The sequence below is a fragment of the Cutibacterium sp. LaCa_255 genome (assembly GCF_057458005.1).
This window is the reverse complement of sequence record NZ_CP190956.1, coordinates 1-230,686: the sequence shown is the minus strand read 5'-3', so window position 1 is coordinate 230,686 and position 230,686 is coordinate 1. Positions and strand designations below refer to the sequence as shown.

Here is a 230,686-nt window from a genome sequence, read left to right as displayed (position 1 = left end):
ACTCGACGGCCCCGCTGCGAATCCATTTCGTCTGCACGGCCAATATCTGCCGCTCGGCGTATTGCCATGCCCGGGCAGCCCACCTGTTCAATCCCTCGCGCTTCGAGGTCTCCAGTTCAGGCATCCAGGCCGAGGAAGGCCTGCCGATGTGGGAGCGGATGCGCCGCGAGCTCGAACGCCATCAATCCGAGGCGACCGCGACCTCCTCCCACCAGATCGAGATCGACGACGCGGAGGATGCCGACCTCATATTGACGATGACGGCCGGACAACGGGACGCCATCGTTGGATGGTGGCCGCAAGTGATGAAACGGACCTTCACTCTGCCGCAATTCGTCGCAATCGCCAGTGGGCTCACCTGGGACGACCCCACGATGGACCCTCGACAGGTCATTGGCAAGGCATTTCAGAACCGTTTCGCGGCTGGCTCGACAGACGACATCGAGGATCCCTACCGTCGCAGCAGTGAGGTCGTACGGGCCTGCGCCGACGAATTGGACGGACTTCTCGAGGATCTAGAACACATGCTGACCCCCGTGAGGCCCCGTCGCGCGGCAGAATGAGCACCATGCACCTCGATCTCGGCCTCACCCAGACCATCAACCGCGCAACCCACGTCACCCGCGGATTCCGCCGCATCGTCATGGTGACCGCCACCGGGGACAACCGTCCCGATCGCCTCGTCGCCGATCTCACCGATGAGTTCTCCCGCCGTGGAATCGAGGTGCCACAGCTTCCGATCGAAGGATCCAAGGGCATCACGGCCCCCTCGTCGGTGCCAGCCCCGGCCCGCAAGGTCCTGAAAAAGTGGTCACTCCACCGTCAGGAGAAAACTCGCCAGGACCTCGGCGAGAGCCTCGACCACCAGTCCGCGATCATCGTGACCGATCCCAGCCGTCTCGACGAGATCGCTGATCTCCCGGTCGCTGGTCAGGCCGACCGTCCGGTCGTCGTCCTGCTCGCCACCGACCCCGACAAGGCTCCTGATGAGCTCCCCCAGCTCGTCGACCTCGTCGTCACCCCGAACCCCGACACCAATCCCTGGAAGCACCTCGGTGTTCCGGTGCACTCCATCGGTGTGCCGGCCGCAGGCGCCAGCCCGACCCCTGGTGACCGTCCGAAGCGAGTCGCCCTGCTCGGCCCATGCACCGATGAGGAGCTCTCGGAAGCCCTCGCCACCTTCGACCGAGCCTGCCAGGTCGTCCCCGGCTGGTCCCTGGAGGTATGCCTCGACGACGAGACCCGCATCCACTCCGCAGTGGCAGCCCGCCGTGACGTCGGAATCCACCCGGCCAGATCTGAGAACACCATCATGAACCAGAGTGAGTTGGCCCTGGTCCTGACCCGCGAGGAGGACCTCGCCTCCCGGATCCTCGACGCCGCTGGTGCCGGACTGCCCGCCATTGCCTACGCCGACACCCCTGCGGCAGCTGACATCCTCTCTCGCAGCGGATATCCGGCCACGAACATGGAGGAACTGGCCAGCGCTCTTTCCCAGGGCATGGCCGATGCCCCGCTGCGTCGTATCCAGCGCGAGTCTGCGGCCGATGTCGTCTCCGACCATGGCAGCTCGAAGATCGGCGACGCATGGCTCGACCTCATGTTCACCGTGGGGCGCAGCCGCCGCTGACCTTCCCACCGGCCCCGGTGGCGCTTCCGAAGCCGCTTTCGAGTGCGACGTCCGCCACGCGGAACACGACCGCCACAGGGTATCGTCGGACCTTCTGGGTACACTCGCATGGTGGTAGCCCGTGTGAAACGGGCTACCCAGCCTGACATGTCAGCCGGAAGGAGGAGCCGGGTGGGTTTCCTGGACAAGGTCGAGAAGTCGATCGAAGGCGCCGTCAGTGGCGTCTTCGCGCGCGCCTTCCGTGGCGAGGTTGAGCCGGTGGAGATCGCCGGTCGGCTGCAGCGCGAGCTCGACTCCGAAGCGCAGATCCTGTCCCGCGACAAGTCACTGGTTCCCAATGATTTCGTGGTCCGGCTGTCCAGCCATGATTACGAGCGTCTCGTCCCCTACACCAAGACCCTCAATGCCGAGATCATCCCCACCCTGCGTGACCACGCCAGCGAGCGTCACTACGTCTTCAACGGGCCCATCCATATCCGTTACGACCTGGACGACTCCCTACCAGTCGGCAAATTCACCGTTCTGACGGGCGAGAACCACGCCAAGGCCACCGCTGGCCGTCGTGCGCCACTGGTACTGGAGGTCAACGGGGTGCGTCATCCCCTCACTCCCCCGGGCCTGACGATCGGCCGAGGTTCCGATGCTGACATTCGCATCAACGATCCGGGCATTTCTCGTCTCCATGCTCGTGTCAACGTCTGGCCCCAGGGCGACGGAATTGGCCTGTCCATCGAGGATCTCAACTCCACCAATGGGGTGTCGGTCAACGGAGTCAAGGTCTCCAGCGCTGAGATCAGCGACGGGTCACGCATCGAGATCGGCTCCACACGGATGCTGGTCCATTCTCCGACGGGGATGTGATCGTGAGCGAATTCCTCGTCACACTGTTACGCATTGCCTACTTGGCGGTGTTGTGGATCTTCATCCTGCTCGTCACGAACGTCATTCGTACCGACATCTACGGTCACCGGGTGCCTCGCAATGCTGAGGCCGCTGCCGTGGGTTCTGGGCGAGGTGGCAAGGGCCGCAAGGCTCGTCGTCGCGAGGTCGCCCCGGCACCGACTGGTCTGCAGGTCATCTCCGGCAGTAGGGCCGGCACATATGTCCCGCTGGCCAACGGCGTCACCGTGGGGCGCGGCAACGACTGCACCCTTCCCATTGACGACGACTACGCCTCCACCCGCCATGCCGAGTTCAGCCCCGGCATCGACGGCGCATGGTTCGTCGAGGATCTGGCCTCGACGAATGGCACCCATGTCAACGGTGAGCGCATCGAGAACCCGACGCGCCTGTCGGTGGGGGACGAGGTGCGAATTGGCAGGACCGTCATGACCGTCACCGGCGGGCGGTGAGCGATGGCCTTCTCCCTCGACGTTCGATGCCACTCCGAAATTGGCCTGGTGCGACGCAACAACCAGGACTCGGGGTACGTCTCCCCGAGGATGCTCGTCGTCGCCGACGGCATGGGCGGTGCCGCCGCAGGTGACCTCGCCTCCACCGTCGCCGTGCGTCACGTCACCCAAGCTGACGAGAGGTTCTCCGGGGAGGACTCCCCGTGCCGCCCGCAGGGAGAGGAGATGCTCACCGTTCTGGCTGGTGCGGTGGCTGACGCCAATGACGAACTGGCCGACCTCGTGGCGTGGGACTCCTCCCTGGAGGGCATGGGGACGACCTTCTGCGGAGCGATGTTCTCAGGCACCCAGCTCGGCGTGGTCCACATCGGTGACTCCCGCGGCTACCTGCTGCGTCAGGGCCGCATGAAGCGGATGACCCACGACCACTCGTGGGTGCAGTCCCTCATCGATGATGGTCGGATCACCCCCGAGGAGGCCGCCGTTCATCCGCATCGGTCCCTCCTTCTCAAGGTGCTCAATGGCCAGCCCCAGCACGTCCCGGACACCCAGATCGTGGATCTCCGGTTGGGAGACCGCATCCTCTTCTGTTCTGACGGACTGTGCGGTCTCGTCGACGACGAGACGATCGCCGAGCACCTCAACACCACCAATCTGGACGACGTCGTCGATCTGCTGACGACGGATGCCCATGCCGGTGGCGGCACCGACAACATCACCATCGTCGTCGCCGAGGTCGTCGAGGCTGATCCCGTCCTGGACGCCTCCGAGCCCCACATCATCGGGGCAGCGACGACCCGCAAGGTTCCCGAGCACGAGGTCACCGCTCCGCTCTCCGTCGAGCAACCGTCCTCCGCGACGAAGGACGCCGGCACGTCGACCGTGCTCTTCGACTCCGAGGCGGAGGAGTCGATGCGCTATGCGCCCGTGGATTCCCGGACACGCCGTCGTCGCCACTGGCTGTGGCCCGTGGTCGTCCTCGCCGTCGCCGTTGTCGTCGCCGGCGGCATCTTTGGCACTCGCGCCTACCTCGACACGCAGTACTACGTGGGTACCGACGGCAATGCGGTGGCGATTTATCAGGGATCACCGGACAGCCTGGCGTGGATCCAGCTCTCCCACGTCGCTGAGACGACGGACGTCAAGACCACTGATCTTCCGCGCTACTACCGAAATCGAGTCTCGGAGAACATCCGCGTCTCCTCGATGGAGTCCGCCCACTCCACGGTTGCTGAGCTGCGTACCGGAGCCGAGCATTGCAAGGCCGTGCGCGAAATGGCGACGACCCCGCCTGCTGCCCCGACCAGACCCTCGACGACCCCGTCGGCATCACCCCAACCGTCCGCCAGCAGTTCCGGTATTCCTCACCCGTCTGCAGTACCGACCCCCGCGATGCCCTCACCGAGCGCCTCGGGGCATGAGGTGGACCTCCCCGCCGTCAGTTCGGGTGATTGCTGATGAGTGTCGTACCGGAATTCGATGACGGCACCGTCGTCGTCCAGTCAAAGAGACGCTGGACGGAACTCTTCATGCTTCTCATCGCCTGGGCCATTGGCTTCGGCGGCTGGGTACTCACCGAGCTCAACATCAACCATGAGCTGCCCGAGACCTGGATGATGGTCGGCGGCGTCTGGCTGGGAGTAGCCGTCATCGCGCACATCATCGTGAGGATCGTCATTCCTTACGCCGACCCCGCGATTCTGCCCATCGTCTTCACCCTCAATGGGCTCGGGCTCGCGATGATTCACCGCATCGACCTCATCCCCGACCCGCACTATCACCGGATGGAGACCCAGGCCCTGTGGACGGCTCTGGGCATCATCTTGTTCGTGGCGACCCTGCTCATGCTGCGGGATCACCGCAAGCTGCAGAAGTACCCCTACGTGCTGTTCATCGTCGGACTGGGATTCCTCATGCTGCCGCTGGTCCCCGGCCTGGGAATGTCGGTGCTGGGATCGCGAGTGTGGATCCACGTCGGTTCCTACAGCTTCCAGCCCGCCGAGGTGTCCAAGGTGCTGCTGGCCATCGCCTTCGCGGCCTACCTCGTCGACAACCGCGATGTACTTTCCCGTGCCGGCCACAAATTCCTTGGCATCACCCTGCCGCGCGCCCGTGACCTCGGCCCGATCGCGGTGATGTGGGTTGCGACGATGCTCGTCATCGTCTACCAGAACGACCTAGGCACCGGAATGCTCTTCTACGGCATGTTCGTCGTGATGCTGTACATGACGACCGAGCGTGTCGGATGGGCGATTTTGGGAGCGGCCAGCCTCGTCGGCGGTGCTGCGCTGGCTTACGCCTTCTTCGGCCACGTCCGCATCCGCTTCGACTCCTGGCTGCACCCCTTCACTGACTACAGCCAGAATTATCAGATCATCCAGGCCCAGTTCGGATTGGCGTGGGGTGGTCTCGCCGGTCGCGGCTGGGGGCTCGGCCGCCCTGGCATGGTGCCACTGGCATGGAGCGACTTCATCGCCACCTCGATCGGCGAGGAGCTCGGCATCACCGGCCTCATGGCCGTCATCGTGATGTTCTTCATCCTCACTGCTCGCGGCATGCGCACGGCCCTCGGCTGTCGCGACGAGTTCGGCAAGCTCATGGTCGCTGGACTGTCCTTCACCCTTGCTCTCCAGGTCTTCGCCATCATCGGTGGCGTCACCCGGCTACTGCCCCTTACCGGTCTGACGACGCCATTCATGAGCCAAGGCGGGTCGTCCCTGGTGGCCAACTGGATCATCGTCGCGATCATCATGATCGTGTCGCACCGAAACCGAAAACCTGACGACGACTTCGTCGCCACTGTTCCCGCCGACCCCCAGGCCCAGAACGCCACCGCCGTCATCCCGAATGGAGGCACGCGATGAACAAGCAGATTCGCGGAGTCTCCCTGCTCGCTGGGCTGATGTTCCTGGCCCTCATGGCCAATCTCACCGGATCAGCCATCTTCCGGCAGGCCAGCCTCAACAACGATCCTCGCAACGTTCGAGTGCGCGACGCCGAGTTCTCCCAGAACCGTGGTGACATCCTCGTCGGTTCGATGCCCATCGCGACCACCAAGTCAAGCGACGGCAAATTCGCCTACCAGCGCGTCTACCCCTCCGGGCCGGAGTACGCTCCCATCACCGGGTACTACTCCTACTACTACGGGCGTTCCATGCTCGAGCAGACCCAGAATGCCCAGCTGACGGGTACCTCCGACACCCAGTGGCTTTCCCGAATCACGGGGACGTTGTCCGGTCACAAGCCTGAGGGCGGCTCGATCACCACGACGATCAACGCCAAGGCCCAGGACGCCGCATGGGAAGGTCTCAAGGGCAAGAAGGGCGCCGTCGTAGCGCTCGACTACACCACCGGCGCGGTACTTGCCATGGCATCCTCCCCCTCCTACGACCCCAACGATCTGGCCTCCCATCGCCTCGACCACACCAGCCAGGCATGGAAGGAACTCGTTGCGGACAAGTCGTCTCCGCTGTCCAACCGCGCCGCCCGAGAGATCTACGCACCCGGTTCAACCTTCAAGCTGGTGACGGCCGCTGCAGCTCTGCAGAACGGCTACACCCCGAATTCCACAGTGGATGCGCCGGAGAACTGGATCCTGCCCGGCACCCGCACTCCGTTGACGAACGAAACCAACTGCGGGGGCAAGCAGATCACTCTGACCCATGCCCTCGACATCTCATGCAACACCGCCTTCGGCAAGCTCGGGGTGGGCCTAGGCCAGGACAAGATCCGTGATCAGGCCAAGCAATTCGGGTTTGGCAAGGTTGTCGACTCCGACATTTCGTCGGTCGCCTCGAGGTTCCCCGAAGACCTCACCGACGCTCAGCTGGCGCAGAGCTCCATCGGCCAGTTCGACGTCGCGACCTCCCCGCTCCAAATGGCGATGGTGACCGCCGGAATCGCCAACGGTGGCAAGCTCATGACCCCCTATCTCACCACGCAGGTTCGGGCATCGAATCTTCAGGTGGTTTCCGAGCATCATCCCAAGCAGATGTCGCAGCCGATGACGAAGGACTCGGCCGAGCAGCTGAAGTCGATGATGGTCTCGGTGGTCAACAACGGCACTGGTAAGAGGGCACGCATCGACGGGGTCACCGTTGGCGGAAAGACCGGTACTGCGCAGACGATGAAGGGCAAGGCTCCCTACGCGTGGTTCGTTGGGTGGTCGGACAAGCCACACGTCGCAGTGGCGGTCTTCGTCCAATCCTCAGACACCGCCATCGACGAGGTCTCCGGAGGCCGACTCGGGGCTCCCATCGCCAAAGATGTCATCGAGGCGATGAGATGACAGTTAGACAGACAACCAGCACATTCCACCACGTCTCACCACAAAGGAGATCCCTCAATGAGCACTGAGAGTTGGCTCTCCGGGCGTTACGAACTGCAGAACCTCATCGGTCGTGGCGGCATGGCCGATGTCTGGAAGGCCCGCGACCACCGTCTCGGCCGCGACGTCGCGGTCAAGAGGCTGCGCGCCGACCTCGCCAGCGACGACACCTTCCAGGCCAGGTTCCAGCGTGAGGCGCAGTCTGCTGCACGCCTCAACCATCCGAACATCGTCGCCGTGTATGACACTGGTGAGACGCAGGATCCGACAACCGGCCTGCAGGTGCCCTACATCGTCATGGAGCTCATTGACGGTCATACCCTGCGCGACGTGCTGCGCGACGGCCGCAAGATCCTTCCCCGCCGCGCCCTCGAGTTCACCCAGGGTGTGCTCGAGGCGCTGAGCTACTCCCACGCCGCCGGCATCGTCCACCGTGACATCAAGCCGGCCAACGTCATGCTCACCCGTGAGGGGTACGTCAAGGTGATGGACTTCGGCATCGCCCGCGCGGTTGCCGACACCTCTGCCACCATGACCCAGACGGCAGCCGTCATCGGCACCGCCCAGTACCTCTCCCCGGAGCAGGCTCGCGGCGAGACAGTCGACAACCGAGCCGACATCTATGCCACCGGCTGTCTGCTGTACGAGCTGTTGGTCGGACGCCCGCCGTTCATCGGCGACTCCCCCGTCTCAGTGGCCTACCAGCACGTCCGGGAGATCCCGGCCCCGCCGTCCTCGCTGGATTCCGAGATCACTCAACAGATGGACGCCATCACCCTCAAGGCCCTGGCGAAGGACCCGACCGATCGCTACCAGACCGCCAAGCAGATGCGTGACGACATTGATCGCCTGTTGTCTGGACGCGAGCCACTGGCAATACGGACTCACGCCGATCCCGAGGCTGACACGGAGGAGCAGACCCACCTCGTCCCGGCTGCTGCGGCGACTGCCACCGCGACTCGTCCCGCTCCAGCTGCCGCTGCTCAGCGAGATGGTGTCACTCCGGCTCGGACCGAAAGCCCCGAGGAGCCTGAAGAACCCCGGCGCAAGCGTTGGCCGATCGCCCTCGTGACGATCCTGATCGTCGCGTTGGTCGCCCTGCTCGGATTCGGCCTGTACAAGATGTTTGATGACCCCTCCTCGAACCCCTCGCCGTCTCCGACGACGCCGTCGAGCACCGTGAAGATGGTGGATGTCCCGGCGGTTACTGGTCTGAGTCAGCAGGGAGCTACCTCGACCCTCGAGAACGCCGGCCTCAAGGTGAAGGTCGAGCACGTCCAGAAGGATGAGTCCACTGCCAACCAGGTCGTCTCCCAGGATCCTGCTGCCAATCAGAAGGTTCCTGAGGGCAGCAAGGTGACGATCACCGTCAATGACGGGCCGAAGAAGCTGACGATCCCCCAGAACACCGTCGGGATGTCCAGGTCGGATGCCGTCAAGGCCCTCAAGGACGTCGGATTCTCGGACACCCAGATCAAGGTCACCGACGACGATCCGAAGACCGAGCCGAATACCGCCAAGGCGGGCACGGTTGACTCCGTCAGCCCGGCTGCGGGGACGTCGCTGACCCCCGAACAGCAGGTGACCCTGACGATCGCGACCGGTAAGTCGATCGTTCCCAATCTCAAGGGCATGAGCGTCGAAGAGGCCAACGCCGCTGCCAGCTCGAACGGATTCTCCATCTCCGTGGAGCGTCAGACGACGTCCTCGGCCGCTCCGGGGACGGTGTTCGGCCAGGACCCGGATTACGGCGCCACTGCCAAGCGGTCAACTGCCATCAGGGTGCTCGTCGCCGTGGCACCACCGGAACCGACCCACGAGGCCCCGACGAGCCCTACTCCGAGCGAGGACGACCCCTCGACGTCGATCGCACCGGTCCCGACGTCGACGGCCAGCCCGTCGTCATCTCACGGCTGAATCAGCAGTCCGCCGCGCTCATCAGCGGGCTCATCTGGCTGGCGCGGAAGGGGGCTTCCGGGTCCCCGCATTCGGCCAGCCAGGTGGCGAGCATCTGATGACCGTGCTGGGAGAGTACTGACTCGGGGTGGAACTGCACCCCCTCGACCGGCAGACTGCGGTGACGCAGGCCCATGACGACACCGGTGTCCGTGCGTGCTGTCACCTCCAACTCGGTCGGGACTTCATCGACGGCCAGGGAGTGGTAGCGGGTGACGACGAGCGGGTCAGGAAGACCAGCGAAAACTCCCGCCCCTTCGTGGTGAATCGGCGAGGTCTTGCCGTGCAACTGCTCCTCTGCACGTCCGACATGGCCTCCCCACGCGACAGCCATGGCCTGCATTCCCAGACACACGCCAAAAATCGGTCGGGGGGCACCACGCAGGATGTCCACGCACACTCCGGCGTCTTCGGGGTGTCCGGGGCCAGGCGACAGCAGGATGCCGTCGAAAGGAACCCACCACTGCGGATCCTCGAAAAGAGGATCATCGTTGCGAACCACCGTGGTGTCTGCCCCGATCTGTCCCAAGTAGGACACGAGATTCCACACGAAGGAGTCATAGTTGTCGACGACGAGGATCCTGGCTGTCATGGGGTCATTGTGTCGCAGGCCGGCGTCGAGACGCCATCATGCTCAGGTTGTGTCAGGCGCACCGACTCAGCGGGGAGTGGCGTGGCCCATGGCGACGGTGCCGGTGTAGGCCGGCATCGTGACCGTACCGACCCGCTCCACCGACCATCCGAGCTGGTAGGCACTCACGTACCCCTTGTAGATGCGCACCGCCTCGGAGGTGTCGAGAGCTTGCTCCATGGCGGAGCGGTCCCCAATCGCCTCGATGACGTAGGGCGGGGCGTAGGCGACTCCGTGCAGGACGACGGTGTTGCCGACACATTTCACGGCTGTGGTGGAGGTCACTCGTTGCCCCTGGATGGTCATGGCTTCCGCTCCCCCAGCCCAGAGGGTGTTGACGACCATCTGGATGTCCTGCTGGTGGACGACGAGCATGTTGGCGTCGACCCCGTCGGGATTCTCACTGAGGGGAGCGTCATCGAGGGTGACCCGCAGTGCCTTGCCGCTGACAGCTCCCAGACCCACCGAGGGCGCCAAGGCTGACGCCGAGGGGACGGTCGAGGAGGTGACGCCCGGGGTCTGATCGGCCTTGGAGAGCTCGTCAACCTGGGCTCGCAGGCTGGCTGCCTCTTTCTGCAGGGCGGCATTGTGACTGGCCTGATTACGGACGAGGGTGGCCATGTCAGTGTCGCGTTCGGGACGAAGGTCATGACCACGCGAATTGACCGCGGCCGTCGTCATCATGAATCCGGCCGTCACCATGACGAGCACCGTGGCGAATCTGGCCAGCCGTGGATGACGGGAGTCTGAGCGGATGTCCTGGATGAGGGGGTCACCGACGACGTCCTCATCTACCTCTTCGGGCGTGTCAGCCCCGTCAGGCGCAGGGTCAGTGGCGGGAGAAGGATCGGAATGCTCAGGGGTGGAGTCATCACGACGGACGTCCTCGGCGTCGTCGTCGCTCATCGTCCCCTCCTCGCAGCCCGACCCGTGTCGCCGGAATTGGCGATCGTCCTCTAGGCTAGCCAAGTAACACTTGTCCCAATCACGCTCGGTGGGCGTGTCCTCGAAACCCCAGGAGTAGTCACCGTGCCCGAATCCAAGGTCAGACCGGAAGCCAAGAAGAAGGCCCAGGCCAAGAACCGGGCCAAGGTCGAGGAGCGCCGGGCCGAGAAGAAGGCTGCGCCGGTTGATCGTTCCTGGGTGCCGAAGGTGTTCGTCCCCCTCTTCCTACTCGGTGTGCTGTGGCTGATCGTCTACTACATCGCAGGCAACCAGATCCCCGGCATGAAGGATCTCGGCGACTGGAACGTCCTCATCGGCATGTGCCTCATGGCCGCCGGTTTCGGCGTCGCCACCTTGTGGAAGTGAACTGGCGCAGGCAGAACTGGAGGCTGGGGCTCGCCCAATCCTGAAACAGAACAGAAAGGCCTGCCGGGACATTCCCGGCAGGCCTCACATCGTCAGTGCTCGGGCTTGAGCAGCGGGAAGAGGATCGTCTCACGGATACCGGCGTCGGTGAACAGCATCACCAGACGGTCGACGCCGAGTCCCAGACCGCCCATGGGCGGGCAGCCGAACTCGAGGGCTTCGAGGAAGTCCTCGTCGAGCTGCATGGCTTCCGGGTCACCGGCCGCAGCGGCCAGGGACTGCTTGGTGAGAACCTCGCGCTGGATGACGGGGTCGACCAGCTCCGAGAACCCGGTGCCGCGCTCCATACCGCCGATGATGAGGTCCCAGGCCTCGACCATGCGCGGGTCGTCGCGGTGCGGGCGGGCCAGGGGCTGGGCGATGGCCGGGTAGTCGCACACAAAAGTGGGGTTGATGAGTTCAGGCTCGACGAGCTCGCCGAAGAGCTCCATGACGACCTTGCCGGCCTCCCAGGACGGATCGAGTTCGATCTCGTGTTCGGCAGCAATGGCCTGCAATTCCTCCAGCGGAGTGTCGAGGGTGACCTCGCGTCCCAACTTCTCCGACAGGCCCGGGTAGACGCTGACCCAGCGCCACTCCCCATCAAGGTCGATGGTGCCCTTGGGCGTCTCGATCTGGTGGATGCCAAGGGCGTCGGCCACCTCCATGATGATGTCCTTGATGACCTCGGCGATGGTGAACTGGTTACCCCAGCTCATGTAGGCCTCGAGCATGGAGAACTCGGCCGAGTGGCTGGAGTCGATGCCCTCGTTGCGGAAGACACGGCCCATCTCGTAGACACGGTCGGTGCCGCCCACCATCGCGCGCTTGAGGTAGAGCTCAAGGGCGATGCGCAGGCTCATGTCGATGTCGAAGGCATTGAGGTGGGTGTTGAACGGACGAGCCGCGGCACCACCGTGGACCAGCTGCAGGATCGGGGTCTCGATCTCCAGGAAGCCACGCTCATCGAGGGCGTGACGCACTGCGCGGGTGATGATGGCGCGGGTGCGCACCATCTGACGGGACTCGTCGCGGACGACCAGGTCGGCGTAGCGACGACGCACCCGGGACTCCTCCGAAAGCTCCTTGTGGAGGGTCGGCAGGGGACGCAGAGCCTTCGATGCCATCCGCCACTCCGAGGCCATGATGGACAGTTCGCCACGGCGGGACACGACGACACGGCCACGCACCCACACGTGGTCTCCGAGGTCGACGTCGGACTTCCATGCCGCCAGGGCCTCGTCGCCGACCTCGGCCTTGGAGAGCATGACCTGCAGACGTTCGCCATTGGAAGTCTCGGTGAACCCATCCTGGAGGCTGGCGAAGCAGAGTTTGCCGGTATTGCGGACGAAGACGACACGCCCGCCGATGGCGACCTCGTCGGTGGTCTCCTCGCCGGGGGCCAGGGTCAACTCGCCGAGGTCGTCGGTGTACTTCTGACGGATCTGGGCCAGGGTGTGGTCGCGCAGCAGGTCAACCGGGTAGGCCTGGCCTCCGTCGGCAATGATCCGGGCCCGCTTGTCGAGACGAACCTGCATCTGCTCGGAGACCTCAGGGGACTGGCTGGAAACGGTGTCAGAACTCACCGGGAAATCCTATCGAAGAGGAGGGGAGGGAACGATTTGGCCAAGCCATGTTTTTCGTGCATCCCCTCGGGACACAATGATGACGGATCAAACTACCCCTCAGCCACCTTCAACCCACCAGCGACCAAGGCACCTCTGGCCCTCGATGCCAACGCAGGCAACGTCCCAGACACTTTCGTCTTCGTCGCCCAGAGCTTCGCACTGGGGCGCCAGGCCGCCGCGACCTCGTCCCACACCGGCGAGATCGAGGAGTCGTCGTCAATCTTGCGACCCAGATCAGCCAGGTCCCCGACGACGTCCTCGTTGCCGACCAACGTCTTGAAGGACGCCGGCGTCGTCATTCTCTCGGCCTTACCAGCTGGGATGAGACCACGCCCCGTCAGCAATTCGGGCTGGTCGTCGAGGGCGTCAGCAAAGTCCAATGCCTCACTTGGCGTCTTGCATCCCTTGAGGACCACCCACGACGAGCCCTGATACGACGCCACCCGTGAATCACTGCCCTCGAGCGGAGGAATGGTGGTGACCTTCCAATGGTGCCGCCCAGCCCCGACGACAGTCGTGAGATCCGGAAGATCAGCGGGAGCGCCAATGTGTCCGACAATCTTCCCGGAGGAGAAATCGGTCTGCACCGACTCCCATCCATGAGATACGACGAGTTGCTTGGCCTCGACCATCCGCTGCAACTCGTCGGTGAGCTTGCGCACCCCGTCAGAATCGATCCCAACCCGCCAGGTCGTGTCATTCAGCGGGACGAACCATGGCGATCCTGTGGTGTCGGACATCGCTGCCAGCCACCCGGTTTTCTCAATCGGCATATCTGACACCGCCTTGCCCGTAGACGCCAGAATCGTGGCCGCGGCACGGAACTCCTCCCAGTTCTTGGGAGCTGACACATGGGCCTCGGACCAGGCGTCGGAATCGTAGAAGAGGACCATCGGGGAGGTGTCCATCGGAAGTCCGTATGTCCGCCCCTGGTACGCAACCCGCGACATCGGGCCGCGGTCGTACTTGTCGCGGTACTGCTCGGCGTACTGGGTGACATCCTCCAGCACCCCGTGATGGGCCAATTTCGCCACCGACGTGCTCGGCACCTGAGCCATGCAGGGAGCCTTGCCCTCCTCAACCGACGTCTCCAAGGTGTTGAGGTACGTGTCGGTCGTCGAGGAGATCGCGTGCAAATTGAGTGTCACACCAGGGTTACGACGCTGGTACCCGTCACCGGCGCTCTCCAAGCTCGGCAGGTCAGATGCCATGGACATCCGATGCCAGACCTCGACCGAATCGTCACGACTAGGCTTGGCAAGTGGTGTCGACGTCTGTGAACACGCAGCTGTGCCGACGAGAAGCACCCCCGCCACCACAAGGGCCAGCTTGCGTCTCATCGTCACCTCTCACGACACAGCGGATTCAGTGTCTCACAGCCTACTGACAAGGCCGACCCGTCTGACGACATGCGGACAACACTGCTCATTTCCTCTAGGGTGTCGATCGTGCCGCTCGCGGCCGCCCGGCAGATCCTCTGACGCCGGTTGCACATGTCCCTGTCCGAGGAGCACTCGTGCTGACACAACTCGTGGCCCGACACCTTCGGCCCTATCGCCTGCAGGTGATCGTCATCGTCGTCGCGCAGATTTGCGCCCAGATCGCCGCGCTGACCCTCCCGACGATCAACGCTGACATCATCAACCAGGGAGTCGTCCGCGTCGACACCGGCTACGTCACCTCACACTCCCTCCTCATGCTGGCCGTCGCCCTGGGACAGACGATCTGCCAGGTCATCGCAGTGTTCCTGGCCGCCCAGGTCGCCATGGGAATGGGACGCGACATCCGCGACGCCGTCTTCACCCGCACCCTCGACTTCTCGGCCCGTGAGGTCAACCAGTTCGGAGCTCCGTCCCTCATCACCCGCACCACGAACGACGTCCAGCAGGTGCAAATGCTGGTCTTCATGACCTTGGCCGTCCTCATCGGAGCACCGATCATGATGGTCGTCGGCGTCGTCATGGCGATCCGAGCCGAGGTCTCCCTGTCGTGGATCATCGCCGTCGCCGTCGTGCTGCTGGGCATTGGAGCGGGGCTCATCGTCTCCCGGATGGGTCCGCTGTTCAAACGCCAGCAGAAACGTATCGACGACCTCAACCGCGTCGTTCGCGAGCAGATCACCGGCATCCGCGTAGTGCGAGCCTTCGCCCGGGAACGCCATGAGGCGGCCCGCTTCGACGCCACCAACTCCTCCCTGCGCGACATCCAGGTCAGTGTCGGACGAACCATGGCCGCGATGTTCCCGCTCGTCATGCTCATCATGAACCTGTCCCAGGTCGCAGTGTTCTGGTTCGCGGCCCACCAGATCGACAGCGGCAAGACCGAGGTCGGCGTCCTCGCCTCCTTCACCACCTACCTCATGCAGATCCTCATCAGCGTCATGATGGCCGTACTCCTCGTCGTCATGTGGCCGCGAGCCTCGGTCTGCGCCAACCGCATCGCAGAAGTGCTGCAGACCTCGTCGTCCCTCCACATTGACCCCGAACCGGTGACGACCTTGCCCGACAACCCCACCCTGCTGGAGTTCCGCGACGTCACCTTCAGCTACCCCGGAGCCTCCGCACCGGTGCTCCACAAGATCTCCTTCGAGCTGGAGCGCGGAACGACGACGGCCATCATCGGCTCGACGGGCTCGGGCAAATCAACCTTGGTCAACCTCATCCCGCGCCTCGTCGACGTCACCGACGGGCAGGTCCTCGTCAAGGGTGTCGACGTCCGCCGTTACGGCTCCGAGGTCCTGTGGAGCTGCATCGGTCTGGTGCCTCAGCGGCCCTACCTCTTCGGCGGCACGGTGGCCTCCAACCTGCGCGACGGCCGCTCCGACGCCACCGACGATGAGCTCTGGGACGCCTTGCGCATCGCTCAGTCCGACGACTTCGTCTCCCGAATGGACGGGGAGTTGGACGCCACCATCTCCCAGGGCGGCACCAATGTCTCCGGCGGCCAGCGACAGCGACTGTCCATCGCTCGGGCCTTGGTCAAGGCCCCCGAAATCTACGTCTTCGACGATTCCTTCAGCGCCCTCGACGTCGCCACTGATGCCCGGCTCCGGGCCGCGCTGGAGGCCCACCAAGGCAGTGCCGCGATGCTCATCATCGCCCAGCGAGTTTCGACGATCCGCAATGCCGACCAGATCCTCGTCCTGGATGCCGGACGCATCGTCGGCAAGGGAACCCATGACGAGCTCATCGAGTCCTGCCCGACATACATCGAGATCGTCGACTCCCAGCTCTCCACCGAGAAGGCGGCATGAGAGGCAAGGTCGAGAAAGCTCCCGCCCGCAACGAGCATGCCGAGCTCGCCCGAGCCTCGTCGCGGCGAGGCGGCGGCCGGGTCGCTGAGAAGCCCATCTCCTTCGGCCCGTCCCTCAGGCGGCTGCTCGGCCAGCTCAAGCCTCATCGCCTCGTCCTGACCATTGTCGTCATCATGGCTGTGATCTCGGTGAGCTTCAATGTCATTGGCCCCAAGATCCTGGGCCGGGCCACCGACGTCATCTTCGGCGGCATTGTCGGAAAACAGCTGGGCAGACACGTCCCGCAAGCGCGTGGCATGACAGCCGGCGAATTCATCGACAAGCTCGGCCAGGCCGGTCAGAGTGGCGATCGCGGGAAGATCATCACCCTGCTGCAGCAGTACCCCGATGTCATCATCGGTTCCGGCATCGATTTCCACCGACTCGGCGTCATCATGGCCTGGGCCCTGGGCCTGTATGCCTGCGCCGCCCTGCTGATGTTCCTGCAGGGATTCCTGCTCAACACCGCGATCCAACGATCCATGTACGACCTGCGTCGTCAGGTCGGTGCCAAGCTGGAGAGACTGCCGCTGTCCTACTTCGACGGTCAGCCCCACGGCGAGCTCATGAGCCGGATGACCAACGACATCGACAACGTCTCGCAGACCTTGCTGCAGACCCTCCAACAGCTCCTCAACGCCTTGCTGACCGTCATCGGCGTGTTGATCATGATGTTCTGGATCTCCCCGTTGCTGGCGGTGATCTCCCTGGTCATCATCCCGGTTGCCGGAGTCATCGCGGGAGCCATCGGCAAGAAGGCGCAGGGGCAGTTCGCCCAGATGTGGAAGGCCACCGGAGAACTCAACTCCCACGTGGAAGAGGCGTATTCGGGCCACGCTCTGGTCAAGACCTTAGGCCGCACCCAGGCCGTTGCCCAGGAATTCCACGAACGCAACGAGGAGCTTCGTCGAGCCACCGCCAAGGCCCAATTCATCTCCGGACTCATCCAGCCGGTGATGTTCCTGCTCGGCAACGCCAACTACGCCGTCATCGTGCTCATCGGCTGTCTGCGGGTGGCCAAGGGCCAGATTCCTCTGGGCAATGTCCAGGCCTTCATTCAGTACTCCCGAATGTTCACCCAGCCGATCACCCAGATCGCCTCCATGGCGAATCTGTTGCAGTCAGGAGTGGCCTCGGCAGAGCGCGTCTTCCAGGTCCTCGATGCCGACGAAATGTCCACAGACGCCGACAGCAGTCTCCCTGCCACCAAGGGACGTGTCGTCTTCGACCACGTGAGCTTCTCCTACAGCCCCGACAAACCTCTCATCGCCGACCTCTCGTTGGTCGCCGAGCCGGGCCAGACGGTGGCGATAGTCGGACCCACCGGTGCTGGCAAGACGACGCTGGTCAACCTGCTCATGCGGTTCTACGAGGTCGACGGCGGGGCCATCACCCTCGACGGCTTCGACATCTCCACGGTCCCCCGCACCGAACTGCGCTCTCGACTGGGAATGGTGTTGCAGGACACCTGGCTGTTCAGCGGGACGATCCACGACAACATTGCTTACGGCCGCCCGGAGGCGTCCGAGGAGGAGATCCTCGACGCTGCCCGGGCCGCTCACGTCGACCACTTCGTCAACACCCTGCCTGACGGTTACCAGACCGTCATCGACGAGGACGGATCCAACGTCTCCGTCGGTCAGAAGCAGCTCATCACCATCGCTCGGGCTTTCCTATCCGCCCCGGACCTGCTCATCCTCGACGAGGCCACCAGCTCGGTGGACACTCGAACCGAGATGCTCGTCCAGGAAGCCATGGCCAACCTGCGCAAGGGACGTACCAGCTTCGTCATCGCCCACCGGCTCTCGACCATCCGTGACGCGGATCTCATCCTCGTCATGGAACACGGCGACATCGTCGAGCAGGGGTCGCACGCCGAGCTCCTCGAGCGGCGCAGCCACTACCACGACCTCTACCAGTCGCAGTTCAACGCGGCGGACGCCGACGGGGCGGCACCGGCCGACGTGTGAGGGGCCGGGGCCCACGACCATCGGACGCTGCTCCGGAAACCCCCTGGCGACGACCAGCCCTTGGCGCGCAGCGGAGCCAGCGCGTTCGTCCAGGCGATAACGGCGTCTAACTCAGCCTCCAAGGAGGTGACGAGGTGGATCGTGGGGGTGGTCGTCACGGCCTCGAAGTCGCTGGCGAAGCTGATGGCGACGGTTGGGGCGAGATGGCCAGTCCCACGTGGCGACCTACCTGTACTGACCGGAGAAGTTGATTGATTTGCTGATGTGGCAAATTCTCTTGCTGGGTCGACACGCGTACTGGTCTCATAGAAGCTCATCGTCGGTCGGGAGAGGTGCAACATGAGACTTTCAGCGAGTCGGGTCGTTCAGGGCGTTGTCGTGGGGGTCGGCGCGACGGCAGTGATGGACCTGACGGCGGAGGTGTTGCGGCGTACTCGTGGTACTGGCTCGCTGGATTACGCCTTGGTCGGGCGCTGGCTCGGGCACATGCCCGCTGGCCGATTTCGACATGAGTCGATCATGACGGCCGAACCTGTTCCAAGTGAGAGGGCCTTGGGTTGGGGTGCTCACTACACGATTGGTTCTGGCTTCGCGGTGGCCTTGGCGTTTGCCGACTCAAAATGGCTGGATGATCCGCGGTTCGTGCCGGCTGTCTCGATGGGACTGGCAACAGTGGGCGCCCCATGGTTCGTGATACAGCCGGCGTTCGGTTTCGGCGTGGCGGCATCGAAGACTCCCAGCCCGTCGCAGGCGCGGCTCGGCAGTCTGCGGGCTCACAGCGCCTACGGGATCGGCCTGTGGCTCTCCGGCGTGGCACTCAAGCAGATCCGGCAGCGCATGACGGCGTGACATTGCCAGATGCGGGGTCAGCGACGTGGACGCGCTGCCCCTGAAGGCCCAGCAAGCTGAGGATCTCGACTGGTCCACGCCCGGTGCTGCCAAACCAGTGAGCGGTGCGCGTGTCGAACTCTGCCGCCTGGCCGGGCAGCAGGACCGAGTCGTGGTCACCCACGATCAGCCGCAGCTCGCCAGACAAGATGTACATCCATTCGTGCCCCTCGTGCCGCGTCAGCCTTGGAGCGTCCTTCGTGGCGGGGATGACCATTTTGAGTGCCTGTTGGGGGCCCGGGATGTGTGACAACGGGATAACCGTCATCCCGTTGCGGCGGACTGGCCGGGGGTGGACCCGCGGGTCTCCTATCGGGGGCGCTCCGACAAGGTCATCGAGCGGCAGCCCGAAAGTCTGAGCCAGCGGCAGCAGCAGTTCCAGGGGTGGTTTGCGACCGCCAGATTCCAGTCGCGAGAGGGTCGAGACGGAGATTCCCGTCATTCGTGACAGGTCATCCAGAGTCATGCGGCGAGCGGTCCGGACACTGCGCAGGCGTCGTCCCACGCCCCCGAGAACGTCTTCCATCGCCTGCTCCCACTTCCAGTAGAGGGGTCTGTGTCACACGCCAACGCTGCGTTGACTCCACGCCATCGTCTCAAAGTCGCCCAGCTCGTCGTCGAGGACGGGTGGCCAATCAGCAAGGTCGCCGCCCGGTTCCAAGTCTCCAAGGTGTATTGACCGGACACGTTAGTTGTCGTGAGTCCGCGATCGTCTGAAGTCAGTGGTAAGCCACTCCTGAATGGAGGCGGCGGGAAAGTCGGGCATGGTGGCATCGAGAGGCGCGGCCTGAGAAGCGGCATCCTGGACGCGGTCGAGGCGGAACAGCCGCCAGTCTGCCCGCTGAGTGTCGTAGGCAATGAGGTACCAGATTCCCTCGCGCACGACCGCCGCTGACGCGTCTGCTCCACCCGCTTCCAGGACGAGTAGGCCCGTGGCGAGGGTACAGACCTCGTCGGCGTCCAGCAGGAGCGGCGGGATCTTGACGCCCGTCACGAGCCGATAGGTGCCACCGGGCCCGGGGCGCGGAGCGGATGTCGTACCCAAGGGAGCGCAACCGGGCGATGTCACGGCGGACGGTCCGGTCAGCGATGTCGAGGTGCTGCGCGAGCTCCGATGCGGTCCAGTCACGCCCGGTCTGCAAGAGGGACAGCAGGAGCAGCGCGCGATGAAGGGGTCTCCATGCGGCCATTGTCGCCCGAAACGAGGACAAGAACAGGCCGGATCTGTGGCTAGCGTCGCTGAACGAGACCCTTTGAAAGGAGACTCACGTGCGAATCGCGGTCACGACCCCGACGGGCCACGTCGGGCGCCACGTCACCACCATGCTGATCCGAGTCGGAGTGCGCCCGCTGCTCTTGGCCCGGAGCCCCAAGAACGTCCCCGGGCGGTACGGGACCACGCCGATGTCGTCGAAGCCGACTCCACCGACCCCGATCAGGTCAGGGCGGCGACGCGGGGCGTGGACGCGATCTATTGGGTGGATCCCAGCGTGATGTCACCCGACCCCCTCGCGAACTATGCCCTGGCCACACAGGCACTGGTGGAGGCGGCCACTGCCAACGCAATCGGCCGCGTCGTATTCCAAAGCAGCGTCGGCGCCGAGAAGCGTCACGGCGCCGGCGAGATCGACGGTCTCGCGGGCACCGAGGTCGCACTGGATGCACTCGACGGGGATGTCACCCACCTGCGCTGCGGCTACTTCTTCACCAACCTGCTCCTCGACGTCAACGCCGTCCGGCAGGGGCGCCTGACGACAGTCCTGCCGCCGGACAAGCCCATGGCCTGGGCGGCCCCGCGCGACATCGCCGAGGTCGCCAGCCTCACCCTGCTCAACACCCAGTGGCACGGCCACCGAGTGCAAGCCGTCCACGGACCACAAGACCTGTCCTGGCGACAGGTGGCCCAGACCCTCACAGAGCAGGTCGGCCACACCGTGCACGTGGAGCAGATCAGCGATACCGCAATGCGCCAGAACTACCTCGCCGCCGGGATGCCGCCCATGATGGCCGACGCCGTCCTCGGCATGAGCACCGGACTACGCGACGACTTCCACCTCGAGCAGCCGCGAAACCTCACCACGACGACACCCACAACCCTGACCAGCTGGATCCACGACGAGCTCCTCCCTGCGCTCTGACCGACCAGACCAGTGACCAACCCCCGGCGGGCGGCTTCCTCGAGGAGGCCGCCCGCCCCCATGAGGAGAACCAGTGCCCCATGCCAACGCAGCTCTCACGCCCCGCCACCGGCTCATCGACGCCCGTCTGGTCGTTGACCAGGGCTGGCAGATTAGTGAGGTCGCTGCCCGATTCCAGGTGTCCTGACCGACTGTGAAGCGGTGGATAGACCGCTACCTAGCCGGCGAGCCGATGCAAGACTGCAGCTCACGCCCGCACTCTTCGCCGAACAAGACCAGTCAGAAGACCACTCGGCGCTGCATCACCTTGCGGCTGCGCTTGCGGGAGGGGCCGGTGCAGTTGTCCTGCCCTAGGTGCACTGACCGGACACGTTGATCAACCTACAGGGTTGACCTTGCCGTTACGTCAATGTTTAGCGTCCAAGGCATGACAATCACGATGCTCGACAGCGCCGCAGGCATGCGCGCCATGCTCCACAGCTCCCCTGGCCAGTGGCCGGAGGCGGCACGCCGGTTGTGGGAGCCGATGGCCGGCATGTACTTCTTCATTCCTGGTGGTCCCGACATGGCCGCAGTTCACGGGCAGAACTTCGGCTTCGGGTCGGGTGCTCCGCGCCAGGAAATGGTCGATGCCCTCCACCGGTTGGAGCAGGCCGACGCTTGGGGCCGCATAGAGCAGTCCCTCACGCAGGGCACTCAGGACTTGGGGACGGCCTGTCCTGGGGCGACGATTCCCGACCTGACGGTGCTGCTGGTCCTGGGTGATCCCACCAATCGGCACTTCGTGGATGAGATCCGTGGCCTGTCGGCCTTCGGCGGTATCAGTGGCTACATCGCGATCACGGTCTGGCCCACGGACGAGGTCGTCGACCGGCTGGAAGCGATCGCGCTGCACGAGCTTCACCACAACGTGCGCTACTCGCCCGGTGGCATCGTGTGGAACCCGCAGACCGTCACGGTTGGGGAGCACGTCGTCGCGGAGGGGCTGGCCGACCTGTTCGCTGCCCAGTCCTATGGACGGCGCGGCTACACGCACTTCGTCACCGATCACACCCGCCGCAGCGACGACGTTCTGCGCAAGGTCGTCAAGGGTCTGGACGTGACAGGAATGCAAGACTTCGCCGCCTGGGTCCTCGGCGACGCGAGCGCTCGCCTGTTCGGTTCCACGCCGGTCGGACTGCCCACCGGCGCTGGATACGCGGCCGGGGCCCGCATTGCCCAGGCTTACCTGGAAGCGACCGGCCGCAAGGCAGCCGAGTGTGTCACCACGCCGGCTTCCGAGATCCTCGACGTCGCCCTGCCACAATTGGGCCTGCCGCGACACAAGTGCTGACAGGAGGAGCGCGATGGTGGAGTGGACTGTCCGCGAACTCGCGGACCGGGCTGGCATCAGCCCACGGGCCCTGCGCCACTACCACCAGATCGGTCTCCTGGTCCCGGACCGGATCGGCGCCAACGGCTACCGCCACTACGGACCCACCGCAGTCGCGCGACTCCAACGGATCCTGCTGCTGCGTAATGCCGGCCTGTCCCTGACCGACATCAAGGCGGTGCTGGCTGACGAGGCTGACCATGGTGTCGAAGTCGAAGCTCTCGAAGCTCACCTGACCCGGCTACGCCGGGACCAGGATGCCCTTGCGAGGCGCATCGCTGCGGTCGAGCACACCTTGGTGATGCGTCGCGCAGGTCGACAGCCCCGGGTGGACATGGTGCTCGAAGGGTTCAACGACCGTTACGAGGACGAGGTCGCCCAGCGGTGGGGCCGCGAGGTGTTTGAGCAGTCGAACCGCTGGTGGCACGCCAAGAGCATCGACCAGCAACGACAGTTCCAGGCCGACGCCGAAGGGCTCCTGGCTCGTTGGGGCGAGCTGTATGACCAAGGAATCGCCCCAACAGACACGACCGCCCAAGACCACGCAGCGGTTCACACAGCCTGGTTCGCCCAGATCCCCGGCACCCCCGCCCATGTGGGGGACACCGCCAAGACACGCGCCATGCTCCACGGCATGGCCAACCTCTACGCCACCAGCTCTGACTTCCATCCCGCCTTCGGCGGCGCCGAAGCCGCCGCGTTCGCCGCCCAGGCACTGCACCGCTACACCGACGAGCACTACCCGAAGTGAGCCTGGGCGAGCGCGGGGCTCGTCCAGAAAGCTTGCACATGTCCCACGCCAATGCCGCGCCGCCGCCTGCTCGTCGCTCGTCTCGTCGTCGAGGACGGCTGGCTGGTCGGTGAGGTCGCTGCCCGGTTCCAGGTTTCCTGGCCGACCGTGAAGCGTTGGGCCAACCACTACCGGGCAGTCCATGCAGGACAGGTCATCCCGGCCGCACCGCTTGCCGAACAAGACCAGCCCGCAGACCGCCCGGCCTGTGTCGGCCTGCGGCTTCGTCTGCGTGAGGGGCCGGTGCAGCTCGCGTGCCAGCTCAGGATCGCCCCGTCGACGGTCCACCGGATCCTGACAGACGCCCACTTGAACCGTCTGTCGCATGTCGACCGGACAACGGGTGAGCTGGTGCGGTGCTACGAGCATGACTGCCCTGGGGTGATGTTGCACGGTGATGTGGAGAAGCTCGGCAGCATCTTTGAGGGCGGGGGATGGCGCTACGTCGGCCGGCGCCAGGGCGAGAAGAATCGGGTGGCCGCACCGCGCAAGCCCCGCAACAAGTACCGGGATCCGTTGATGGGCGGGGCTTTCGTTCACACTGTGATCGGCGGTCACTCCCGTGTCGGCTATGCCGAGGTCTACGATGATGAAACTGCTGTAACTGCGATCGCTGTGCTGGTGAGGGCGGTCGAGTGGTTCAACACCGGAGGTGTCGCCGTCGAGCGGGGCCTGTCGGACAACGGTGGCGTCTATCGTTCACACCTGTGGTGAGACACCTGCGCAGAGTTCGGCATCAAGCACAAGCCCACCAGGCTGTGTCGGCCGCAGACCAATGGAAAGGTGGGGCCCTTTCACCGCACTCTGGCTGACGGCTGGGCCTCCATCCGCTGCTATACCTCCGAGACCGAACGGCGCGGCGAGCTTCATGGCTGGTTGCATTTCGACAACCATCATCGGCCCCACACAGCTTGCGGGAACCAGCCTCCCTTCTCACGATTGACCAATATCTCCAGTCAGGGCACCAGTCACGGACGCGACCGGGGCAGGTGAAACCGAGGATGATGCCGATGCGTGGAGTCGCGGACATGGGATCCTCCGATCGGGAAGCCCGGCTGATTGACGCTTCAATCGTCATCATGGGCAGGCTCCGCCGCGGCGACCGGTTCACGGACAGCTCTGCACCTGTCCCACGACCCATCCAGCCGACTGGTAGGCGACCTTCCGAAGGTTGACGTGCCGGGAGGCCCGGTCCGTCGACTCGACGACGGTGACGGGGATCGCCGCACACCTGTCCATCCACATGCGCGTGCGTGTGACGTGCGGGGGATCGGTGAGCACCACGGCGTCGGACCAGTGATGACGCGCCGCCAGGTCACGCAGGGTCGCCGCCTCACCTCGGGTGGTGTACGGGTCGGGCACCAGGCAGATGACCTTCCAATGGGGGGACGGGTCGCAGAAATCCTTGCGGTACTCCTCGCCGGTCCTCGGGTCGACGCTGATGGTCACGACGAGTGTCGAGGCCCCCGTACGGCGCATGAGGTTACGGGCCTGGGCCATGTGGAAATCCGCCGGTCCGATGGCGTAGACAACGTCAGTCCTCCTCGGGACCGGCTCGAGGCGTGGCCGAAGGACCCCGATTGCCAGCGGCACCTCCGCGACCACGAGCAGGACAAGCACCCCAACGACGACAGGCCACCACCGACGACCCGATCGACTCACGCTACCCATTTTCACCCATCGGGCAAATCATCGACCAGCACCGCCGTGACGACGGACGTTGGTACAGGATTTTCATCCGTTTTGGCGCAACGCGACCCTGAGCGCCAAAACCTGGGCCGCCGAATAGTAGGGTGCGCGCCATGGATGCCCAACTGATCGCCCGATGGCAATTCGGGATCACGACGGTCTACCACTTCTTCTTCGTCCCGATCACGATCGCGCTGTCGATGCTCGTGGCAGTGATGCAGACGGTGTGGCTCAAGACCCGTAACGACCGTTATCTTCGCCTGACCAAGTTCTACGGCAAGCTCTTCCTCATCAACTTCGCCCTCGGCGTCGTCACCGGAATCGTGCAGGAGTTCCAGTTCGGTATGAACTGGTCGGAGTACTCGCGATTCGTCGGCGACATCTTCGGCGCCCCGCTGGCCCTCGAGGCCCTCCTCGCCTTCTTCATGGAGTCGACCTTCATCGGCCTGTGGATCTTCGGGTGGGACAAGCTCCCCAAGGGAGTCCACCTGGCCTGCATCTACCTGACCGCCCTTGGCACCATGGTTTCCGCGGTGTTCATCCTCGCGGCCAACTCGTGGATGCAGAACCCCGTGGGTGCCACATACAACCCCGCCACCCATCGCGCCGAGTTGACCGATTTCGGTGCCGTTCTCACCAACCCGGTCTTCAAGGCAACCTTCCTTCACCAGATTTCCGCGTCCTACATGGTCGCAGGTGCCCTCATCGCCGCAATCGCCTTCTGGCACCTGGCCAAGGTCGCCAGGGGTCGCGCCACCTCTCAGATTTCTGACGCCGAGGAGGCCGAGACCGTGCGCACCTGGCGTTGGGCCTCGAAGTTCGGCGCCTGGGTCCTCATCGTCGCCTGCGTCGGCATCGTGCTGAGCGGTGACTACCAGGGCAAGGTCATGACCGACGCCCAGCCCATGAAGATGGCCGCTGCCGAAGGCGCCTACGAGACGACCTCGGACTTCTCGGTGCTGACCATCGGCAACCAGGACGGCTCCGAAGAGGTGTGGGCCATCAAGATCCCCGGCATGCTCGGCTTCCTCGGCAACGGCAAGTGGGGTTCAGAGATCAAGGGCATCAACGAGCTCAAGAACTACCAGGTTCATGAGTACACCTACCACCGCAAGGACGGGACGCAGACCTCTCTGCAGTCCTCCTACCAGGATGCGCTGCGCCAGAAGATCGACGCCAACGGTATCAAGTTGGAGCCGAACATCCCGGTTTCCTACTGGACCTTCCGCATCATGATCACCCTCGGCATGATCGGCGGCCTCGTCGGCCTCATCATGCTCATCGCGATGCGCGGTGACCGCAACCCGAAGCCGCACGGCTGGCTGACCTTCTTCATGATCTGCCTGCCGCTGTTGCCGCTGTTCGGCAACTCCTTCGGCTGGATCTTCTCCGAGATGGGACGGCAGCCCTGGATCGTCGCGGGTGTGCTGCCCACCACGGCGGCTGTCTCACCCGGTGTCTCCGCCGGCAGCGTGCTCTTCTCGACCATCGTCTACACGGCGGTGTACGGCATTTTGGCCGTCGTCGAGGTGAGTCTGTTCTGGAAGACCCTCAAGAAGGGCCTGCCTGAACTGCCAGAACGTCGTCAACCTGCTGTCGAGGGCGAGGACACTCCGCTGTCCTTCGCATACTGAGGAGGTCACCGACATGCTTCCTGTGCTTGAAACTGCTGCTCATTCGCCCCTGACGATCGTCTGGTTCATCCTGATCACCGTCCTGTGGGTTGGATTCTTCTTCCTCGAAGGCTTCGACTTCGGTGTCGCCATGCTGCTTCCCTTCATGGGACGTGACGACAAGGACCGTCGCCTCATGGTCAACACCATCGGCCCGACCTGGGACGGCAACGAGGTGTGGCTACTCACCGCTGGTGGTGCCACCTTCGCGGCTTTCCCCGGCTGGTACGCGACGATGTTCTCCGGCCTCTACCTGCCGCTGCTGCTGGTGCTGCTCGGCCTCATCATCCGTGGTGTCTCCTTCGAGTACCGCTCGAAGCACCCGTCCTCGAAGTGGCGCAACACCTTTGACTGGATGGCCACCATCGGATCCTTCCTGCCCACCTTGGTGCTCGGCGTCGGCTTCGCGAACTTCGTCCGCGGCCTGGCCGTCGGTCCGCACCCGACTCCTGACGGTGGCGTCGCCCCGCTGGTGACAACCTCCTTCTGGGGCCTGTTCACCCCGTTCGCCCTCATCGGCGGCATCCTGTTCGTGGTGCTTTTCTGCGCCCACGGGGCCAACTTCGTCGCCCTCAAGACGCTGGGTGACATGCACGACCGGGCTCGCAAGACTTCGGCCAAGCTGGGGTGGATCGCGACCGCCGTTGCTCTGGTGTGGGCCCTGATGTTCAACATCATGTACGTCACCAACGACGGACGCCAGGTGCTGACCTGGATCCTCGGCCTGCTCGTCGTCGTGCTGCTGGCTGCCGGTTCGACCGTCGTCGCCAAGGGACGCGAGGGCTTGGCCTTCCTGTGCACCGGTCTGGGTATCGCCCTCATGATCGTTGCCTCCATGATCGCCATGTACGGCAATCTCGGCTATCGCCCGTCGGGGATCCCCTTCGACATGTGGATCGCCTCGTCGACGCCGTACACCCTGAAGATCATGACGATCAGCGCCTGCATCTTCGTGCCGATCGTGCTGGCCTACCAGATCTGGAGCTACTGGGTGTTCCGCAAGCGCCTCACCCGCGAGGCCATTCCGGACACTGCGGTGGCCGCCTGATCCGTGGCGGCTCCGCTCGACCCGCGCCTGGTTCGCCGGGCGCGGGCCACTCTTCCCTTCCTCGCAGGTCTGTGCGTGGTGGGCGTGGCCACGGCCGTGCTCATCCTCGCACAGGCCTGGTTGCTGTCCCGTGGTGTCTCGTCGGTCTTCGCCACCCATCATCTCGACGGCGTGGCGATGTGGTGCGGGCTGCTCGCCGCGGTGTTCTGTGGTCGAGCTTGCCTCGCCTGGCTGCAAGAATCCCTGGCTCATCGAGCTTCAGCGTCAGTCAAGTCGCAATTGCGACGCGACATCCTGAGCGCCAGATTGTCGCGTCCCACCGATGCGACGATGCCGTCGGGAACCCTCATCAATCTGGTGACGACGGGTCTTGACGCCCTGGACGGGTACTACTCGAAGTATCTGCCGCAGCTCGTGCTGGCCGTCATCGTTCCGGTGGTGTTGGCCACCGCAATCGGCTTTCAGGACATCAAGAGCCTGATCATCGTCGTCGTGACGATCCCCCTCATCCCCCTCTTCATGGCCCTCATCGGTTGGCGCACTGAGGCGGCCGTGGCGAAACGGTTCAAGGTCGCCACCCGACTCGCCAACCACTTCGCCGACCTGGTCGCCGGCCTGCCCACCCTGCAGGTCTTCGGACGGGCTCGCGCCCAGCTCGAGGGCCTGCGCCGCACCGAGGCGGCCAACCGCGACGAGACGATGCGCACCCTGCGCATCAGCTTCCTGTCCTCCTTCGCCCTCGAGTTGCTGGCGACCCTGTCGGTGGCCTTGGTGGCCGTCACCGTCGGTTTCCGGGTGGCTGCCGGTGGCATGGATCTGCACACCTCCCTGTTCATCCTCATCCTCGCCCCCGAGGTCTTCCTGCCGGTGCGGCAGGTGGGCGCCCTCTTCCACGACGCCGCCGACGGGATGGCCGCTGCCGAGGTGTCCTTCGGTCTCATCGAGTCGGGACGACCGATGGATTACGACGGCGACGTCGACATGCCCTCACCGAGGGATGTTCCGGTGGTCGTCAGTGGGTTGACTCACACCTACGAGGGCGCCGATCGCCCAGCGCCGGATGGGTTGTCCCTGCGGATTGATCCAGGGAACCTCGTCGCCCTGGTCGGACACTCCGGTGGTGGCAAGACGACCGCCCTGTCATGCCTGTTGGGATTCATCGACCCCGATTCCGGGTCGATCCGGTGTGGCGATGTGGAATTGGTCGGAGCCAACGAGTCCGTCTGGCAGGCGTGGCGTCGTCAGTTGGCCTATGTGCCCCAGGCTCCCGCAATGATGGCCGGGACGGTGGCGCAGAATGTACAGCTGGGATACCCAGAAGCCCCCGACGCCGTGCTTCGCGATGCCCTGAATCGTTGTGGTGCCGTGTCCATCCCGCTGGACAAGCGGGTTGACGACGACGCCGAGGGTTTGTCGGCCGGCGAGCGACGTCGCGTCGCCCTGGCACGTGCCCTGGTCAGAGTCGAACAGGCCGGGGCCGGTTTGCTAGTCCTCGACGAGCCAACCGCAGGTCTCGATGCCACCACCGAGGCCACGGTCCTTGACGCGGTGCGAGCCTCGGGAGCGTCAGTGCTCGTCGTGACCCATCGTCGCAACGTCATCGAGGCAGCTGACACGGTCGTCGAGCTCTCGGCGGAGGTGGACGCATGAACACGCGAACCACCCAACTACTCACGAGTCTCCTTAAGGACGTCCCGCGCGGCCGTTGGTTGCTCGTGCTCTCCACCGTGCTCGCCGCTTGCGCATCGGGCGCATCGGTGGCCCTCATGGGTGTCTCGGCATGGTTGCTGTCACGGGCCGCGGAGATGCCGCCAGTGCTGTATCTGGAGGCCGCGGCTGTCGGGGTGCGGTTCTTCGGTATCTCCCGAGGAGTGTTCCGTTACGCCGAACGTCTCATCGGCCATGACCTGGCCCTACGGATGCAGGGGGCGCTACGGATGCGGGTCTACGACCGGCTGTCGCGCACCACCCTGCTGGGACGTCGCCGGGGTGACCTGCTAGTGCGGGTTACTGCCGACGTCGACGCGGTGTTGGACATGGTCGTGCGGGTGATCGTTCCGGCGTGCGCGTCAAGCCTCGTCATCATTGGCACGACGGTCCTGCTGGCCCGGTTCTCATTGGCTTCGGCTGCGGTTCTACTGCTGTCGGCCCTACTGGCGGCCGTCGTCATGCCGGCGATCACCCAACACCTGTCCCGGGCTGCCGACTCCTCCTTGGTGCCGCTGCGTGGTCAGTTGGCCGACCGCACTCGCGAGTTGGCCCATTGCGCTCCTGACCTCGTTGCCTATGGGGCTCAGGACGCCATCCTGGCCGACGTGCTGGAGGTCGACTCCCGGCTGCGAGCGGCAGAGCGCAAGGCAGCCTGGGGACGCGGGCTCGGCACGGCCGGACAGATCCTGGCAGCCGGTCTGGCCGTCGTCTCCGCTCTGTGGATCGGTGGCAATGCGGTTGCGGACGGCCAGATTGGGGGACGGACGCTGGCCGTGCTGGTCCTGACCCCACTGGCCCTCCACGAGGTGTTCGGTGCCTTCACCGGGGCTGCCCAGACCCACACCCGGGCCAAGGCAGCACTACTGCGGGTCGTCGAGGTGTTGGACGCCCCGCAAGTCGGGACAGGAGACTCCCCCACCGCCGGGGCATCTGAGGAGGAGCCCTCCCTCGTCATCGACGGATTGACGGTCGGGTGGCCGGGTGGCCACCCCGTGCTGTCCGATGTGAATCTGACGGTTGCTGCCGGGGAGTCGGTGGCCGTCGTCGGGCGGTCGGGTATCGGCAAGACGACCCTCGCCGCAACCATCATGGGACTCATCCCGCCGCTGGCCGGTTCCGTGACGACGACCGGACGGGTGCGGTACCTGGCCCAGAACGCTCATGTCTTCGCAACCTCGATCAGCGAGAACGTGCGCATCGGGTGCAGGGACGCCACCGAGTCGGAGGTCGTCACGGCCTTGGGCCGAGCCGGATTGACCATCCCGCCAGAAAGAGTCGTGGCCGAAGACGGCGGGACCTTGTCCGGTGGCGAGGCACAAAGACTCGCCTTGGCTAGGGTGCTCGTCAGCCACGACACATCCGAAGACCCTTCGGCCCATGATGTCCTCATCCTCGACGAGCCGAGTGAGCACCTCGACGTCGAGACGGCCACCGCCATCATGGATGACCTGTGGGCGTCCACCCCCAAAGCCGCCAAACTTGTCATCACCCACGACCCCGCTGTCATGGCCCGGTGTGACCGAGTGTGGCACATCAGGTGACGGCGCTGGTCCAGCCGTCCGCATCCTCGTCACAGGCCACGCCACCCCGCCAGCCAACCGTGCCCACCGAGGCGCCGCGTTATCCCCGACCCCTGCCGTGGAAATCCGGTGCACAAAACCCAGCATTACCACCTTAACTGGCATGAGACCCAACTCCCTACCGATTTACCACACACGTCGGTTGCCAAGTCCAAATGCCAGTGGCACGAGCGTCGCAGCAGCCGATGACTAGTCAGCAACGACAGATCAGCATCGGTTTTCTGCGACACGATCCGCCGTCAAGAAAACAACTCACAGGGTGACCCGACCCCACGGCTGCTCAATCGGCATCCGCGCCGAAATGTTGCCGAACTCTCCGAGTCGGAATCACGAGGGCAAGCACCCCGAGGACAACCGAGGAAATAATCCATCCCTGGCTCACGCATCCCGATGGACTAGACACTGACCAGTTCCACCAGGTTTCGCCGTCGTAGCTGCGACCCACTAGGAGGCCAACGAAGAAATACGCGATGGAAGGCAGTGAGGCCAGACTGCGCGGCATCCAGCGGGCCGCGACCATCGTGATGCCAAGGAGTATCGGAACATCGCGAACAACACTGGCATTTCCTGGCCCGCCGAGGAGCCCCAGCAGCATGATCGCTGACATCGCTACCCCCAAGCTGGCGTCAAGAATCCCCGTGCCACGCAAGGATCTGTCCTCGACAGTCAGATCAGCCCGAGCAAGACCGACAGCGTAGATAATCGCAAGTACCAGGCCGAACACGTTGTTCAACACCATCACCGCACTGATACTGCCGAAAATGGGAGGCACGGCCACCTCCCCCGGGTCAGTGAGAGTACACACCGTCGCGAGGACACCGGTCACGGCAAGCTGGAATCCCGCCATCCGATTGCGGAACCAGTACCTCACCGAGGACACCCACGCAGGTATTCCTGCATCTTCCGTATTGCACTGGCTTGAACCGCGGCGTCCTTGGTCCGCATTTGTGTGGCCCAAGCAGAATCATCTGCCGCTACCCCCGCCTGCGTAACCTCAACGCCAGCCGCATGCGCCACTTGCCGCAGCCACGCGTCAATACGACCGCTGTACTGGATGATCTCGATGGGCCGAGTCCCCTCGTCATCTGGGGTCGAACAGAACGGACTTCCCGTAGCTGCCGCGAGGCGGGTAACGACTTCCGACTCTCCCGTCATCCCTGAGGCAACGCTAAGATTGACGACGTCCGTGCGTCCTGGAAGGGCCTGCTCGGAATACACATCCGGGAGAGTTATTCCGGCACGCCTCCAGATTGGAAATACACGCTTGGCGCTTGCCTCGATCGTCGTCCGCTCAGATTCGTGCTCCGGGAGCAGACACAGGTCGATACCCACGTCGTCTACCGCGTGGCACTTCACGACAGTTTCACGCGCAAGGGTCGGAAAGGCGTCGAGGCCTCTGACCTGGACGGCGCCGACGATGAACCCCATGACGAGGGCCAACACTCCCAGGCACAGAACCAGCCAGCGTCCACGCCGTGCCACCCGGGCCGATGCAGCGATGACACCTCCGACCAGAAGACCAAGCTGAACAGCCAGGGTTCCTGTCACGACGACCGGATTCAGTGTCTGCGTGATGGTACAGCAGCTCATCCACGTGCCAGTGAGGTGACGGAGCCAGTAAATCGACATCCCAGGCGGGAAAATCATCCACGCGACGGGTACCGCCAGAGCCAATGGCGCGGCCACGGCAACGGGCAGCCAGATCCCCAACGCGACCCCGACAACCGTCCAGGACCACACCGACAACAAGGTCACGCCGAGGATGGCCCACCCCAAAGGATGGGAGGCAAATCCATGCTTGACCATGAAGATCACCGTCAGCACGGTAGTTACTGCCGCCGAAGCTACTATGGGCCCCGCCAACACACGCCACCACGGCCTCACTCGGTTACCCGTAAGGGCAACAGCTTTAAGTCGTCTACCCTCCAAAGCACCCGCAAAAGCACATAGCCCATTGGCGACCACGACCCTGGCCGTGTCCTGAACCACCTGGGCAAGCCAGTACGGCTCGCTAGAAGCATTCTGGTCGACCATGATGAACACGAGCGCGACGAGAGGTGCCAGCCAGATCCCAGGCGCAGTTCGCAGTCGTGTCGTAAACCTCATTCGCCGGTCACCAGTCCCAGATAAGCCGCCTCAGCACGATGCTGCGAATCCTCCGGCGCGAGATCGAGGAACTCGTGAGGAGTCCCATCAAAGACAACGCGCCCCGAGAACAAGACAATCACCCTGTCGTACCCGTCGGCAAGATCATCAACCTGATGAGTTGAGACAACGGTGACCCGGTCATCTGGAATCCGCTCAAGAACCTCACGAAAACGCATTCGCTGAGCCGGGTCGAGCCCAGCAGTCGGCTCATCGAGCAGCAATACTTCTGGCTGTCCAACGAGGACCTGAGCCAAGCCCACCCGGCGCAGCTGGCCACCCGAGATCTGGGAGGAGCGCTCGTCGGCCTTCTCCATCAGATCGACGTCTTCAATCACCCGCTCAGCCTTGACGGAAGCCTCACGAACGCTCAATCCCCTGAGCCACCCGCAGTACGTCACCTGCTCGCGCACTGTCAGCCCCGGCATGGGCCGGACGGCCTGGCCCATGAATCCCACGCGACGACGCAACGTCCGAGACGAAGCCTTAACGGTTCCCAACGTGATCTTCCCTGACTGAGGCACCGTGACTCCCGAACACAGCGCAAACAGGGTGGACTTACCCGCCCCATTAGGACCAAGCAATGCCGTCCTACCCGGCGTGAACTCGATATTCACACCATGCAAGACTTCATGATTTCTCCGGTAGGAGAAAGAGACGTCACCGACGATCATGGCCACTAATTGTCAGTACTTAATGCGGAAGTCGTTGACCGAGACCGAAGCCTTCCCCCCGATACCGCGGATGACCACATGGTAGTCACCCTTGACTTGACGTCCCCAGTACAGCGATCCCGTCTTTGAGCATGGCAGCGCCTTAGTACCCAACTTGGCATCAGGACGCCACGAATACTCATGCATGAGCTCATAGCTCACTGATTTGGCGTTGCACTTGGAATAGTGTGAAACGCTAGTTGAGACTCCATCAGAATCGCCGTCCCACCAGCTTCGAGTCTCAAAACCCACTCTCCCATTCGATATGTGGCTGTTGATACTGCCTTCGGCGAATGCCGGAACTGCCACAGATGCAGCTACAACGAGACCCGCAGCGACTGCCGCTACTCTGGCAGTTTGCTTCGAAGGAATCATCATAATCTCCTTTGAGTACTTGGGTTTCACCGGCGTAAAACAACCCTAGCCAAACCTTACCACTCGTCCCCTATTCCTGTCACGGAGCGCCATGAGATTCGAAGAATCGACACTGAGCTATGTTTTGGCTCTCTGCTCAGTCCAGTGGAAGTAATTGACGGCTACACCATCACTGATCGTCCACGACGATGACGTAGAGCTGACGGGGCCCATGCACACCATCGACACGTGCCAACTCGATGTCGGAGGTTGCCGAGCCACCGGAGATGAAGGTCAACGGATGGCCCTCGTGGACCGCCGGCTTGACGATCTGGATGGCCTCGGGAACATCAGAAACCACCTGACTGGCCTTGATGACACACACGTGGCGGTCCGGAACGAGGGTAATGGCCCGACGTCCCTGGTCCTCGACGTGAGTCAGGACGATCGAACCGGTGTCGGCGATTCCAGCCGCCGAGGCGGTGACGACGGCGTCGGTGTCGTTGAGCTCCTCCTTGGACAACTGGGGCTCGTCGACGCGGGCGTCGATACCGGCTCCCTTGATCGCCTCGACCCAGGACTCGTCCAGCCCAACCGGCACGACGGTGCTGTGCTCGGCGCCGGTGACCTTGAGCCCCTCAACGACGGCCTTGGGAACGTCAGCCCCCTGAACCCGCACGACGGTGGCCTTGTAGTCGATAACCTTCTCGACGAAGGTTCCGACGACGTCGTCCATCTCGATGCCGGTGCCGTACTTCCACTCGACCGGCACATCAGCGACCGGGTCGGAATTGGTGATGTCCGAGCTGGCGCGACGAATCCGGGCAAGGATCTCGGTACGCGCCACCGGATCAGTGCTGATGGTGGTCATCGCTTTTCCTCCCTGTTCTTCTTCCACCAGGTACGGAACGTGTCGGTCGGCGGCGCATCGACGTCGCGGTACTTCAGCCACCGCTCGGCCACCGGCACCGGAACCGGTCCCATCTTCTTTCCGCGCAGGACACGTCCCACGCCGCGCGAGCCGACCTGGATAGCCTCGAAGTGCTTGTAGTCACTGAACGCCCACGACGCGGTCTTCATAAGCCCCATCTCGCCGGCAACCTCGTAGTCCTGCGGGACCTTGTCGGCCTTTTCGGACTTGACGACCTTGTTGCGCAGCTCGAGGAGGATGTCGGTGAAGGGAATCTTCACCGGGCAGACCTCGTTGCAGGCGCCGCACAGGGAACAGGCGTACGGCAGACCACGATCAACCGGGTGTTCGACGCCACGCAGCTGCGGGTTGAGCACCGCACCGATCGGTCCGGGGTAGACCGAGCCGTAGGCGTGACCGCCGGCCCGCTCGTACACCGGGCAGATGTTGATGCAGGAGGCGCAACGGATGCACCGCAGCACCTCACGGCCGAGGGTGTCGGCCAGGACGTTGGTACGGCCGTTGTCGAGGAAGATGACATGCTGCTCCTGCGGACCGTCACCCTCGGTCACGCCGCTCCACACCGAGTTGTACGGGTTCATCCGCTCACCGGTGGCCGAGCGCGGCAGCAGCTTGAGGAAGACCTCGAGGTCGTCGAAACTCGGCAACACCTTTTCGATGCCGACGACGGACACCAGGGTGTCGGGCAGGGTCAAGCACATACGGCCGTTGCCCTCGGACTCGACGATCACCAGCGAACCGGTGTCGGCAAGGACGAAGTTGCCACCCGAAACCGCCATCTCGGCACGCAGGAACTTCTCGCGTAGGTGCAGACGAGCAGCGTTGGCCAGCTCCGGCGGGTTTTCCGAGATGTCCTCGGGTGCCGGACGACCGTAGTTCTTCATCTCATGGAGGAAGATCTCGCGGACCTCGGCACGATTACGGTGAATGGCCGGCACCACGATGTGGGAGGGACGGTCATGTCCGAGCTGCACGATGAGCTCGGCCAGGTCAGTTTCCCAGGTCGCAATGCCCTGCTCCTCAAGGTACTCGTTGAGGTCGGTCTCCTGGGTGGTGATCGACTTGATCTTGACGACCTCGTCGACCCCCTTCTCCTTGGCGATCTGGGCGACGATGCGGTTGGCCTCCTCGCCGTCACGGGCCCAGTGGACGTGGACGCCGTTGGCAGTGAGGTTCTTCTCAGCCTCGATCAGGTAATGATCCAGGTGACGGCCAACGCGGTTCTTGATGGCCTCCGCGGCGTTGCGCAGATCCTCCCAGTCCGGGGACTCGGAGACGCGCAGGGCGCGCTTGTTGCGAATCGTCGTGGTGGCATTGCGCATGTTCTTGCGCTGCACCGACAGATTCAGCTCATTCTTGGCGGCCTTCGAGAACTTCGGCATACCCATGTACGTACCGGGCTTGTCGGGGGCCGGGGTCAGCCGGGCGACACCATGATTTCCGTAGGTGACGCGACGTAGTTCGGTGCTCATGGGTCAGTCCTCCTCAGTGTTGGCGAGGATTTCGGCGATGTGAATCGGCTTCACGCCCGAGTTCTGACGGGACAGCACACCACCGATGTTCATGAGGCAGGAGTTGTCGCCGGCGACGACGTACTCAGCCTCCGTCTCACGAACGTGGCGAGCCTTGTCGCTGGCCATTGCCGCGCTCATGTCGGGGTTCTTGATGCAGAAGGTTCCCCCGAACCCGCAGCACTGCTCGGCCATCGGCAGGTCGACCAGGGTCATGCCGCGGACGTTCTTGAGCAGCTGGTAGGGACGATCTCCCAGCTTGAGCAGACGCTTGCCGTGGCAGGACGGGTGGTACGTCACTCGGTGCGGGAAGTACGCACCGACGTCGGTGACCCCGAGGATATCGACGAGGAACTCCGGCAGGTCGTAGGTGGTCTGGCTGGTGTGCTCAACCTCCTTGAGCAGTCCGGAGTCGCCGGCGTGCTCGGCGAGCATCGGGTGCTGGTCGCGGACGGCAGCGACACAGGATCCCGACGGGGCGACCACGTAGTCGTAATCCCCGAAGGCCCGCACATACTGACGGACGGTGGGAATGCCCTCGTCGAAGTAACCGGTGTTGGTCGTCATCTGGCCGCAGCAGGTCTGCTCCCGCGGGAACTCGACCTTGCAGCCCAGACGCTCCAGCAGGGTGGTGACGGCCACGCCAGTCTGGGGGAACATCACGTCATTGATGCACGTGATGAACAGCCCGACGGTGATGCCCGCCCCCGGCAAGCCGGGCGAGGCAGCCCTGGTACCAGGGCTCGTAGTGGTTGTCATGGTGACCTCCATTGAGAATGAACGGATGCCAGGCGGTGTCAACCGTCAGCAGAATCAGGGGACCATCCATCCGAGCACCGGGGTCGACATGAGGCCGACGATGATGCACATCAGGACGAGCAGGATGATCGAGAACTTGAAGACCTTGCGCAGGATGACCGACTCGCCGCCAGCCAGGCCGATCGCGGTGGCCGCGATGGTCAGCGACTGCGGGGAGATCATCTTGCCGACGACACCACCGGAGGCACCGGCACCGACCAGCAGGTGACGCATGCCCTCGACGCCGAGGTGAGAGCCGGCGCCGATCTGCTGACCGACGCTGCTCTGCAGGCCGGAGAACAGGATGTTGGCGGAGGTGTCAGATCCGGTGACGTAGGTGCCGATCCAGCCAAGGATGGGGGCGAGGAACGGATAGAGCGCTCCAGCGCCAGCAATGAACATACCGAGGGCCAGGGTCTGGCCGGAGTCACCCATGACATAGGCGAGGGCGACGACCAGGCCGATGGTCAGCATCGAGAACTTCATCTTCTTGGTGTTGACCCACAGCTCCTTGAAGACGTCGGAGAGGGACACCTTGTAGATAAGGCCGACGAGGATGGCGACGACGGCCAGCAGGAAGCCCGGCTGGGACAGCCACTGCCAGGTGTAGGACTGGTGGGCCGCTGCCTTGCCACCAGTGGTCATGAGGCCGGACAGGCCAGGCCAGGCCATCTTGGTGTCGGCAGTCTTGAGGCCCTCCTTAACGGCCGGGATGGCGGCGATGCCGAAGACCACGATGACGAGGATGTAGGGCACCAGAGCCATGAAAATGCGGTTGCCGGTGAGGTCGGAGATGTCTACCTCCTGAGCCTCCACGGGCTCGGTCTCGACGGCCGGGTCCATCGGGATGCCGATGCGCTCGGCGGCCTCGCGGCCACCCTTCGGCTTCCAGGCCTTGAGGAAGAGCAGAGAGAGGGCGACGGTGACGACTGCGGCGAAGATCTCGGTCAGGTTGTAGACTGGGGTGCCACCGACGATGATCTTGGTGACGCCGAAGACGATGCCGACGAACAGGCCAAAGGGCCAGCACTCACGCACACCCTTGCGGCCATCCATGATGGCCAGCATGAGGAAGGGGACGACGAGGCAGAGAACCGCGCAGATACGGGCGGACACCGGGGCAACCATCGAGACGTCCAGGCCGCCGGTTTTGGCGGCCATGAGCACCGGCAGACCGACGGCACCGAAGGCCACCGGAACGGTGTTGGCGACCAGGGCGGTGACGGCACCGCGAAGTTTGCCAAAGCCAATGGCGATCAACATGGCAGCCGCGATGGCGACCGGGGCGCCGAATCCAGCAAGGGCCTCGAGCAGACCGCCGAAGCAGAAGGCGATGAGGATGCCGAGGACGCGCGGGTCGTCACTGATGAGGAAGAAGGTGCGGCGCAGGTCGTCGAAACGACCGGAGATGACCGTCACCTGGTACATCCAGATGGCGCCCAGCAGAATCCACGAGATCGGGAACAGACCGTAGAGGAATCCCTGGGCACTCGAGGAGATTGTCATACCGATCGGCATGTGGAATGCGGTGATTGCCACGATGAGGGCGACGCCCCACGAGAAGAGGCCAGCCAGATGCGCCTTCCAGCGCAGCGCACCAAGGGTGATGAGCATGGCCAGCACCGGCAGCACGGCAAGGAGGGCCGAGAGCCACTGCGACCCCAGCGGGTTGGCCGATGGGGTGAAGGTCTGGAGAAGAACCATCGAAGAACTCCGTTGTTCAACCATTGCCTCCGGTCGGCGAACCGTCGGCAAGGTCGGGCCGATTTGGTCCGACCAATAGTACGGTAGGACCATTACTTACAAACGTCAAGAACTTCCGTTCAATTGACGAACGGACGATCAACCATCTGTGCAACACATGAGGGTTGCCTAATTTCGGACCCTTTTCAGGGTCCTTTCATGTACTCAACCCGCTTCACAAAGTTGTTGGGCATACCATGCATGTTCGGTGACAATGAAGCGACTCACCGATGAGGATCTCAGCCATGACACAGACCCGCGACGCGGACGCCAGCCAGCCAGGCGCACATCCCGGACACTGGGTGTCAGAGTCGCACCCAGAATCAGGCGCTGACACTGATACGAGATCCCGCGGATTCTCGGTCGTCATGCATCACATCGATGACGAGATCCTCACCGGGACCTGGGTCAATGGTTCGCGCCTCCCCCCGGAACGAGAACTCGCCGCCACCCTGGGCGTCAGCCGGGGAGCAGTCCGGGAAGCCATCCGCGCCCTGGAGGCCCTGGGAATTCTGACCTCGGGCATTGGTCGAGGCAACGGAACCCACGTCGACGCCCATCCCTCCGATGCCATGGGCCGCATCCTGCGCCTACAACTGGCCCTCGACGTCGTCTCCTTCGCCGACCTCACCGAGACCCGCGTGGCCCTGGAGAAGGCGGCCTGCGCGGCGGCAGCAAAAGTCCGCGCCCCCGAGCCGCTGGCACGGGCCACCGACCTCCTCGGTCAGATGCATGACGCCATGCAGCCGGATTCCTTCAACACCCTCGACACCGCTTTCCACGTCGCCCTCGCCGAGGCTGGGGACAACCGCCTCATGAGCGACCTGACGATGGCCATCCGCGAAGCGGTGCACCTGCCCATCCTGGAGGCAGAGCATTCCCTCATCGGGTGGGACAACTGGCGTGACAGCCTCGTCTGCGACCACGAGGAGATGCTCACCGCGATCGAGAACGGCGACCCGATTCGGGCGGCCGAGGTCACCGAGGCGCACATTCGCAACGCCTACGAGACCCTGCTGCTCGGACGGGACTGACGCCGAGCCAGTCCCACCCGGCAAGTGTCCTCAGCCCTGCTGCTTGTCGAGCTGAGCCTGCAGGCGCTCGAGCTTGGCGTCCATCTCCCCAGTGCGTCCGGGGCGGATGTCGGCCTTGAGCACCAGCGACACCCTAGTGCCGTACTGGGCAACCGCTTCGGTAGCTTCCTTGACGACGCTCATGACCTCGTCCCACGAGCCCTCGATCTCGGTGAACATGGATGAGGTGTGGTTGGGCAAACCGGACTCGTGGACGACGCGGACGGCAGCAGCCACGGCATCGGAGACCCCACCGTCCTCCCGCGAAGCTCGGCCACCGCTGGGTACAAGACTGAAGGCAACGATCATGCCCCCAGTCTTGCACCGCTCACCCGCCACCCAGCCAACCTCGTCGGGAACACCACACCGAGCACCGCAGAGCGTGAACACCATCAATTTTCGATACGCCAAACGTGCGTTATTACGTCATTGCCACAAGGTTTAGGAAAACATCCCTGCACCAAATCTCATTCCTCATACCCTGCCGTGCACGACCTTTCATACGTGGTCTAACATCGATTGCAGGTTCGCTTGTGAACCCCACATTCACGATCCAAAATGCCGCATTTCCAACAGGAAGAGCCAGGTATGAGCGCCGAGACCACGACGAGTGACACGACCGTCACCGACGACCAGAACGGGTACGTCATCAGGGAGAACCAGGACATCGCCGCACGTCCTGACCTCGCCCGCACGACAGGTCGCGTCACCCCGACCCGCACCCGCAGACCCGTCTACCTCGACATGCTCCCTCCTTGTAATGCCGGTTGCCCGGCGGGCGAGAACATCCAGGAATGGTTGCGTCTCATCAAGGCTCATGAGGAGGAGAAGGCATGGCGTCAGCTCACTGCCGACAACCCCTTCCCTGCCATCCACGGCCGTGTCTGCTACCACCCCTGCGAGGTGGCCTGCAACCGCGCCGACCTCGACGGCGCAGTGTCCATTCACTCCGTCGAGCGTTACCTCGGCGACCTCGCCATCGAGAAGGGCTGGAAGTTCATCAAGCCCGTCGATGCCTCCGGACACCGCGCCCTCATCATCGGAGCCGGCCCCGCCGGCCTGTCCGCCGCATACCACCTGGCCATGCTCGGCCACGACGTCGAGATTCACGACGCCGGCGACAAGGTCGGCGGCATGATGCGCTACGGCATCCCGGAATACCGGCTACCCCGCGAGGTCCTTGATGCCGAGATCGAGCGTCTCACCGATCTCGGCATCAAGATCGTCCTCAACCACCCCGTCAACGACCTCATGGAGGAGAAGGCGAAGGGACGCTTCGACGCCGTCTTCGTGGCCATCGGTGCCCACCTGTCCAAGCGCGTCGACATCCCGACCGTGGATGCCTCCCGCATGGTCGACGCAGTCAGCTTCCTGCACAACGTCGCCGCTGGCGAGAAGCCCCTCATCGGTCGTCGCGTGGCCGTCTACGGTGGCGGCAACACCGCCATGGACGCCGCTCGGGTGGCCAAGCGACTGGGTGCCGAGGAGTCCATCGTCGTCTACCGCCGCACCGCCGAGCAGATGCCGGCCCACGCCGAGGAGCGTGAGGAGGCGGAGCGCGAGGGCGTCCAGATGAACTGGCTGCGCACCATCACCGACGTCGGTGACGACCTGACAGTCGAGGTCATGGAACTCGACGAGAACGGCAAGCCGCGCGGCACCGGACGTTACGAGAAGCTCGAGGCCGACACCGTCATCCTGGCCGTCGGACAGGACGCCGACACCGGCTTCCTGCACAAGATGCCCGGCATGCGATTCCGCAACGACGTCGTCGACGTCAACCCCTCGACCCTCATGACCGATGTTCCCGGTATCTTCGCCGGTGGCGACACCGTCCCCTCCGAGCGCACCGTGACGATCGGTGTCGGCCACGGCAAGCGTGCCGCCCGCCAGATCCATCTGTGGCTCAACCGCGAGTCGGGCTATCCGGCCCCCAAGAACACCACGGTCGGTTTCAACGACCTCAACCTGTGGTACTTCGGTGACCACCTGCGTCGTCACCAGCCCGAGCTCGACCCGACCCAGCGTGTCGGATTCGACGAGGTCGTCGGCGGTCTCGACGACGAGCAGGCCCACTTCGAGGCCGGACGATGCCTGTCCTGCGGAAACTGCTTCGAGTGTGACGGCTGCTACGGCTCCTGTCCCGAGGACGCCATCATCAAGCTCGGCAAGGGCCACCGCTACGAATTCGACTACGACAAATGCACTGGATGCGCCACCTGCTTTGACCAGTGCCCGGTCCATGCCATCGAGATGATCCCTGAAGGCACCGATCCGGCAACCGTGCAGGGGTCCGGCAACCCCACCCTCGGATGGGCAGTGCGTCCTGAACCCAATCCACAACGGTCAGCTTCGATGAAGTTCACCGTCGACTCCGAGAACTGAGAAGGAGGACTGACCATGGCAACTAGCTCCGACTCCCGCGTCCGCACCATTGCCGACGGCAACACCGCCGCCGCCTCGGTCGCCTATCGCTGCAACGAGCTGTGCTCGATCTACCCCATCACCCCGTCCTCCCCGATGGCCGAGACCGCCGACGAGTGGTCCGCCGCCGGACGGAAGAACATCTGGGGCGACACCCCCACCGTCATGGAGATGCAGTCCGAGGGTGGCGCCGCCGGCGCCATGCACGGCGCTCTGCAGGGTGGCGCCCTGAGCACCACCTTCACGGCCTCCCAGGGCCTGCTCCTCATGATCCCGAACATGTACAAGATCGCCGGTGAGCTCACCAGCACGGTCTTCCACGTGGCCGCCCGGTCGCTGGCTGCCCAAGGCCTGTCGATCTTCGGTGATCACCAGGACGTCATGGCTTGTCGTCAGACCGGATTCGCCATGCTGTGCTCCTCGACGGTGCAGGAATGCCACGACCTGGCCCTCATCGCCCAAGCCGCGACGATGCACTCCCGGGTGCCCTTCATGCACTTCTTCGAGGGCTTCCGCACCTCCCACGAGCTCAACGTCCTCGAGATGCTGTCGGACGACGACATTCGTCACTTCATCACTGACGACCTTGTCCACGCCCACCGGGAGCGCGCCCTGTCCCCGGCCCACCCGTTCATCCGTGGCACCGCCCAGAACCCCGACACCCACTTCCAGGCCCGCGAGGCCGCGAACAAGTACTACGAGAGCGTGCCGGGCATCGTCCAGTCCCTCATGGACGAGTTCGCCCAGGTCGTCGGTCGCCAGTACCACCTCGTCGAGTACCACGGCGATCCCGAGGCCACCGAGGTCATGGTCTGCATGGGCTCCGGTGCCCGCACCATCGAGCACGCCATCAACCGTCTCAACGCCCAGGGGCACAAGCTCGGCCTCGTCGAGCTGCACCTGTTCCGTCCCCTCCCGGCCGCCGAGATCGTCAGGGCCATCCCGGAGACGGCCCGCACCGTCGCCGTCCTGGACCGCACCAAGGAACCCGGCTCCAACGGCGAGCCCCTCTTCCTCGACGTGCTGGCCGCCCTGTCCGAGGCCCACTCCCGTGGCACCCGCAACAACATGCCGATCGTCTCGGGCGGGCGCTACGGCATCTCTTCGAAGGAGTTCACCCCCGGCATGGTCGCCGGCATCGCCGCCGAGCTGGAGCTGGAGCGGCCGCGTCCCCGCTTCACCATCGGCATCGAGGACGACGTCACCGGCCTGTCCCTGCCCTGGGAGCCCCTCGACATCGAGGATCCCAAGACCATCCGTGCCGTCTTCTACGGCATGGGTTCTGACGGCACCGTCGGCGCAAACAAGAACACCATCAAGATTCTCGGCTCGGACCCCAACACCTACGCCCAGGGCTACTTCGTCTACGACTCCAAGAAGTCCGGATCGAAGACGACCTCCCACCTGCGCTTCGGACCCGACCCGGTCGAGGCCCCTTACCTCATCAGCCAGGCCGGATTCATCGGTATCCACGCTTGGGGAATCCTGGAGTCCATCGACGTCCTGACGATGGCTCGCGAGGGCACCACCGTCCTGCTGAACTCCCCCTATGACGCCGACGAGGTGTGGGACAAGCTGCCTGACACCATGCAGCGTCAGGTCCTCGAGAAGCACCTCGACCTGTGGACCATCGACGCCCTGTCCGTGGCCCGCAAGGTCGGTCTGCGCAACCGCACCAACACCATCCTGCAGACCTGCTTCTTCGCGATCTCGGGTGTGCTGCCCAAGGACGAGGCGATCGCCAAGATCAAGGACTCGATCCAGAAGACCTACGGCAAGAAGTCTCAGCAGATCGTCGAGATGAACCACGCTGCCGTCGACGCCTCCCTGGAGCATCTGCACCAGGTCAAGGTACCTGAGCGGATGACCGCCAACCACAGCCTCATCCCGGCCGTGCGCGAGGACTCCCCGGAGTTCGTCAAGAACGTCACCGCCCGCATGATCGAGGGATTCGGCGACCTGCTGCCTGTCTCGGCCTTGCCCGACGACGGCACCTACCCCGCAGGAACCACCAAGTACGAGCAGAGGACGCTGTCCGACGTCATCGCGACCTGGGAGCCCGAGGCCTGTATCCAGTGCGGTAACTGCGCCTTCGTCTGCCCGCACGGCGTCATCCGCGCCAAGTACTGCTCACAGTCCCAACTCGAGGGAGCCCCGGAGTCCTTCCAGTCCGCCGAGCTCAACGCCGCGGGTCTACCGGAGTCCCGTTACACCCTGCAAATCGTCCCCGACCAGTGCACCGGCTGCGGCCTGTGCGTCGAGGCCTGCCCGGCCCACCCGGTGGGCGAGCCCGACCGCAAGGCCATCAACCTCGAGGAGCATCTCGACAAGACGGTCCAGCGCGAGAACGTGAGGTTCTTCGAGACCATCCCGGTCAACGACCGCTCCCGTGTCGACTTCGCCACCGTGCGAGGCACCCAGTTCCTAGAGCCGCTCTTCGAGTTCTCCGGAGCCTGCTCGGGTTGTGGCGAGACGCCGTACGTCAAGCTCATCACCCAGCTCTTCGGCGACCGCGCCGAGGTGGCCAACGCCACCGGCTGTTCCTCCATCTACGGCGGTAACCTGCCGACGACCCCGTGGGGCAAGAACGCCCAGGGCCGTGGCCCGGCATGGTCGAACTCCCTGTTCGAGGACAACGCCGAGTTCGGCCTGGGCATGCGGATGGCCGCCAACGTCCAGACCGACCTGGCCAGGCGTCGGCTCCAAGAGGTCTCCGACCAGCTCGACCCTGAGTTCGTCGACGACTTGCTGCACGCCCCACAGCTCACCGAGCACGACCTGCAGCGTCAGCAGCGTCGGGTCAAGCAGCTGCAGGACAAGCTCTCCGACATGGAACAGACCCCGGCGGTGCGCGACCTCATGAGCGTCGCCGATCACCTACTGCGTCGCTCGGTGTGGATCATTGGTGGTGACGGTTGGGCCTACGACATCGGTTCGGGCGGCGTTGACCACGTGCTCGCCTCCGGACGCGACGTCAACGTTCTGGTTCTCGACACCGAGGTGTACTCCAACACCGGTGGCCAGGCGTCGAAGTCGACCCCGCTGGGTGCCGTCGCGAAGTTCGCGTCCGCCGGCAAGCCGACCGCCAAGAAGGACATGGCCATGCAGGCCATCGCCTATGGATCGGTGTACGTGGCTCGCGTCGCTCTGGGAGCCGATCCGCAGCAGACCCTGCGGGCCTTCCGCGAGGCGGAGGCCTACCCGGGCCCGAGTCTCGTCATCGCCTACAGCCACTGCATCGCCCACGGCTACGACCTGCGCAACGGCCTCGATCAGCAGTACAAGGCCGTCCACTGTGGACACTGGCCGCTGATGAGGTACAACCCGGTGTTGGCCGATGAGGGACGCAACCCGTTCCTGCTCGACTCCTCCAAGCCCGACAAGACGTGGCGGGAGTACACCAAGCTGGAGCTGCGTTACCGGATGCTGGCCAAGGCCCACCCGGAGGAGGCCGAACGTATGCTGGATCTGGGTCAGCGCCAGGTGGAGCGTCGTTATGCCGAGTACGCCGAGATGGCTTCCCGTACTGCCGAGGACTTCGCCGTCGATGCCCGTATGTCCCAGTTCGCCGCTTCATCCAACCGCGCCTGACAGCCCACGAAGGAATGACGTTTCATGAGTGATCTTCACACCAGGTACATGGGGCTCACCCTGAGGTCACCACTGGTGGCCTCGGCCGGCCCCATCCAGCAGAAGGTCGACGGGGTCAAGGCCCTTGCCGACGCCGGAGTCGGAGCCATCGTCATGTACTCCCTGTTCGAGGAGCAGGTGAGGCATGAGGAGGCCCGACAGGCCGAGATCGAGTTGGAGTACATGGACTCGTTCGCCGAGTCGCTGAGCTTCTTCCCGACCGTGGCCAGCAACGAGGGCGGTATCACCGAGCGCTACCTCACCCATCTGGAGGCCAGCGCCAATGCCGTCGACATCCCCGTCATCGCCTCGCTGAACGGCGCGACGAACGGTGGTTGGGTCGACACCGCAAAGCGGATGCAGGATGCCGGCGCCGCGGGCATCGAATGCAACATCTACATGGTGCCCGGTGACCTCGAGCAGTCCGCCGAGGAGGTCGAAGACCGTCACGTCGAGATCGTCCAGGCAGTCAAGGACGCCGTGACCGTCCCGGTGGCCGTCAAACTCTCGCCGTTCTTCACGGCCCTGGGCAACATGACCACCCGTCTGGACGCCGCCGGGGCCGACGCCTTGGTGATGTTCAACCGCTTCCTGCAGCCCGACATCAACATCGAGAAGATGCAGGTCGAGCCCGGTGTGTGGCTGTCCTCCCCGGCTGACGCCCGCCTGCCGCTGACGTGGATCGCCGCCCTGTCGGGTCGTATCAATGCCTCGTTGGCTGCATCGTCGGGTGTCGAGACCGCCGACGATGTCGTCAAGTACCTTCTTGCCGGCGCTGACGTCGTCATGACCACTTCGGCGCTGGTGCGCCACGGTGCCGGATATGCGGCCGAACTGCAAAAGGGACTTGAGTCCTATCTGCAGCGCAAGGAGCTCGACCTCGACAAGCTGCGCGGCACGCTCGCCATCCCGGCCGACGCCTCGACCGCCGAGTACGAGCGCAACGGTTACGTCGCGGCCCTTGAGAAGGCCAAGACGACCTACGGATCCTGATTCGCGAATTCACGGCTGAGGGGCCGGTGGCGGTGGCCACCGGCCCCTCATTCTGTGCCATCCCTCGTCGTCGCCACCCGCACTCGTGTGGTGATCGGGGTGATGACAAGGCCAGCTGCCACCTCACATAGCAATCCCCCGGGTCGCAACCGCAATTACCACAGGGGCATCGGGTGTCACCCACTTTGCCGTCAGACCCCATCTGACGAGGCCATATGTCGTCGTGACATGATCGTGGCCGGCGACAACAGTCACGGGCGGAACGAGCATGACAGGGAACGTGGGTGAACGCCCGGTAAGGTTGTCCGCACGAGACGTCCAGGAGGAACGATGCCCCAACGCAAGGTCAGCGTGATCAACCACTACGCCTTCCCACCGGGGTCGGGTGGCATCACCCGCACCTTCGACATGTTCTCGCGGTTGCGCGGCTGGCAGCCCCACTTCTACGCCGCCAACATCAACCACACCTCTGGTGAGAGGATGACCGTCGACGACCCGCGTTACACCCTCGTCCCGATCCCGGAGTACAAGGGCAACGGGGCCAAGCGTGTCCTCGGCTGGATCGCCTTCGCCGCCGGTGCCGGTGCCCGGACTCTGGTACGCCCGGCCGACGTCATCTTCGCCTCCTCCCCCCAGATCTTGGCCCCGGCCGCTGGCATGGTCGTCGCCGCTCTGCGTCGCAAGCCCTTCGTCGTCGAGGTGCGCGACCTGTGGCCGGAGTCGCTAGTCTCCGGCGGCGCCCTCAAAGAGGGATCGGCCCTCCACAAGGTGCTCCAGGGGCTGGAAAAGACCATCTACGCCCGTGCCCGCCAGATCGTCGTCGTGACGAAAGGCTGGGAGGACCACTTCCGCGAGCTCGGCATCAACGTCGACAAGGTCACCGTCGTCCCCAATGGCGCCGACCTGGCCGAGTACGAGGTCAACGAGTCCCGCGAGGACCTGCGCAAGGAGTTCGGCATCGAGGGATTCACCGCGGTGTTCTCCGGCACCCATGCCAACTACGTCGGGCTGGACCTCATCGTCGACGCGGCCCGTCGCCTCCCGGACGTCAACTTCCTCCTCGTCGGCGCTGGAGCTCGCAAGCAGTGGGCCATCGACGAGGTGAAGAAGCTGGGACTGACGAACGTCAAGTTCCACGACCAAGTACCCAAGTCCGAGCTGGTGCGCATCCTCTCGGCCTGTGACGTCGGCTTGCACACCGTCTCCCCGCAGTCGGTCTTCGACAAGGGCATGAGCCCCAACAAGCTCTACGACTACATGGCAGCCGGGCTGGCCGTCGTCTCGAATGCCAAGGTGCCGATCCGCGACGTCATCAGTGACGACGAGGTGGGCGCCTGCGTCGATCCGACCGAGCTCGTCTCTGGTATCGAGCGGGTGCGTGACGCCGACGAGTCCACCATGAAGCGTTGGCACGAGCGGGCCCGCGAGCTCATGACGAACAAGTACTCCCTACAAGCATCGGTCGACAAGCTCGAGACGGTGCTGGAAAAGGCGCTGTACCGCTGACGTCGGAAACGAGCGGCTGGGGTGGGCAGTCCCCAGCCGCTCTGCGTCGTTGGAGTCCGTCACCCCAGCAGTGCCGCTGCAATGGCAGGGACAGCGATGACGAGGACGGCCAACGCGACTCCCCACAGGTCTCGTGTTCGCCAGCGCGACTCGACGGCGTAGGTACGCCGAGTCGCCGTCGCGAAACCGCGAGAGTCCATGGCCCGGCTGAGCACCTCCGACGACCTCATGGCGTACAGCACCATCGCGAATGTCATCGAGGACAGGTATTTGACCCGGGATGACAGGGAGTACGCCGGCCCCATCCCGCGCAGGCGGCGCACATCGGACTGGACGCGCCACTGGTCGCCCAGGTGCCCCATCCGGATCACACCTGCCACCGACGCCACCACCGGGCGCTGCGGAAGGTGGGTCTGCTGTGCCAGGGCGTCGCCGAAGCGGGTGGGATCGGCCGCGGCAGAGGCCAGTGCGCCCGGCAGGACGAAGACGAGGATCCTCAGCCCCTGACGGGTCGCCTCGCTCCACACCGCTGGGTTCGTGAACCCGCTGTGGAGCAACAGGGTCGTCCAGACCAACATCACCGCGGCGATGACGACCGGAACCGTCCGAACCGCCAAGGGTTTGACGCGGCGGGAACACATCGGAGCCATGGCGACGGCCGGAATGAGCCCGATGGCGCCGATGAGCGGAGATCGCACGAAGAGGGACCCGACAATGCCTGCGACGGCGATAAGGAGGACGACGAGAGGGTTGATCTTCGTCAGGAATGCCGGCTTCCCCTGGGGGTTCTCTTCCGGGGTAGGATCCGGATCGCGGTACGAGGCGACGTCAACGACCTCGTCAGCCATCTCGATGACCTGGGGGTCGTGGGAAGAGACGACGACGGCAACCCCGGAGTCCGCCGCGGCGCGGATGGCCGTCAGGACACTGGCACCGCGGTCGTCGTCGAGGCCGACGGTCGGCTCGTCGAGGAGCAGCAGGTCGGGTTTCTGAGCGAGTGCCGCCGCGATGGCAAGGCGCCTCTTCTCCCCGCCCGAACAGGTCATGGGGTGGGAGTCGAGGATCGGCTTGAGCCCGAAGGTCCTGACGAGGTCGCGCAGATCAGCGTTCTCAGGAACCATCGGCGAGGCGAAGAGCTCGTCAGCAGCTGTGCGGGCGACGAGGTAGTTCTCCGGGTTCTGCGGCACCCAGGCGGTGTGCCCGGGCTCGGGGAGGGCGAGCTCGCCGGCGGCAGGGTCGTCAAGCCCGGCCAGCAGCCTCAGCAGGGTGGACTTGCCGACCCCGCTGGGCCCTGACAGGACCGTGACGTAACCGCGTCGGGCCGACATCTCGACGCCACGAAGCAGCACGTCGTCAGACTGCGGACGGTGAGCATCGAGAGCGACGGCCCGAGCGACTGCCTCGCCGGGAGTAGCGGGGTGCCACGGCACTTCGGTGGGCTCGCGCGAGTCGAGGTAGTCCTCGAAATCCCAGATCCGTTTGAGGGTGCCGTGATCGGTCAACTCGACAACCTGGTCGAGGATCCCACGCCACTGGTCCGGATGGTGGTCGACGACGAAAACCGTCCGGTCGTGGGCCATCATGGCGACCTCGTCTCGAATCGCGCTGGCCGATTCCTCGTCGAGCATCGAGATCGGCTCGTCGAGGAGGAGCAGCCCGGGGTCGGTGGCCAGGATTCCGGCGATGACGAGACGCTGCATCTGCCCGCCCGACATCTTCGTGGTGGAGTGGCCACAGGGAATGGTGAACCGGGCACGGCGTCGGGAATCCTCGACGATCGGCCAGATCTCCTCGCGGGGAACGCGATGATTCTCCGGACCAAAGGCGATGTCACGTCCACAGGTCGCGGCAACGACGGAGTGGATCGGCTCCTGCTGCAGCAGACCGACGTTGTCGTTGCCCCACGTACTCACTTGGCCCGTCAGATCGTGACTCTCCTCCTCCAGCAACCCTCCGACGGCGTGCAGCAGGGTCGTTTTGCCAGCGCCCGAAGGCCCTGTGACAAGCACCCTTGCGCCAGCAGGCAGGTGGAGGTCGATGGGCCCGAGGATGGGGGCGTCGCGGCCCGGGACGCCGACAGTCAACCCCTCGACATCCACAGGCACCGCCCGACGAGCGGAAACGTCGTCAGCCTGGTCATTACGGGCCAAGACGTCAGTCATGACAGATTCCGCGCCGACGCCGTACTCCGCTTTCCGCCACGCAGTTCACGAGAAACCGCGAAGGGGTTGAGGGCACCAGCGGCCGCCAGGCCGCGGACGATACCCCACGCCAGCAGACCGCCGAGCAGGGCTCCGGAGACGACCATGAGGATGAGGTAAACGACGGTGTCCCCGAAACGGAACATCGGGTAATAGGAAATACGTTCGTAGATACCCTCAGCGATACCGGTGAGAGCTCCGGCGACCATGGCGAGCTTCGGTCCAGCCTTGCGATAGGCGACGATGAGCAGACACAGCTCCATCGGCAGAGCCTGGATGACTCCGGAGATGATGGTGCCTGGACCCCATGGGCCTCCCAGAGCCGCCTCGATACATGCAGCAAGAATCTCTGCGAGAAGGGCAGCGCCCGGTTTGCGGACGACGAGGCCGGCGATGAGGGCGGGTAGGAACCAGATGCCGGTGAGAATGCCCTCGGCTGGCACATACACCGAGGACACCGGCTTGAGGAGGCTGTAGAGAGCGCCGTAACCGAGGAAGATGACACCGAAGGCCACCGCGATCATCACTGGGGTGACAATGTCAATGGTGCGGTACCGCATGGCAGGTTTGTCGTTGGTCATGGAAATCCTTCCGTCCCTTCGGAAGGGGGCGCACATGCGCGAAGAGCCCGACTCCCTACGCCGGTCCTAACCGGTTCAGGTTCGAGGGTCTGGGCGGTGCCCACTCTCAGCATCCGACGATGCTCCCCTGTCGTTGAGAGCCATCGTAGTCGCGGTTGGCGGGAAGTCTCCACCCACAACGGGTTCGGCGATCCTTGCGCAGGGCTCGGAAATCGTCGGGCGGGGCCCGTCACCCGGACCTCGACGATGTCGGGTATTCCGCCTCCTGGTGGAAATCGGGGTCATGGACCCCCGTCGTGCCATCTCCCGTAGCAGCTTTCGCCATCAGAACCCCGATCTCCACAAGGTTGCGGGTAGACCGGGACGGGAAGGGACACGTTGCTTGGAAACAAGTCCTCAACTCCCGGACTCAGCGTGGGTGCTGGACTTGGCCCGCCGTCAGCTATGCCCCAACGCCCGATTCGTGCGCTTCGTGGGCATGGCCGTCAGTGGGTCCTCGGGCCAGGGATGTTTGGAATAACGTCCACGATTCTCCGCTCGCACTGAGGGGTAGACGTTGGCCCAGAAACTGGCGAGATCGTCTGTGACGGCCAACGGACGTCGGGCTGGGGACAACAGATGGAGCACCACCTTCACGCGGCCGTCACAGATCATCGGGCCGTCGGTCCACCCGAAACACTCCTGGAGCTTCACCGCGAGCACCGGAGCGGCGTCACTGCCGGGTTCCGGGTAGTCAACGCGGATTCGCGACCCGCTGGGGACCGTGATCGTCTCGGGGAGGGCCTCGTCAAGACGTGCCGATTCCTGCCACCCCAGCATCCTGCGTAGGCCAGAGGTGGCGTCACTCCCCTGCCCTGCGGCCAGGCCATCCAAGTCGAGCCATTCCTCGGCGCGAGAGAGCAGAGCCTCATCACTGACGTCAGGCCAGGGGTCTCCGAGTACCCGGTGGGCCAGGGCGAGCCGACTCCTCAGGGACTCACCGTTCTTCGTCAGGCCTATAACCTCGAGCCCGCGGGATCTCACTTCTTCCAGCACCGCTCGACGGGCTTCATCACGCCCTGGCCGGACCGGGGTGCACGACAACTCGATGGCACCAAGCCGCGAAACGCGCCGACCGCGAGCCTTGCCGCCATTCCAGGTGACCGTGGTCTCGGTCGCGAGCATCGCCGCACCGGCATCCAGAGCCGCCGATTCCGCCAGCGGGACCGCTGCCCGGATGAGGGCGCCGCTCGTGACGCGAGAGGTTCGGGCAACGGCCAACCAGGGCTGCCCGAGCAACCCGGGTGGGCAGTTGCGGGGCAGTTCAACCCCAGTGCCACAAGCCAACAGATAGGACGATGACCCCTCACCACGGCTGCGAGCGATCCAACCTGGGCGAGCCAGGGAGACGACCGTGGCGACGGCATCATCGTCGGTGATGTTGGTGTCGGGGAAATCGTCAGTGAGACGCGAAAGCCGGTCAGCCTCGCGACGCCACACCCTCCCATCGGGGTGACGACCAGTCCGCAACTGGCGCCACTGCCCGACGAGGTCGACCTGTCCGTCGTCGAGGCCGAGCATGGCGACGATCTCGGCGCAGCGACGAGACCCGACAATCGGCGCGCCGTCGACCAGGGCCCTTGCTAGACGCGGGTCGACCGGAACCGTCGCGAGCTGACGCCCTCTGTCGGTGACTCGACCGTCAGCGTCAACAGCACCTAGGTCACGCAGTTCCTCCTCGGCCTCGGCCACCCGGTCCTGTGGCAATGGGGTTGGTAGGGCCATGCCTTCGCCACGAGGAGAGCCCCAAACGGCCAGCGCCAGCAGCGGTGCCACAAGGTCGGCATGATCAACCTCGGGGGCCGGGTCAGCATCCATCCCAGACCAGTCCTGGGGCCGCAGGCTCCGCACCGCGACGCCAAGGCCGAGACGAGCTGCACGTCCGGCACGCTGAATTGCCGAGGCTCGAGATTCCCGGACTGTCACCAGGCCCGTCATGCCGCGATCACGATCCAGGCGCGGTTCCCGGGACAGACCCGAATCGACGACGAGCCTCACCCCCGGCACCGTCAGGGAGGATTCCGCAACCGCCGTCGAGACGATGACACGGCGCACATCACCTGGGTCTGACAAGGCACGATCCTGCTCACGCGCCGACATCGACCCTGACAGCCCGACGATTTCCACGCCATCGAGCCGGGAGCGCAGATCCGCGACGACGTGGTCGACCTCGCGCGCCCCCGGCACGAAGACCAGCGCCGAACCATCTGGGTGGTGATCGAGGGCCTCGACGGTGACACTGCCAAGGTGACTGAGGAACTCGGGAGTCACACCCCGAGAATCCACAGGGGATCCCGAGGCTGGGGCCCACTCGATCTGGAGCTGATGCAGGGCCGATGACACCTCGACGACCGGTACCGGCTCGTCCGTACCGAGGAGGCTCGCCCACCCGGAGCTGTCGACGGTGGCCGACATCGCCACCACCGTGAGGTCCTCGCGCAGCTGGGCCACCTCGCACACCATCGCGACGGCTAGGTCGGCATCGAGATGACGCTCATGGACCTCGTCGAGGACGACGGCATCAACCCCTGTCAGGTCAGGATCGCGCATCAGGCGGCGAAGGAGAATCCCGGTCGTCACGAACTCAACCCTGGTGTCGCGGGTTGTCGTCGACTCCCCGCGCACGGTGTGGGAGGCGAACTCGCCGGGGCGGGTCCGGGTGAGTGTGGAAAGTCGGCGTGCGGCGGCTCTGGCTGCCACCCGTCGTGGCTGGGTGACGATGACCCGACCCGAACACCGCGATGCGACCAGCGGCGGGACGAAGGTCGTCTTGCCGGTGCCCGGTGGGGCGACGATGACCGCCCTCCCAACATCCAGGGCTGTGGTGATCTCGTCGCAATGATCGGCAACCGGATGCCCGGAGCCTATTGCGTCGAGGTCGAGACTCCGCGTCACTGGGCCGTCCCCCACCCCTGGGTCTCCCTCTCGTCCAGGGGATCAGGAGCAGTGGCCTCGGCGACCGTGCGGTTCGTCATTGCCTCCGTGGGGGCATCTTCCAGCGACCAGTCCGTCGCCCGGATAGGAATCCAGGAATCGGCCACCCGCTCGACGATCATCGTCATGATCATGACGGCATCGGGCTCGGCCCCCGGGAGCGCGGCGAACTCGTCAGGGCTGACCCACTGAAGCTCCAGAGACTCGCCAGGACGCGGTTTCTCCGCCGGATCACCATCAGCAACCATCGCCATGACGATGTCGGAGTGGAAGTGCCCTGGGTAGGGGCTGTGGGTGTTGAGAAGCACCGGCGTCGGGTGCATGAGGTCATGAACCCCGTCAGGAACCCGATTCCATGGCTGTAGGACGCTCAACTGGTCAATGTGGTAGCCAGCTTCCTCGTGGAGCTCGTGAGCAAGGGCCTGCCAGGGGTTCTCGGTGTGCTCGACGTGTCCGCCCGGTTGAATCCACAAATTCATCTTGCGGTGCTTGTGCACGAGGGCCTTCCACTGCCAGCCACGTGGGCTGTCGGATGGAAACCTTCTCAGGATCCACGCGCTGATCGTGACGTCGTGTCCATGTGGCTGGGTGTGGAGATGTGGCATGGTCCAAGCCTGTCACGCTGCAAGCTGCAGTGCCCGGCCCCGACCTACCCATGGGGCTCGCGTTATTGCGAAATACAGCACATTTTTGGGACAATCAGTATGTATCACCATCATTCGGAGGATCAGATGGACATCAATACCCTGTTGTCGGACATTGGCCTGCCGGGCCTGGGTCGCAGACCGGTTCTGGCGGACTCCAAGCCTCGAGTCGTGATCGTTGGTGCTGGTTTCGGTGGCTTGGCGGCCGCTGAGAAGACTGCCGAAGCAGGGTGCGACGTCACCCTCATTGACCGCAACCCCTACACCACATTCCAGCCGCTGCTGTACCAGGTCGCGACCGGTGGTCTGAACCCAGGTGACGTCACCTACCGCCTGCGTTCCTTCGCCGCTCAGAACGGTTCTCGCACCCACTTCCGTCGTGCCTCTGTGACCGACGTCGACACCGAGAACCGCATCGTCAACGTCGACAACGGCGACCCGATCTCGTACGACTACCTCATCCTGTCCCAGGGCGTCGGAGCCAACTTCTTCGGTACCCCCGGTGCCGCCGAGCACTCGTACACCATCTACACCCGCGCATCCTCGCTGCGCGCACGCGACGCCATCTTCACCTACCTCGAGGACCTCGACACCCAGCGTGACAAGACCTTCGACGTCATCATCGTTGGTGGCGGCCCGACCGGCGTCGAGATGGCCGGCACCCTGGCCGAGATGAAGTCGATCGGCATCCCGGCAATCTTCCCGGACGTATCCACCGACCGCGTCCACGTCACCCTCGTCGAGATGGCTGACCACCTCCTCATGCCCTTCGACCCGGCTCTACGCCACTACACCCGTCGCCAGCTGCAGAAGCGCGGCGTGGACGTGCGCACCAAGACCGCCATCGCCGAGGTGCGCGAGGATTCGGTGCTCCTCAAGGACGGTCAGACGCTTCCTGCGGACATGGTCATCTGGGCTGCTGGCGTCGGTGCCCACAAGTCCGTTTCCGACTGGGGGTTCGAGCAGGGTCGCGGCGGCCGTATCGCCACCGATGGCACTCTCCGCGTCAATGGTCACGATCGCATCTTCGCCGTCGGCGACGGTGCCATCAACACCGAGGACCCCAAGCCTCAGCTGGCTCAGCCCGCCATCCAGGGCGGCGAGTGCGTCGCCCGTCAGATCGTCCACCTCGAACTCGGCGAGCCGCTGGAGAAATTCGAGTACCAGGACAAGGGCACCATGGCGACAATCGGCCGCAACTCAGCCGTCGTCCAGCTGTCCGAGAAGCTGAAGTTCACCGGTATCAGCGCATGGCTGACCTGGGTGATGGTGCACATTTACACCCTGTTGGGCGGTCGTAACCGTCTGCAGGCCATGATCAACCTCGGCGCTCGTTACATTGCGTTCCATCGCGAGGCCGGAGCCATCGTCGGCGATGTCCTCACCGAGGAAGGCAAGGAAGACAAGAACAAAAACGCTCTTCGCGACGATGACGAGAAGGGCGCCAAGCCCATCGACGGGAAGAAGTGATGCGCATGAGCAAGCTCGAGATCAATCCTGAGGAGATCGACAGGGGACCCCTGATTGCCATCGCGGTGGCTGCAGTCGCCGTCGTCGGGATCGCACTGGTGGCAGTGCGCAAGGGACCCAAGGACACGAAGACGGGATCCCACGATCCGTCCTTGTTCGAGAACCTGTCCAAACGCAAGCCTGCCGGCGGACGGAAGGCTCGCCGTCGCGATCCGCGAGCCGACGGCCACGCCACCCCAATGGGTGGCACCGGGCGTGTGTCGACCGCCCCGGCCTTCTACTCCTACAAGTGACAATTCACTGACGGTGGGGTGACGCGAGAGCGTTGCCCCACCGTTATTTGTAGGCTCGGTGAGTCTGGGTCCCTCGCTCCCGTGCCTCGAGCCACGTGATGAGCGTTCCCCTCCTGTGGCAATGGGGTTCCTGATGGTCGGTGGTGCAGCGCCACGTTGCAGATGGGTTCATCGAAACCCCATTTTCCACAGCGGGACAACGCGACGGTCTGGCTGGGGACGCATGGGTCAGCGAACGGGACGAATCAAGACCCATCAGGGGGTAGGGCTACCCTTCTCCGCCGTTACGAGGTTGGATCCGCGAGCCTCAGGCTGGCGCGACACCGCCCATGATCTGCCGCAGGACGGATTCACTGAACATGGTTCTTGGCCGATGCCGCCGATGCAGGTGGGAGGCGAGCCAGTCCAGGACGAATCTCGGGGTCTTTCGGAACATCGTCGGGGTGACGTGGAGCACCTTCCAGCCATGACGGTCCAGATGAGCCGACCTCATCATCGTCTCCTCATAACCCTTGGCGGTGCCGTGAACTGACCGGCCATCAATCTCCAAGGCGACCTTCTCGGCCTCGAAGGCTTGGTCCAGGTAGTAATGACGATCTCCCACCCGGACCTTGTGGTTGGGCTTGTGACCGGTGATCCCGGTGGCGCGAAGGACCCTGCTCATCTCCAGTTCCGGGATTGACCATGCAGCCAGGAGGATGTCAGCCAATGCGGCATCGACCTCGGCCTTTGGGTATCGGCCAGTAAGGCCCTTGCGTGCCCGACGACAGGATTCGGGAGTCACGAGACGTTGTCGCAGGGCCTCGCAGACCCACTCCCATTCTCCCTGAATGGCGAGGACGAGGACCGATACCTCAGCGGTGGCAATCCGAACCCGCTCCCGCTCGGTCACGAACCGGTGCGGCACGTGCCAGCGACGTACCCGAATACCCGGTCGGACCAACCGGCGGGTTGAGGAAAAGGCCTCCACTTCATTGATGGTTCGGAAGTCCATGGGCCTGTTGGCGCCAGGAGCGGTCATCCCGAGCAGCAGGAGAGCGGTCTTTCCGACGATCACGGCGTCGCGGTGCCACAACAGCAGCGCGCGAAGGATGGTCTTGGGGTCTCTGGCAAGGGCTGTCGCAGCAACCACTCCTGGCAGGATGCGGACGGCGTCTCCTCGGGCTACCGCCCGGTCGGCCTGGCCTCGGATGTAGCTGTGACGGTGGATGCGGGCAACGCCGCGGTGATCGAGTCGTTCTTGAAGGTTCCTCACACCCCAATTTGTCGGCGGGACCCGCGATTTCTGCCAGGCAATTTCAATTCTGTGGACAACTCCGGTCGGGGTAGCCAAGGCTTCTGTGGAAAACCGTCTTCTGAACCCGACCCTCGCCAGGTGAGATGGTTCACCGCATGTGCATCACCCCAATCACCACAGGAATGGGACAAGGTGGGTCCCCGGGCGGGGAAGAACTGAGGGAGAAGCGGGCACGGGGTAGGTTGGACCTGGGGGCCAGGGTTGGTCAGGTTACGGAATCAATGGTGGGGAAGGTCCGACGTACGCCGGTAGCCCCAGCCACGCGCTCGCTCCCGAGTAATCAGCCCTCGAGCAGGCGAGAAACCAGCCCCGTCAGCGCCTCAGCCTGGGACTCGAAGTTCAGCCCCGACTCGACGGCCCGACGTCCCGCCTGGCCCATCTCGTGGCAACGCGTCGGATCGGCAAGCAGCGCGCCGACGGCATCAGCGGTCGCGGCGACATCCTCGGTGTCGACGAAGATCCCGGCACCATAGCCGTCGAACATCTCCCGCCATGCCGGGAAGTCGGATGCCGCGAACGGTACCTGCGAGGCCATGTATTCGAACAATTTCGTCGGCAGGGAGGCGACGTAGTTCGGCAATGGTTTGAGAAATACCAACCCCAGCTGGCCGCTGGCCAACACCTTCGGCACTTCGGTCGGGTCAATGAGGCCCAAGTGCTCGACGAAGCCCTCAGCCACCGCGCGGTCAACGGTGTCCTGACAACGCGGCAGCACCCGTCCGGCCAGCACCAGGTGGGCCCCTGGCACCCGCTGACGAGCCCTGCGCGTCACGTCGATCATGAAGGAGAGTTTGCGTTCCTCCGACAGGTCTCCGACGTACACCAGCCGTCCCAGCACCGGATCCGGGGTCGCGTCATAGTTACCCAGCCAGGGATAGTTGCGCACCACCGTCACCGGGGAGTGGTGAAACCTTTCCCCGACCGTCGGGGTCGCGGCAACGACGGCGTCAACCCCACGGTCGGCCAATCCCACGAGCCCACGCGCCGCCAACCGAGCCAACGGCCGCGTCACCCTGCCCAGGTACGGCTTCGTGTCGACCTGGCCGATGAGGTCCTCGTGAGCGTCGTGGATGACCTTGCAGTGGTGACGACGTCCCCACAGCAGCGCCAACGGGATGAGCTCGGGGTCGTGAATGTGCAGCACCTCGGGTTGAAGGGCCTGCAGGTGCTGCCACGCCTCGCGTTGACTGACGACCAGCCGGCGGGCTCTCCCCTCCTCCCGATGCAATGCGACGACCGGGATGCCTTGGTCAATCCCGTCACGCTCGGCGGAGATGACGAGGTGATAGTCGTGGCCGGCCCCGACCAGCGCCCGCGCTTCCTTGTTGAAGACCCGGTTGTCGTGGCCGTGATGCACCGTCGACAGGGACACCACCCTGCCGAGGCGAGGGGAATCGGTCATCAGTCCCTCTTGCCGGCCTCGAGCAGCACCTTGGCGACGTTGGCAGCGGCCTTGCCGTCACCGTAGGGGTGGCCCGGATCGCCTTCGGGATGCGGACGGGTGGCATACTCGGCGAGGTGCTCGGCGTCGGGGTCGAGCACGTTCCAGCCGTTCTCGACGGTCTCCACCCATTCGGTCTCGGTACGTACCGTCGTGCAGATGGTGCCGAGCAGGAAGGCCTCCTTCTGCAGACCGCCCGAGTCGGTGATGACGCCGGCGGCATTCGTGACGGCATTGACCATGTCGGGGTAGGCCAGCGGGTCGATAGTGGTGAGGTTCCCGCGAGCGATGGTGATGCCGTCAGCCTCGGCGCGGGCGCGCAGACGCGGGTGCACCGGCAGGATGACCTTGCGATCCAGGCCGCCGAGAGCGTCGAGGATGTGGGCCAGACGCTCGGGATCGTCGGTGTTGTCGGCGCGATGGATCGTCGCCATGACGTACTCCTCGCCCTCCTTCACACCGGGCACCGGACGCGGGTTGGCAAGGACGGAGTTGCGCACCTGCAGGCAGACATCGGTCATGACGTCACCGACGAGCACCGATCGGGCAGCCAGCCCCTCGTCAGCCAAGTGACCCATGGCCACCTCGGTCGGAGCCAGGCACAGGTCAGCGGCGTGGTCGGTGAGGACCCGGTTGTGCTCCTCGGGCATGCGGCGGTTGAAGGAACGCAGACCGGCCTCGAGATGGGCCACTGGCAGATGCATCTTCACCGCCGAGAGGGTGCCGGCGATGGTCGAGTTGGTGTCGCCGTAGACGAGCACCCAGTCGGGGGCCATCTCCTCAAGCACCGGATCGAGCTGTTCAAGCATGCGACCGGTCATGAGGCCGTGGGAGCCGCCACCGACACCCAGGTGCAGATCAGGATTCGGGATGCCGAGCTCGATGAAGAAGGAGTCGGACATGTTGACGTCGTAGTGCTGGCCGGTGTGGATGATCTTGTGATCGATCCCTCGGGCCGCGAAGGCCTTGGCCACCGGGGCCAACTTCACAAACTGGGGACGAGCCCCGACGATGCTAACGACGCGCACTAGTGGCACCTCTCTGATGTTGACGACTTTGCAACCGGCGAACCGGCACCTTCTCAGGCTATCTGACGACCGGCATCCGCGACGGTTTGCCGGTACGCCTCCTCCATAAGATCCAAGCTGTGCTGCCAGGAATATTCCTTGACGACGTGTGCCCGACCGGACATTCCCATCCGCCGACGAAGACCCGCATCGTCGACCAAACGGTTCAGGGCCTCAGCACTCGCGATGACGTCACCGCGAGGCACGACAAGACCGGTAACACCCTCATCGACGACTTCTGCAGGACCGTCCACATCGCTCACCACGACCGGAAGACCGCACGCCCCGGCCTCTATAATGGCCACCCCGAAGGACTCCGAGTCCAGGGTCGAGAGGGCTGCGAACACGTCCAAGCTGGTCAAGGCGTCCTTGACGCGGTCGTGAGGAATAGCCCCCGCGAACTCCACCGACCCGTCCGGGACGAGGCGTTCCGCCAGGGCCTTGAGGTTGTCCTCGTCGGGACCTGAACCCCAGATGTGCAGGCTCGTTGCCGGGTGCTTCTCGTGAACACGGCTGTAAGCACGGATGAGTTCCCCAATGCCGTACTTGCCGTAGAGGGCCTTGACGGTGCCGATCCGTATCACCGAATCGTCTTTCGGCGCCTCCGATGGCGTCAGAACATCCGTGTCGACACCAAACGGGGTGATGGAAATTGGCCGATCATGGCCGATGAGTTCCCGGGTGACCCGGGCCATGCAATGGCTTGTCGAAGCGATTCGCGTTGCAGAGGCCAAGTTCCCCTGGACCATCCGCTTCATGACCGGATTCTTGGGCGAGTCGTAGACGTCGCTACCCCACACCGACAGCAGGGTTGGAGCGTCGAGATTGGCTAGTCGCCCGAGCAGTCCGTACCCGGTTGCGTAGTGCACGTTGACGATGTCCGGCCTGATGTCGGCCGCCAAGGAGCGCAGCCATCTGGCGTTGACGATGTATCGTGTCTTGCCGCCGCGTGGTGCCAGGTGAACGCTGACTCTGGTGTCGATGGCGTGATTTCCGACTGGGTGGACGGAAGCCAAGTGGACGTCATGTCCTCGACCAACCAGTCCGTTGACCCATCGCACGGTATGGATCGAGGATGCCGCACTGACGACAAGTACTCGCACACTTCCTCCTTCTACCAATCCCGCCTCATGGTGCGCGGATCAGATGGCTTCACGCTACCGCGAATCGGCTCGGCAGCCGTTCTTGGAACGCCGATCACCATGGACGAGGACGACAGCGCTCAGCAGCCACGTGAGCTGGGTCACCGACTGCACAAGGTATGTGCTGTTGGCCAGCGACAACACCGGTATGACAATAAGCAGGGCCGTGGACCACCATTGACGGTGCCGCCAGCATGAGACGATGCCCCACACCCAACAGACTGCCAGCATCACCGTGACGACAAGACCGTATTGGGACGCGATTTCAAGGACTCCGTTATGAGGGTCGCTCTTGCCATGAGTGAACCATCGTCGCGGCTGATCTATGATCGCTGCCCGGAATCCGCCTGGCCCCGCTCCTATCAGCGGATGCGCCGCGACGAGGGCCAGTCCCCACGCCATCAGTGCGGTACGAGCTGAAAATGACGACGGCCCCTCATCGTTGTGGTGCACGAGCACGCCTACAAACCTGTGCCACGCCAACCCCGCCTGCTGAGCATGCGTCATCAGAATCACTGCAACCGCAACGACGGTGAGAGTCGGGAGCACCCAGCGCCACTTCGTTACCGCCCACAGACGCACCATCAACGCCAGCGCAAGGGCAATCTGCGCGAGTCGGCTCCCCGTCGCGGCAACCAACCCGACGCCAAGGATCACCGTCGCGCCCGCAACGACACGCACCCAAAGGCATTGTTCACCAGCCCAGACGGCCCCAACAAAGACCAACCCCACAGCCACGAAGACGGCATAGAGATTGGGGTTGGTCAGCCAGGTAGCCGGCTGGCGGTAGAGCCCTGGGTGATTTCGCCACAGTCCTGAGGTATACGTGCTGAGGTGTCGCCCCGTGCAGATCTCCCACCCCGCCACTGGGGTGCCTATCCACATGGCTACGGCCCAGCCGAAGGCAAGATCACGCAACGCTCGGGGCCGACTGAGATGCCCGTCGGCAATGAGCCGGGTCACCGCCCATGCTCCCATCAAGGCGAGGCCGGCACCGACGAAACTCGACAGCTCCCGGCGAGTCCCCAACTGAGCCGCACCGACGAGACCAACCACTCCCCACACGACAGCGATGAGGATCATTGCGGCGGCGCCACGACTGCCCCTCCGAGCCCCGGACGGGCGAATCCAGCCCGCCAGAGCGCAGCCCGCCAGAACAACAGTGAGGACCCGATACACAAAAACGGGCCCGATCCCCGCCCACGGCCCCAGAAGAGCCGCAGGCGGGAAAAAAGCCAGCAGCACCCCCGCAATACGGCCGAGGATGCTGCTGGAAGGCTCAGGCTTCGCCGTCACCGACGACAATGACCTTGACGCCGTCCCACTTGGCCGGATCGACGACATTACGGCCGTCGATGAGGACCTTGATGCCCGGAAGATCGGTCGGGGTCAGCTCGGCGTACTCGGGATGGTCGGCCTGCAGAAGGGCCCCGTCGACGGGCTCGCCGACGTGGTAAGCCTTGAAGCCGAACTTGCCGAGCTCCTCGTCGGTGAACATCGGATCGTGGACGCTGACGTCGGCGCCAGCCTTGGCCAGGATCTCGACGGTCGGGAAGACGCCGGAGAAGGCAGTCTCCTTGACCTTGCCGCGGTAGGAGGCACCGAGGACAACGACCTTCTTGCCGGACAGGTCTCCCAGCACCGAGGCGGCCTGGTCGACGCAGTACTGCGGCATCGTCATGTTGGCCTCGCGGGCGGTACGGACGATGGTGGCGTCCGGGTCGGTCCACAGGTAGAGGCGCGGGTAAACCGGGATGCAGTGTCCACCGACGGCGATGCCGGGACGGTGAATGTGGGAGTAGGGCTGCGAGTTGCAGGCGTCGATGACCTTGTAGACGTCGATGCCGTTGGCGGCGGCGTACTTGCCGAACTGGTTGGCCAGGCCGATGTTGACGTCGCGGTAGGTGGTCTCGGCGAGCTTGGCCATCTCGGCGGCCTCGGCGGTGCCCATGTCCCAGACGCCGTTGTCGCGCGGCAGGTCGTCACGATCGTCGAAGTCGAGGACCTGCTCGTAGAACTCGATGCCCTTGGCAGTGCCCTCGTCGTTCAGGCCGCCAACGAGCTTCGGGTAGCGACGCAGGTCGGCGAAGACCCGGCCGGTAAGGACGCGTTCCGGGGAGAAGACGAGGTGGAAGTCCTTGCCCTCGGTCAGGCCGGAGATCTCCTCGATCATCGGCTTCCAGCGGTTGCGGGTAGTGCCGACCGGCAGAGTGGTCTCGTAGGAGATAAGGGTGCCCGGGGTGAGATGCTCCGCCAACGACTTGGTGGCGGCCTCCATCCAGCCGAAGTCCGGCTCCCAGGTCTCGTCGTTGACGAACAGCGGGACGACGAGGACGATCGCATCGGCGCCCGGAATCGCCTTGGAGTAATCGGTGGTGGCGGCGAGCTTGCCGGCCGGGACGAGTTTCTTCAGCTTCTCGTCGAGATAGGCCTCACCGGGGAAGGGCTCGTTGCCCTTGTTGATCTCGTCCACGACGCGCTGCTGCACGTCGACGCCGATGACGTCGTGACCCTTCTCGGCGAACTGCACAGCCAGGGGAAGCCCGATCTTGCCCATGGCGACGACGGCAATTTTCATTCCTGAACTCCTTGGGATTCGCGAATACCCCCGCCAGTCTAACCGGGCAGAACGCCGCAATGATTTCGTGTTATGCTCCCGCCATCACAGCCATCCCCGCATCATGCGCCTGACTAGGGATTTAGCCTGTTTGCGCTGGGGGCTTTTCGTTGAGGAGGGCCGGTGTATCCCGCCGAGAGACACAAGTGGCTCATCAACACCGCCCGTGAGACCGGTCGGGTGTCAGTGTCTGATGCGTCAGCCTCCCTGGGGGTCGTCCCGGAGACCATTCGGCGCGATCTCGATCAACTGTGCACCCAGAAGATGCTGAGACGCGTCCACGGTGGCGCCATCCCGATCGAGTTCGACCTGCTGGGAGATCAACCCCTCGACACCCGTGATTCCTCCGCGGTGAGTCAGAAGGAGCAGATAGCCAGGGCTGCGCTGCCCCACCTGCCGGCTGACAACGGATCGATCATCCTCGACGCTGGATCGACGACCGGTCGACTTGCGGCAATCATGCCTCCCACAAGGCGCTTCACCGTTTTCACCAACTCATCGCCGATCGCCAGCACCATGGCAACCCACAGTGCATGCGACGTCCACCTACTGGGAGGGCGCCTGCGCCCGACCACTCAAGCCACCGTCGGGAATGTCGATGCCATTTCACGGCTGCGTGTTGACGTCGCCTTCATGGGCACCAACGGCATCTCCCTGGACCATGGTCTCTCCACCCCCGACGCCGATGAGGTCGCGACAAAGACAGCGATGATCGCAAGCGCCCACCACGTCGTCGTGTTGGCCGACTCCCGGAAGATGGGGGCAGAGTCAACAATGCGGTTCGCGGAGTTGGGTGACGTGGACGTCATCATCACCGACTCCGGGGTAACCCCACACCAGGTTGAGATGCTGCAGAAATCTGGCGTCGAGATCGTCATCGCCTGAGGTCGGCCGCAGCCAGGGCCATTTCAGCCTCCCGGCCATTGCGCACGCACGCTTCCCCCAGCCCGCACTTCCACCGTGTGTGGTGTTTGGGTTGCTGACGTCAGCGCGTGCAACCCCAGGTGGCAGCAACCCCATTCATAAGACCGATCACCACACCGACTCCCGTCGCCGGACCAGCCCGTCAAACAGTCACCCCGAGTCATCGCGACGCCCCGCATCACCAAATGTCCGTTTTGGTGTTTTATTGTTGCGTTTTGAGCTTTTATGCTTTAGAGTGTCACACATCCCAACATTGCAGGGTCACTCATATCTGAGGGACCGTCGGGAGAAGCGACGAAGGAGTCCCCCGTGATCGTCACAGTCACCCTCAACCCGAGCATCGACCGCACTGCATCCCTGCCCGGGCCGCTGCAACGCGGCCAGGTGAACCGACTCGGCAATTCCACTGAGGTCTCCGCTGGCAAGGGAGTCAACATCTCCCGAGTCCTCTGCGGAGCTGGGATCGACACCTGCGCCGTCATACCGGCAGGAACCAAGGACCGCCTGGTCACCGGCCTCGCCAACGACAAGATCCCACACGTCGCCGTCCCGATCTCGGCGTCGGCAAGGACCAACCTCACCATCACCGAACCCGACGGCACGACAACCAAGATCAACCAACCCGGAGCCGCACTCACGCCCGACGAACTGACCGCCGTCGAGGAGATCATCCTCGAGACGTCGACCGACGCTGAATGGGTCGTCCTGTCCGGTTCCCTGCCTCCCGGCGTCGCCCCGAACTGGTACGCCACCATGACTCGTCGGTTGCACGAAATCGGCGTCACGGTCGCCGTCGACACCTCAGACGAACCCCTGCAACAACTGTCCCGCGAACTGCCCGAGTCAGCTCCCGAACTCGTCAAGCCCAACTCCGTCGAGCTCGGCCAGCTGTGCGGGACCGACGGAGACTCCCTGGAGGCTGCCGCCGAACAAGGTCACTTCGACGACGTCGTCGCTGCCGCCCGGCGCCTGCACGGCATCGCCGAGGTGCTGGTCACCCTCGGCGGCGCGGGGGCCCTACTCGTCACCGAGACCGATGCCTGGCACGCCTGGCCGGAACCAGTCCAGGTGAGGTCGACCGTTGGCGCCGGGGACTCCTCCCTAGCCGGATTTCTGCTGGCCCGTACCCGCGGCGACCAACCCGAAAACTGTCTGCGCACCGCCGTCGCCTGGGGCACGGCCGCCGCAGCCCTCCCGGGGTCGACCATGCCGACCCCTGCCCAGGCCGACGCCATCCACGTCAGCCTCACCCATCTGTGAGATCGGAGAACCGATGAACGCCCCTCTCATCATCTCAGAACTGGTATCCCTCGACGCTGACCTGGGCTCGACCAAGGCCGAGGTCATCACCTCGGTCGCCGGAATCATCGCCAGGGCCGGACGCGCCGACGCCGACGGCCTGACCCGTGACGCCCTGGATCGTGAGTCCAAGAGCCCGACCGGGATGCCCGGCGGATTCGCTATCCCTCACTGCCGCTCCGCCGCAGTCTCCCAGCCCTCACTCGGCTTCGCCCGGCTGTCCCCCGCAGTTGACTTCAACGGACCTGACGGCCCTGCTGACCTCGTCTTCATGATCGCCGCCTCCGAGAACGGTGGCGCCGACCACATGAAGCTCCTCACGAAGTTGGCTCGCGCCCTCGTCAAGCCCGAATTCGTCGAGCAGCTGCGCCAGGCCCCCGACGCTCAGACGGTCGTCGACCTCATTGGCGGGGTCGTCGGACCAGAGGAGGGCGCGCCTGTACCGGCACCCGCCACCGCCGCCGCGACAGACGAAACAGCTCCCGAACAGACACCCACCACCCACGTCGTCGCCATCACAGCTTGTCCGACCGGCATCGCCCACACCTACATGGCCGCCGACTACCTCACGGCCGCGGGTAAGAAGATGGGGGTTGACGTCAAGGTCGAGCCCCAAGGTTCCACCGCCACCGAGCCCCTCGACGCATCCGAGATCGAGGCCGCTGACGCCGTCATCTTCGCCACTGACGTCGGTGTCAAGGGCCGAGAGCGATTCGCCGGCAAGCCGGTCATCGAGTCAGGGGTGAAGCGTGCCATCAACGAGCCCGAGAAGATGGTCGCCGAGGCCGTCGCGGCAGCCAAGGATCCGCACGCGCACCGTGTTCCGGCGGGCCACGGCGAGCACCAGGAGCCCGAGCAGGCCGGTTCCCGGATCGGGTGGGGCAAGCGCATCCAGCAAGCCCTCATGACCGGTGTGTCATACATGATCCCGTTCGTCGCGGCAGGTGGTCTGCTCATCGCCCTGGGATTCCTTTTCGGCGGGTACGAGATCGCCAAGGACGGCATGGACATCGCCCTCCACAGCACCTTCAGCAACCTCCCGGCGCCTACCGCCCACGCTCTGGGTGGATCGGCCACCATGACCTACATCGGTGCGGTCTTCTTCGCCGTCGGCCAGGCGGCCTTCGGATTCCTGCTACCCGCGCTCGCCGGCTACATCGGTTTCGGTCTGGCTGATCGTCCCGGCATCGCCCCCGGCTTCGTGGCTGGTGCCGTCGCCGGGGTCACCGGGGCAGGATTCATCGGGGCCATCGTCGGTGGTCTGCTCGGTGGCCTCGTCGCCTATGGGTTCACTCGCCTCAACCCGCCCCGCTGGCTGCGTGGTCTCATGCCGGTCGTCATCATCCCGCTCGTCGGGTCCCTCATAGCCGGCGGCCTCATGTACGTGGTGCTCGGCCGTCCGCTTGCCGCTCTCACCAACGCCCTCAACAACTGGCTGGGTGGTATGAGCGGAGCATCGGCTGTCATCCTTGGAATCATCCTGGGCCTCATGATGTGCTCCGACCTGGGCGGCCCCATCAACAAAGCGGCGTACCTCTTCGCGACGACGAACCTCGCCGTCACCAACGTCGGATCCCTCAAGGTGATGGCCGCCGTCATGTCAGCCGGGATGGTCCCACCCCTGGCGATGGCCCTGTCGACGACTCTGCGTCCGAACCTCTACCAACCGGCAGAGCGCGAGAACGGCACCGCTACCTGGTTGCTGGGAGCCTCGTTCATCTCCGAAGGTGCCATCCCCTTCGCAGCTGCTGACCCACTGCGCGTCATCCCCTCGATGATGGCCGGCGGAGCCGTCACCGGGGCCCTGTCGATGGCCCTGGGCGCTGCGTCCAAGGCTCCCCACGGCGGTATCTTCGTCTTCTTCGCCATTGACCGGGTCTGGGCCTTCATCCTGGCCATCGTCGTCGGCACCATCGTGGCAGCCTTGCTCGTGACCATCCTCAAGGCATCAGCCAAGCGCAAGGCCGAGGCCACCGCCTGAAATATCCACACCAAACCGCACCGAAACACACAACCCTGAAAGGGACACCATCATGGCCAGCAGAATCGTCAAAGTCGGATCCTCCGTCGGGCTTCACGCCCGTCCCGCCGCAGTCATCTCCCAGGAAGCTGCCAAACTCGGCTCCACTGTCACCCTGGCCGCAGAAGGAGGCGAGCCGATCGACGCCAAATCCGTGCTGCTCATCATGACCCTCGGTGCTGGCGCGGGTGATCCCGTCACGGTCGCCGGTGACAACGAGGATGACGTCAACACCATCGCTGATCTCATCGAGTCCGACCTCGACGCCTGATCCCGCTCCACACACGGCGAGGGCCGCTGTCATGACGACAGCGGCCTTCGCCCATCTCCACGTGGACCCGATCGTCAGAACGTCGCCACCGACCCGGAATCGACACGATAGTTCGACCCATTGACGAAGGATGCCTTGTCGGAACACAGGAATGCGATGACGGCAGCCACCTCCTCGGGCTCTCCGCGGCGCTTGAGCTCCATGTAGGGGCGCTCCTCGTCGAGGAAGGACTCGATGGCGTCGTCGAAGCTGACGCCACGTTCCTCGGACCGCTTGGTCATCATGGCGTCGGTCATCGGGGTGTGGATGAAGGCCGGGGAGACAGCGTTGACGAGCAGCCCTTCCCGGGCATAGGTACGCGACAGCCCCTTGGCCAAGGCCAACACACCGGCCTTGGCGGCGCAGTACGGGATCTCGTCGTCATAGGGTTGGACGCCATCCTCGGAAGCCAGCAGCACGACACGACCCCACCCGCCGGTGCGCAGGTCGGCGATGAACTCCCGCAGCACCCGCACCGGGCCCATGAGGTCGATGTCGAGGGTGGAGCGCCAGCCCTCCTCGTCGATCTCGTGGAACTTACCCTGGGCGCCGGTGACCCCGGCTGACTGGACGAGGATGTCGATCGGCCCGAAGGCCTCCTTCACCTGTTGGTGGAGCTCGGCCAAGGAGTCGGCGTCGGTGACGTCGGCCGGGAAGGCGACGAGACGGTCCTCGGGCGCATCAAGGTCCTTCGCGGCCTTGGTGAGCTCGTCGGCGTCAAGGTCGGTGACGGCAACCTTCGCTCCCTCCGCAAGGAGGAGTTTCGCGGTGTTCCAACCGATGCCAGAGTCGGCACCGGTGATGAGGGCTACCCGCCCATTGAGTCCGAGATCCATGATGTTATCTCCTGTAGTAGAAATCAGTTGATGGCGTCCGAGAGGTCCTCGGGCGGGTCGGCAAGCACCTTGACAGCCTCGTCGGTGCGCCCAGGCAGGTTCCAGAGCAGGACGCCGACCGGCTTTCCGTCCTTGAGGTAGTAGACGACCTGGCCGTCCCCGACCTCCACCGCAGTGGTCTCAAGGCTGGAGTCGAGAGCGCCGACGGCCTCCCAGCGGACCCCGAACACCTGCGAGTACATCATCGGGGTGTGGGTGTAGGGGGCGTCCGAACCGGCCATCGAGCGGCCCGCTGCCTTGCCCATCATGGTGGCGTTGTCGACGTGCTCGACGCGGGTGCGGCCCAGCACCGGGTCCGGGTAGTTCGCGATGTCGCCAGCTGCCCAGATGGCGGGGTCGTCGGTACGCAGGTACTCGTCGACGACGACGCCGTTGTCGACGGTGAGACCGGCGTCCTCGGCCAGGTTGGTGACGGGAGTCGCCCCCAGACCGGCGACGACGTCGTCGGCCTCGAGGATGATGCCGTCGTCCAAGGTGACTTCGGCGTTCTCGTGCTTGCGCACCGAGGAGACACGATGCCCGGTGACGAGGTGAACCCCGGCATCGGCGAAGAGTTTCTGGTACTCCGACGCGATCTGGGCCGGGAACTGGGAACCGCCCAGGACCGGGTCGGGTGTGACGAGGCTGACCTCGCAGCCCTGCTGGACTAGGGCGGCCGCAAGCTCGACTCCGATGTATCCGCCACCGACGATGACGAAACGGTGGCCGGGCTGAGCCAAAGCACGCAGTTTCTGGTAGTCACGAGCGGATCGGTAGTAGAGGACGGCGTCTCCGTCATCGTCGATGCGCGATGGGGTCAGGCCGGTGACAAGCAACAGCTTCTCGTAGCCGAAAACCTGGCCTGAACCGGTCAGGACGGTCTTCGCATCGCGATCGATGCTGAGAACCTCGGTGTCGAGGCGCAGCTCGGCGCCGGTGTCGGCGGCGGTGGAGAGATCGGTCTTGCCCCAGGTGAACTCGGGATCGGTCCACAGCTTCTTGCTGAGGGCAGGGCGGGGGTACGGCGAATCAACGTCGGCGCTGAGCATGGCGATCGACCCGTCCTTGTCAATCTCGCGGATGCCGTGGGCGGCTGAGTCGGCGGCCATTCCGCCACCGATGATGAGGTACTGGTACGTCGTCATGTGTGCTCCCAAGGTTGGGTTCATCGTCGAAACGATGCGTACACAAACCACGTTAATCAGCCCTCAGCGTCCCTTCGAGGGTTCACGGCTGGCTTTCGCACCGGGCCAAGACGCTGGTGGAAGATCGGTTTCTGAACCCGTCGACTGCCATCTGGGATAGCACCAGGAACTATCAGCAACCCGATCACCACACACGGTAAAGGTACCTCTGCCAAGGTGCCTCCGACACAGAACCGGGTCGACACGGACCACCAACACGACGTGGGACCCGCCCCACCGGACGGGCCCCACCGACGAATCAGTAGCTTTCAGATTCAGTGGCCTTCAGATTCCGGGGTGGCCCCGGCACCCTCGTGGCACACCTGATCGACGTCCTCCATCTTCGACTGGGTCCACGGGGCGATGGCGAAGAGCACGAGCGCGACGACAATCGTCACGATGCCCAGACCGTAGTAGAACACCACGTCACCAAGATTCTTCGTGCGCTCGATTGTCACCGATGCCAGGCCCTGACCGCAGGCCGCTGCTAGCAGCCACAGGGTCATGTTCTGGGATGCGAACTTCTTCGGGGCCAGCTTGGTGGCCGTCGAGAGGCCAATCGGGTTCATGAACAACTCGGCGACGGTCTGAATGACGAAGACGACGGCCAGGAACCACCACGGCGCAAGCTTGTCCCCACCTGGCCAGCTCTGGAAGCCGAATCCCATCATGAGGGCGGTCAGCCCGATGATGAACACCGAGATCGCGAACTTCTGCGGGGTGTTGGGGAACTTCCCCTCCCTCCTTCGGAACCACATGCCCAACAGACCGGCAAGGATGAGCACGGCGGCCGGGTTGATCATCTGGTACTGCTCCGGCTTGAGAAGGGCGGAACCGGCGATGTGACCGTCGGTGTTGGCCTTGGCGAAGGTGGCCATCTTCCCGGCTGCCTGCTCGAAGATCATGACGAAGAGCACCTGCCCCACCCACAGCGGGACGAAGGCCCACAGGTGACCACGCTCCCGCTCGGTGACCTTCGAGGAGCGGAACATCGTCAAGAAGTACCCCAGGGCTGTCACGGTGGCGAAGGTGAACAGCGAGTAAGCGATAGCCGAAGTCCACTCACCCAGCAACGCCTTGAACCCGATGACGAGCACAGCACCAATCGCGATGATTCCCAGGGTCCTGAGCACCATCCGGCGCCCCTCACCCGGGGCGAGCGGATTGGGAATGTCAAAGGCGAAGTCGCGCAGCTTGGAACGACCATGGATGAAAGCCACGAGGGCCAGGGCCATACCGATGGCTGCCGCGATGAATCCGATGTGGTACCCGTAGTGGTCCTTGAGCAGACCGGTGATGAGCGGAGCGATGAGGGAGCCGATGTTGATCGACATGTAGAAGTACAAGAAGCCTTGGTCACGACGCGGATCGCCATCGTCATAGAGGCCACCGACGACCGTCGACAGATTCGGCTTGATGAAACCGGTACCGATGGCGATGCAGACAAGGCCGATCCACGACGTCACCACCTGAGGTATCGCCAGGATGACGTGACCGGTCATGATGATGAGACCGCCCCACAGGGTGGAGACCCACGGCCCGAGAATCCGGTCGGCGAAGATACCGCCGGGAATCGTCATGAGCAGCACCGCAGCGCCATAGGAGGCCATCACCACCTGACCGGCATTGACCGGCAGCCCGAGGCCGCCATTTGCCAAGGTGTCGGTGATGAAGTAAACGAGGATGGCCCGCATCCCGAACCAGGAGAACCGCTCCCACATTTCCACTTGGAGCATCCACGGCAGACCGCCGGGATGACCAAGGAATGACTTGTCGTCGCGTGAGGGGCCGGTCACCAAGTGCTTGGGTCTGAACCCCCTCGCTCTTCCAGCTGCGGTGACGCCTTCGGCATCTACGTCGAGCGGATCGAGGGACATCTCTTCTTTTCCTTTCCCATGTTCCGGGCATCACGAGTCCGTCCGGTTGAAAGGTTGGGCACCTTCCCGGCGATCCGGGAAACCTACCTTTTCCGGGCGCGGCACCGGTATCCATGGCTTAGTGACGTCATCGTCGAGAATGTGTAATGACTACGGGTTCAGGCTAGTACGCCGCCGTACCATCCGCTGACGCACCCCCGCAAGAAACACGATTGGCCACGCGGTTTCCCGCGCGAATCAGTGGTCGACGGACACTTCCTCGCGGTCATCCTTCCCCGTGGTCGTCACGAGCCGGCAGACGACCAGCGTGAAGAACCACCAGAACAGCGCGATCGGGAAGTTCTTGATGAGGTAGGTGTCCATCAGGAAGGCCGGGATCGTCGCGAGCACCCCGAGGCACAACACCGGGAAGTGTCCGCGAATCCCCTTGATGCACACCGCGATGACAGTGCCCAGGGAGACCAGCAGCAGGATGAGGCCAATCGCCCCGAGCTCCCCCAGCACCTGGGCGACCAGGCTGTGAGCGTGCGGAAGACTGTAGCCGTACAGGGTCTGGCGCATCCCATGGGAGGACCCGGGCATGAAAGTGGACTCAAGGACGAACCACGGCCAGATGGTCCCATAGCCGGTTCCCATTAGGAAACGACCCGGTGACTCGAGGACGACGTGTCCCGCCAAGGCCCAGGTCCTCGCCCTCGCCGGATCCACCAGAGACCCCGTCCGCACCGTCGAGACGGACCAAATGGCAACTCCGGCCACCACTATCCCCAGGGCCGCGAGGATGGTCCATTGCTCACGGCTTCTCCTGCGGTGAGAGCGTCCGAGGAGAACCAGACCGAGAATGAACAGGGCCAGGCAGATGATCCCGGCACGGGACCCGGACGCAGCCAAGCAACCCAGGTGGCTGACGACGGCCACGCTCGAGGTGATCCGGTGCCGGTTACGGGTGATGGCGTCGACAGCGACAGCCACGGCGAGGATCAGCACCACGTGAGAGATCGCGGCCCCACCGAGCTTGGTGGCAACCCGCCATCCCGTCGTATGACCTGCTGAGTATTCGTTGACGAGCCCAATTGGGTTCGCGATCGCCATCAGAACGGACAGTCTCCACAGCGCTCCCTCGAGGTTATCCACCACGATGAGTCGGCAGGCGAAGACAGCGACGAGAATCGTCATCGTCGCCTCGGCCAGGGGCACGACGAGGGCATAGAGCGGCAGGCCCCTGATGACCCCCATGGAATAGTCATAGACGACATGGTCATGGAAGGGGATCGAGGCCGCAGCCCAGGCCAGCAGTGCCAGGAAGCTGCACACCACGATGGTGAGGTGACGGGTCCACTCCCGCGGAGTCGGTATCCCCCGTGCATCCCTGACGATGCACAACACTTCCAGCGCCACGGCAGCCACCGCGAAGAGCGGGAGCATCAGTGGGCACGCGTCATTGTCGAAGAGTGGCTGGTCCACCGTGACATAGGTACACGTGAGGAAAAGACATGCGACGACGACCTCGGCCGCCCCGCTGAACCACTGAGCGGGGTCTACCGAGCGCGATGCCACGGCCCGCAGGCCATGAGGGAATTCGTGGTGACCAAAGATGCCAGCCATCCTACCCTCGAGGCCGTTGGAGACTCGGCCGCTCGACCCAGGCCGAACGCCTCGGTGAACGCAATCGGGCCGGGCCTCGACGGCCCGGCCCGATCATGACCGATGTGTCAGGAGATCTTGACGAACTCCCCGGAGGCGGCGGAGTTGATCATTGCCTCGCAGACCTGGACGACCTTGGCGCCCTGGGTCATCGTCACGATGTCGGATCCCTTGCCCAGCACAGCGTCACGGAAGTTCTCGTGCTCGGTGCGCAGCGGCTCGGGCTTCGGGATCGCGAACCTGGTGACGTCACCCTCGGCAACGCCACGGAAGTTGGCGATGTCGTCCCACACCGTCGCAACCTTGGCGTTGGAGTAGAAGGTGAGATCAGCGGTCAGGGTGTCCGCGATGAACATGCCCTTCTCGCCGGTCACGAAGGTACGACGCTCCTTGGTCGGGGTCAGCCAGTTGACGAGGTGGTTGCTCATGAGCCCATCGGAGAGCTGGCAGGTCGCCGACACCATGTCCTCGTAGTCCCGGCCAGCCTTGAACATGGTACGGGCGGCAACCAGCTCGAACTCACGCTGGGTGACCCAGGCGGTGAGGTCGATGTCGTGGCTGGCGAGGTCCTTGACGACGCCGACGTCGGCGATACGGGCCGGGAATGGACCCTGACGACGGGTGGCCACCTGGTAGAGGTCGCCGAGGTCGCCGTTTTCCAGACGCTTGCGCAGCGATTGCAGGGCCGGGTTGTACCGCTCGATGTGACCGACGGCACCAATGAGACTCTTGCTCTCGAAGGCCTTGGCCAGACGGGTGGCGGCGGCCGTGTCGTAGGCCAGCGGCTTCTCGATGAGGGCGTGGACCCCCGCCTCGGCCAGCTTGAGACCGATCTCCTCGTGGAACTTGGTCGGGGCCGCGACGACGCAGTAGTCGACTCCGGCCTCGATGACCGCGTCGACGTCGGGCAGGACGGGCAGGTCACCGGCGACCCCGAATGGGTCCTTGCCGGAGGCGTCCGCAATCGCGACCAGGTCGACCCCGTCGATGGCGCGCAGGTTGCGGACGTGGTTCTTGCCCATCGAGCCGATACCGACCATGCCGGCACGCAGGTTCGCCATCAGGCACCTGCCTTCGCGCAAGCGTTGACAGCGGCGACGATGCGCTCGAGGTCAGCCTGGGACAGCGAGGGGTGAACCGGCAGCGAGACGCACTCTGCGGCAACCTTCTCGGTGTTCGGCAGCTCGAGGCCCGGGGCGTACGGGGCCAGCGAGGGCAGACGGTGGTTCGGAATCGGGTAGTAGACCCCCGAGCCGACCTGGTGCTCCTCCTTGAGGGCGGTGACGAAGCAGTCGCGCTCCTCGCCGGTGGCTCCCTCGAGACGGATCGTGTACTGGTGACTCTCGGGAACGACCGGGGTGACGGCCTCGGTGATGTTCTTCGACAGGAAGGCAGCGTTCTCCTGACGGGTCTTCGTCCAGCCGGCCAGCTTGGTGAGCTGAACACGACCGATGGAGGCGTGAATGTCGGTCATGCGGTTGTTGAGACCGACGTACTCGTTGGCGTAGCGCTTCTCCATGCCCTGGTTGCGGAGCATGGCAGCCTCGCGAGCGACCTCCGGGTCGGAGGTGGTGATCATGCCACCCTCACCCGAGGTCATGTTCTTGGTCGGGTAGAAGGAGAAGGCGCCGAAGGTACCGAAGGTACCGACGTGCTTGCCGTCGATGCTGGCGGCGTGAGCCTGGGCGCAGTCCTCGAAGACCCTGAGGCCGTGCTTCTCGGCGATCTTGAGGATCTCAGGCATGTTGGCCGGCAGCCCGTAGAGGTGCACCGGCATGATCGCGGCAGTCTTGTCGGTGATGGAGGCCTCGATGGAGACCGGATCCAGGTTGAAGGTCACCGGGTCGACGTCGGCGAAGACCGGCTTGGCGCCGGACAGGGCGACGGAGTTGCCGGTGGCGGCGAAGGTGAAGGAAGGGACGATGACCTCGTCACCCTCACCAATGCCGGAGGCCAGCAGACCAATGTGCAGGGCCGAGGTGCCCGAGTTGACGGCCACGCAGTGAACCCCGTCGACGACCTGGGAGGAGAACTCCTCCTCGAAGGCGTGGACCTGGGGGCCCTGGGCGACCATGCCGGAGGCGATGACCTCGTCGACGGCCTTGCGCTCGTCATCACCGAGGATCGGCTTGGCAGGTGGAATGAACTGGGCGGTCACGTTGAAAGCTCCTAACTATTCGGACGGAAAGTCCGGTGTGCGGGTGCTTCGACACCCACGGGGTATTTTGGGGGGGACGATGGCTTCAAGCCCGCTCGCCCTCGCTGACCAAGGTCAGCGTATCGGTGGCAGGATCCTCGACGAACCGATCCCCGGTGCGCGAGTCAACCCACGTATTCTCACCGTCGGGATCCAGCGGGAAGCCAGAACGACCCACCCACTTGATGCGACGGGCTGGAACTCCAGCCACCAGGGCATACGCCGGGACGTCCTTGGTGACGACCGATCCAGCAGCCACCGTGGCCCACTCACCGATGGTGACGGGCGCGACGCACACCGAGCGGGCGCCGATGGAGCAGCCGCGCTTGCAGGTCACCCCCACTTGCTCCCAGTCGTCAGCCGACTTGAGGGAGCCGTCAGGGTTGATGGCGCGCGGGAAGTGGTCATTAGTGAGGACCACCGCCGGGCCGATGAAGACCCCGTCCTCCAGCTTCGCGGGCTCGTAGACCAGCGCATAATTCTGAATCTTGCAGTTGTCGCCGACGTGGACGCCCTCGCCGATGTAGGCACCACGACCCACGACGACGTTGCGTCCGAGCACAGCCTCGCTGCGGACTTGGGAGAGGTGCCAGATCGACGAACCGTCGCCGATAGTCACACCGTCGTCCAGATCGGCGGTGTCGATGATCCGTGGTTCACCCATGTGGGACGCCTTTCGTACCGGTTGCATCAAGACCAGCCTACTCGTGCCGTGCACAACTGCCATGGCCCCCAGTCCATCCTGACCGAACGTGTCGCAAAAAGAGCACTCAAAAATAGTCGCGCCCCCTGGAAATCACTGGGTCTCTCGCCTGCCCTGTGTACCATGCACTGACGTGAGCAACCTCCCATCAGAACCCTCTCTCGTGGACTCTGGATCCTCCAAGCCTGAACACGATGCCACCGCAGTCGCATCTCACACTGCTAGCAGTAGGCACGACCCGAACCAGCCCATCGACCTGCTCGGATTCCTCAAGGGACTCGTGCGACACTGGTTCGCCGGCTTACTCACCTTCGTTGTGGTCGCTGGAATCCTCGTTGGCTATTCCCTCTTCATAGCCCCCAAGGACACCGTCGGTAAGGTCGCTGCCCATGGCCACATCATGGTGACCCTGCCCGAGCCCCGCACCGAGGCCCAGGCAATCATCGAGTCGTCCACCGTCTCGAAAATCATGAGCAACTACGTGGCACTCGCCACTCCCGAACCGACCGTCAAGGCGGCCGTCAAGTACCTTCATGACGGCACCACTGCCGATGATCTCAAGAAGGCCGCCTCGGTCCACTGGGGTGGAGGCGGAACGGTGATCGCCGTCTACGCACTGGGAACTGACGAAGGTCAGGCAATTCGCCGCGCCAACGCGTATGCGCGCGCCTTCACCGAAACGGCGAATGCCGTCGCTCCAAGCCCTCTTCACGGGCTTCCTCATCCGAAGCTAACCGTCGTTCAGCAGGCATTCCCCTCGGACCCCAACCTGGAGGCCCCGAAGGTCAAGGACTCCGACGACCCCGGCAAGATGATTTCCCCGTCCGTCGGGGTGGGCGCCGGCCTCGTCCTCGGACTCCTCGTCATGGGCCTGCTGGAGTATCGCTCCTCAAGACGTCGCAACGCCTCAGCCTGATTGATCTGGCGTCACGTCGACTCGCTCCTGGTGGGCCACCATCGTCCCCAGCTCCGAGCGGCGTGACGCGATCATCTGCGCAGTAAGGCACGACGCCACGACCAGGTACAGCCAGGTCACGTGGTAGCGCAGGGTGGAGGATGGGACGATTCCAAGCACGGGCAAGAGCATGACAACGGTGAGGGCGAAGGCCGCCTGCCAGTCCACAGCGGGGCGACGCGGGAGGAAACCCTTGACCGCGATCCATAGCCAGCACGCCACGAAGAGGATCATCGCCACAATCCCGTAGCGCAACACTAGTTCCAGCAACAGGTTGTGGGGATCCATGAGGACGTCCCCGAAACGAGCATTTGCCTCGTTCTGGTACTCCGACAGCGATCCGTACCCGAATAGGAGGGCAATCGGATCACTCATGAGCATGCTCACAGCATTGGTCATGATCCTCCCTCTCTCAGCAGTCGAGTGGTCCTGGACGTAAGGGCTCATCCACAACCCGCCTCCGGCCGCGACGACCAGAGTGGTGCCCCAGAAGAAGGCCCTGACACCCATGGCCGCGGCATGGAGGCGTCGGACATTCAGGATGACTAGCAGGGCCACCGCGCACATGCATCCCAAGAGAGCTCCGCGAGAGCCTCCCATCAGAATCATCCCGAAACATGTGACCAGCGCGAACAGCCGACCGAGTTTGACTGCCCCTCGCCTCGGATCGAACCACATCTTGGCCAGCAAGGCAGTGAAAAGCATCGTCATGACGACGCCGTAGTCGTTGTAGTTGGGATAGGTCGCCGTGACAATCCACCTACTCTTTGAGACCGCCGAAACGGTGTTGGCCTCTGGATAGAGCAGCGGGAGAAGCTTGATGCCCGTGAGGATCTCACCTAGACCGATGAACCAGACGAGGAGGGCACCCCAGTACAACCCCGAGAGGGATTGACGGGCCGTCTTGCTGGGGTCGGCAGAGCGGAACACCGCCAAGGTGAATCCCACAACGGCAAGCATGATGACGGCACTGTTGCCAATGCTGGTGAGGAGACTCGGATGGAATACCACCGCGATCACAGCGGTAACCATGCAGCAGACCTCGAGGGCTGCCAGCGGACCCGCCCTGAGGCCAGAGCGATACCTCGTCTGGGCAAGCAGAATGATCCACGGAACGACGAGCAACAAGAGGAAGCTCATCGGCAGCCGCATGACGAGCAGTGCCGCAACTCCCCCCAACCACATCCCAGCCGTGGAAGGGGCCGCCGCGGCTCGGGGCTGGTCGACCTCAGAAGTCATAACGGAACCAACCGCACTCATCGTCGATCCACCGCCGCCAGAACGTCGGCGAGCTGCTCCACGCGGGCTGGCCAGGTGTGCTGGTCGCGGGCAGCCATAACATTGTCCCGGGCCGACTCGACGTGATCCGGATGCTCCACAAGGTCTGTCAGCAAAGTGACAAACTCGTCGACCGAAGCCTTCACCGTCCAACCAATCTGATCGCGCGAAACCACATCGCCGACGAAAGTGTTCTGAGTCGCGATGATCGGCTTGCCGTTGCCGATGTACTCGAAGAGCTTAAGCGGGGCCGCGAAGTCACGGTACTCGTGCGGAGCCATCGCCAACACGGCCACGTTCGCTGCCGCGAAGTAGGGCTCGAGCTCCTTCTTACCGTTGGCGTGGACAACCTTGATATTGCCCTTCATGACCGGCTCATAGTCCTTGCGAGCCTGCTCCCATTCCTTCGGTCGGGTGCAGATCGTCAAGGATGCGTCGGGAACCTTCGAAACAGCCTCACAGAACGCCCTGAGATCGTAGAGAGACCCTAGCCCGCCAACATAGAACAACGACAGGGGCGACGACGGGGTTGCTGCCGGGGTCTCGTCGATGTCATGGCCGGGAGGCAGAGGCACCTTGAGCACCCGATCTCCGACGTCAACCCAGTCCCCCATCCGCAACGAGGGCAGGAAGAGCACGTCGAGGCACTGACGGTAGGCGAGCAGGTCGTAGCGATACATCGCCTGTGCAACCATCTGCTTGGCCTTCGGCACGCCTTCTCCGTAGATGGGGAACTTCCAGTAAACATCCCGGTAGAACAGACCAACCGGAATGCCGTGGCGACGTAAACGGGCTAGGAAGGCGAAATCCTCGATGGGATGGGTCGGCAGGTGATGTGGCTCGGTGAGGGCTGTCGGCATCGTCGACGACTCCGAGTAGCAGAACTCGAATCGGGTGCCGGCCTTGACGGCATCCATGACGACCTTCATCTGGCGGCGCCGCTGAGCTGCGTTTCCCGCAACCAACCAGACCTCTCCCCAGTCGGCCAGGGCCTTCAGCATCGCAACCGCTCGTTTCTGACCCCCGAATGTGGTGTTCGGGTCGAGTGGGTACGGCACGTGGTAGATGCAGCGTCGGACCTCACGGTCAGTGCGCGACATGATTCTCCTCAGATCCACCGGGCATTTCATGCCAAACGGTACCCGAGACGCTCCCTACGACCGACATCCGCAACACAGGGCTAGGGTTGACACATGGCAGATCGTGAGTCGACGCTGATCCTCCTCACCAACTCGTACCCCCTGGAACGGGGGGAAGAATTCCTGGAAAACGAGATTAGTCACCTGTGCCGATCCTTCGACCAGGTCGTTATCGCCCCTGTCCAAGCGGGAGGAGACGCCGAGGTGACCCGAGATGTGCCCGACAATGCGCGCATCTGGCGGGTTGGGGCCCGCGCCCCCCAGGGTGCTGCCCGCGGACGGGCTCTGGTCAAGGGACTGCGTCACCTGCCGGTGCAAGGAGTGGATTGGTCGGCTGCCCGCCGGGAACCTCGTCTGGTTGTTTCCGATGCTCTGTTCGAGGCACGCGCCCAGAATGCCCTTGACGGCCTCCTCGCACACATCCCTTCCCTGCATTTGTCGCCCGACAGCCACGTCACGATCTACTCGTTCTGGTTACACATCACCGCCCGCACCGCTACGTTGCTGGCCGACCATCTGCGCTCCCAGGGGATCACCGTGGACCGGGTGGTCTCTCGGGCCCATGGTTACGATCTTTACCCCAGCATCTCCCCCCGCAACCACATTCCCGAGCGGAAGCTGCTGCTGAGCAGTATGGACGCGGTGTGCCCGGTGTCCGACCAAGGCACCCAGGAGCTGCAGCACACCTGGCCGCAATTCGCCGACAAGATCCACACTCGTCATCTTGGAACTCCCGACCCCGGCACGATGGCTGAGTGCCAGAGGGAGCCGTTCACCATCATCAGCTGCGCCCACCTTGGGGCAGTCAAGAGGATGACGCGCATGCCAGCTATCCTGGCCGCGGCTCGTGACCACGGTATCGACGCCCGGTGGACACACCTGGGCGATGGCCCGGACATGGGTGCGTTGCGTCAGGAAATCGCTGCTCACGGTGTTGAGGAGTCGGTCACTCTCCTTGGCCACGTCGACAATGCCGCAGTCATGGAAACCCAGCGCAGCCTCAGTCCGTCGGTTTTCGTCAATCTGTCGTCATCAGAGGGGTTGCCGGTGTCCATGATGGAGGTGGCGTCCCTCGGCATCCCGATTGTCGCCACCAATGTCGGCGGAGTCAGCGAGATCGTGTCGTCGGCTAACGGTCACTTGCTTCCTGCCGAGTTCACTGACGTGCAGGCCACCAAGGCCCTGATTCGCCTGGCAACAATGCCCGACGACGAGTATCGGCAGACCTGCCAGGCCTCCCGGCAGCTCTGGGAGGACCAGTTCCGCGATTCCGTCGTCTACCCAGCTTTTTGCCGCGAGGTACTCAAGGGGCGCTGACCCCCACACAGAACGGCCGTGAACGCCACCACCCACCACCACATACTGACGCCAAAGTTCTTGAAGAGGTAGGTGTCGAGCAGGAATGCCGGCATGGTGGATATCACACTCCACAGCACAACGGCATGCGGCGGCGACCAGGACCCGCGGGTGACCTCAGCAACCAGACGAATCACCGGTACTGCCAGGGTGACGAACAGCAAGGACAAACCGATCAGCCCTAGCTCCACCAGTACCGCCAGCACAGTCGAGTGGGCACTGTTGAGGCTACGGCCCCAGTGAGTGAGGATCATGCCCCGCCATGGCTCACGCCAGGCATGTGAGTCATAGAGGTACCAGGGCCACAACCGGCCGAAGCCGTGCCCGACAAACACGTGCCTCCAATCGCTGGACCACAGACTTACTCCGACATGCACGGTCTGGGCCCGGAGCGGATCCGACGGATTCAACATGCGCCGTAAACCGGGTACCAGGGCCACCATGACAGCGACCATCATCACCAAAGCTCCCAGCCCTGCCCAGACCAGGCGACGGTGACGGGCGGTTACTGCGGGGGCGGACCGTCGCCACAACACCGAACCGATCCCGCAACCCACGCTGAACAGCGCTGCACAGGCAAGCCCTGCCCGAGACCCCGTCAGAACGACGGCAAGCAGAGCAGCGCACGCGAAGAGAACACTCAGCGCTGTGCGGAAATGCGCTACCGCAGCAGCGACCAGCACGCCGCAGGCCAGCAGCAAAGCCACGTGAATCACCGCTGATCCACCCATCCCGGTAGCCAGCCGAGGAGAGCCATGCACCTTCATCGCTCGGGGCCATTGCACGAATGATGCGCATGTGAGGGCCACGGCAGGCCACCACAACCGGGCAATGAGATCACGCCCTGATGCCTCAACCGCCAGCCCGCAGGCAATCGTCACGCCAGCCAGCAACGTCATCAAGGATGTGACAGCCGGCATCACAAGAAACTCACGCCCTACTGTGATGCGAGAGAGAGATGGGAGAGGACACACACTGGCAGACACCAGTGCCCACACCATGAGGCCACCCGCCGCGGCAATCATCCATGTACCGGCTCGTCCCAAATCATGCCGACGCAGCCACACGGCCGGGGCGCACACCAGAACGATCAGGACGTCGACGACAAGGTAGCTACTGACAAGCCACGGAGGCTGCGTCAACCCGTGGCGCAAATCGGCTACAGCCGCGACGACCATGAGGGCCGTCAAACCCCACGACGTCAGAGCACCGATCGACCGCTGATACCAGCCCACCCGTGTTGGCGCTGAACTCAACTGGCCCACCCCCCGGTGAAGAATCGCCAGCCCCACCACACCACGACGGCGAGATCGACGACAACGACAATGCCCATGATTCCGCGCCACAGCAACACCAGACCGGGCGGTTTGGACGGGCCACGAGTGAGCTCAGCCAGCGCGACGAAGAGCGGGAACCACAACAGAGTGGCACGGTTGACGCTCATGTACCAATAACCGATCGAGAAGGCCACGACTTGGATACCAACCCACGCTGCCGAGGCCCAACGGCGACGGATCAGGCAGTAGATGAAGACGAGGATACCCAGGACGACCGAGACCAGCTCGAGCCGAAACACGATCGCCACTCCGGCTGCCCCTGACCCGTAGGTGGCTTCCCAGGTCTCGGGGCGGGTCGCGGGCAAGGTGTGTCGCAGTGTCTCGACCGGGGTAGTGAAACCGCGTCCCCAACCCTTGGTCTGCGCCTGGGACCAGGCCGTCCACGACCCTGTCAGCCGATGCAGCCACACTGCGAAAGCCACGAGGACAGCGGCTGGCACCAGCAGGGTCGAAAGCCGATTGACGATCTCGGTATTACGGCGGCGTCGAGCGGCTTGGCTGGTGGGACGGCGCTGGTCCCCGTCACCAAGGACTGCCATCACGGCCAGGGCACCGACAAGGAAGAGCCCCGACACTCGGAAGGTGCACGCCAGTCCGGCAAGCAACGCGGCTGGCCACCATTTCCCGGCTCGGGCACGCTCCCAGGACCAGAATGCGGCGGCGCAGAACGGGGACTCGGTGTACCCGACGACGGTGAAGACCGCCGTCGGGGCGATCAGCCACAAACACGCCGGGACCGTGCCGCCGATACGGAACAGCGCCCAGGCCGCCAAGGCCGACCCGACCAGGCCGAGCAGAACTCCGGTGACCTCCATCGGTAGACCGATGAGGCTGCCAACCTTGAGCAGTGCCGGAAGGCCAGGAAAGAAGGCCATTTCCAGGGGATCGGCGTACCCATTGCGGGCGATAGACATGAAGTGCTGGACGTCCCAGTTACCCGTCACCTGGGAGAAGGTGCGGTGGTACCCGGTCATGCCGACCACGGCGACGATGAACAGGATCGTTCGACTCCCCAACCATGTCTGGGCCACCAGGCGTCCGTCATCGGCGGGAGTGAATGACGTCGCGACTCGCGTCGACCTCATTGCTCCGGTGCGCGTCACCGGGCAGCCTCCGCGGCGGGTTCACCTTCGGGCGCTGGGTCTGGTGCGTGGTCGAGCACCCCACCGGTGGGATCGTCGGCATACCCCACCCTGACGACGTCATTCCACGGCCGTCGGATGTCGTCGACAACTCCCCACGCGAACCAGATCTCACAGGCCAGGCGCAGCACGATGGAGGCCCAGTAGACGATGTCGGCATCGGACCCGCCCGGCAGAGACAGCCCGCCGAGATGGGCCCAGACGGCCAAGGAGTAAAAGCACTCCCCCACCATGAGGACGGCCCAGTCGCGGAAATCGGGACGGGCCAGGGCAGCCAACGGAACGAGCAGCAGCACCCATTGCGGCGAGTACACCTTGTTGGTGATGAAGAGGATCAACAGGGCCATGCAAGCGACCTGTGCGATCCGCGGACGCCTCGGGACCGTCATCGACAGCCATGCCAGACCGAGCAGGCCGCCAACCGTCAAGGCGCCGGTGATCCAGCCGATCCCAGGGATCGTGCCGCCCGAGGAGTCCTGGATGACGTACCACATCGTGCCCAGACCAGTGCCTGACCAGAAGGCCGAACGCAGGTAGGTCCACCAGGTCGTCAGACTGAGGCAGCACGCGATGACATGACAGGCCACCAACACAAGGAACCCGGACAGCAAGTATCGTCCCAGCTCCGGAAGCCGCGTGGCGCGCAGACAACACACCAGGACGGCGAAGGCCACCACGGCGGCCTGCAGGCTTCCCGCGCAGGCCAGACCGATGAGGATCCCGGCCAACCATGGACGGCGACGGGACCAGGCCAGCATCGACGTGGTGGCCAGGGCGACCGGGACCATGGAGAAGTCGATGAGACCGGCCAGGTAGACCGCTGGGCACAGCACCACCCAGAAGACGTCCCAGGAACGGCGTCGGGCCTGGGTGGGACGGCCCTCCTCGTCGACGGGAAGGTCGGTGTCCGAACTGCGCCCCAGCAGCATGACCGAGATGACGACGGCCAGGAAAGCCACGAAGAGCACAACCTGGGCGACTCCCCAATAGGCGTTGGCTGCGTCGAGAACCTGCTGGTCAGTGGCCTTCGGGGAGACTTCCGCACCGAAGACCCACACCACACGGCGACAGAAGGCCATGAGAACAGTCACGAGAGGGGTCTGGGCGACGTCGGGGTTCGAGAAGAGTGATCCGCCGTGGCCCATTCCCGAGGACCGATAGATCGTCGGAATGCCCGAGTAGCACTGCCGCTGGTACGGATCGACGGTCTTGGACGCGACATGCTGCACGCACGGAGTGACGCGGTATATCGTGAGCAACCACACCACGATCGCGCTCATAACAGCCCACGGACCTGGGTCGAAGAAAATGCCGCGTGGCCAGGCATGACGCCCCATACGCCCACCAATACGGCGATCCAGCCCCAGCTGAGATACGCGGGATCGCCTCGGGACATCAAGGACACGGCGACCTGCGTAACCCATGGATCCGCCGTTCGGGCGTGCGACCGCATGACTGTTGGCCGCCACGGCGTCGTCGTTCTGATCGGGGATGGTCACGTGGTCAGGCTACCCATTGTGGCCCGGACCACCCGGTTGGAGTCCGCCGCGCGTCGTCTCTCCCGAAGTGGGATGGCTGGTGTGTGTCGGTCTGGCGGTGTGCGTCGGTCTGGAGGTGTGCGTCGGTCTGGAGGTGTGCGTCGGTCTAGGGATATGGGTCGGGCGCCGGGTGTGGGTCGGCTCAGTCCTCGTCATCGTCGAAGACGGCTTGGGAGGCTCCTGGCTGGCCGTCGGCAACGGCTTGGAACTCGGGGTCGTCGACGCCGTGGGGACCGGCGCCGACGACTCAACCGGCGACTCAGGATCGTTCGAGTCCGAATTGTCGGAGGTGTCCCGAGAATCCTCTTCAACTGGCACTTCCGGACGTTTGGTCTCGCCGTAGTGCTTGCCGGACAGATTCACCCAATCAGGGTCGGCGAAGGACTCATCAGGCATCCCCTTCATCGCCGTCTCCATGTAGTCGCGCCAAGTGCGCGCCGGGTAATCGCCGCCATGGAAGCCGGTAGCCCCCTCGCGAGCGTAGGGGTCGAGGTTCTCATTACCGCTGTCACCTGCGACGAACATGACGGCCGTCGAGATCTGCTTGGTGTAGGCGACGAACCAGGCAGCCGTCACCCCATCGCCGACGCCGGAGGTACCCGTCTTTCCAGCGACGTGATGGTCGAAGTCGGCCACGATTCGACCGGTGCCTTCCTCGACCACAGACTGCAGGGCATAGCTGACATCGTGGCTGATGTCAGCCTCGATGGCCTGCGCAGACGGCGATGGGGCGTGGTAGACGACCTTGCCTGACTGGTCGACGACCTTGCCAACGACGTGAGGGGTGGCCTTCTTACCGTCATTCGCGATCGTTGCGTAGCCGCCGGCCTGGGCCAGTGGGCTCACCTCGGCGGTGCCCAGGGCGATGCGGTTGTTGAGGTCCCATCCGGTGCCCTTGGGAACCCCGGCGGCATTGGCGGCCTGGACAACGTCCTTCGGGCCGTCCTTCATCCGCGAGACCATGTCGACGAAGGCGGTGTTGATCGACTTCGCAATGGCTCGCCGCATACTGACGGTGCCGTAGTTCCGGTTGTTCTCGTTGCGGACCTCCGTCGTGTCGCCATCGGGAGTGAAGGCGTCGCCTTCCAACCGGGAGCGCAGGCTGAAACCGTGCCGCATCCCAGCCACAGCCGCATAGGTCTTGAAGGTCGACGCCGCCGGACGTGGAGTGCGAGCCCAGTCACGAGTGTTGGAGATGTAGTCGTCACCACCGTAAATAGCCAACACACCACCGGTCTTGACGTCAACCGAGGCGAGAGCCGGATGAAGATTCTCCGCCCCCTTGGAGCCTGCGTTGCGGCCTGCGATCCTCTTGTACTTCTGGCCGGCGGCAACCGCTGCCTTCTGGTCGTTGCGATCGAGGGTGGTCGTCACCTTGAGCCCGCCACCCTTGATCTGCTGGTCTGAGAATCCCCTCGCGATGAGCTCGTCATGGACCATCTTCATAAGGTATCCGTCGGTTCCAGCCCACCGGTTGTAGTCGGGGACCTTCGGGAACTTCGGCAGCTGCCGATACGCCTCGTCATGCTGGGCCTGGGTGATGTTTCCGGCCTCGAGCATGCCGTCGAGGACGTAGCGGTAACGCTGCAGCAACCTCTCCCGGGCGGCCACTCCGCCTTTGGGGTCGAAGTTGGCAGGGCTGTTGAGGACCGCCGCCAGCACTGCCGACTGGGACAAGGTGAGCTTGGAGGCGTCGGTGTAGAAGAACGCCTTCGCGGCAGCCTGGACCCCGTAAGCTCCACGACCGAAGTAAATGGTGTTGAGGTAGCCGGCGAGAATGTCCTGTTTGGACACCTCCTTGCCCATCTTCACCGCGAGGAGGAGCTCCTTAAACTTGCGGCTCATGGTGCGTTCCTGGGACAGGTACAACACCTTGATGTACTGCTGGGTGATCGTCGAGCCACCCTGCATCTCACCACCGCGCGAAATGGCCCATGCGGCGCGCACCATACCCTTGACCGAGATGCCAGGATCCGTCCAGAAGGTGCGGTTCTCGGCTGAAACGACAGCGTTGCGCAGGTCCTTGGGCATCGCTTTGTAAGGAATCGACTGACGGTTCTGCACCGAGAAGGATCCGAGTCGGCTGCCGTCGCGGTAATAGATGAACGAGGTGTTCGTCTGGAAGTCATGGTTGGGGTCGGGCAGCTCGGTGCGTTCATAGGCGACGAAGACACCAATGACAGCGATGATCGCCAGCGACAGGATCGTCACCAGCAGGCCCCACAGGAACTTCTTCAGCTTGGTGTGGCGTCCGTGTTTCGGTCTGGCCGCGGGGCGCGCCGACCGGGTGCCACCGCTCGACGCATGGGTGGCCCGGTGTGCTGGGTGCTTGGCAGGTTTGTGATCAGCCATAGATGTCCTCCACGGTCGGCTGATGGCGAGGTGGGCGACGACGTCGACCATCCCCCAGGACGTAGTCGACGAGGATGTGGTTCCACAAGCAGTCGGGACAGACCTCGACCTCATACACGTGGAACTCACCGAACTGGTGCTCCATCTCCTCCAGTTCGTCAACGGTGCGGATGCGTCCCGAGTACTGGCCCAGCTGGTGGCCGAAGACATGGCGCAGCAGGACCAGCCGCGGCGACTCGCAGACCGGACAGTCGTCGTCGAGGGGCTCGCCGTGGTGCATGGCGGCACGCACCAACATGGGGTCGGCGTCGCATGCCGTGGGGGCGTTGAGGTCAACCTGGGGGCTGAGCAACGCCTCCAAGGTGTGACGGCGTTGCAGGGCGTGGGACACCACGTTTCGCTGCGTCTGCATACCCTCCAGGGTACGGCGTGATAAGGACGAATCGGCGCAGGTGGTGTTCCGCAACGGGTTGTGGGAGAGATTTTGAGGGTCCTTCTGCCCGCCTGTGGTGATCGGGTTGATGATCGTGGGCAGTGCTACGGAGGGTGGTGATACCGAGCCCCAGAAACCACTTCGCCACCACGAGCCGACCCACGGCGTCATCGGCTGCCCCTATGCTCGAACCCATGTCAGAAGGCCTCCAGCTACACCGCACGACCCTCGACAACGGGATGCGCGTGGTCGTCAATCCAGACGCCACCTCCCCCGGTGTCGCCGTCAACATCTGGTACCAGGTGGGATCGGCCGACGAGGAGGTCGGCCGTTTCGGGTTCGCCCACCTCTTCGAGCACCTGATGTTCTCGGGCACCACGAGCGGCATCGCGTCGAGCGAACACCTGGCCACCGTCGAGTCGGTGGGAGGGTCGGCCAATGCGTCCACCAGCTTCGACCGCACCAACTACTACGAGACGGTTCCCGCCGGGGCGTTGGAGCTGGCGTTGTGGTTGGAGGCCGAGCGGTTGGCCCATCTGGCCGTCACCGAGGAGAACCTCGCCACCCAGCGGGAGGTCGTCAAGGAGGAGAAGCGGCAGCGCTACGACAACACCCCCTATGGTGACCTGCTCGATCTACTCCTGGACGGACGGTTCGGGGAGACGCATCCGTACGGGCATCCGACCATCGGTTCGGTGCCCGATCTCGACGCGGCCTGCCTCGACGACGTGACTGCCTTCCATTCCACCTGGTATCGACCCGACAACGCTGTTCTCGTCATCTCCGGGTGCGTCGAGGCTGATGAAGGTCTCGTTCTCGCCGAGAAGTACCTGGGAGCGGCGCCCACTGCTCCCGGAGACCTCCCGACGCGCATCCAGGGACCAGTTCGCCACGACAACCCGCGGGTGGTCGTCGAGCGCCCGGTGCCCCGGACCGCGGTGACCCGATCCTGGGCCACCCCGCCCATAACCGATCCTGACAACCTCGCCGTGGCGATGGCCATCGATGCCATCGGATCCGGGATGAGTTCGCGTCTCATCCGCACCCTCGAGAGGGAGCGTCACCTGGTCGACGGCATCGCGATGAACGACTTCGGGCTGTCCCGGGGGTCCTCGGCAGCCTTGGTGTCGGCCCACCTCAAGCCGGGAGTCCCCGAGGAGGAGCTGACCGGAGCCGTTGACGAGATCATTGCCGAGTTCGCTGCCAGCGGGCCGCGAGAGGCCGAACTGGAGCGGGCCCGGGCGCAGGTAGAACGGGACTGGTTGGAATCCTTGGCGGTCGTCGACGAACGGGCCGACCTGCTCAATATGCACGAGACCCTGTTGGGCGACGCCAACCTCGTTAACACGCACCTCGACCGGGTGCGTGCGATCACCGCCGACCAGGTCACCGAGGCCGCGAATCGGTGGCTCTCCCCTGAGCAAGCATCGACCGTCGTCCACAAGGAGGTGGCGTGATGAACCTCAACGATCGTCCCGACGTGCAGCCAGGCTCGCCGTGGTCCTTCCCGACGTGCATCGTGGATGACTTGTCCACCGGACTGACGGTGGTGCGCGTACCGATGCCCGGGCAGAAGATCATCACCATGGAAATCGGGTTGGACGCACCCTTGAGTGCCGAGCCCGCCGGCCTCGAGGGGCTGGCCGGGCTCGTCGTCCGCACCGCCGACGAGTCGACCACACCTCACCCCGACGCCGCCTTTGCCGAGGCGATGGAGTCGATCGGGGCCAGCTACGACGGGGCAGCCGGTTTGGCCGGCAGCCACGTCGGTGTCGACGTGCCCGTGACAAGGTTCGATGCTGCCGCCGAGCTCTTCGTCGAGTTGTTGCGGACCACCAGTCTGGCCCAGACCGACATCTCCCGTCAGCTCGACATGGCACGAGCCTCCCTGGCCCAGACCAGCCAGCGTGGATCGGCCTTGTCCGGGCTCGCAGCCGCCCGTGCCCTCTGGCCGGAAGGGTCGCGATCGGCCCTGCCCACCATTGGCACTCTGACATCGGTGGAGAAGCTCGATGCCGAAGCTGCCCGGGAGTTCTGGACCGCACACTGGACCCTCAGCGACGCCGTGCTGGTGGTGGCCGGTGAAGGGGTCGAGGACCTCGATCTGTCGGTGTTCGAGCAATGGACGGCCACCGGGTCAGCGGCGGAGATCGTTCCGGCCACACCTCGGGTCGGTGGGCCACGAGTGATCCTCGTGGACCGTCCCGACGCCGTGCAGGCCGACATGCGGATCCAGCAGGCCACGGTGGGGAGGGCCCACCCTGGATGGGCAGCCCTCAAGGTGGCGTGTGGTGCCCTGGGCGGCACCTTCGGGTCGCGGCTCAACCAAGTGCTGCGCGAGGACAAGGGCTGGTCCTATGGAGTCGGGATGTCGGCGCGCCCACTGCCTGACGGTGGGGTGGCGACGGTCGCCGGGTCCTTCCGGACCGAGGTAGGTGCCGACGCCATCGCCGAGGCCTTGAGCATCCTCACCTCTGACGACGACCTGCGTGACGACGAGGTTGATTCCGCCCGTGACCACTTGGTGGGGATTGCTCCGCTGCAGTACGACACCGCCGGTTCAGTGGCCCACCAGGTGGCTGCTCTGGTGCGGGCGGGTCTGGCGCCAACCTGGGTCGACGATCACCTGGCTGCAGTGGCCTCGGTGAAGGCGGATGGTCAGGAATGGTCAGCCAACACTGCGTGGCGCCAATTTCTCAACCCCGACGACTGGCGGATCGGGATCTGTGGTCGAGCCGAGGACCTGGCTCCGGCGTTGGCCGAGCGTGGGTTGGAGGCAGTCGTCGTTAACCCCACCGAGGTGCTGTCGTAGGTGGCGCGTTGCTACACGGAACTGCCAGAAAACCGAGATGGTGACGTCATCATCGGGTTTTCAAGCAACTTTTTGGCAGCTCCGTGTAGCAACTCGCCCGTACCCGACTCGCCGAAAGGGGCTGAGTTCCCCTAGACTGTTCGGGTCCACGGGGCATTGGCGCAGTTGGTAGCGCGGCTGCTTTGCAAGCAGTAGGTCAGGGGTTCGAATCCCCTATGCTCCACGTAAGAAGAGAAAATCGAAAACTGCCCCGCCTGATGGCGGGGCAGTTTTGTTTCTGCGGTGACGTGGGCCGGGGCATCGATGGTGGTGTGGGCGAGGACGCTGGCGGTGGTCTCGTCGGGGATGTCGGGGGCGTTCTCTTCGTCGTCGATGGTGATGTGGGTGAACAGGGCGCGGTTGAGAATGCGTCGTACGGCTGGTTCACACTTGCTGCAAAGATCGGGCACGACCTCGCGAGCTCCGATGGAAAGCATTCCGGTGTCGGGGTCCGTGTTCCGCCCATCATCCCGCGAGGACAGCACAGAACTGTCATACCCCGCTGACACCATCGAGAGCGAGTTCACAAGGCTCCGTTCGCGAGCCAGGAAGGCGGAGGGATGACCGACCATGAATAGCATCAAGCCGACAGAGGCCATCTGGCCCGACGAGATCACTCACGCGGTGCTCGCCCAGTTGAGCTATGACGATAAGTGCGACTGGCTCAAGTGGGCTTGGGCTCGTATGTCGGAGGCTGGACTGGTGCCAGCCCACCTTGTGACCGATGACCCGAACTACGTCGAGCACGTGTTGACCTTGGCCGGTTTAGGCTACCTGCTGCGGCAGTTCCAGGAGGTCTACACGGGCTGTAACTGCGACTACGAGCCGACCATGGAACTCTGGGGTGCCGAAAGGCCATTCCTGCAGCCCGACGACCTGATCGACGTCGACGACGAAGATGATGAGTACGACTTGGACTATGCGATGCACGACATACTCGCCGCCACGATCGCAGACCGTGCCCGGCAACTTCGCCTGCAGTTGGGGCAACTTCTGGGCCCGACCACGTTCTTCACTACACTTGGGCTGACCGTCTCCCTCCATCCGGACGAAGCAGAGACTCTCGGCCCGGATGACCCGAGCGACAACGCGTGCCACTGGGTCATGAACACCAACCTCACCGCCGACAAGCTTTGTGCCTACGCATGGTTGACAAACGCTTGAGCAGAGGGCGGACTGCGGGGCCCGACCGAAGACCGCAGAGCTGATCTCCCCGCCCAGGCCGACCGGCGTCTGCATGGCTGGTTCTCATGACGCGAACGGCGTTCCCGGCTCGAGCACCAACCGGTATCCCATCCCTGCGTCGGTGATGAGATACCTCGGGTTGCTCGGCTCGGGCTCCAACTTCTTGCGCAACTGAGAGATGTACAGCCGCAAATACCCGGTGTCGGTGACGTGCTCCGACCCCCACACCTGGCTCAGCATCGTCTGTCGAGTCACCAACCGACCCTCGTTGTGGATCAACAGCTCGAGCACCCGCCACTCCGTCGGCGTCAACCGGACATCAGCCCCGTCACGAGTAACGGTGTGCGACGTCAGATCAACCCGCACCGACCCGAAGGCGATGACCGGCTCGGAATCCCCCTCGTCCTGGCCAATCCTCCTCGTCAGGACCCGAATCCGCGCCAACAACTCATCCATCGAGAAGGGCTTGGTGACGTAATCCTCAGCCCCGGCGTCGAGGGCCTCCACCTTCTCCGCCGACCCCGACCGCCCCGAAATGACCAGGATCGGCGCCTGGGACCACCCCCGCACCGCCTCGATGACCTGCACCCCGTCCAGACGCGGCATGCCGAGATCCAGCAGGATGATGTCGGGCTTGTGATCGACGGCCATCTCGAGGGCGTGTTGACCATCGCGGGCCAGCAGGATCTCGTATCCGCGCGCCCCCAGGGTGATCCGTAGTGCCCGCAGGATCTGCGGGTCGTCGTCGGCAATGAGAATCTTCATCGGACACTCCCCTCCTCAATGTCATCGTGGTCCACACCATCGTGCCCCGCCGCCTGATGGCCCACCCTCGGCAGGCTGATGACCATCGTCAGGCCACCACCAGGGGTGTCCTCCAACGCGAGGGTGCCGTCCATCCCCTCGACGAAACCCTTCGAGAGGGCCAGCCCCAGTCCCAGCCCGACGGTCGAGTCGGCGTCCCCCAACCGCTGGAAGGGCACCATGACGTCATCGCGACGATCCTCCGGAATCCCCGGACCATGATCGATCACGCGGATCTCCACCCGGTCGGCGAAACTGCTTGTCGTGAGCCGAACCCGGCCACCTGCTGGCTCATATCTCAGCGCATTCGACAACAGGTTGACGACCACCCGTTGCAGCAGGGCCGGATCGGCGACCATCTCGGGCACGTCGGTCCCCAGATCGATCTCGACATCCGCCGGCCCCAGGGACAGCTCGTCCAAGGCCGGCATGATGACCTCGGCCGGGTCGACCGGCATCACCGAGACCCCGAGCACCCCGGACTGCAGCCGGGAGACGTCGAGCAGATCGGTGACGAGGTTGGCCAGTTTCCCCAGGGCGTCATCGGCGGTCTCCAATAGGTCGTCACGATCCTGGTCGGACAGCCCGGCTCCCTCGCTGCGCAGACCTGAAACGGCAGCGGTCGCGGCCGCGAGGGGCCGACGAAGGTCATGTCCCACCGCCGACAACAAGGCCGTTCGCACACGGTCCGTGGCGGCCAGTGGCTCCACCGCCTTGGCCGTTTCCTCCAGCTGCCGCTGGTCCAGGGCCGTCCCCAACTGGGTGGTAATCACCGACAGCAGGCGACGCTCGGAGGCGTCCGGCTCAGGCCCGTGGAACTCGACCACCGAATGGTTGTCGATGTGCTGCTCTGTGACCTCATCGCTGGTCGTACCCGAGCTTGCCACAACGCGTCCATCGGTCAGGACCCGGGCCCCCGACAGCCCGAAGGCCTCGGTCGCCTTGGATAACAACGACTCGACGGCATCCTCACCGTGCAGCACCGATCCGGCCACCGACTCCAGCAGCCCTGACTCGGCGGCCGCACGACGCGCCACCCGGGTCTTGCGGGCAGCGCGATCGACGACGAAGCTCACCAGGGCAGCCGTGAGCAGGTACAGCAGCAGAGCCACCATGTGTAGCGGCTCGTTGACGGTGACGGTGTAGAAGGGCTTGGTGAAGTAGTAGTCCAGGGCAATACCCGAGGCCAGAGCCGCGACGAAGGACGGCAGGGCACCGCCGATCAGGGCCACCACGACGGCCAGAAACTCGTAGGTCAGCACATCCGTCGTCAGGGCCTCGGGGCTGCGCGTCGACACCAGCAACCAGGTCAGCAGTGGCCCGAAGACCGCCAGCACGACGAAACCGGCGATGCGGCGACGGGTTGACAAGGACCCACCTATCCGTGGCAGCCGGATTCCCTTGGCCTGGGCACCATGACTGACGATGTGGACGTCAATGGCGCCCGAAGCCCGAATGATGTCGGACTCGACGTCATGACCCGTCAGCAGCCGCGACAACTTCCCACGCCGACTCGCCCCGATGACGAGCTGGGTGGCGTTGACCGACTTCGCGAACTCGATGAGGGCCTCCGGGATGTCGTCGCCGACAAGCTGGTGGAAGGACCCTCCCAACTGGTCCACCAATCCGCGCTGACGAGCCAATTCACCCGGGTGTGGGGAGCGCAGACCGTCCTCGGTGGTGACGTGGACGGCCAACAGTTCACCACCACCAGCTCGAGCGGCGATACGGGCACCGCGACGCAACAAGGTCTCCCCCTCACGCCCACCGGTGAGGGCGACGACCACCCGCTCGCGGGCCTCCCAGTGGGAGTCGATCCCGTGCTCACTGCGGTAATCGGCCAGGGCGTGGTCGACCTCGTCAGCCACCCAGAGCAGGGCCAGCTCGCGCAGGGCGGTGAGGTTGCCCAGTCGGAAGTAGTTGGACAGGGCGGCGTCGATCCGCTCTGCCGGGTACACCTTGCCGCCCGAGAGCCGATCGCGCAGAGCCTGCGGGGCGAGATCGACAACCTCCACCTGATTGGCCTTGCGCAGCACGGTGTCCGGGATGGTCTCGCGCTGCGGCACCCCGGTGATCTGTTCGACGACGTCATTGAGGGACTCGATGTGCTGGATGTTGACCGTCGAGATGACATCGATCCCGGCGTCCAGTAGTTCCTCGACATCCTGCCAGCGCTTCTCGTGACGCGACCCAGGCGCGTTGGTGTGGGCCAGCTCGTCGACCAGGGCGACGTCGGGATCGCAGGCGAGTACCCCGTCGAGGTCCATCTCGGACAGTTCGATGCCGCGATGTTCGACGAGGTGGCGAGGGACGATCTCCAGCCCCTCAGTCATGGCCGCGGTGGCTGCCCGGCCGTGGGTCTCGACGACGGCAATGACGACGTCGGACCCACCCTTGCTCAGGTGCTTGCCCTCGTCGAGCATGGCGTAGGTCTTGCCGACGCCCGGCGCCGCGCCGAGCAGCACCCGCAACCGTCCCCGAGCAGCCACCTCGTCCTCCTTCAGGCCATGATCACGAACTGATCACGTCAGTCAGTGCTGACGATCCAGTTCGGCATTGAGGGTCACGACATTGACCCTAGTCGCACCAAGGAATCCGAGCTGGCGTCCGTCAGTGTTGTTGGCGACGATCTCACGGACGACACTGGGATCGAGGTGACGGGCCTTGGCGACCCGATTGACCTGGATCTCGGCGTAGGCGGGGCTGATGTGCGGGTCCAGACCAGAGGACGACGCCGTCAGGGCATCGGCCGGAACCCTGCCGGCATCCACCCCGTTGAAGGTCGCCACCTGGCTGCGACGCTCCTTGATGGCCTTGGCCAGGTCCGGGTTCTCAGGCCCCATGTTGGAACCGCCCGAGGAGGACCCGTCGTAACCGTCGTCACCGGCGGCTGACGGGCGTGGCTGGAAGTACTCCGGCAGCGGCTTGCCGTCCTTGTCGGTGAAGGACTGACCGATGAGGGTCGAGCCGACCACCTTGCCGTTGACCTCCAGCTGGGAGCCATTGGCCTGCCGATGAAGGACGAGCTGTCCCAGCCCGGTCATGACACCGGTGTACACAACGCCGACGATGACGGTGAACAACAGGATCGAGCGCAGCCCGACGAGGAGGGTACGAGTCCTGGAGGAAATGATCATGATGGGCTCCGATCAGAAACCGGGAATGAGACGGACGAGCAGGTCGATCAGCCAGATGCCGATGAATGGCGCGACAACTCCGCCCAGGCCGTAGATGCGCAGATTCCGGGCGAGAATCTTCGACGCCCCGGCAGGCTTGTAGGACACTCCCTTGAGAGCCAGCGGCACCAGGATGACGATGATGATCGCGTTGAAGATGATCGCCGAGAGCACTGCAGACGCCGGGGAGTGCAGGCCCATGATGTTGAGGGCCGACAGGCCCGGGTAGGTCGCCATGAAGATCGCGGGGATGATCGCGAAGTACTTGGCGATGTCGTTGGCGATGGAGAAGGTCGTCAGGGCGCCGCGCGTGATGAGCAACTGCTTGCCGATCCCGACGATGCTGATGAGCTTGGTCGGGTCGGAGTCGAGGTCGACCATGTTGCCGGCCTCCTTGGCGGCCGAGGTACCGGTGTTCATGGCGACGCCCACGTCCGCCTGGGCCAGGGCCGGGGCGTCGTTGGTGCCGTCACCGGTCATCGCGACCATCCGACCGCCCTCCTGCTCCTTGTGGATGTAGGCGAGCTTGTCCTCCGGGGTGGCCTCGGCCAGGAAGTCGTCGACCCCGGCCTCCTTGGCAATGGCGGCAGCCGTCAGCGGGTTGTCACCGGTCACCATGACGGTGCGGATACCCATCCGACGCAACTCGGAGAACCGGTCGGTCAGGCCTTCCTTGACGATGTCCTTGAGATGGACGACGCCGAGGACCTTGCCGACATGGTCGGGGGTGCGCACTGCGACGACAAGCGGGGTACCACCGGACTCGGAGACGGCGTCGACACGACGATCCATGTGGGCCAAGGTGTCGATATCCATGTCGATGTGGGACTCCGTCAGCCAGGCTCGCACGGCCGAACCGGCACCCTTGCGGATCTCGGTGCCGTCGGGAAGGTCGATGCCGGACATCCTGGTCTGAGCGGTGAAGGGGACAACCTCCCCCTGATCACCCCAGGCATCAGCGTCGAATCCCTGCTCGCGAGCCAGGTCGACGATGGAGGTGCCCTCCGGTGTCGGGTCGGCCAGGGAGGACCGGGCGGCCGCGTCGCGGATCTCCTCCTCACTAACGCCGGGCATCGCAATGAACTCGCTGGCTCGGCGATTGCCGTAGGTGATGGTGCCGGTCTTGTCGAGCAGCAGGGTGGTGACGTCACCAGCGGCCTCGACGGCTCGGCCCGACATGGCCAGCACATTGTGCTGCACCAGGCGGTCCATACCCGCGATACCGATGGCCGACAGCAGGGCGCCGATGGTCGTCGGGATGAGGCAGACCAGCAGTGCGACGAGAACCGTGATGCTCACCGGCCTGGCGGCCAGGGAGGCGATCGGGTTCAGGGTCAGGGCGACGATGACGAAGACGATCGACAGGCTCGCCAGCAGGATGTTGAGGGCGATCTCGTTGGGGGTCTTCTGGCGTCCGGATCCCTCGACCAGTGCGATCATGCGATCGACGAAGGACTGGCCGGGCTTCGAGGTGATCTTGACGACGATGCGGTCGGAAAGCACCTTCGTGCCACCGGTGACGGCGGAACGGTCGCCGCCGGACTCACGTACCACGGGGGCGGACTCGCCAGTGATGGCCGACTCGTCAACCGAGGCGATGCCCCAGATGATGTCCCCGTCTCCGGGGATCGTCTGACCTGCCGTCACGACGACGACGTCGCCGTACTTGAGGTCCGAGGAAACGATCTCGGTGGTGGCGGTGTGCTCGGCCGAGGGATCGATCTGTTCGTCCCAACCGTCGACGCGCAGCGCGTTGGTGGCGGTGCGGGTCTTCCGCAGGGTCTCGGCCTGGGCCTTGCCGCGGCCCTCGGCGATGGACTCGGCAAGGTTGGCGAAGACCACGGTGAGCCACAACCAGACCGCGATGACTGCGGAGAATCCGGTCGGCACACGGCCGTCGGTGATGTGAGTGAACGGCTCCATGACGGCGACGATCGTCGTCAGGGCCGCACCGACCCACACCAGGAACATGACCGGGTTGCGCCACTGGGCACGCGGGTCGAGCTTGCGGAAGGCACCGGGCAAGGCCTGGCGGACCTGGGCCCCGGCGAGGCCACGGGAACGCGAATTCGAGGTGATGACGGTCATGATCAGATCAGTCCTTCGGCCAGCGGTCCCAGTGTGAGGACCGGGAAGAAGACGAGCGCCGTGACGAGGATCGCCGTGAAGACGACGAGGGTGATGAACAGCGCGTTGTGGGTGGGAAGGGTGCCTGCGGTGACCGGGACGGGCTCGCGTTCGGCAAGGGCTCCGGCCAGCGCCAGCACGAGGATGATCGGCACGAAACGACCGAGCAGCATGGCGATGCCGATCGCCGCGCACAGCCAGTCCGTCGAGGCGTCCAGACCGGCGAAGGCCGATCCGTTGTTGTTGGCGCCCGAGGTGAAGGCGTAGACGAGCTCGCTCAGTCCATGCTCACCCGGGTTTGAGATCGAGGTGTTGACGACACCATCCCGAATACCAGGGATGGCCAGACTGAGGGCCACCCCGCACAGCACCAGGGCCGGCATGACGAGGATGTACAGGGCTGACAGCTTCATCTCTCGCGGGCCGATCTTCTTGCCAAGGTACTCCGGGGTACGACCGACGAGGAGTCCGGCGATGAACACCGCGATGACGGCGATGACGAGCATGCCGTACAGGCCAGATCCGACGCCGCCGGGGCTGATCTCACCCAGCATCATGTTCAGCATGGTGACCATGCCGCCGATGGCGGTGTAGGAGTCGTGCATCGAGTTGACGGCGCCGGTGGACGTCATCGTCGTGGAGTTGGCGAAAAGAACCGACTGGGCCAGGCCGAAGCGCTGCTCCTTGCCCTCCATCGCGGCGCCGGCGAGGCGCCCGGCGGTGCCCTGCCCGGAGAACTCGGCGGCAGCCATCGCGAAGAGGTTGATGAGGAACAGCACGATCATCGAGATGAGGATCGCGCGCCCCTGACGCACGTCCTTGACCATCTTTCCGAAGGTGCGCGGCAGCGAGAACGGGATGAGCAGGATGAGGAAGATCTCCAGCATGTTCGTCCACGGCTGGGGGTTCTCGAAGGGGTGGGATGAGTTGCCGTTGAAGAAGCCGCCACCGTTGGTGCCGAGCTCCTTGATGGCCTCTTGGGAGGCGACAGGTCCGCCCGGGATGATCTGGTCCCCACCAGCGATGCCGGTGACGTGCATGAAGCCGATGAAGTTCTGCGCAGCTCCACCGACGATGAGCAGGAAGGCTGCTACGGCCGCGATCGGCATGAGGATGCGCAGGGTGGTGCGGGTGAGGTCGACCCAGAAGTTGCCAATGGTGTGCTCACCTCGTCCGATGAATCCACGCACCAGTGCGATCGCTACAGCGATGCCGGTGGCAGCCGAGACGAAGTTCTGCACGCACAGGCCGGCGAGCTGGACGACGTGACCAAGCGTGGCTTCGGGCGAGTATGCCTGCCAGTTGGTGTTGGTGACGAAGGAGACCGCGGTGTTGAAGGCCACGGCTGGGTTCACCGACCCCTTGTCCATGGACCAGGGCAGCCACGACTGCAGACGCTGGAGGGCGTAGAGGAGGACGACGCCACAGAAGCTGAAGGCCAGCACCGAGCGGGCGTAAGACTTCCACGTCTGTCCGGCACGGGGGTCGACGCCCATGAGGCGGTAGCAGAAGGTCTCGACCTTGGTGTCCTTGTCAGAGGTGAAGACACGGGCCATGTAGGAGCCCAGGTAATGCTGGGCAATCCCGAGCGCAAGGGCGAGAAGAACAAGACTCGCCAAGAAGTAGAACCACGTCATCAGAAACGCTCCGGACGGACGAGGGCGATCACGAGGTACACGACAGCCGCAATGCCGAGAATGGCCGCGACGATGTTGAGGACGGTCACAGCGCGTCGACCCCCTTCACGCACAGGGCGAGTAGGAGGAAGAGGACGACGACACCGAGCAGCCAGATAACGTCCAGCATGACAAGGCTCCTTGACGATGACCCGGGGGTTTCCCGGGGTGCCGGTTTCGGCACCAGGAACCATCGAAACGGTGTCGTAAGGAGGTTGTCGCGCTCCCCTACGGATCCCATACGGGGGTGAGTGGGATCCTAACGATTTGCTAACAGGCGAGTCCCGAACGGTTCAGAAAGTGTGACGTGCGTCACCGTTCGGCTCAGGGGAATCAGCCCTCCCGACCACGATCGAAGGCCTTGATGGCCTCCGTGACGACGGCGGCGGGATCGTCGGCGGCCATCACGGCGCGCACCATCGCAACCCCTGCGACGCCCGTCGTCGCCAGCGCAGCCACGTCGTCAACCTGGACGTCGCCGATCGCGACGATGGGCAGAGAACTCGCCTGCACCAGAGCCGGGTACCCCTCCACCCCCAGCGGCGGGCGTCCGGAGTCCTTCGTCGGGGTGGGCCGGAAGGGGCCGGCACCTAGGTAGTCCAAGGCGTCTGCGAAGGGCTCAGCCGACCTCACCAGGTCCAGGGTTCCGGTGGTGTAACCGACGATGGCGTCGGGGCCGAGCATGGCCCTGGCATCACGCACCGGAAGGTCCTCGACTCCCAGGTGCACACCGTGAACGTTCCCGCGGGCGCGCATCGCTGCCCAGGCGACGTCGGCCCTGTCATCGACCACAACCAGCGTCTTCGGGTTCGCACGATGCACCGCCTCGCCGACCCGAAGGACCAGTGACAGCAGGTCCCGGGTGGCCAGGGTCTTGGCTCGCACCTGGACGATTCCGGCACCGGCCCCGGCGGCCAGCGCAGCCGTCTCGACGGTGTGACGGTCGGTTCCCGAGGTCACCAGGTAGCAACGCAGGTCCAGGGTCATCTCGTCCCCTCCACTCCGGTTCTCGCGACCTCGTCAAGGGCGTCGAGCAGTTGCACACGAAAACTGCCGGGCCCGCCGGCACGGGCCGCCGCGACCTCGCCGGCGACGTCGAACCAGGTGACGGCCGCGACCGCCGCCTCCATCGGATCGTCCACTGCCGCCAGGCATCCGGCAGTCAATGCCCCTAGTAGACAGCCTGTTCCGGTCACCCGGGCCATGAGCGGATGGCCTCGGGAGATCTTCTCGGCCACTCCGTCAGCAGTGACGACGACATCGGTCGGCCCCGACACCACCACGACTCCCCCGGTTCGTCGCGCCACCTCGACGGCCGCGTCAACGGCGTGCTCGGGGGTGTCGGCGGAGTCGGCCCCGCGTCCCCCTCGTCCTCCGACGAGAGCAAGGATCTCGGAGGCATTCCCCTTGACGACGTCGGGACCCTCGTTCAGAAACTCCCGAGCCATCCGGGTACGCACCGGGGCCAGACCGATCGCGGTCGGGTCGAGGACCCACGGGATGTCTTTGGGCCGAGCGGCGACAGTAGCCGGAATACCAACCATGCCATCGGTGGACAGGGTGCCCAGGTTGACCGACAGGGCGTCAGCAGCCGAGACGACGACCGGAGCCTCCTCAAGGGTCTCGGTCATCATCGGGCGTAACCCGGCAGCCAGCAGGCCATCGGCCACCAGTGACATGCTCACCGTCGCGGTGAGGCAGTGAACCATGGGCGGATTACCTCGAGCAGCCGCCACCACCTGGTCGATCGTCATGCCACCCTCGCCACCTCGTCGATGTCAGCGTCGATGTCAGCCCCCGAAAGCCTCGGTCCGAGGGCGGCGCCCAGCACCACCAGCAAACCACCCAGCACGACGAGGACCAGCACCGCACCGAGGTGTCCGAACACTCTCTCCAGACCCGGCAGGTAGAAGGGGTACAGCGCCGGCAGGATGAGGGACAGGCTGTATCCCATGCCGTAGCCGGTGGAGCGCACCTCGGTGGGGAATCTCTCGGACAGGTAGGCCGAGATGGGCCCGTAGGCCGACACCGTCGCCACCTGGAGGGCGACGGCGAAGACGGCTGCCCTGCCGGCCGAGGCGGAACTGATCGCTCCCCACCACAGCAGCGGGCCGAGCACCGCAGCACTGATTCCCCAGCACACCAGCAGACGGCGTCGTCCCACCCTCGTGGACCAGTGCCCGGCCAGGGCCATGAAGATCGCCTGACCAACGGAGGCGACTCCCATCACCCAGGAGGTCGCGGTCGCCGTCAGACCGGCATCGGTGCGCAGTCGCGCGGTGAGGATGAGGACGGTGGTGTCGGTGAGCAGCCACAGCCCCGTCATGAGGGTGAACACCTGCCAGAAGGCCGGCGCCCACGCCCCGGCGATGACCTCACGCACACCGGGGGTCAGGGTTTTCCATGCCTCCTTGGAGTTGTCGGAGCGGTGGAAGAGAGGGGCGTCGCAGACTCGCCGGGAGTAGTAGACGATCATCCCGATGCTCATCGCAGCGCCCATGACGAACAGGATGCGCCATCCCCATGCGGCGTAGCGGTCCGGCCCGAGAGCGGCCAGCATGACGGCGACGGCGAAGGCGATCGATGCCTGGGCCCAGGGAGCCATCGACAGGATGACCCCGGACGCCAAGCCGCGTTTCTTGGGAGATGACCATTCCATCGCCAACGGGATGGCGGCGGAGTACTCACCGGCGACGAAGATCCCGCCCAGGAATCGCAGCAGCAGGATGAGCCCAATCGTCCACGCCCCGATGAGCTGGTGGGTGGGCATGACGGCAATGAGCCCCGCGCAGGTCGCGGTGCCGGCAATGGCCACCCGGGTGGTGCGGGTGCGTCCCAGCCGGTCGGAGATGCGTCCGAAGATCATTCCGCCGAGGGGGCGACCCAGCAGCATGGCGATGACGACGAGGGCGCCCATGGAGGCGCTGGCCGAGGGCCCGGCGAGCACCGCCATCGCAGGGGCGAGGGCCGTCAGGGGCAGGAAGACGTGGATGTTGTCAATCCAGTTGCCGACGACGCCAGCACGCAGGGCGGCCCGTCCTTCGGGAGGCATCGTCAACGAGGTGTTCGTGGCGGTGCGCAGTGAAGTTGTGGTGGTCATGAAGGCAGGTCCTTGAAAGATGGTGTGTGTCTGAAGTGGGGTGATGGTGACTCAGACGCGCATTGCCTGGTCGAAGAACTCCAGTTCATGACGGCAGGCAGTCAGGTAGGCGTGGGCCGCGCGTGCCCGAGCAGCCGGGCCGGCCTGTTCGAAGGCCTTTTCGACGACATCGAGGGTGTGCGAGATGGCCTTGGTGAACTCCGGGTCCCGATAGGTGTCGAGCCACAACGCATAGGGATGGCCTTCCGGAACCTGCGGCAATCCAGCTCCCACCTGGGCATACAGCCAGAAGCAGGGCAGGACCGACGCCACCCCGACGACGTAGTCGTCACCCAGGGTTCGTGCCAGTAGGAAATCCGTGTAGGCCGTCGTCACCGGACCAGCCGGAACATGATCGCGTCCCGCCAACCAGGTGCGATGCAGGGCGGCCTCCTCGACGATGCAGGTCTGGGATGACTGCGCCCACCACACCGAGTCCTGCGGATCGACGGCGCGAGCCGCAAGAGCGGCCAGAGCTCGTGAGTAACAGGCCAGGTACTGGGCGTCCTGCCCGAGGTAGAAGTTGAAGGCGTGTCCTGTCAAGGTGCCGTCGACGAGGGCAGCGACGAAGTCCGATGCCTGGATCTGACGGACCAGATCCTCGCTGGCCTGCCACAGGGCCGTCGTCCACGGACCAACCGGGGCCACCGCAGCCGTGGGTGCTGATTCCGACGAGCCGACCAGGGTCTCGGGAGATGCCAGCGGTTCAATCGGCCCGAACCAGGCCACCGCCGAGGCATCGGCGGACAGTCGTCGTGCCCGGTGGGAGTGGTCCACCGGACCGTGTCCCCGGCCTACCTTCAACTCTGACCCGTGCTGGATCGCCTCGTGCAGCCAGTTGGTGACCCAGCCCAGGGCGTCACCGGGAGCGTCCCCGGCACCCAGCCGAGTGGCCAGGGCCGAGGACAGCGAACACCCGGTGCCGTGGGTGTTCGTCGTCTCCACCCGAATGATCTGTGCGGTGTACGTCGTCCCCTCCGGGGTCACCCAGATGTTGTCGACGCGCGAGGAGTCGAGATGGCCGGTCTTGACGATGACGGCGACCCCGGTCTCCTTGGCCCAGCCGCGCGCTTGTTCCAGGGCCTCCTCGGCATCCTTCGCCGGTTCACTCTGGCACAGCACTGCGAGCTCGGGGATGTTCGGGGTGATGACGGTTGCCCGGAGGCAGAACTCGCGCATGGCCACCTCAGCGTCAGGGGCGAGGAGCCTGTCCCCGCTGGTGGCGACCATGACCGGGTCGACGACGACAACGGGCGGACGGTGCTCGTCAAGGAACCCGGCGACCGTCTCGATGATCTCGACGGTGCCGAGCATGCCGGTCTTGACGGCGTCGATCGCCACGTCGTCACTGACCGCCGCCAACTGCTGCGTGAGGAACTCGGTGGGCGGGGTGTGGATCGCGCGCACCCCTTGGGTGTTCTGGGCCACCAGGGCGGTGACGGCGGCCATCGCGTACCCACCGGCCGCGGTGATGGACTTGGTGTCGGCAGCAGTGCCGGCGCCCCCGGAGGGATCCGTTCCCGCGATGGAGAGAACGCGCGGGACTGAGCCCTGCGACGGGTTGCTGGGGGTGGAAGAAGTCATCTCGGACATCCCTTCGCCAGTACGAACTAGATCAGGTTCCACGGGTGTGATCTCAGCGCCGATACGGCGCACCCCGTGTCCAGCGATAAGTATGGCACCCGGCTACGACAAGGCACTGCACCCCGAGTCCTGACGACGAAGAACGCTCAAGAAAACTCTTACGAAAGTCTCAAAAAGAGGGAGTTCCATCGCACCCTACCGGCGCTATCGCGAGGCTAGTCGAAGTTCACCGGAGAACTCTCCGGCGAAGTCGTATGAGGAGTGGATCATGACGAACTTCCAAAAGATTTATCAGCGCAGCTACCCGGTCAGCCCTGACGGCAACGCCTACGTCCACAACGACCTGGGCACCTACACCCACAACCGGCCCATTCCCCCCGACGACGTCGCCGAGCGGAAGGCCTACATCGTCGGGTCCGGCATCGCCGCCCTGACCGCTGCCACATTCCTCATTCGCGACGGCCAGATGCCCGGCGCCAACATCACGATCCTCGAGGAACTCACGGTTCCCGGCGGCGCCTTCGACGGCAACGGCGACACCGAGAAGGGGTTCATCGCCCGCGGTGGCCGCGAGATGGGTCAGCATTTCGAGTGCTTCTGGGACATCATGCAAGACATCCCCGCCCTGGAGATGCCAGCCCCCTACTCGGTGCTCGACGAGTTCCGCATCACCAACGAGAACGACCCCAACGTCAACAACTGCCGCATCATCAACAAGTGCGGCCACAAGCGTGACGCCTACCACATGGGCCTCAACAAGAAGGGCCAGATGGCAATCGTCAAGCTCCTGCTGGCCAAGGAGTCCGACACCTACTACAAGTCCATCGAGGACTGGTTCGACGACGATTTCCTCAACTCGACCTTCTACACCCTGTGGAAGACGATGTTCGCCTTCGAGCAGTGGCAGTCTCTGACCGAGCTTAAGCGATACATGCACCGCTTCCTGCAGTACCTGCCCGGGTTCTCCGACCTGTCGTGCCTGAGGTTTTCCAAGTACAACCAGTACGACTCCTTCGTCGTGCCGCTGGTGCGCTGGCTGACCGACCAGGGCGTCAACTTCCAGTACGAGTCACTGGTCTACGACGTCGACCTGGAGATCACCGCCCACCGCAAGATCGCCCGCGGCATTCTGTGGCGCGACAAGGAGGGCGGCGAGCATCGCATCGACATGACGCCGAAGGACCTCGTCTTCGTCACGAACGGTTCCCTGACTGAGTGCACCGGCTACGGCGACATGGATCATCCCGCCCCGTATCACAAGGAGATGGAGGCTGGCTGGGAGCTGTGGCGCAACCTCGTGAAGCGCTCCCCGGTCTTCGGGCGCCCCGACGTCTTCTGCGCCGACCCCGACAAGACGGTCTGGCAGTCGATCAGCTTCAACTTCATCGGCGCCGACCACCCGTTCCTGCGCAAGATCAAGGAACTGACCGGCAATGATCCGTTGTCCGGACGCACCGTCACCGGCGGCATCATCACCGCCGAGGACTCGTCGTGGTGCCTGTCGTTGACGATGAACCGTCAGCCGCAGTTCCACGGCCAGCCGAAGGACTGGGGCGTCGCCTGGGCCTACGGCCTCTACCCATTCACCAAGGGCGACATCGTCAAGAAGTCGATGCTGGAGTGCACCGGCGAGGAACTGCTGCGCGAGTACTGCTACCACTTCGGTCTGCTCGACCAGTTCGACCAGATCAAGGCCAACACCAAGGTGCGCATCGCCACGATGCCCTACGTCACGGCCTTCTTCATGCCACGGGGCAAGGGGGACCGTCCCGAGGTCATCCCCGACGGCTGTGTGAACCTGGCCTGCCTGGGTCAGTTCGTCGAGACCCCCGACGACTGCATCTTCACCACCGAGGGCTCGGCCCGTACCGCCATGATGGCCGTCTACGGGCTGCTAGACCTCGACCGTGACATCCCGCCGATCTGGCCGGCCCAGTACGACATTCGCGCCCTGCTGGCCTCCGCCAAGACCCTCAACAACGGGAAGCTGCCCGGCGGCAAGCTGCTGTCGCGCCTGCTGCGCAACACCTACTACGAGGACATCCTGCCGTGACGTGCCGACGTCATGGTGTCCTGATAATGCGGTTTCGGGGCGGTCGCGGTTGAATGACACCGTGACCGCCCCGAACCATCTCCCCTCATCTCCCCTACCCGTCACGAGGCTGCGTGATCTGTTAATGGCTGATGTCCCGGCTTCTCGTCTGGTCATCGCCTGTGACACCATCGGTGGAATCGGCCCGCGTCCTAACGATTCCTACCCAGCTGACCCGGTGTGGTGCGCTCATCTGGGAGCGCGGGTGCCCCTCCTGGAGGTGCTGTGCGCCGGTGCGCGTCCACTCATCCTCGTCGACACCCTGTGCCAGGACAGGGAGTCAGCTGCCCCCATGATCGAGGAGTTCCGATGCTGTGCGGCCGCCGCCGGGATTGCCCCCGACGCTGTGACGGGATCAACGGAGGACAACGTCACCACCACCCAGACCGGGATCGGCGTGACGATCATCGGCGTCATGCCCGACGGAAAACTCCCCCGGGCCCATGACGGCGACGTGCTGGTCCGCGTCGGGACTCCCATCTCGGCCCCTGATGACGACGTCGCCCCTGGTCGACGTGAGATCGTGGCCCTCGAGGAGGTACGAGAGCTGATGGCTTCGGGGAAGATTCACGACTGCGTCCCGGTGGGTTCTCACGGGGTGGCGTGGGAGGCCGCACAGCTCGCCTCCACCGCGGGGTTACGGGCCGAGTTTCGGGACGTGGAGGTTGACCTGGCCCATTCCGGAGGACCCTCGACCTGCCTCGTACTGGCCTGTGATCGGGCTGACGTCGAGGAGCTACACGGTGTGGTGGCGCCGCAACGGCCATGGGAGGTCATCGGTCGGCTCGCATCGGGATCCTGAGGACTCGATACCTGAGGATTACCACACGGAGCTGCCAAGAAATCACGATGGTGACGTCACCATCGTGATTTTGGGCCAATCCTTGGCAGCTCCGTGTGCTATACCCCTTGCTCACCGCCGTTGACACGGAGTGTTAATGTGCGATTGCCTCGAATCGGACTCGGTCCGGGGTACTCCTCAGTGAGCGAAGTCGGTGGGAATCCGACACTGTCGCGCAACGGTGATGCCTCACAGCTCAGTCCGGTCGACTCCCTGCGGAGTGGCAAGTAACGACTCTCGCCGTAGGAGTCTGCCGGGCACACGACGCGGGTGCCACCGTGAGTCCTGCGGCATGACCGCAGGGAGAACCGCGTGAGTACTCCGAAGACGGAAACCACGCCGAGAAGGATCTCGGCCCTCATCACCCTCCTCGTTGCCCCCAGCCTCGCGCTGGCAGGATGTTCGGGCTCCGAGAACAAGACCACTTCAGGCGACAAGCCAACGACATCCTCCTCCGCCAACACCGGCAGCAGCATGCCCGGCTGCATCAAGGACTTCGACTCCTCGAAGGACTACTTCCCCGACAAGGCGACCTTCAGCGACGCCCGCGGCCTCACCGTCACCTACCACAAGTCCTACAAGGTGGTGACGGTCAAGAACCCGTCGAGTACCTCGTCCAAGGAGACCAGGTACGTCCTGGTGCAGTGCGGCGCTCCGCAGCCGAAGCTGGACGGAGACCTCGCCAAGGCACAGCGGATCACCATCCCCACCACCAAGGTGGCGCTGGGTTCGACCACTGAGCCGATGAAGTTCCAGATGATGAACAAACTGGACGCCGTAATCGGAATGGCCAGTGTGGACAAGGTCGGTGACCCGAAGACCCGTCAGGCCCTCAGGGATCACAAGGTCGCTGACTTCGGCGTCGGGGACGGCACCACCGAGGTCAACACCGAGAAGCTGGCCGCCCTGCGTCCCGACCTGTTCATCATCAGCGGCCACGACGACCCCGGCAAGTTCGCCAAGGTCAAGGAGATGGGTACCCCAGTCGTCGCCGAGCCCGACTTCCTCGAGAACACGCCGCTGGGACGAGCCGAGTGGATCAAGTACGACGCCCTCTTCGTCAACACCGAGAAGGTCGCCAACGAGAAGTACGACGAGATCGCCAAGAAGTACCACGAGACGACCCAGCTCACGGCCAAGGTCAAGACGCGACCCAGCGTGCTCTACGGCTCCCAGTTCAAGGGGGTCTGGTACATCAAGTCCAACGAGAACTACTCCATCCAGTTCCTGCGTGACGCTGGCGGCGAGTACGTCTTCACCGACGTCCACGGCGTGGTCTCGTCGAAGCTGGACACCGAGACGATCCTCAGGAAAGCCCATGACGCCGACTTCTGGATCGATGGTCAGATCAATGAGTCGGAGAAGGCCTCCCTTCCGGCCATCGTCAAGGACGACCCGCGCATGAAGGCCCTCAAGGCGGTACGCACCGGCACGGTCTGGAACGCCGTCCTGCGTGCCGACCCGAAGCACGGCAACGACTACTGGCAGACCGGCGTCGTCCGTCCTGATCTGGTGCTGGCAGACCTGTCCGCCATCCTGCACCCTGAGCTCAGTCCGAACCATGAGTTCACCTTCTACAAGAAGGCCCCGACCAAGTGACCGCAGCAAACCGGGCGACGCAACGGCGGCGTGGACTGCCGCTGCCCGTCCGCTTCGCGATCCTCGGGGTGATCTTCATCCTGGTGGCGATGGCCGGGCTGGCCCTGGGATCGGTGAACACTCCCATCGGTGACGTCATGACGATCGTCACCGGGGGTACCGGCGTCGACCCGGTGTCCCTGACGATCGTCCAGGACGTCCGGGAGCCACGCACCATCACCGCCCTGCTGGTCGGGGCGGCCCTGGGGATTGCTGGCCTGGAGATGCAGACCCTGTTCCGCAACCCGCTGGCTGATCCTTATGTGCTCGGCATCTCCTCGGGTGCCAGCCTCGGCGTCGCCCTCGTCGTGCTCGGCACGGCGTCGTCGGCGGGTGCGGCAACCTTCGCCTCCGGACTGGGCATAGGTCCCGATCTGTTGATCATGGTGGCAGCCGCGCTGGGGGCGGCAGTCGTGCTGTTCATCGTCATGCTGGCCGGCCGATTCGTCCACTCCTCGACGATCCTGCTGCTGCTCGGCGTCATGATCGGGTACTTCGTGTCGTCGGGGGTCACCGTGCTGTTGTCGCGAGCCAGTCCGGAGCTCATCGCCCAGTACACCCGCTGGCAGTTCGGCAGCTACCACGGCGTGACGTGGCAGAACCTACGAGTCATGGTGCCGATCATGGTGGTCATGATCCTGGCCAGCCTGCTGCTCGCCAAGCCACTCAACGCCTTGTTGTTGGGGGAACGCTACGCCCAGACGATGGGAATGAACCTCAAGGCGGTGCGCACCCTGCTGGTGGCCAGTACCGCGATCCTCGCCGGTGCCGCCACCGCGTTCTGCGGGCCGATCAGTTTCCTGGGCATCGCGATCCCACATCTGACGCGTGGGGTACTGGGGACAGCCGATCATCGTCATCTGCTGCCCGGATGCATCCTCACCGGCGGTTCCCTTGCGTTGATGGCCGACATCCTGGCGCAGTTGCCCGGCGACGACGTGCTGCCCGTCAACGCCGTCAACGCGGTGTTCGGCGCTCCAGTCGTCATGGTCATCCTCATCCGTTGGTATCGGGATGCGGAGGCGACGTGATCGGTCTTGCCATGACGGATTTGTCCGTCGGCTACACCTCGGGCCACCACGTCACGACGGTGTTGTCCGGGGTGACGGGATCGGTGGAGGCCGGTCGAATGATTGGGCTGGTCGGCCCCAACGGGGCCGGCAAGTCAACCCTGCTGCGGTCGGTGGCCGGCTTGCAGCCCATTCTGGGTGGCGAGGTGTCCCTCAATGGCACACCGACGTCAAAGATGTCTCGCCGTCAGATCGCCCAGACCCTCTCCACGGTGTTGACGGACCGGGTCTCGGTCGCCCGCCTCACCTCCAGGGATGTCGTCTCGCTGGGACGTCACCCCCATTCCGGAATCGGGGGTCGGCTGCGGCCCCATGACCAGGCCGTCATCGACGAGTCCTTGGCGGCGGTGGGGGCCACCGAGTTGGCTGGGGACTTCGTTGGCGAATTGTCGGACGGACAGCGTCAGCGGGTCATGGTAGCTCGGGCACTGGCTCAGGAGCCGTCCATCCTGCTGCTCGACGAGCCAACCTCCTTCCTCGATCCGCCGGGCCGTATCGCCCTGCTCGGAATGCTGCGCGAGGTGTGCACGGCGAGGGACATCGCCGTCGTGGTGTGCAGCCACGACATCGAGCCGGTGATGCGTTACGCCGACACCCTGTGGGTGGCTGGGCATGGCACTGACGTGACGATCGGCGCCCCTGAGGACCTGGCCCGTACCGGCGCTCTCGAGGAGGCCTTCCGCACCGAGGGGATCACCTTCGACCTCCACACCCTCACCTTCTGGCAGTCCGACGACGGATGCCCCACGGCGCGGGTCGTGGGGTCGGTGGATGCCGACCTTGCTCATCACACCTTGACACGATCCGGATACCGGGTGGTCCAGGACCTTGCGGACGTCAGCGTCACGGTGAGCGTGGCCAACGGTGGCTGGGTGGTGGATGACCGCGTCCTGCCAACCCTGTCACAACTCCATGATCACCTCGTCGGACGTCAACAGGAGGTCAGCCGGTCATGACCGTCCGCTATCTCGTGCTGTGGCCCACCGCCGCCTGCGACCTTGCCTGCCCTTACTGTTACCGCCGGGATCGCCGGGGCGGCCGGATGCCGACCGAGGTCGCCGATGCCTCCCTGGATCTTCTCGCCGAGGGGGTTCGTACGACCGGCCAGCCAGCCCATGTGCAGTTGGCCGGTGGTGAGCCCACCCTGGTGCCCTCCCTCATCGAGCACGTCGCCGAGAGAGTTGCGGCCATCCGAGGTGGACGGGTCACCTGTGGCATCCAGACCAACGCAGCACGCCTCGACGACGAGATCATTGCCATGTTCACACGCCGTAACGTGCGTGTCGGGGTGAGCGTCGACGGTCCACCGCAGGTGCAGGAGAGAGCCCGCGGTTCGGCGGCCCCGACCTTCCGGGGTCTGCTCGCCCTGGCCCGAGCCGACATCCCGGTACGAGTGACGACGGTGCTCTCGGCCCTCAACATCGACCACCTCGACGAACTGGCCGTCACCCTGGGGGGACTGCCCAATGTCACCGGGTTCGGCCTCGACCCACTGGTGGGGATCGGCAGCGCGGCGGGCAGAGGCGATCTCGTCCCCTCCGATGACGCCGTCGTCGGAGGGATCACCGCCCTGTACCGACGCCTGACCCAGGTCAACGCGATGCGGGCGAGACCCCTGGTCTGGCGGGAACTGGAGACCGTCCGGGCTGCTATGCATCGCTCCCCGGCGAACACACCCACCACTGTCGACCCCTCCGGTCGCACCCTGCTTCCGCTGTCGGTGTCCAACCGTCCCTACTGCCACGCAGCTGTCGGGGAATCCATGGCGGTGGCCCCGGACGGCAGCGTCTACCCCTGCTCCCAGTCCGTCGGGGACCCGGCATCCCGGGCCGGAACCGTCCACGACGTTGACTGGGACCGCCTCAAACACCGTTTCTCCCAGGACGTCCACACCTTGCGCGGACCATGCCATCGCTGCGCCCTGGCCGGCCGCTGTCCCGGCGACTGCCCCTCCCGTGTCGAGGCCAACAACCTCGCCGACCCGGAGCAGGCTCGCACCCCACTCACCTGCCTCATCGACGACACCCTCGCCCGTCTGGAGACCGCATCATGACCACCCTGTGTTTCTTCTCAGCCACCGGAGGCGAACTCACCCTCGTCAGCCAGGCGCTCTCACGGATGAGGGCTGACGGCCTCGACGTCACCCTCTTCGGCCGCACCAAGGACCAACTCCTCGATCCGGAGTTGTCCCGCGCCTTCGCCCGAGCAGCCGCTCGCAGTGACGCCGTCGTGCTGAGTCTCCACGGTGGGACGGCCTCCTGCCCGGCGTGGTCGGACCTCGTCGAGGCCTGGCAGGACCGTCGCGACTCCGGACTGTCGCTGCCGTGGATCCACATCCAACCCACCTCCGGTGACGACGACGGCCTGCTCGCCGCCCAGGAATGGGCCAGCGGCCTCGACGACGGCACTTGGAAGGGGCTCATCAGCCTGCTGGGAATGAGCGGTCCGGACAACATCGAGGCGGCGCTACGAGTTCTCGTCGACCGGGTGACGGATGGGAACGTGCCCGTCCCCGAGGTCGTCCGTGCCCCCACCGAGGGAATCTGGCATCCGCGTCACGGCCTGTTCACGAGCCTGGCCGATTACCAGCACCACCTGAACCCCGACCGTCCCACCATCGGGATCACCTTCCCGCGCAGCTACTGGCTGGAGCACGACACCGCGCACATCCGAGCCCTCGTCGAGGCCGTCGAGGAGCTTGACGCCAACACCGTCCCCTTCTTCTGCCTGCGTCTGCCCGACTCTCGGCGCGGGAACATGGGTATGACCCAGACCTTGGAGACCCTGCTACGCGACGAGAAGGGCAACCGGGTCATCGACACCCTCGTCGACGTCCACGGGATGTCGATGACGGCCGGCGTCCCTGCTAATGCCAACGCCTACCCGAACCTGGGCGTCAGCGTGCTGCATGCCCTCACCTCCTATGCACCGCGGGCCGCGTGGGGGGCCACTGCCCAAGGCATGGGGTCGATGGACATCGCCACCCAGGCCGCCCAACCGGAGTTCGACGGCGCCCTCATCACCAAGTTCCTCGCCACCCGGGAAGCCGACGAGGTCGACGAACTCACCGGAGCCGTCGTCCCTCGCATGATCCCCGTCCCGGGACGCCCCGAGGCGATGGCCGAGCTGGCCCTGTCCTGGGCTCGCCTGGCCCGCACCCCGGCCAACCAGCGCAAGGTCGCGATCGTCTTCCACCACCACCCGCCACGCAACGACCGCATCGGCTGTGCGACGGGGCTGGACACCTTCGAGTCAGTGCGCCAACTGCTCATCCGGATGGCCGATGAGGGGTACGACGTCCCGGAACAGTTCGATCATGCCGACGACATCGCCCAGGTGCTGCTGTCCTGCCTGACCTGCGACCAGCGCTGGCTCACTCTCGAACAGATGCACGACCGCTCCGAGGCCCACGCCGATCTGGATACTTCCCGCCCCTGGTACCGGACACTGCCGGAGTCCGTGCGGGAGTGCATGGACCGCAACTGGGGGCCGCACCCAGGAACCCTCTTCGTCCACGACGACGAGTTCTCCTTCGCCGGTCACCTCGACGGCAACGTGCTGCTGACGATCCAACCGCCGCGCGGGAACTTCGAGGCCATCACGGATTCCGTCATCCACGACCCGGTGCTGCCTCCCCCGCACCACTACCTGGCCCACTACCGCTGGATCCGTGACGTCTTCAAGGCCGACGCCGTCATCCACGTCGGCACCCACGGCAGCCTGGAATGGCTTCCCGGCAAGGGACTAGGCCTGTCCGAGGAGTGCTACCCGGAGCTCGCCCTGGACCGGATGGTCAACATCTACCCGTACATCATCAACAACCCCGGCGAGGGCACCCAGGCCAAGAGACGCAGCGCCGCCGCTCTTGTCGACCATCTCACCCCTCCCATGCGTCAGGCCGGTCTGTACGACTCCACCGCCGAGATCGACCGGATCCTGCGCGAGCACGCCGGGGCGGAGTCACAAAGCCCGCAGCGCGCCCGTCTCGTCGCCGAACAGGTGTGGGGCGCCGTGGTGGAGGCCGGTCTGGACACTGATCTGGGGCTGGCCCCCGAGGACGTCGACATCGACCCCGTCGAGCTGCTCGACAAGGTCCATCACCACCTGCTCGAGCTGCAGGACCGCGAGATCTCCGACGGTCTGCACGTGCTCGGACAGCTCGTCGCAGGCCAGGACGACCCCGCCGCGGCCGAGGTGGAGTACGTCGCCCAGTTGACCCGTCAGTCCAACGGCCACGTGCCGTCCCTGCGGGAAGCGGTGCTGGACACCTGGGGGACGAGCCTCGACGAGGTCAGCGCGAAGGCTGGCGAGCCGGTCACCGTCACCGCCGACCTGCCGGATGGCCTGACCGGACGCGGGATCATGGAAGCTGCCCACCAGCAGTGTGTCGACCTGCTGGCCCCGGTCATCGCCTGTCACCACGGCGGATGCTTCGACGCCAACAAAGCCCGAGACCTGGCGGTCCAGATGAGTCTCGAACAACTCGGCGCCGAACGCGGGGATGTCGTCGAGACCCTCACCTGGGTCATCACCGACCTCATGCCGCGTCTGGACGCCACCCGGGACGAGATCGAGTCGATCATGACGGCTCTGGACGGCGGATTCGTGTCTCCTGGACCGTCGGGGGCACCCAGCCGGGGTAACGCCCACATCCTGCCGACCGGTCGGAATTTCTTCTCCCTGGATCCCGAGGCCATGCCGACACCAACCGGATGGCTGGAAGGGGTCGAGCTGGCCGACCAGTTGCTCGCCGGGTACGCCGAGGCCCACCCCGACCAGCCCTGGCCGCGCACCGTCGGGGTCGTGGTGTGGGGGACGGCCAACATGCGCAGCGGCGGGGCCGACATCGCCGAGATCCTGTACCTCATGGGGGTGCGTCCGATCTGGGAGTCATCGGGCCTTGTCAGCGGGTTGCAGATCATCGACCCGGTCGAGCTGGGGCGCCCTCGCATCGACGTCTCCCCGCGCATCTCGGGGCTCTTCCGGGACGCCCTCCCCAACCTCGTCGAGATGGTCGACCGGGCGGTCCGGATGGTCGCCGCCCTGCCGGAGGCCGACGACGACAACATGTTGCGCGCCCACGTCGAGGCCGACGTCGCCGACATGATCGCTCGCGGGATCGACGTCGAGCAGGCTCGTCGCAAGGCGACACTGCGGGTCTTCGGTTGCCCACCCGGCGGATACGGCGCTGATGTGGAGGAACTCATCGAGACCAAGGCGTGGCAGGACAAGGCCGATCTGGGACGGGCCTACATCGCAGCCTCCTCCCACGCCTACGGCGAGGGGGTGTTCGGGGACGTCGAGACCGAGAGATTCACCGCTGCGTTGTCGCGGATGGACGTCACCGTCAAGAACGAGGACACCCGCGAGTACGACATGCTCAGCTGCACCGACTTCTACAACTACTACGGCGGGCTCATCGCCGCTGCGACGACGGTGCGCGGTGAGGCACCGATGTCGTTCGTGGGTGACTCCTCCGATCCCGCCCGGATCGCCACACGCACCACCACGCAGGAGGCCCGGATCATCCTGCGCTCCCGAATCCTCAACCCGTCGTGGATCGAGGGTCTGCAGCGCCACGGGTACAAAGGGGCCGGGGACCTGTCCAAGGTGCTCGACATCCTCATCGGCTGGGACGCCACCGCCGACGTCGTCGACGACGGCCTGTGGGAGAAGGTGGCGCGTCGTTATGCCCTCGACCCGGCGATGCAGGAGTGGTTCCACGAGGTCAACCCGCACGCCCTGCACAACATCGTGGACAAGCTCCTTGACGCCGCCCAGCGCAACATCTGGCAGGCCGACCCGGGCACCGTCGAGGAGTTGCAGGACACCTACGCCGACATCGAGGGGACCATCGAGGAGGTCTCCGACGACCCGCACCCGTCCGCCGCTGCGACGCGCTCTGCGTCCGTGACCGCTGATGGTGGGCTCGACCTGGCCGGGCTGGGGTTGGCCTGATGACCTACCCTTTCACCGCCATCGTCAGACAGGACGAGACGAAACTTGCCCTGCTGTTGTGCGCGGTCAACCCCCGTATCGGCGGGGTCGTCCTCAGTGGTGAGAAGGGGACGGCCAAGTCGACGGTGGGCCGTGGTCTGGCAGAGCTGCTGCCGAGTCAGGTGATGAGGACGTTGGCCCTGGGCGCCACCGAGGATCGTCTCGTCGGAGGACTCGACCTGGAGGCCACCCTGACGTCGGGCCGGCCAGTACTCCAGCCGGGCCTGCTGAGCGAGGTCGACGGCGGGGTGCTCTACGTCGACGAGGTCAACCTCCTCGACGACCACCTCGTCGACCTCGTCATCGACGCGTGCGCCGGTACGTTCCGGGTGGAGCGGGAGGGCCTGACGGCCACCCTGGCCAGCCGATTCGTCCTGGTCGGGACCATGAACCCGGAGGAAGGTGCTCTGCGCCCCCAGTTGCTGGACCGGTTCGGACTGTGCGTCGAGGTGCACGGCGAGTCGGACCCGGACACTCGCGCCGAGATCATCCGGCGTCGGCTCGACCACGACGCCGACCCGAGTGGGTTCGCACGCCGTTGGCAGGACGACCAGGAACGCCAGGCCGCGGCCATCGGCAGGGCGCAGCGCATCGTCGACCAGATCGCGCTGAACCGCACCGTCACCGAGCTCATCGGCTCGCTGTGTCGACACAACCACGTCGCCGGTCACCGGGCCGACATCGTCATGGCCGAGGCCACCCGCGCTCATGCCGCTCTGGCCGGTCGCGGGATCGCCACCGAGGACGACGTGTTGGCGGTCAGCGAGATGGTGCTGCGGCATCGTCGCCGCGACGAAACCCCGTCGGCCCCTACTCGGCCACCCGAGCCGCAACAGCAGGAGCAGTCCGAGGACCAACAGCCCAACCAACCTGATCACCAGTCTGACCAGCCCGACCGGGATCCCAATGACGACGTGGAAAACCGGTTTCAGAACGAGGATGCTGCTCCGCCACCCGGCAGTCAGGACGATCAACAACGCGATGACCACGCAGATCCTGATGACCAGACCGACCAGACGAACCAACAACCCAACCCCGGGGAACAGGTCGCTGCCGTCGGGGATCCTTTCGCCATTCGGCCTCTGGAACCCGGTCAAGATCGTCTGGCGCGCCGCGCCTCCGGACGACGCCTGCGTACCCGCAGCAAGGATCGACGCGGTCGTTACATCTCGGCCCGCCCCACGACCGTCCCCGACGACCTTGCCCTGGACGCCACCCTGCGTGCCGCCGCGGTGCACCAGAGGTCACGCCGAGCCGACCCGAGTCGTCCCGCGATGGCGGTCCACGTCGAGCCGGGTGACTGGCGGGCCAAGGTGAGGACCGGACGGTCGGCCTCCTGCGTCATCCTCGTCGTCGACGCCTCCGGGTCGATGGGGTCACGGGGCCGGATGACCGCCTCCAAGGGGGCTATCCTCTCCCTGCTGCTCGACGCCTACGTCAAGCGTGACCGGGTCTGCCTCATCGGTTTCCGCCGCGACCGGGCCGAGGTGCTCGTCCCGGTGACCTCCTCGGTGGAGGTGGCCCAACGCGGCCTGGCCGAGCTTCCCGTCGGCGGTCGCACTCCTCTGGCGGCTGGGCTCGTAACGGCCTGCGAGGTCGTCCGGCCCCTGCTGCTCAAGGACCCCGGTCTGCGTCCGCTGTTGGTGCTCGTCACCGACGGACGCAGCAACGTCGGCCTGGACGACAAACCCAACTCCCGCGCCACCGACGAAGCCCTCAAAGTGGCGGACGAGATCGGCGCCGACCGGCGTCTCAGCTGGGTCGTCATCGATACTGAGGACCCCCGCGGCATCCAACTGTCCAGGGCCAACGACATCGCGACGGCCCTGGGCGGACCCTGCCTGCGCATCGACGACCTACGTGCCGACGACCTCGTGAACGTCGTCTCCCAACTCGACCCGACCCAACCCCGAAAGGACCGCTGACATGGCACAACGCCCCGTCTACCCCTTCTGCGCCATCGTCGGACAGGAGGAGATGAAGCTGGCCCTCATCCTCGCCTCGATCAGCCCCGATCTGTCCGGGGTGCTCATCCGCGGCGAGAAGGGCACCGCGAAGTCCACTGCGGTCCGTGGTCTGGCAGCCCTGCTCCCGCAGCACCGGGAGGTTCCCGGCGCCTACCACCTGTCCCCCGAGGAGTACTCGGCCCACGCCGAGGAGCTTGGCCTGCCGGCAACCATGCCCGAGCCGCGTACCGTCCGGGTGCCGGTCGTCGAGCTGCCGGTGGGAGCTACCGAGGATCGCGTCACCGGCACCCTCGACATGGAGATTGCCCTGCGGGAGGGACGACGTCGCTTCGAACCCGGTCTGTTGGCTGCGGCGCACCGGGCGATCCTCTACGTCGACGAGGTGAACCTGCTCGACGATCACGTCGTCGACCTGCTGCTGGACTCCGCCGCGATGGGCGTCAACACCGTCGAGCGGGAGGGAATCAGTGTCACCCATCCGGCGAGATTCACCCTGGTCGGTACTATGAATCCCGAGGAGGGCGAGCTGCGCCCCCAACTGCTCGACCGGTTCGGACTGTGCGTCACCGTCGGAGGTGAGGACGACCCCGAGAAGCGCATCGAGGTCATCCGCCGCCGTCTGGCCTTCGAGGACGATCCGACCGGCCTCTCGCGCAAGTGGGAACAGGAAGGCCACGAGACCAGCAAGAGGATCGGACTGGCCACCGAGCTCGTCAAGGAGGTCCAGATCGACGACGAGACCCTCACGACGGTCGCCCGCACCTGCATCAACGCCCATGTCGACGGCCACCGGGCCGACATCATGATGGTGAGGGCCGCGCGCACCCTGGCGGCGTGGAACGGACGCACTGAGATCATCACCGACGACCTCACCCAGGCCGCCCGGCTCGTCCTGCCGCACCGCATGAGGCGGCGTCCCCTCGAGTCAGTCGGCGGTCCGGGGGCAGCGTGATACGTACTCCCCGTCGGCACTGGCAGCCGAGGCTGAGTTGGCTTCCGCACATCCCCAGACAGACCCCGCCGCCCATTGACGTCCCTCTCATCGGCCTCGACGAGGTCCACGACGGGCGGGCCGTGGTGCGTCAGATGTCTCATGACGGGAAGCGGTGGCTGCTGCCAGGGTCGATCGCCTCAGCCTTCGTCAGCCTGGTCAACATCGGGATGCCGATGGCCCTCGGCGGAGCCATTGATGACGGAGTGGTCGCGGCCAATGGTGCTGCCCTTGTCGGCTGGCTGACCCTGGTTGCGCTGGCCTACGTGGTCCGCGCGGTAGCCCAGACGGTACGGATGCAGACCAATGTCGGGGCCGGGCTGGCCGAGCACGATCTTCGTGTCCAGGCCCTCGATCGGATCACTGCTCCGGGGGGAATCGGTGGGACGTCCCGTCTTCCCGGTGATCTTCTCGCCGTCGTCGTCACCGACGTCCGGGCGGTGTCGCGCGCCTTCATCGCCCTGACTTCGATCCCCGGCAACACCGTCACCCTGCTCGGTTCCCTCGTCGCGATGGCTCTCATCAACGGATGGTTGGCGCTGGCGACGGTATGCATCGTCCCGCTGCTCATCCTGTTGTCGGTCAAGGGGGTCGCCCCGGTCAAGCGCAGCACCCGCCGAGAGCGGCGGGCCGAGGCCGCGGTGGCCGGGTCCGCAGCCGATCTCACCAGCGGGCTGCGCGTCATCCAGGGGTTGTCGGCCGAGCACCGCGCCACCGAAAGATTCCGCGTGGCGAGTCGGGAGGGGCTGGCGGCCGCCCTGCGCAACCGTCAGATCAAGGGGGTCTACACCGGCACCATCAACGCCTCGGTCGGCGTGTTCATCACCGCCCTCACGGTGCTGGCCGGGTGGCTCACCCTCAAGGGCCACATCAGCGTCGGGCAGCTCGTCACCGTGGTGGGTCTGGCACAGACCCTTGGGCCACCGCTGCGAGCCCTGGGCGTCGACACCGCGACGATACTATCCAGCGCCAACGCCTCCGGGGACAGGTTCTGCGAACTGCGTGACAGCCCGGCGGCCTGGCCGGTCCATCCCGACGACGGGGCCCGCACCACTCCCGGCGACGGCCCGGTCTGGCTACGGGTTCCAGTCGAGGAGCCGGACTTCTGTCTGGACGTCCCGGCCGGGACGCACCTGGGGATCGTCGCCCCGCAGCGCGTCTGCGACGCAATGGCTGACGCCATCGATCACGGGCCGAAAACCCTGCTCAATGGGGTGCCGGCCAGTCGTCTCAACCCGTCCCAGCGACGTCGTCTGGTCCTGATGGCTCCACGCACCCCGGAACTCTTCGACGACACCGCGCGGGCTAACATCGTGCTGAATCGCCAGACGACGGTTGCCAAACTCGATGCTGTCGTCGACGCCGCCGCCCTGGACACCGTCGCGAAGGCGCTGCCGCGCGGTCTGGAGACCGAGGTCGGGGAGGGCGGACGCCAGGTCTCCGGAGGTCAGCGTCAGCGTCTGGCTTTGGCGCGCGCCCTACTGCACTCCCCTGACGGTCTGGTGCTGATCGACCCCACCACCAGCATCGACGCCGTCACGACCGCCACCATCGCTGAACGGCTGCAGGAGTTGCGGCGGGGACGCACCACCGTCATCGCCACCGCGTCCCCGGCCCTGTTGGACTGCATGGATGAGGTCGTCATGCTCGACGACGACGGCCACGAAGTCGCCCGCGCCCCACATCGCGAGTTGCTGACCCGCGAGGACTACCGGGGGATGCTGTCATGAGCACTCCCCGTTGGCTGCCACTCGCCACTGCCGACCAGGTTCGTCACGAGGTCCACCGGGCGGCACGCGGCGTGCGCGGGTACCTAGTCGGCGCGATCGTGGTCATCACGGCGGCAGCCCTGCTGGACCTGGCTGTGCCGGTGGCGACCGGATGGATCATCGACGCCGCTCGGGCCCACCGTTCGCCCTCGTCCCTGCTCTCCCCGGCCCTCGTCATGGCCGGCGCGGTGATCGGGTCGGGAATCTGCAATGGCGCTGCCCAGGCGCTGACGCCGTCCTTCTTCACGACCATCGTCACCCGGTTGCGGGAGTCGATGATCCAAGCCGGCCTGGGGCTGGACCAGCAGCGGGTGGAGCGGGCCGGTACCGCCGACCTGGTCTCACGAGCGTCCGACGACGTCCAAGCGGTACGCGACGCGGCGAATGGCGCCCTTCCGCGCCTTGTCAACACCATGATCATGGTGATTGTGTCAGTGGGCGCGTTGGCCAGCCTGCATCCGGCCTTCTTCATCCCTGTGCTCCTCGCCGCCGTGCTCTACGGCCTGGCCATCCGGGAGTTCCTGCGGACTGCCCCGCCCGTGTATCGCGCTGAGAGGCGGGCATCGACAACCCAGTCCCAGCACATCCTCTCGACCATCCACGGTCTTGACGTGGTGCGGGCCTTTGGGCTGGAGAATCTGCGTATTCGGACGGTGGCGGGCGGATCCTGGCAGGCCATCCGCTGGAACCTCCGCGGACGGTTCCTCGGGAACAGGCTCGTCGTCAGGCTGCTGGCCGGTGAGGCTGTGGCAACCATCGGCGTCGCATGGACCGGACACCTACTCGTCACCAGCAACAAGCTCAGCGTCGGTGCGGCGGCGACGGCAGTCCTGGTGCTGCTGAGGCTGTTCTCCCCGGTGCGGTTCCTGCTGATGTTCCTCAACAACCTGCAGACTGCCTGGGTATGTCTGCAGCGGGTGGTGGGTGTGATCCACGCCCGTCACGAGGAACCAACCGTCGTCGAGCACACCCACCAGGGCCCGTCGTCGGTTCACGTGGAGGGGCTGAGTTTCGGCTATCAGGACGGTCCGGACGTGCTGCACGAGGTGAGCCTGGACATCCCTGCCGGGCACACCATGGTTCTCGTCGGGGAATCCGGCGCTGGCAAGTCGACCCTGGCAGCACTCGTGGCTGGCCTGCTGGAACCTCGGTCTGGTCAGGTCGTCATGTCCCCTGGCGCGGCTCGAACCGTGCTCATCAGCCAGGAGATCCACACTTTCTCGGGCAGCCTTCTCGACGACGTGGCTCTCGGGTTACCAGCCACCGCCGAGAACTGGCCTGACGACCAGGTTCGCGAGACCGTCATGGAGGCTCTGGACCAGGTCGGTGCCGAATGGGTGAGGAATCTGGCCGATGGCGTCGACACTCTGGTGGGACGACTGGGAACCCGGCTCTCCCCGGCCCAAGCCCAACAGGTGGCGCTGGCACGGGCCTTGCTGGCCGATCCCCAGGTCATCATCTTGGATGAGGCAACAGCCGAGGCCGGAAGCTCGGGCGCGGCTGCCCTCGACCGGGCCGCCGTCGAGGTCGTCAGGGGAAGGACGGCCCTGCTGGTCGCCCACCGGCTGTCCCAGGTGGCCATGGCTGACGAGGTCGCGGTCATGGAGGACGGGCGGATCGCGGAGGTCGGGCCTCCCGAGCGACTGCGCGAGGGCAGCGGCCCCTTCGCCAAACTGTGGCAGGTGTGGTCGAGCCAGCACTGAGCGCTCTCAGGCACACAGCTGTGCCACCTTGAGGCACCCGCACCGCGAAAAGCCCGGCGCAGGTGTCCGAAACTGGCGCAGCTGGAAAGAGAGGGTCCCCGGGGAACCCTGATTCCCCGGGGACCACGAGTGGGTCAGAGCGACATCACATCGTGGACTCGACCCTGTCAGCGATACCAGCGTCGATATTGCGCCAGTAGGTCAGGGTGTTGCCAATGACCGGCTCCTCCATGTCGAAGTTCGTCAGCAGGTCGACGAGGGTCTCCACCAATTCGTCGCGCTCCTGATCGGAGAAGACGTCACGGACCAGGGTGTGGGCCTGGCCGAAGTCATCATCCTCGGCGTGCAGGGTCTGGGCGGCACGAACGAGCTCACCGTCGGTCTCCCAGGTGGCCTCCGAGCTGGCGCGGTAACCGCTGGCGTAGTTGCGGCCGTAGGAGTTCGGGGCGTAGGTCGGGGCCGATCCGGCATGCTCGTAGGTCATCTGGCCGTCGAAGGCGTACTGATTCGTCACGACGGTCGGACGGTTCACGGGAAGCTGCTCGTAGTTGACGCCCAGACGGTTGCGGGCGGCATCGTTGTAGGCGAAGGCGCGGCTCAACAACATACGGTCGGGCGAGAGGCCGGTGCCCTCGACGGTGTTGGACGGGGAGAAGGCCGCCTGCTCGATCTCGGCGAAGAAGTTCTCCGGGTTGCGGTCCAGGGTGAACCTGCCGATGGTGTGCAGCGGGTAGTCCTTGTGTGGCCACACCTTGGTGATGTCGAAGGGGTTGAAGCGGTAGTCCTTGGCATCGTCGTAGGGCATCAACTGCACCTTGACGGTCCAGGACGGGTGGTCGCCGTCAGCAATGTGATTGAACAGATCCTCGCGGTGGATGTCCGGGTGATCCCCGACGACGGCCTTGGCCTGGTCGGCGGTCATGGTGTGGACGCCCTGGTCGCTGATGAAGTGGTACTTCACCCACGTGATCTTCCCCTCGGCGTTCACCCACGAGTAGGTGTGCGAGGAGTAGCCGTTCATGGTGCGGTAGCTGAGCGGAATGCCTCGCGGGCCCATGAGGTAGGCGACCTGGTGGGCCGACTCCGGGGAGAGGCTCCAGTAGTCGTACATCATGTTGGGGCTGCGCAGGCCAGAGTTTGGCAGGCGCTTCTGTGAGCGAATGAAGTGGGGGAACTTCATCGGGTCACGCATGAAGAACACCGGGGTGTTGTTGCCAACCATGTCGAAGTTACCTTCGTCGGTGTAGAACTTCAGCGAGAATCCACGGACGTCACGCCACGTGTCGGGGCTACCGAGCTCACCGGCGACCGTGGAGAAGCGGGCCAGCATCGGGGTCTCCTTGCCTCTCTGCAGGAAACCGGCCTTGGTGTACTCCGAGACGTCAGCGGTGGTCTCGAAGTGTCCGAAGGCCCCCGACCCCTTGGCATGTGGCTTGCGCTCGGGGATGTTCTCGCGGTTGAAATGGGCCAAGGTGTCAACCAGGTGGGCGTCGTGCAGCAGCACCGGGCCGTCGGCACCGACGGTCAGGGAGTATTCGTCGCTGGGCGCGGGGGAACCGTTCGTATTGGTTGACGGCTTACTGGGATCAATGGGCATGACGACTTCTCCGGATAGGTCGAGTGCTTCCTTCCACATTGCCCCTTGGCACGGTCACTTCCAAGCAAATGACGCCATCCGTGAAAGCACCTGCGAAGGCCCTGGCAATAGGGCCGCAGTTGCCCGACGATGGGAGTATGAGCGACGTCATCGTCACCAAGAACGACCAGCAGTCACGCTACGAGTCTCATATCAACGGTGAGCTCGCCGGATTCGCAGAATTTCGCCGCGAGGGGGACGTTGTCGTCATGCCTCACACCGAGGTCTTCGACGCCTTCGGCGGCAAGGGGGTTGGCAGCGCCCTGGCGCGATCTACCCTCGACGACATCGCCTCCCAGAACCTGACGGTACGACCGGACTGCACCTTCATCAGGGGATGGCTGGACAAGCACCCCGATCACCCGGTGAACGTTATCTAAAGGTGTGTGGGTGGGACCAAGCCTTTTCCAAGACTCAGCCCCCACACGCTCTCACACTGGAGACTTCGACGGATTGTGCAAGGGCGGCATTCATCCGACTGCGAGCATCATCGCGTGTCAGCGACGCTCAGACACGAATGTCCGGGGATCCTCCGGGAGACCGCGGTCGCTCGGCTCGTAAGTGCGTCCGGAGTATCGAGGGTGAAGGAAGTTCTGGGCCGACATGATCTCATCCAGCCTTTCCTCGGGGATTAGAGCGCGTTTGAGGACGACATCACGAACTGATTTTCCGGTGCGGGCAGCCTCCTCGCCAATGAGATCTCCCTGATGGTGTCCAATCACATCGTTCAGGTAGGTCAAAATGCCAATGGAATTGGTGACATGCTTTCGGCACCGCTCCGCATTTGCAGTGATTCCGTCAATGCATTTGCTACGCAAGGTGCCACAGGCATTGATCAGACGGTGGATGGACTCGAACATTGCTTGTGACAGAGCCGGTTCCATCACATTGAGTTCCAGCTGGCCAGCTTCGACAGCGAAGCAGAAGGTGACATCGTTTCCGAATACCTTGAAACAGATCTGGTTAACGACCTCGGGAATGACCGGATTCACCTTGGCCGGCATGATGGACGATCCTGCCTGCATCTCTGGAAGGTTGATTTCCTTGAGCCCAGCCCTTGGTCCCGATGAGAGCAGTCTCAAATCGTTGCAGATCTTGGAGATCTTCGCCGCCAGGCGTTTGATGATGGAATGGACAGCAATGTAGGCGCCGTTGTCGTAGGACGATTCCATGAGGTTAGTGGAGGGACGAATCGGGTACCCGGTCACCTTGGCCAGCTTCTCTGCGGCAAGTTCGGCATATCCATCTGGGGTGTTGATCCGAGTGCCGATGGCAGTGCCGCCCAGGTTGACCTCTACGAGAAGATCGCTTCCGACATCAAGCCGGTCCAGTTCAGCACGGATGTTGTGCACGTACCCGTCAAACTCCTCACCCAGAGTCATGGGAACAGCATCCTGCAACTGGGTGCGTCCCATCTTCAGTACATCGGCAAATTCCTTGGCCTTGGCATCGAAACTATCTGCAAGGTCGGCGACGGCTCGTTTCACCCCCTCCAGCAGGGCGTACACCCCCAAGCCGGAACCCGGTGGCGTAGGCGTCATTGGTCGACTGGGACTTGTTGACGTCATCGTTGGGGTGGATGACATCATAGACACCCTTCGGGTATCCCAACATTTCGAGAGCCAGGTTGGCGATGACCTCGTTGGTGTTCATGTTGATCGAGGTTCCCGCTCCTTCTTGGAAGGAATCGGTCGGGAATTGGTCCATGCAGCGCCCATCATCCAAGATCGCATCGCATGCGGCGACGATAGCGTCAGCGACATCACTCGGCAGAACCTTCAACTGCTTGTTCGTCAGAGCTGCTGCCTTCTTCACCTGAACCATCCCACGAATGAAGTCAGGCTCGTCGTTCATGCATCCACGTGACATTTGGAAATTCTCTAGAGCACGCAATGTATGGATTCCATAGTAGTACTGATTCGAGATTTCCCGTTTCCCAAGAAGGTCCTCTTCAATCCGCCCCCAGTCACCTTTACTCCTAACCACGATATTATTTTTATCTAGACTCACATGCCCATCCTTCGACACCATATATAATAATTGGAGTCATTGAAGGCAAGGAACTAATTTCACGCAAGTCAGGAAAATGACACTACACAGATACATGGATTAGTCATCATTTCAAACATGACACAACCGCAAATCGCAAATTAGCACAGAATTAGTAGTGATATGTCCACCTCTCCATGGACACCAAATATATATCATGCTAACACCCCTCCGCATGCTGGACGACCTGACTCCCGACGAGCGCAAGATCACCATGTCTGCACACCCTGAACCATGATCCCGAGAGCCCCGCTTGCTCCTGCCATCCCCGGTAGGACAAGTAGAAAAAACCTCGGCGCACGTAGTATTTTGAGGAGTCGATCATCGAAAAGAGGACTCCCCAGTGCCCACTTCCTCCGTCGGATCGCGCCGAGCCTGGCTCATGGTCGGGGCCGGAATCTCCCTGTTGGCGGGCCTTGACGGCGCCTTGTTACTCCTTGGCGTCTGGTCCCCGGTGCTGTCGTCACGGCTGTCGGACTGGCACGGACCCCTCATGGTGCTCGGCTTCGTCGGCACCGTCATCTGCCTGGAACGGGCAGTCGCCCTGGGGAAGAGACCTGGCTACCTCGTTCCGTTGATCTCGGGGCTTGGCGTGATCGTCCTCCTCGTGCCCCTCACGCCTCCCCGGTTCGGCCTGACCCTGCTCACCCTGGCACAGCTCGGTCTGCTGGGCATTTATGTCCCGCTGTGGAAACGCAACCAGGACGACGCCACCGTCATCCAGATTGCCGGCGCCTTCTGCGCCGCCGGTGCAGCCGCTCTGCTCACCTCAGGGGCCGACGTCCCTGACGTCATCGGATGGCTTGCCTGCTACCTCATCCTGACGATCTGCGGCGAGAGGCTGGAACTCTCCCGTCTGACGATGACTCGCAATCGCGCCCTCCCAGCTCTGTGTCTGACCGTCGTGGCCGCTCTCTTCGTCTCGGTCGCCAGCCCCCAGATCGGGTACCGACTGCTCGGACTCGTCCTCATTGCTCTGGCGGTGTGGCTGTGCCGTAACGACGTCGCCCGCGGCGAACTGAAGCGTGGCGGGCAGTCGGCCTACATTGGCCTGTTGCTCATGATCGGTTACCTGTGGCTCGGTCTGGCTGGTCTGATCTGGACGATCAATGGCCTCCTCACCACCGGACGGGCCTATGACGCCGTCGTCCACTCAGTCTTCCTCGGATTCACGATGGGGATGATCCTCGGCCACGCCCCGATCATCCTCCCCGCGGTACTACGCGTCAGACTGAGCTGGACGACGTGGTTCTGGCTGCCGGCCTTCCTCCTGGAGACCTCCCTGCTGGTGCGCATCGGCATCGGTGACGCCTTGAATCGTCCCACCGCGGTGCAGGCGGGCGGTGTCGTCAACGTGCTGAGCCTGCTGACCCTGGTGGCCGTTGTGGCCACCCATGTTCGTTCGCGAAGTCGACCCGACACCCACCCGAAGCCTGCAACCCCACACACGACACTCCCCCTCAGGAGGGACCATGGCCGAGATCACGTCCGCGTCGGCCGGCCGCAAGCCGGACACGAACAAGCGCAGCTGGCACCGCAAGGCGTCCCGTCCGGTCTCCGGGTGGCTGGCGGCCCTGCTCATCGTGGCGATCGTGAACCGGTGGATCCCGCAGTCGCGCTGGCTGTTGGTCCACATGGTCACCCTAGGCGTCGCAACGACCTCGATCATGGTGTGGGGCCAGTACTTCACCGAGGCGATCCTGCACAACAACCTCACCGAGGCTGATCGCAGTCGTCAGGTCTTGCGCATCCGTCTGCTGACGGCAGGCATCATCGTCACCTGTGTCGGCATGGTGGCGGACTGGCCGTGGGTGACGGTCGTAGGAGCGGTGATCGTCGGCTCGATGCTCACCTGGTACGCCTTTGACTTGGGCCATCAGGTTCGCCACGCCCTCCCCGGCCGTTTCGACTCCACGGTGAGGTTCTACTGCGCGGCCGCCTGCCTGCTGCCCCTGGGAGCGACCCTCGGTGCGATCATGGCCTTCTCCCCGGTAGAGCCGTGGCGAACCCGTCTGCTCGTCGCCCACCAGGCCCTCAACCTGCTCGGATTCGTCGGTCTGACCGTCGTCGGCACCCTCATCACCTTGTGGCCAACCGTGCTGCGCACCAAGATGCAACCCGCCCAAGATCGCCACGGCAGGTACTCCCTGTACGTCATGATGGCCGCGGTCGCCGTCACCACCGTCAGCGCCCTGTGCGGGCTGTGGTGGCTCGCTGCCATCGGCGTCACTGCCCACATCATCGGCGTCTGCATCGTGCTCGGAGATCTCGTGGCCTGTGCCGTCCACAAGCCGCCGCGTGACTTCCCCGGATTCACCATGGGGGCGGCCATCTGCTGGATGCTGGTGTGGCTCGTCTGGCTGGCCTGGAAACTCGCTTCCAAGGGCACCGGGCTGCTGGCTGACGACATCTTCACCCTCTCGGTGCCCGTCATCGTCGGTTTCCTGCTCCAGCTCCTCATCGGCGCCATGAGCTATCTCATGCCGATGGTCATGGGTGGCGGGCCGAAGATCGTCCGGGCGACCAATGCCAAAATGCACGCCTTCGGCGCGCTGCGAGCCACCATCACCAATGCCGGGCTGTTGCTGTGGGTGCTCGCCATGGGCGCCTGGACTCGTCGCCTCGGCATGGTGATGGCCGTCGTCGGACTGGCCACCTTCCTGCCTGCCACCGCAGCGATGGTGCGCACCGGCGTCCCCTTGCTCAAGGAGAAGGGACGCCAGATGGCGGCTCGGGCGGCCACCCCTGCCGAGAGGGGGGAAACCCCTGGGGCCTCCCCCGAGAGGGCAGCCGTCTCCCCTGCTGCCAAGCCGACAGCCACCACATCCACCGAATCCGACGCCCCGAGCAGTTCCGCCGTCACCGGCATCACGCCCAAGACCGTCGACCCGGCTCCCACCGCTCCGACTGATCGCCGCTCCTTCGTCGGAGCCTTTGCCGGCGCTGCCACCGCCCTGACGGCAGCCGCCGTTGGTCACCGTCTGGACCAGAACGCACCCGCCGATGACGCCGACGGCCCGGCCGCGGTGGTCGGGAAGGTCTCCCCCACCGGCCACACCACGACAGTCAGCATCACTGCCGAGGGCATGAAGTACCACCCGAGCACCATCAGCGTCCCCGCCGGTGACGAGCTCGTCGTCGAGATCACCAACAAGGACCCCAACCAGGTCCACGACCTGCAGTTCGCCAATGGCGCCCATTCACCACGCCTGGATCCCGGGGCCCACGCCACCGTCAAGGCCGGGGTCATCACCGGTCCGACCGAAGGCTGGTGCACCATCGTCGGCCACAAGTCGATGGGCATGGTGCTCAAGGTTCAGGTCAGTGGCATGCCAGGAGGTGCCGAACACGACAACCACATGGGTTCGACCAATCCTCGCCGCAAGATCGACCTCACCGAGTCTCCTGGCAAGGGATTCACGACCCGTGACGCCGTCGTCCCCCCGCTGCTGGCCGGACGCGTCCACACGATGACCTTGACCGCGAAGGAATCCGTGCAGGAGATCGCCCCGGGGACGACCATCGACGCCATGACCTACAACGGTCGCTACATGGCGCCGGTCATCCACGCCCGAATCGGCGACGAGATGCGGATACACCTGGTCAACAGGGGGACGATGGGTCACTCCCTGGACTTCCACGCCGGTACCGTCTCCCCTGACGAGGTGATGCGCACCATTGCCCCGGGCCATGAACTGGACTACAACTTCACCCTTCACCGCGCCGGAATCTGGCTCTACCACTGCTCCACCATGCCGATGTCGGCCCACATCGCGGCTGGCATGTTCGGTGCCGTCATCGTCCCCCCGCATGACCTGCCGCGCGCCGATCGCGAGTACTACCTGGTGCAGTCGGAGACCTACCTCAGCGAGCACAACGGGGCCGAGGTCGACACGGGCAAGATCGCCAACGAGACCCCGGACCTGACGATGTTCAACGGTCACGCCAACCAGTACGTCTTCGAGCCACTGAAGGCCAAGGTCGGTGAGCGGGTACGCATCTGGGTGCTGGCAGCCGGCCCGAGTCGCGGCTGCTCCTTCCACGTCGTCGGCACCCAGTTCGACACCGTGTTCAAGGAGGGCGCCTACACCCTCAGGCGTGGCAATCCGGAGGGCGGTGGCTGCCAGGCTCTCGACCTGTCCAGTGCCCAGGGTGGCTTCGTCGAGATGGTCTTCGAGGAACCGGGTCATTACACCTTCGTCAACCACTCCTTCGTGGAAATGGAACGCGGCGCTCGGGGAATCATCGAGGTGACGGCATGAGTCGACGTGACAACGACACAAGTCTGGTTGACCCCGGGTCCGAGAAGAGGATCGACGAGGTCGCGGACGCCCTGCAGAGGCGTGGCGGCTCTGCCACCAGTGCGGAAGTAGCTGCTGACTTGGGGATTCACCCCTCGACGGCACGGTTCCACCTCGATCGTCTCGTCGAGCAGGGGCGCGTCGAGACGACCCGCCAGCACCGGACCACTCGGGGCCGACCCCACACCGTCTTCACCCTCGTCAACGACGAGGGACCGCGTGCCTACCGACTGCTGGCCCAGATGCTCGTCGAGGAGGTTGCCACCAGCGACGATCCGGCAGGGACCGCCACGCGTATCGGTCAGCGCTGGGGGCATCATCGCCCCGGCAACCTCGTCGCCGTCCTCGACGAGATGGGCTTCTCCCCCGCCCCCGAGGATGAGGGAATCGTGCTTCGACACTGTCCTTTCCTCGACCTGGCCCTCGGTCACCCGCAGGTGGTCTGTGCCCTGCACTGCGGGGTCGTCGAGGGTGTGACGGGGAAGACGGCAACCATTGACGCCAACCCAGGGGGAAAGTGCGTGATCCACACCGCAGCCTGAAGGACGGCAGGCAGACGAATGCCCCTGGCCGAGGCCAGGGGCATCACAACTCAGTCGCCGAGGCCCGTTCCGACCTCGCGAGCTGCCTCGACCCACGGATGGTCGGAGGGCACGTACTTGACCTTGCCGGCGACCTCCTTGAGCGGAACGGTCATCGTGTCCCCGCCCTTGGCAGCCACCATGACGCCGAACTCACCGTCGTCGACGAGCTTGGCTCCCATGGTTCCCAGGCGAGTGGCGAGCAGCCGGTCATGGGCACACGGGATGCCGCCGCGCTGCACGTAGCCGAGGATGGAGACTCGCGATTCCAGCCCGGTGGCCTCCTCGAGCTGGGTCGCCAGCTTGAGGGTGTTGTCGCGCATCGAGTGCTCGAGGTCCTTCTTGGCCTTCTTGGCAGCGGCCTTCGTCTCTGGGGTCTTCGAGGAATCGACGAGGGCCTGGGCCCCAGCCATCGCAGCGGAGTCGGCCTCGTCGCGGGCTCCCTCGGCCACCGCGATCACGGAGAAGTTGAGGCCCTGCTTCCGGCGCCTCTCCACCGCCTCGACGATGGAGTCAACCTTGTAGGGCACCTCGGGCAGCAGAATGACGTCGGCGCCGCCGGCGATGCCAGACCCCAGGGCGAGCCAGCCAGCACGGTGGCCCATGATCTCGGCCAGGATGATGCGGTGGTGGGAGTGGGCGGTGGAGTGCAGCCGATCGATCGCCTCCGTGGCGATCTCGAGGGCCGTCGAGAAACCGAAGGAGTCATCGGTGCCGACAATGTCGTTGTCAATGGTCTTGGGCAGGTGCAGGACGTTGAGCCCGGCCTTGGCAAGCTTGTAAGCATTCTTGGAAGTACCACCGCCACCCAGGGTGACCAGCGCGTCGAGTCCGAGCTTCTCGTAGTTCTCGACGATGGTGGGGACCATGTCCTTTTCCTCACCATCAATGATCATGCGATTGACCTTGTCACGGCTGGTTCCGAGAATGGTTCCGCCGACCGTCAGGATGCCGGAGAGGGCGCGCGGATCCAGGGTGATCGTCCGATTCTCGGCCAGCCCGAGGAAGCCGTCCTGAATACCGATCAGCTCCATGTCGTGCTGCCGAATGGCTGCCTTGCCAAATCCACGGATCGCGGCATTGAGACCTGGGCAGTCACCACCAGCGGTGAGGATGCCGACCTTCTTCTTCTTGGACATGACGACTCCTGATCTGTGTCGGGTGTGCTCCATCCTCCCACGGATGGCGTCCTCACCAGGCCTGCCGGAGACAAGGATCCGTCCTGATTCCGCAGACTATTAAGCTGAATGGCTTAACACCGATATAATTGAGGCATTAGCCTCAAGTACTGACGAGGGAGACGTGATCATGCTCGCCTGGGTGATCCTGGCCGATCAGCTCGAAAGCCGCAGTCATGACGACGAGGTCCCCACTCTCCTGGACTCCCTCACCTCCCCGGGACTCCTCGTCAGCCCGACGGATTACCGCGTCGGCACGCCACACTGGACCCTTCCACCAGAACGCACGTCCGGGGACGAGGTCCAGGCCCTCTCGACCGACCCTGCCACCCTCATCCATGCGCTGTGGACAGCCGGTTGCGGGCCGTGGCGAATCGGCCTCGCCCATGACGAGGTCGTCACTCCGCTGCCAGATTCCACGAGAGCTGCACGCGGACCGGCATACGTCAAAGCCCGTCAGGCCATCGAGGAGTGCAGACGCCGTCGCGCAGGTGTCCAGGTGGCCACTGACGGGACCGACGCCATGCGACGGTTCTCCCAGGTGGCCAGTGTCGTCGTCGACCTGGCACGCGGACTGCGGCCAGCCTCTCGCGACATCGTCGCGTCCTACGATCTGTCCATGACCAGTGAGGAGACCGCACGAGCCCTGGGTATCAGCACTTCAGCCGTCAGCCAACGTCTCACCCGTGCCCGCTGGGAGTACCTGGTGCAGACTCGCCAACTCGCCGTCGATCTGGCCCGGGATGTGCAATGACCATCGCCATGAGGATCGCGGCCGTCCTCGTCGTCATCACCGCGGTGTGGGCCGGGAAGTACGTCGTCTCCCTGGTCTTCCACGCTGCCGGGATCCACACCGACGGTGACAAGGGTCTGCTGCGTGGCGGGCTGTGGATCGGCTATCTGGAGAGACTCGGCATCGTCACCGCCATTCTCACCGGATATCCAGCCGGCATCGCCGTCATTCTCGGCGTCAAGACCCTCGCCCGCTATGCCGAACTGAAATCCCAACCCACTCCGGGTACCGGGGCTCAGGAGGCCAACGAGGAATCCAGTGCGGCCATCGAGCAGTTCATCATCGGGACGATGACATCGGCCTTGTGGGCCGTCCTGCTGGCCCTGGCCACCAAGGCCCTGTGGCGCTGATCTCCCCTCACCGACGTCAAGGGTCCCGAGGCGCGAGCCTCGACACGCGAGGAGATGGAGAAGCCGGGCCACCCCTGGGCAGCCCGGCTACCGCCGTCGTCAGTCAGCCGACGCTCGCTCAGTCGATCGGAGCCGGATCCAGCTTCCACACCTGCTCGGCGTAGTCGCGAATGGTGCGGTCCGAGGAGAACCGGCCGGACTTGGTGATGTTCACCCACGCCTTGCGGGCCCAACCGCGAGCATCGGCGTGGTCGGCAGCCATGGCGTCCTTGACGGTGCGGTAGGACTCGAAGTCGCCGAGCACGTAGTAGACGTCGGGGCCCTCCCAGCCGGGCTCCATGAGGCTCTGACGCAGGTCGTGGAACCAGCCGGACCCGTTGTCGTCGAGGGTGCCGTCGGTCAGCGCGTCGATGACTCGCTTGAGACCAGGCACGTTCTCGTACTGCCAGCGCGGGTCGTACCCGCGCTTGAGGGAGGGCAGTTCCTCCTCGGTGGCACCGAAGATGTAGGCGTTCTCGTCACCGACGGCGTCAAGGATCTCGACGTTGGCGCCGTCCAGGGTGCCCAGGGTGAGCGCGCCGTTCATCATGAACTTCATGTTCGAGGTGCCCGAGGCCTCCTTGCCGGCCATCGAGATCTGCTCGGAGACGTCGGCGGCCGGGATGATGTGCTCGGCCGGGGAGACGTTGTAGTTGTGGATGAAGACGACCTTGATACGGCCGTTGATGTCCTCGTCGTTGTTGACCAGGCGAGCCACCTCGTTGATGAATTTGATGATCGCCTTGGCACGGATGTAGCCGGGAGCGGCCTTGGCGCCGAAGACGAAGACGCGCTTCGGGACGTCGAGGGTCGGGTCGTCCTTGAGACGGAAGTACAGATCCAGCACGTAGAAGGCGTTGAGCAGCTGGCGCTTGTACTCGTGCAGACGCTTGATCTGAACGTCGAAGATGGCATCCGGATCGATCTCGACGCCTTCGCGCTCGGCCACCCAGACCGCGAAGTCGACCTTGTTGGCGTGCTTGATCTCATTGATGCGGTCGTAGACCGAGTCGTCCACGGAATCGGTGTGGTTGGCGAGCACCGAGAGGTCCTTGACCCAGGCGTCGGACCCGGTGACCTCGGTCAGCAGGGTTGCCAGACGCGGGTTGCACTGGTTGAGCCAGCGACGCGGCGTGACGCCGTTGGTCTTGTTGTTGAACCGCTCCGGCCAGATCGCGTGCCACTCCTTGAGGGTCTCGCGCTTGATGATCTCGGTGTGCAGGGCGGCGACACCGTTGATCGAGTAGGAGGCATAACAGGCGATCCACGCCATCCGCACCTGGTTGCCCGAGACCGGAGCCATGTACTCGATGGTCTGGCCGTCGAGGCCGCGCTTGCCCATGTCCTCACGGAAGCGACGATCGATCTCGCGGACGATCTCGGAGATGCGCGGGAAAATGCGATCGAAGATCTGCATCTCCCACTTCTCGAGGGCCTCGGCCAGAACGGTGTGGTTGGTGTAGGCGAAGGTGTGGGTGACGATGTCCCAGGCCTCGTCCCAGCCCATGCCGTGCTCGTCGAGCAGGATGCGCATGAGCTCGGGGATGGACAGCACAGGATGGGTGTCGTTGAGCTGGATCGAGTTGTACTTGGCGAAGTCCGTCATGTCCTCGCCGTGGTGCTTGACGTAGTTGTCGACGATCTCCTGCAGGGAGGCCGAGCAGAAGAAGTACTGCTGACGGACCCGCAGCACCTTGCCCTCGAAGGTGGTGTCGTTGGGGTACAGCACACGCGAGATGTCGGAGGTGCGCTCCCGCTCGACGATGGCGTCGGTGAAGCGCTGGGAGTTGAAGGCCTGGTAGTCGAACTGCTCCATCGGCTCGGCCTTCCACAACCGCAGGGTTCCGACGTTGCGAGTTCCGTAACCGGTGATCGGCATGTCGTGGGGGATGGCACGCACCCACATGTCGGCGTAGCGGACGATGCGCTGCTGCTCCTCGCGGCGGATGACGAAGGGGTAGCCCTCCTCCATCCACGGGTCCGGGTGCTCGGTCTGGAAACCGTTGTCGAAGAGCTGCTTGAACAGGCCGTAACGGTAGAGGATGCCGTAGCCGGTAACGGGCAGTTCCAGGGTGGCGCAGGAGTCGAGGAAGCAGGCGGCCAGACGACCGAGGCCACCGTTGCCAAGGGCTGCGTCCGGCTCCTGCTCGAGCACCTGGGACAGGTCGATGCCGAAGCTGGCCAGGGCCTCCCGGGTCTCGTCGACCAGGCCGAGGTTCGACAGGTTATTGAGCAGGGCTCGTCCCATGAGGAACTCGGCGGAGAAGTAGTGCTCCTGACGTCCTGCCTTGTAGACGGCGTCAGTGGCCTCCCAATCGTCGGCAATGCGGCCCACGACGGAGGCTGACAGCCCCTGCCACACCTCCATGGGGGTCGACGCGGTGACGGTGCGTCCCGAGGTGGATCGCACCTGGAATGCGATTGCTGAAGCCAGATCCTGAGTCATGTGCCCTTCCTTGGTTGGGAGGATCGCCGCACGGCGGCTGGTACATCCAGGTCAGACTATCGCGAACCTGATGTATTCCCCGGAGCGCGACCGATCCCTCCGTGGAACCCCGGCCCTCGTTTGCCGATGAGGACGAAACCAGCCCACCCGAGCAGCACCGCGACGACAACGACCGGAACACCCAGTGCCCCGGCACGGGTCAGCTCCAGGGCGAAGGCGACCGCGAACAGGGGGGCACGCTGGGTCATGGACAGCACACAACCGGCTCCCACAATGGCCATCATCGTGACCTGGGAGGGGGAATCAATTCCCGCCGCTGCCGCGATGAGAGTGCCGATGAGAGCACCGGATGCCAGGGACGGGGTGAGCAGACCGCCGGCAGCGCCGGACCTCAGAGCCACCGTGGTGGCGAGGATCTTCCCGACGAGCAGAATCGCCAACGTGGCCGGGGCGACGGGGTGGGCCAGTACCAGATTGACGATGACCTGACCGTTTCCGACCACCTGGGGAGCCATGAGGGCGATGGCCGTCACTCCGATCGATCCGAGCGGCACCGTCCACCACAGTCGGGAGGTCACCGGGACGCGACGTTTCATCTCCCCGAAGAGCACGCCCATCCCTGCTCCGATGGGGGTGGCTACTGCGACGAGGAGGACGATCCATCCCAGACCGGAGGGGGTGACCTCGGCCACCGGGGAGCGGTAAATGGGCCGATCATGGTTGAAGATCCAGGCCGTCACCGTCGAGAGCACCGAGATGACGACGGCAATCCCAACCTGTCCCCAACCGCGCCGGGTGCGCAGGTCGGGACGCACCGTCAGTTCCAAGGCATAGAGGGCACCGGCGACCGGCACGTTGTAGACCGACGCCAAACCAGCCCCGGCGGCACTGGCCAACAGCACTCGTCTCGTCGAGCCGTCAACGCGGAATCCGTCGGACAGCCCCTGGGCGGCCAGGGCAGCCATCTGACGAGGCGCGGCCTCTCGGCCCAGGGAGCTTCCCGACCCGACGACGACGAGCTGGGCCAGGGCGTCAACGATGGTTTCGATCGGCCGCAAACGTTTCGGGGAGTCGATGTCAACAGCCTGGCGTACCGAGATGATCGAACCTGACGGACGCGGACGCAACCACCACCACGTCAGGCCCGCGATGACAGCGCCCGCGATCGGGGCGACCAACCGTCGCCACATGACGACCCCGCCGACGCCGGTCGTCGAGGAGGAGAAGGGAGCACCGAAGGCACAGGCCTCGATGAGGTGGGACAGCTCGCCGATGAGGCCACCGATGAGTCCGGACACCAGCCCTGTCAGGACGACGGCGGCGATGAGTCGGAGACGTGAGGTGCCCACCCGGCAGACGCTACCGTCCCACCCTCGAGATCATGTCCTTTGAGTCACGCCGGAAGAGCGACGTAGATCGTCTCCAGGAATTCCTCAATGCCCTGGTAGGAACCTTCTCGGCCCAGACCGGACTCCTTGACGCCACCAAATGGGGCAGCCGCGTTGGAGAAGACACCGAGATTGGCACCGATCATGCCGGTCTCCAGCTTCTGACCCATCCGCAGGATTCGGGCGGTGTCGCCGGTGAAGACGTAACCGGCCAGTCCGACGGGGACGGAGTTGGCGATGGCCAGGGCCTCGTCCTCGGTGCTGAAGGTGGTGATCGGGGCGATCGGTCCGAAGATCTCGGTCTGCATGATCTCGGCATCGGCGGACACCCCGGAGAGCACCGTCGGCGGGTAGAACCAGCCCTTGCCCGCAGGGATCTCGCCGCCGCAGTGAACAGTCGCACCGGCCTTGACCGCGGAACGAACCAGGCCGTCGACCTTCTCACGATCCTTCTCGGTGATCATCGGGCCGACCTCGGACTTCTCGTCCAGGCCATCCCCGACGGTGAGGCCGGACATCATCTCTACCATCCGGTTGGTGAACTCCTCGGCCACCGACTCGTGGACGATGAACCGGTTGGCAGCGATGCAGGCCTCTCCCATGTTGCGCATCTTGGCTCCCCTGGCACCGGCAATGGCCTGGTCGAGGTTAGCGTCGTCGAAGACGATGAATGGAGCGTTGCCGCCCAACTCCATCGAGGTGCGCAGCACGTGCTTGGCTGCCTTCTCCAACAGGTTGACGCCAACCCCGGTGGATCCGGTGAAGGAGAGCTTGCGCAGCCGCGGGTCCTCCAGGATGGCGTCCGTGACGGCGTGGTCACGACCGGTGATGACATTGACGACCCCGGCGGGAAGACCGGCGTCGACGAGGGTCTTGGCGAAGAGCAGGGTGGTCAGCGGGGTGGCCGAGGCCGGGCGGATGACCACCGTGCAGCCGGCGGCAAGAGCCGGGGCGATCTTGCGGGTGGCCATGGCCAGCGGGAAGTTCCACGGGGTGATGAACAGGCACGGGCCGACGGGCCGCTTGGTGACGAGCTGGCGGATCTTGCCCTCCGGGAGCAAGCCGTAGTCACCGCGAATGCGCACTGCCTCCTCGGAGAACCAGCGCAGGAACTCCCCGCCGTAGGTGACCTCTCCGTAGGACTCGGCCAGCGGCTTGCCCATCTCGAGGGTCATGAGCTTGGCGAAGTCGTCCTTGCGCTCGGTGACGAGCTCGAAGGCCTTGCGCAGGATCTCGCTGCGCTCACGCGGGGAGGTGTCGGCCCAGGATTCCTGGGCACGGACGGCGGCGTCGAGGGCGTCGGTGCCCTGGTCGACGGACGCATCGGCGATGGCGACGAGTGACTTCTCGGTGGAGGGGTCGAGGACGTCGAAGGTGCGGGACGCCTCGGCGTCCACCCATTCTCCGTCAATGAGCAGCTGAGAGGGCAGATCTGATGGGAGCGAGCGGTCGTTGGTCGTCATGAACCCACCCTACGACGGGGTTTCGACGCTTTGAGGGAGTTCGGTGTTCACGGGGAGGGGAACACGGCCGGCACCACCGACAATCACAGGACGGTTACTTGAACAGCGCCACTCGGGTGTCGACCGAGATGAGTGCACACTTTGTAGACGTCGTCCAGGATTCCCGGAGACAGCACGGCCGATGGCGCACCCGCTGCCACACATGTGCCCTTCGACATCAGTACAAGGGTGTCGCAGAATCGTGCGGCCAGATTGATGTCGTGAAGTGCCACCACCACCGTCGACCTGAGGCGCCGCGACAGCTCCATCACCTTGAGTTGATGATGAATGTCAAGGTGGTTCGTCGGTTCATCCATGATCAGCAGGCCGGTCTGCTGCGCCAGCGCCCTCGCGATTGTCACCCGCTGCCGTTCTCCTCCAGAAATCCGTGAGAATGTCGACGTCGCGAGATCTCCAACCTCCATAAGCTCCATGGCTGCGCCGCACAGGGCAAGGTCGCCCTCGCTCAGCGACCGCCACGACTTCTTGTGAGGTGTCCTCCCCATCCGGACGATTTCCCCGCACGTCAGCGGGAACTCCGCGGGAGTCTCTTGGAGAACCACCGAAATGTGCCGGGAGGACCACTTCGTGTCTCGCGCCCAGACATCGACACCATCGACGGTCACCGTCCCCTTCGTAGGGCGTCTCGAGTGGAAGATTGAGCGCAGCATCGTCGACTTGCCGCTCCCATTGGGGCCGAGGATCCCCACCACCTGACCGGGGTGGGCGACGAAGTCGACATCCTGGACGATGTGGCGCCCCTCGATGTCGACACCCAGGCCCGCGACCACCAGTTCTGCACCACTGACGATCATGACGTCTCCCCCAAGGTGCGTCGCAACAGGAACAGGAAGAATGGAGCCCCGACAAGCGCGGTCACAATACCTACCGGCAATTCCTGCGGCTCAATGGCCATCCGCGCCCCAACATCCGCCAGCACGGTGAAAATCGCACCCAGAAGCAGTCCTACGGGAAGGGTTCGGCGGTGATCTGCGCCAACCAGCATCCTCGTAATGTGCGGCATCACCAGGCCGACGAATCCTATGACGCCACACACCGCAACTGTCACACCGACAATTGCAGCTGCCACAACGAACATCCAGGTTCGGAACCGATCAACGTCCAGGCCGAGAGAACCCGCTGTCCCTTCCCCACCAAGAAGGAGGTTGAGATTTGACGCCTCAGCCAGGCATAAGAGCATTCCCACAGCGAGGACGAGGGTGGGGACGGGAAGGTTCTCCCACTTGGCGGCCCCGAAGCCTCCGAGACTCCAAAAGAGGACTTGCGACGCCAGTTGCGGATCCGGGGAGGTCAGAACCATGAAGTTGTTGACTGCCGACAACAGGGCCGAAACCGCCATGCCGGTGAGAACCAACGTTCCTGCAGAAAGGGTTTGCCTCCGTCTGGCGATCACCAAGACGAGTAGAAGCGTCAGGAACGCGCCTGCGAACGCGGCCAACCCGAGAGAGACCGCACCACCGAGGAGCAGACCAAACCGCATGACGGTAATGGCTCCGGTTGCAGCTCCCGACGACACGCCGAGCACCGTGGGGCTCGCCAGTGGGTTGCGAAGCAGCGCCTGCACGACTGTGCCGACAGTGGTCAGCGCCATCCCTGCGACTGCCGCCAGGAGCACACGAGGAAGCCGGACATCAGCAACGATCCTGTCGATCGACGCAGTCCAATCAACGGTGACGACACCTGCCGGCAGAGCCCGGTGCGCAACGACCTTCCATACTTGGACGAAGGGAACATGAACCGAGCCAATTGACAGCGCGAGTCCCAGGACAAGAATCAACGTGACGGCCAGTACGGACAAGACTATGACCAGGTGTCCACGATGCGAATCGCCACGCCACCTGTCTTCCCCGACAGATGCCGACTCGGATGGAAGGGCATTGAGGACAGCAACGAGTTCGTCCTGCCGTTTCACAGCCGTGGATGACTCATCAATGCCACCACGTGCACCCATCATCAGCCGTGGAACTGCTTGGCAAGCTGCTCGATACCTTCAGCCGAACGCGGGCCGGGCTGTGCCAACGAGAGACTGATCACCGGGAAGGCATTGTTCTTGACGGCCTTGGTGTCCTTCAGTGCCGGAATTGACTTCAACGTCTTGATCTTCTGATCGACACTCGGGGTCTTGTAGTCGTAAATCAGAATCATGTCTGGATCAGCCTTTGCAACCTGCTCCCACGACATCTTTCCCCACCGCAGCGGTTCATTCGCGAAGATGTTCTCGCCTCCCGCCGCATCGATCATCACCGATGCATAGGCCCACCCACCAACTGTCGTCGGGGCGTCCTCACCTGAGTTGTAGAGGAACACCTTGGGGCGCTCCTTCCCCTTCACGGACTTCTTGACGGCATTGACCTTGTCGTTGAACTTTCGAATCGATGCCTCAGCTCGGTCATTCACATCGAAGATCTGGCCGATGGTCCTGATCTCCTTGGTCTCATCATCCAAGGCCTTGACCTCATTGGTGCATCCCACAGGGCTGAGATGCGTCTTGATCCCCATCTTCTGTAGGTCTTTCCGGGTGTGACCGTTGCTCCTTGAGAAACCGTCCGGGTACCCGGAATACACGAAATCAGGATTTACGGACAAAAGCTTCTCCATGGAAGGCTGCCCAGCGGCCAAAACCGACACCGAGTCGTAGGCCTCCTTGTATTGGGCACCGATGGGGCGAGTGCGTTGGTACGCCGTCCCGACCATGCTCTTCTCCAGCCCTAGCTCGAGCATCGTCTCAGTCGCCGTTGACGTCAATGTCACTGCGCGCGTCGGGGCGGAATCGAACGTCTGCTTCACCCCACAGCTCTCCACCGTCAGCGGGTATGACGTGTGCCCGGCCTTCGAACCGGTTGCGTGGGACGACGCCGTCGAGGCGTTCTGCTCCGTGACGGCGCTCCCACAACCAGCCATGAATGAGACAGGAATCACTAATGCAGCGACAAGAGCGACCCTCCGCGTGTACCTTCGCGCCATCGCAATGGTCCTTCCGTTCCGTTCCCACGCCAACGGTCACAGATGGGCCCCACGTAAGGGTTTCCAACCAAAAGCCATGACGCGAGCTTGTGTCGAGTGGATTTTCATCGGCAGGTCTTCGGACTGGGGTTCAACCCGTTTCAGCACCTTCCCAGGCCTCACTGGCCCAGTGGCATACGCCGAGACGGTCACCGTCACCGCTGCGCGTCAGCCCCGGAATCACACCGGAGTTCCCTCACACCCATTTAGGTTACCGATACACATACCTTATCAATGAAGACCTTGAACTGATCGACACTCCCCTCACACAGGCATGTCGGGCAGGGCCCCCACAAGGCCCTTCGCATCTACATGCACCAGACCAATTGTGCGTCTACACCTCCATCCGCGCGGGAATCCAATCGCATAGGAATCCATAATCCTGATCGCCTCGGAAAAATTACCTCCTCGAGTCTGGACCTCATGGTACAATTCATCTTCAGAAACAACTCGATATTCCTCGAGAATTCTAATTTCTGCTGGAATCCCCAATTGTGCGAGGCCACCTGCAAGGAGTAGATGGCGAGCCTGTGAAACACGGACATCTTCCCCCTGTGCTGCTGCAAGGGCATGATCCCAGGCCGTCGGTGATCCAGTGGTGTCAATAATGATGACGTGCCGTCGAGCCTGCCGAACCAATGCCCGCAAGGACGCCGCCAGATCGAGGGCCCAGTACAAGGACCACGCAGCAAGAACGGTGTCGAAAACCCTTCCTGTGTCCATGGGCCATTGCCCCTGGATCGTCTCGATCTTGACTTCCTCGGCTTCAGCATTCTCCGAAAGCACACGGAGCATGTCCTCTGAACGGTCTACGACAGTCACACGGCAGCCGCGTTGTGCCAGCGGAATCGCGAACCGTCCGGTTCCGCCGCCAACGTCAAGGATCGATGACTCAGGTTCGACGATGCTGGTCACGGTGCCGATCTGAGCCAGGGAACTGCACGTCAAACCTGCGTGCTGGTCGTAGACCGCTGCGTGCCCATGCCAAAACGCCTTTTCCTGTTCCAAAGATCTGCGCGCGGGGTCCGATCTCCTATCGTTCTCCCACAGTCCGAAGTAATCACTGATCCTCATCGGCGCCTCCCATGTTCATCGGGACCAATCCTGTGGCATCACCATCCTCCTACCACGGGAGGACGCTCCGATTCGACCGCCAGCACGATGCGCGACGAGGGGCTCGGGCAGCACGGTGGATGACATGTTGACGCCAACCCGATCCAACCCTCACGCCGTCGCCGAACCCGTCCCCGGCGCTCACCTCCGCACCCTGGGACTGACGAAGACCTACGGGACGACTCGTGCCCTCGACCACGTCGACATCGCCATCCCGGCCGGCCAGTCGGTCGCCGTCATGGGGCCGTCCGGATCGGGAAAAACCACCCTGCTGCACTGCCTGTCCGGGATCCTCTCGGCCGACTCCGGCAGCATCGAGCTGGGTCTGCCCGACCGCGTCGTCAACGTCGAGAGTCTCTCCAGCGAGGGACGGGCCCAGCTGCGTCGCCAGTCCCTCGGGTTCGTCTTCCAGCAGGGAATGCTCGTCCCCGAGCTCACCGCCGTCGAGAACACCGCCCTGCCTCTCATGCTCAATGGCGCCTCTCGGTCACAGGCCGTCGGGTACGCCGTCCAGTGGCTGAGCTCGATGGGACTGGGAGGCATGGAGGATCGACGCATCGGTCAACTCTCCGGCGGCCAGGCGCAGCGAGTAGCCATCGCCCGATCCCAGGTCATCGACCCGGCGATCGTCTTCGCCGACGAGCCCACCGGAGCCCTCGACTCGGCCACTGCTGTCGAGGTGATGTCCATCCTGCTCTCGGCGACGACCGGGAGGGGACGCACCCTCATCGTCGTCACCCATGACGAGGGCGTCGCCCGCCGCTGTCAGCGCATCCTGCGCCTGCAGGACGGCCGGATCGTCTCCGACGAGATGCGTCATTCCGACGGGAGGTGGTGACCATGACCACGAAGTCCACCATTGAACCGGGAACCGCGGATCAGCAGATCCCGTCGATCTCCGTCCCCGAACCGCTCACGACCAAAGCGGGACGCCCGGCGACCTCGTCGATCCTCGGCATGACCCTGCGCACCTCGGCCGCTGATCACTCGACCTGGCGGCTGCCGGTGGTCGCCTTCGCGGTCATCACGACGATCATCCTCGACGTCACCGGCGGTGCCGTCATGATGTGGCACCTGCCCGGTGAGAATGCCTCCTTCTACAAGCTGACCTCGTCAATCGCCGTCATCCTGCTGGTGTTGCCGCTGATGACCCTGGCCTCCTCGGCCGCGCGGTTGTCCGCCCGACGTCGCGACGACCGGCTGTCCTCCTTACGTCTCATCGGGGCGTCATCCCATCTGCTGCGGGTGGTCACCCTGGTCGAGGCGGGCCTGCAGGCTCTCGTCGGGTCCCTGCTCGGCATCGTCGGCTACCTCATCTGCGTGCCCCTACTGGGACGACTGTCCTTCAACGGCAGCCAGATTGGTGCGGGCTCGGTCCTGCTCGGCCCCGCTCCGGTGGCCGGGGTCATCCTGGCCCTGGTACTCCTCGCCCTCATCAGCTCCGCCATTGGTCTGAGACGGGTCGACGTCTCTCCCCTCGGGGTGCGAATGCGCAGTCAGCCCCGCTCGGTGTCATGGGTTCGGCTGGCCATCGGGGGCGCCATCGTCCTCGTCCTCGTCTCCTCGAAGGCTGTACTCAGCGTCCTCGGAGGTCAGACCGGCGTCGTCGGTGTGTACGTCTTCCTCGCCATCCTGCTGGCAGCCGTCGTCGAACTCGCCAACATCATCGGCCCTAAGCTGTTGTCGATGTACTTCAAGCACCGCCTCAACAAGGCCAGGACTGCCACCGACCTGGTCGCTGCCCGTCAGGTGCTGGAGAACCCGCGGGCTGCCTGGACCCAGGTCGCCTCCCTGGGAGCGGTGTGCGTGGTGGGAATGCTCGCAGGAACCGGGGCCGCCATGATGCAGGCGGCGGGCAACGGTACCAGCGCCGACCCGGCTGCCCAGATCATCGGGCAGGACCTGCAGACCGGCACTATCCTACTCATTGTCTTCGCCTTCGCCACGGTGGCCTGCTCGGTGGGCGTCAATCAGGCCTCTGCAATTCTCGACCGCCGCTCGGTCGAGGTGGGTCTGGACATCGTCGGGATGGATCTGGCCACTCAGGACAAGGTGCGACGGATCACCGTCATCTCACCAATGAGGTTCGCCATGGTGACGGGCCTGGTCGCCACCGGACTGCTGATCGTCCCGATGGTGGGGGTGGCCCTCGTCCTGAGGCCGGTGACAATCCTCGTGACGGTCGGCACCATTCTCATCGGTGCAGGCATGGTGCGGCTGGGTCTGTGGGCGACCCGTCCGACCCTGAATCGGGTACTTGCCGACGGACTGGCTCGGACCGAGTGAGAGAAGGCCCGACAAGACCGGACCTGGCGAGGGACGAGGTGATCTCGACGATCAACTCCGCTGCTCGTCGTCGGGGCCCTCGTCAATCCCCTCCATGCCGAATCGCCACACCTCGTCGATCCAACCCCTCCGCACCGAGCGGATCCGGCTGGTCACTGCAACGACACTAGCCAGGACGGCAAGACTCGCGAGGAGGGGTTTGTTCATGGTGCCACTCTAGATCGCTGCCGTCGCTCAGGCTTCGCTGGCGGTCAGCAGTTCCCTGGCACTGGTCTGACGCCGTCGCCCCACTGCGAGCAGACTGGCGATGAGGGCCGCCACCGCCCATATAACAACGGCCAGCAGGGATCCGAAGCTGGGATTGTTCCCGGCCACCACAGCCTGCTCCGCCTGCAAAGCAGGTCGCAGCGGGGAGATGGCGTCGACCCCGTGCACCGGGGCGGGGACGGTGCTCGCCAGCCCGGCAGCAACACTCGCCGTCACCAGGACGACGCTGATGAGCCGCCCCAGGCCATGCAACCAAGCGGCCAGGGCGTGGTTGATCAGGCCGAACATCGCCCCGATGAGGAGCAGCAATCCGCCCAATCCGATCGACCGTGGTACCGAGAGACCCAACACCACCCCGCCGATGACCGCCAGGCCAATACTCACCGCGACGGTCACGATGGCGCCGACCGACATCGTCCGGGCCAGCAGGCCCAGGGTCGAGCGCGCGGAGCTCAGCGCCCGCGAGGGAACTGTGCGAGCCACCAGCCAGGTCGCCAGAGCAGCGATCCAGGCACCAAGGATGAGCAGAACCGCCACCGCGGCCACCGAGGTCGCAATGGCAGGCCCATCCCCATTGACGGGAGCGGACACGACGTCAGCCAGCTTGGTGCGGTCATTCTGAGAGTAGGTCGGCACCTTCTTGGCCCCGGCCGCAAGCTCACCGGAGAACTTGCCAGTGCCGTCGGTGAGTCTCTGGGCCCCACCATTGAGTTTCGTCATCCCGGACGCAAAGGTGTCGACCCCCGCGGAAGCCTTCCTCACCCCGTCAGAGAGGTGATTCACACCGCCGACGTACTGATTGACTCCCTGCTCGAGCTTCGAAGTCGAGGCGGCCGCCTTGGAGACCCCGCCGGTGTAGGCGTCAACACCATTGGCGAAGGTCACAGCCCCCGCGGAGAGCTTGGCCCCGCTTCCCTTGAGTTGCTGGGACTTGGCGGCCAAGGTCTGGGCGCCAGTGGCGGTCTGATGGATGCCATCTCGCAGCTGGGCGACCTGGCCGACCACCTTGGGCAGTCCGGTACGTATCTCGACCGTGAACTTGTCGACACCCTGGGACAGCTGCGAGGAGCCGTCAGCCAGCTGGTCGATGCCGTCGTCGATGCTCATGCCGGAGTTGGGGTCCTTGACGGACATCGCCTTGACGGCCACCGCCGATCCAGCCCTCACCCCGAGGGCGTACCCGTCGGTCATGGCCTCGCGGACGAGAGGCAGCAGGTTCTGACAATCCTGTGCGGTGTGCCTCTGGGTGCAGCGTGCCATGAAGTCCGCCTCACCCTTGGACAAGGACTCCTTCTTGAGTTCGGCGGTCTTCTCCCCGGAGGCGTACTGACGAATCTCGGTGCGATATCCGACCAGGCCATCGGTGAATTGGTCGATGCCGTCCGCTAATTGGCTTGCCCCGTCGGTGAGCTGGTTGAGCTGGGAGGTGTCGATCTTGCCGGTGGCCGCGCTGACCTTCTGGTCCATCGTCGTCAGGCCAGCGGACAGCTGACCGATTCCGTCGACGACCTTGCCGGTGCCATCGGTGTAGGTCGTCACCCCGCTGGCCAGACCGTTCGCACCGTAGCTGAGCTGTTTTCCCTTGTCGGACAGGATGTTGAGGCCACCCGATAGCTGGGCGACTCCGTCGGTGAGCTTGCCGCCACTGGTCTTCAGCTGCTGGGCTCCTCCGCTGAGCTTCGTCATGCCAGCGGCCAAGGTCCCCGCCCCGGCGGCTGACTTCTTCGTGCCGTCGGCAAGTTTCGTCGCCCCGTCATCGAGCTTGGCCGCAGCGTCGGCCATCTTGCCCATCTGCTGGGCGAAGCGGTTGAAGCCGATGTAGACGTTCTCGAGGTACCCCGAGGTCAGGGTGGTGTTGAGGGAACGCCGCGCCACCTGGGCGGTGAGGGCCGCGATGGTGGCGTCGGAGACCGGGGAGGTCTGGGAGGTGGTGACGTCGATGAGGGCTGGCTTGGCCTTGGCCGCGTCATTGGCGGAGTAGGAGGTGGCGTCGGACGAGAAGGACTCTGGGATCGTCACGACCGCCGAGTAGGTGCCGTCTCGCAGCCCCTTGGCGGCCCCGTCGGCGTCAGTCAAGGTCCAATCGACGGTGTGGCCGTCAGTGGTGTGAGAGCCAGAATCGACCAGTTCCGCGGTGAGCTGGCGTCCGATGGGAACCAGCCGTCCACCGACCTTGACGGCCTTGTCCTCGTTGACAACCGCCGCCTTCACCTGGCCCAGCCGGTCAGTGGTCCGCCAGGTGGTGCCGACCAGGCCGGCCACCACCACCAACGGTACGAGGATCAGGGCGACCACCGCCGGCCACCGCAACCTGATCGTGGAGTGGGAACGTTCGGTCATCATCGGGTACCTCCGAGAGATGGCTCGGGTTGGTGTTCGGTCAGGTCATGAACGGCCTGTGGCTCCAGCCAGTCAATGCGGCCGGCACGCTGGGCTCCCAGGATCACGGCGGCCTCACCGGCCTGGTTCACCTCGACAATGAGGGATTCCAGCTGGTCGCGGTGGGACTGCTCGACGATCTGATCAGCGTGGTCGATGAGGAACAGACGCGGTGGGCGTCGCGGCGGATGGGTGAGGGCTGCCACGGCTGCCTGCAGTTCCTCGGTGAGGTTCTTGTCAGCGGCATCGATGAGCCATGCCACCCGACGCACCACGGAGGCCCGCTCAGGGAGGAGACGGCCGCCCGACCTCATCCGACCGTGGTCGATGGCAAGTCGTCCCCCGGCCGCCAGCAGCACGGCCGTGACCGAGCCCGGTGACCCCACGACGGCCTGCACCTCATGTGGCTCGACGTGCAGGTCGAGGTCAGCGAAGAGACCATCGACCCCGATCCCCTCGGCGTGCAGAGTCTCGGTATGGTCAGGGGTAGGCCATTCGGCGAGTCTCTCCTCGTGGGCAATCCCCTCCCCCTCGATGTCGAAGCGGGGCAAGCGGCGATCCAGCCATCCGGGCAGCCACCAGGCCTTGTCACCGAGCAGGGCCATGACGGCCGGGACGAGGGTCATTCGCACCAGGAAGGCGTCGGCGAGAATGCCGATGGCCAGGGCCAGGGCGATCTCCTTGATGGCGTTCATGCCTTCTGGGACGAAGAAAGCGAAGACCGAGAACATGATGACGGCTGCGGCCGTGACGACCTTGCCCGAACCGATGAAGCCCCTGATGACGGAACCACTGGAGTTGCCGGTGTGGACATACTCCTCACGCATTCGCGACACCAGGAAAACCTCGTAATCCATGGCCAGACCGAAGAGGATGCCCATGACGACGATCGGCATGAAGGAGATGATCGGGACTGGACGGTCGAGGTTGACCACCGACAGGCCGATGCCTCGGTTGAAGACCAACTGCGCAGCTCCGAAGGCAGCCAGCACTGAGAGCAGATAGCCGACAGTCGCCTTGATGGGGACCGCGATCGACCGGAACACCACCGTCAACAGCACCAGACACAGCCCGACGACGAAGACTCCGAAGGGCAGCAGGGCGGCCCCTAGACGGTCGGAAACGTCGAGTTTGATGGCCGTCAGTCCGGTGACGGCGGTGTCGACCCCGTACTCGTCATGCCATTCGGCCTTGTGGTCTCGCAATTCGCGGACCAGGTCGTTGGTCGCCTCGTCGGTGGGACCCGTGGTCGGCAGCACCTGGACCATGGCGGTGTCGGCGTTCTGGTTCGGTACTGCCACAGCGACGGTGTCGACGCCGGGGAGCTTCTCGATGTCGGCCTTGAGCCCGTTGACGATCTTCATCGGGTCGGTGGAGGTGACGATGTCGGCGGTGACGATGACCGGACCGTTGAATCCCGGCCCGAACTTCTTCTCCAGGGCGTCGTAGGTCTGCCGGGCCGTGTTGTCTGCGGGCAGTTCTGCGGCGGTGGGCAGGCCGAGGTGGAGGTCCTTCATCGGAACGACCAGCGCCCCCAGAGCCACCACGACGACGAGGATGGTCGCCAGCGGGACGCGGGTGACGGTGTGTACCCACCACCCGAAGATGCCGCCGGAACGTTCCCCCTTACCAACCGCATTGGTGCTGGTTGACGGTGTCTCCGTGCCGGCTGTGGCATCGTCGTTCCTGCTCGCTCTGGCTGTCACCTGGGCTGGTTTCGGCCCCCGTCCGCGACGAGATTTCCGCGGACGCAGTCTCTCCCCCATCAGGCCCATGAAGGCCGGCAGCATCGTCAGGGCGATGACGACGGCGAGAGCGACGCCGACGGCGGCGAAGACGCCCATGACGGTGAGGAAGGGGATCTTGGCGATGGCCAACCCGATGAGAGCGATGACGACCGTCGTCCCGGCGAAGACAACGGCCGACCCCGACGTCGCGACGGCTCGAGCAGCCGATTCCTGTACCTCGAAGCCGTCACGCAATTGATCGCGGTGGCGGGAGAGGATGAACAGGGCGTAGTCGATCCCGACGGCCAGGCCCAGCATGACGGCGAGCATCGGGGTGACGGAGTTGACCGTCGTGAACCGGGTGAGGATCGCCATGATCGCGTAGGTGATGCCCACCCCGAGGACGGCTGTGATGATCGGCATCCCGGCTGCCACCAAGGATCCCAGGGTGACGGCAAGGACGACGAGGGCCACCCCGACCCCAATGACCTCGGTGATCGACAGGGAGGGCAGCATCGCCTCGAAGGCCTGGCCACCGACATAGACGTGTGATCCCGACGGCAGGTCGGCCTGGATCTCGTGCCCCAGCTGTTGCAGATCATCACGTCCGGAGTCGGGAAAAGTCACCGAGCTGACCTGCCCCAGTTCAACCTGAATGACGGCCGCGGTGTGATCCTTGTTAATCATCCCGGAGACGTGCTTGCTCCAGGGCGAGGTCGCCCCCGTTACGTCCTTGAGGTCCTTGAGCTCCTCGACACCTCTCTCGATCCGGGAACGAATGGGTTTCGACGAGATGTCGGTGCCATCGGGCACGGTGATGACGACGTTGGCGCTCAACGCGGAGGCCTGCGGGAAGGTCACCTTGAGGTTGTCGTAGGCCACCTGGGAGGGGGCGCCCGGGATGGTGAAGGAGTCGTCGTAGTCGCTCTGCAGGGCGACCATCCCCACCCCAAGCAGGACCAACAGGCCCAGCCACAGGGCGACGACGGTCTTGGCCCTGCGGAAGCAGCACTCCCCGACATCGTGAAGGAAGGAGGACATCATCACCCCGCAATGAATTCGCCCGAGCACCACTCGATACAACATCGTATTCGATGCAGTATCGTATCCGATACATCGTCGTATTCAACCCTCGAGGTCTCCAGGAGCGTCATGTCCACCACCACAGTCTCTACTCGTCGCGCAGCCACCCAGGCACGACTGGCCGACGCCGCTGCCGCCGTCTTTGCCCGCAAGGGGGTACCGGGGTCGACCGTCGAGGAGATCTGCGAGGAAGCCGGGTTCACCCGCGGAGCGTTCTACTCGAACTTCGATTCCAAGGACGAGCTGTGCATGGCGGTGTTGAGCCGTTACGCCGAGAAGAATCTGGCTGTCCTCAGCTCCTCCTTGGATTTCCCCAATGACGGCCAGGACGCCCTGCGGGATCGAATCCACGACATCATCGCCCTCTTCTCGTCGGCGGTCGGCTCGGACCCGACGACGGTTGTGGCGATCCTGGAGATCACCCTCGAGGCAACACGAAATCCACGACTGCGGGAGGCATACCAACACGTCGAGGCAGCCATTTCCCCCGCCCTGCGCGAGATGGTGGAACAAGCCCTGCGCGACCACGACGTCACGACGACGATCAGCGTCAACGACCTCATCGAGGTCACCCGTGCGGTCTTCGACTCCCGGGTGCTGGCGACCATGGCGTCAGGGCGAAAGGCCGACATCGACCGGATGACCAACCAGCTGACGACGATGGTGCTGGCCTTCATCCGTCCACTCTGACACCGTCACATCGCCCCCGGAATCACGCAGCCCGGGAAAACACCACCGGCCCCGCACAAGTGCGAGGCCGGGGACGGGTCGAGGGTTCGGGAGATCAGTAACCCAGGATCTTCTTGCGCTCGGGCAACCACGCGATGGCGTCACGGATGCCATCGGCCGGGGTCAGCTCCGCACTCCACCCGAGCAGGTCCTTGGCTCGGCTGGAGACCGTGTAGGCGCCGGCGACATCGCCGGGGCGCGGCGGACCGTAGACGACGTCGAGAGGCTTGCCAGTGCCCTCCTCGAAGGCCTTGACGAGCTCCTTGACGGTGACGCCGTTCCCGGTACCGATATTGAACACCTGGTACGGGTCTTCGGTGGTGACCTCATCGAGGTGCTCCAAGGCGGCGACGTGGGCGCGGGCCAGGTCCCAGACGTGAATGAAGTCCCGGATGCCCGAACCGTCACGGGTCGGCCACTCAACACCGGTGACGGTGAAGGTGGAGTCCTCCATCCAGGCGTCGATCATCTTGCCGAGCACGTGGGTCGGGTGCTCGATCTGCTGGCCGGTGCGCAGCTTCGGGTCCGAACCGATCGGGTTGAAGTAGCGCAGGCTGAGGGCCTTGAGGTCGGAGGCGTGGGCGGCGTCACGCAGGATGAACTCCACCATGAACTTGGTGGTCGCATAGGGGGAACCGGGGTCCAGTGCGGACTGCTCGGTCACCTTGAATTCTTCGTCAGTGGCATAGATCGAGGCCGAGGAGGAGAACAGGATGCGGTGCACGCCGTTGCGCTCCATACCCTTGAGCAGGGCGACGGTCTTGCCGACGTTGTTGTCGTAGTAGGTCAGCGGCTCATCAACCGACTCCGGGACGATGATCTTGGCCGCGCAGTGCACGACGGCGTCGATCTGGTTCTCGGTGAAGACGCGGTCGAGCAGGTCCTGGTCGGCGATGTCGCCCTGGTAGAAGGTGCGGTCGCGGACGAACTCGCGGCGTCCCGCGGACAGGTCGTCCAGGACGACGACCTCGTGGCCTGCCTCCTCGCATGCCGAACCGACCGTCGATCCGATGTAACCGGCCCCGCCGGTGATGAGAATCTTCATGGGAACCTTCCGTGTCGCCGTGATCGTCAGTCTCAAGTCTAGGGGGCGGCTTACCGACCCAGCCGGCGGGCGAGTTGTGTGTGGCGAAGCGGTCACCGACCGTGCGCGTTGCCACCCCACACACCGTCACCCGACATCAGAAACCAATCCACCATGGGTTGGACGGTCTTCCTAGACTGGCGGTCATGGAGGAGACCGGATCGCAGACCTCGACCGCGGACAACCGTTCCAACGGATCCCGCGGATCCGGTGTGCGTGCCCGCCTCAACCGCTTCAACCCGACCCGCAACAACGTCCCGCAGATCTCCATCCCTGGCATGGAGGAGGTGCTGGACCCCAAGCTCGACGACGGTCGTCCGGCAGACACCGAACGGGCCTGGTGGGGAGACGTCACCCTCACCCTCGTGATGGCCGTGGTGACGATCGTCCCCTATCTCGTCAGCCTGGTCGAACGACCCCATCCCGAGTACGCCGCGGCCCTCGTCTCCTCCATGATCATGGTGGCCTCGCTGCCGATGCGCCGTGAACATCCCCTGCTCATGATGACCCTGGTGGCCCTCGGCGGGGCCATCCAATTCATCTTCGTGCCCTTCCCGGTGCTGAGCATCTTCATCGTCCCCATCGCCTCCTACTCGGTGGCCAGATGGGTGGACGGCCACGAGTCTCGCTGGGTGTTGTGGGTCGGAGCGCTGGGTTCAGTCATCGGCCCGATGAGATGGCAGCTCACCATCGCCGCTGGATATGACCCCACCTCGGGGACGCCGTGCGTACTGCTGATCCTTGCGATGGCGGTCTGTGCCGGCTTGGTCCTGACCCCCTACGCGGTGGGACGACGACTGCGCGAGTCCGCCCTCATCGACTCCCAACAGCGTATCGCCAAAGCTCAACGCTACCGAGCCATCCTCGCTGAACGTGAGCAGCAGGCCAGGGTCGCCGAGGAACGCACCCGCAGCGAGATTGCCCGCGAGCTCCACGACATCGTCGCCCACTCACTGTCGGTCATGATCGTGCAGGCGGAGGGCGGCAAGGCCTTGGCGACGAAGAAGCCGGAGAAGGCCCCCGAGGTCCTCGACACCATCGCCGAGACCGGTCGCGAGGCCCTCGTCGAGATGCGTCGCATCGTCGGGGTGCTGCGACAGGACACCGACGCCGACTACTCCCCCTCCCCCGGGCTGGCGGAGATTCCCGAACTCGTCGAGAAGTCCGGGGTGAAGGTCACCTTCACCGTCACGGGACAGGAGCCGGTCGTCTCCCAGGCCCTCGGTCTGGTTGCCTACCGAGTCGTCCAGGAGGCCCTCACCAACGTCCTCAAACATGCTGGCCCAGGCGCTCACGCCTCAGTGACCTTGGCCTATTCGCCTACCGCAATCCATGTGGAGATTGTCGACGACGGGTATGGAGACGCCGTCCAGGGAGATGGGCGCGGCCACGGGCTGCAGGGCATGCGTGAGAGGGTGACGTCGATGGGCGGACGACTGTCCGCGGGGCCTCGCAAGGAGGGCGGGTTTTGCGTCATAGCGAAGCTGCCGGTCCAGGCTGATTCCCGCCAGAGATGAGCTCGGTTCCGTAACCACTCACCTCAACAGTTCAGCAAGGAACTCGAACCGCTCTGGGTCTCGCGGTACCCAGGCGAGCAGGTCTTCGGGTGTGAGCGGATCCGTGGTCCCGTGCGCTCGCGACGTGACGATGGCTCCCACCAGGGCTGCAACATCGAGCTTTCGGGTCAACGAGACCTGCCATTCCCAGCTCCAGGCCAGGCCAGCCACGGTGGCGTCTCCGGCGCCTGTGGTGTTGACCGGATCAATGGCCACTGCCGGAACATGGACCTCCTCACCAGTGCGGGAATCCACACCGACGATCCCGTCGCCGCCACATGTGACAATGACAACCGGCACGTGCTCGGCGAGGGCTCGCGCCGCCCACACCGGGTCGTCGGTACCGGTCAGTCGCATCGCCTCAGCTGCGTTAGGCGTGTAGCAGGTACATCCTGACACGGCCTCGAGCACCCCGGATTCCTGCCCCTCCTCAAATCCATGGTCTGCAATCACCGGGATTCCGGCATCGCCGGCTTCGTACAGCCAGGCGTCGGCGGGAATTGAGACATGGGTGACTACTGCGTCGACTCCGTCAAGACTAGGAGCGGGGAAAGGGACTGGTAGCGCCGTTTCCACGGTCGTCATAGCCCGCTCGGTGCCACACGCCTGGCTCATCGTCACCGGGAGCGCCCAGCCCGGGTTGATCGGGCTCGGGGCCAGATCGATGCCCCAGTCGATCAATTCACGACGACACACCTGCGAGTTGAGGTCGTCACCTAGACCCGTGAGCAATTGCACCCGTGCTCCCAGGCTTGCTGCAATCCGAGCCGTGTTGGCAATCCCACCCCACGTGGCGACGAAGTCCGTGCCGTAGCGTTCCTCCCCCAGCGCAGGCAGCTGCCCGATTCCAGAGATGACGAGGTCGCGGTACGTAATACCTGCGGCGAGCAGCCGAGGATGGCGGTTGACGGGCATGGGCGTAGCTCCTGTGCGCGATTGGTCGTCCCCCAGCATAAGCAACTCCAATCCCAGATAAGCTGTGGAGCACCCCATTGGCAGGCGATGCCACGAGGAGTAGAGATGCCCGTCCCCTCCAACGACACCCTGATTCGTGGCTTGTGTCCCCAGCCCCGCCACGTGCAGTTCACCGAGGGACGATTCCCCCTGCCAACCGTCCTCTCCTGGGCTGGCCCCGACGAGGTCACCGATGCTGTCACCACCCTCGCCGAGCGACTGGCCCCGGCGCTGGACGTCGTGCGCGTCACGTCACACACCGACACCGCTTCTCTCATCGTCACAGTGAATCCCGCCTTGGAGGCAGAGGGATACCGCATCGAGATCGACACCCAGATCCGCATCACCGCCGGCGACCCAAATGGCGCACGATGGGCGGTGCAGACCTTGCTGCAGCTACTCCCCCCGTGGGTCCACGGGCCCGGCCCGCTGGCCCGAGAGCACCTGCACCTTCCAAAGGGTGTCATCGCTGACGCGCCACATTACAGTTGGCGAGGTGCGCATCTGGATGTCTCGAGGCACTTCATGCCTGCCTCGTTCATCACGCGCTTCCTGGACGTGCTGGCCATGCACAAGCTCAACCGGCTGCACCTGCACCTCACCGACGACCAGGGATGGCGCCTCCCGGTACCGGGGTGGCCACGTCTGACCACGGTAGGGGCCTGGCGTCCGGGAACGGTACGAGGGCACCAACCACCACCCGACGACAACGATTGTGACGACGTCGCCGAGCATGATCACGTGCCTCACGGAGGCGCCTACACCGTCGAGCAGCTGAGCGCCATCAACAAACGGGCCGGACTGCTGGGTATCACGGTCGTGCCAGAAATTGACCTGCCGGGCCACACCGAATCGGTGGTGGCCGCCTACCCTGCGCTGGGCTGCGGAATACCACTGGATCACCCACGTACTGCTTTCGGGGTGTCGGAGCACCACATCAACCTGACCGACGATTCCTTGGGTTTCTGCCGCGATGCCTTAGACGCCGTGATGGAGATCTTCCCGGACTCACCAATCCACATCGGTGGTGACGAATGTCCCGGAAAGGAGTGGTTCAACCACCAGCAAACCCGAGCCCGGCTTGCCGAACTGGGGATCACGACACCACACCAGGCCCAGGCTTGGTTCGAGCGGCAGATCTGTGATCACGTGGTCGCCGCAGGCCGTCAGATCATTGCCTGGGACGAGGTGTTAGAGGCCGGCGCCCCCGAGGAAGTTACGGTGATGGTGTGGCGAGACGCCGACGACATCTCCCGCGCCGTCGCCGCAGGCCACGACGTCATCGGCGCACCCGCCCGGCACACGTACCTGGATCACGGCATTGAAGCGGGTCCGGAGGCACCGGTGACGATAGCTGCCCCGATGACCATGGACGACGTCGCCGGGCTGCATGATGTACTTGCCGCAGTGGACTCACCACACCTGCTGGGTGGGCAATTCCAACTGTGGACTGAATACCTGCGCACCCCTGCCCAGGTCGAAGACGCCGCCTTCCCGCGCGGCACATCGATCGCTGAACAGTTGTGGACCGGCGATCCGGCTCGGCCGCAATCAGAGTTGGAGGCCCAGTCCCGCCGGCTCACCGCAATGGGGATCAATTGGCACCGGTGATGGCGTCGATACCGGCCACCTTCATCATGAGCAGGCAAGCCATCGAGTTCGACCAACTGAACCACCCGCGCGTGTACCGGGTGGGGTCATGTGGATCGAAACTCTCGTGTGTCCAGCCAGTGCCACCATCGGTGGCGAGGATCGTCCTGAGGCAATCACGCGCCTCGACGTCGTCCCCCGTGAGCCCCTGCACCGCCAAACCGATGTGCCAGATGTAGCCCTCGGGGCTGTGCGGGCTGCCAATGCCCCGTGCTGCCGGGCCGCTGAACAGGTAGGGGTTGGCCTCGCTGAGCACCCAGTTCCGGGTGGTCTGGTAGAGCGGATCGTCACGGGCAAGGTCGCTGGTTAGGGGCAGCGACAGCAGCGACGGCATGTTCGCGTCGTCCATCTCCACTACTGATCCGAGCCCGTCAACCTCGTACGCAAGGTGATCTGTCACGACGCCGAATTGCCTCACCCCGGCGTCGATGTCAGCGGCCAACCTCGCGGCGCGTTCAGCAAGGCTCTCGTCGCCCCAGACACGGCAGAAATCGCCAATCTGCCGCAACGCACGTATTGCCATGAACTGTGCCGGGATGTTGTATCCGTAGCGGCAGGCGTCGTCGGAAGGTCGGAACCCGCTCCACGTCATCCCGGTGGGCGCTACCGGCCCTCCCAAGCCGTCAGCGCCAAGGGTGTCGACGGGTTCGCTGGGGCGCACATGACGATAGGTGGAGCGGGTGGCATGGTCCTGTTCCAGGTTCCAGACGTCGACGATGCGTTGACACCCCTCGTGCACCGCACGGTTGAGGTGGTCTCGACGTCCCGTGGCCTGCCACAACCGCCATGCGAGATCGACGGGGAAGGCCAGCGAATCAACCTCGTACTTGCGCTCCCACAACTCATCGAGCAGATCAACATCGTCGGGGTCGAAATGTGCTCCGGTCGGACCAGAGTTAAAGGCGTTGGCGTAGGGGTCGACTCCGATGCAGTGCCATTGCCGAGCGACGACGTCCCCGATCTGACGGGACACCGCAGGCAGGTCGCACAGTGCCAGGAAGGGCCACAGCTGAGCGGAGGAGTCGCGCAACCACATGGCCGGAATGTCGCCAGTGACGACGAAGACGCCGTGGTCGTCGCGGGTCATGGTGCGAGTCCACGTGTCCGTCATCCAGGCCACGAATCGGCCCGCAGCCTGCCGGCCCGATGCCTCATCAATGTGTTCACTGACACTCGAACCGATCTGAGCACCGACCTCGTCCAGGCGCCGCTGCAGGGCGGGCGTCAACTCGCACGCCGTCATCGGTAGGGCTCCCATGAGGTCACGCGCTCATCATCCAACCCCGGGACCCACATGTCCCCCTGGCCCTTGAGTCGATCGCCGAGCGCGAGAACCCACGCCCCGGCGGCCCGTCCAGCACGCAACCCGAAGACAGAGTCTTCGATGACGACACATCTGGCCGGGTCGACTCCCATCCGCCTCGCTGCTGCGATGTAGGGGTCGGGGGCTGGTTTGCCGGCAGCGACGTCGTCGAACCCAACGACGGTGTCGAAGAGGTCCAGCCAGCCTTGCGAGGCCAGTCCGTCACGCACGAGGCGGGTGGGGGAGTTGGAGGCCACCGCGATGGGCACGTTCCCGGCCAGCTTCCTCACCAGACGGTCCGCCCCGGGCATCGGCTCCGTGTTGTCAGCCAGGCAGGCGTCCAGAAGGTCGACGAGACGCTCACTGGTGGCCTGCGGATCTGCCTGCGGGTGGTCCCGCAGATACAGCTCGACGACATCGTCAACGGTGCCCCCGTCAACGTCGGCGCTGACAGCGTCAGCCAGACAGCCACCCCACAACCGTTCGGAGGCTGCACGCCATGCAGACAGGGTGTCGAGCAGAGTGCCGTCCATGTCGAAGAGAACGCCGTCGACCTTCTCAGGCAAGTGCGTCGTCACCATTCAAAATCCATCTCTCTACTCGGGCCGACTGGCATCACATCGCGCAAGACGCCGACATCGCTGGCGTCCATGTGACCAGGGTGCACTCCGACTGCCCTGAGCAACAGCGGCGTCAGTTCGTGGCTGCGAATGGGATCGGTACGAAGCAATGGATCGGGCAATGCCCCACCGATGTGGTGAGCTGCCAGGAAGCTACGACGCACCTCGACCTCATCCTCGCCGTGGCCTCCCTCGGGTTTGTGCCCGTGGTCGGTGGTGACGGCAACGAGCCATTGCTCGCCGAGCTGCTCGTGACGCTCTGCGACGGCCTTGACGAGGTGCCGGGTGAGCTCATCGGCGTGACGCACGGCTTGGCGATACTGCTCGGAGTCCGCTCCGTAACTGTGCCCAGCGTTGTCGACCCCTTCGAAGTAGACGACGGCAGCGTCCGGGCCCTCGTGCAACAGGTGCCAGGCGGCCCACGACGACACCTGCTCGTCGGCCCTGTCAATACCCTCCGCCAAGTCGGGACCGAACAGCTGGTGCTGGCCGGTGCGCTGCTGGTCCACACGCTGATGAATGATCGGTCCGGGCCCGTAAGGGCTGACGAAGGCGTCCCAGGTGGCTGCTGCGATGGTGCGCGCCAATGGGTTGGCGAAGAAGATTTGGGACAGGATGTCGGGGTGACGGGCCAGGTCATGGCCGACGAACTCGTTCCACCACACGTTGCACTGTTCATGGGTGGCGCCGGTGAGGATCGTCGTCCAGCCGGGAGCGGAATCGGTCGGCGGAGTCATCCACATGGGGATGATCGTGCCCTGGGAACGGTCGTCACCTCGCACCAGGCGAGCGAGGGTGGGGGCCAGCCCGACGGGGGCCTGGTCACCGGGCAGGGTGTGGTCCAGGGCTGGGGCGGGGTGTGCGGGAACCGGCTCCCCCTCACCCACCCCGCGCACGAATCGCGAGTCAGCGGGATGATCGGGGTGGATGAATCCAGGATTGTGCTGCAGTGCCTCGGGTAGTGCCATGTCAAGGCGCACCCCATCGATACACACCAGAAGCAGTTTCATCGTTGACTCACTCTCAACGTCAAGATCTGGAAAGGACGCAGGGCGAGGTCCACCTCGCTCACGGCGACCGTCGGAAGCTGTCGGGTCGGATCACCGATTCGTTCCTCGAGCAGGTCCACCTCGCTGAGGTAGCCGCCCCGGTCTAGCAGCAGGCGCACTCGGCTGCGGGCGCCATCTGCCTCGTGCATACGGATGACAAGATCACCAGAGCCATCGAAGGCCTGCTTGACGGAGTCGATGACGGCGAAGCCTCGTACCGGTTCGATCCGGGCCAGACTGTCCAGGTGCAGCGCACCATCTCGCATCTGGAGCGGCTGGTTGAGCCGTGCCGCCTCGACGTGGGCAGACGCAACCCCGGCATCAGCGAGCAGGCTGTAGACAAGGTGGTGATGACCTCGGTCGGGGTGCGGGTCTGGGCTCTGCGGAGCACGCAGCAGGGTAAGCCGGGCCATCACCCCCTGGGTGGATGTGTGCTCGTCCCTTCCCGCTGGACTCACATCATGACCGTAGGTGGACTGGTTGGCCAATGCGACGGCGTAGCCGGGTTCGCCCAACAACATCCACTGCTGCCCACAGCTTTCAAAGTGGGCGTCATCCCATGACGTGTTGGCACCGATTGGTCGCTTGATGTGACCGAACTGGATCTCGTCGACGCTGGTGTCAGCGGCCACATCGAGGGGGAAGTCGACCTTGAGGACTCGGGCCTGCTCGGTCCAGTCGACGTCAAGGCTGAACTCGACCGCTCGGCTGTCGGCGTCAAGGGTGATGGCCTGAATGAAGCCGGACTCCCCGCGTTCAACTCGCACCGTGCTCCGTAGCGGGTCCTCGAGGACGTCCACCCCGGTGAGGTCATCCACCACAACAGCACTGTGACGGTACTGGTGCTGCAATTCCCATGCGTCGAAACAGTCGGGATAGTCGGGGTGTAGGACGAGTCGGTTGGCGCGCTGCCCAGGAAGCAGGAGCTCGCGGTCGGCCACCAGGTCAACAACCGAGCTCACCAGTCCGTCGTGCGTGTCGATGCACACCTCGACCAGTCCGTTGGACATTCGGATCGAGTCGAGCTCCCGCTCCACCCGTACCGGGTGCTCAGGGTCAACCACCGCATCGGCGAGCGGCTGCGCCGCCATGGCTGGCACCTGTACGAGTGTGGGCCGACCGTCAACGGTGACAACCTCGCGACGGTCACTGTGAGATGGATTGATCAGACTCGCCCCGGTGATCTCGCCTCCAGACGCCTGTGACAGTGCCTGCCAGGCCTCATCCATGAGCTGACCCAACTCAGCACGAATAGCGGTGAACTCGGCGATGGCCTCCCGATTCACCCACGCGATCGACGAGCCGGGCAGGATGTCGTGAAACTGCAGCAACAACGTACGTCGCCACAGCTGTTCCAACTGCTCGTGGGGGTAGGGATGGCCGAGGCGAGCTGCCGCGGCGGCTAACCACTCGGCGGCGGTGAGAGCCTCCTCGGCGCGCCGGTTGCCGTCTTTGAGGGCATGGACAGAGGTGTAGACGCCCCGGTGGAACTCCAAGTACATCTCGCCGCGCCACACCGGCGCCTGGGGGTAGTCGTCGCGAGCCTGGGCGAAGTAGTCGTCAGGTGAGCCCAACCGAACCTGAGGCGCGTCCTCCACATCGGCGAATCGGTGGACGCGTTCCACCTGCTCAGCTGTGGGCCCTCCACCGCCATCGCCATACCCGAATGGCAGGATCGAGCGTCGCGCCACACCTTTCTCTTTGAAGTTCGCCTCAGCCTTCTTGACCTCGTCGGCACTGACGATGGAGTCGTAACAATCCACCGGCGGGAAGTGCGTCCAGATACGAGTCCCATCGATGCCCTCCCACCAGAACGTGTGGTGGGGCAAGGTGTTGGCCGTGTTCCAGCTGAGCTTTTGGGTGAAGAACCAGTTCATGCCAGCCAGTCGGGCGATCTGAGGCAACGCACCGGTGTAGCCGAAGGAATCCGGTAGCCACAGGCAGTCCGGGCGTACCCCAAGCTGTTCACGCATCCAACGCAGACCACTGGTGAATTGACGCACCAACGATTCCCCCGAGGGCAGGTTGGTGTCGGATTCCACCCACATGCCACCCACCGGGTGCCACTGGCCACGTTCAATGGCGTCCCTGACGCGCTCGAAGAGTTCTGGTGAGGAGTCCTGGAGCCAGGCGTAGTGCTGGGCGCTGGTGCAAGCGAAGTGGAAGTCGGGATATTCCTCGGCCAGTGACACGACGTTGGAGAATGTACGCACTACCTTGCGGCGGGTCTCACGCAACGGCCATAGCCATGCCGAGTCGATGTGCGCGTGTCCGATCGCCGTCATCTGTTGAGCCGATGAGTTCGCCCCCGAGCTAAGGTGCCCGGCAAGGATTTCTCGGGCCTGTCCGGCACCGGCGAGGATGCCATGGAGATCGACCTCGTCGGCAGCCTGCTCCAAACAGTGAAGCAATCGGGCGCGGTGGGTGGAGTCGGACGGCAGCTGGCGCATGAGCCCGTCGAGGACATCAATGTCGAGCCACAGGTCCCACACCTCCTTGCGACGCACCGAGAGTTCCGCTCCCCTGAACTGCCACAGCGGTTCATCGCCTGCCGTGCGACGATCCCCCAGCTCAGTGGGTCCGCCCAGATGCAAGGTCATGTCGGGGTTGCCAGCGGCTTCCACCCACAGCTCGATGCCCCCATCGGCCCCGATGAGCGGCTCACCCTCGTCAGCGAATCGTTGGGCCAGCGCCCCGTGGTTGAGTGCGACCCTATGGTTGCGTGGGTTGAGGGCTTTGAGGGGGCGTCCCGAAGAGGTGTACACCATGGCTTCGGACTGGTTTCCGGCCCAGTCGCCGACGAATCCGAGGTCCATCGAGAGGTCGATCTCGTCGCCGGCGTGGCCTTCGGGCAGAGTGCCGGTGACGTGGAGCCACCAGGTACTCCATGGAGCACCCCACCAGGTTCCGGGCGGGAATGGACGGTAATCGGCGACGACGGCTTCCTCGAAGCTCACCGGTTCTCCGGGAGCTTGCCAGGCCGTCACGTCCAGTGGACAGATCTTCTTGGTGATTTCTCGCTCGAGACGCTCTTTGAGGTGACCAATGCGGTCTTGGGTGAGCTCGGTGTGATCATGCATGGTCATCCACAAGGTAGTCCAGGCCGTCGAAGGCATCGGCGAAGTCATTGAGAAGTTGCTCGGCAACGTACACGGAGTCAACTAATGGGTGGTGGCTCAGGGCTAGCAACGCGGCGGTGCGGCTGTGGTTGACAGCGGCATCGATAGTGCGTTGCTCGACGTATTTGGCGTTGACGACAAGCCCGCGAGCGTGGTCGGGTAGCTCCGGTGCAAGGAGTCGGTGGATCCCGGCACCGTCTACTCGACACGGGATTTCCACGACAGCATCATCAGGTAGGTCGGGGAGAGCCCCGCGGTTGGCAACATTGAGGATGAGTTCAGCGGGCACGTCGTTGGCGATGGCGTGCATGATCGCGAGGGCGACCTTGTCGTATCCGCCGGTTTCCAGGTCGGCCTCATCGCGCTCGAACTCCCCCGAGACCTCGCGATTGGTGGCCATGTAGGTCTCTTCACGCTCGAGGCGAGTGGCCTCCCACAGTCCGGCGACATCGTCAGTGTGTTGGGCCTTGGTGTAGAAGCGCCGCTGCTGGGCCTCCAGAAACGCCCCGCGCGGAGCCTCGGCATTCCGGTCGACGGCGAGGTCGTCGCGAGAATAGTAGTAATAGTGCAGGTACTCGTTGGGTACGGCGCCCAAGGCTTGCACCAGATCAGGACCGAAGAGCCGACCTTCCTCAAAACTCCCGATGAGGTGGGGGCGCTCGATCAGACGCGGTAGGACGTCGATGCCGTCGACCTCCAAGCTGGTGAGCCAGCCCAGGTGATTGAGCCCGCTGTATCCGATGTGGACGCGTCCGTCAGCATCGAACAGGGAGCCCAGGTCAGTCGGCGCCAGCCCGGCATTCTGCAGGGCGGAGAGGGCGCGACGGGCCAAGCCGACCGGGGAGTCACAGATACCGACCACTTGGTCTCCAAGGCGGTGCTGCATGACCTCGGTCATCACGCCAGCAGGATTAGTGAAGTTGATGACCTTGGCGTGGGGGGCGTATCGCGTTATCTGTTCGACGAGGTCGAGCACCACCGGGATACCCCGCAAGGCATATGAGATACCGCCAGCCCCGACAGTCTCCTGGCCGATGACACCGCGCGCCAGACACATCGACTCGTCCAGGGCGCGTCCACGCGTTCCGGCGACGCGAATGGCCGAAAAGATGAAGTCGGTTCCCGCCAAGGCAGTGGGCAGGTCAGTGGTCGCCACGACAGACGGCGCGTTAGGCAGGCCGGGAGCCAGCTGGGACAACACTGTTTCGATGACACCTAGTCGTAGTGAGTCGGTGTCGTAAAGCCGCAGCTCGGTGACTCGTTGAGGTGAGTCGTCGCGAGCGAGGGCCTTGAATACCAGTGGAACGCGGAATCCCCCGCCACCGAGGATGGTGAGTTTCATACCGTGACGACCTCCATGCCTGTTGATTCGTAGTGGGCGTCGAGGTCCGGCGGCAGTGGTCCAGTCGTGATGACTCCACTGACGTCCTCGACGGTGAACGGGGAATGCGCTCCCACACCTGGGAATTTCTCGGAGTCGACGAGCAGGTAGCTTCGACTCGCTGCAGCGACAATCGCCTGTTTGATCTGAGCCTGGGAGCGACTTGTGTCACGCACCCGCCCGTTGGCACTCACCCCGGAGCAGCCCAGGAAAGCTAGGTCGGCCTGATGATGAGTCAGCGCATCGGCGACGAACTGACCGTCAAAGCACTGGTATCGCTCCGACCACACTCCCCCAAGCACAACCACGGTGACGTCCGGGGCGCTCCTGAGAGCTTCAAAGACGGGCAGGGACGCAGTGAGGACGGTGACGGAGCGCTCGGTGAGCAGCCCGGACAGATGATGGACGGTGGTGCCGATGTCCATGACGATCGTGTCGCCGTCGTGAACAAGCTCGGCGGCCTTGCGGGCGATCGCAGCCTTGGCACGAGTGCGGTGGTTCATCACGTCACCGAAATGATCGTCCACGTTCGTGACGAGTTGGATGCCTCCCCAAGAACGCTCGATGATGCCCTTATTTTCCAAAGCGATGCAGTCACGCCGCGCTGTGGCCATGCTCACGTTCAGATTCCGAGCGATGTCGACGGTTCGCATGGCAGGTCGATCCCGGAGTAGTTCGACGATCGCGTCATGACGAGCGGCCTTGAGCATATGCCCATGATAGCGATCCAGAGTCACCGATCAGAAGATTTTCGTCATTTCGATCATTTTTCATCATCCTCTCCTCCACCGGGCGCTACAGTGATCTCAAGAGCTGCCCCTCCCGGCCAGCTCAGGCACACTCGAATCAAGCATTGACAAGGTTGTTTCCTGGATATCACCTATAGTTAACCTCAGGTGCACACAGTCGTGACACCCTGAACCACTGGCGAGTAGAAGAGCCCAAACTTCCCTTGCATGACGTCCACATCATCGGGAGTCGGCTCGGAACCCACCTCCACAATGAACATTATTGAGCGATTTTTGTCAGTGGCGATTTCCGTTCAACCCCAGGAGGGATCTCATGAATTTGTCGCGTCGTCGTCTTCTCACCGGCAGTTTTGCTGGACTGAGCATGTTGGGAATGTCGGCATTAACCGGATGCTCGACCTCCGCCGATCCCACGTCCGGCAAGGGTGCCGGTGACGCCAAGAAGCTCGTCCTATGGATCTGGCCGGAAGGATTCGACAAGCAGACGCTGGCTGCCGTCTCCAAGGCGCAGTCGTCTTACAGCGTACGCCAGGACATCATCGGCGGCGACTTCAAACAAAAGCTCACCACAACCTTCACCGCAGGTTCTGGGCTGCCCGACCTCACCGGCGTCAAGGGTGAGGACATCGCCTTCTTCCGCGACCACGCTCACTACTTCGTCGACCTCAACACTCTGGGCGCCAAGGACATCAAGCCCACCTTCCTGGATTGGAAATGGGCCCAGGCCTCCACCACCGACGGCAAGCAGCTCGGCATTCCTTCCGACATCGGCCCGACGGCCCTGTTCTATCGGGCCGACATCTTCGAGCAGGCCAAATTGCCCACCGAGCCGGACAAGGTCGCTGCCCAGATCACCACCTGGGACGCTTTCATCGAGTTCGGCACCAAACTACTGGCCGCCAAGGACAAGACCTACCTGGTGCGCAACTCGGCAGGCTTGTTCGACACGATCTGGCCGCAGTCGGGTAAGGGATTCATTGACGCGAAGAAGACCTTCATCGGCGACCAAGACCATATTCGCAAAGCCTGGGACATCGCTGTCACGGCGCTTAAGGCCGGCATCGTCGCCGGGATCCAGTCCAACACCTCCGATTCGGCTGCTGCCGTCAATGAGGGACGTCTACCTGCCGATTTCGGCGCCTCCTGGCACCTGGCCGATCTCATCGTTGACGCTCCCGAAACGAAAGGCAAATGGCGAGTCTGCGCCCACCCCGGACCAGCCATCAACCAGGGCGGCTCGTTCCTGTCCATCCCCGCGGGCGCGCCCGATCCCAAAGCCTCCTTCGCGGCGATCCGCGAACTGCTCAGCGTGGAGTCTCAGGTGCGCGAGTACGTCCACAATGGCAACTTTCCCGTCTCCCCGAAAGCCTACGATGATCCGAAGGTTTCCGGGCCAGTGGAATTTCTCGGCGGCCAGCATGCCGCGAAGGTCTTCGGAAAAGCTGCTGAGTCGGTACGTCCGATCTACGAAGATTCGCACTCCGATGCCGTGTCCGCCCCATTCAGGGCCCAGTTGGAGCAGGTCGAGTCCTCAGGCAAGAATCCCGAGACCGCCTGGAAGGACGCCGTCTCCGAGGCCAAACGAATCGCCAAGCAACTGCATCTCACCGTCAGGTGACACAGCTTTCAACGTGAGTTCTGTGACGAGATGAATCCTGCGAACACCACCGTTGAAACCGTGCCCACGGGTGAGCTGCGTCGCTCTTCCGTGGGCCGGCGGATGCGCAAAGCGTTGCCGATATATGCCGCTCTGAGTCCGTATTTCTTCTTCTTCCTCATCTTCGCGGCTTTACCGATGGTCTTCACCCTGCTACTCGCGTTCACCGACTGGTCAGGGCTGGGGGACGCCAACTTCGTCGGTCTGGAGAATTTCAAGTACCTGGTCAGCGACCACCTGTTCTACAAGTCGCTGGGCAACACGCTCATTTTGTGGGCAATGGGCACGATCCCGACACTCATCATCGCCACGATCGTCGCCCTCATGCTGAACAAGACGATGCGATTCTCCACCACGTACCGGGTCATCTACCTCGTGCCGAACATTACGTCGATGGTGGCAATGGGCATTCTGTTCAGTTCAATCTTCTCCAGCCAGTTTGGGCTCGCGAACGCCATTCGCAATGTGCTCGGCCAGTCGAACATCGCCTGGCTACAAAGCGAATGGGGCATCAAGATCGCGATCTCATCGCTGACGATCTGGTCATTCGTCGGGTACAACGCTCTACTCATCCTCGCTGGGCTGCAAGCTATCGACAAGAGTCAGTACGAGGCAGCCGCCATCGACGGGGCGAACGGGTGGCGCACGTTCTTCCACGTCACTTTGCCGCAGCTTCGAGCCATCGTCCTGTTCATCACCCTCATGTCGACGATCGGTTCGTTGCAGAGCTTCACCGAAGCCCAGGTGATCACCAGCTCCGAATCCACCGGGGCAGCCTCTGCTGGTGGGGTGAACAATTCCGGTCTAACGATGGTGCTCTATTTCTACTCGGTGGCCTTCCAGGAGAACCGGTACGGCTACGGTGCGACGATCGCCTGGGGAGTGTTCGTCATCGTGCTGTTCTTCTCGATCATCAACTGGCTCGTCACCCGCGAGCATGATCGCGAGGCGACGCGATGAGACGGCCCGTACGTACGGCCCTGCGGCACATCTTCCTTGTCCTGGGCGGATTGGTCTCGCTGTTCCCGTTCTACTGGATGCTCGTGCTGGCCAGCCGACCTTCCTCGGCAATCTACAAATATCCCCCAGTGCTCACACCTGGTGACCGTCTAGGCGAGAACATCCGCACCATCACGGACAAGATCAACATCTGGGCTGCCATGGCTAATACGGCCCTGGTGGCGGTGACGGTGTCGGTGCTCGTGCTGCTCATCTCCTCACTGGCAGCCTTCGCCTTCGCCAAGTTCGATTTTCCCGGCAGGAAAGTGCTCTTCGCTGTAGTCCTGGCGACCTTCCTGTTGCCCACCCAGCTAGCGACGATCCCGCAGTTCGTCCTCATGAGCAAGATTGGGTGGGTGGGCGATCTCAAGGCCGTCATCGTGCCTTCCCTGGCAAGTTCGTTCGGAGTGTTTTGGCTGCGCCAGTACGCCACCAACGCCATCCCGAAGGAACTGTTGGAGGCGGCCACCCTGGATGGCTGCGGCTTCTGGCGCCAGTACGCGCACGTGTGCGTGCCTATCATCCGTCCTGCCATGGCATTCCTAGGGATCTTCACCTTTATCGGCTCGTGGAACGACTTCATGTGGCCCCTCATCGTCCTCAACGATCCCAGCAAGCTGACTCTGCAGGTCGCATTGAGCCAGCTCAAAACAGCACACGGCACTGACTACGGCATGCTCATGGCCTCCTCACTCATCGCCGTCGTCCCGCTGTTGCTCGTGTTTGCCATCGGCGCCAAGCAGCTCATCGCCGGTATCTCGGAGGGAGCAGTCAAGAGTTGAGCTGCGTCGAAACAAGGCAAACCCTGGCGGCAGCTCTGTCGATCGGCACTGCGTCACAGCCTGGAGGTCGTCGTTGCTGACGCCCACCAGAGCGCGCCTGCGATGAGCTGGCCTGCGTTCGTCCTGCTCGTTCTCGCATTCTTGTCACCCCCTACCACGCGCATTCGTCTTACTCGGCATGGTTGCCCACGGAGCGACGAAGCAGAGATAGACAGATTCCTACACGGCACGCGGTCGGTAAACTTCGACTGACGAGCAACTGGAGGTGCCATGCCTGATCCGATCCGCGTCATCCTCGTCGACGACCAGTCCCTCGTACGCTCGGGATTCCGCATGCTCATCGAGGCCGAGGACGACATGGAGGTTGTCGCGGAGGCGTCCAACGGCGTCGAAGCCCTCGACGTGCTGCGGCGAATGCCGGTCGACGTCGCCCTCATGGACATCCGGATGCCACAGATGGACGGTGTCGAGGCCACCCGGCGTATCACTGAATCACCACTGGACACCAAGGTGCTGATTCTCACCACCTTCGACCTCGACGAGTACGTCTACGCCGCCCTCAAGGCTGGCGCCTCGGGATTCCTCCTCAAGGATGCCCGCCCCACTGAGCTGTTGAGCGCGATCCGCAACGTCGCTGCTGGTGACGCGGTCGTCGCCCCATCTGCCACTCGACGCCTGCTCGACCACGTCGTGCCCACCCTGCCCAGCGACCCCAAGGCTGCCGACAAGCGGCTGTCGGTGCTGACGGACCGCGAGCGGGAGGTGTTGGTGGAGATCGCCAAGGGGGCGACGAACGCCGAGATCGCCCAAACCCTCTACATGGCAGAGGGAACCGTGAAAACTCACATCGGTCGACTACTATCAAAATTGGAGTGCCGAGACCGGGTTGGCCTCGTGCTTTTTGCCCATGAGGTCGGTCTCATCTGACAACTTCAGACCGGACATATATTCGATATTGGATGCGCCCAGCGTCCACATTATTATTCACGTCACCTAAGGCGTGAGGGGCATCGTCCACCTGTCGATGCCCCCTTCGGGAACCATGAAAGGCATCATGAGCGACCACAACCGATCTTACGAATCTGACGAGCCCTGGCAGCCGAGCCACGCAGCCCCCGGCGAGCCGGGATCCCCCGGGTCCCCGCGACACGGTGTCCCCTCTGAGCAGGGTTCCCCATCGGCGTGGGCCAAGCCCTCACCCCAGCGCGGCGGGGAGCAGGACCAGCAGCTGAGTCAGCCGTGGGTACGACCACAATCGCCTGATCCTCAACCGGCTCACGCCGGCGGATCCTTCCCGGAACGGGCTGAGTCCGCCCAGCCTTCCCGCGCCACCAGCTCAGCCCGTTCCGGCGATCTGGCTCCTGGACTGCTGGACACCCCCCTCGAGACGGACGCTGCCGCTGGTATCGACCTCACCAAGGTCTATGGGGACGGGGAGACCCGGGTCACCGCCCTGGATTCCATCAACGTTCGCTTCACCCGCGGCACCTTCACCGCGATCATGGGCCCGTCCGGATCCGGCAAGTCAACCCTCATGCACTGCCTCGCCGGCCTGGACCGGATCACCTCCGGTCGAGTGTTCCTGGCTGGCCAGGAGATCTCGGGCCTTCCGGACCCCAAATTGACGACCCTGCGCCGCGACAATGTCGGCTTCATCTTCCAGTCGTTCAACCTGCTGCCAATGCTCACCTCTGAGGAGAACATCCTGCTCCCCCTCGACCTGGCCGGGCGTAAGCCTGACAAGGCCCTGTGGGATCAGCTCATCACCGGTCTGGGCATCGCTGATCGCCTCAAGCACCGTCCCTCGGAGCTGTCGGGTGGTCAGCAACAACGCGTCGCCTGTGCCCGCGCCATGATCACCAAGCCGCATGTCGTCTTCGCTGACGAGCCCACCGGCGCCCTGGACTCCAAGTCGGGAACGAACCTGCTGAGCTACCTGCGCCACTGTGTCGACGACCTGGGTCAGACGATCATCATGGTCACTCACGACGCCAAGGCTGCTTCCTATGCCGACCGCGCCCTCATGCTGCTGGACGGCCGTATCGTCGACGACCTCCCCTCCCCCACCGCTGAAGCGGTCAGCGAGGCGATGGCCGGGTTGGAGGGCTGATGTTCACCGAAGCTCTCAGGGAGCTGCGGCAGCATCCAGGCAGGATGGCCGCAACCCTCACTGCCATCGCGGTGTCCGTCGGGTTCCTCGTCGGCATCTCGATGTTCGTACGAACCCAGGGAGTGGCCTTGGGCAAGGAGCAGGCGGTTGCCACCTCGAAGGCTGACGCCGTCGTCTACAGCGCCGACACCGAGACCAATCCCAAGGACATCACTCAGGGGATTCGCGACACTCCCGGCGTCCGGACCGTCGACATCGTCCAGTCCACCACCATGGCCGCCTCTCATGGCCAGGACTCCACGATGATTGATGTCCACAAGACGCCGGCAGAACCGTTCCGTTGGTCCTCGGTGACCTCGGGCAACTGGCCATCAGGACCCGGTCAGATCGCGCTGTCCAAGGCGGCAGCCGAGAATCTGCACGTCAGTGTCGGGGACACCGTCGACATCACCGGTAAGAACATCAAGGTGGTGGGAATCACCGACGACGCGGACGCCCTGCAGACCGCTCCGGCCTACAGCAGCGAGGACGTCAGCCAATTCTTTGACACCTGGATCGTCAAGGCCAAGGACGGGACGACTCCACAGCAACTCGTCACCAACCTTGAGAAGACCCTGCCCACCGTCAAGGGTGCCCCCAAGTTCAACACCGGCGAGGAGTACGGCTCGACGATCGAGACCGCGACCGATCATCAGAAGAAGACCGTCACTGACCTGGCTCAGGGATTCGACGTCACCAAGTACCTGCTGATGGTTTTCGGAGCCATTGCCCTGCTGGTGGGTGCGATCATCATCACGACGACCTTCCTCATCCTGTTGGCCCAGCGACGCCGTCAGATCGGTCTCATGCGGGCTGTCGGAGCGTCGAGCGGTCAGGTGAGGAAGCGAGTTCTCGGCGAGGCGATCCTGCTGGGTGTCATCGGATCGGCCCTGGGGGTCGTGCTCGGAATCCTGCTGACGGTCGCTGGCACTGCCTACACGGGCGCCTTGGCCTTCGGGCTGGAATGGCCTTGGAAGGACATCGTCATTGAGTTCTTCATTGGCATCGTCATCACGGTTCTGGCCGCCTTCCTGCCGGCGCTTCGAGCCACTCGCGTGGCACCTCTGGAGGCGCTGCGCCCGGTTCCGACGGTGGAGCAGAAGCGCCGGGTCGGACTGGCACGGATCATCATCTGTTCCCTGCTCACAGTGATCGGAGTCATCACCTCCGTGGTGGCGATCACCGGGCACGGCAACGGAATCATCGGCTGGGCCCTCCTGTCGGCGGCCTGCCTGTCGCTGGCCTTCCTCATCGCCACACCGTTGTATGTGCCGTGGCTCATCAGGGGGTTCGGATTCCTGTTGCGCCCGCTGGGGCCGACAGCTCGACTTTCGACCTCCAATGCCACCCGCAACCCGACCCGTACCTCTCTGACGGCGGTGGCCCTCATGCTGGCCATCGGACTGTCGGTGACCCTGCAGGTCGGCATCTCCACGACGCGGACGACGGTCATGGACCAGATCGACGAGCACTATCCGATCGACATCACCTTCACGAACAGTCCCAGCCATGACCCCAACAGCGACGAGCCCAAGGTGGGAACCCTCGACCCGTCGGCCATCAAGTCGGTGCAGAACCTCCCGAACGTCAAGGACTCCGTCATCCTCAAGGGCGGGTTCGTCGAGACGGACGTGTCACCTCAGACCCACATCGTTTCCGCCGACAAGGACAAGATTGCCAAGGTCGCGCCCTCGATTGCCAAGGAGATGAAACCTGGGGTCGCGCTGATGTCCTCTATGGGCAACTCACCGAAGACGATGGACTTCTCGTCTTCCAAGGGAAAGGTGTCTCTCAAGGTCAAGGAGGTCAACGGACTCCCCTACAACGACATCCTGGTCACCGAAAAGGACATGAATAAGATCGTTCCTTCCGTGGGCGACCAGGCTGCCTGGGTCCACCTCGAGGACCGGAGCAATCTGGCCTCGGTGTTGACGGTGATGATCTCCTCGTCGACGAACATCGATTCGCAGCACATGGATGTTGGCGGCGGTGCCCTCATCGGCGGCATCGTCGAGCTGATCCTCAAGGCCCTGCTCATCGTCATGACGGCTCTGCTGGGTGTTGCCGTGCTCATCGCCCTCATCGGTGTGGCCAATACCTTGAGCCTGTCGGTACTGGAACGACGGCGCGAGTCGGCACTGCTGCGGGCCATGGGCATGCAACGGCGCGGACTACGGCTGATGCTGCTCTACGAGTCGATCCAGGTCGGTATGGTCGGTGTCATCGTCGGAATGGTGGCAGGGTTCTACTTCGCCTGGCTGGGCATCCGGTCTATATTCCGGGTGGCCTCGGACACGATTCCGGTGCACTTCTCGATCGACTGGCCCTGGACCCTCGGTCTCATCGCAATCTGCTTGGCGGCGGCTTGCCTCGCCTCGGTCCTCCCGGGCCGACGCGCCGCCATGGCTGCCCCCACTGAGGCGTTGGCAGACGAGTGAGGGTTTCCACCGCCCGATCTATCTGCGTGATGACGACCGGCCGTGTCCTTCGGGGCACGGCCGGTCCTCTTGGTGGGGAGTCTTGTCGTGACGGCCACCGGACAACACTCCCGTGAAGACGGACAACACTGAGCGTCACATGGGCAACACCCTGACCCCGGCAGGCAACACCGTGGGCAACGTCCCGCCGATGGACTTGGGGCATCGCCGATCCCGAGAGGTGCTGCCATGACAATGATGATCCACCGCCGTCTGGACTCCCACTGGGCCGAGATGTGCGCCCATCCCCGCGCCGAATGGCGTGCCAATCTCCTCTGCGCCGGGTGTGAGCCCGAGGACCTGCCCCGGACGCTACGTACCGACGACGTGGCTGCCATCCGGGCCCTCATCGCCGCTCGCAGTGGCGCTGGCCAGACATCGGAATTCGCCGGGATGGCGCTGATCCAGGCGATCCTGCCAGCCCTCGTTGTCATGGCAAGCAGGAATCGGCGGACATGTCTGGACGATTACGTCGGTCAGGCGTGGCTGGTCATCGTCAATTTCCCACTGACGCGCAACCACAAGGTGTGCACGAATCTGGCCTTGGACTGTCTGCACGTCGTCTCGGCGAGGCTACGCGCGACGAGCAGGGAAACCCCGGTCGAGGTCGTGGACATGAGTGCGCCTGAGATGCCGGACAACCCCGGCCAGGTCGCCTCGGAACTGCTCACCGCCGCCGAGGAATTGGGAATCATCACCTCAGTCAGCGCGCCGGTCCTGCGCAGCGTGTGGGTGGATGCCCTGGATTCCGCATCCGCAGCGCGACGCCACGGGATGAGTCCTGAGGCAGTGCGTGCCCGGTGCTCTCGGGCGAGTCGAGCCATGAGGAAGCGCCGTGACGAGTTGCTAATCGCGTCATGAACAGGATTGTCATGCCTGCGACGTATGCTGTTCGCCGTGACGAAGTTCAAGCGTGTCATGGCCCTGCTGGGGGTCATCTACCTGACCACGGTGGGCTGCCTGTACCTAGTGCTGGCCGAACGCAGTGACGATTTCATTCGCAACAGTCAGGTCATCCAGGGAACCGTCACAGCCGTGTACCTGCACGACCCCGTCAATACCGGAGCCACCAGGTATCTCATGCACACCGAGGGCGGCAACGTCGCCATCATCAAGTACACCTATGACGGTGTCACCGACACCGTGCCGTCGAATCCGTATCGCAACGTCAAGAAGTACCAGGTCGGGCAGCAGGTCGATCTGGTCATCCGGTCCACCCCAGGACATCCCGAGGATGCCATTGTCGCCGTGCGTGATCACACCATCCTCGGCCTGCGCCTCGTCCCGTGGGGATTCCTGGCCTGTGCTGTCCTCATGGCGGCCTGGTTCTGGCGTGACTCTCTCAGGTCCCAACGCCGGCGTCGCACCACGTCACACCGACAGACACCAGCCGCCGTCGAAGGGTGACCGTAATTCCGGGGGAGTCGCAGCAGCGACGGCCTCTCGTCCACCAGAACAGCTCAATCGGCCAGCAGCCAGCCCAGAAACTCCTTGAGATCGCCGGTCTCACCGTCACGTCCGCCGCGACCAATGTGCATTGGCGGTGAAGAGGGCTCCAGCTTGACCCCGCGCATCCGCTCCATGAAGCCACCCGGGACGACGAGCTGGTAGTACTCGCCGTGTTCGCCGATGGCCAGGGAATGCTTGGCGTTGAGGTACCAACCTCGTCTGTCCGTCCGCGCCTCGTGGCCATCCATGAGCTGGGCCCGCAACGGCTCGGGTGTCATGCCCTTGGCCCGGGCCGCCGCAAGGAAGTCGTCGATGAGTCGCTGAGCCTGAGCAGCCTCCTGACGCCGCGCCCTCTCCTCGAGTTCGATGCGGAGTCTGGCGTCCTCGGCGCGTTTGCTGGTCACGGATCGAGGGTACGGCACCTCGGAGATGGTGCATGCCTTGGGCGGCGTGAACGCGTCACAAGAGTGATCGAACAGCGTACCGACGCCATCGGAAAGATGCACTACTGGCCCGAGCGCAATCGCATCGGATTTGACGAGATCGAACTTCACGACGGGTACCTGCATACTCCCGCCAAGGCCACAGCGCTCCGGCTTGCCAGGACGACGATCTCGTGTGGTTACGCGACCATACCGGGACGGCCAGTGACGAGGATTACATCGATGACGGTGTCGAAGGACGCTGAATCGTCCCCAGGACAAGGACCACGACAGAAGCGGGGCGGGGAATGATATCCGCAGCCCCGCCGATCCCACTCGATCAGAACAGTCCGATGATCTCCCCGCTGTCATCGATGTCGATGCGCTCGGCCGCTGGGTGACGTCCCAGGCCCGGCATGGTGCGCATGTCACCACAGATCGCGTAGATGTACCCGGCACCCACAGCGGCCCTCACCTCGCGGACAGGCAGACGCCATCCGGTCGGGGCCCCCTTGAGGGAGGGGTCGTGGGACAGGGACAGGTGGGTCTTGGCGATGACGACCGGGAAGTTCCCGTAGCCGAGATCCTCGAAGTGGGCGAGCTCCTTGGCCGCGGCCGGAGCGATGTCGACCCCGTCAGCTCCGTAGACCTTGGTGGACACCTTGGTGAGCTTGTCGACCAGGGAGTCCTCGAGATCGTAGGTGTAGCGGAAGTCGGTGTTCTGGTCGCACGCCGCAACGACCGCACGAGCCAGATCGACGGCGCCGTCGCCACCGTCGACGACATGGGTCGAGGCGGCGAAGTGAGCACCGGCCACCTCTGCCACCTTACGGACGGCGTCGATCTCGTCGGGATGGTCGCTCGGGAAGACGTTGAGGGCCACCACCGGGGAGACGCCGAAGTCTCTGACGATCTCGATGTGCTTGCGCAGGTTGGCGGCACCGGCAAGGACGTCGTCAGGATTGTCCTCAAGCATCGCCGGGGGCAGGGGCTTTCCAGGAACGACCTTGTAGCGACCGGCATGGGTCTTGAGGGCACGCACGGTGACGACGAGGACGGCGGCGTCGGGGCGCATACCACCGAGGCGGCACTTGATGTTGAAGAACCGCTCGGCGCCCATGTCGGCGCCGAATCCGGCCTCCGTCAGCAGGTAGTCGCCGCAGCCGATGCCGACGCGGTCGGCGATGACCGACGAGTTGCCCGTGGCGATGTTGCCGAAGGGGCCGGCGTGGACGAGCACTGGGCTGTTCTCGGTGGTCTGCAGCAGGTTCGGCTTGATGGCGTCCTTGAGGATGACCGCCATCGACCCGGCGGCATGCAGGTCCTCCGCGGTGACTGGCTCCTTGGAGCGGTTGTAGCCGATGACGATACGTCCAAGCCGGGCGCGCAGGTCTGAGAGTGAGGTGGCCAGGGCCAGGATGACGCCCACCTCGCTGGCCGCAGTGATGTCGAATCCGCTCTGACGGGGGATGCCGTCAATTCGCGATCCAAGGCCGACGATGGTGTTGCGAAGGGCACGGTCGTTGATGTCGACGACGCGACGCCATGAGATGGAGTGAGGCTCGATGTCGAGCTCATTTCCGTGGTGCAGATGGTTGTCGATCATGGCGGCCAACAGGTTGTGGGCCGCACCAATAGCGTGGAAGTCACCGGTCAGGTGCAGGTTGAGCTTCTCCATCGGCAGCACTTGGGAATACCCGGCGCCAGCGGCACCGCCCTTGATGCCGAAGGTCGGGCCCATGGAGGGTTGACGCAGAGCGAGCACGCTGCGCTTGCCGATCTTCTCCAGTCCTTGAGCCAGACCGACTGCTGTGGTCGTCTTGCCTTCGCCAAGGGGTGTGGGGGTGATGGCCGTGACGACGACGTATTTGCCACGCGGACGATCCCTGTTCTGCTTGATGACCTCGAGATCGACCTTGGCGACATCGCGCCCGTAGGGCTCGATGCACCTTTCCTCAATGCCAGCCCGAGCTGCCACCTTTTCGATGGGGTCAAGGTGGGCCTCACGAGCAATTTCCAGATCCGACTTCATCGTCATGGCCCCAATCATGGCGCGTTGTCAGGCCCTTTGCACACCTTTACGGACAGCAACATTGCAACCACGCCGTCTCCCGCCCCATGAGCGCGACGTCATGAGCCAGGAGCGCTCGACGAATCGTCAGCTCCTGGCCCGGGTCTGCTCCACCTCACCCAGGTTTTCCTTGAGGTCATCGGCGTAGGAACCGAGCAAGCTGCCGAGGGCCTCGTCCTCCCCCATGGGCTTGGCCAGCCGCCACAGGATGAAACCGATGACGGCCCAGACGAGCAGGACGAGGTACTCACCAGGCCACACCAGCGAGGTGTTCGTTCCCGGCCAGATCGCCATGACGACCGTGACGAGGGCGCCGACAGCTCCCACCCATGGCAGCCATCCGGCATGGTACTTGGAGCGCAGGTGGGGGTACTTCTTCGGAAGGGTGGACAGGGTGATGACGACGATGATCCACACCAGTCCGAGGTAGATGCCACCGGTGTCGAGGAACCACAGCATGGCGCCCGGGCCTAGGGCTCCCAGCAGCAAGGTCATGACAGTGGTGAGCAGAATGGCCCTGCGGGGGGCGCCACTCTCCTCGTCCACTGCGGCGAGGCCCTCCGGGAGGAGCCTGGCCCTCGCCATCGCGACGACGATGCGGGAGATCGCCATGAACAGACCGAGGAAACTCGTCAACAGACCACAGATGGCAATGATCCAGGCTCCCCAGCCGAGGATCGGGAAGCCGGCAGTGGTGTAGGCATCGATGGTGCCCAGGTGCATCTTGGCGACGTCCTGCCAGGGAAGGATCCAGGCCGAGGAGGCCAGCACCAAGCAGTAGAACAAGGTGGCCGTCAGGACGGTGAGGACGGTGATGCGACCGATCTTGCGGGCAGGGATGTCGGCGTCCTCGGCCAGTGCTGCCACCAGCCCGAAGCCTGCCATGTAGGTCATACCGGGCACGACGAAGCGGAGGGTGTCGCCGAGGGCATTGGCGTCGGCCCGGTAGGGCGGGATGAAGTTGCTGGGGCTGCCAGTGACGAGCGCCGTGACGACCAGGGCGAGTCCGATGACGACCATAGCGACGAAGAGAACGGTCTGGATCTGACCGGAAAGGCTCACTCCGAACCAGTTCATTGCCGCAATGATCAGGGTCAGGACGACGCCGATTATCAATACAGTCATATCGACTGACTCCCTGTTGACTGAATACAGGGACACGGATCCCAAATTCGGCCAAATCTTTTCCAAAAGATACCCAAAAGCTGTCACATAAAAAGCAGTGGATGAAAGATAAGCGCCAGTGAGGAGCCAACCAGTGGCAAAGGATGCCCTTCTACCGAGGCCGACGTAGGAATAGACGACTTCGCCCCCAGCTCTGGGAAACAGCGTTGTCAGCTCGCTATAAGCCAGAGCCACACAGGATGCCAGCAAGCCTCCGAGGAGCATGCCGAAAATCATGCCTCCAGCACCGTACTTGTCGAAAAATTTCGAGTTCGTGTAAATCCAACTCGAGCCGATCAATCCGGCCACCCCGAGGGCAAGGAGCTGGAAGAATCCTAGGCCCTTCTTGAGTTCAGCCATGGCAACTCCTTCATTGTCAGCCCAACGCCGCATTGCATTGCAGGGCATTAATTATGCTACATGAACGATATATATAGTTTCGGGCAGAACGATCAGTCATCCGTGGGGCAGCTGCGCATGCGGTGAGCACAGCCCCGACGTCGATCCAACGCCGACCGATACGGGTGGTTAGAAGCTAGCCGCTCTACCTTCCCAAGTCCACACCCCTGTTGTTGAACTCCTCATGAAATGGCGTTCAAGGGCCTTTTCAGGCTGTCCCCCACCGGCCATGCGCGCGCAACCAGCGACGGATCCGCCCAGGATCCCCTTCCCACAACCCTCTAGGATCGAGGCAGGCCGGCCCCGAAGGAGACCATGTGTTCTGGCAGAACCTGCGCCACCTGTGGCGACGCCACGATTTTCGAAGGATTCTCGGAGTCCGCGTAGCGACACAGGCGGCCGACGGCACCCTGCAGGTGGGAATGGCCTCCCACGTGCTGCTCTCTCCCGAGCAGCAGCCTGACGCGTGGTCGATCACGATGGTGCTGGCCATCACCTTGTTGCCGTTCAGCATCATCGGGCCCTTCATCTCTGTCGTTCTCGACCGTTGGTCACGTCAGCGAATCCTCGTCTACACCGACGGCCTGCGCTGCCTCATCGCGATCGGGCTGGGGATCCTGGTCTGGGACGGCGCACGCGACAGACCCTCTCACCTGGCCCTGCTCGTCGGATTGCTCATCGCAATGAGCCTCAACCGCTTCCTTCTCACGGCGTTGGTGGCGGGGCTGGAGTACACCATCGACAAACGCGACTACCTGACGGCTTCCTCGATCATGCCGACGATTGGCCCCCTGGGACTCATGATTGGTGCCGTCGTCGCGGCCGCCGTTCGAATGATTGCTGGACACTACATGCCGGTTCACCATGCCGACACGATCATCTTCTGCATCTCTGCGGTACTCTTCGCGATTTCTGTGGCACTTGGTCTTCAGTTCTCGCGCCGAGAACTCGGGCCACCACTGCTGGACCGCTCCCAAACGCTGCGTGCTGTCGCCGAGGATGTCGTCGACGGTTTCCGTTACCTGGGAAAGGTGCCCCTGGTGGGCAATTCCCTCACTCTCATCGGCGCCCAGCGAGCACTCTTCGGCGTCTATTCGGTGGCCATGATCCTGGGTTATCGCAACCGTTTCCACGTGCAGTCCGACATCAACGGGGCCATGGCTGACATGACGATCTGGGCGATGGCGATGGGGGCTGGCTTCGTGCTGTCGGCCGGATTCATGCCGATGCTGGTACACGGGCTGGGCATGAGGAAAGCCCTCATCAGCCTGCTGGTCGGCACCGCCGTCATTCAGGCCTTCCCAGGGGCCATCCCGAACCGCTGGGGTCTGCTGGTCGCCGGCTTCCTCATCGGCCTTTTCGCCCAGTCCCTGAAAGCCGGGGTCGACACCATCTGTCAGGCCCATGTTTCTGATGGTTACAAGGGCCGAGTCTTCATCGCCTACGACATGGTCTACAACGCATTGTTCGTGGGAGGCTCCGCCCTGGCGGCCCTCGTGCTTCCGGTGCACGGACTGTCTGGCCCGCACATGATTGGTCTGGCACTCTCCTACCTCGTGGTGGCCGGAATCTTCATCCTGGCCACCCGCGCACAGGGTGACGATGTCTTCGACAAGGGCAGCGCCATGGGAGGTCTTCCCACCGGCAGTTGAGGAGTGACGCTCACACCACCCGGGCCCGCACGTGGCCTTCCATCACCTCCTGGAGGACCGAAATCGTCTCCTCCGACAGGTCGACGCCAAGACGGCGAGCCTGCCGCGACAGCACGTAGACCAACCGTTCAACCTCGCCACGATCGTCGAGTTCGTCAGCGAGTTTGATGCGCGCCACCAACAGTACTTCGTCCTCAGGGCAGGCGACGGTGGCACGCGCCAAGGCCCTGGATGCCAGCTCAAAGTCGCGGTTCTCCATGGCTCGACGGGCCACCTCGACCCCGATGTCACGGATCATCTGAATCATGTCGATGCGCCATTCCTCGGCCCAGTGCCACTGACCGGGAGCGGCGTCAGCCAACGGGGCACCACGAACGAGGTCCATGGCCGAGACGAGATTGGCCAGCGGGGCCGTCGAGACCCCTCCCGCGACAAGCAGTTCAAGCCGTTCCCAGTCGCTACTGACGACATCTGCCAGACGCAGGGAACCGTCATACCCTTCGGGCAGGTAGGCCCGACCGTTATCATCGGCGCCCAGCCATCGCCGCAGTCGGGAGACGTTGGACCGTCGGGTCGGCTCGGCAACCATGAGGGCGTCAGCCATCTGCACCGATCGCGCGCCAGGATGGCACAGCAACCAGGCGCAGTACTCAAGGCATTGCCGCCGAGCCTTGGTCGGCGGATTCCCGCGAGCTCCCACGAGGTCGACCGGGCCAAGGAGGCGCAGGACAGGAGAGGATACTGCGCCGACGGGGACGGGCAACTGAGCGACATCACTCAGTGCAGTTGGCGTGAGCACGTGTTCCTCCTCGACGGTCGTATGGGCATCACTGGGCGGCAGTACTGCGCAGGTCTTGGCCACCATCGTCGGAGGGCTGGACGTCTCCTCCCCTCGCCGTGGCTCCCACCAGGGGGCAGGCTCGGTATCAGTTCGAGCAGTGGTTTCGAGCAGCTCGACGACGGCACGGCGCATCGGTGCGGTGACGATCTGGGGTGTGAAAGCCTGACCGTCCAGCTCGGCATGATCGGGGCCGGTGACGATGACCCTCCGGCCACATGTGCTTGGCATGACGACGACGATTCCCGCCTCGACCACGGATGACGGGTTCGGAAGGTCGAGGGGCTGAGAGGACAACACGACCCTGGTGATCGATGGGTGCTGACTACTGGGACCGTCAGGATGATCTGCCAGCCCCTCGACGATTTCCTCGGCGTCAGCACACTGCACATCGTCACTTCCGGCCCGTGACAACCACGCGAGGTCGTCACCGACGGCGACGATGTCGATTCCGCCGGACCATGGCGCCGCGACAAGGGACAGACTGATCGATGCCACCACCGCGGAGGCCAACTCGGCAGTGGCGTCAATACCCAGGAGACCGCCGGTATCGGCGAGGTCCAGCACGACTGGGGTGTGCGGGTCAGTGGTTCCCAGGACGACGGTCGTGGGCGTCAGGGTGTCGGCACTGACAGGGTCCGTACTGACGGCGTCGTCACCGCGTGACGTTGCTTCGTCCCCGTGATCGGCCGCGGTGTCGAGCATTCTCTTGGCGCGACGCGGCGGTCCCGACACGGTAGGAATTCGTCGGCCCAGCGGGCGGGTGAAGAGCTGCTGCCGCCGTCGAGCAGCGATTGTGCCGGCCACCCCACCGGCCAGGAACAGGCTCAAGCCCGCCAACCCGGTACGGAGGATCTCGGCAGGGTCCTGACCTACCCCGGCGGCAGCCACCGCTTCCTCGGATCGAGGAGTCGGGACATCTGAGGGAGGCGCATCTGGCTGCAGCGCGCTCTGAGCGATATCTGCACCGGACGCCTCGTCGTCGTGGCCGGGGAGAGCCTTCTCCGGCTCGGTCATGGCAGCTTCGTCCATGTCGGCCACTGACGTCGACGCGGCCTGTTCAGATTCCGGGGCAGGCACGACGAGCTCCCAGCCGGGCTCGATGTGGTCAGGGTCCGTGACGATTCCCGCATTGAGATGCCAGAGGGACGGCCAGGCTTCGGCATCACCGAGCCAGGTGCGTGCGAGCCCGCTGAGGGTGTCCCCTTCCTGAACGGTGACAGTTCGGACGTCATGGTCGTCAACGGACGGGGTGAGCCGATCGAGCTGGTCCGCGTCGAGGGGATGGCCAGCACCGGTATGCCCATTGGGGATGGTCATGGTGGCCCCGGGAAGAGCGAGTTCCTGACCGACGGCCAGGTGGTCGACGTCGATCCCGGGATTGGCGGCCGCGATACGTCGCCATGAGGTGCCGTCTCCGTACCAGGTTTCAGCTATCGCCCACAGGTCGTCATGGGGGCCGACGGTGACCGTCATGACATCCTCGTCAGGGGCAGGCTCAACCTCAGCACTCGCCTGCACCTCGTCTGCAGGCTGCGGCGTCGCGGCAGCCGTCGCCACGATCGGCGCCGGGGTGGGAGGAGCGGCCGAGCGCGTCAGAGGGGACAGGACTGTCAGGCTCGCCACGAGTAGTCCGGCAGCGATGCTCTGAACTGTGCCCAGCCCTGGAAGCTTGATGTGGCGACGCTGACTGGTCGCCAGTCCGACGATCTCCGAGACCACACAGACCGTGAAGACCGCCCACGCCAGCCAGCCGACGACGGTGGCAATTCCAAGAAGGATCGTCCCGTCATCAGGGGTGAGCCAGCCTGACGGACGCAACAAGGTGGTGGCGTCGAGACGTCCCCATGCCACCAGGGCAGCTGGGGAACCGAGGACAAGGATGATGAGGGCCACGAAGGCCGCGAGACCGCGCATTCGGGCGCGGAGAGATGCGTCATTCATACGTGTCGCTCCCGATGACTGTCGACGGTGGAATGTGCCGTCGACTCGACGTGGAGGGCGCCCGGCATTCCCGGAACGAGAAGGTCGGAGAGCCTGACAGTGCACCTCACCCGGGCGGAGGTGACTCCCGTGGACCCCACTGGCAGGGCAAGGGCCGATGAGTCGATGCTGATCGCAGGATCGCTGCACCTGCTTCCGGCAAGTTCGGTCATGGCGACTCGCTGGCCTACCGCATGGCCTTCACCAACCGTCGAGGCGACCGATCCCGCGCGAGCGGCTACCTCGGCAGCCGACTGGGCATCGGCCCGTACCTCGGACAGCCGCCAACCCCCTGTCGTCATTGCGGCGATCATGAGGAGACTGGGCAGGATGAGCGCAGCCTCGACGGCGACTGCACCACGCTGATATCCCCGAAATTGACTATGCCGAGTCATGTCCCCTCCTCAACGGCAACGGCGTGACCTTCGACGGGGATGACAGCACCAAACAGGGTCGCTGCCTTGCCCTCGAGATCAACGCGTACCAGGGAGCCAGTGGTCGACACCCGTACCGTGACATTGGCCAGTTTGGAGGTCTGGGCCACGTCCCGAGCGACGGCTTCGGCATCACCAGCATGGGAACCACGCAAGGCTTGTACCCTGACTGCCGCCCGGGCCGCCTCGGTGGCTGTGGCCCGAGCCTGCAGCACCACCGAGGTCTGGACGACCCCGACCACCACGAGCAGGACCACCGGCCACACCAGCGACCACTGGAGAGATTCGGAAACCCCACGCTCCCGGCCTCGTCGAGACGCCTGCCTTGACCTCACTTCGGCAGGTTCGACGTCACGTACCCCTTGATCACGGTGACGACCACCGTTGCGATGGACACGGCCCCCACCAGCAGGATGGCGTTCTCGGTTGATTGGCTGAGTCCCCTCTCGTCGTGCTTCTCGACGACCGGCGGGATGCCCGCCATCATCGGCAGGACAAGGGACGCGACGGTGTTGACATGTTTCATGGCGACCTCCTTGGTCATTCGCACCGGCCTTTCCGGTGACGTCACTGGCCCCGTTGCAGGTTGGGGTGTCGAGGGTGCGAGGCATGGTCATGACGCCACCCCAGCCATGATCAGAAGCGGCGGAGTGATGAGCACCAACCCCAGGACGAGAACCGGAATGACCATCCAGATCGTCAAGGATTCGGAGGTCGTCTGAGCCTCGATCTTTTCCCGGCTGAGATGGGCATCCCTCATTTCGTTGACGCGTGCTCGCAGAGTTCCGGCCAGAGAGGCTCCCTGATCGTCGAGGCGAAGTACCTCGACGAGCTCAGCGAGCTCGGGGAGTCCCAGTTCCTCGGACAGACTCTCCAGGCCAGCCCACGGCGACTGCTGCTCCAATCGGGAACGCTCCAGCGTGGTGCGAATCCGGGCCAGGACAGGGTGATCACTCATCTGTGCGGCCTCGACGAGGGCTCGGGGCGCCGACTGATTTGCCAACCTCGCCAATGTGACGAGGTCGATGTAGACCAGCACCGCTTCGGCAGCATCCTGACGGACTGCCTTGGATCGTGACCTGATCCGGGTGTCAGGAATGAACCATCCAAGAATGGCAAGCACAACCGCCAGTCCGACAGGAGTCACCGGGAGGGCGTCACCCCATATCGCTGTCACGACTCGGGCGAGGACGGGCATCGTCATTCCGCCCACCGCCATGACAGCCTTCTCGGCGACCAAGTCACCGGGAGTCCGGCCCTGCAGCGCGAGGGTTCGACGAGACTTCTCACTGATGAGACGTGGCCACCGTGCCGCAGCGCGTGCTCCCCATCTCTCCAGCCGTCCATCCTCGGAGGCTGGATCGACGACGGCGTCCTGCCGGATAGGCGCGGACAACCCTGCCAGCGCGTCGATCAGCCTCAGGGGAGCACCGCGCCTTCCAGCGATGACGAAGATGGGTGCGGATGCCAGCAGAGCCCCACAGATGGCGGCGAGGGCAAGCGTGGACTCAGTCATGATCGGCCTCCCGCCTCAACAGGATCCGGGCGCGGCGTCGAGGCTTGCTGCGTTGCGACAGAGCGACGAGCCCGACGAGGTACAACCCGGCGTAGCAACACAGCAACACCTGGCCGACGCCGGTACGGTAGGGGGCTAGGTATTCTCGTCCCAGAGCAAGAGCACCAGCCAACACGACGGCGATGATGATGCTGACCTGGCGGACGACCACTCGCGGTTTGGCACGCTCGGCCTGGACTCCTCGGGCTGCCCGAATCCGCTCCTGGAGGGATGCCGCCAGTGCATCGAGGGTGCTGGTGGCCCCTGTTCCCCCTCGTTCTGAAGCCATCATGATCGCGGCAATGACCTGGTCGGCGTCCGCGCTGTCGAGGTCGTCAGCAAGGCCTTGGAGGGCAGTTCGGGTGTCCCATCGTGAATCTAGCCGCGCCACCATGCGAGTAAGCGGTTCCACTAGGAGCGCCGGGGCCTGACGCCGCGTCGCTCGGATGGCGTCGATGACGGACTTACCCGTCGACGCGGAACCGCTGACCAGGCGCACCCACCGTTCCAGGGCGCGCATGACGTCGAGGTCGCGCCGGGGCGGATCGGCCAGCAAGGCAGGGACGACGACAGCCAGGATCGGCACGATGAGAATCAGGACCGCCCAACCGGTCACCAGGTAACCGACGGCACCGACACCCAGACCAGTCAGACCATGCACGCGACTGCGGCGGGGCAATCGGGAGAACCAGTTGTCCACCGTTGTCCACAAACTTGTGGATTGCCCTGTGGACAACTGGTGGATGGAGGCTGACCCGATGACGATCATCGTTAGTCCTCCGACCAGGAGAACCCCCAGCAATGCCGCGACCGGTGTGCTCATGCCCATCTCGTCACCTCCGGCTCGTAATGGGAGAGTTCGGCGACAAGGGCAGGATCGGGGTGGAAGACACCGGGGCTCGTGGATGTCGGCGCGGCATAGGTGAGATGGGTGATGGGACGGCCGTTTTCCAGTGCCCCGGTTAATTGCCGGATTTCCGTGACATGACGGGTCCGGGTCCCTCCTCGCCAGGTGTCATCGACCAGGGTGACGTGGACGAGGAAGGTGATGTTGTGAGCGATCTGGCGATAGGCCTCGTCGATCGTCATGACGCCGCCCATGGCAACTCGTCCAGCCAAACGGTCCATGGTCGAGGTCGCGGAATGGGAGTGGGTGGTGCTCATGGTTCCAGCCCCGGCCTGCATCGCCTCGAACATGGCAGCTGCCTCGACGCCACGCACCTCGCCGACGACCAGGCGCGACAGGTTCTGACGCAACGCCTCCGGGATGAGATCAGCAACCGTGAACTCACCGAGGGATCGACCATCCACCTTCTCCCCCAGCCCGACGGTGGCCTGCAGGGCGACCATGTTGTCGCGATCCGGGTTGAGGTGGGTCAGCAACTCGTAATCGGTTTCGAGGGTTCCGAACCGCTCAGTGGGCGGGATCGCGTCGACGAGGGCGCGCAACAGGGTCGTCTTGCCGGCTCCCTGGTCTCCTGCAATGACGATGGATCGTCGAGCCAAGACGCCCGCTCGCAACAACACACCTACGTGATGGGGCATCATCCCGCTGGCAACGAGGTCGTCGATCGTCACCCTCGTCAGAGTGTGGTGACGGATGACGACCGACGGTCGGTAGGACAGCCCGAACCCGATGGCGTGCAGGCGGTACTCCGAGCCGAGAGCCACCGTCATGGTGGGATGGGCGTCGTCAAAGGGTCGCGGAGGGTTTGCGGACTCCCCCAGGAAGCGGATCGCCTCCACCAGTTCGTCATCACTGTCGGCAACCGGCGGGCCCGGTTCACGTCGTCCGTCCCCGTACTGGATGAAGACCCGGTCACTGCCGTTGATCTCGATGTTCTCGGCATCCGGGATCTCGAAGAGCGGTTGCAACCGTCCGTACCCGAAGATCGCATCCACGACGGCGCTGGCGTAGGCCTCCTTGGTGGACGTGCTCCACAACGCCTGACCCTCGGCTGTCAGTTTCTCGGCATGGGATTCAACCACCTGACGCACAACCGACCGGCCGAGCATCCTCACGTCATCGCCGCTGAGATCAATTCCATTGCGCTCTCGATGCGATGCACGTTCCGAGGAGATACGCTCCGACGCCTTGCGACGCAGCGCGACGACTGTGCTCCAGTCAATGTCGGTCGTCTCAAGTCGCCTCGGCGTGGGTCCAGGAGCCGCAGCTGGAGACGGAGTAACCGATGGGGACATCCGAGACAGCAGACCAGCGAGGTCCTCTCTGCTCTCGATGGTGCCGGCCGGGGTGTCATCGGCGTATCGGCACACCGCCGGAGCGGTCTCGTTGATCGTCATGGCGCCACCCCCACGGCCAATGACGTCGCGGCCCGCGGCCCGTTGATGGTCTCGTTGGAGCGACTGAGCTTGAGTTCCATCGCATCAGCCAGGGTTCGCAGACTCGTGGCATACCGTCCACGAGCCCATTTCCTTCCCGTTGGATCACCATCGGACAGAACGGCCGCAGCCTGAACGTCACGAGTCACTTCTCCCAACACTGGCAGGCCAAATTGGCGTCCGATCTCGCGCGAGCCGTAGGGATGTCCAGGGCCCACGACGACGAGTCCCACAGTTCCGGTGGTGGCCGAGGAGATGGCCTCGACCTCCTTGGATCGCATGGACAGCCCGGCAAGCTGCCGCAGCCGCGATCCCGTCACGATCCCGATGAGTGAGGAGCGAGAAATGAGGCTCTCGGGTAAGGTTTCCGGACCCAACCGCCCACCGTCGACAATGACGTCAACCCCAGCCCGACCGAGATCGATCATGGCGCTGACAAGGCCTGGCCACGCAGCACCCATGAGAGAAGCCTGCCCAAGGTGCCCGTAACCGCTGATGAGCCCGACCATCTTGTTGTCGTCATCGTGAGGAAGCGGGATGATCTCCTCCCACATCGCCTGCACTGGATCAGCACCGTCACGACAGGCTGCGGCCAATCCAATCAGCCCGGCCCGCGGTGGAATGCGACCAGCGAGAAATCCTGATTCGATGGCGCGGCCTGGGCACGGGTCAGCATCGATGAGGATGACGTCGCGTGGCCAGCTCAACGCCAAACCAAGAGCGGTCGTCGTCAGCCCTGGGGCTCCCCCAGGGCTGACGAGCAGGAGCATCGCCATCATCGTCCCCTCTCGACCAGGGCAATGCGGTCCAACGAGGCCAGGTCAGCGAGCCGGGCCGCATTGCCGGAATCCACCTCGACGTCGACCAGCCAGCCCCCATGATCGTTGGTGCCTTTGGGGGCTGCGACAACGACGGCGTCGAAGGTCGAGAGTTGGGATGCGGTCTCGGATGCCTTGTCAGAGCTGGTTTCCACCAAGGTCACGCGCGCTCCCGCGGGAAGGGAGACGGTGGGTAATCGTCCGGCAGCCAGCTTCAGCCCAATTCGAGAACGCCCCGGTGCCACCCGAAGCGCGCCGACTGAGTGGGATCCGAGCAGCTGACCGGCTGAGAGATCGACGAGGGCATGGCGGCCGACTATCTCGTCAAGCTGAGATGCCGGGATGGTCGTCACCGCCCTGTCGACGGCCACGGATGTCAGACCGACATCGGTATTGCGGACGATCTCGCCCTGCCCCACTGCCCGCGTCATGACGAGGACCTGGTCTGTGTGGGACGCGCTGTGCCAGGCAAATGCTCCGCCCAGGCCGCCCAGGCAAGCGCAGAGCACGCCGATGGCGATGAGACGGGGCGAGCGACGTAGCCGGGGTACCGGCGTCGCTATGTGTGCAGGAGTCGTCGCGGACATGGCCGTGAAGTTATGGGCGCGCCTCGATCCCCCTCAAGAGACACACAGCACATCTGTGGACAACTTTTTTGGGGGTGTTCCAGATCACATCACCCACGAACGTTATCCACAGTTGTCCACAGCTACTGTGGACAGTCCTGTGCACAACGCACCGCCCACCACGAGATGATCGCCCCAATGACATTCTCACCAAGTGGACTCAGCACAAGGCGTCCGGATCAAATGTGTCATTCGTTTTTCCGGGCTCCTCGAGGATTCGTCCACTCTCCTCGCTGAGGCTCTGCCACGGATCTTCGACACCCGACAGAACCGTCACACTCAGCACTCCCGGGAGCGTCGTCTCACGTCAAATGCACCTGACCGGTGAGGGTCCATCCCAACCCCGGATCCACGGCCCCTGCCGAGTCGCACACCACGATTTTGGCCGTCACATCGAGTTGTTCAGCCGTCTCGTAGGGATAATTCGCCCCCACCATGAATGACTCCCCGGGCCCCAACACATACGGCGGCCGGGCATTTCCGGGGGCAAAGGGAGTCGTCACCACCTTGTGTGTGGCATCAGCCTCCGGAGCCGGCACCGACACCAGCGGCTGACGCCAACTCCAGTCCGGGTAGCGCGCGGAAATTGTCACCGTTCCCAAACCTAGGTTGAGGGGCGCCGTTGACACATTCGTCACGACGTAGCGCACCAGCACGATGGGAGATCCCTTGCGCACTACCGGAGTGCCATCCTGCGGATCCACCATGACAGAGTCTGCCGGGGATTTCGCTATACCCGCTTGGTCGACCTCGATGCGAATACGGTCATCACCAAAGTGCCCGAGCTTCTTGCCAGATCTCGTCACTGGAACAGCCCATGCCGGCTGTGTCTGGGCACCCTTCGGGGTTTCACGTGAAACCGTCGGGGTTGGCTGCGGCTCAGTCAGAGGGGCGAGGGCGCTGCACCCTGACACAAGCGCACAGGTCAGCACCACGCACGTGACCACGCCGAGGCGCATCCACTCACCTCCATCACAAGTCATCGCGTAGCAAGGCCATCGTCACCGAGTCCCAGCGACTCCCCTGCCACGATCGTGCCTGCGGTATCCTGCCACATTCTCGATATCCCACAGCATTGGCACAATGAATCATTCTGCCATTGCCGCTCCACGTCGTCAGCGTCACGACGTGAGCATCAGTGGTCGAGAAGGTCGATTCAGTCCACAAACGCAAGGCTTGACGCCCCACGCCATACCCCCCAGATGGTCGGTCTAAACAAGACGATCCCAACCTCCCACCAGCCTCCGCCAGCCGGTGGCTCCTCGAACCGGGAGACGAATCCGACACGGTCTCCGCCGACGGTAACGACGGCGCGGTGACCGCTCATCAGCCCCAGACGCCACTCCTCAGCAAACTCCGCGAAGCTGCAATCATCGTCGGAGCCAAAGTAGGGGCCGTCCCACTGTTTCCACTCCGGAGCGACCACCTCGACGTTCCAATGCCACAGCCATTCCAGGTCGTCCTCGACGAGGGGGCGGATGCCGACCTTCCCTCCCTGTTCAAGATGGTCGCAAGGAGAAATGTCGCGTGGTGGGGTCACGTCTCCATTTTGCCTGCCCTTGACAACTCTCGACGTGGCAGGCTGGAACCTATGACGACTCCTATTAACGGTACAGCTCTAGTCCTAGAGGGAGGTGGCATGCGCGCCGCCTATACCAGCGCCGTCGTCGTTAAGCTGCTTGCACTGGGGTGGGAGTTCCCGCAAGTCTCCGGCATCTCCGCTGGCTCCAGTCTCACCGCGAACTACATCTCCCGCGATCCCGAACGAACTCGCCTGAGCTTCACTGACTTCGCCGCGGACCCGCGATTCGGAAATGTCGGTACCTGGTTAGCGGGACGTGGATACTTCCACGCCGAGTACATCTACCAGCGCACCGCCGGGCCCCACCAGGCCCTCCCGTTCGACTTCGATACCTTCTGCGCCTCACGCCAAGCCTTACGTATTGGCGCCACTCGTACCAGCGACGGCAAGCCGGAATGGTTCACCCGCAAGGACATCACAACACTAGATGACCTCATGGTGCGGGTACGGGCGTCCTCAACGATGCCCGGGTTCATGCCCCCGGTGACCATTGACGGCGTCGAGTACGTCGACGGTGCCATCGGTGACGCGGGTGGTATCCCGATCGACGCCGCCCAACTCGACGGCTATGACCGGTTCTTCGTCGTCTGCACCCGAACACGCGACTACGTGAAGAGCGAGATCAAACGTCCCCGAGCAATCCATAAGCTCTTCCGGCGCCGTCCTGCTGTCGCCGAAGCCATCATCTCCCGGCCGGCCAAGTACAACGCCACCCGGGAGATGCTGCGTGACCTTGAGACAGACGGGAAAGCATACGTCTTCTACCCGCGAGTCATGCCAGTCACCAACAAGGAGAAGGACGTCACGAAGCTGCGTCAGGCCTATGCCCTCGGAATGGCGCAGGTCAACGCCGAGCTACCGAAATGGCGGGACTTCCTGGGGATCTGAAACTCAGCCCCTGACCGCAGCAGCCAACGCGTCGATCGCTCGATCATTCTCCTCGGGCAACCCGATCGACAAGCGAATTCCCTCGCCACTCCAGCACCGGGCGTAGACACCCCGGGACATCAGAGCCTCGTCAATCCGGTCGGTGTCGTCCCCTGTTGCCAGCCACAGGAAGTTCGCGTGGGAGGGGCTGATCCTCCACCCCTGCTCGACCAGCGCATCGAAAACCCTGGTGCGTTCGGCGATGATCTGCTGGATCCTCTCGTCGAGCTGGTCCTCGACGGCCAGCGACGCGACCGCAGCTTGCTGAGCGAGAGAAGTCACCGTGAACGGGGTGGCGACGCGACGCAGGTCTTCGCTGATCTCGGGACTGGAGATGGCGAAACCAATGCGCAGGCCCGCCAGTCCGTAGGCCTTGGAGAAGGTCCGCAGCACGACGACGTTCGGGTGGTGCTCGAGAAGGCCGATCCCGTCGACGGCACCTTCCTCCTTGTTGAAGTGGCAGTAAGCCTCATCAATGACAACGACGACCTCCTCGGGCACCTTGACCAGAAACTCCTCCACCTCGTCGGTGTGCAGGGCCGTCCCGGTCGGGTTGTTGGGGGTGCACAGGAAGATGAGCCGGGTGCGGTCGGTGATCGCGGCGGACATCGCGTCGAGGTCGTGACGCAGATCCTCCGTCAACGGCACTGGGACCGGAGTGGCCCCGGCGACTTGAGTCAGGATCGGGTAGGCCTCGAAGGAACGCCAGGGGAAGATGATCTCGTCACCGGTGCTGGCCAAGGCATGCATGAGTTGGCTGGCGACCTCGGTCGACCCGGCCCCGAGTGCCACCTGGCGCATGTCGACGCCGACGTGCTCGGCGATGGCCGAGCGCACCTCCTCAGCGCTTATCGACGGGTAACGGTTGAACCCGGCGAGCATCCGAGTGACGGCCTCGACGACGCTCGGCAACGGCCCAAAGGGGTTCTCGTTGGACGACAACTTCACAGCGTCCGAACCGGGAATGATGCCCTGCTGGTAAAGGGGAAGCCCTCGCACGACGTCGCGTCGGGTCACATCCTTGGCCATGTCATCCTCCAATCGATGTTGTCGGAACTCTCTCACACGCCTACGACAATCGCTGTCGCGATGCTCTACCACATCTGGCACAGACCAGCCACGCTTTACTTGGCCCCGATCCTTCGTCCGACTCCCGCGGGTGAGATAAGTTGCTTATGTATCAAAAATCCGCTGCAGCCCTGCTGGCACTGACGCTTGCCTTAGCAGTGCCTGCTACCGCATCCGCCTCCCCCAACCACATCTCCATCCCCACTGCTAGTGGCAACAGTGACTTGAGACCCGAACAGGGTTCCGCCAAAGTCGCATCCAAAGCCGCTCCCTTCATATCGAAAATAGACAATCCTCACTATTCATCCAGTCATGCTGGAAGTGTCAATGTCCATGGATGGTGGCTAGATGATCATGGCAACTTCAGCGGAATGAAGGCCCGAGTTACGGTTTACCTGTGGGCAAAAAAGGGGTCACAGTGGGTCCAAGTGAACAAGATTCCTAGCAAGAAGAATCCGGTGACTGTCTATGCCGGTGGAGGCAGCGGCAGACGAGCCTCAGGATCAGTATCCTGTCGCAGCCACACACCTACATGGTATCATGGTCAGGTCGATGTAGAAATTATTGGCGCCATCGACACACCCAACCGACCCAACTCACAAGACGTGAAATTAAACTGCCGACCATGGTAAAAGAACAACCCTCATGCATCATCGGCAACGTAGCCATCAGCACCACGCTCCACCTCGCACCCAATGACATCGGAGCATTCACCGACACCGATGAGCTACGCATCCTCATGGAATCAGCCCGATCCCACGGCTACTTCAGCCCACCCCCACTAGAAAACCGGGAATACCTCATAGAAGAACCCATCGGAGTAGTCGTATCCGACACCAGCCAACCCGAATACCTCACCCTACGCCTAGACTGCCACCCTGAACACCACATCATCGGACGACCCGGCATAAAAATCATGCTCGTCCTCGCCGACGCCCTCCGACTCATAGGGTTATCCACCCCCCAAAGCATCGACGTCGAATGCGTCTATTTCAACCCCCACGACTGGGACCTCCTCAACCCAGACCCCGATGACCACATGCACATGATCGGGACCCTCAGCAACGAGATCTGCCGGTGGATGTCTCCCCACCTCACCCACACCTGGCACGCCACCACCACAAACCCCAACCTCGACCCTCAACTCACACAAAACACCATCAACCGCTGGTTCCCACCAGACTTCGAATACCCCTGGCTAGGACACACACCCCAAGCCCACCAAGAAACCCTCACCTGGCACATGCCTGACGACATCGCAGCCCTAGGCTGGCTATTTGACCTCATCACCCTCCTCCAAGGCCAACCACCACAACACATCCACGCAACCCCAGGAAAACAAAAAATCCGACCATGGTGAACCCATCACAGCTGAGCTGCCCCGGTGGCGAGACTTCCTGGGCGTCTAAACCTCGGCGATCGCCTGCGAGAGTGCCTCGATCGCTCGATCATTCTCCATGGGAGACCCGATCGACAGACGAATACCCTCGCCACTCCAACACCGCGCGAAGACACCCCGGGACGTCAACACTCCGTCGATCCGCTCGGTATCGTCGCCGGTGGCAAGCCAGAAGAAGTTCGCCTGGGAGGGCCGGACTGGCCACCCTTGACGGGTAAGTTCAGCGAAGATCCTGGTGCGCTCAGTCACGATCTGCTGGACCCTCTTATTGAGCGGCTAGGGACGCAATGGCGGCCTGTTGGGCTAGCGAGGTCACCGTAAACGGGGTGGCGACGCGACGCAGGTCGTCAGTAATGTCGGTGCTAGCGATGGCAAATCCGATACGCAGCCCAGCCAGCCCGTAGGCCTTAGAGAAGGTGCGCAGTACGACGACATTGGGGTAGTCATCAAGAAGGGCAAACCCATCAACGGCGGCGTCGTCACGGTTGAAATGGCGATAGGCCTCATCCATGACGACGACCACATCTTCAGGCACCTGCGTGAGGAACTGTTTCACCTCGTCCATGTGGAGGACGGTTCCGGTGGGATTGTTGGTACACAGGAAAATCACGCGGGTGCGCTCGGTGATCGCGGCGACCATAGCGTCAAGGTCGTGGCTCAAATCGGGGGTTAATGGGACTGGAACAGGTGTGGCTCCGGCGACCTGAGTGAGAATCGGGTACGCCTCGAAAGACCGCCACGGGAAAATAATCTCGTCACCGTCACTCGCCCGGGCATGCATGAGCTGTCCGGCGACCTCAGTGGAGCCTGCCCCCACAGCGACTTGACGCATGTCGACGCCGAAATGGTCTGCGATAGCAGCGCGCACCTCTTCAGCACCCATCGACGGGTATCGATTAAACCCCGACAAGGTCCGAGAAACGGCCTCATAGACACTCGGCAACGGCCCAAAGGGGTTCTCGTTGGACGACAACTTCACAGCGTCCGAACCGGGAATGATGCCCTGCTGGTAAAGGGGAAGCCCTCGCACGACGTCGCGTCGGGTCACATCCTTGGCCATGTCATCCTCCAATCGATGTTGTCGGAACTCTCTCACACGCCTACGACAATCAGGATCCCTCACCCCAGGCGCGCGCACCATTCCCGGAAGCTTCGAAGAATAACCGACTCCGCGTCACGAAAGGGAAACTCTTTTCCAACTTATCTACTCATCCATCCAATAGCCCCCTGAAGCCATATGGAGCTCGAGGAACTCGCCAGTAAAGACGATTACGCGACTCACAAGCCGGGGTATGCTGCCATTTGTTGACTTATCGACTCACCGCGAAACCAAAGCCGAGATCAGCTCGTGCCTCAGTAAGTTCATCAAGACGTCCAATCTGACCAGAGTGTCGCCACGAATCAGCACCGTTTCAGAGGACAGGGACAACCTATCCTCGATCAAGATCTGCAGTGATTCTCACTCTATTCCCTATAGAAATCATCAAGAATTCGCTAAGCATTATGGGTTTTCTGTTACATTTTGGGGAGTTTTTATTTACGTCTTTAAGAGATGCTTATGATGCATGGGCGAAAGAAGTTGTATGAATTATGTTAGGTCGCATTGCAGTCTCGGTAACGTGGTACGTACATATGCTGGCAGTATGGAAAGTCCAGACGGCAGGCGCTAGCCGGTGCCGCGTCCACGCCACAAGTTCATCAGGACGGTTAATACGCCCGCGGAAGTGTAGCAATGACACATACCAGAGATCTCGACTACTGACGACACCTTCTCTGAAAGCATCTACGCCAAGTTCTTCCCCGATTGCGTAACCCCGGAAGCGATCGGCATCAAGACTCGTAGGGCTCAAGGTTGCGAGGACGCCACCAGGAGTCACGACAACTCGCCCCAAACGCATTGAGAGCGGCGGATACTTGGAGCAGGCGCGATCTAAAGCAGCAGCACAACGGATTGCGAAGGGGTCATCCGACGCCACTCGACGCCTGTTCTCCAATGCTCGAACAGTAATGTGGGCATAGCCAGCGTCTCCACTGCGCAGGTGATGTGACCCGGCAAGCTCCATGGCGGTTCGCGTGAGAGCGCTCACAGTCTCTGCCGCATCTGGCGGGGGCATCATGACAATGCTGAGGGGCCATCGAGGCGCGCCGTCGCGCGGAGGAGGTTCACACGTGTGTTCTCCTGCTAGTACAGCGCGTTCACCAAAAGACTGAAGGGTTTCACTATCCATCGTGGGATGCCGATCTGGGGGAGTGTAGGCGAAATGTATGAGCAAGTACCCGATGTACGTCACAAAGGCTGATGCACACTATGTCAGCACGGTGCGTCCGCCCACCGCTACGACGACAACCCCGGCGGCTCGTGCGGCCGCAAGAGCAGTCCATCGCCACGGCCTCAGCAGGTTGACGCCGCACGCTCGTGCAGCCCGAAGGTAACCATTGGGTGCCGGTTTACCGAACGGCACATTTCCAAGAGTGACCAACTTAGGTGGGTTAAATCCAGCAACTGAGAGACGAGCGTCGAACAAGATCGCGCCGACACCGGCCAAAATGGGCTGCCTTAGATGACTCATGTCACCAGCATTCATGATGAAATCATCATGTGCAACGATTACTTCGTCAACGAATGATCATCCGGGCGTTGGGACCAGCTCCAATCTCCGTGGACTCCCTGGTCGACCTCACGGGAGCTTCTCCCGCAACGATCCGCCGTGACCTGACGGATCTAGAAGGGCACGGCCAACTGCGCAAAGTGCATGGTGGCGCTGTATCGGTAAATCTTCGTGGGGCTCCACTTCCATATCATCTGCGCGCAGCCGAAAATGCAGATGCCAAAGTTGCGATCGCCAAAGTGATCAATGACCTGGTCGTGGACGATATGGCGATCATCCTCGACAACGGTTCAACAATGGCGATCATCGCTGAAGCCTTACGTAATCGCCCCATTACTGCATTGTGTCTGTCTCTTCGTTCAGCATTGCCGCTAGCTGATGCTGGAACCGCCACCGTCGTCACCCCTGGCGGAACCGTCATGCCCGAAACCTTTCGCTACGAAGCTACCGCCTGCCTACAAGCCCTTCACGATTTCCGAGCTGACATGGCAATCGTGGGTACCTGTGCAGCCGCTGCAGCCCATGGCTTGACTGTCACCACCTATGAGGACGCTCAGATCAAACGCTCCATCCTCGCAACCTCGTCTCGCGTGACCCTTGCTGCCACGGGCGAGAAACTCACCCGCACCTCCAGTTTCCGGTTCGGGAACATCGAGGATGTTGATGATCTCGTCACGACATCCGAGGCACCCGACACAACAGTGGAGACCTTCCGGCAGGCTGGAACCAGCATCCACATTGCCGACTGATTCACCGCGCAACACCACAACCGACTTGAACGCGCCGTCACCAATGACGGTAGTGGATTTTCGGTTTCCACCTTCGTCAGCAACCACCGGCGATGGCAGCACCGACGATCACAACCCCATTCGCCACACGGCGGCATGAGACGACAAGTGGCGGCGCCCCACGGACGCCGCCACCATCTGTTTAGCCTCAAAGAACTTTCGAAAGGAAGTTCTTCGTTCTTTCATTCTGCGGGTTAGAGAGCACCTCGACGGGATCTCCTTCCTCCACTAGGTACCCGTCAGACATGAACATCAGCCGATCAGCCACCTCACGAGCGAATCCCATCTCGTGGGTGACGACGATCATCGTCATACCTCCCACGGCAAGGTCCCTCATGACGTCCAGGACCTCACCGACCATCTCCGGGTCAAGGGCCGACGTCGGCTCATCAAAGAGCATGACGTCGGGATCCATGGCCAGGGCACGCGCAATCGCAACGCGCTGCTTCTGACCACCCGATAGCTGAGAGGGCCGGGCGTCGGCCTTGTCGGCCATGTGCACCCGCTCCAGCATCCGATGGGCGCGCTCAGCAGCCTCTTTCTTGTTGGTCTTCTTGAGCTGCACCGGGGCCAGCATGATGTTCTCGGCGACGGTCATGTTCGGGAACAGGTTGAAGTGCTGGAAGACCATTCCCACCTTCTGACGCACCTTGTTGATGTCGGTGTCCTTGGCGGTGAGGTCCTGTCCCTCGACCTTGACGGTGCCGCTCGTCACCTCCTCCAGCAGGTTAAGGCAGCGCAGGAAGGTTGACTTTCCGGACCCGGAGGGGCCGATGATGGACAGCACCTCACCCTTGGTGATGGAGGCGGAGATGCCCTTGAGCACCTCCAGCTCCCCGAAGGACTTGCGCAGGTCGATGACCTCGATCATGGGGCCGTCATAGGCAGTTGCGGTGGTCACTTGTTCACCTTTCTGTCGACGAAGTTCGACAGCTTCGTCAGGGCGAAGATAACGATGAAGTAGATGATGCCGACCATCAGCCAGATGTCGAAGGACCGGAAGTTCCGGGCGATGATCTGCTGACCCTGATACGTGAGCTCGGCGAATCCAATGACAGCCAGCAGGGAGGTGTCCTTGAGGCTGATGACGAACTGGTTGATGACGGCCGGGGTGCTGATCTTGACCGCCTGCGGAACGATGACCTTGCGCATCGACTGCATCCAGTTCAGGCCCAGGGACCGGGATGCCTCCATCTGCCCAGGATCAACGGACTGGATGCCGCCGCGAACGATCTCGGTCATGTAGGCACCAGCGTTGAGGGACAGGGTCAGGACGCCGGCCGTCAGCACGCCGATCTTGATCCCGGTCACCGTAGGTAGACCGAAGTAGAAGAAGAAGGCCTGGACCAACAACGGTGTCCCTCGGAAGATGTCGACGTAGATGGCCGCGATGGCCTTGAGAATCCCGATGCCGGACACCTTGCAGAACCCGAAGATGACGCCAAGGATCGACGCGAACAGCAAGCTCAGCGCGGTGGCGGCCAAGGTCATTCCCAGGCCCTTCATGAGGGCGGGGAAGCTGCTCACGAAGAGTTGCCAGAAGGATTGATCGGCCTCGGAGTCGGAGGCCTTGAGGTACTTGTCGACGATCTTGTCGTAGGTGCCATCAGCCTTGACGTCTGCCAACCCCTTGTTGAAGGCATCTTTGAGGGCGGCATTGTTGCCCTTGAGGACCGCGAAACCGTAGGACCCGCCAGCCACCTTGGGCGTGACGGTCTTGAGGCCATTGCCCTGGGCGATGCCGTAGGCCAGTACCGGGTAGTCGTCGAAGACAGCCGCTGCATTACCGGTCTGCACCTCGGAGTACATGGTGTCGGCCTTGTCCAGGGCCTTGACGGTGAATCCGTACTTCTTCGAGATGGACTTGGCGTAGGCCAAGCCCTCGGCGCCGGTCTTACCGACCACGGTCTTGCCCTTGAGGCCCTCGTATCCCGAAATGTCCGAATCCTTCTTGACGGCCATCTGCACGCCGGACTGGAAGTACGGATCCGAGAAGTCGAAGATCTTCTTGCGCTCGTCGGTGATCGTCATTCCCGAGAGCACAGCGTCGGCCTGTTTCGCCTGAACCGCTTGGAGGGCGGCGTCGAAGCCAATCGCCTTGATGTCAACCTTGAATCCCTCACGGGTCGCAATCTCATGGATGAGGTCCATGTCGATACCGACCATCTCACCGGAGGCGTCACGATACTCAAACGGTGCGAAGGTGGTGTCAGTGGCAATGATGAAGGTCTTGCCCTTGACCGACGAGGAGTCGTCGGCATGTGCCTGGGCCATTCCGGGACCCACAAGGGTCACCAAGCCCACGAAGTTAGCCACGATGACACTCATGAGACGTCTGACCCGCTGTGACACGTGAATCATGCGGTTTCTCCCAACTTGACGCCGCTGTGGCGTCATGGCGGGCATGGTAAATGATGCCGGGAGCTTTCCCGCATTCGTCCCACAAGGCGCACCCGCCCGGGAAAACCCGAGCGAGTGTGTCTTCGCCCATTCCGACGGCTGATCAGGCGAGCTCATGGTGGTGCAGGGTTCTTGCCCTTCGTCTCGGGCAGGGTGAGCACTGTCAGGGCCGAGATCACCAACAGGATGATGACGTAGACGACGAACCTGTTCGGAGTCTTGGCCCAGGCCGACATGATGTAGGGAGCGGTACCGCCGAACACCGCGATGAGCATATTTATCTTGCACTCGAATTTGGGGCGACAGGAAGGTAGAAATAGCGATTTCAAAGAAATAAAAGACCGAGTTACGGTTTATCTGTGGGTCAAAAGGGGCCACAGTGGATCCAAGTGGACAAGATTCCTAAACAAGAAGAATCCAGCGATCGTCGATACTGGAGGAGATATTGGCAGGATCGGTATCCTGTAACAACCAAACACATGCATGGTTTTACGGCCAAGTTGACGTGGACATTATTGGCGCAATCGGCACACCCAATCGACCCAACTCACAGGACCTGATATTAAACTTCCGACCATGGTAAAGGAACAACGCTCATGCATCATCGGCAACGTAGCCATCAGCACAACGCTCCACCGCGCACCCAACAACATCGGAGCATTCACTGACACCGATTAACTACGAGTCCTCATGGAATCAGCTCGATCCCCCGGATACTTCTGCCAACGCCAGTTAGAAGACCGGGAATATCTCATAGAAGAACCCATCAGGGTAGCTGAATCCGACACAAGCCAAACGGAATACCTCACTCTGTGCCTAGATTCCTATCCTGAACGTCACCTCATCGGAAGACCTGGTATGAAAACCATGCTCGTCCTCGCCGACGCCCTTCGGCTCATAGGGTTATCCACTCCCCAAAGCATCGACGTCGAATGCGTCTACTTCAACCCCCACTACTGGGATCTCCTCAATCCAGACCCCGACACACATCGATATGACATGGACCCTCAGCACCGATATCTGCCGGTGGATATCTCCCCCTCACCCACACCTGGCACATGCCCGACGACATCACAGCCCTAGGCTGACTATTTGACCTCATCACCCTCTTCCAAAGACAACCACCACAACACATCCACGCCACCCCCGGCGAACGAAGAATCCGACCATGGTGAATCCATCACACATACCGAGATCGTCATTGAGGGAGTTTTCTAACCCGATACCCAGATTCTCCCTCTGCTGGGTTCATTAAATTTTCGGATGCGATCACAGTTTGACGGTCTCTCACATACTTGGCACGCCCGGATAAGGCTCCGCCTACCTATGGATTCTGCACGTCAGGGCACTATGAGAGCCAACGCAGTGATTGCCAACTGCCCAGCGACGATAGCAGCCAAGATTGTCGAAAATAGGAATATTCCCTCCATCCACAGCGTCAGGAAGAACCACCCGAAGTGATGAAATACGAGGCCCGATACGTATCCGACGCAGGTAGCAACACGCCACATACATAATTGAAGCTTCAGCGCGATCAGCGTGCGCCAAGGCGCCCACCCAGCCGAACGCCACCGAGTGCACGATGACGAGCCCGCAGGTGAATATCACCACGCCGATGAGGGTGACCGACAGGTAAGTGCTGATGACCATTGGTAGGCCTATGAAGATCAACACGGCTCCACCAAGGATCGTGCGTAAGCTCTCCACCGCGTGACGATCGTGCCGGCTCAGGCTGAGGCGACGGCGCCAAAGAAACACGGCAAGAAGATGACACCGACTCCCAATTGGGAGAGGTGGAGGGGGAGGCCGTCAGGACCGTGCAGGCCAGGACGCCCCTTCTTCGACCCCTCGGGTAGCACTCCGAATGCTGCCTCTTCCTCGGCGGTACTCGCCCAACCCTTGTCACTCACCCAGAGGCGTCACATAGATACTTGCTTGTCAAGAAATTTCATGAATTCATGATACGACGAAATTGACCGTAATTCTGTGAACAATTCCTGATCGTAAAGGACACGGATCAGCGGCTGATAGAACCTCACGAAATCATCATAGTCCCCCTCATTAATAGCAAGCAGGAGAACCAAACTAACATCCGACGTCTCCCAATCGATCGGAGTTGACGGTATGAGGATCGCGATCTTGGTCTCATACGCCAGGAAGTCCATCGCGTGTGGGACCGCGAACCTTCGGAAGAAGACCGTGGATGAGTACCCTTCTCTCAGAAAAACACTTTCCCTGAAGCCGTCGGGAACAATACCATTTCTCTCCATTGCTTCACACATGAAGTCGAGAGTTTCACGCCATGAATCGAAGGATCCCCCAGTGAAAAATAATGTGGGATCGAGAAAGCGTTTCATTGCGCTGGCAGTGGCAACCCGCGACTTCTTCTCACCGGCCCTCAAGAGTTCAGAATCGATCGCCGACAGATCCAGATCCGACATCAACGCACTAATGGGAACACAGGTATGACGGTGCGACGGTTCCTCTGTCGTCGATAGCACGATGTCGCAATCACAGGTATCTGCTTCCGCGACAGATGAAACGATGTCCACAATTCTCATCCGATCCGCGAAATGGTCGACCAATCCGGCCAATAAAAGATCACGGAGCGCCCGGTAACGCGGACAGACCACCACTGCCGTAACCAAACTCGGATTCGGCGCAGGTTCGGAATAAAGTCCGATGTAGACAGCCAAAAGTCCAATCTCGTCATCCGTGAAGAAAATTCCCAACAGCCTCGAAAGCTTGTCAGCCAAGTACACGGCGGCGTCATAGAGGAATGGTGACCGTGATCTCAATGACTCACGCAGAGTATTGCGAAAATAGGGCATTGAAGGAGCATGAGCCATGAGTCGTTCAACATGTTTCGAAACACTGCCGTACAGCTCCTCTTTCGCGATGACCAACCCGAAGTGTTCAACCGTGTCATCCAGACACCTGCTCACCGTCAAGCAAGTGTCACAGGAATCAGAGTGATGATCAGGTTCGCCATGACCAAGTCCGAGGGTCGCACCAATGATCGACCTCAGGTAGGCGTCATCAGCGGATGACAGTGGCCGATCAGGGTACAACTTCCGCAATCCAACCAGAAACTGATCGCACAACATCTCAGATTGGTTACTCATCACCAGATCTGTCGCCGCGTCGTCCTCGATCGGAAAATTGTACCGTTGTACGCATATTGCGATGTTCACGACCATGTTGCTGAGTCGTATGTCGTCAATTTCCAAGTAGTGATCACGCAATGTTTCGACGACCAAGTTCTCGATATCCCCCAGTCTGACATCTGGCAGATACCTGGCCACTCTGTCATTCTGGCCAACAACAGCGTCCATGGCCGTATTCACGAGGCTTCCCAAGAAATTACGGAAATGAACCTCGTCACCATCCAGATGAATCGTCGAACCCTTCACTGACAGGTGCAACGAATGGTCTTCGAATTGTGGTTTCAAACGTTTCAGCGACGCTTTTATGACAGACTCGCTGAGATAGCAATCACGCATGACGTCATAGATCGTGGTGTCGGAAGTGCTGAGCAGATACAGGAGTATCCGTTCGTGGTGTTCGAGCTGAGTTGAAAACTCTGAGTTCCTTGCAACGACCTCGGCGTACACGGATCGTTCCACCGAATATCCGTTCGTCGTTGATTCAATAATATTTTCTCGACTAATACCATTGATCCGCGCAATATCGTATCTGAGCGTCCTCGTACTGACACCAAGGAGCCCTGCGAGGTCTGTACCTTTCATGGAGTGATCGACCTCGCTGAGCAGCTGCAGCAACAAGGCCTGCCGCTGTGAAAAACGAATCAACAGAAAACACCTGACATCGACGTATCATCACTGGAAAGACACATTATGTCATATATCCTCGCTCGGTGAAATTCAAGTTTTGCCGCGGCACTGGCAATGAAAAGTTTCCCGCTGAACGGCAACAAATCTGACCCGTGCTCCTGGAACCGATGGGGCATGAAATGCTCGTCAACCTCAACCATCATTGTCGTCCAGGAAGGGTCATCGCTGACCCCGTGCCGAGGATGAAAACGGCACCACCACATCGCACTGCGGCGAAGACAGGAGGTTACTCAATGGCCGAGATGATGAACGCTGCACTGATGTATGGACCTGGCGACATCCGCGTCGAGCAGGTGCCGAAACCCACGTGCCCACCCGGCGGGTTCGTTCTGAGGGTCGATGCAGTAGGACTGTGTGGTTCAGACATCCGGAACCTCACGACGGACTCTAGGAAGGGCGACTACCCCTTCATCTATGGGCACGAGGTCGTGGGTACAGTGTGCGAAACTGCCGACGGCGTGGACGAATACGAGGTCGGCGACAGAATCTACGTCTACCCCGAGGCACACTGTCTAAAATGCGAGTACTGCCGCTCGGGGCTGAGCAACCTGTGCACGGACGTCGAACACTATGTGGATCGCCCCGGTGGTTTCGCGGAGTACATCTCATACACCAACAGGCGTGTCGAACGCGGTGCCACATTCCGGGTACCCGAGGGAATTTCTCCGGTCCGTGCCAGCTTGGCCGAGCCCCTGTCGTCGGCATATTCGTGTGTGGAGAACATCAACGTCAGGCTCGGGGACACCGTTGCAATCTTGGGAGCTGGCCCCGTCGGCATATTCCTGTCCATTCTGAGCAAGTTGCGCGGAGCATCGCGAATCATCCTGATCGACATCAACAAGAACCGTCTAACTCGTGGCCTTGATTTCGGAGTCGACACGATCATCGACTCCAGCGATGTTGATCCGATCGAGGCCGTCCGGGATCTCACGCATGGATTGGGTGCGGACAAAGCCATCTCTGCGAATCCGACTACCCTCGGCCAACAACAAGCCGTCGCTATGACTCGTCCTGGCGGAACCGCTGTCTTCTTCGGTGGTGTCCCCAAGGGGACTTGCGTCAGTCTTGATTCAAACTCCGTTCATTACAAGGGCATGTGGATCTACGGTCACTACGGAGCGACGAGTACTCAGGTCCAAAAGGCGTTCGAACTCGCCATTGACGACAAATTCCCTGCCGAAAAGGTCATCACCAACGTCTTGCCCCTGAGCAGCATCAACGACGCAATCGAACTCACCCGTACCGGCGAGGCCCTGAAGGTGGTCCTCGTACCCGATGGAAAGGATAAGTGACAACCATGGCAAGTGAAGTCAAGGTTCTCATCGCATGTGGCTCAGGAATTGCCACGTCAACCGTTGCCCAGGAAAAGGTCAAGGAGATCCTGCGGGACGCCAAAATTCCCGCGAAGATCACGAAAGGGACGGTGGGACAGCTACCAGTTCTCCAGGACGGTGTCGATGTCATCATGCTGACAACCCGTTACGGGAAACCGTTGAACAAGCCCGTAATTCAGGTTTTCGGACTCATCTCCGGCATCAACGAAGACGCGTTGGCAGAAGAGATCATCTCCACGTGTCGAGATGTCTTGAACCAGTCATGACCCCATAGGAGCACCCCATCATGTCAATCATCAAGGGCATTCTCGACATCGGCGCTGTGGTCATCCTGCCGATCGTGATGCTGATTCTCTGCCTGATCTTCAGGATGCCTTTCGGTAAATCCCTCAAGGCCGGTCTGATGATCGGTATCGGATTCTCCGGGCTTTCCCTCGTCATCGGATTCCTCATGACGTCCGTGCAGCCGGCAGTGGATTACTACCGGCACATGGGTGGAGGATTCACGACCGTTGACGTCGGCTGGGCGGCTGTCGGTGCGGCCTCATTCGGAGTGCCGTTCGCTGCCCCTGCCATCCTTCTTGTCGTCCTGATAAACGTCGTCATGATTCTCGCGAAGATGACGAACGTACTCAACGTCGACATCTGGAACTTCATCCACTTCCTAGTGCCCGGAACTCTGGCCTACGCACTGACGAACAACGCCTGGATCGGCCTGGCTGTCGTCCTCGTCCTTTCGGTCATTGACCTCATCGTCGCCCAGCGTGTCGCGCCAAAGTGGCAGGAATACTACGGTCTCACAGGAACGACATGCTCGACCCTTTCCTACATCACGTCGGCATGGCCCATCGCGATCGCACTGAACTGGGTCATCGACAAGATCCCCGGAGTGCGCAAGATTGACATCTCCATGGAGAAGGTCGGGGACAAGCTCGGATTCTTCGGCGACACCGCCTTCATCGGCCTTATTGTCGGCATCTTCCTGGGGCTCATGACTCGTCAGCCTTGGCAGGGAGTCCTCGTCATGGGTATGGGAATCGCCACCGTTCTGGTGCTCCTACCTCGGATGGTCTCGGTCATGATGGAGGGCCTGTCAACGGTGGGTGAAGGTGCGAAGACCTTCATGAAGCGTCACCTCGGAAAGAACAAGGACGGCAGCGAGCGCGAGCTCAACATCGGCATGGACGTCGCTCTGGCGCTCGGTGACCCGGCGGCAATCACCATCACCGTTCTGATGATCCCGCTGTGTATTGCCTTCGCATTCATCATCCCGGGTATGAACTACTTCCCGGTCGGCATGCTCACCGTGATCGTCTACATGATGCCGATGATCTGTCTGGCCTGCAACGGAAACATGTTCCGTTCCCTCATCATCGGGGCGATCTACATGTTCTTCGTTGAGTGGGGCGCGAGCTTCTTCGCACCAGAGGCCACTGCGATGATGCATGCCACCGGCGTTCAGGTTTCCGGCTCTGTGACTGATGCATTCTTCGGTTACAACCTTCCCAACGTCATCATCTCGCTCATCCACCGGATGTTCTGATCTGACGGAGCACAGTATCCCCGCGGCTATTTCCGAGCCTGTGAAAGCAGTGACAATATGAGCGTACTTCTGAACACCGAGCTTACAAATGTGAATGCTGAGGCTGCTGACCGTGATCAGGTCCTGACAGCCATGGCTCACCAACTTGATGAGTCTGGGGTGACCAATGCGGGATTCCTAGAAGCTTTGTTGAAACGAGAGGAGAATTATCCGACAGGCCTTCCCATCAGTGGCGGCGTGGCCATCCCGCACACGGATCCTCAGTACGTGACGCGGGACGCCTTGGCAGTCACGACCTTGCGCACTCCGGTGCTCTTCGGTCAGATGGGTGGGTCAGAGGAGGATGAGGTTTCGGTTTCCGTCGTCATTCTCATGGCATTGTCGAATGCGGATGATCATCTGAGCATGCTTCAGAACATCGTGAAATCCATTCAAGATGGCGATCTCATGAAAACGATCAGGAACGCTGCTGAACCAGAAGAGATTGTTTCCCTCGTCAGGGCGATGATACCTTCTGATACCGAGGCCGCCTGACGACAGCTGACACTGAATTGCATATCAGATTATGCAGCGCGACATCATGCCGCGAAAAAGAATGAGCTTGTATCACACATGACGTCGCACTGTATTCACATTCGATCCTGATTGTTTTGACATATGGTGGGGATCACCAAGACGACTTCGTCGTAGCAGTTGTTTTTGGAAAGGCTGAAGCATGAACAACAAGAGCACTGACGGACCCCTCGTCATCGCCATCGATTCATCAACGACCTCCACGAAGGCCATCGTCGTCGATGTCGACGGCAACGTGCTGGGCACCGCCAAGCGGCCCATCCAGTTGCGCACCCCGGCGATGGATCAGTACGAGCACAATCCCATCCGCTGGTGGGAGACCTCGCGGGACACAATCGGCGAAGTCATCTCCGGCCTCAGCCCCGCAGACCGATCCCGCGTCAGCGCCATTGGTGTGACGCAGCAGCGAGAGTCTTTCGCGCCGTTCAAGGCCGACGGCACGCCGTTGCGCAACGGCATCTTGTGGCTGGACGGCCGGGCCACCGAGCAGATCCGCGCCTATGGCACGGATCGCGTCCACCAACTGTCCGGAAAGCCGGCAGGCGTCACGCCCGCCATCTACAAGATGGCATGGCTCAAGCAGTATGAGCCGGACGCCTTCGCCCAGGCCGACAAGGTCATCGACGTCGGTGGCTACATCTGCTTCAACCTCACCGGCAGGTGGGCGACATCCGAGGCATCCGCCGATTCCCTCGGCCTCTTCGACATCGAATCACGCACCTGGGCGGACGAACTCCTCGAGATCGCTGGCGTCCGTCGCGATCAGATGGCTGATTTGGTTCCTCCTGCCGACGTCATCGGGGATCTGCGTCCAGAACTCGTCGCAGACTGGGGTCTGGACGGTCCGATTCCCGTCATTGCGGGCCTTGGCGACGGTCAGGCAGCCGGTATCGGCGCTGCCGCAATCACCCCGGACATTGCCTACCTCAATCTTGGCACCGCTGTGAACGCTGGCGTCGAGTCACCCACCTACAAGTACGACTCAGCGGTACGGACCCTGGTGTCCGGAATTCCCGGTGAGTACGTCTTCGAGGTGCTGCAGTCGTCCGGGTCCTATCTGGCCGGATGGTTCCGCGAGGCCCTCGGTGATCCGCGTCTCCTCGGTGAGCCCGACCCTGAGCTCGACGCCGCCGCCAGCACCATCCCGCCCGGCTGTGAGGGCCTCATCACCCTCCCGTACTGGAACGCTGTGCAGTCGCCGTACTGGGATCCGGTCGCCCGCGGAGCCGTGGTCGGTTGGCGCGGAACTCATTCCCGAGCGCACATGTACCGCTCCATCCTCGAGTCGATCGGCTTCGAGATGCGCTTCAACCTGGACTGCATCGAGAAACAGACCGGCGTCCGCATCACGACCTTGCGTGCCATGGGAGGCGGAACTCGATCCAAGCTGTGGCGTCAGATCATGGCTGACACCGCAGGTGTCCCCATCACAACATGCGTCGAGGACGAGATCTCAGCCCTTGGTGCCGCTGTCCTTGCCATGGCCGGAATCGAGGCCCACGGCAGCCACGACGTCGCCGCATCGGCGAAGGCGATGGCCCACTTCGGCGACACCACGGAGCCCGACATGTCCCTGCACGAGCAGTACAAGGACATCGCCGAGGTCCAGCATCGCCTCTACCCGCAGCTCCAGGAAGTCTTCGAAGACCTGCACACCTTGGCCAACAGATACCCCAGTACCAAGCCCGAGTCCCCCAAGGTCTCGTCCTGAGCCATGACCAACCTACGGTGGAGTGGAAGGTGCCAGTCGCGACATCTTCCACAACGCCGTCCGCCTCGCGATCGACAGCGAATACAGGAAGGACACGACATGCCAGTTTTCACCGTTCTGGGCGCAGGAGCCATGGGCACCGCGCTGTGCAAGCCCCTCGTCGAATCCGGATGGGAGGTGCACCTGTGGGGAACGTGGCTGGACGACCACCTCCTTGACTGCATCGAGAAGGGTGAGCCCCATCCCCGCATCAAGGTTGAGGCAGCTCCCGGAATCAAGACGTATCGCTCCGACGAGCTTGCGGTGGCCCTTGAGGGCTCTGACGTCGTTGACATCGCCGTCACCTCTGACGGCCTGCCGCGCGTCACCGAGATGCTGCTGGAACACCTCGGAGATCTGCGGGCTCTGTGCCTGACGGCCAAGGGCTTCTGGACCAATCCCGAAGGACGCATCACACTGCTGCCCGACGCCATTCGTGCCATCGCAGCTGACAAGGGGGTCTCCCTTCCCCCGATCGTCGCCATCGGTGGACCTGTCAAGGCCAATGAGTGCGCTGCCGGAGAGGTGACGGCGACGACCTTCTCCTGCACCGACTTCGACATCGCCAAGGGACTGGCAGCTGATGCGTCCACCGCCACCTACGGCATTCGTCCCAGTGACGACGAGGTCGGCGTCGAGCTGTGTGCTGCCCTCAAGAACGTCTATGCCATTGCCCTGGGCATCGCTGACGGTCTGGGAGAGGCGAGCGGCATCCCGCGTCACAACCTCAGGGCAGCGACCTTTGCCCAGGCCGTCCGGGAGATGTCCATCCTCGTCGACCATGCCGGTGGTCATGCTGAGACTCCCTACGGCCTCGCCGGGGTGGGAGACCTCGAGGTCACCGGTCTGTCCGGCCGAAACAAGCTGTACGGCGTTCGCCTCGGCAAGGGGGAACACCCCGATGACGCCCTGAAGAACATGAATGAACTCGAGCAGACGGTCGAGGGGTACCCGGCAGCTCCGCTGGCCGTTCGATTCGCCGGTCAGCTCGGTGTCGACGAGGAGACCGTCCCGCTGCTGCACACGGTGGCCCGCATCCTTCGCGGGGAGGCAGGCGACGTCTACAAGGCCGTCGCTGCTGCGGTCAAGCCCTGACAGGAATCTGCGACCCCAACAATTCTCCAACTCCAGCGGTGCGGTGCGGATCCATCGATCCGCACCGCACTTGTTTGTCTTTCAAGCCTTGACGACGCAGGACGATCCGTCACTCCACGAGCTTGAGACCAATGACACAGCCGACGATCCCGCCCAGCAGCAGGATCTTGGCCACCGAAACCGGCTCGGCACCGGTGATCATCGCGTAGGCGACCGTGACGACAGCCCCAATTCCGACCCACACCGCATAAGCCGTTCCGACGGGAAGGGACTTCATGGCCATCGCCAGGCCGAACATGCTCGCAGCACACCCGACAACGACGATGATGCTTGGGACGAGTTTGATGAACCCCTCGGATCGACCCATCGCGGTGGCCCACACCGCCTCCAGGGAACCGGACAACACAAGAATCAGCCATGCCATGACAGCAACCACCTTTTCAGGCCGTCTTGTCGCTGTCCGGGTACGGCTCCCTCGTCCGGGTCCCGCTGATCGGGGGCAGGACCATGCTCTCAAATGGGGGCGGCACCCTACCTGGCCCCCACCGGCCTCCTGCCAACATCAGCACGAACCAGTGGTGGCAAGGTCACCGTCGTCATCTCCTGGCAGCTACGGGCGTCTTCCACCAACCACGCCGGGCGTGCAACTCGATGCACGAACCGACGCACACAGCCCCTAAAACTTTCCCCTAAACGCAACAAAACCCCTTGTCACCAAGGGGTTTTGTTCGGTGGGCCTAACTGGACTTGAACCAGTGACCTCCGCCTTATCAGGGCGGCGCTCTAACCGACTGAGCTATAGGCCCGAACCTCGACCAGTTTCCCGACCGCGAGTTAAGACTCTAATGGATACTTAACGTTCGGAGCAAGTCGGGATCCAATCGAGGTGTCGTGCTCCACTTAGAACGCCACACCACAATGAACGATGACGTTGGAGTATGGCGTCGTCTCACCGGTTCGCACTACGAAGGAGACACTCGGAAGTGCCTTCTTCAGGTCTTCGTGACTGACGGCTTTGACCTCGTCGATCCGATTCCTCACCCACTCTTCCGGCTCGTGGCCGACAGCCTCGGTGGCGATCGTAGCCCCCTCGACGGCGACCTCATCCAGGATGGCGTCGAAAACCTCCTGGAACCTCGGAGTTCCCAGCACCAGCGCGAGATCAACCACCGGGACGTCCACGGGAATCGGCAACCCGGCGTCTGCCACGACGAAGGTCTGGGTGTGCCCCAACCTGGCTACCGCCGCACACAACTGGGGGTTGAGCAGTCCGCTCTTCTTCATGCTTGATCCCCTTGGCGAATGTTCTCGATCTCCCCAATGCTCGGGTAGGAGGCCTGTGCTCCTGGTTTGGTCACCGTCAGAGTCGCCACCGCAGTGGCGAAACGGCAGCCCTCGACAAGGCTGCGTCCGCGAGCCAGCTCAGCAGCCAAGGCACCGACGAAGGCGTCACCCGCACCGACCGTGTCGACAGCCACCGTTTTCGTTGCCGGCACCGAATCGAACCCTTCCGGTCCGCCGACGATGCAGCCGGCCGATCCCAGGGTGATGACGACACTGCGACATCCCAGATCCAACAACTCGCGCAGGGCGGCGTCAGGATCGTCTTCGAGGCGAGGTGTCGTCGACCCCAGCGCGGCAGCGACGAGGGCCGCTTCGTGCTCGTTGACCACCAGTGGATCGGCCATCCGAATGACCTCCGGGTCAACGTTGATGACCGGAGCCAGATTGAACACGAACCGCTCGGCGCATCGAGCTGCCTCGGCTATCCCGTCCCGCGGGATCTCCCCTTGGCAGACCACGACGTCAGCGCCCTCAACCCTCTCGGCCTGCGCATGCACGCTCGCAGCGTCGACCGACCCGTTGGCGGCCGCGATGACGATGATCGAGTTCTCCCCGGAATCGGCCACCATGACGACGGCAGTCCCCGTCAGGATGTCTCGACGCACCACACCGTCGAGGCCGACGCACTCCGAGAGCAGGGAGAGGGCTGTCTCAGCCGTCGGGTCGTTCCCGACAGCACCAACCATCTCCACCTGGGCTCCGCAACGTGCCGCCGCGAGGGCCTGGTTGGCTCCCTTACCGCCGGGGGTCAGGGTGGCCTGTCCCCCGGCCAGGGTCTCCCCCGGCCCGGGGAACCTCTCCACACCGACTCTCATGTCGGCATTGATCGACCCGACGACGGCGACCTTTCCGGATGCGGTCACGCATCGATCACTCATTCGTAGTCCTTCGCGTTGTCCTTCGTCACCAGCACCACCTTGATCGGGGTGGTCTTGGAAACCGTCTTGCCGGCCAGAATGTCGGCGGCCTGGTCCACCGCGGCCTTGCCGAGCAGAGCGGGCTGCTGGGCGATCGTCGCTCCCAGGGTTCCAGTCTTGACGGCCTTGATGCCGTCAGCAGTGCCGTCGAAGCCGACGATCTTGACGCCCTTGCCAGCCTTCGATCCCAGAGCGGAGATGGCGCCGATGGCCATCTCGTCATTCTCGGCGAAGATGCCAGCCGCCTTCGGGTGTGCCTGCATGAGGTTGGTCGTCACGTCGAGGGCCTTGGAGCGATCGAAGTTGGCGGTCTGCTTGGCGACCACCCTGATGCCCGGGTGCTTGGCGATCTCCCCGGTGAATCCCTTGCCACGGTCGCGGGATGCCGAGGCTCCTGGGGTTCCCTGCAGGTGGATGATCTCGCCCTTGTCGCCCATGATCTTGGCGAGCTCCTTGGCAGCCTCGACGCCACCGGCGACGTTGTCAGAGGCGATGAAGGAGGCGACGTCACCGCTGGAGGAGCTGCGGTCGACGGTGATGACCGGAATCTTGGCCTTGTTGAGGGCCTTGACCGAGGGGGCGACGGCGTCGGAGTCGGTCGGGTTGACGATGACGACCTTGGCTGCGGTGGACACCGCGTTGGCGAGCTGGTTGGCCTGAGTGGCGGCATCGTCAGAGGCATCCTGGACCTGGAGGTTGACCCCCTTGGCCTTGGCCTCCTTCTTGGCGCCGTCAACCAGCTGGACGAAGAAGGGGTTGGTCTGGGTGGAGACGGCCAGCACGACCGTCCCGGAGGCGGCCGATCCGGATCCGCCGTCGCGGTTGCAGCCCGCCAAACCAGTGGCGGCCATCGTCGCGACGACCGCCGTCGCGAGCACCTTGTGAGCAGTTTTGAACTTCATCGTTCTACCTTTCGTTTTTCAACAGTGTTTTTCAGTTGCCAATGTTGTGCTCAGGATTCTTTCTTGGACCTGAAGACGTCGAATCCGACAGCCAGGGCAATGACGCAGCCAATGACGACCTGCTGCCAGAAGGAGGACACGTTGAGAATGTTGAGACCGTTACGAATGACGGCCAGAAGAACAGCGCCAATGAACGTACCGCTCGCCTTTCCAGAACCTCCCGACAGGGAGGCGCCACCAATGACGACGGCGGCGATGGCATCCAGCTCATATCCCAGACCCGCCTGCGGCTGAGCCGAGGACAGTCGACCAGCCAGAACCAGACCTGCCAGACCAGCGAACAGACCGGCGAGAGCGTAGACGGCGACGAGGATGCGACGCACCGGGATACCGGAGAGTCGGGCAGCCTCCTCGTTGCCACCGATGGCGTAAAGGGACCGGCCGAGCACCGTGCGCGACAGGATGAACCAGCACACCACGCCAGCCAGGGCCAACATGATGACGGGAACGGGGATCGGCCCCAGGTCAGCGCCCAGGTGGTTCACTGCACCTGAGGTGGCAACCGGTGTTCCACCGGATATGACGAGAGTCAGGCCACGAGCGACGCTCATCATGGCCAGTGTCGCGATGAAGGCCGGCAGCTTTCCGTAGGCGATGGCCAGACCGGAGGCGGCCCCGGCGAGGAGACCGATGAGCAGGCCGATGATGAGGGTGAGCCATCCCGGCAGACCGACGTTGGAGAACATCCACGCCGAGACCATGGCCGACAGCGCGGCGACGGAACCGACCGACAGGTCGATGCCGGAGGTGACGATGACGAAGGTCATGCCGAAGGCCATGATGGCCACCACGGCTGCCTGAATGCCGATATTGATGATGTTCGGCACGGTGAGGAACACCGGGGTGGCAATGAGCAGGGCAATACACAGAATGATGAGACCGACAAGGGCACCATGATTGAGGGCCCAGGAACCAATTCTCCTACCGACTGACGGTTTTTGAGTGGTGGTTGTTGTTGCGGTGGTCACGATGATATTTCCTTTCCCGATCATCGCCGATCGAGACAAGACGACATTGCTTCAATACTTTTCGGATTCAGAAATGGTCATTCTGGTTTTTCATCGACGGGATCGACGGAGGCCACTGCCAACTCCATGACGGCATCCTCGGTGGCCGTCATGGCGTCCAGGGTCCCCATCGCCCGTCCGTGGGCCATGACGAGGATTCGATCGCTCATCCCGATTACCTCGGGCAACTCGCTGGACACCATGAGGACGGCTCCCCCGGCTTCGGTGACGGAGTTGATGAGCTGGTAGATCTCGACCTTCGCACCGACGTCGACCCCTCGGGTCGGTTCGTCGAGCAGCAGGATTGACGAGTCCGCGAGGATCCAGCGACCGATGACGACCTTCTGCTGGTTGCCACCGGACAGGTTGCGCACCGGCTGATCCAGACCGGCCATCCGCACCCGCAGTTTCTCGGCGACGTCCTGGGCTCGTCGTCGCTGGCCAGATCGATCAACCAGACCGGCGTGGGAGGTCGACTTCATGGTCGCGTAACCGAGATTCTCGTTGACCGAGGCGTCCAGGACCAGTCCCTGGGACTTGCGCTCCTCAGGCACGTGGCCGATGCCATGGGCAATCGCGCGGGATACCTTTCCGCCCGGAAGCTCCTTGCCATGAACGCGGACGGTTCCGGAGTCGTACTTGTCAGCCCCGGCAACGGCTCGCAGGACTTCGGTACGTCCGGCTCCCACCAGGCCGGCCAGGCCCACCACCTCGCCGGCATGCAGCTCGAATTCGACGTCCTGGAATGCCCCTTCACGACTGAGTCCCTTGACTGACAGCAGCACCTCTCCGACCTCACCGCGGTGGCGCGGGAACTGGTCGTCAATGTCACGGCCTACCATCATCTTGACCAGCTCGCGCTCGGTGGTGGAGGCGGGAACCTCACCGACGAGGATGCCGTCGCGCAGCACGGACACATCGTCACCAACGCGCGGAATCTCGTCGAGGTGGTGGGAGATGAACACCATCGCCACGCCCTTGGCCTTGAGGTCGTCCATCACCTCGAAGAGCTGACCGGACTCCTTGCGAGTCAGGGCAGCGGTGGGCTCGTCGAGGATGAGCACTCTGGCATCCATCGAGAGAGCTCTCGCGATCTCCACAAGCTGCTGGTGCGCAGTACTCAGCGACCCGACGAGCCGATCCGGGGAGACGTCCAGGCCAATCCGCTCCAGAGCGGCACGGGCCTGGGCTCGCATCGGACCCCAACTGACGAGTCCACCACGGCTGGGAGTACGTCCCAGCATGATGTTCTCTGCCACCGACATCTGTGGAACGAGGCTGAGCTCCTGGTGGATCGTCGCGATGCCCTCGGCCTCAGCAGCCTTGACGGTGGGAAGGTCAACAGGGTTGCCATCGATGACGATGGATCCCGAGTCTGGGTGGTAGATACCGCTCATCATCTTGATGAGGGTGGACTTTCCGGCTCCGTTCTCGCCGAGAAAAACGCGCACCCTGCCCGGGATGACGTCCACGGAAACGTCCTCAATGACCTTGACGGGCCCAAAAGCCTTACTGACGTGGTCCAGTCGAAGTACTGGCGATGTTGTCACTGGTCCTCCTTGACCATTCGGGTTGATGCCCTGACGATGAGATGGGTGTCCAGTCGAGCGGAGCTGGTCGGTTCACCAGCCATGGCATGGTCCAGCAGATCAACGGCCACCTTTCCCATGGCGTCGATGTCCTGGGCAACGACGGTGAGGGCCGGATTGGTGAGACTGAACACCGGAAGGTCGTCGAAACCGACCAGGTCGATGTCTTCACCGATGCGAACTCCCCTGTCGAGGCAGGTTCGCAGGGCTCCCATCGACATCAGCGAGTCGGAGGCGAAGACGGCGGTGGCACCGCGATCGATTAGTTGTCCGGCACCGACGCGTCCCGATTCCTCCTGGTAGTCACCTTCCACCACGAGGTCATCGACGACGTCGACATCATGCTCGGCCAACAGCTGGCAGTAGGCCTGGTAACGCTCCAAACCAGTCGACGTCTGTTGGGGTCCGGTGATGAAACCGATCCTGCGGTGCCCACGTTCCAACAGGTGATCGACGGCCTCCCCCATTCCGTTCCACGGATCAGAGGTGACGGAGGGCAGTGACGACCCCGCGACCTCACGGTCCACGCAGACCACCTGGACCCCGTCGTCGACCAGGTCCTTGACGGCATGCTCTCCCAAGCCGGTCGGGGTGACGATCGCACCGTCGACTCGCTGACGACGAAGGGTGTCGACGTATCGGTTGAACTGGTCAGGGGACTCGTCGGCGTTGCACAGCAAGGTGGCCCAGCCATGGGCCAGACAGGCGTTCTCCACAACTGATGCCAGTTCGGCAAAGTACGGGTTTCGAATGTCCGGGACGACCAGACCAATGACGCCGGTGTGGGCCGAACGCAGCGACCTGGCATGAGCGTTCGACAGATAGCCGAGCTCCTTGGCCGCCTTGCGCACTGCAGTACGCGACGCTTCCGAGGTCGCGGAACTGCCATTGAGAACGCGAGATGCTGTCCCGAGGGACACACCGGCCAGCTTGGCAACGTCCTTGATCGTCGATTTGCGATCCACCTTGCCCTCCTCTCATCGTCGAGTCCGAGGTCGCCGGGGCCTGTCCCCGACCTCACCCGTGGAAACGTTTCCACAGATGTATGGCATAAATGAAAGCAAACGAGGAACCCGGTGTCAAGGGAATTGGCAGCGGTCCTCGTCAAACCCGTGTGGTTGGCATGTGACGACTCGGTTGACAACGCAAAACGTCCCCGGATGCGCACCATCCGGGGACGTTCTCCACGCTTTCAGGGCCCTCAGTCCTCCGCGAGGGTCACCTCCAGACCACCCATGATCTCCGCAGCCAAGTTGTACAGGAAGCTGAACAGAGTCGAGATGGCTGTGAACAGCACCGCGTTGATGGCACCGATGAGGGCCGTCAGACCCAACACTCGGCCAGTGTTGACGTAATCGGACAACTGGAACTTCGAGTTCGAGCTCGGGGAGCTGATGAGGTCGTTGACCACCTTGTTCATCGAGTCGAAGGCACCCGAAGCACCGATGATGCCCCAGATGATCCACGTTGCGATGAAGAAGATGATGGCACCGGCGACACCGAAGAGCAGGGAGGTCTTCATGACCGACCACGGGTCAACACGCGTCAGACGCAACCGGGCTTTACGAGTACGCCTGGCAGCGCGGGCGGGCTGATGCGCCTGGGCGGGACGGGAATCCGGCTGATTGGGCGCCTTCTCCCACTTCGTCGCTCTCGCGTCGGCGCGCTTCACCGCAGGGGTCGACGCCGTCGTCCGCTTGCGATCAGACTCTTGACGCGGATCGGGGCGCTGCCGGCCCGTCTCCTGGAAGGTACGACGAGCGTCACCGGCAGTCCAGTGCGTCGCCTCTGGATCATCGGGACCCGGATGCGTCACCTTCTTCTCGTCACTCACCGTTGTCCTCCGGCTTCATGTCGCTTTCCGCCGTATCGACGGTACGGTCGTCGTCCACAGTATCGCCTTGCGGAAGCACATCCCCGGATTCGGTCTGCGTGGCACCACCTTCGGCGGTTTCCACAGCCTTTTCCTCGACGTCCTCCTCGACCTGGTGCTCAGGATTCACCGCGATGATCGAGACGGCGTCGTCACCGTGCACGGAGACGAACTTCACCCCCATCGTCGAGCGTCCCTTGGCGGGAACCTCAGAGACGGCCGACCGTGTGATCTGACCCGAGGTCTTGATGGCGATAATCTCGTCAGCCTCGCTGACCACCAGGCCACCGACGAGGGAACCACGCTCCTCGTTCAGGGCCATGGCCTTGATGCCAAGGCCACCACGTCCCTGCTGACGGTACTCCGAGACGGCGGTGCGCTTGGCGTAGCCACCGTCGGTCGCAGTGAAGATGAAGCGGTCGTCCTCAGGCATGTCGGAGTGAATGATCGACATCGACAGCAGCTCGTCGTCACCACGGAACTTCATGCCGGTCACGCCGGAGGTGGCACGACCCATCGGCCGCAACTGGTCATCACCGGCGGAGAACCGGATCGCCTGACCTTTGCGGCTGATGAGCAGGACGTCGTCCTCGGCCGAGCACTGCTCGGCACCGATGAGCTCGTCGTCCTCGGTACGGAAGTTGATGGCGATGACGCCGGCCTGACGGGAGGAGTCGTAGGCCTTGAGGGCAGTCTTCTTGACCAGGCCCCTACGGGTTGCCAGCAGCAGGTACTCGGCGTCCTCGTAGGAGCGCAGGGTCATGACCTGCGCGATCTTCTCATCGGGCAGGAAGCTCAGCAGTCCGGCGACGTGACCACCCTTGGCGTCACGGCCGGCCTCCGGCAGCTGCCACACCTTGGTGCGGTAGACACGGCCCATGTTCGTGAAGAAAAGGATCCACTGGTGGTTGGTGGTCGTGAACAGCTGGGCCACCTCGTCGTCAGCACGCAGGCTGGCACCGCGAACACCCTTGCCACCGCGCTTCTGCACGCGGTAGAGGTCAGTGCGAGTGCGCTTAGCGTAACCACCACGGGTGATGGTGACGACGACATCGTCGTCGGGGATGAAGTCCTCCTCGGAGAAGTCCCCGTCAGCCGCGATGATGCGGGTGCGACGCTCGTCACCGTACTTCTCGACGATCTCGGCGAGCTCGGTCGAGATGATCTCGCGCTGACGATCCTCGCTGGCCAGGATGGCCTTGTACCCGGCGATGAGACGCTCGAGTTCCTCGAGACGGTCGATGATCTTCTGACGCTCCAAGGCGGCCAGACGACGCAGCTGCATGTCGAGGATGGCGCGAGCCTGGATCTCGTCGATGTCGAGCAGCTCCTGCAGGCCGGTGCTGGCGGCCTCGGTGTTCGGGGAGCGACGGATGAGGGCGATGACCTCGTCGAGCATGTCGAGGGCCTTGACGAGGGCCCGCTGGATGTGGGCGTCCTTCTCGGCCTGGGCCAGACGGTACTCGGTACGCCTGCGGATGACCTCCATCTGATGATCGATCCAGTAACTGATGAACTGATCCAGACGCAGGGTGCGCGGCACGTTGTCCACCAGGGCCAGCATGTTGCAGCCGAAGGTGTCCTGCAGAGCGGTGTGCTTGTACAGGTTGTTCATGACGACGCGCGGCTGGGCATCCCTCTTGAGGACGATGACCAGACGCTGACCGGTACGGGCCGAGGAGTCGTCACGAATGTCGGCGATGCCGTTGATGCGACCGGAGTTCACCAGGTCGGCGATCTTGGTGGCGAGGTTGTCGGGGTTGCACATGTAGGGCAACTCGGTGACGACCAGGCACTGGCGTCCCTTCTTGTCCTCCTCCATGTCGATGACGGCACGCATCGTCACCGAGCCACGGCCGGTCCGATAGGCGTCCTCGATTCCCTGACGGCCCACGATGAGCGCGCCACCGGGGAAGTCAGGACCCTTGATCCGCTCCATGCACGCCTCGAGTAGCTCCTCCTGGGAGGCCTCGGGGTGGGTCAGGGACCACTGCACGGCCTCGTTGATCTCACACAGGTTGTGGGTCGGGATGTTGGTCGCCATACCGACCGCGATACCCGAGGAACCGTTGACGAGCAGGTTGGGGAACCGGGCGGGCAGGACGACCGGCTCGGTCTCCTTGTTGTCGTAGTTCGGCTGGAAGTCGACGGTGTCCTGGTCGATGTCGCGGACCATCTCCATGGCCAGCGGAGCCATCTTGCACTCGGTGTATCGCATGGCGGCCGCGCCGTCATTGCCCTGGGAACCGAAGTTGCCCTGACCCTGGACCAGCTTGTGGCGCATGGCCCACGGCTGGGCCAGACGCACCAAGGTGTCGTAGATGGCCGAGTCGCCGTGCGGATGATACTTGCCCATGACGTCGCCGACGACACGGGAACACTTGTTCCAGCCGCGGTCGGGACGGTAGCCGCCGTCGTACATCGCGTAGATGACGCGACGGTGCACCGGCTTGAGGCCATCGCGCACGTCGGGCAGTGCTCGCCCGACGATGACGCTCATCGCGTAGTCGAGGTAGGCATTCTGGATCTCGTCGCGAATCTCTACCGGCTGGATCCCGACGTGGCGGCCGGTCACCAGTCCTTGATGGTCGGCCTGGTTCTGCTCGTCGGGCTTCTCATCGTCAGCCATGGAGTGTCCTTTGAATGATCAGTGGATGAGGGAAGGGTTCGAGGGAGTGCTCAGATGTCGAGGAAGCGGACGTCCTTGGCATTGCGCTGGATGAAGGACCGGCGCTGCTCGACGTCCTCACCCATGAGGATGGAGAACATCTGGTCGGCCAGGGCGGCGTCCTCGAGGGTCACCTGGAGCAGCAAACGCTTGTCGGGGTCCATGGTGGTGTCCCACAGATCCTCGGCGTCCATCTCGCCCAGACCCTTGTAGCGCTGGATCGGGTTGACCTGAGGCAGCTTCTTGCCATGGGCCAGACCGTCCTGACGCAGCAGGTCACGCTCCTCGTCGGAGTAGGCCAACTCGTGGGGAGAGTTCGTCCACCGCAGCCGGAACAGCGGCGGCTGGGCCAGGTAGACGTGACCGGCGTCGATGACTGGGCGCATAAACCGGAACAGCAGGGTCAGCAGCAGGGTGCGGATGTGCGCGCCGTCGACGTCAGCGTCAGCCATGAGGATGATCTTGTGGTAGCGCAACTTATCCAGATCGAAGTCCTCGTGGACGCCGGTTCCCAGCGCGTTAATGATCGACTCGATGGTCTCCGAGCTCAGCGCGCGGTCGAGCCGGGCCTTCTCGACGTTGAGGATCTTGCCTCGCATCGGCAGGATCGCCTGGATCCGCGGGTCGCGACCCTGGGAGGCCGAGCCACCGGCGGAGTCACCCTCCACGATGAAGATCTCGCACTCCTCCGGGTTGGTCGAGGAGCAGTCCTTGAGCTTGCCCGGCAGGGAGGTCGAGCCCAGCAAACCCTTGCGGTTACGGGCCAGGTCGCGGGCCTTGCGAGCCGCGACACGCGCCTGGGCGGCCGCCTGGGACTTGCGGACGATGTTCTTGCCCTCGTTGGGGTTCTCCTCGAACCAGTCGGAGAGCTTCTCGTTGAGAGCCTTCTGGACGAAGGACTTGGCCTCGGCGTTACCGAGCTTGGTCTTCGTCTGGCCCTCGAACTGCGGTTCGGTGAGCTTGATGGAGACGACGGCGGTCAGTCCCTCGCGGATGTCGTCACCGGAGACGCGGTCCTCACGCTTCTTGATGAGTCCCCAGGTCTCGCCCCACCGGTTGACGGTGTTGGTGAGAGCGGCACGGAAGCCCTCCTCGTGGGCGCCACCCTCGATGGTGTTGATGGCGTTGGCGAAGGTGTGGACGCTGGTGGTGTACGAGGTGTTCCACTGCATCGCGATCTCCAGACCCATGCCCTCTTCGGGACGATGAGACTCCAGGGAGATGATGGTGGGGTTGATGACGTCGCGGGTACCCGTGAGGAAGCGGACGTAGTCCTTGAGGCCCTCGTTGTAGAGGAAGTCCTCGTGGATGGGATTGCCGTCCTCGTCGACATGACCTTCACGGCGGTCAGTCAGCATGATCCGCAGCCCCTTGTTGAGGAAGGCCATCTCGCGGAAGCGGTTCGACAGGGTCTCGTATTCGAAGACGATGGAGTCGAAGATCTCGTCGGAGGGCTGGAAGCGCACCGTGGTGCCCTCGTGTTCGTCAGGGCCAAGGGCCTCGAGCTGCTCCAACGGGCCGTCCGGCTCGCCCAGGCTGAAGGACTGACGCCAATGGTAGCCGTCCCGCCGCACCTCGACGATGAAGTGGGAGGCCAGGGCGTTGACGACCGAGGAACCGACGCCGTGCAGACCGCCGGAGACCTTGTAGCCGCCGTTGCCGAACTTGCCGCCGGCGTGCAGCTTGGTCAGCACCAGGGTGACGGTGGGGATGTGCTCGACGGGGTGCTCCTTGACCGGGATACCACGTCCGTTGTCGGTGACCTGGCACCAGTTGTCGTCGAGCAGCTCGACCTGAATGGTGTCGCAGTAACCGGCCATCGCCTCGTCGACCGAGTTGTCGACGATCTCGTAGACGCAGTGGTGCAGACCGCGCTCACCGGTGGAACCGATGTACATACCGGGACGCTTCCGGACGGCTTCCAGACCTTCCAGGACGGTGATCTGACCGGCGTCATAGGATCCGTCGACGGTCGTCGGGGAAAGATCCGAGTCGAGGACGTCAGGATGATCGGTGGCGTCGATGAGAAGGTCCTCGGGGGTGTCCCCGTCGGTCACGGACTCGGGCATCTCGGGCTGGCTCACGGGCAATGCGCTCCTGTGTCTCTGCAGAGGTCACGGTGACCTCCGGGGTTGGCGTCACCGTCGGATGTCATGCGCCGACGGAGAGCCCAACGCTCCGATGTTACCGCAATCCTGCGCGGTACCGGACACCGGAACCCGCGAGACGGACGTTGAGAGGGTCTGTGAGCGATTCGACCCCCATCCCCGACCACGGGGTCCGGGATGGGGGTCACGGCGTCAGCAGCGGTACACCGCCTCTCACACCTCGGTCAGCTCAGGAGCGATCAGCGTCAACCCCGGCGCCCGCCAGGAATCCACGCCCCTGGCCAGTCACCGTCACCTCCTCGCCCGCCGGCAGCCATGCCGATTGACCACGATTCAGTTCACAGTCTTCATCGCCGCAGTGAGCAACCAGCTGTCCCTCCGTGACGAGGAGAATCCGACCCAGGTCGGTAGCCGGAAGCGAGAGAGTGTCATCGTGTCCCTGCAGGGCCCACAACCGGAATTCCGGGAACTCGGCGCGGTAGAGGCCCACTCCTGAGGACACCTGAACCGCGTACTCACCGACGCACGGCTCGGGAGTCATGATGGCATGGTCGAGCAGGGCATCGACGTCGACGTACTTGCTCGTCAGGCCACCACGCAGGACGTTGTCGGAGTTGGCCATGATCTCAACACCGGTGCCACCGAGGTAGGCATGCATGGTGCCGGCTCCTAGGTGAATCTGCTGACCAGGTGCCAGTCGCACCCGGTTCATGAGCAGGGCGACGAGGATGGACGGGTCACCGGGATGGTCCTCGGACAGCTCGACGGCGGTGCGCGCCAGGCCCCGAACAGCCTCGTCAGTGCCCTCCTCAAGATACGTGCGAGAGGCTGCCACGACTCCTTCCACGACGGTTACGACCTTCTCGTCACCCGAGAGCACTGTCGCGACGACCTTGGCCAGTCCGTCGTCCTGGCCCAGTGGCGCGAGCACCTCATCCAGTCCGTCGAGCTTCCCCAGTCCCGATAGCAGAACCAGGGAGGAGGACGGGTCACGGAAACCACACAGAGCGTCGAAATCCGTGAGAGCGACGATCATCTCGGGCTTCGGCCAGTCGTCACGGAAGATGCGAGTGGGATCACCCAGGCCCACTCCCGCCTCGTTCTCAGCGGCGAATCCCCTCTCGGCCTGCTCACGCGACGGGTGGGCCTGGATACTCAGGGCATGGGAGGCCGACAGGATCTTGAGCAGGAAGGGCAAGCGATCACCAAAGGCGTCACGGCTGGCCCGCCCGAGTTCCTCGGGGTGGTCAGCCAGCCACTGATCCAAGGTGACGCCGCCGGCCAGAACTGACGAAGCCTTGGGGTGAGCCCCCAGCCAGTACTCAGCCCACGGCTGTCCATTCGGCTGCTCGCCGAGAATCTCGGGGATTGCCTGATCCGATCCCCAGTCGTAGTGCTGAACCTCACCGACCAAACGCTGCATCTGACCTCCTCATGGTCGAGTACAACGTTACGGGTATCACCCCATGTGAGCTATATTCTCGCGGGTTCTTCGCTCAGTGCCGACGCCCTCAAGGGTCAGTGATCTCAGCCATAGGTGTCGCGCGGTCCACGACCCGGCACTGACCTGGAACCGTGTTTCCAACTGGGAGCAGTGGGGCCCTCGATGATGACCCTGGTGACGGTCCCCTCGCCCAGCCGACGATTGAGTTCGGCAACCAGCTGTGGCGCGATGGTGCGCAAGGAGGTCGCCCACACCGTCGCCTCGGTACGGACGGTCAGGACCGTGCCCTGATACTTGACCGGACGGGAGTGCTCAGCATTGGTCGGACCGACGAGTTCTGGCCAGCGTGAGAGGACCAGGTGCAGGTTGACCTGACGTCCCCATCCCTTGGACTTCACAAGGTTGGTGAAGGCATCCCCCAGGGCCATCGGGTCGCGGGCATCCTTTCCCGGGCCAGACCATGTCGGGGGATTGGGAGAACGACGACGTCTCCTCACCGTGGAGCGTCGAGGTGGTGGCAACAACACCTCACCGGCGTCGTCACGACGCGGGGTTCCCGCCGGTTCACCACGGGAAGCCCGAGCGATGGCCAGGGCGACGTCGACCCCCTCGTCGTCATGATCGGCTGCCAGGCGACGGTCCTCGTCGGAAGGGATGACCGGGTCGCGCGGATCAACTCCGTCAGTCATCGTCACTCCCCTCATGGAGCAGCACCTGGCCGCCACCGACGTCGAACCTCTCCCCGCGCAGGATCTCGGGAACGTCCGAGGCTACTGCGGCCGTCACCAGGACCTGATCAGCCTCGATGACTGAGGACGCCAGCCGTCCACGTCGAGTGGCGTCAAGTTCGGCGAAGACGTCGTCGAGGACGAGAACAGGCTCGATGCCGTCGTCCCGCAGCAACTGGAAGGACCCCAGCCGCAAGGCCAGCGCCAATGACCACGATTCACCATGGGAGGCATACCCCTTGGCCGGCATTTCCCCGATGTGCAGGACGATGTCGTCACGTTGTGGACCGACGAGGGTGACGCCACGGATGAGCTCGTCGGCTCGCCGTTTCGCCAGGGCGTCGAGGAATCGGTTCGCCAGCTCCTTGCGGTCGATGGGCTCGGGGATCTGGCCCTCCTGGGGAGGTGACCACAGTCCGTCGAGGTCGATGGTCGACTTGTACGAGGCGGTCACCAGGTCATTGACCGGGGCGATCTCACGGTAGGCGGCCGAGGTCAGTGGCATGACAGCCGACAAGGTGTCGAGGCGAGCTGACAGGAGCTCGGCACCGATGGTGGCCAACTCGTCGTCCCAGATCTCCATGGTCGCGCCGATCTCGGCTCCCGCCGACGGTCCCCTCCCAGCCAGGGACTTGAGCAGAGCATTGCGCTGTTTGAGGACGCGCTCATAGTCCGACTTCACCCCGGCCATCCGCGGCCATCGTGTCATCACCAGCCCGTCGAGGAAGGTGCGACGATCTGACGGATCACCACGGACGATGACAAGGTCATTGGGCGAGAACACCACGGTTCGCAACACCCCGAGGATCTCGCGAGGTCGAGTCAGTGGAGCGCGATTGATCCGTGCCCGATTGGCACGCCGCGGATTGATCTCGACCTCGAGGAGCAGACTGCGGGAATCCTCGGCCCCGGCACGGACTCGGCCGCGCACCACGGCCTGATGAGCTCCCAGCCTCACCAGCGGGGTGTCATTGTTGACGCGGTGTGACGACAGGGTGGACAGGTATTCCACGGCCTCGACGAGATTGGTCTTCCCCTGACCGTTGAAACCGATGAAGGTCGTCACCCCCGCTGTCATGGGGACGTCGGCGCGGACGTAGGAGCGGAAATCGACCAGTTCGAGACGCTCGACGAACATCCGGACCTCCCTCCGACCGCTGTCAGGCCGTCCGAACCAGGCTACCGGAGCGCGTTGTTCACAGCCATGGCCTGCCGTGCAGGACGACGCAGCCCTCGGGCAGGAGTGGATCATCACCGCTGCGAATGGCATCGACGACGGCTTCCGGTTCGGACAACGGCGCAGGACCGTCTCCTCCCCACTCCAACGCACAGCGTCGGCTGGTGGCCACCAGCCGGAAGGCCGATCGATCCGCCTCCGAGGGAGCGACGATGAAGACGAGACTGCCATCGACGAGGGCCGTCATGTCGTCGTCGAGAACGGCCAACAGGTCTTGCGACCCGGAGTCACAGGCATCACAGGCACAGTCGGGGACGATGTCAAAGGGGTCGGCGTCGGAGGTGACGGATAGCCCGACGAGGGGAACCTGGTCGAAGGTGACGACGGAGACATACAGCGGCAGGGTGTTTCCGTGCGGGCTTGACCAACGCTGCTGCAACCGGTCCTCCCCCTTGGCCATGGTGTCGACGTCGACGTCGCACAGGGTGGAAAGGGCCTGCTGCCAGGCTTGCAGACGCAGCACGAGAGCTCGATACCGCTGTGGATCGGTAACCCTGCTGTACTCCTCCTCGGCCGCTATCTGGTTGTCAGCGTGGGGATCGGGCCAGGAAGGCGCGTTGAGGGCATCGAAGACGCGGTCGACCTCGGTCTGGACGTCAGCGATGGTTGTCATGCCAACAGTGTGGCAATCCCACTGACTGGACGATCCAGCACCCCATGCCCCTGGTCCACAAGTCAGAGTGCTATGGAACCTCCACGAGTCAGCCTTGTCGGACCATGCCCGTCGACAAGGCCCATTAGTGTCGTGGGATCGGTCAGGAGGGAAGCCTCATGAGCATGATGACGTGGCGGTAATCCGTCTCCGGCTTGCCGTCGAGATCATTGAGTCCGGTCACCAGGCAGGGCTTGCCGGGAGCGGTGAAGGAGAAGTGGACGTAAGGGGTGTCCAAGGCACCGAGGGCGTCGGACAGGTAGTGCGGGTTGAATCCAGCCGCCGTGATGGAGGGCTCTCCGTCAACGTGATTGGTAACGATGGCCTCGATGGCCTCGGAGGCCTGGGCCTGGTCACCGGTGGCGGCCGACAGGGCGACCGAATCGTCATTGATGACCATGCGCAGCGGGGTGTTGCGCTCGGCCACCAGAGAGACACGACGCACCGAGTTGATGAGCTCGTCGGTACGAGCGCGCACCGATCGGGTGGCCTTGATGTCCATGAGGTGACGAACCTTGGGGAATTCTCCACTCAGCAGACGGGTGGTCATCCGGCGCACACCGTTGGCACCATCACCCTCGAAGCCAACCAGGCCCTCGCCGCTCTCGCCCGAGGAGAGGTTCACGGTGACGTGCTCACCGGAGGTCATTGAGCGGGCGGTCTCGTTCATAACCTTGGCTGGCACCAGGGCGGTGGCCTCGGCGTCGGTGGCGGCCGGATTCCAGGTGATCTCCTTGAGGGCCATGCGGTAACGGTCGGTGGCCAGCAGGGAGAGGACCTCGCCGTTGATCTCGACGCGCACGCCGGTGAAGACCGGCAGCAACTCGTCACGTCCAGCGGCCACGACGACCTGGGCGACAGCCCGGGAGAAGACATCGGCCTCAACGGTTCCGGTGGCAGCCGGCATCTGCGGCAGATCGGGGTACTCGTCGACCGGCAGGGCCTGCAGGGTGAAGCGGGCAGATCCACAGACCAGATCCATCTTGGCGGGATCCGTGGTGATCTGGACCGGCTTGTTGGGCAGGCTGCGCGCAATGTCGGCCAGCAGCTTGCCGGAAACCAGGGATTCGCCGGGCTCGTTAACCTGGGCGGGAAGGGTGATCTGGGCGCTGGTCTCGTTGTCGGAGGCAGACATCACGACGGAGTCACCCTCGGCGCGTACGAACAGTCCAGCCAGGATCGGCACTGTCGGCCGGTTCGGCAGGCTGCGGGCAGCCCAGGCGACAGCTTCGGCCATGACATCGCGTTCCAGACGGATTTTCACTGCGTCCCCTTGACTTGGCGTCTTGCACCCCATGGTGCTTGCAGGTCGATCATATCCATGCCACAGGACGAATCGCACCCACGGGACGCCAACGTTGAGGGTGCGGTCGGCGATGTCGGGGAAAATTCCGTCAGTAGATCTCGTCGGGTGAGCAACGGCGAAGGAGGCCTTGTCCCCAAATCCACACCCACAGATTTTTAAGAGATGGAGATGTATGTCCTTTCTTCATCGTCATAACCGCTGTGGATCTTGTGGATAATGCCTGAAACCCGTAGTCACAGAGTATTTGGTGATGTGGATGACGACGTGGACCGGATGTGTGTCGAAGGGGTTCCTGTGGACGGCCGACGTTGTCCCATGGTTGTCCCCCGACTATCCACTGGTTTTCCACACCTGAGTGTGGGGATGGGGATGAACGCGTCCGCGCGTGGGTCAACGACGGTGCCTGGGGTGGGAATGGGTTCTGCGCTGATGGTTGCGGGCCGGGAATGGGCAGACAGCAGCATGACCGGAGGGACGGCTGATGGGGCTGTCCTGAAGGCGCCCAGAATTGTGGAGAGCCGCTCAGTACTGCTTGATGCGGTTGGTGATCTCGGAGACCTGGTTGAAGATCTGACGCTGCTCCCCCATGAGAGCGCGGATCTTGCGGTCGGCGTGCATCACCGTGGTGTGGTCCTTGCCACCGAACTCAGCCCCGATCTTGGGCAGCGAGAGATCAGTCAGTTCACGACACAGATACATGGCGATCTGGCGAGCAGTGACGAGAGTCTGGGCGCGCGAGGTGCCCAGCAGGTCGTCAGTGGAAATGTCGAAGTAGCTGGCCGTCTCGGCGATGATTCGCTCGGGAGTCACCGGGGTCTCTCGTCCCTCCGGAATGAGGTCCTTGAGGACGACCTCGGCCAGCGAGGTGTCCACCGGCTGTTGGTTGAGGCTGGCGAAGGCCGTCACCCGGATGAGGGCGCCTTCGAGCTCACGAATGTTGGTCTGGATGCGGCTGGCGATGAACTCCAGCACATCCGGCTCGACCTCGATCTTCTCGGCCGCAACCTTGCGTCGCAGGATGGCGATTCGGGTCTCCAGGTCCGGAGGCTGAATGTCGGTCAACAGACCCCACTCGAATCGGCTGCGCAGGCGGGGCTCGAGGGCCTCCAACAGTTTCGGCGGCCGATCGGAGGTCATGACGATTTGCTTCTGGGCGTTGTGGAGGGTGTTGAAGGTGTGGAAGAACTCCTCCTGGGTCTGGATCTTCGACTCCAGGAACTGGATGTCGTCGACCAGCAGGACGTCAACGTCGCGGTAGGAGCGACGGAATTCCCTGGTGCGGTTGGTGCCGATGGCGTTGATGAAGTCGTTGGTGAGTTCCTCGGTGGAGACATACTTCACCTTGACGTTGTCGTAGTACGACATCACGTAGCGACCGATGGCGTGCAGCAGGTGGGTCTTGCCCAGTCCGGAGCCGCCATAGACGAGCAGCGGGTTGTACGACTTGCCGGGAGCCTCGGCGACGGCGACGGCAGCCGCGTGGGCGAACCGGTTGGAAGCGCCGATGACGAAGGAGTCGAAGGTGTACTTGGGATTGAGCCGGATGCCCTCGTCATCATCGACACTGGGGGTCGGCTGGGTGGAGGGTTCAGTCGCTCCGACGGTGACCTTGGGAACGAATTGGGCCGGTGGGACGGGAGCCTCTTCCTCCTCGTCGTCATGTTCGGGGGCACCGAGGGCCAACTCCAGATCGGGGTCGATGGTGATGGCGAGATGGATGCCCTTGTGGAACTGGTCGGAGAGGAGTTCCTCGAGCTCATGCCGCATCTTGGACTCGACGCGTTCACGGGCGAACTCGTTGGGGACGGCGATCATGACGGTCGAGCCGTGCATCGTCACCGGTGTGGTGTTGGACAACCACGCCCGGTTGGGTTTGGAGACCTTCTTGAGGATTTCGTCCCAGGCCGCGTTGAGTGCTTCGGTGGGATCACTGTCAGCCGGCTGCGAACTCATCGGTGGGGGTAGCACGGCGTCCGGATGGATCGGCGCGGGACGGGGGTGGTCGGCGTCGCCGAACGGGGTGTCGGACAT

179 protein-coding genes, 2 tRNA genes, 11 pseudogenes and 4 riboswitches (1 of these 196 cut by a window edge) are annotated in these 230,686 nt (G+C 63.7%); of the genes and pseudogenes, 82 read left to right on the top strand and 110 right to left on the bottom strand.

Annotated elements, in window-relative coordinates:
• The 8 genes from ACP8ML_RS00960 to pknB form a co-directional block, all read left to right on the top strand.
• Positions 1 to 563, top strand: the 3' portion of a protein-coding gene (locus ACP8ML_RS00960) for an arsenate reductase/protein-tyrosine-phosphatase family protein (protein ID WP_065673026.1). The gene continues 16 nt to the left of window position 1, outside the view; the window shows 563 of its 579 coding nt (coding positions 17-579); the start codon falls outside the window, past its left edge; its stop codon occupies positions 561 to 563.
• 5 nt (positions 564 to 568) lie between these two features.
• Entirely contained in the window at positions 569 to 1,630 is a 1,062-nt protein-coding gene (locus tag ACP8ML_RS00955; protein ID WP_486702988.1) for a glycosyltransferase, read from the top strand.
• Positions 1,631 to 1,801: 171 nt separating this feature from the next.
• On the top strand, positions 1,802 to 2,491 hold the full coding sequence (locus ACP8ML_RS00950) for an FHA domain-containing protein (RefSeq protein ID WP_016666781.1): 690 nt from the start codon (positions 1,802 to 1,804) through the stop codon (positions 2,489 to 2,491).
• A 2-nt stretch (positions 2,492 to 2,493) separates the two neighbouring features.
• A complete protein-coding gene (locus ACP8ML_RS00945; RefSeq protein WP_117188400.1) occupies positions 2,494 to 2,982 on the top strand; it encodes an FHA domain-containing protein FhaB/FipA in 489 nt (162 codons plus the stop codon).
• Positions 2,983 to 2,985: 3 nt separating this feature from the next.
• On the top strand, positions 2,986 to 4,440 hold the full coding sequence (locus tag ACP8ML_RS00940) for a PP2C family protein-serine/threonine phosphatase (RefSeq protein WP_117188157.1): 1,455 nt from the start codon (positions 2,986 to 2,988) through the stop codon (positions 4,438 to 4,440).
• Positions 4,440 to 5,846, top strand: coding sequence for an FtsW/RodA/SpoVE family cell cycle protein (locus ACP8ML_RS00935; protein ID WP_117188159.1), 1,407 nt, complete (start codon positions 4,440 to 4,442; stop codon positions 5,844 to 5,846). Before ACP8ML_RS00940 ends, ACP8ML_RS00935 begins: the two co-directional genes overlap by 1 nt.
• Positions 5,843 to 7,270, top strand: coding sequence for a peptidoglycan D,D-transpeptidase FtsI family protein (locus tag ACP8ML_RS00930; RefSeq protein ID WP_117188161.1), 1,428 nt, complete (start codon positions 5,843 to 5,845; stop codon positions 7,268 to 7,270). The genes ACP8ML_RS00935 and ACP8ML_RS00930 overlap by 4 nt, the downstream gene beginning before the upstream one ends.
• A gap of 57 nt (positions 7,271 to 7,327) precedes the next feature.
• A complete protein-coding gene (gene pknB, locus ACP8ML_RS00925; protein ID WP_486702987.1) occupies positions 7,328 to 9,226 on the top strand; it encodes a Stk1 family PASTA domain-containing Ser/Thr kinase in 1,899 nt (632 codons plus the stop codon).
• Between the two features lies 1 nt (position 9,227).
• On the opposite strand, the gene ACP8ML_RS00920 is transcribed toward pknB, so the two are convergent.
• A complete protein-coding gene (locus ACP8ML_RS00920) occupies positions 9,228 to 9,857 on the bottom strand; it encodes an anthranilate synthase component II (protein ID WP_065673022.1) in 630 nt (209 codons plus the stop codon).
• 66 nt (positions 9,858 to 9,923) lie between these two features.
• Entirely contained in the window at positions 9,924 to 10,802 is an 879-nt protein-coding gene (locus ACP8ML_RS00915; RefSeq protein WP_065673021.1) for a DUF881 domain-containing protein, read from the bottom strand.
• Positions 10,803 to 10,925: 123 nt separating this feature from the next.
• Here ACP8ML_RS00915 and ACP8ML_RS00910 point away from each other — a divergent pair, with 123 nt between their 5' ends.
• On the top strand, positions 10,926 to 11,207 hold the full coding sequence (locus ACP8ML_RS00910) for a cell division protein CrgA (RefSeq protein ID WP_016666773.1): 282 nt from the start codon (positions 10,926 to 10,928) through the stop codon (positions 11,205 to 11,207).
• Positions 11,208 to 11,299: 92 nt separating this feature from the next.
• Here ACP8ML_RS00910 and lysS read toward each other — a convergent pair whose 3' ends face one another.
• Positions 11,300 to 12,832 (bottom strand): lysine--tRNA ligase, encoded by a 1,533-nt coding sequence (lysS, locus tag ACP8ML_RS00905; RefSeq protein WP_462553103.1) that lies wholly within the window; start codon positions 12,830 to 12,832, stop codon positions 11,300 to 11,302.
• Between the two features lie 92 nt (positions 12,833 to 12,924).
• A complete protein-coding gene (locus tag ACP8ML_RS00900) occupies positions 12,925 to 14,214 on the bottom strand; it encodes an ABC transporter substrate-binding protein (RefSeq protein WP_486702986.1) in 1,290 nt (429 codons plus the stop codon).
• A 176-nt stretch (positions 14,215 to 14,390) separates the two neighbouring features.
• Here ACP8ML_RS00900 and ACP8ML_RS00895 point away from each other — a divergent pair, with 176 nt between their 5' ends.
• The 3 genes from ACP8ML_RS00895 to ACP8ML_RS00885 all read left to right on the top strand — a co-directional run bounded on the left by ACP8ML_RS00895 (position 14,391) and on the right by ACP8ML_RS00885 (position 18,985).
• Positions 14,391 to 16,127, top strand: a complete 1,737-nt coding sequence (locus tag ACP8ML_RS00895) for an ABC transporter ATP-binding protein (RefSeq protein WP_486702985.1) — start codon at positions 14,391 to 14,393, stop codon at positions 16,125 to 16,127.
• Positions 16,124 to 18,136, top strand: coding sequence for an ABC transporter ATP-binding protein (locus ACP8ML_RS00890; protein WP_117188171.1), 2,013 nt, complete (start codon positions 16,124 to 16,126; stop codon positions 18,134 to 18,136). Before ACP8ML_RS00895 ends, ACP8ML_RS00890 begins: the two co-directional genes overlap by 4 nt.
• Before the next feature lie 339 nt (positions 18,137 to 18,475).
• Positions 18,476 to 18,985 carry a DUF2938 domain-containing protein gene (locus ACP8ML_RS00885; protein ID WP_486702984.1) on the top strand — a complete coding sequence of 170 codons (510 nt, stop codon included), beginning with the start codon at positions 18,476 to 18,478 and terminating at the stop codon, positions 18,983 to 18,985.
• On the opposite strand, the gene ACP8ML_RS00880 is transcribed toward ACP8ML_RS00885, so the two are convergent.
• Positions 18,954 to 19,550 (bottom strand): helix-turn-helix domain-containing protein, encoded by a 597-nt coding sequence (locus ACP8ML_RS00880; protein ID WP_117188175.1) that lies wholly within the window; start codon positions 19,548 to 19,550, stop codon positions 18,954 to 18,956. The two genes, ACP8ML_RS00885 and ACP8ML_RS00880, sit on opposite strands and share 32 nt — an antisense overlap.
• A 30-nt stretch (positions 19,551 to 19,580) precedes the next feature.
• On the opposite strand from ACP8ML_RS00880, the pseudogene ACP8ML_RS00875 reads away from it, so the two are divergent.
• Positions 19,581 to 19,691: pseudogene (locus ACP8ML_RS00875) on the top strand (IS481 family transposase); the annotation flags it as partial.
• Positions 19,692 to 19,712: 21 nt separating this feature from the next.
• Here ACP8ML_RS00875 and ACP8ML_RS00870 read toward each other — a convergent pair.
• Both ACP8ML_RS00870 and ACP8ML_RS00865 read right to left on the bottom strand, forming a co-directional pair.
• Positions 19,713 to 20,069: a WYL domain-containing protein gene (locus ACP8ML_RS00870; protein WP_212750673.1), complete on the bottom strand. Its 357-nt coding sequence runs from the start codon at positions 20,067 to 20,069 to the stop codon at positions 19,713 to 19,715.
• Between the two features lie 31 nt (positions 20,070 to 20,100).
• Positions 20,101 to 20,214 (bottom strand): annotated as a pseudogene (locus tag ACP8ML_RS00865) (transcriptional regulator); the annotation flags it as partial.
• Between ACP8ML_RS00865 and ACP8ML_RS00860 the strand changes: the two are divergent.
• From ACP8ML_RS00860 to ACP8ML_RS00840, 5 genes and pseudogenes are all read left to right on the top strand, one after another.
• On the top strand, positions 20,191 to 21,162 hold the full coding sequence (locus tag ACP8ML_RS00860; RefSeq protein ID WP_252906052.1) for an NAD(P)H-binding protein: 972 nt from the start codon (positions 20,191 to 20,193) through the stop codon (positions 21,160 to 21,162). The pseudogene ACP8ML_RS00865 and the gene ACP8ML_RS00860 sit on opposite strands and share 24 nt — an antisense overlap.
• 73 nt (positions 21,163 to 21,235) lie before the next feature.
• Positions 21,236 to 21,508, top strand: a pseudogene (locus ACP8ML_RS00855) (helix-turn-helix domain-containing protein); the annotation flags it as partial.
• 81 nt (positions 21,509 to 21,589) lie between these two features.
• Positions 21,590 to 22,495, top strand: a complete 906-nt coding sequence (locus ACP8ML_RS00850; protein WP_036975676.1) for a DUF2268 domain-containing putative Zn-dependent protease — start codon at positions 21,590 to 21,592, stop codon at positions 22,493 to 22,495.
• A 13-nt stretch (positions 22,496 to 22,508) separates the two neighbouring features.
• Positions 22,509 to 23,285 carry a MerR family transcriptional regulator gene (locus tag ACP8ML_RS00845; protein ID WP_063279462.1) on the top strand — a complete coding sequence of 259 codons (777 nt, stop codon included), beginning with the start codon at positions 22,509 to 22,511 and terminating at the stop codon, positions 23,283 to 23,285.
• Positions 23,286 to 23,336: 51 nt separating this feature from the next.
• Positions 23,337 to 24,317 (top strand): annotated as a pseudogene (locus ACP8ML_RS00840) (IS481 family transposase).
• A 114-nt stretch (positions 24,318 to 24,431) separates the two neighbouring features.
• On the opposite strand, the gene ACP8ML_RS00835 reads toward ACP8ML_RS00840, so the two are convergent.
• Positions 24,432 to 24,995 (bottom strand): YdcF family protein, encoded by a 564-nt coding sequence (locus tag ACP8ML_RS00835; RefSeq protein WP_016666758.1) that lies wholly within the window; start codon positions 24,993 to 24,995, stop codon positions 24,432 to 24,434.
• A 131-nt stretch (positions 24,996 to 25,126) separates the two neighbouring features.
• On the opposite strand from ACP8ML_RS00835, the gene ACP8ML_RS00830 reads away from it, so the two are divergent.
• The 4 genes from ACP8ML_RS00830 to cydC all read left to right on the top strand — a co-directional run bounded on the left by ACP8ML_RS00830 (position 25,127) and on the right by cydC (position 30,985).
• The gene (locus ACP8ML_RS00830; RefSeq protein WP_486702983.1) at positions 25,127 to 26,647 is read left to right on the top strand and encodes a cytochrome ubiquinol oxidase subunit I; all 1,521 of its coding nucleotides are present in this window, start codon (positions 25,127 to 25,129) and stop codon (positions 26,645 to 26,647) included.
• 13 nt (positions 26,648 to 26,660) lie between these two features.
• Positions 26,661 to 27,734 (top strand): cytochrome d ubiquinol oxidase subunit II, encoded by a 1,074-nt coding sequence (gene cydB / locus ACP8ML_RS00825; RefSeq protein WP_063279460.1) that lies wholly within the window; start codon positions 26,661 to 26,663, stop codon positions 27,732 to 27,734.
• Between the two features lie 75 nt (positions 27,735 to 27,809).
• Positions 27,810 to 29,384: a thiol reductant ABC exporter subunit CydD gene (gene cydD, locus ACP8ML_RS00820; protein ID WP_486703060.1), complete on the top strand. Its 1,575-nt coding sequence runs from the start codon at positions 27,810 to 27,812 to the stop codon at positions 29,382 to 29,384.
• Entirely contained in the window at positions 29,381 to 30,985 is a 1,605-nt protein-coding gene (cydC, locus tag ACP8ML_RS00815) for a thiol reductant ABC exporter subunit CydC (protein WP_486702982.1), read from the top strand. The genes cydD and cydC overlap by 4 nt, the downstream gene beginning before the upstream one ends.
• Before the next feature lie 319 nt (positions 30,986 to 31,304).
• Here the strand turns inward: cydC and ACP8ML_RS00810 are convergent, their stop codons facing one another.
• The 7 genes from ACP8ML_RS00810 to ACP8ML_RS00780 form a co-directional block, all read right to left on the bottom strand.
• The gene (locus ACP8ML_RS00810; RefSeq protein WP_202726555.1) at positions 31,305 to 31,895 is read right to left on the bottom strand and encodes a hypothetical protein; all 591 of its coding nucleotides are present in this window, start codon (positions 31,893 to 31,895) and stop codon (positions 31,305 to 31,307) included.
• A complete protein-coding gene (locus tag ACP8ML_RS00805; protein WP_486702981.1) occupies positions 31,892 to 33,130 on the bottom strand; it encodes a DUF7224 domain-containing protein in 1,239 nt (412 codons plus the stop codon). Before ACP8ML_RS00805 ends, ACP8ML_RS00810 begins: the two co-directional genes overlap by 4 nt.
• Positions 33,127 to 33,843, bottom strand: a complete 717-nt coding sequence (locus ACP8ML_RS00800; RefSeq protein ID WP_069102934.1) for an ATP-binding cassette domain-containing protein — start codon at positions 33,841 to 33,843, stop codon at positions 33,127 to 33,129. The genes ACP8ML_RS00805 and ACP8ML_RS00800 overlap by 4 nt, the downstream gene beginning before the upstream one ends.
• A gap of 583 nt (positions 33,844 to 34,426) precedes the next feature.
• Positions 34,427 to 35,107 carry a LutC/YkgG family protein gene (locus ACP8ML_RS00795; protein WP_486702980.1) on the bottom strand — a complete coding sequence of 227 codons (681 nt, stop codon included), beginning with the start codon at positions 35,105 to 35,107 and terminating at the stop codon, positions 34,427 to 34,429.
• Positions 35,104 to 36,639, bottom strand: a complete 1,536-nt coding sequence (locus tag ACP8ML_RS00790; protein ID WP_063279456.1) for a LutB/LldF family L-lactate oxidation iron-sulfur protein — start codon at positions 36,637 to 36,639, stop codon at positions 35,104 to 35,106. Before ACP8ML_RS00790 ends, ACP8ML_RS00795 begins: the two co-directional genes overlap by 4 nt.
• A 3-nt stretch (positions 36,640 to 36,642) precedes the next feature.
• Positions 36,643 to 37,449, bottom strand: coding sequence for a (Fe-S)-binding protein (locus ACP8ML_RS00785; protein WP_065673011.1), 807 nt, complete (start codon positions 37,447 to 37,449; stop codon positions 36,643 to 36,645).
• A gap of 42 nt (positions 37,450 to 37,491) precedes the next feature.
• On the bottom strand, positions 37,492 to 39,180 hold the full coding sequence (locus ACP8ML_RS00780; RefSeq protein ID WP_486702979.1) for an L-lactate permease: 1,689 nt from the start codon (positions 39,178 to 39,180) through the stop codon (positions 37,492 to 37,494).
• 407 nt (positions 39,181 to 39,587) lie between these two features.
• Here ACP8ML_RS00780 and ACP8ML_RS00775 point away from each other — a divergent pair, with 407 nt between their 5' ends.
• Positions 39,588 to 40,253: a FadR/GntR family transcriptional regulator gene (locus ACP8ML_RS00775; protein ID WP_334353186.1), complete on the top strand. Its 666-nt coding sequence runs from the start codon at positions 39,588 to 39,590 to the stop codon at positions 40,251 to 40,253.
• 30 nt (positions 40,254 to 40,283) lie between these two features.
• Here the strand turns inward: ACP8ML_RS00775 and ACP8ML_RS00770 are convergent, their stop codons facing one another.
• Positions 40,284 to 40,601: a thiamine-binding protein gene (locus ACP8ML_RS00770; protein WP_334353154.1), complete on the bottom strand. Its 318-nt coding sequence runs from the start codon at positions 40,599 to 40,601 to the stop codon at positions 40,284 to 40,286.
• A gap of 249 nt (positions 40,602 to 40,850) precedes the next feature.
• On the opposite strand from ACP8ML_RS00770, the gene ACP8ML_RS00765 reads away from it, so the two are divergent.
• The 4 genes from ACP8ML_RS00765 (at position 40,851) to ACP8ML_RS00750 (ending at position 48,845) form a co-directional block, all read left to right on the top strand.
• Positions 40,851 to 42,677: an NAD(P)-binding protein gene (locus tag ACP8ML_RS00765; protein ID WP_486702978.1), complete on the top strand. Its 1,827-nt coding sequence runs from the start codon at positions 40,851 to 40,853 to the stop codon at positions 42,675 to 42,677.
• A 15-nt stretch (positions 42,678 to 42,692) separates the two neighbouring features.
• Positions 42,693 to 46,307 (top strand): pyruvate:ferredoxin (flavodoxin) oxidoreductase, encoded by a 3,615-nt coding sequence (nifJ, locus tag ACP8ML_RS00760; protein WP_486702977.1) that lies wholly within the window; start codon positions 42,693 to 42,695, stop codon positions 46,305 to 46,307.
• A 24-nt stretch (positions 46,308 to 46,331) separates the two neighbouring features.
• Positions 46,332 to 47,339 carry a dihydroorotate dehydrogenase-like protein gene (locus tag ACP8ML_RS00755; RefSeq protein ID WP_065673006.1) on the top strand — a complete coding sequence of 336 codons (1,008 nt, stop codon included), beginning with the start codon at positions 46,332 to 46,334 and terminating at the stop codon, positions 47,337 to 47,339.
• 330 nt (positions 47,340 to 47,669) lie between these two features.
• Positions 47,670 to 48,845: a glycosyltransferase family 4 protein gene (locus ACP8ML_RS00750; RefSeq protein ID WP_065673005.1), complete on the top strand. Its 1,176-nt coding sequence runs from the start codon at positions 47,670 to 47,672 to the stop codon at positions 48,843 to 48,845.
• Between the two features lie 59 nt (positions 48,846 to 48,904).
• On the opposite strand, the gene ACP8ML_RS00745 is transcribed toward ACP8ML_RS00750, so the two are convergent.
• The 4 genes from ACP8ML_RS00745 to ACP8ML_RS00730 all read right to left on the bottom strand — a co-directional run bounded on the left by ACP8ML_RS00745 (position 48,905) and on the right by ACP8ML_RS00730 (position 55,205).
• Positions 48,905 to 51,007: an ATP-binding cassette domain-containing protein gene (locus ACP8ML_RS00745; protein WP_117188187.1), complete on the bottom strand. Its 2,103-nt coding sequence runs from the start codon at positions 51,005 to 51,007 to the stop codon at positions 48,905 to 48,907.
• Positions 51,004 to 51,627, bottom strand: a complete 624-nt coding sequence (locus ACP8ML_RS00740; protein WP_065673003.1) for an ECF transporter S component — start codon at positions 51,625 to 51,627, stop codon at positions 51,004 to 51,006. Before ACP8ML_RS00740 ends, ACP8ML_RS00745 begins: the two co-directional genes overlap by 4 nt.
• A gap of 35 nt (positions 51,628 to 51,662) precedes the next feature.
• Positions 51,663 to 51,766, bottom strand: a riboswitch (TPP riboswitch).
• A 299-nt stretch (positions 51,767 to 52,065) separates the two neighbouring features.
• On the bottom strand, positions 52,066 to 54,576 hold the full coding sequence (hrpB, locus tag ACP8ML_RS00735; RefSeq protein WP_117188189.1) for an ATP-dependent helicase HrpB: 2,511 nt from the start codon (positions 54,574 to 54,576) through the stop codon (positions 52,066 to 52,068).
• On the bottom strand, positions 54,558 to 55,205 hold the full coding sequence (locus ACP8ML_RS00730; protein WP_065673002.1) for an NUDIX hydrolase: 648 nt from the start codon (positions 55,203 to 55,205) through the stop codon (positions 54,558 to 54,560). The genes hrpB and ACP8ML_RS00730 overlap by 19 nt, the downstream gene beginning before the upstream one ends.
• 126 nt (positions 55,206 to 55,331) lie before the next feature.
• Here ACP8ML_RS00730 and ACP8ML_RS00725 point away from each other — a divergent pair, with 126 nt between their 5' ends.
• Together ACP8ML_RS00725 and ACP8ML_RS00720 are read left to right on the top strand one after the other, a co-directional pair.
• Positions 55,332 to 56,714, top strand: a complete 1,383-nt coding sequence (locus tag ACP8ML_RS00725) for an NAD(P)/FAD-dependent oxidoreductase (RefSeq protein ID WP_117188192.1) — start codon at positions 55,332 to 55,334, stop codon at positions 56,712 to 56,714.
• Positions 56,711 to 57,007: a hypothetical protein gene (locus ACP8ML_RS00720; RefSeq protein WP_171048497.1), complete on the top strand. Its 297-nt coding sequence runs from the start codon at positions 56,711 to 56,713 to the stop codon at positions 57,005 to 57,007. Before ACP8ML_RS00725 ends, ACP8ML_RS00720 begins: the two co-directional genes overlap by 4 nt.
• Before the next feature lie 307 nt (positions 57,008 to 57,314).
• On the opposite strand, the gene ACP8ML_RS00715 is transcribed toward ACP8ML_RS00720, so the two are convergent.
• The 6 genes from ACP8ML_RS00715 to ACP8ML_RS00690 form a co-directional block, all read right to left on the bottom strand.
• Positions 57,315 to 58,262 (bottom strand): endonuclease domain-containing protein, encoded by a 948-nt coding sequence (locus tag ACP8ML_RS00715; RefSeq protein WP_117188194.1) that lies wholly within the window; start codon positions 58,260 to 58,262, stop codon positions 57,315 to 57,317.
• A gap of 322 nt (positions 58,263 to 58,584) precedes the next feature.
• On the bottom strand, positions 58,585 to 59,706 hold the full coding sequence (locus tag ACP8ML_RS00710; protein ID WP_117188196.1) for a glycosyltransferase: 1,122 nt from the start codon (positions 59,704 to 59,706) through the stop codon (positions 58,585 to 58,587).
• Positions 59,706 to 60,773, bottom strand: coding sequence for a non-hydrolyzing UDP-N-acetylglucosamine 2-epimerase (gene wecB, locus ACP8ML_RS00705; RefSeq protein ID WP_117188198.1), 1,068 nt, complete (start codon positions 60,771 to 60,773; stop codon positions 59,706 to 59,708). Before wecB ends, ACP8ML_RS00710 begins: the two co-directional genes overlap by 1 nt.
• A gap of 53 nt (positions 60,774 to 60,826) precedes the next feature.
• A complete protein-coding gene (locus tag ACP8ML_RS00700) occupies positions 60,827 to 61,915 on the bottom strand; it encodes a glycosyltransferase (RefSeq protein ID WP_117188201.1) in 1,089 nt (362 codons plus the stop codon).
• A 54-nt stretch (positions 61,916 to 61,969) separates the two neighbouring features.
• Positions 61,970 to 63,250 carry an O-antigen ligase family protein gene (locus ACP8ML_RS00695; RefSeq protein ID WP_429830869.1) on the bottom strand — a complete coding sequence of 427 codons (1,281 nt, stop codon included), beginning with the start codon at positions 63,248 to 63,250 and terminating at the stop codon, positions 61,970 to 61,972.
• Positions 63,234 to 64,532: a nucleotide sugar dehydrogenase gene (locus ACP8ML_RS00690; protein ID WP_117188205.1), complete on the bottom strand. Its 1,299-nt coding sequence runs from the start codon at positions 64,530 to 64,532 to the stop codon at positions 63,234 to 63,236. Before ACP8ML_RS00690 ends, ACP8ML_RS00695 begins: the two co-directional genes overlap by 17 nt.
• Positions 64,533 to 64,694: 162 nt before the next feature.
• Between ACP8ML_RS00690 and ACP8ML_RS00685 the strand changes: the two genes are divergently transcribed.
• The 4 genes from ACP8ML_RS00685 (at position 64,695) to ACP8ML_RS00670 (ending at position 69,085) form a co-directional block, all read left to right on the top strand.
• A complete protein-coding gene (locus ACP8ML_RS00685; RefSeq protein WP_016666730.1) occupies positions 64,695 to 65,456 on the top strand; it encodes a DeoR/GlpR family DNA-binding transcription regulator in 762 nt (253 codons plus the stop codon).
• A gap of 348 nt (positions 65,457 to 65,804) precedes the next feature.
• The gene (locus ACP8ML_RS00680) at positions 65,805 to 66,755 is read left to right on the top strand and encodes a 1-phosphofructokinase family hexose kinase (RefSeq protein ID WP_117188207.1); all 951 of its coding nucleotides are present in this window, start codon (positions 65,805 to 65,807) and stop codon (positions 66,753 to 66,755) included.
• 13 nt (positions 66,756 to 66,768) lie between these two features.
• Positions 66,769 to 68,775 carry a PTS fructose transporter subunit IIABC gene (locus ACP8ML_RS00675; protein ID WP_117188209.1) on the top strand — a complete coding sequence of 669 codons (2,007 nt, stop codon included), beginning with the start codon at positions 66,769 to 66,771 and terminating at the stop codon, positions 68,773 to 68,775.
• Between the two features lie 52 nt (positions 68,776 to 68,827).
• Positions 68,828 to 69,085: an HPr family phosphocarrier protein gene (locus ACP8ML_RS00670; protein ID WP_065672993.1), complete on the top strand. Its 258-nt coding sequence runs from the start codon at positions 68,828 to 68,830 to the stop codon at positions 69,083 to 69,085.
• Positions 69,086 to 69,159: 74 nt separating this feature from the next.
• On the opposite strand, the gene ACP8ML_RS00665 is transcribed toward ACP8ML_RS00670, so the two are convergent.
• The 7 genes from ACP8ML_RS00665 to ACP8ML_RS00635 all read right to left on the bottom strand — a co-directional run bounded on the left by ACP8ML_RS00665 (position 69,160) and on the right by ACP8ML_RS00635 (position 77,565).
• Complete coding sequence (locus ACP8ML_RS00665) at positions 69,160 to 69,960, bottom strand: SDR family NAD(P)-dependent oxidoreductase (protein WP_065672992.1); 801 nt, start codon at positions 69,958 to 69,960, stop codon at positions 69,160 to 69,162.
• Between the two features lie 23 nt (positions 69,961 to 69,983).
• Positions 69,984 to 71,168 (bottom strand): NAD(P)/FAD-dependent oxidoreductase, encoded by a 1,185-nt coding sequence (locus ACP8ML_RS00660; RefSeq protein ID WP_171048498.1) that lies wholly within the window; start codon positions 71,166 to 71,168, stop codon positions 69,984 to 69,986.
• 290 nt (positions 71,169 to 71,458) lie between these two features.
• A complete protein-coding gene (locus tag ACP8ML_RS00655) occupies positions 71,459 to 73,060 on the bottom strand; it encodes a peptide MFS transporter (RefSeq protein WP_065672990.1) in 1,602 nt (533 codons plus the stop codon).
• 237 nt (positions 73,061 to 73,297) lie between these two features.
• Complete coding sequence (locus tag ACP8ML_RS00650; protein ID WP_117188211.1) at positions 73,298 to 74,665, bottom strand: O-antigen ligase family protein; 1,368 nt, start codon at positions 74,663 to 74,665, stop codon at positions 73,298 to 73,300.
• A gap of 107 nt (positions 74,666 to 74,772) precedes the next feature.
• Complete coding sequence (locus ACP8ML_RS00645; protein WP_065672988.1) at positions 74,773 to 75,765, bottom strand: Gfo/Idh/MocA family protein; 993 nt, start codon at positions 75,763 to 75,765, stop codon at positions 74,773 to 74,775.
• Complete coding sequence (locus tag ACP8ML_RS00640) at positions 75,765 to 76,862, bottom strand: DegT/DnrJ/EryC1/StrS family aminotransferase (RefSeq protein ID WP_486702976.1); 1,098 nt, start codon at positions 76,860 to 76,862, stop codon at positions 75,765 to 75,767. The genes ACP8ML_RS00645 and ACP8ML_RS00640 overlap by 1 nt, the downstream gene beginning before the upstream one ends.
• Positions 76,863 to 76,947: 85 nt before the next feature.
• The gene (locus ACP8ML_RS00635; protein ID WP_117188215.1) at positions 76,948 to 77,565 is read right to left on the bottom strand and encodes an acyltransferase; all 618 of its coding nucleotides are present in this window, start codon (positions 77,563 to 77,565) and stop codon (positions 76,948 to 76,950) included.
• A 172-nt stretch (positions 77,566 to 77,737) separates the two neighbouring features.
• Here ACP8ML_RS00635 and ACP8ML_RS00630 point away from each other — a divergent pair, with 172 nt between their 5' ends.
• Positions 77,738 to 78,520, top strand: a complete 783-nt coding sequence (locus ACP8ML_RS00630; protein ID WP_117188216.1) for a YveK family protein — start codon at positions 77,738 to 77,740, stop codon at positions 78,518 to 78,520.
• Here ACP8ML_RS00630 and ACP8ML_RS00625 read toward each other — a convergent pair.
• Positions 78,512 to 79,798 (bottom strand): O-antigen ligase family protein, encoded by a 1,287-nt coding sequence (locus ACP8ML_RS00625; protein WP_348994709.1) that lies wholly within the window; start codon positions 79,796 to 79,798, stop codon positions 78,512 to 78,514. The two genes, ACP8ML_RS00630 and ACP8ML_RS00625, sit on opposite strands and share 9 nt — an antisense overlap.
• Positions 79,799 to 79,815: 17 nt before the next feature.
• Complete coding sequence (locus tag ACP8ML_RS00620; RefSeq protein WP_117188218.1) at positions 79,816 to 80,937, bottom strand: glycosyltransferase; 1,122 nt, start codon at positions 80,935 to 80,937, stop codon at positions 79,816 to 79,818.
• A 93-nt stretch (positions 80,938 to 81,030) separates the two neighbouring features.
• Here ACP8ML_RS00620 and ACP8ML_RS00615 point away from each other — a divergent pair, with 93 nt between their 5' ends.
• Positions 81,031 to 82,293 (top strand): glycosyltransferase, encoded by a 1,263-nt coding sequence (locus ACP8ML_RS00615; protein WP_117188220.1) that lies wholly within the window; start codon positions 81,031 to 81,033, stop codon positions 82,291 to 82,293.
• On the opposite strand, the gene ACP8ML_RS00610 is transcribed toward ACP8ML_RS00615, so the two are convergent.
• The 5 genes from ACP8ML_RS00610 to ACP8ML_RS00590 form a co-directional block, all read right to left on the bottom strand.
• The gene (locus tag ACP8ML_RS00610) at positions 82,254 to 83,510 is read right to left on the bottom strand and encodes an O-antigen ligase family protein (protein WP_249361163.1); all 1,257 of its coding nucleotides are present in this window, start codon (positions 83,508 to 83,510) and stop codon (positions 82,254 to 82,256) included. The genes ACP8ML_RS00615 and ACP8ML_RS00610 overlap by 40 nt on opposite strands.
• Positions 83,511 to 83,584: 74 nt before the next feature.
• Positions 83,585 to 84,772 (bottom strand): glycosyltransferase family protein, encoded by a 1,188-nt coding sequence (locus tag ACP8ML_RS00605; RefSeq protein ID WP_065672983.1) that lies wholly within the window; start codon positions 84,770 to 84,772, stop codon positions 83,585 to 83,587.
• Positions 84,769 to 86,148, bottom strand: coding sequence for a hypothetical protein (locus ACP8ML_RS00600; RefSeq protein WP_117188408.1), 1,380 nt, complete (start codon positions 86,146 to 86,148; stop codon positions 84,769 to 84,771). Before ACP8ML_RS00600 ends, ACP8ML_RS00605 begins: the two co-directional genes overlap by 4 nt.
• A 171-nt stretch (positions 86,149 to 86,319) precedes the next feature.
• Complete coding sequence (locus tag ACP8ML_RS00595) at positions 86,320 to 88,701, bottom strand: transglycosylase domain-containing protein (protein WP_117188224.1); 2,382 nt, start codon at positions 88,699 to 88,701, stop codon at positions 86,320 to 86,322.
• Positions 88,694 to 89,113, bottom strand: a complete 420-nt coding sequence (locus tag ACP8ML_RS00590) for a DUF5318 family protein (RefSeq protein WP_117188226.1) — start codon at positions 89,111 to 89,113, stop codon at positions 88,694 to 88,696. Before ACP8ML_RS00590 ends, ACP8ML_RS00595 begins: the two co-directional genes overlap by 8 nt.
• Before the next feature lie 203 nt (positions 89,114 to 89,316).
• Between ACP8ML_RS00590 and ACP8ML_RS00585 the strand changes: the two genes are divergently transcribed.
• The 4 genes from ACP8ML_RS00585 (at position 89,317) to ACP8ML_RS00570 (ending at position 93,149) form a co-directional block, all read left to right on the top strand.
• A complete protein-coding gene (locus ACP8ML_RS00585) occupies positions 89,317 to 90,591 on the top strand; it encodes a M16 family metallopeptidase (RefSeq protein WP_117188228.1) in 1,275 nt (424 codons plus the stop codon).
• A gap of 104 nt (positions 90,592 to 90,695) precedes the next feature.
• Positions 90,696 to 91,946 carry a M16 family metallopeptidase gene (locus ACP8ML_RS00580; RefSeq protein ID WP_171048514.1) on the top strand — a complete coding sequence of 417 codons (1,251 nt, stop codon included), beginning with the start codon at positions 90,696 to 90,698 and terminating at the stop codon, positions 91,944 to 91,946.
• A 150-nt stretch (positions 91,947 to 92,096) separates the two neighbouring features.
• Positions 92,097 to 92,169 (top strand) — tRNA-Ala (locus ACP8ML_RS00575).
• 386 nt (positions 92,170 to 92,555) lie between these two features.
• Positions 92,556 to 93,149: a hypothetical protein gene (locus ACP8ML_RS00570; protein WP_065672978.1), complete on the top strand. Its 594-nt coding sequence runs from the start codon at positions 92,556 to 92,558 to the stop codon at positions 93,147 to 93,149.
• An 84-nt stretch (positions 93,150 to 93,233) separates the two neighbouring features.
• On the opposite strand, the gene ACP8ML_RS00565 is transcribed toward ACP8ML_RS00570, so the two are convergent.
• The 11 genes and pseudogenes from ACP8ML_RS00565 to ACP8ML_RS00515 form a co-directional block, all read right to left on the bottom strand.
• On the bottom strand, positions 93,234 to 93,935 hold the full coding sequence (locus ACP8ML_RS00565) for a response regulator transcription factor (RefSeq protein ID WP_065672977.1): 702 nt from the start codon (positions 93,933 to 93,935) through the stop codon (positions 93,234 to 93,236).
• A complete protein-coding gene (locus tag ACP8ML_RS00560) occupies positions 93,932 to 96,463 on the bottom strand; it encodes a sensor histidine kinase (RefSeq protein ID WP_117188235.1) in 2,532 nt (843 codons plus the stop codon). Before ACP8ML_RS00560 ends, ACP8ML_RS00565 begins: the two co-directional genes overlap by 4 nt.
• Positions 96,464 to 96,505: 42 nt before the next feature.
• Positions 96,506 to 97,111 (bottom strand): potassium-transporting ATPase subunit KdpC, encoded by a 606-nt coding sequence (gene kdpC, locus ACP8ML_RS00555; RefSeq protein WP_065672975.1) that lies wholly within the window; start codon positions 97,109 to 97,111, stop codon positions 96,506 to 96,508.
• Between the two features lie 12 nt (positions 97,112 to 97,123).
• Positions 97,124 to 99,238: a potassium-transporting ATPase subunit KdpB gene (kdpB, locus tag ACP8ML_RS00550; protein ID WP_065672974.1), complete on the bottom strand. Its 2,115-nt coding sequence runs from the start codon at positions 99,236 to 99,238 to the stop codon at positions 97,124 to 97,126.
• A gap of 2 nt (positions 99,239 to 99,240) precedes the next feature.
• Positions 99,241 to 100,914: a potassium-transporting ATPase subunit KdpA gene (kdpA, locus tag ACP8ML_RS00545; protein WP_117188237.1), complete on the bottom strand. Its 1,674-nt coding sequence runs from the start codon at positions 100,912 to 100,914 to the stop codon at positions 99,241 to 99,243.
• Complete coding sequence (locus tag ACP8ML_RS00540) at positions 100,914 to 101,003, bottom strand: potassium-transporting ATPase subunit F (protein WP_117188239.1); 90 nt, start codon at positions 101,001 to 101,003, stop codon at positions 100,914 to 100,916. Before ACP8ML_RS00540 ends, kdpA begins: the two co-directional genes overlap by 1 nt.
• Positions 101,000 to 101,194: pseudogene (locus ACP8ML_RS00535) on the bottom strand (hypothetical protein). The gene ACP8ML_RS00540 and the pseudogene ACP8ML_RS00535 overlap by 4 nt, the downstream one beginning before the upstream one ends.
• 92 nt (positions 101,195 to 101,286) lie before the next feature.
• Entirely contained in the window at positions 101,287 to 101,940 is a 654-nt protein-coding gene (locus ACP8ML_RS00530) for a thiamine phosphate synthase (protein ID WP_117188243.1), read from the bottom strand.
• Complete coding sequence (thiM, locus tag ACP8ML_RS00525; RefSeq protein ID WP_117188245.1) at positions 101,937 to 102,707, bottom strand: hydroxyethylthiazole kinase; 771 nt, start codon at positions 102,705 to 102,707, stop codon at positions 101,937 to 101,939. The genes ACP8ML_RS00530 and thiM overlap by 4 nt, the downstream gene beginning before the upstream one ends.
• Positions 102,704 to 104,053 (bottom strand): MFS transporter, encoded by a 1,350-nt coding sequence (locus ACP8ML_RS00520; RefSeq protein WP_171048500.1) that lies wholly within the window; start codon positions 104,051 to 104,053, stop codon positions 102,704 to 102,706. Before ACP8ML_RS00520 ends, thiM begins: the two co-directional genes overlap by 4 nt.
• A 51-nt stretch (positions 104,054 to 104,104) precedes the next feature.
• Positions 104,105 to 105,685 (bottom strand): bifunctional hydroxymethylpyrimidine kinase/phosphomethylpyrimidine kinase, encoded by a 1,581-nt coding sequence (locus ACP8ML_RS00515; RefSeq protein ID WP_171048501.1) that lies wholly within the window; start codon positions 105,683 to 105,685, stop codon positions 104,105 to 104,107.
• Positions 105,668 to 105,762, bottom strand: a riboswitch (TPP riboswitch). (Overlaps the previous gene by 18 nt.)
• A 182-nt stretch (positions 105,763 to 105,944) precedes the next feature.
• Between ACP8ML_RS00515 and ACP8ML_RS00510 the strand changes: the two genes are divergently transcribed.
• From ACP8ML_RS00510 to ACP8ML_RS00460, 11 genes are all read left to right on the top strand, one after another.
• Positions 105,945 to 107,729 carry an oleate hydratase gene (locus ACP8ML_RS00510; protein ID WP_117188247.1) on the top strand — a complete coding sequence of 595 codons (1,785 nt, stop codon included), beginning with the start codon at positions 105,945 to 105,947 and terminating at the stop codon, positions 107,727 to 107,729.
• 61 nt (positions 107,730 to 107,790) lie between these two features.
• On the top strand, positions 107,791 to 108,570 hold the full coding sequence (locus ACP8ML_RS00505) for an AIR synthase related protein (RefSeq protein ID WP_171048502.1): 780 nt from the start codon (positions 107,791 to 107,793) through the stop codon (positions 108,568 to 108,570).
• Between the two features lie 513 nt (positions 108,571 to 109,083).
• Positions 109,084 to 110,208: an ABC transporter substrate-binding protein gene (locus ACP8ML_RS00500; RefSeq protein WP_371258409.1), complete on the top strand. Its 1,125-nt coding sequence runs from the start codon at positions 109,084 to 109,086 to the stop codon at positions 110,206 to 110,208.
• Positions 110,205 to 111,278: a FecCD family ABC transporter permease gene (locus ACP8ML_RS00495; protein ID WP_249361144.1), complete on the top strand. Its 1,074-nt coding sequence runs from the start codon at positions 110,205 to 110,207 to the stop codon at positions 111,276 to 111,278. The genes ACP8ML_RS00500 and ACP8ML_RS00495 overlap by 4 nt, the downstream gene beginning before the upstream one ends.
• An 11-nt stretch (positions 111,279 to 111,289) precedes the next feature.
• Positions 111,290 to 112,273: an ABC transporter ATP-binding protein gene (locus tag ACP8ML_RS00490; protein ID WP_429830877.1), complete on the top strand. Its 984-nt coding sequence runs from the start codon at positions 111,290 to 111,292 to the stop codon at positions 112,271 to 112,273.
• A complete protein-coding gene (locus ACP8ML_RS00485; protein ID WP_016666686.1) occupies positions 112,270 to 113,370 on the top strand; it encodes a radical SAM/SPASM domain-containing protein in 1,101 nt (366 codons plus the stop codon). Before ACP8ML_RS00490 ends, ACP8ML_RS00485 begins: the two co-directional genes overlap by 4 nt.
• Entirely contained in the window at positions 113,367 to 117,275 is a 3,909-nt protein-coding gene (cobN, locus tag ACP8ML_RS00480; protein ID WP_117188254.1) for a cobaltochelatase subunit CobN, read from the top strand. The genes ACP8ML_RS00485 and cobN overlap by 4 nt, the downstream gene beginning before the upstream one ends.
• Complete coding sequence (locus ACP8ML_RS00475) at positions 117,275 to 119,239, top strand: magnesium chelatase subunit D family protein (protein WP_117188256.1); 1,965 nt, start codon at positions 117,275 to 117,277, stop codon at positions 119,237 to 119,239. Before cobN ends, ACP8ML_RS00475 begins: the two co-directional genes overlap by 1 nt.
• Before the next feature lies 1 nt (position 119,240).
• Positions 119,241 to 120,233 carry a magnesium chelatase ATPase subunit I gene (locus tag ACP8ML_RS00470; RefSeq protein ID WP_117188258.1) on the top strand — a complete coding sequence of 331 codons (993 nt, stop codon included), beginning with the start codon at positions 119,241 to 119,243 and terminating at the stop codon, positions 120,231 to 120,233.
• A 134-nt stretch (positions 120,234 to 120,367) separates the two neighbouring features.
• Positions 120,368 to 122,002 carry an ABC transporter ATP-binding protein gene (locus ACP8ML_RS00465; RefSeq protein WP_486703059.1) on the top strand — a complete coding sequence of 545 codons (1,635 nt, stop codon included), beginning with the start codon at positions 120,368 to 120,370 and terminating at the stop codon, positions 122,000 to 122,002.
• Positions 121,999 to 123,744 carry an ABC transporter ATP-binding protein gene (locus ACP8ML_RS00460; RefSeq protein WP_117188262.1) on the top strand — a complete coding sequence of 582 codons (1,746 nt, stop codon included), beginning with the start codon at positions 121,999 to 122,001 and terminating at the stop codon, positions 123,742 to 123,744. Before ACP8ML_RS00465 ends, ACP8ML_RS00460 begins: the two co-directional genes overlap by 4 nt.
• Positions 123,745 to 123,889: 145 nt before the next feature.
• Here the strand turns inward: ACP8ML_RS00460 and ACP8ML_RS00455 are convergent, their stop codons facing one another.
• Positions 123,890 to 125,341 (bottom strand): catalase, encoded by a 1,452-nt coding sequence (locus ACP8ML_RS00455; protein ID WP_117188264.1) that lies wholly within the window; start codon positions 125,339 to 125,341, stop codon positions 123,890 to 123,892.
• Positions 125,342 to 125,478: 137 nt separating this feature from the next.
• On the opposite strand from ACP8ML_RS00455, the gene ACP8ML_RS00450 reads away from it, so the two are divergent.
• Positions 125,479 to 125,760 carry a GNAT family N-acetyltransferase gene (locus tag ACP8ML_RS00450; protein WP_117188268.1) on the top strand — a complete coding sequence of 94 codons (282 nt, stop codon included), beginning with the start codon at positions 125,479 to 125,481 and terminating at the stop codon, positions 125,758 to 125,760.
• A gap of 117 nt (positions 125,761 to 125,877) precedes the next feature.
• Here ACP8ML_RS00450 and aspA read toward each other — a convergent pair.
• Positions 125,878 to 127,366 (bottom strand): annotated as a pseudogene (aspA, locus tag ACP8ML_RS00445) (aspartate ammonia-lyase).
• A gap of 445 nt (positions 127,367 to 127,811) precedes the next feature.
• On the opposite strand from aspA, the pseudogene ACP8ML_RS00440 reads away from it, so the two are divergent.
• The 3 genes and pseudogenes from ACP8ML_RS00440 to ACP8ML_RS00430 form a co-directional block, all read left to right on the top strand.
• A pseudogene (locus tag ACP8ML_RS00440) lies at positions 127,812 to 128,915 on the top strand (hypothetical protein); the annotation flags it as partial.
• Positions 128,902 to 131,691: a multicopper oxidase domain-containing protein gene (locus tag ACP8ML_RS00435; RefSeq protein WP_117188270.1), complete on the top strand. Its 2,790-nt coding sequence runs from the start codon at positions 128,902 to 128,904 to the stop codon at positions 131,689 to 131,691. The pseudogene ACP8ML_RS00440 and the gene ACP8ML_RS00435, both read left to right, overlap by 14 nt.
• A complete protein-coding gene (locus ACP8ML_RS00430) occupies positions 131,688 to 132,272 on the top strand; it encodes a helix-turn-helix transcriptional regulator (RefSeq protein ID WP_117188272.1) in 585 nt (194 codons plus the stop codon). The genes ACP8ML_RS00435 and ACP8ML_RS00430 overlap by 4 nt, the downstream gene beginning before the upstream one ends.
• 50 nt (positions 132,273 to 132,322) lie before the next feature.
• Here the strand turns inward: ACP8ML_RS00430 and ACP8ML_RS00425 are convergent, their stop codons facing one another.
• Positions 132,323 to 133,450, bottom strand: coding sequence for a 6-phosphofructokinase (locus ACP8ML_RS00425; RefSeq protein ID WP_249361146.1), 1,128 nt, complete (start codon positions 133,448 to 133,450; stop codon positions 132,323 to 132,325).
• A gap of 169 nt (positions 133,451 to 133,619) precedes the next feature.
• On the opposite strand from ACP8ML_RS00425, the gene ACP8ML_RS00420 reads away from it, so the two are divergent.
• Both ACP8ML_RS00420 and ACP8ML_RS00415 read left to right on the top strand, forming a co-directional pair.
• Complete coding sequence (locus ACP8ML_RS00420; protein ID WP_065673070.1) at positions 133,620 to 134,243, top strand: sigma factor-like helix-turn-helix DNA-binding protein; 624 nt, start codon at positions 133,620 to 133,622, stop codon at positions 134,241 to 134,243.
• Positions 134,240 to 134,632 carry a hypothetical protein gene (locus ACP8ML_RS00415; RefSeq protein ID WP_065672962.1) on the top strand — a complete coding sequence of 131 codons (393 nt, stop codon included), beginning with the start codon at positions 134,240 to 134,242 and terminating at the stop codon, positions 134,630 to 134,632. Before ACP8ML_RS00420 ends, ACP8ML_RS00415 begins: the two co-directional genes overlap by 4 nt.
• A gap of 118 nt (positions 134,633 to 134,750) precedes the next feature.
• On the opposite strand, the gene ACP8ML_RS00410 is transcribed toward ACP8ML_RS00415, so the two are convergent.
• From ACP8ML_RS00410 to ACP8ML_RS00380, 7 genes are all read right to left on the bottom strand, one after another.
• The gene (locus ACP8ML_RS00410) at positions 134,751 to 137,117 is read right to left on the bottom strand and encodes a glycogen/starch/alpha-glucan phosphorylase (RefSeq protein WP_117188274.1); all 2,367 of its coding nucleotides are present in this window, start codon (positions 137,115 to 137,117) and stop codon (positions 134,751 to 134,753) included.
• A 56-nt stretch (positions 137,118 to 137,173) separates the two neighbouring features.
• A complete protein-coding gene (locus ACP8ML_RS00405) occupies positions 137,174 to 138,466 on the bottom strand; it encodes a chloride channel protein (RefSeq protein WP_117188276.1) in 1,293 nt (430 codons plus the stop codon).
• A gap of 44 nt (positions 138,467 to 138,510) precedes the next feature.
• Positions 138,511 to 139,968, bottom strand: coding sequence for an NAD-dependent succinate-semialdehyde dehydrogenase (locus ACP8ML_RS00400; RefSeq protein WP_065672959.1), 1,458 nt, complete (start codon positions 139,966 to 139,968; stop codon positions 138,511 to 138,513).
• Between the two features lie 83 nt (positions 139,969 to 140,051).
• Positions 140,052 to 140,822, bottom strand: a complete 771-nt coding sequence (locus tag ACP8ML_RS00395; protein ID WP_065672958.1) for an ABC transporter ATP-binding protein — start codon at positions 140,820 to 140,822, stop codon at positions 140,052 to 140,054.
• Positions 140,819 to 141,982: a FecCD family ABC transporter permease gene (locus tag ACP8ML_RS00390; RefSeq protein WP_065672957.1), complete on the bottom strand. Its 1,164-nt coding sequence runs from the start codon at positions 141,980 to 141,982 to the stop codon at positions 140,819 to 140,821. Before ACP8ML_RS00390 ends, ACP8ML_RS00395 begins: the two co-directional genes overlap by 4 nt.
• Positions 141,982 to 142,815 (bottom strand): ABC transporter substrate-binding protein, encoded by an 834-nt coding sequence (locus tag ACP8ML_RS00385; RefSeq protein WP_462553326.1) that lies wholly within the window; start codon positions 142,813 to 142,815, stop codon positions 141,982 to 141,984. The genes ACP8ML_RS00390 and ACP8ML_RS00385 overlap by 1 nt, the downstream gene beginning before the upstream one ends.
• 269 nt (positions 142,816 to 143,084) lie before the next feature.
• Positions 143,085 to 143,265: riboswitch (cobalamin riboswitch) on the bottom strand.
• Between the two features lie 30 nt (positions 143,266 to 143,295).
• Positions 143,296 to 144,105 (bottom strand): class I SAM-dependent methyltransferase, encoded by an 810-nt coding sequence (locus tag ACP8ML_RS00380; protein WP_065672956.1) that lies wholly within the window; start codon positions 144,103 to 144,105, stop codon positions 143,296 to 143,298.
• A 124-nt stretch (positions 144,106 to 144,229) separates the two neighbouring features.
• On the opposite strand from ACP8ML_RS00380, the gene ACP8ML_RS00375 reads away from it, so the two are divergent.
• Positions 144,230 to 144,982: an ABC transporter ATP-binding protein gene (locus tag ACP8ML_RS00375; protein WP_065673068.1), complete on the top strand. Its 753-nt coding sequence runs from the start codon at positions 144,230 to 144,232 to the stop codon at positions 144,980 to 144,982.
• A gap of 2 nt (positions 144,983 to 144,984) precedes the next feature.
• Complete coding sequence (locus tag ACP8ML_RS00370; RefSeq protein ID WP_117188278.1) at positions 144,985 to 146,430, top strand: FtsX-like permease family protein; 1,446 nt, start codon at positions 144,985 to 144,987, stop codon at positions 146,428 to 146,430.
• Positions 146,431 to 146,481: 51 nt separating this feature from the next.
• Here the strand turns inward: ACP8ML_RS00370 and ACP8ML_RS00365 are convergent, their stop codons facing one another.
• Genes ACP8ML_RS00365 through ACP8ML_RS00355 form a run of 3 tightly spaced genes read right to left on the bottom strand, consistent with a single transcriptional unit; the run spans position 146,482 to position 151,847 of the window.
• The gene (locus tag ACP8ML_RS00365) at positions 146,482 to 146,637 is read right to left on the bottom strand and encodes a hypothetical protein (protein ID WP_016666663.1); all 156 of its coding nucleotides are present in this window, start codon (positions 146,635 to 146,637) and stop codon (positions 146,482 to 146,484) included.
• A 27-nt stretch (positions 146,638 to 146,664) separates the two neighbouring features.
• Complete coding sequence (locus ACP8ML_RS00360; protein ID WP_117188280.1) at positions 146,665 to 149,040, bottom strand: YhgE/Pip domain-containing protein; 2,376 nt, start codon at positions 149,038 to 149,040, stop codon at positions 146,665 to 146,667.
• Complete coding sequence (locus tag ACP8ML_RS00355; RefSeq protein WP_117188282.1) at positions 149,037 to 151,847, bottom strand: MMPL family transporter; 2,811 nt, start codon at positions 151,845 to 151,847, stop codon at positions 149,037 to 149,039. Before ACP8ML_RS00355 ends, ACP8ML_RS00360 begins: the two co-directional genes overlap by 4 nt.
• Before the next feature lie 108 nt (positions 151,848 to 151,955).
• On the opposite strand from ACP8ML_RS00355, the gene ACP8ML_RS00350 reads away from it, so the two are divergent.
• Positions 151,956 to 152,576, top strand: a complete 621-nt coding sequence (locus ACP8ML_RS00350; RefSeq protein ID WP_117188284.1) for a TetR/AcrR family transcriptional regulator — start codon at positions 151,956 to 151,958, stop codon at positions 152,574 to 152,576.
• A 94-nt stretch (positions 152,577 to 152,670) separates the two neighbouring features.
• Here the strand turns inward: ACP8ML_RS00350 and galE are convergent, their stop codons facing one another.
• Positions 152,671 to 153,660, bottom strand: coding sequence for a UDP-glucose 4-epimerase GalE (gene galE / locus ACP8ML_RS00345; protein WP_036901580.1), 990 nt, complete (start codon positions 153,658 to 153,660; stop codon positions 152,671 to 152,673).
• Between the two features lie 185 nt (positions 153,661 to 153,845).
• Between galE and ACP8ML_RS00340 the strand changes: the two genes are divergently transcribed.
• Entirely contained in the window at positions 153,846 to 155,216 is a 1,371-nt protein-coding gene (locus ACP8ML_RS00340; protein ID WP_065672952.1) for a sensor histidine kinase, read from the top strand.
• Positions 155,217 to 155,234: 18 nt separating this feature from the next.
• On the opposite strand, the gene ACP8ML_RS00335 is transcribed toward ACP8ML_RS00340, so the two are convergent.
• Positions 155,235 to 156,209, bottom strand: a complete 975-nt coding sequence (locus tag ACP8ML_RS00335) for a carbohydrate kinase family protein (RefSeq protein WP_171048505.1) — start codon at positions 156,207 to 156,209, stop codon at positions 155,235 to 155,237.
• Between the two features lie 66 nt (positions 156,210 to 156,275).
• On the opposite strand from ACP8ML_RS00335, the gene ACP8ML_RS00330 reads away from it, so the two are divergent.
• Positions 156,276 to 157,820 carry a beta-N-acetylhexosaminidase gene (locus ACP8ML_RS00330; protein WP_065672950.1) on the top strand — a complete coding sequence of 515 codons (1,545 nt, stop codon included), beginning with the start codon at positions 156,276 to 156,278 and terminating at the stop codon, positions 157,818 to 157,820.
• Here ACP8ML_RS00330 and ACP8ML_RS00325 read toward each other — a convergent pair.
• From ACP8ML_RS00325 to ACP8ML_RS00300, 6 genes are read right to left on the bottom strand one after another with little or no spacing between them, the layout of a single operon-like run.
• Complete coding sequence (locus ACP8ML_RS00325; RefSeq protein ID WP_117188415.1) at positions 157,804 to 159,102, bottom strand: glycoside hydrolase family 125 protein; 1,299 nt, start codon at positions 159,100 to 159,102, stop codon at positions 157,804 to 157,806. The two genes, ACP8ML_RS00330 and ACP8ML_RS00325, sit on opposite strands and share 17 nt — an antisense overlap.
• On the bottom strand, positions 159,099 to 159,743 hold the full coding sequence (locus ACP8ML_RS00320; RefSeq protein ID WP_065672948.1) for an HAD family hydrolase: 645 nt from the start codon (positions 159,741 to 159,743) through the stop codon (positions 159,099 to 159,101). Before ACP8ML_RS00320 ends, ACP8ML_RS00325 begins: the two co-directional genes overlap by 4 nt.
• Positions 159,737 to 160,792, bottom strand: coding sequence for an alkaline phosphatase family protein (locus ACP8ML_RS00315; RefSeq protein WP_117188286.1), 1,056 nt, complete (start codon positions 160,790 to 160,792; stop codon positions 159,737 to 159,739). The genes ACP8ML_RS00320 and ACP8ML_RS00315 overlap by 7 nt, the downstream gene beginning before the upstream one ends.
• Positions 160,789 to 163,911, bottom strand: coding sequence for an alpha-mannosidase (locus tag ACP8ML_RS00310; protein ID WP_117188417.1), 3,123 nt, complete (start codon positions 163,909 to 163,911; stop codon positions 160,789 to 160,791). Before ACP8ML_RS00310 ends, ACP8ML_RS00315 begins: the two co-directional genes overlap by 4 nt.
• A complete protein-coding gene (locus ACP8ML_RS00305; protein ID WP_117188288.1) occupies positions 163,904 to 165,292 on the bottom strand; it encodes a 6-phospho-beta-glucosidase in 1,389 nt (462 codons plus the stop codon). The genes ACP8ML_RS00310 and ACP8ML_RS00305 overlap by 8 nt, the downstream gene beginning before the upstream one ends.
• On the bottom strand, positions 165,289 to 166,041 hold the full coding sequence (locus ACP8ML_RS00300) for a DeoR/GlpR family DNA-binding transcription regulator (RefSeq protein WP_117188290.1): 753 nt from the start codon (positions 166,039 to 166,041) through the stop codon (positions 165,289 to 165,291). Before ACP8ML_RS00300 ends, ACP8ML_RS00305 begins: the two co-directional genes overlap by 4 nt.
• A 352-nt stretch (positions 166,042 to 166,393) precedes the next feature.
• Between ACP8ML_RS00300 and ACP8ML_RS00295 the strand changes: the two genes are divergently transcribed.
• The 8 genes from ACP8ML_RS00295 to ACP8ML_RS00260 all read left to right on the top strand — a co-directional run bounded on the left by ACP8ML_RS00295 (position 166,394) and on the right by ACP8ML_RS00260 (position 175,551).
• On the top strand, positions 166,394 to 167,698 hold the full coding sequence (locus ACP8ML_RS00295; RefSeq protein WP_065672945.1) for an ABC transporter substrate-binding protein: 1,305 nt from the start codon (positions 166,394 to 166,396) through the stop codon (positions 167,696 to 167,698).
• Positions 167,699 to 167,800: 102 nt separating this feature from the next.
• Entirely contained in the window at positions 167,801 to 168,697 is an 897-nt protein-coding gene (locus ACP8ML_RS00290) for a carbohydrate ABC transporter permease (RefSeq protein ID WP_036976385.1), read from the top strand.
• Positions 168,694 to 169,518 carry a carbohydrate ABC transporter permease gene (locus ACP8ML_RS00285; RefSeq protein WP_065672944.1) on the top strand — a complete coding sequence of 275 codons (825 nt, stop codon included), beginning with the start codon at positions 168,694 to 168,696 and terminating at the stop codon, positions 169,516 to 169,518. Before ACP8ML_RS00290 ends, ACP8ML_RS00285 begins: the two co-directional genes overlap by 4 nt.
• A gap of 270 nt (positions 169,519 to 169,788) precedes the next feature.
• Complete coding sequence (locus ACP8ML_RS00280) at positions 169,789 to 170,445, top strand: response regulator (RefSeq protein ID WP_065672943.1); 657 nt, start codon at positions 169,789 to 169,791, stop codon at positions 170,443 to 170,445.
• Positions 170,446 to 170,560: 115 nt separating this feature from the next.
• Positions 170,561 to 171,628 carry an ABC transporter ATP-binding protein gene (locus tag ACP8ML_RS00275; protein ID WP_284950512.1) on the top strand — a complete coding sequence of 356 codons (1,068 nt, stop codon included), beginning with the start codon at positions 170,561 to 170,563 and terminating at the stop codon, positions 171,626 to 171,628.
• On the top strand, positions 171,628 to 174,105 hold the full coding sequence (locus ACP8ML_RS00270; protein ID WP_486702975.1) for an ABC transporter permease: 2,478 nt from the start codon (positions 171,628 to 171,630) through the stop codon (positions 174,103 to 174,105). Before ACP8ML_RS00275 ends, ACP8ML_RS00270 begins: the two co-directional genes overlap by 1 nt.
• A 228-nt stretch (positions 174,106 to 174,333) precedes the next feature.
• Positions 174,334 to 175,005 carry a hypothetical protein gene (locus ACP8ML_RS00265; protein WP_486702974.1) on the top strand — a complete coding sequence of 224 codons (672 nt, stop codon included), beginning with the start codon at positions 174,334 to 174,336 and terminating at the stop codon, positions 175,003 to 175,005.
• Positions 175,006 to 175,029: 24 nt separating this feature from the next.
• Entirely contained in the window at positions 175,030 to 175,551 is a 522-nt protein-coding gene (locus tag ACP8ML_RS00260; RefSeq protein ID WP_016666640.1) for a DUF3592 domain-containing protein, read from the top strand.
• A 53-nt stretch (positions 175,552 to 175,604) separates the two neighbouring features.
• Here ACP8ML_RS00260 and ACP8ML_RS00255 read toward each other — a convergent pair whose 3' ends face one another.
• The 3 genes from ACP8ML_RS00255 to ACP8ML_RS00245 all read right to left on the bottom strand — a co-directional run bounded on the left by ACP8ML_RS00255 (position 175,605) and on the right by ACP8ML_RS00245 (position 179,610).
• A complete protein-coding gene (locus tag ACP8ML_RS00255; RefSeq protein ID WP_036976383.1) occupies positions 175,605 to 176,015 on the bottom strand; it encodes a hypothetical protein in 411 nt (136 codons plus the stop codon).
• 340 nt (positions 176,016 to 176,355) lie between these two features.
• The gene (locus ACP8ML_RS00250) at positions 176,356 to 178,065 is read right to left on the bottom strand and encodes a formate--tetrahydrofolate ligase (RefSeq protein ID WP_218837187.1); all 1,710 of its coding nucleotides are present in this window, start codon (positions 178,063 to 178,065) and stop codon (positions 176,356 to 176,358) included.
• Between the two features lie 108 nt (positions 178,066 to 178,173).
• Positions 178,174 to 179,610: an APC family permease gene (locus tag ACP8ML_RS00245; RefSeq protein ID WP_065672940.1), complete on the bottom strand. Its 1,437-nt coding sequence runs from the start codon at positions 179,608 to 179,610 to the stop codon at positions 178,174 to 178,176.
• Between the two features lie 356 nt (positions 179,611 to 179,966).
• On the opposite strand from ACP8ML_RS00245, the gene ACP8ML_RS00240 reads away from it, so the two are divergent.
• Entirely contained in the window at positions 179,967 to 181,301 is a 1,335-nt protein-coding gene (locus ACP8ML_RS00240; RefSeq protein ID WP_117188292.1) for an MFS transporter, read from the top strand.
• A 10-nt stretch (positions 181,302 to 181,311) separates the two neighbouring features.
• Here the strand turns inward: ACP8ML_RS00240 and ACP8ML_RS00235 are convergent, their stop codons facing one another.
• The 11 genes and pseudogenes from ACP8ML_RS00235 to ACP8ML_RS00185 all read right to left on the bottom strand — a co-directional run bounded on the left by ACP8ML_RS00235 (position 181,312) and on the right by ACP8ML_RS00185 (position 191,438).
• Entirely contained in the window at positions 181,312 to 184,083 is a 2,772-nt protein-coding gene (locus tag ACP8ML_RS00235; protein WP_486702973.1) for a LysM peptidoglycan-binding domain-containing protein, read from the bottom strand.
• Positions 184,080 to 184,517 (bottom strand): TadE/TadG family type IV pilus assembly protein, encoded by a 438-nt coding sequence (locus ACP8ML_RS00230; RefSeq protein WP_117188296.1) that lies wholly within the window; start codon positions 184,515 to 184,517, stop codon positions 184,080 to 184,082. The genes ACP8ML_RS00235 and ACP8ML_RS00230 overlap by 4 nt, the downstream gene beginning before the upstream one ends.
• A complete protein-coding gene (locus ACP8ML_RS00225) occupies positions 184,514 to 184,822 on the bottom strand; it encodes a TadE/TadG family type IV pilus assembly protein (RefSeq protein ID WP_023033254.1) in 309 nt (102 codons plus the stop codon). Before ACP8ML_RS00225 ends, ACP8ML_RS00230 begins: the two co-directional genes overlap by 4 nt.
• Positions 184,823 to 184,887: 65 nt before the next feature.
• Positions 184,888 to 185,100, bottom strand: coding sequence for a hypothetical protein (locus ACP8ML_RS00220; protein WP_021108142.1), 213 nt, complete (start codon positions 185,098 to 185,100; stop codon positions 184,888 to 184,890).
• A 69-nt stretch (positions 185,101 to 185,169) separates the two neighbouring features.
• Positions 185,170 to 186,072: a type II secretion system F family protein gene (locus ACP8ML_RS00215; RefSeq protein ID WP_016666631.1), complete on the bottom strand. Its 903-nt coding sequence runs from the start codon at positions 186,070 to 186,072 to the stop codon at positions 185,170 to 185,172.
• Positions 186,065 to 186,940 carry a type II secretion system F family protein gene (locus ACP8ML_RS00210; protein ID WP_065672936.1) on the bottom strand — a complete coding sequence of 292 codons (876 nt, stop codon included), beginning with the start codon at positions 186,938 to 186,940 and terminating at the stop codon, positions 186,065 to 186,067. Before ACP8ML_RS00210 ends, ACP8ML_RS00215 begins: the two co-directional genes overlap by 8 nt.
• Positions 186,931 to 188,127, bottom strand: coding sequence for a TadA family conjugal transfer-associated ATPase (locus ACP8ML_RS00205; RefSeq protein ID WP_171048518.1), 1,197 nt, complete (start codon positions 188,125 to 188,127; stop codon positions 186,931 to 186,933). Before ACP8ML_RS00205 ends, ACP8ML_RS00210 begins: the two co-directional genes overlap by 10 nt.
• Positions 188,128 to 188,411: 284 nt before the next feature.
• A complete protein-coding gene (locus ACP8ML_RS00200; RefSeq protein WP_065673063.1) occupies positions 188,412 to 189,230 on the bottom strand; it encodes a hypothetical protein in 819 nt (272 codons plus the stop codon).
• A complete protein-coding gene (locus ACP8ML_RS00195) occupies positions 189,230 to 189,757 on the bottom strand; it encodes an SAF domain-containing protein (protein ID WP_256998321.1) in 528 nt (175 codons plus the stop codon). Before ACP8ML_RS00195 ends, ACP8ML_RS00200 begins: the two co-directional genes overlap by 1 nt.
• A 443-nt stretch (positions 189,758 to 190,200) precedes the next feature.
• A complete protein-coding gene (locus tag ACP8ML_RS00190; RefSeq protein ID WP_065672934.1) occupies positions 190,201 to 190,857 on the bottom strand; it encodes a hypothetical protein in 657 nt (218 codons plus the stop codon).
• A 13-nt stretch (positions 190,858 to 190,870) separates the two neighbouring features.
• Positions 190,871 to 191,438 (bottom strand): annotated as a pseudogene (locus ACP8ML_RS00185) (GNAT family N-acetyltransferase).
• A gap of 51 nt (positions 191,439 to 191,489) precedes the next feature.
• Here ACP8ML_RS00185 and ACP8ML_RS00180 point away from each other — a divergent pair.
• Complete coding sequence (locus tag ACP8ML_RS00180) at positions 191,490 to 192,368, top strand: patatin-like phospholipase family protein (RefSeq protein ID WP_065672933.1); 879 nt, start codon at positions 191,490 to 191,492, stop codon at positions 192,366 to 192,368.
• Between the two features lie 3 nt (positions 192,369 to 192,371).
• Here the strand turns inward: ACP8ML_RS00180 and hisC (ACP8ML_RS00175) are convergent, their stop codons facing one another.
• Entirely contained in the window at positions 192,372 to 193,436 is a 1,065-nt protein-coding gene (gene hisC / locus ACP8ML_RS00175; protein ID WP_117188300.1) for a histidinol-phosphate transaminase, read from the bottom strand.
• Positions 193,437 to 193,633: 197 nt separating this feature from the next.
• Here hisC (ACP8ML_RS00175) and ACP8ML_RS00170 point away from each other — a divergent pair, with 197 nt between their 5' ends.
• Positions 193,634 to 194,107, top strand: a complete 474-nt coding sequence (locus ACP8ML_RS00170) for a hypothetical protein (RefSeq protein ID WP_270236598.1) — start codon at positions 193,634 to 193,636, stop codon at positions 194,105 to 194,107.
• Positions 194,101 to 194,835 (top strand): hypothetical protein, encoded by a 735-nt coding sequence (locus tag ACP8ML_RS00165; RefSeq protein WP_063279444.1) that lies wholly within the window; start codon positions 194,101 to 194,103, stop codon positions 194,833 to 194,835. The genes ACP8ML_RS00170 and ACP8ML_RS00165 overlap by 7 nt, the downstream gene beginning before the upstream one ends.
• A gap of 45 nt (positions 194,836 to 194,880) precedes the next feature.
• On the opposite strand, the pseudogene hisC (ACP8ML_RS00160) reads toward ACP8ML_RS00165, so the two are convergent.
• A pseudogene (gene hisC / locus ACP8ML_RS00160) lies at positions 194,881 to 195,934 on the bottom strand (histidinol-phosphate transaminase).
• Positions 195,935 to 197,473: 1,539 nt separating this feature from the next.
• Between hisC (ACP8ML_RS00160) and ACP8ML_RS00155 the strand changes: the two are divergent.
• Positions 197,474 to 198,232: a DeoR/GlpR family DNA-binding transcription regulator gene (locus ACP8ML_RS00155; RefSeq protein WP_036975628.1), complete on the top strand. Its 759-nt coding sequence runs from the start codon at positions 197,474 to 197,476 to the stop codon at positions 198,230 to 198,232.
• Between the two features lie 187 nt (positions 198,233 to 198,419).
• On the opposite strand, the gene ACP8ML_RS00150 is transcribed toward ACP8ML_RS00155, so the two are convergent.
• The 3 genes from ACP8ML_RS00150 to ACP8ML_RS00140 form a co-directional block, all read right to left on the bottom strand.
• Positions 198,420 to 199,172 carry an amino acid ABC transporter ATP-binding protein gene (locus ACP8ML_RS00150; RefSeq protein WP_416241594.1) on the bottom strand — a complete coding sequence of 251 codons (753 nt, stop codon included), beginning with the start codon at positions 199,170 to 199,172 and terminating at the stop codon, positions 198,420 to 198,422.
• Complete coding sequence (locus ACP8ML_RS00145; RefSeq protein ID WP_117188302.1) at positions 199,169 to 200,632, bottom strand: amino acid ABC transporter substrate-binding protein/permease; 1,464 nt, start codon at positions 200,630 to 200,632, stop codon at positions 199,169 to 199,171. The genes ACP8ML_RS00150 and ACP8ML_RS00145 overlap by 4 nt, the downstream gene beginning before the upstream one ends.
• A 152-nt stretch (positions 200,633 to 200,784) precedes the next feature.
• Positions 200,785 to 200,946, bottom strand: coding sequence for a hypothetical protein (locus ACP8ML_RS00140; RefSeq protein WP_179856529.1), 162 nt, complete (start codon positions 200,944 to 200,946; stop codon positions 200,785 to 200,787).
• A 43-nt stretch (positions 200,947 to 200,989) separates the two neighbouring features.
• Here ACP8ML_RS00140 and ACP8ML_RS00135 point away from each other — a divergent pair.
• Together ACP8ML_RS00135 and ACP8ML_RS00130 are read left to right on the top strand one after the other, a co-directional pair.
• Positions 200,990 to 201,254: pseudogene (locus ACP8ML_RS00135) on the top strand (hypothetical protein); the annotation flags it as partial.
• Positions 201,248 to 201,846, top strand: a pseudogene (locus ACP8ML_RS00130) (hypothetical protein). The pseudogenes ACP8ML_RS00135 and ACP8ML_RS00130, both read left to right, overlap by 7 nt.
• A gap of 552 nt (positions 201,847 to 202,398) precedes the next feature.
• On the opposite strand, the gene ACP8ML_RS00125 reads toward ACP8ML_RS00130, so the two are convergent.
• Entirely contained in the window at positions 202,399 to 202,581 is a 183-nt protein-coding gene (locus ACP8ML_RS00125) for a hypothetical protein (RefSeq protein WP_036975625.1), read from the bottom strand.
• Between the two features lie 9 nt (positions 202,582 to 202,590).
• Positions 202,591 to 204,483 (bottom strand): BglG family transcription antiterminator, encoded by a 1,893-nt coding sequence (locus tag ACP8ML_RS00120; protein ID WP_065672930.1) that lies wholly within the window; start codon positions 204,481 to 204,483, stop codon positions 202,591 to 202,593.
• Positions 204,484 to 204,758: 275 nt separating this feature from the next.
• Between ACP8ML_RS00120 and ACP8ML_RS00115 the strand changes: the two genes are divergently transcribed.
• From ACP8ML_RS00115 to ACP8ML_RS00090, 6 genes are all read left to right on the top strand, one after another.
• On the top strand, positions 204,759 to 205,817 hold the full coding sequence (locus ACP8ML_RS00115) for an alcohol dehydrogenase catalytic domain-containing protein (protein WP_081302589.1): 1,059 nt from the start codon (positions 204,759 to 204,761) through the stop codon (positions 205,815 to 205,817).
• Between the two features lie 5 nt (positions 205,818 to 205,822).
• Entirely contained in the window at positions 205,823 to 206,125 is a 303-nt protein-coding gene (locus tag ACP8ML_RS00110) for a PTS sugar transporter subunit IIB (protein WP_016666614.1), read from the top strand.
• A 20-nt stretch (positions 206,126 to 206,145) separates the two neighbouring features.
• Positions 206,146 to 207,402 carry a PTS transporter subunit IIC gene (locus ACP8ML_RS00105; protein WP_065672929.1) on the top strand — a complete coding sequence of 419 codons (1,257 nt, stop codon included), beginning with the start codon at positions 206,146 to 206,148 and terminating at the stop codon, positions 207,400 to 207,402.
• A 57-nt stretch (positions 207,403 to 207,459) separates the two neighbouring features.
• On the top strand, positions 207,460 to 207,936 hold the full coding sequence (locus tag ACP8ML_RS00100; protein WP_065672928.1) for a PTS sugar transporter subunit IIA: 477 nt from the start codon (positions 207,460 to 207,462) through the stop codon (positions 207,934 to 207,936).
• A gap of 181 nt (positions 207,937 to 208,117) precedes the next feature.
• Positions 208,118 to 209,686 (top strand): xylulokinase, encoded by a 1,569-nt coding sequence (locus ACP8ML_RS00095; RefSeq protein ID WP_117188304.1) that lies wholly within the window; start codon positions 208,118 to 208,120, stop codon positions 209,684 to 209,686.
• 99 nt (positions 209,687 to 209,785) lie between these two features.
• Positions 209,786 to 210,820 carry an NAD(P)H-dependent glycerol-3-phosphate dehydrogenase gene (locus ACP8ML_RS00090; RefSeq protein WP_065672927.1) on the top strand — a complete coding sequence of 345 codons (1,035 nt, stop codon included), beginning with the start codon at positions 209,786 to 209,788 and terminating at the stop codon, positions 210,818 to 210,820.
• A 109-nt stretch (positions 210,821 to 210,929) separates the two neighbouring features.
• Here ACP8ML_RS00090 and ACP8ML_RS00085 read toward each other — a convergent pair whose 3' ends face one another.
• From ACP8ML_RS00085 to dnaA, 17 genes are all read right to left on the bottom strand, one after another.
• Positions 210,930 to 211,244, bottom strand: coding sequence for a DMT family transporter (locus tag ACP8ML_RS00085; protein WP_117188306.1), 315 nt, complete (start codon positions 211,242 to 211,244; stop codon positions 210,930 to 210,932).
• A gap of 15 nt (positions 211,245 to 211,259) precedes the next feature.
• Positions 211,260 to 211,325: riboswitch (guanidine-III (ykkC-III) riboswitch) on the bottom strand.
• A 227-nt stretch (positions 211,326 to 211,552) separates the two neighbouring features.
• A tRNA-Ile gene (locus ACP8ML_RS00080) sits at positions 211,553 to 211,626 on the bottom strand.
• Between the two features lie 94 nt (positions 211,627 to 211,720).
• Positions 211,721 to 212,104 (bottom strand): D-ribose pyranase, encoded by a 384-nt coding sequence (gene rbsD, locus ACP8ML_RS00075; protein ID WP_117188308.1) that lies wholly within the window; start codon positions 212,102 to 212,104, stop codon positions 211,721 to 211,723.
• On the bottom strand, positions 212,101 to 213,042 hold the full coding sequence (locus tag ACP8ML_RS00070) for a ribokinase (RefSeq protein ID WP_065672924.1): 942 nt from the start codon (positions 213,040 to 213,042) through the stop codon (positions 212,101 to 212,103). Before ACP8ML_RS00070 ends, rbsD begins: the two co-directional genes overlap by 4 nt.
• The gene (locus tag ACP8ML_RS00065) at positions 213,039 to 213,983 is read right to left on the bottom strand and encodes a D-ribose ABC transporter substrate-binding protein (RefSeq protein ID WP_016666606.1); all 945 of its coding nucleotides are present in this window, start codon (positions 213,981 to 213,983) and stop codon (positions 213,039 to 213,041) included. Before ACP8ML_RS00065 ends, ACP8ML_RS00070 begins: the two co-directional genes overlap by 4 nt.
• 50 nt (positions 213,984 to 214,033) lie before the next feature.
• Positions 214,034 to 215,035, bottom strand: a complete 1,002-nt coding sequence (locus ACP8ML_RS00060; RefSeq protein ID WP_117188310.1) for an ABC transporter permease — start codon at positions 215,033 to 215,035, stop codon at positions 214,034 to 214,036.
• 53 nt (positions 215,036 to 215,088) lie between these two features.
• Positions 215,089 to 216,600: a sugar ABC transporter ATP-binding protein gene (locus ACP8ML_RS00055; RefSeq protein WP_065672923.1), complete on the bottom strand. Its 1,512-nt coding sequence runs from the start codon at positions 216,598 to 216,600 to the stop codon at positions 215,089 to 215,091.
• Positions 216,597 to 217,604, bottom strand: a complete 1,008-nt coding sequence (locus ACP8ML_RS00050; RefSeq protein WP_065672922.1) for a LacI family DNA-binding transcriptional regulator — start codon at positions 217,602 to 217,604, stop codon at positions 216,597 to 216,599. Before ACP8ML_RS00050 ends, ACP8ML_RS00055 begins: the two co-directional genes overlap by 4 nt.
• Before the next feature lie 236 nt (positions 217,605 to 217,840).
• Positions 217,841 to 218,473 carry a DUF3566 domain-containing protein gene (locus ACP8ML_RS00045; protein ID WP_016666602.1) on the bottom strand — a complete coding sequence of 211 codons (633 nt, stop codon included), beginning with the start codon at positions 218,471 to 218,473 and terminating at the stop codon, positions 217,841 to 217,843.
• The gene (gyrA, locus tag ACP8ML_RS00040) at positions 218,466 to 221,141 is read right to left on the bottom strand and encodes a DNA gyrase subunit A (RefSeq protein WP_117188312.1); all 2,676 of its coding nucleotides are present in this window, start codon (positions 221,139 to 221,141) and stop codon (positions 218,466 to 218,468) included. Before gyrA ends, ACP8ML_RS00045 begins: the two co-directional genes overlap by 8 nt.
• 50 nt (positions 221,142 to 221,191) lie before the next feature.
• On the bottom strand, positions 221,192 to 223,249 hold the full coding sequence (gene gyrB, locus ACP8ML_RS00035) for a DNA topoisomerase (ATP-hydrolyzing) subunit B (protein WP_171048519.1): 2,058 nt from the start codon (positions 223,247 to 223,249) through the stop codon (positions 221,192 to 221,194).
• Between the two features lie 268 nt (positions 223,250 to 223,517).
• The gene (manA, locus tag ACP8ML_RS00030) at positions 223,518 to 224,711 is read right to left on the bottom strand and encodes a mannose-6-phosphate isomerase, class I (RefSeq protein WP_117188315.1); all 1,194 of its coding nucleotides are present in this window, start codon (positions 224,709 to 224,711) and stop codon (positions 223,518 to 223,520) included.
• 104 nt (positions 224,712 to 224,815) lie between these two features.
• Entirely contained in the window at positions 224,816 to 225,421 is a 606-nt protein-coding gene (locus tag ACP8ML_RS00025; protein WP_065672918.1) for a DciA family protein, read from the bottom strand.
• Positions 225,414 to 226,598 (bottom strand): DNA replication/repair protein RecF, encoded by a 1,185-nt coding sequence (recF, locus tag ACP8ML_RS00020; protein ID WP_486702972.1) that lies wholly within the window; start codon positions 226,596 to 226,598, stop codon positions 225,414 to 225,416. The genes ACP8ML_RS00025 and recF overlap by 8 nt, the downstream gene beginning before the upstream one ends.
• A gap of 58 nt (positions 226,599 to 226,656) precedes the next feature.
• The gene (locus ACP8ML_RS00015; protein ID WP_016666596.1) at positions 226,657 to 227,310 is read right to left on the bottom strand and encodes a DUF6226 family protein; all 654 of its coding nucleotides are present in this window, start codon (positions 227,308 to 227,310) and stop codon (positions 226,657 to 226,659) included.
• A 142-nt stretch (positions 227,311 to 227,452) separates the two neighbouring features.
• Positions 227,453 to 228,613: a DNA polymerase III subunit beta gene (gene dnaN / locus ACP8ML_RS00010; protein WP_021108128.1), complete on the bottom strand. Its 1,161-nt coding sequence runs from the start codon at positions 228,611 to 228,613 to the stop codon at positions 227,453 to 227,455.
• Positions 228,614 to 229,177: 564 nt separating this feature from the next.
• Positions 229,178 to 230,686, bottom strand: a complete 1,509-nt coding sequence (dnaA, locus tag ACP8ML_RS00005) for a chromosomal replication initiator protein DnaA (RefSeq protein ID WP_117188319.1) — start codon at positions 230,684 to 230,686, stop codon at positions 229,178 to 229,180.

Excerpts from the sequence above, each read along its gene's own strand:
- kdpB (WP_065672974.1), bottom strand. The coding sequence starts at position 99,238 with ATGACCGTCATCACCTCGAATTCGCGTTCCCGTGGCCTCGCCGGGGCC.
- ACP8ML_RS00475 (WP_117188256.1), top strand. The coding sequence starts at position 117,275 with ATGACCTACCCTTTCACCGCCATCGTCAGACAGGACGAGACGAAACTT.
- ACP8ML_RS00635 (WP_117188215.1), bottom strand. The coding sequence starts at position 77,565 with ATGGGTGAACCACGGATCATCGACACCGCCGATCTGGACGACGGTGTG.
- ACP8ML_RS00365 (WP_016666663.1), bottom strand. The coding sequence starts at position 146,637 with ATGAACAAACCCCTCCTCGCGAGTCTTGCCGTCCTGGCTAGTGTCGTT.
- cydB (WP_063279460.1), top strand. The coding sequence starts at position 26,661 with ATGCTTCCTGTGCTTGAAACTGCTGCTCATTCGCCCCTGACGATCGTC.
- ACP8ML_RS00340 (WP_065672952.1), top strand. The coding sequence starts at position 153,846 with ATGGAGGAGACCGGATCGCAGACCTCGACCGCGGACAACCGTTCCAAC.
- ACP8ML_RS00330 (WP_065672950.1), top strand. The coding sequence starts at position 156,276 with ATGCCCGTCCCCTCCAACGACACCCTGATTCGTGGCTTGTGTCCCCAG.
- ACP8ML_RS00940 (WP_117188157.1), top strand. The coding sequence starts at position 2,986 with ATGGCCTTCTCCCTCGACGTTCGATGCCACTCCGAAATTGGCCTGGTG.
- ACP8ML_RS00890 (WP_117188171.1), top strand. The coding sequence starts at position 16,124 with ATGAGAGGCAAGGTCGAGAAAGCTCCCGCCCGCAACGAGCATGCCGAG.
- ACP8ML_RS00230 (WP_117188296.1), bottom strand. The coding sequence starts at position 184,517 with ATGACTCGGCATAGTCAATTTCGGGGATATCAGCGTGGTGCAGTCGCC.
- ACP8ML_RS00920 (WP_065673022.1), bottom strand. The coding sequence starts at position 9,857 with ATGACAGCCAGGATCCTCGTCGTCGACAACTATGACTCCTTCGTGTGG.
- ACP8ML_RS00725 (WP_117188192.1), top strand. The coding sequence starts at position 55,332 with ATGGACATCAATACCCTGTTGTCGGACATTGGCCTGCCGGGCCTGGGT.
- ACP8ML_RS00795 (WP_486702980.1), bottom strand. The coding sequence starts at position 35,107 with ATGACCACCATCAGCACTGATCCGGTGGCGCGTACCGAGATCCTTGCC.
- ACP8ML_RS00590 (WP_117188226.1), bottom strand. The coding sequence starts at position 89,113 with ATGCAGACGCAGCGAAACGTGGTGTCCCACGCCCTGCAACGCCGTCAC.
- ACP8ML_RS00800 (WP_069102934.1), bottom strand. The coding sequence starts at position 33,843 with ATGATCGTCGGTGACGTCTCTTTCTCCTACCGGAGAAATCATGAAGTC.
- ACP8ML_RS00295 (WP_065672945.1), top strand. The coding sequence starts at position 166,394 with ATGAATTTGTCGCGTCGTCGTCTTCTCACCGGCAGTTTTGCTGGACTG.
- ACP8ML_RS00500 (WP_371258409.1), top strand. The coding sequence starts at position 109,084 with ATGCCCGGCTGCATCAAGGACTTCGACTCCTCGAAGGACTACTTCCCC.
- ACP8ML_RS00220 (WP_021108142.1), bottom strand. The coding sequence starts at position 185,100 with ATGACCAAGGAGGTCGCCATGAAACATGTCAACACCGTCGCGTCCCTT.
- ACP8ML_RS00025 (WP_065672918.1), bottom strand. The coding sequence starts at position 225,421 with ATGACTGACGGAGTTGATCCGCGCGACCCGGTCATCCCTTCCGACGAG.
- ACP8ML_RS00780 (WP_486702979.1), bottom strand. The coding sequence starts at position 39,180 with ATGGTTCTTCTCCAGACCTTCACCCCATCGGCCAACCCGCTGGGGTCG.
- ACP8ML_RS00380 (WP_065672956.1), bottom strand. The coding sequence starts at position 144,105 with ATGAGGATCAGTGATTACTTCGGACTGTGGGAGAACGATAGGAGATCG.
- ACP8ML_RS00360 (WP_117188280.1), bottom strand. The coding sequence starts at position 149,040 with ATGATGACCGAACGTTCCCACTCCACGATCAGGTTGCGGTGGCCGGCG.
- ACP8ML_RS00325 (WP_117188415.1), bottom strand. The coding sequence starts at position 159,102 with ATGACGGCGTGCGAGTTGACGCCCGCCCTGCAGCGGCGCCTGGACGAG.
- ACP8ML_RS00710 (WP_117188196.1), bottom strand. The coding sequence starts at position 59,706 with ATGACCGATTCCCCTCGCCTCGGCAGGGTGGTGTCCCTGTCGACGGTG.
- ACP8ML_RS00485 (WP_016666686.1), top strand. The coding sequence starts at position 112,270 with ATGACCGTCCGCTATCTCGTGCTGTGGCCCACCGCCGCCTGCGACCTT.
- manA (WP_117188315.1), bottom strand. The coding sequence starts at position 224,711 with ATGCAGCGTTTGGTCGGTGAGGTTCAGCACTACGACTGGGGATCGGAT.
- ACP8ML_RS00410 (WP_117188274.1), bottom strand. The coding sequence starts at position 137,117 with ATGACTCAGGATCTGGCTTCAGCAATCGCATTCCAGGTGCGATCCACC.
- ACP8ML_RS00615 (WP_117188220.1), top strand. The coding sequence starts at position 81,031 with ATGGCAGATCGTGAGTCGACGCTGATCCTCCTCACCAACTCGTACCCC.
- ACP8ML_RS00060 (WP_117188310.1), bottom strand. The coding sequence starts at position 215,035 with ATGATCGGGAAAGGAAATATCATCGTGACCACCGCAACAACAACCACC.
- ACP8ML_RS00200 (WP_065673063.1), bottom strand. The coding sequence starts at position 189,230 with ATGGCGATGCTCCTGCTCGTCAGCCCTGGGGGAGCCCCAGGGCTGACG.
- ACP8ML_RS00205 (WP_171048518.1), bottom strand. The coding sequence starts at position 188,127 with ATGCTCGGCCGGTCGGTTGTGCGTCAGGTGGTTGAATCCCATGCCGAG.
- ACP8ML_RS00375 (WP_065673068.1), top strand. The coding sequence starts at position 144,230 with ATGTTGACGCCAACCCGATCCAACCCTCACGCCGTCGCCGAACCCGTC.
- ACP8ML_RS00845 (WP_063279462.1), top strand. The coding sequence starts at position 22,509 with ATGGTGGAGTGGACTGTCCGCGAACTCGCGGACCGGGCTGGCATCAGC.
- ACP8ML_RS00510 (WP_117188247.1), top strand. The coding sequence starts at position 105,945 with ATGACGAACTTCCAAAAGATTTATCAGCGCAGCTACCCGGTCAGCCCT.
- ACP8ML_RS00065 (WP_016666606.1), bottom strand. The coding sequence starts at position 213,983 with ATGAAGTTCAAAACTGCTCACAAGGTGCTCGCGACGGCGGTCGTCGCG.
- rbsD (WP_117188308.1), bottom strand. The coding sequence starts at position 212,104 with ATGAAGAAGAGCGGACTGCTCAACCCCCAGTTGTGTGCGGCGGTAGCC.
- ACP8ML_RS00455 (WP_117188264.1), bottom strand. The coding sequence starts at position 125,341 with ATGCCCATTGATCCCAGTAAGCCGTCAACCAATACGAACGGTTCCCCC.
- ACP8ML_RS00740 (WP_065673003.1), bottom strand. The coding sequence starts at position 51,627 with ATGACCAACGACAAACCTGCCATGCGGTACCGCACCATTGACATTGTC.
- ACP8ML_RS00915 (WP_065673021.1), bottom strand. The coding sequence starts at position 10,802 with ATGAGCGACGACGACGCCGAGGACGTCCGTCGTGATGACTCCACCCCT.
- ACP8ML_RS00235 (WP_486702973.1), bottom strand. The coding sequence starts at position 184,083 with ATGAATGACGCATCTCTCCGCGCCCGAATGCGCGGTCTCGCGGCCTTC.
- ACP8ML_RS00955 (WP_486702988.1), top strand. The coding sequence starts at position 569 with ATGCACCTCGATCTCGGCCTCACCCAGACCATCAACCGCGCAACCCAC.
- ACP8ML_RS00015 (WP_016666596.1), bottom strand. The coding sequence starts at position 227,310 with ATGACAACCATCGCTGACGTCCAGACCGAGGTCGACCGCGTCTTCGAT.
- ACP8ML_RS00620 (WP_117188218.1), bottom strand. The coding sequence starts at position 80,937 with ATGTCGCGCACTGACCGTGAGGTCCGACGCTGCATCTACCACGTGCCG.
- ACP8ML_RS00585 (WP_117188228.1), top strand. The coding sequence starts at position 89,317 with ATGCTCGAACCCATGTCAGAAGGCCTCCAGCTACACCGCACGACCCTC.
- ACP8ML_RS00250 (WP_218837187.1), bottom strand. The coding sequence starts at position 178,065 with ATGATTGGGGCCATGACGATGAAGTCGGATCTGGAAATTGCTCGTGAG.
- ACP8ML_RS00270 (WP_486702975.1), top strand. The coding sequence starts at position 171,628 with ATGTTCACCGAAGCTCTCAGGGAGCTGCGGCAGCATCCAGGCAGGATG.
- ACP8ML_RS00465 (WP_486703059.1), top strand. The coding sequence starts at position 120,368 with ATGTCTCATGACGGGAAGCGGTGGCTGCTGCCAGGGTCGATCGCCTCA.
- ACP8ML_RS00215 (WP_016666631.1), bottom strand. The coding sequence starts at position 186,072 with ATGACTGAGTCCACGCTTGCCCTCGCCGCCATCTGTGGGGCTCTGCTG.
- ACP8ML_RS00395 (WP_065672958.1), bottom strand. The coding sequence starts at position 140,822 with ATGATCGTCAGTGGTGCAGAACTGGTGGTCGCGGGCCTGGGTGTCGAC.
- ACP8ML_RS00520 (WP_171048500.1), bottom strand. The coding sequence starts at position 104,053 with ATGACCACCACAACTTCACTGCGCACCGCCACGAACACCTCGTTGACG.
- gyrA (WP_117188312.1), bottom strand. The coding sequence starts at position 221,141 with ATGGCTGACGATGAGAAGCCCGACGAGCAGAACCAGGCCGACCATCAA.
- ACP8ML_RS00565 (WP_065672977.1), bottom strand. The coding sequence starts at position 93,935 with ATGAAGATTCTCATTGCCGACGACGACCCGCAGATCCTGCGGGCACTA.
- ACP8ML_RS00355 (WP_117188282.1), bottom strand. The coding sequence starts at position 151,847 with ATGATGTCCTCCTTCCTTCACGATGTCGGGGAGTGCTGCTTCCGCAGG.
- ACP8ML_RS00470 (WP_117188258.1), top strand. The coding sequence starts at position 119,241 with ATGGCACAACGCCCCGTCTACCCCTTCTGCGCCATCGTCGGACAGGAG.
- ACP8ML_RS00515 (WP_171048501.1), bottom strand. The coding sequence starts at position 105,685 with ATGTCCGAGATGACTTCTTCCACCCCCAGCAACCCGTCGCAGGGCTCA.
- ACP8ML_RS00775 (WP_334353186.1), top strand. The coding sequence starts at position 39,588 with ATGCATCACATCGATGACGAGATCCTCACCGGGACCTGGGTCAATGGT.
- ACP8ML_RS00140 (WP_179856529.1), bottom strand. The coding sequence starts at position 200,946 with ATGCTCATCGCGGTGTTCGGCGGTACCGCTCCCTACATCATGTCGGCC.
- ACP8ML_RS00260 (WP_016666640.1), top strand. The coding sequence starts at position 175,030 with ATGCTGTTCGCCGTGACGAAGTTCAAGCGTGTCATGGCCCTGCTGGGG.
- ACP8ML_RS00675 (WP_117188209.1), top strand. The coding sequence starts at position 66,769 with ATGAACGCCCCTCTCATCATCTCAGAACTGGTATCCCTCGACGCTGAC.
- thiM (WP_117188245.1), bottom strand. The coding sequence starts at position 102,707 with ATGACGATCGACCAGGTGGTGGCGGCTGCTCGAGGTAATCCGCCCATG.
- ACP8ML_RS00335 (WP_171048505.1), bottom strand. The coding sequence starts at position 156,209 with ATGCTGGGGGACGACCAATCGCGCACAGGAGCTACGCCCATGCCCGTC.
- ACP8ML_RS00315 (WP_117188286.1), bottom strand. The coding sequence starts at position 160,792 with ATGAAACTGCTTCTGGTGTGTATCGATGGGGTGCGCCTTGACATGGCA.
- ACP8ML_RS00885 (WP_486702984.1), top strand. The coding sequence starts at position 18,476 with ATGAGACTTTCAGCGAGTCGGGTCGTTCAGGGCGTTGTCGTGGGGGTC.
- ACP8ML_RS00670 (WP_065672993.1), top strand. The coding sequence starts at position 68,828 with ATGGCCAGCAGAATCGTCAAAGTCGGATCCTCCGTCGGGCTTCACGCC.
- ACP8ML_RS00690 (WP_117188205.1), bottom strand. The coding sequence starts at position 64,532 with ATGAAAATTGCCGTCGTCGCCATGGGCAAGATCGGGCTTCCCCTGGCT.
- ACP8ML_RS00750 (WP_065673005.1), top strand. The coding sequence starts at position 47,670 with ATGCCCCAACGCAAGGTCAGCGTGATCAACCACTACGCCTTCCCACCG.
- ACP8ML_RS00430 (WP_117188272.1), top strand. The coding sequence starts at position 131,688 with ATGAGTCGACGTGACAACGACACAAGTCTGGTTGACCCCGGGTCCGAG.
- ACP8ML_RS00600 (WP_117188408.1), bottom strand. The coding sequence starts at position 86,148 with ATGGGGCGTCATGCCTGGCCACGCGGCATTTTCTTCGACCCAGGTCCG.
- ACP8ML_RS00755 (WP_065673006.1), top strand. The coding sequence starts at position 46,332 with ATGAGTGATCTTCACACCAGGTACATGGGGCTCACCCTGAGGTCACCA.
- ACP8ML_RS00300 (WP_117188290.1), bottom strand. The coding sequence starts at position 166,041 with ATGCTCAAGGCCGCTCGTCATGACGCGATCGTCGAACTACTCCGGGAT.
- ACP8ML_RS00935 (WP_117188159.1), top strand. The coding sequence starts at position 4,440 with ATGAGTGTCGTACCGGAATTCGATGACGGCACCGTCGTCGTCCAGTCA.
- kdpA (WP_117188237.1), bottom strand. The coding sequence starts at position 100,914 with ATGACGTGGTTCTACTTCTTGGCGAGTCTTGTTCTTCTCGCCCTTGCG.
- ACP8ML_RS00100 (WP_065672928.1), top strand. The coding sequence starts at position 207,460 with ATGAGCGTACTTCTGAACACCGAGCTTACAAATGTGAATGCTGAGGCT.
- ACP8ML_RS00765 (WP_486702978.1), top strand. The coding sequence starts at position 40,851 with ATGCCGCATTTCCAACAGGAAGAGCCAGGTATGAGCGCCGAGACCACG.
- ACP8ML_RS00245 (WP_065672940.1), bottom strand. The coding sequence starts at position 179,610 with ATGGCTGAACTCAAGAAGGGCCTAGGATTCTTCCAGCTCCTTGCCCTC.
- ACP8ML_RS00180 (WP_065672933.1), top strand. The coding sequence starts at position 191,490 with ATGACGACTCCTATTAACGGTACAGCTCTAGTCCTAGAGGGAGGTGGC.
- ACP8ML_RS00435 (WP_117188270.1), top strand. The coding sequence starts at position 128,902 with ATGGCCGAGATCACGTCCGCGTCGGCCGGCCGCAAGCCGGACACGAAC.
- gyrB (WP_171048519.1), bottom strand. The coding sequence starts at position 223,249 with ATGCCCGAGTCCGTGACCGACGGGGACACCCCCGAGGACCTTCTCATC.
- ACP8ML_RS00105 (WP_065672929.1), top strand. The coding sequence starts at position 206,146 with ATGTCAATCATCAAGGGCATTCTCGACATCGGCGCTGTGGTCATCCTG.
- hisC (WP_117188300.1), bottom strand. The coding sequence starts at position 193,436 with ATGGCCAAGGATGTGACCCGACGCGACGTCGTGCGAGGGCTTCCCCTT.
- ACP8ML_RS00650 (WP_117188211.1), bottom strand. The coding sequence starts at position 74,665 with ATGGCTGGCATCTTTGGTCACCACGAATTCCCTCATGGCCTGCGGGCC.
- ACP8ML_RS00770 (WP_334353154.1), bottom strand. The coding sequence starts at position 40,601 with ATGATCGTTGCCTTCAGTCTTGTACCCAGCGGTGGCCGAGCTTCGCGG.
- ACP8ML_RS00790 (WP_063279456.1), bottom strand. The coding sequence starts at position 36,639 with ATGAGCACCGAACTACGTCGCGTCACCTACGGAAATCATGGTGTCGCC.
- ACP8ML_RS00930 (WP_117188161.1), top strand. The coding sequence starts at position 5,843 with ATGAACAAGCAGATTCGCGGAGTCTCCCTGCTCGCTGGGCTGATGTTC.
- ACP8ML_RS00165 (WP_063279444.1), top strand. The coding sequence starts at position 194,101 with ATGGTAAAAGAACAACCCTCATGCATCATCGGCAACGTAGCCATCAGC.
- recF (WP_486702972.1), bottom strand. The coding sequence starts at position 226,598 with ATGTTCGTCGAGCGTCTCGAACTGGTCGATTTCCGCTCCTACGTCCGC.
- ACP8ML_RS00320 (WP_065672948.1), bottom strand. The coding sequence starts at position 159,743 with ATGGTGACGACGCACTTGCCTGAGAAGGTCGACGGCGTTCTCTTCGAC.
- ACP8ML_RS00425 (WP_249361146.1), bottom strand. The coding sequence starts at position 133,450 with ATGTCCAAGAAGAAGAAGGTCGGCATCCTCACCGCTGGTGGTGACTGC.
- ACP8ML_RS00115 (WP_081302589.1), top strand. The coding sequence starts at position 204,759 with ATGGCCGAGATGATGAACGCTGCACTGATGTATGGACCTGGCGACATC.
- ACP8ML_RS00625 (WP_348994709.1), bottom strand. The coding sequence starts at position 79,798 with ATGACTTCTGAGGTCGACCAGCCCCGAGCCGCGGCGGCCCCTTCCACG.
- ACP8ML_RS00595 (WP_117188224.1), bottom strand. The coding sequence starts at position 88,701 with ATGGCTGATCACAAACCTGCCAAGCACCCAGCACACCGGGCCACCCAT.
- ACP8ML_RS00275 (WP_284950512.1), top strand. The coding sequence starts at position 170,561 with ATGAAAGGCATCATGAGCGACCACAACCGATCTTACGAATCTGACGAG.
- ACP8ML_RS00450 (WP_117188268.1), top strand. The coding sequence starts at position 125,479 with ATGAGCGACGTCATCGTCACCAAGAACGACCAGCAGTCACGCTACGAG.
- ACP8ML_RS00610 (WP_249361163.1), bottom strand. The coding sequence starts at position 83,510 with ATGGTCGTCGCGGCTGTAGCCGATTTGCGCCACGGGTTGACGCAGCCT.
- ACP8ML_RS00730 (WP_065673002.1), bottom strand. The coding sequence starts at position 55,205 with ATGCCACATCTCCACACCCAGCCACATGGACACGACGTCACGATCAGC.
- ACP8ML_RS00110 (WP_016666614.1), top strand. The coding sequence starts at position 205,823 with ATGGCAAGTGAAGTCAAGGTTCTCATCGCATGTGGCTCAGGAATTGCC.
- ACP8ML_RS00830 (WP_486702983.1), top strand. The coding sequence starts at position 25,127 with ATGGATGCCCAACTGATCGCCCGATGGCAATTCGGGATCACGACGGTC.
- ACP8ML_RS00655 (WP_065672990.1), bottom strand. The coding sequence starts at position 73,060 with ATGTCCCTCGATCCGCTCGACGTAGATGCCGAAGGCGTCACCGCAGCT.
- ACP8ML_RS00070 (WP_065672924.1), bottom strand. The coding sequence starts at position 213,042 with ATGAGTGATCGATGCGTGACCGCATCCGGAAAGGTCGCCGTCGTCGGG.
- ACP8ML_RS00265 (WP_486702974.1), top strand. The coding sequence starts at position 174,334 with ATGACAATGATGATCCACCGCCGTCTGGACTCCCACTGGGCCGAGATG.
- ACP8ML_RS00805 (WP_486702981.1), bottom strand. The coding sequence starts at position 33,130 with ATGAGGTTTACGACACGACTGCGAACTGCGCCTGGGATCTGGCTGGCA.
- ACP8ML_RS00290 (WP_036976385.1), top strand. The coding sequence starts at position 167,801 with ATGCGCAAAGCGTTGCCGATATATGCCGCTCTGAGTCCGTATTTCTTC.
- ACP8ML_RS00660 (WP_171048498.1), bottom strand. The coding sequence starts at position 71,168 with ATGAACCCAACCTTGGGAGCACACATGACGACGTACCAGTACCTCATC.
- ACP8ML_RS00350 (WP_117188284.1), top strand. The coding sequence starts at position 151,956 with ATGTCCACCACCACAGTCTCTACTCGTCGCGCAGCCACCCAGGCACGA.
- ACP8ML_RS00095 (WP_117188304.1), top strand. The coding sequence starts at position 208,118 with ATGAACAACAAGAGCACTGACGGACCCCTCGTCATCGCCATCGATTCA.
- ACP8ML_RS00420 (WP_065673070.1), top strand. The coding sequence starts at position 133,620 with ATGCTCGCCTGGGTGATCCTGGCCGATCAGCTCGAAAGCCGCAGTCAT.
- ACP8ML_RS00390 (WP_065672957.1), bottom strand. The coding sequence starts at position 141,982 with ATGATGGGTGCACGTGGTGGCATTGATGAGTCATCCACGGCTGTGAAA.
- ACP8ML_RS00580 (WP_171048514.1), top strand. The coding sequence starts at position 90,696 with ATGCCCGGGCAGAAGATCATCACCATGGAAATCGGGTTGGACGCACCC.
- cydC (WP_486702982.1), top strand. The coding sequence starts at position 29,381 with ATGAACACGCGAACCACCCAACTACTCACGAGTCTCCTTAAGGACGTC.
- ACP8ML_RS00305 (WP_117188288.1), bottom strand. The coding sequence starts at position 165,292 with ATGAAACTCACCATCCTCGGTGGCGGGGGATTCCGCGTTCCACTGGTA.
- ACP8ML_RS00415 (WP_065672962.1), top strand. The coding sequence starts at position 134,240 with ATGACCATCGCCATGAGGATCGCGGCCGTCCTCGTCGTCATCACCGCG.
- ACP8ML_RS00850 (WP_036975676.1), top strand. The coding sequence starts at position 21,590 with ATGACAATCACGATGCTCGACAGCGCCGCAGGCATGCGCGCCATGCTC.
- ACP8ML_RS00090 (WP_065672927.1), top strand. The coding sequence starts at position 209,786 with ATGCCAGTTTTCACCGTTCTGGGCGCAGGAGCCATGGGCACCGCGCTG.
- ACP8ML_RS00285 (WP_065672944.1), top strand. The coding sequence starts at position 168,694 with ATGAGACGGCCCGTACGTACGGCCCTGCGGCACATCTTCCTTGTCCTG.
- ACP8ML_RS00785 (WP_065673011.1), bottom strand. The coding sequence starts at position 37,449 with ATGGAGGTCACCATGACAACCACTACGAGCCCTGGTACCAGGGCTGCC.
- ACP8ML_RS00835 (WP_016666758.1), bottom strand. The coding sequence starts at position 24,995 with ATGGGTAGCGTGAGTCGATCGGGTCGTCGGTGGTGGCCTGTCGTCGTT.
- ACP8ML_RS00745 (WP_117188187.1), bottom strand. The coding sequence starts at position 51,007 with ATGACTGACGTCTTGGCCCGTAATGACCAGGCTGACGACGTTTCCGCT.
- ACP8ML_RS00665 (WP_065672992.1), bottom strand. The coding sequence starts at position 69,960 with ATGGATCTCGGACTCAATGGGCGGGTAGCCCTCATCACCGGTGCCGAC.
- kdpC (WP_065672975.1), bottom strand. The coding sequence starts at position 97,111 with ATGATCATTTCCTCCAGGACTCGTACCCTCCTCGTCGGGCTGCGCTCG.
- pknB (WP_486702987.1), top strand. The coding sequence starts at position 7,328 with ATGAGCACTGAGAGTTGGCTCTCCGGGCGTTACGAACTGCAGAACCTC.
- ACP8ML_RS00900 (WP_486702986.1), bottom strand. The coding sequence starts at position 14,214 with ATGAGACGCAAGCTGGCCCTTGTGGTGGCGGGGGTGCTTCTCGTCGGC.
- ACP8ML_RS00880 (WP_117188175.1), bottom strand. The coding sequence starts at position 19,550 with ATGGAAGACGTTCTCGGGGGCGTGGGACGACGCCTGCGCAGTGTCCGG.
- ACP8ML_RS00085 (WP_117188306.1), bottom strand. The coding sequence starts at position 211,244 with ATGGCATGGCTGATTCTTGTGTTGTCCGGTTCCCTGGAGGCGGTGTGG.
- ACP8ML_RS00860 (WP_252906052.1), top strand. The coding sequence starts at position 20,191 with ATGAAGGGGTCTCCATGCGGCCATTGTCGCCCGAAACGAGGACAAGAA.
- ACP8ML_RS00530 (WP_117188243.1), bottom strand. The coding sequence starts at position 101,940 with ATGACCCTGGACCTGCGTTGCTACCTGGTGACCTCGGGAACCGACCGT.
- ACP8ML_RS00310 (WP_117188417.1), bottom strand. The coding sequence starts at position 163,911 with ATGCATGATCACACCGAGCTCACCCAAGACCGCATTGGTCACCTCAAA.
- ACP8ML_RS00400 (WP_065672959.1), bottom strand. The coding sequence starts at position 139,968 with ATGACGACCAACGACCGCTCGCTCCCATCAGATCTGCCCTCTCAGCTG.
- ACP8ML_RS00190 (WP_065672934.1), bottom strand. The coding sequence starts at position 190,857 with ATGCGCCTCGGCGTGGTCACGTGCGTGGTGCTGACCTGTGCGCTTGTG.
- ACP8ML_RS00145 (WP_117188302.1), bottom strand. The coding sequence starts at position 200,632 with ATGATTCACGTGTCACAGCGGGTCAGACGTCTCATGAGTGTCATCGTG.
- ACP8ML_RS00210 (WP_065672936.1), bottom strand. The coding sequence starts at position 186,940 with ATGGGCATGAGCACACCGGTCGCGGCATTGCTGGGGGTTCTCCTGGTC.
- ACP8ML_RS00280 (WP_065672943.1), top strand. The coding sequence starts at position 169,789 with ATGCCTGATCCGATCCGCGTCATCCTCGTCGACGACCAGTCCCTCGTA.
- ACP8ML_RS00570 (WP_065672978.1), top strand. The coding sequence starts at position 92,556 with ATGAATAGCATCAAGCCGACAGAGGCCATCTGGCCCGACGAGATCACT.
- ACP8ML_RS00370 (WP_117188278.1), top strand. The coding sequence starts at position 144,985 with ATGACCACGAAGTCCACCATTGAACCGGGAACCGCGGATCAGCAGATC.
- galE (WP_036901580.1), bottom strand. The coding sequence starts at position 153,660 with ATGAAGATTCTCATCACCGGCGGGGCCGGTTACATCGGATCGACGGTC.
- ACP8ML_RS00490 (WP_429830877.1), top strand. The coding sequence starts at position 111,290 with ATGACGGATTTGTCCGTCGGCTACACCTCGGGCCACCACGTCACGACG.
- ACP8ML_RS00460 (WP_117188262.1), top strand. The coding sequence starts at position 121,999 with ATGAGCACTCCCCGTTGGCTGCCACTCGCCACTGCCGACCAGGTTCGT.
- cobN (WP_117188254.1), top strand. The coding sequence starts at position 113,367 with ATGACCACCCTGTGTTTCTTCTCAGCCACCGGAGGCGAACTCACCCTC.
- ACP8ML_RS00645 (WP_065672988.1), bottom strand. The coding sequence starts at position 75,765 with ATGGCGAACCTGCGTGCCGGCATGGTCGGTATCGGCTCGATGGGCAAG.
- nifJ (WP_486702977.1), top strand. The coding sequence starts at position 42,693 with ATGGCAACTAGCTCCGACTCCCGCGTCCGCACCATTGCCGACGGCAAC.
- dnaA (WP_117188319.1), bottom strand. The coding sequence starts at position 230,686 with ATGTCCGACACCCCGTTCGGCGACGCCGACCACCCCCGTCCCGCGCCG.